Annotated in this window: 210 protein-coding genes and 13 pseudogenes (1 of these 223 cut by a window edge); 75 read left to right on the top strand and 148 right to left on the bottom strand. The window is 65.5% G+C overall.

The genetic code is table 11. The features are described from left to right. The first annotated feature begins 776 nt into the window (after positions 1-776). The gene (locus tag OG225_RS08235; protein ID WP_405181125.1) at positions 777-1,358 is read left to right on the top strand and encodes a transglycosylase SLT domain-containing protein; all 582 of its coding nucleotides are present in this window, start codon (positions 777-779) and stop codon (positions 1,356-1,358) included. Positions 1,359-1,419: 61 nt separating this feature from the next. Here OG225_RS08235 and OG225_RS08230 read toward each other — a convergent pair whose 3' ends face one another. Beyond that, entirely contained in the window at positions 1,420-1,863 is a 444-nt protein-coding gene (locus OG225_RS08230; RefSeq protein ID WP_405181124.1) for a hypothetical protein, read from the bottom strand. 171 nt (positions 1,864-2,034) lie between these two features. Here OG225_RS08230 and OG225_RS08225 point away from each other — a divergent pair, with 171 nt between their 5' ends. Together OG225_RS08225 and OG225_RS08220 are read left to right on the top strand one after the other, a co-directional pair. Further along, the gene (locus tag OG225_RS08225) at positions 2,035-2,436 is read left to right on the top strand and encodes an SDR family NAD(P)-dependent oxidoreductase (RefSeq protein ID WP_405181123.1); all 402 of its coding nucleotides are present in this window, start codon (positions 2,035-2,037) and stop codon (positions 2,434-2,436) included. 278 nt (positions 2,437-2,714) lie between these two features. Continuing rightward, positions 2,715-4,052, top strand: coding sequence for an ABC transporter substrate-binding protein (locus OG225_RS08220; RefSeq protein WP_405181122.1), 1,338 nt, complete (start codon positions 2,715-2,717; stop codon positions 4,050-4,052). 125 nt (positions 4,053-4,177) lie between these two features. Here OG225_RS08220 and OG225_RS08215 read toward each other — a convergent pair whose 3' ends face one another. Next, on the bottom strand, positions 4,178-5,038 hold the full coding sequence (locus OG225_RS08215; RefSeq protein ID WP_405181121.1) for an oxygenase MpaB family protein: 861 nt from the start codon (positions 5,036-5,038) through the stop codon (positions 4,178-4,180). A 257-nt stretch (positions 5,039-5,295) separates the two neighbouring features. Here OG225_RS08215 and OG225_RS08210 point away from each other — a divergent pair, with 257 nt between their 5' ends. Further along, on the top strand, positions 5,296-6,879 hold the full coding sequence (locus OG225_RS08210; protein WP_405183218.1) for an acyl-CoA synthetase: 1,584 nt from the start codon (positions 5,296-5,298) through the stop codon (positions 6,877-6,879). 12 nt (positions 6,880-6,891) lie between these two features. On the opposite strand, the pseudogene OG225_RS08205 reads toward OG225_RS08210, so the two are convergent. From OG225_RS08205 to OG225_RS08195, 3 genes and pseudogenes are all read right to left on the bottom strand, one after another. Then, a pseudogene (locus tag OG225_RS08205) lies at positions 6,892-8,079 on the bottom strand (amidohydrolase family protein). 172 nt (positions 8,080-8,251) lie between these two features. Next, positions 8,252-8,485, bottom strand: a complete 234-nt coding sequence (locus OG225_RS08200; protein ID WP_405181120.1) for a hypothetical protein — start codon at positions 8,483-8,485, stop codon at positions 8,252-8,254. Between the two features lie 129 nt (positions 8,486-8,614). Then, positions 8,615-9,589 (bottom strand): ATP-binding protein, encoded by a 975-nt coding sequence (locus OG225_RS08195; protein ID WP_405181119.1) that lies wholly within the window; start codon positions 9,587-9,589, stop codon positions 8,615-8,617. A gap of 129 nt (positions 9,590-9,718) precedes the next feature. On the opposite strand from OG225_RS08195, the gene OG225_RS08190 reads away from it, so the two are divergent. Then, a complete protein-coding gene (locus tag OG225_RS08190) occupies positions 9,719-10,966 on the top strand; it encodes a hypothetical protein (RefSeq protein WP_405181118.1) in 1,248 nt (415 codons plus the stop codon). A gap of 150 nt (positions 10,967-11,116) precedes the next feature. Here OG225_RS08190 and OG225_RS08185 read toward each other — a convergent pair whose 3' ends face one another. From OG225_RS08185 to OG225_RS08155, 7 genes are all read right to left on the bottom strand, one after another. After that, positions 11,117-12,250 (bottom strand): S8 family serine peptidase, encoded by a 1,134-nt coding sequence (locus tag OG225_RS08185; RefSeq protein WP_405181117.1) that lies wholly within the window; start codon positions 12,248-12,250, stop codon positions 11,117-11,119. A gap of 29 nt (positions 12,251-12,279) precedes the next feature. After that, the gene (locus OG225_RS08180) at positions 12,280-12,534 is read right to left on the bottom strand and encodes a carboxypeptidase-like regulatory domain-containing protein (RefSeq protein ID WP_405181116.1); all 255 of its coding nucleotides are present in this window, start codon (positions 12,532-12,534) and stop codon (positions 12,280-12,282) included. Continuing rightward, positions 12,531-13,463: a trypsin-like serine peptidase gene (locus OG225_RS08175; protein ID WP_405181115.1), complete on the bottom strand. Its 933-nt coding sequence runs from the start codon at positions 13,461-13,463 to the stop codon at positions 12,531-12,533. Before OG225_RS08175 ends, OG225_RS08180 begins: the two co-directional genes overlap by 4 nt. A 128-nt stretch (positions 13,464-13,591) precedes the next feature. Beyond that, positions 13,592-15,562 (bottom strand): trypsin-like serine peptidase, encoded by a 1,971-nt coding sequence (locus tag OG225_RS08170; RefSeq protein WP_405181114.1) that lies wholly within the window; start codon positions 15,560-15,562, stop codon positions 13,592-13,594. A gap of 126 nt (positions 15,563-15,688) precedes the next feature. Then, on the bottom strand, positions 15,689-18,289 hold the full coding sequence (locus tag OG225_RS08165) for a LuxR C-terminal-related transcriptional regulator (protein ID WP_405181113.1): 2,601 nt from the start codon (positions 18,287-18,289) through the stop codon (positions 15,689-15,691). A 125-nt stretch (positions 18,290-18,414) separates the two neighbouring features. Continuing rightward, the gene (locus tag OG225_RS08160) at positions 18,415-19,539 is read right to left on the bottom strand and encodes a catalase family protein (RefSeq protein ID WP_405181112.1); all 1,125 of its coding nucleotides are present in this window, start codon (positions 19,537-19,539) and stop codon (positions 18,415-18,417) included. Positions 19,540-19,556: 17 nt separating this feature from the next. After that, positions 19,557-21,461, bottom strand: a complete 1,905-nt coding sequence (locus OG225_RS08155; RefSeq protein WP_405181111.1) for a peroxidase family protein — start codon at positions 21,459-21,461, stop codon at positions 19,557-19,559. A 338-nt stretch (positions 21,462-21,799) separates the two neighbouring features. On the opposite strand from OG225_RS08155, the gene OG225_RS08150 reads away from it, so the two are divergent. Next, complete coding sequence (locus tag OG225_RS08150) at positions 21,800-22,540, top strand: hypothetical protein (RefSeq protein ID WP_405181110.1); 741 nt, start codon at positions 21,800-21,802, stop codon at positions 22,538-22,540. Between the two features lie 180 nt (positions 22,541-22,720). On the opposite strand, the gene OG225_RS08145 is transcribed toward OG225_RS08150, so the two are convergent. Beyond that, a complete protein-coding gene (locus OG225_RS08145; protein WP_405181109.1) occupies positions 22,721-23,356 on the bottom strand; it encodes a flavin reductase family protein in 636 nt (211 codons plus the stop codon). Positions 23,357-23,934: 578 nt separating this feature from the next. Beyond that, the gene (locus OG225_RS08140) at positions 23,935-24,504 is read right to left on the bottom strand and encodes a hypothetical protein (protein ID WP_405181108.1); all 570 of its coding nucleotides are present in this window, start codon (positions 24,502-24,504) and stop codon (positions 23,935-23,937) included. A 23-nt stretch (positions 24,505-24,527) separates the two neighbouring features. On the opposite strand from OG225_RS08140, the gene OG225_RS08135 reads away from it, so the two are divergent. Further along, a complete protein-coding gene (locus OG225_RS08135) occupies positions 24,528-25,133 on the top strand; it encodes a response regulator (protein WP_405181107.1) in 606 nt (201 codons plus the stop codon). Between the two features lie 17 nt (positions 25,134-25,150). Here the strand turns inward: OG225_RS08135 and OG225_RS08130 are convergent, their stop codons facing one another. After that, complete coding sequence (locus OG225_RS08130; RefSeq protein WP_405181106.1) at positions 25,151-25,864, bottom strand: hypothetical protein; 714 nt, start codon at positions 25,862-25,864, stop codon at positions 25,151-25,153. 228 nt (positions 25,865-26,092) lie between these two features. Between OG225_RS08130 and OG225_RS08125 the strand changes: the two genes are divergently transcribed. After that, complete coding sequence (locus OG225_RS08125; protein WP_405181105.1) at positions 26,093-26,776, top strand: hypothetical protein; 684 nt, start codon at positions 26,093-26,095, stop codon at positions 26,774-26,776. A 297-nt stretch (positions 26,777-27,073) separates the two neighbouring features. Here the strand turns inward: OG225_RS08125 and OG225_RS08120 are convergent, their stop codons facing one another. Both OG225_RS08120 and OG225_RS08115 read right to left on the bottom strand, forming a co-directional pair. Then, on the bottom strand, positions 27,074-27,409 hold the full coding sequence (locus OG225_RS08120; RefSeq protein ID WP_405181104.1) for a hypothetical protein: 336 nt from the start codon (positions 27,407-27,409) through the stop codon (positions 27,074-27,076). Continuing rightward, positions 27,397-27,525: a hypothetical protein gene (locus tag OG225_RS08115; protein WP_405181103.1), complete on the bottom strand. Its 129-nt coding sequence runs from the start codon at positions 27,523-27,525 to the stop codon at positions 27,397-27,399. Before OG225_RS08115 ends, OG225_RS08120 begins: the two co-directional genes overlap by 13 nt. A 608-nt stretch (positions 27,526-28,133) precedes the next feature. Here OG225_RS08115 and OG225_RS08110 point away from each other — a divergent pair. After that, positions 28,134-28,373 carry a hypothetical protein gene (locus OG225_RS08110; RefSeq protein ID WP_405181102.1) on the top strand — a complete coding sequence of 80 codons (240 nt, stop codon included), beginning with the start codon at positions 28,134-28,136 and terminating at the stop codon, positions 28,371-28,373. A gap of 136 nt (positions 28,374-28,509) precedes the next feature. Here OG225_RS08110 and OG225_RS08105 read toward each other — a convergent pair whose 3' ends face one another. Together OG225_RS08105 and OG225_RS08100 are read right to left on the bottom strand one after the other, a co-directional pair. Then, complete coding sequence (locus OG225_RS08105) at positions 28,510-28,962, bottom strand: hypothetical protein (RefSeq protein WP_405181101.1); 453 nt, start codon at positions 28,960-28,962, stop codon at positions 28,510-28,512. Between the two features lie 360 nt (positions 28,963-29,322). Further along, on the bottom strand, positions 29,323-29,892 hold the full coding sequence (locus tag OG225_RS08100) for a TetR/AcrR family transcriptional regulator (protein ID WP_405181100.1): 570 nt from the start codon (positions 29,890-29,892) through the stop codon (positions 29,323-29,325). 95 nt (positions 29,893-29,987) lie between these two features. On the opposite strand from OG225_RS08100, the gene OG225_RS08095 reads away from it, so the two are divergent. The 3 genes from OG225_RS08095 to OG225_RS08085 all read left to right on the top strand — a co-directional run bounded on the left by OG225_RS08095 (position 29,988) and on the right by OG225_RS08085 (position 31,762). Next, on the top strand, positions 29,988-30,410 hold the full coding sequence (locus OG225_RS08095) for a hypothetical protein (protein ID WP_405181099.1): 423 nt from the start codon (positions 29,988-29,990) through the stop codon (positions 30,408-30,410). 69 nt (positions 30,411-30,479) lie between these two features. After that, positions 30,480-31,025 carry a DJ-1/PfpI family protein gene (locus OG225_RS08090; RefSeq protein WP_405181098.1) on the top strand — a complete coding sequence of 182 codons (546 nt, stop codon included), beginning with the start codon at positions 30,480-30,482 and terminating at the stop codon, positions 31,023-31,025. Continuing rightward, positions 31,022-31,762, top strand: a complete 741-nt coding sequence (locus tag OG225_RS08085; protein ID WP_405181097.1) for a VOC family protein — start codon at positions 31,022-31,024, stop codon at positions 31,760-31,762. Before OG225_RS08090 ends, OG225_RS08085 begins: the two co-directional genes overlap by 4 nt. A 313-nt stretch (positions 31,763-32,075) precedes the next feature. Here OG225_RS08085 and OG225_RS08080 read toward each other — a convergent pair whose 3' ends face one another. Next, the gene (locus OG225_RS08080; protein ID WP_405181096.1) at positions 32,076-32,993 is read right to left on the bottom strand and encodes an SDR family NAD(P)-dependent oxidoreductase; all 918 of its coding nucleotides are present in this window, start codon (positions 32,991-32,993) and stop codon (positions 32,076-32,078) included. Positions 32,994-33,021: 28 nt separating this feature from the next. On the opposite strand from OG225_RS08080, the gene OG225_RS08075 reads away from it, so the two are divergent. Both OG225_RS08075 and OG225_RS08070 read left to right on the top strand, forming a co-directional pair. Beyond that, a complete protein-coding gene (locus tag OG225_RS08075) occupies positions 33,022-33,591 on the top strand; it encodes a CGNR zinc finger domain-containing protein (RefSeq protein ID WP_405183217.1) in 570 nt (189 codons plus the stop codon). A gap of 281 nt (positions 33,592-33,872) precedes the next feature. Beyond that, positions 33,873-34,127: a hypothetical protein gene (locus OG225_RS08070; RefSeq protein ID WP_405181095.1), complete on the top strand. Its 255-nt coding sequence runs from the start codon at positions 33,873-33,875 to the stop codon at positions 34,125-34,127. Positions 34,128-34,158: 31 nt separating this feature from the next. Here OG225_RS08070 and OG225_RS08065 read toward each other — a convergent pair whose 3' ends face one another. Together OG225_RS08065 and OG225_RS08060 are read right to left on the bottom strand one after the other, a co-directional pair. Continuing rightward, positions 34,159-34,488, bottom strand: a complete 330-nt coding sequence (locus OG225_RS08065; protein ID WP_405183216.1) for an SDR family oxidoreductase — start codon at positions 34,486-34,488, stop codon at positions 34,159-34,161. Between the two features lie 330 nt (positions 34,489-34,818). Beyond that, positions 34,819-35,670 carry an alpha/beta fold hydrolase gene (locus OG225_RS08060; RefSeq protein ID WP_405181094.1) on the bottom strand — a complete coding sequence of 284 codons (852 nt, stop codon included), beginning with the start codon at positions 35,668-35,670 and terminating at the stop codon, positions 34,819-34,821. A gap of 137 nt (positions 35,671-35,807) precedes the next feature. Here OG225_RS08060 and OG225_RS08055 point away from each other — a divergent pair, with 137 nt between their 5' ends. Both OG225_RS08055 and OG225_RS08050 read left to right on the top strand, forming a co-directional pair. After that, the gene (locus tag OG225_RS08055; RefSeq protein ID WP_405181093.1) at positions 35,808-36,413 is read left to right on the top strand and encodes a TetR/AcrR family transcriptional regulator; all 606 of its coding nucleotides are present in this window, start codon (positions 35,808-35,810) and stop codon (positions 36,411-36,413) included. Between the two features lie 251 nt (positions 36,414-36,664). Further along, positions 36,665-36,967 (top strand): annotated as a pseudogene (locus OG225_RS08050) (integrase core domain-containing protein); the annotation flags it as partial. A 139-nt stretch (positions 36,968-37,106) separates the two neighbouring features. Here OG225_RS08050 and OG225_RS08045 read toward each other — a convergent pair. Then, positions 37,107-37,787: a 3-oxoacid CoA-transferase subunit B gene (locus tag OG225_RS08045; protein ID WP_405181092.1), complete on the bottom strand. Its 681-nt coding sequence runs from the start codon at positions 37,785-37,787 to the stop codon at positions 37,107-37,109. Then, positions 37,784-38,497 (bottom strand): 3-oxoacid CoA-transferase subunit A, encoded by a 714-nt coding sequence (locus OG225_RS08040; RefSeq protein WP_405181091.1) that lies wholly within the window; start codon positions 38,495-38,497, stop codon positions 37,784-37,786. Before OG225_RS08040 ends, OG225_RS08045 begins: the two co-directional genes overlap by 4 nt. A 279-nt stretch (positions 38,498-38,776) precedes the next feature. On the opposite strand from OG225_RS08040, the gene OG225_RS08035 reads away from it, so the two are divergent. The 4 genes from OG225_RS08035 to OG225_RS08020 are packed head-to-tail and all read left to right on the top strand — an operon-like array spanning position 38,777 to position 41,875. Beyond that, the gene (locus OG225_RS08035) at positions 38,777-39,901 is read left to right on the top strand and encodes a 3-hydroxyacyl-CoA dehydrogenase NAD-binding domain-containing protein (protein ID WP_405181090.1); all 1,125 of its coding nucleotides are present in this window, start codon (positions 38,777-38,779) and stop codon (positions 39,899-39,901) included. A gap of 14 nt (positions 39,902-39,915) precedes the next feature. Then, positions 39,916-40,428, top strand: coding sequence for a nuclear transport factor 2 family protein (locus OG225_RS08030; RefSeq protein WP_405181089.1), 513 nt, complete (start codon positions 39,916-39,918; stop codon positions 40,426-40,428). Beyond that, the gene (locus OG225_RS08025) at positions 40,425-41,186 is read left to right on the top strand and encodes an enoyl-CoA hydratase/isomerase family protein (RefSeq protein WP_405181088.1); all 762 of its coding nucleotides are present in this window, start codon (positions 40,425-40,427) and stop codon (positions 41,184-41,186) included. The genes OG225_RS08030 and OG225_RS08025 overlap by 4 nt, the downstream gene beginning before the upstream one ends. After that, positions 41,177-41,875, top strand: coding sequence for an alpha/beta fold hydrolase (locus OG225_RS08020; RefSeq protein ID WP_405181087.1), 699 nt, complete (start codon positions 41,177-41,179; stop codon positions 41,873-41,875). Before OG225_RS08025 ends, OG225_RS08020 begins: the two co-directional genes overlap by 10 nt. A 40-nt stretch (positions 41,876-41,915) precedes the next feature. On the opposite strand, the gene OG225_RS08015 is transcribed toward OG225_RS08020, so the two are convergent. From OG225_RS08015 to OG225_RS07985, 7 genes are all read right to left on the bottom strand, one after another. After that, entirely contained in the window at positions 41,916-42,704 is a 789-nt protein-coding gene (locus tag OG225_RS08015) for an SDR family oxidoreductase (RefSeq protein WP_216907372.1), read from the bottom strand. After that, the gene (locus tag OG225_RS08010) at positions 42,701-43,606 is read right to left on the bottom strand and encodes a fumarylacetoacetate hydrolase family protein (RefSeq protein ID WP_405181086.1); all 906 of its coding nucleotides are present in this window, start codon (positions 43,604-43,606) and stop codon (positions 42,701-42,703) included. The genes OG225_RS08015 and OG225_RS08010 overlap by 4 nt, the downstream gene beginning before the upstream one ends. Before the next feature lie 79 nt (positions 43,607-43,685). Next, a complete protein-coding gene (locus OG225_RS08005; RefSeq protein ID WP_216907377.1) occupies positions 43,686-44,684 on the bottom strand; it encodes a cyclase family protein in 999 nt (332 codons plus the stop codon). Then, positions 44,684-45,814, bottom strand: a complete 1,131-nt coding sequence (locus tag OG225_RS08000) for an FAD-dependent monooxygenase (protein ID WP_405181085.1) — start codon at positions 45,812-45,814, stop codon at positions 44,684-44,686. The genes OG225_RS08005 and OG225_RS08000 overlap by 1 nt, the downstream gene beginning before the upstream one ends. A gap of 53 nt (positions 45,815-45,867) precedes the next feature. Next, positions 45,868-46,806, bottom strand: coding sequence for a VOC family protein (locus tag OG225_RS07995; protein ID WP_405181084.1), 939 nt, complete (start codon positions 46,804-46,806; stop codon positions 45,868-45,870). Then, on the bottom strand, positions 46,803-47,831 hold the full coding sequence (locus OG225_RS07990) for an amidohydrolase family protein (protein WP_405181083.1): 1,029 nt from the start codon (positions 47,829-47,831) through the stop codon (positions 46,803-46,805). Before OG225_RS07990 ends, OG225_RS07995 begins: the two co-directional genes overlap by 4 nt. Next, entirely contained in the window at positions 47,831-48,823 is a 993-nt protein-coding gene (locus OG225_RS07985) for a fumarylacetoacetate hydrolase family protein (RefSeq protein WP_405181082.1), read from the bottom strand. The genes OG225_RS07990 and OG225_RS07985 overlap by 1 nt, the downstream gene beginning before the upstream one ends. Positions 48,824-48,984: 161 nt before the next feature. On the opposite strand from OG225_RS07985, the gene OG225_RS07980 reads away from it, so the two are divergent. Beyond that, positions 48,985-49,923: a LysR family transcriptional regulator gene (locus OG225_RS07980; protein WP_405181081.1), complete on the top strand. Its 939-nt coding sequence runs from the start codon at positions 48,985-48,987 to the stop codon at positions 49,921-49,923. 2 nt (positions 49,924-49,925) lie between these two features. On the opposite strand, the gene OG225_RS07975 is transcribed toward OG225_RS07980, so the two are convergent. The 9 genes from OG225_RS07975 to pcaH form a co-directional block, all read right to left on the bottom strand. Beyond that, positions 49,926-51,914 (bottom strand): nitrate- and nitrite sensing domain-containing protein, encoded by a 1,989-nt coding sequence (locus tag OG225_RS07975; protein ID WP_405181080.1) that lies wholly within the window; start codon positions 51,912-51,914, stop codon positions 49,926-49,928. Between the two features lie 11 nt (positions 51,915-51,925). Beyond that, positions 51,926-52,921, bottom strand: coding sequence for a porin PorA family protein (locus tag OG225_RS07970; RefSeq protein ID WP_405181079.1), 996 nt, complete (start codon positions 52,919-52,921; stop codon positions 51,926-51,928). 596 nt (positions 52,922-53,517) lie between these two features. Continuing rightward, positions 53,518-53,724 (bottom strand): hypothetical protein, encoded by a 207-nt coding sequence (locus tag OG225_RS07965; RefSeq protein ID WP_405181078.1) that lies wholly within the window; start codon positions 53,722-53,724, stop codon positions 53,518-53,520. After that, the gene (locus OG225_RS07960) at positions 53,721-54,809 is read right to left on the bottom strand and encodes a Rieske 2Fe-2S domain-containing protein (protein ID WP_405181077.1); all 1,089 of its coding nucleotides are present in this window, start codon (positions 54,807-54,809) and stop codon (positions 53,721-53,723) included. Before OG225_RS07960 ends, OG225_RS07965 begins: the two co-directional genes overlap by 4 nt. A 107-nt stretch (positions 54,810-54,916) precedes the next feature. Then, entirely contained in the window at positions 54,917-55,666 is a 750-nt protein-coding gene (locus tag OG225_RS07955; RefSeq protein WP_405181076.1) for an IclR family transcriptional regulator, read from the bottom strand. 32 nt (positions 55,667-55,698) lie between these two features. Next, positions 55,699-56,892: a 4-hydroxybenzoate 3-monooxygenase gene (locus OG225_RS07950; protein WP_405181075.1), complete on the bottom strand. Its 1,194-nt coding sequence runs from the start codon at positions 56,890-56,892 to the stop codon at positions 55,699-55,701. 11 nt (positions 56,893-56,903) lie between these two features. Then, the gene (gene pcaC / locus OG225_RS07945) at positions 56,904-58,490 is read right to left on the bottom strand and encodes a 4-carboxymuconolactone decarboxylase (RefSeq protein ID WP_405181074.1); all 1,587 of its coding nucleotides are present in this window, start codon (positions 58,488-58,490) and stop codon (positions 56,904-56,906) included. Beyond that, on the bottom strand, positions 58,487-59,059 hold the full coding sequence (gene pcaG, locus OG225_RS07940) for a protocatechuate 3,4-dioxygenase subunit alpha (protein WP_405181073.1): 573 nt from the start codon (positions 59,057-59,059) through the stop codon (positions 58,487-58,489). Before pcaG ends, pcaC begins: the two co-directional genes overlap by 4 nt. Next, positions 59,052-59,831: a protocatechuate 3,4-dioxygenase subunit beta gene (gene pcaH, locus OG225_RS07935; RefSeq protein ID WP_405181072.1), complete on the bottom strand. Its 780-nt coding sequence runs from the start codon at positions 59,829-59,831 to the stop codon at positions 59,052-59,054. The genes pcaG and pcaH overlap by 8 nt, the downstream gene beginning before the upstream one ends. 77 nt (positions 59,832-59,908) lie before the next feature. On the opposite strand from pcaH, the gene OG225_RS07930 reads away from it, so the two are divergent. After that, complete coding sequence (locus OG225_RS07930; RefSeq protein ID WP_405181071.1) at positions 59,909-60,676, top strand: IclR family transcriptional regulator; 768 nt, start codon at positions 59,909-59,911, stop codon at positions 60,674-60,676. A gap of 69 nt (positions 60,677-60,745) precedes the next feature. Here OG225_RS07930 and pcaD read toward each other — a convergent pair whose 3' ends face one another. The 6 genes from pcaD to OG225_RS07900 form a co-directional block, all read right to left on the bottom strand. Beyond that, a complete protein-coding gene (gene pcaD / locus OG225_RS07925) occupies positions 60,746-61,522 on the bottom strand; it encodes a 3-oxoadipate enol-lactonase (RefSeq protein ID WP_405183215.1) in 777 nt (258 codons plus the stop codon). Further along, the gene (locus tag OG225_RS07920) at positions 61,519-61,890 is read right to left on the bottom strand and encodes a hypothetical protein (protein WP_405183533.1); all 372 of its coding nucleotides are present in this window, start codon (positions 61,888-61,890) and stop codon (positions 61,519-61,521) included. Before OG225_RS07920 ends, pcaD begins: the two co-directional genes overlap by 4 nt. Next, the gene (locus OG225_RS07915) at positions 61,854-63,065 is read right to left on the bottom strand and encodes a cytochrome P450 (RefSeq protein ID WP_405181070.1); all 1,212 of its coding nucleotides are present in this window, start codon (positions 63,063-63,065) and stop codon (positions 61,854-61,856) included. Before OG225_RS07915 ends, OG225_RS07920 begins: the two co-directional genes overlap by 37 nt. Positions 63,066-63,090: 25 nt before the next feature. Beyond that, positions 63,091-64,065 carry a PDR/VanB family oxidoreductase gene (locus OG225_RS07910; protein ID WP_405181069.1) on the bottom strand — a complete coding sequence of 325 codons (975 nt, stop codon included), beginning with the start codon at positions 64,063-64,065 and terminating at the stop codon, positions 63,091-63,093. A gap of 40 nt (positions 64,066-64,105) precedes the next feature. Next, positions 64,106-65,338 (bottom strand): FAD-dependent oxidoreductase, encoded by a 1,233-nt coding sequence (locus tag OG225_RS07905; protein ID WP_405181068.1) that lies wholly within the window; start codon positions 65,336-65,338, stop codon positions 64,106-64,108. 95 nt (positions 65,339-65,433) lie between these two features. Continuing rightward, positions 65,434-65,718, bottom strand: coding sequence for a putative quinol monooxygenase (locus tag OG225_RS07900; protein WP_405181067.1), 285 nt, complete (start codon positions 65,716-65,718; stop codon positions 65,434-65,436). 177 nt (positions 65,719-65,895) lie between these two features. On the opposite strand from OG225_RS07900, the gene OG225_RS07895 reads away from it, so the two are divergent. Next, positions 65,896-66,591, top strand: a complete 696-nt coding sequence (locus tag OG225_RS07895; RefSeq protein WP_405181066.1) for a TetR/AcrR family transcriptional regulator — start codon at positions 65,896-65,898, stop codon at positions 66,589-66,591. Between the two features lie 35 nt (positions 66,592-66,626). On the opposite strand, the gene OG225_RS07890 is transcribed toward OG225_RS07895, so the two are convergent. The 8 genes and pseudogenes from OG225_RS07890 to OG225_RS07855 all read right to left on the bottom strand — a co-directional run. Then, positions 66,627-67,808, bottom strand: coding sequence for an alpha/beta hydrolase family protein (locus tag OG225_RS07890; protein ID WP_405181065.1), 1,182 nt, complete (start codon positions 67,806-67,808; stop codon positions 66,627-66,629). Positions 67,809-67,834: 26 nt separating this feature from the next. After that, positions 67,835-68,374, bottom strand: a complete 540-nt coding sequence (locus OG225_RS07885; RefSeq protein ID WP_405181064.1) for an SDR family NAD(P)-dependent oxidoreductase — start codon at positions 68,372-68,374, stop codon at positions 67,835-67,837. A gap of 44 nt (positions 68,375-68,418) precedes the next feature. Beyond that, entirely contained in the window at positions 68,419-69,417 is a 999-nt protein-coding gene (locus OG225_RS07880; protein ID WP_405181063.1) for a cyclase family protein, read from the bottom strand. 14 nt (positions 69,418-69,431) lie between these two features. Continuing rightward, entirely contained in the window at positions 69,432-70,160 is a 729-nt protein-coding gene (locus OG225_RS07875) for an SDR family NAD(P)-dependent oxidoreductase (RefSeq protein ID WP_405181062.1), read from the bottom strand. Beyond that, positions 70,157-71,146, bottom strand: a complete 990-nt coding sequence (locus OG225_RS07870; protein ID WP_405181061.1) for a fumarylacetoacetate hydrolase family protein — start codon at positions 71,144-71,146, stop codon at positions 70,157-70,159. Before OG225_RS07870 ends, OG225_RS07875 begins: the two co-directional genes overlap by 4 nt. 30 nt (positions 71,147-71,176) lie before the next feature. After that, on the bottom strand, positions 71,177-72,115 hold the full coding sequence (locus OG225_RS07865; protein WP_405181060.1) for a VOC family protein: 939 nt from the start codon (positions 72,113-72,115) through the stop codon (positions 71,177-71,179). 22 nt (positions 72,116-72,137) lie between these two features. Next, positions 72,138-72,446 (bottom strand): FAD-dependent monooxygenase, encoded by a 309-nt coding sequence (locus tag OG225_RS07860; protein WP_405181059.1) that lies wholly within the window; start codon positions 72,444-72,446, stop codon positions 72,138-72,140. Positions 72,447-72,570: 124 nt separating this feature from the next. Beyond that, positions 72,571-73,041, bottom strand: a pseudogene (locus tag OG225_RS07855) (FAD-dependent monooxygenase); the annotation flags it as partial. Positions 73,042-73,187: 146 nt separating this feature from the next. Between OG225_RS07855 and OG225_RS07850 the strand changes: the two are divergent. Beyond that, a complete protein-coding gene (locus tag OG225_RS07850) occupies positions 73,188-74,123 on the top strand; it encodes a LysR family transcriptional regulator (protein ID WP_405181058.1) in 936 nt (311 codons plus the stop codon). Between the two features lie 107 nt (positions 74,124-74,230). Here the strand turns inward: OG225_RS07850 and OG225_RS07845 are convergent, their stop codons facing one another. After that, a complete protein-coding gene (locus OG225_RS07845) occupies positions 74,231-74,353 on the bottom strand; it encodes a LuxR C-terminal-related transcriptional regulator (RefSeq protein WP_405181057.1) in 123 nt (40 codons plus the stop codon). On the opposite strand from OG225_RS07845, the pseudogene OG225_RS07840 reads away from it, so the two are divergent. Continuing rightward, positions 74,342-74,443: pseudogene (locus tag OG225_RS07840) on the top strand (hypothetical protein); the annotation flags it as partial. The gene OG225_RS07845 and the pseudogene OG225_RS07840 overlap by 12 nt on opposite strands. A gap of 104 nt (positions 74,444-74,547) precedes the next feature. Further along, positions 74,548-74,601, top strand: a pseudogene (locus tag OG225_RS07835) (hypothetical protein); the annotation flags it as partial. A 98-nt stretch (positions 74,602-74,699) separates the two neighbouring features. On the opposite strand, the gene eno reads toward OG225_RS07835, so the two are convergent. Genes eno through OG225_RS07820 form a run of 3 tightly spaced genes read right to left on the bottom strand, consistent with a single transcriptional unit; the run spans position 74,700 to position 77,994 of the window. After that, on the bottom strand, positions 74,700-75,998 hold the full coding sequence (gene eno / locus OG225_RS07830; RefSeq protein WP_405181056.1) for a phosphopyruvate hydratase: 1,299 nt from the start codon (positions 75,996-75,998) through the stop codon (positions 74,700-74,702). After that, positions 75,995-76,984 carry a phosphotransferase family protein gene (locus OG225_RS07825; protein ID WP_405181055.1) on the bottom strand — a complete coding sequence of 330 codons (990 nt, stop codon included), beginning with the start codon at positions 76,982-76,984 and terminating at the stop codon, positions 75,995-75,997. Before OG225_RS07825 ends, eno begins: the two co-directional genes overlap by 4 nt. After that, positions 76,981-77,994 (bottom strand): C-terminal binding protein, encoded by a 1,014-nt coding sequence (locus tag OG225_RS07820; protein ID WP_405181054.1) that lies wholly within the window; start codon positions 77,992-77,994, stop codon positions 76,981-76,983. Before OG225_RS07820 ends, OG225_RS07825 begins: the two co-directional genes overlap by 4 nt. 197 nt (positions 77,995-78,191) lie before the next feature. Here OG225_RS07820 and OG225_RS07815 point away from each other — a divergent pair, with 197 nt between their 5' ends. The 6 genes from OG225_RS07815 (at position 78,192) to OG225_RS07790 (ending at position 84,458) form a co-directional block, all read left to right on the top strand. Further along, positions 78,192-79,127 carry a LysR family transcriptional regulator gene (locus OG225_RS07815; RefSeq protein ID WP_405181053.1) on the top strand — a complete coding sequence of 312 codons (936 nt, stop codon included), beginning with the start codon at positions 78,192-78,194 and terminating at the stop codon, positions 79,125-79,127. Between the two features lie 85 nt (positions 79,128-79,212). Continuing rightward, positions 79,213-80,190: a fumarylacetoacetate hydrolase family protein gene (locus OG225_RS07810; RefSeq protein ID WP_405181052.1), complete on the top strand. Its 978-nt coding sequence runs from the start codon at positions 79,213-79,215 to the stop codon at positions 80,188-80,190. Continuing rightward, on the top strand, positions 80,187-81,206 hold the full coding sequence (locus OG225_RS07805; protein ID WP_405181051.1) for an amidohydrolase family protein: 1,020 nt from the start codon (positions 80,187-80,189) through the stop codon (positions 81,204-81,206). Before OG225_RS07810 ends, OG225_RS07805 begins: the two co-directional genes overlap by 4 nt. 94 nt (positions 81,207-81,300) lie before the next feature. After that, complete coding sequence (locus OG225_RS07800; protein WP_405181050.1) at positions 81,301-82,230, top strand: flavin reductase family protein; 930 nt, start codon at positions 81,301-81,303, stop codon at positions 82,228-82,230. 125 nt (positions 82,231-82,355) lie between these two features. Then, on the top strand, positions 82,356-83,282 hold the full coding sequence (locus OG225_RS07795) for a VOC family protein (RefSeq protein WP_405181049.1): 927 nt from the start codon (positions 82,356-82,358) through the stop codon (positions 83,280-83,282). 42 nt (positions 83,283-83,324) lie between these two features. Then, a complete protein-coding gene (locus OG225_RS07790; RefSeq protein WP_405181048.1) occupies positions 83,325-84,458 on the top strand; it encodes an FAD-dependent monooxygenase in 1,134 nt (377 codons plus the stop codon). Between the two features lie 385 nt (positions 84,459-84,843). On the opposite strand, the gene OG225_RS07785 is transcribed toward OG225_RS07790, so the two are convergent. Further along, positions 84,844-85,797 (bottom strand): AraC family transcriptional regulator, encoded by a 954-nt coding sequence (locus OG225_RS07785; protein ID WP_405181047.1) that lies wholly within the window; start codon positions 85,795-85,797, stop codon positions 84,844-84,846. 141 nt (positions 85,798-85,938) lie between these two features. Between OG225_RS07785 and OG225_RS07780 the strand changes: the two genes are divergently transcribed. After that, on the top strand, positions 85,939-86,655 hold the full coding sequence (locus OG225_RS07780) for an SDR family oxidoreductase (protein ID WP_405181046.1): 717 nt from the start codon (positions 85,939-85,941) through the stop codon (positions 86,653-86,655). Positions 86,656-87,094: 439 nt separating this feature from the next. Next, positions 87,095-87,868 (top strand): PaaI family thioesterase, encoded by a 774-nt coding sequence (locus tag OG225_RS07775; protein ID WP_405181045.1) that lies wholly within the window; start codon positions 87,095-87,097, stop codon positions 87,866-87,868. 378 nt (positions 87,869-88,246) lie between these two features. Here the strand turns inward: OG225_RS07775 and OG225_RS07770 are convergent, their stop codons facing one another. Further along, a complete protein-coding gene (locus OG225_RS07770; RefSeq protein ID WP_405181044.1) occupies positions 88,247-88,744 on the bottom strand; it encodes a GNAT family N-acetyltransferase in 498 nt (165 codons plus the stop codon). A 120-nt stretch (positions 88,745-88,864) separates the two neighbouring features. On the opposite strand from OG225_RS07770, the gene OG225_RS07765 reads away from it, so the two are divergent. Further along, complete coding sequence (locus OG225_RS07765) at positions 88,865-89,176, top strand: hypothetical protein (protein ID WP_405181043.1); 312 nt, start codon at positions 88,865-88,867, stop codon at positions 89,174-89,176. A gap of 830 nt (positions 89,177-90,006) precedes the next feature. Here the strand turns inward: OG225_RS07765 and OG225_RS07760 are convergent. After that, positions 90,007-90,654, bottom strand: a complete 648-nt coding sequence (locus OG225_RS07760; RefSeq protein ID WP_405181042.1) for a TetR/AcrR family transcriptional regulator — start codon at positions 90,652-90,654, stop codon at positions 90,007-90,009. 443 nt (positions 90,655-91,097) lie between these two features. Here OG225_RS07760 and OG225_RS07755 point away from each other — a divergent pair, with 443 nt between their 5' ends. The 4 genes from OG225_RS07755 (at position 91,098) to OG225_RS07740 (ending at position 98,017) form a co-directional block, all read left to right on the top strand. Then, on the top strand, positions 91,098-93,515 hold the full coding sequence (locus tag OG225_RS07755; RefSeq protein ID WP_405181041.1) for a glycoside hydrolase family 3 N-terminal domain-containing protein: 2,418 nt from the start codon (positions 91,098-91,100) through the stop codon (positions 93,513-93,515). 74 nt (positions 93,516-93,589) lie between these two features. Next, on the top strand, positions 93,590-96,046 hold the full coding sequence (locus OG225_RS07750) for a glycoside hydrolase family 2 TIM barrel-domain containing protein (RefSeq protein ID WP_405181040.1): 2,457 nt from the start codon (positions 93,590-93,592) through the stop codon (positions 96,044-96,046). 180 nt (positions 96,047-96,226) lie between these two features. Continuing rightward, positions 96,227-97,669, top strand: a complete 1,443-nt coding sequence (locus OG225_RS07745) for an MFS transporter (protein ID WP_405181039.1) — start codon at positions 96,227-96,229, stop codon at positions 97,667-97,669. Between the two features lie 30 nt (positions 97,670-97,699). Further along, positions 97,700-98,017 (top strand): hypothetical protein, encoded by a 318-nt coding sequence (locus tag OG225_RS07740; RefSeq protein WP_405181038.1) that lies wholly within the window; start codon positions 97,700-97,702, stop codon positions 98,015-98,017. On the opposite strand, the gene OG225_RS07735 is transcribed toward OG225_RS07740, so the two are convergent. Both OG225_RS07735 and OG225_RS07730 read right to left on the bottom strand, forming a co-directional pair. Beyond that, positions 98,010-99,011: an IS3 family transposase gene (locus OG225_RS07735; RefSeq protein WP_405181037.1), complete on the bottom strand. Its 1,002-nt coding sequence runs from the start codon at positions 99,009-99,011 to the stop codon at positions 98,010-98,012. The genes OG225_RS07740 and OG225_RS07735 overlap by 8 nt on opposite strands. Beyond that, a complete protein-coding gene (locus OG225_RS07730) occupies positions 99,008-99,421 on the bottom strand; it encodes a transposase (RefSeq protein WP_405176967.1) in 414 nt (137 codons plus the stop codon). The genes OG225_RS07735 and OG225_RS07730 overlap by 4 nt, the downstream gene beginning before the upstream one ends. 504 nt (positions 99,422-99,925) lie before the next feature. Here OG225_RS07730 and istA point away from each other — a divergent pair. Further along, positions 99,926-101,206: pseudogene (gene istA / locus OG225_RS07725) on the top strand (IS21 family transposase); the annotation flags it as partial. 57 nt (positions 101,207-101,263) lie between these two features. Here istA and OG225_RS07720 read toward each other — a convergent pair. After that, entirely contained in the window at positions 101,264-103,363 is a 2,100-nt protein-coding gene (locus tag OG225_RS07720) for an ISAzo13 family transposase (RefSeq protein WP_405181036.1), read from the bottom strand. Between the two features lie 53 nt (positions 103,364-103,416). Here OG225_RS07720 and OG225_RS07715 point away from each other — a divergent pair. Next, positions 103,417-103,924, top strand: a pseudogene (locus OG225_RS07715) (transposase); the annotation flags it as partial. A gap of 147 nt (positions 103,925-104,071) precedes the next feature. Here OG225_RS07715 and OG225_RS07710 read toward each other — a convergent pair. The 12 genes from OG225_RS07710 to leuA form a co-directional block, all read right to left on the bottom strand. Then, entirely contained in the window at positions 104,072-104,398 is a 327-nt protein-coding gene (locus tag OG225_RS07710; RefSeq protein ID WP_405181035.1) for a hypothetical protein, read from the bottom strand. A 2-nt stretch (positions 104,399-104,400) separates the two neighbouring features. Next, positions 104,401-105,246: a transposase family protein gene (locus OG225_RS07705; protein WP_405181034.1), complete on the bottom strand. Its 846-nt coding sequence runs from the start codon at positions 105,244-105,246 to the stop codon at positions 104,401-104,403. Between the two features lie 841 nt (positions 105,247-106,087). Further along, positions 106,088-106,765, bottom strand: coding sequence for a transposase (locus tag OG225_RS07700; protein WP_405181033.1), 678 nt, complete (start codon positions 106,763-106,765; stop codon positions 106,088-106,090). A gap of 93 nt (positions 106,766-106,858) precedes the next feature. Further along, positions 106,859-107,698: a PAS domain-containing protein gene (locus tag OG225_RS07695; RefSeq protein ID WP_405181032.1), complete on the bottom strand. Its 840-nt coding sequence runs from the start codon at positions 107,696-107,698 to the stop codon at positions 106,859-106,861. Between the two features lie 42 nt (positions 107,699-107,740). Further along, positions 107,741-108,481 (bottom strand): SDR family NAD(P)-dependent oxidoreductase, encoded by a 741-nt coding sequence (locus tag OG225_RS07690; RefSeq protein ID WP_405181031.1) that lies wholly within the window; start codon positions 108,479-108,481, stop codon positions 107,741-107,743. Continuing rightward, positions 108,478-108,729, bottom strand: a complete 252-nt coding sequence (locus OG225_RS07685) for a phosphopantetheine-binding protein (RefSeq protein ID WP_405181030.1) — start codon at positions 108,727-108,729, stop codon at positions 108,478-108,480. Before OG225_RS07685 ends, OG225_RS07690 begins: the two co-directional genes overlap by 4 nt. Before the next feature lie 9 nt (positions 108,730-108,738). Next, on the bottom strand, positions 108,739-109,887 hold the full coding sequence (locus tag OG225_RS07680) for a cytochrome P450 (RefSeq protein WP_405181029.1): 1,149 nt from the start codon (positions 109,885-109,887) through the stop codon (positions 108,739-108,741). After that, on the bottom strand, positions 109,875-110,300 hold the full coding sequence (locus OG225_RS07675; RefSeq protein ID WP_405181028.1) for a hypothetical protein: 426 nt from the start codon (positions 110,298-110,300) through the stop codon (positions 109,875-109,877). The genes OG225_RS07680 and OG225_RS07675 overlap by 13 nt, the downstream gene beginning before the upstream one ends. A gap of 23 nt (positions 110,301-110,323) precedes the next feature. Next, on the bottom strand, positions 110,324-111,859 hold the full coding sequence (locus tag OG225_RS07670) for an AMP-binding protein (protein ID WP_405181027.1): 1,536 nt from the start codon (positions 111,857-111,859) through the stop codon (positions 110,324-110,326). A gap of 6 nt (positions 111,860-111,865) precedes the next feature. Beyond that, positions 111,866-112,258 (bottom strand): cupin domain-containing protein, encoded by a 393-nt coding sequence (locus OG225_RS07665; RefSeq protein ID WP_405181026.1) that lies wholly within the window; start codon positions 112,256-112,258, stop codon positions 111,866-111,868. 86 nt (positions 112,259-112,344) lie between these two features. Beyond that, positions 112,345-113,550, bottom strand: a complete 1,206-nt coding sequence (locus OG225_RS07660; protein ID WP_405181025.1) for an MFS transporter — start codon at positions 113,548-113,550, stop codon at positions 112,345-112,347. A 366-nt stretch (positions 113,551-113,916) separates the two neighbouring features. After that, positions 113,917-115,611, bottom strand: coding sequence for a 2-isopropylmalate synthase (gene leuA / locus OG225_RS07655; RefSeq protein ID WP_405183214.1), 1,695 nt, complete (start codon positions 115,609-115,611; stop codon positions 113,917-113,919). Between the two features lie 345 nt (positions 115,612-115,956). On the opposite strand from leuA, the gene OG225_RS07650 reads away from it, so the two are divergent. Both OG225_RS07650 and OG225_RS07645 read left to right on the top strand, forming a co-directional pair. Next, positions 115,957-116,661 carry a FadR/GntR family transcriptional regulator gene (locus OG225_RS07650; RefSeq protein WP_405181024.1) on the top strand — a complete coding sequence of 235 codons (705 nt, stop codon included), beginning with the start codon at positions 115,957-115,959 and terminating at the stop codon, positions 116,659-116,661. A gap of 486 nt (positions 116,662-117,147) precedes the next feature. After that, a pseudogene (locus OG225_RS07645) lies at positions 117,148-117,963 on the top strand (Tn3 family transposase); the annotation flags it as partial. A 208-nt stretch (positions 117,964-118,171) separates the two neighbouring features. Here OG225_RS07645 and OG225_RS07640 read toward each other — a convergent pair. Together OG225_RS07640 and OG225_RS07635 are read right to left on the bottom strand one after the other, a co-directional pair. After that, positions 118,172-118,813: a TetR family transcriptional regulator gene (locus OG225_RS07640; RefSeq protein WP_405181023.1), complete on the bottom strand. Its 642-nt coding sequence runs from the start codon at positions 118,811-118,813 to the stop codon at positions 118,172-118,174. A 93-nt stretch (positions 118,814-118,906) separates the two neighbouring features. After that, on the bottom strand, positions 118,907-119,242 hold the full coding sequence (locus OG225_RS07635) for a hypothetical protein (protein ID WP_405181022.1): 336 nt from the start codon (positions 119,240-119,242) through the stop codon (positions 118,907-118,909). 263 nt (positions 119,243-119,505) lie between these two features. On the opposite strand from OG225_RS07635, the gene OG225_RS07630 reads away from it, so the two are divergent. Together OG225_RS07630 and OG225_RS07625 are read left to right on the top strand one after the other, a co-directional pair. Continuing rightward, positions 119,506-119,928, top strand: a complete 423-nt coding sequence (locus OG225_RS07630) for a transposase (protein WP_405183213.1) — start codon at positions 119,506-119,508, stop codon at positions 119,926-119,928. A gap of 40 nt (positions 119,929-119,968) precedes the next feature. After that, complete coding sequence (locus tag OG225_RS07625) at positions 119,969-120,169, top strand: hypothetical protein (RefSeq protein ID WP_405181021.1); 201 nt, start codon at positions 119,969-119,971, stop codon at positions 120,167-120,169. A gap of 19 nt (positions 120,170-120,188) precedes the next feature. Here OG225_RS07625 and OG225_RS07620 read toward each other — a convergent pair whose 3' ends face one another. The 6 genes and pseudogenes from OG225_RS07620 to OG225_RS07595 all read right to left on the bottom strand — a co-directional run. Then, positions 120,189-120,632, bottom strand: coding sequence for a hypothetical protein (locus OG225_RS07620; protein ID WP_405181020.1), 444 nt, complete (start codon positions 120,630-120,632; stop codon positions 120,189-120,191). Between the two features lie 107 nt (positions 120,633-120,739). Further along, positions 120,740-121,636 carry a hypothetical protein gene (locus OG225_RS07615; RefSeq protein WP_405181019.1) on the bottom strand — a complete coding sequence of 299 codons (897 nt, stop codon included), beginning with the start codon at positions 121,634-121,636 and terminating at the stop codon, positions 120,740-120,742. Then, the gene (locus OG225_RS07610; protein ID WP_405181018.1) at positions 121,633-121,947 is read right to left on the bottom strand and encodes a hypothetical protein; all 315 of its coding nucleotides are present in this window, start codon (positions 121,945-121,947) and stop codon (positions 121,633-121,635) included. The genes OG225_RS07615 and OG225_RS07610 overlap by 4 nt, the downstream gene beginning before the upstream one ends. Further along, positions 121,944-122,171 (bottom strand): hypothetical protein, encoded by a 228-nt coding sequence (locus tag OG225_RS07605; protein WP_405181017.1) that lies wholly within the window; start codon positions 122,169-122,171, stop codon positions 121,944-121,946. The genes OG225_RS07610 and OG225_RS07605 overlap by 4 nt, the downstream gene beginning before the upstream one ends. A 501-nt stretch (positions 122,172-122,672) precedes the next feature. After that, positions 122,673-122,837 (bottom strand): hypothetical protein, encoded by a 165-nt coding sequence (locus OG225_RS07600; protein WP_405178874.1) that lies wholly within the window; start codon positions 122,835-122,837, stop codon positions 122,673-122,675. 22 nt (positions 122,838-122,859) lie between these two features. Further along, positions 122,860-123,978, bottom strand: a pseudogene (locus OG225_RS07595) (IS701 family transposase); the annotation flags it as partial. 678 nt (positions 123,979-124,656) lie between these two features. Here OG225_RS07595 and OG225_RS07590 point away from each other — a divergent pair. Continuing rightward, complete coding sequence (locus tag OG225_RS07590) at positions 124,657-124,995, top strand: DUF6349 family protein (RefSeq protein WP_405181016.1); 339 nt, start codon at positions 124,657-124,659, stop codon at positions 124,993-124,995. Positions 124,996-125,608: 613 nt separating this feature from the next. Here the strand turns inward: OG225_RS07590 and OG225_RS07585 are convergent. Continuing rightward, entirely contained in the window at positions 125,609-125,806 is a 198-nt protein-coding gene (locus tag OG225_RS07585) for a hypothetical protein (protein WP_405181015.1), read from the bottom strand. Between the two features lie 748 nt (positions 125,807-126,554). On the opposite strand from OG225_RS07585, the gene OG225_RS07580 reads away from it, so the two are divergent. Next, on the top strand, positions 126,555-128,597 hold the full coding sequence (locus OG225_RS07580; RefSeq protein ID WP_405181014.1) for a hypothetical protein: 2,043 nt from the start codon (positions 126,555-126,557) through the stop codon (positions 128,595-128,597). A 307-nt stretch (positions 128,598-128,904) separates the two neighbouring features. On the opposite strand, the gene OG225_RS07575 is transcribed toward OG225_RS07580, so the two are convergent. The 18 genes from OG225_RS07575 to OG225_RS07490 form a co-directional block, all read right to left on the bottom strand. Beyond that, positions 128,905-129,330 carry a hypothetical protein gene (locus tag OG225_RS07575; protein ID WP_405181013.1) on the bottom strand — a complete coding sequence of 142 codons (426 nt, stop codon included), beginning with the start codon at positions 129,328-129,330 and terminating at the stop codon, positions 128,905-128,907. Next, on the bottom strand, positions 129,330-129,626 hold the full coding sequence (locus tag OG225_RS07570; RefSeq protein WP_216917523.1) for a hypothetical protein: 297 nt from the start codon (positions 129,624-129,626) through the stop codon (positions 129,330-129,332). The genes OG225_RS07575 and OG225_RS07570 overlap by 1 nt, the downstream gene beginning before the upstream one ends. After that, a complete protein-coding gene (locus OG225_RS07565) occupies positions 129,626-130,912 on the bottom strand; it encodes a hypothetical protein (protein ID WP_405181012.1) in 1,287 nt (428 codons plus the stop codon). Before OG225_RS07565 ends, OG225_RS07570 begins: the two co-directional genes overlap by 1 nt. Before the next feature lie 69 nt (positions 130,913-130,981). Then, positions 130,982-132,028: a hypothetical protein gene (locus tag OG225_RS07560; protein ID WP_405181011.1), complete on the bottom strand. Its 1,047-nt coding sequence runs from the start codon at positions 132,026-132,028 to the stop codon at positions 130,982-130,984. Continuing rightward, a complete protein-coding gene (locus tag OG225_RS07555) occupies positions 132,025-133,104 on the bottom strand; it encodes a hypothetical protein (protein ID WP_216917520.1) in 1,080 nt (359 codons plus the stop codon). Before OG225_RS07555 ends, OG225_RS07560 begins: the two co-directional genes overlap by 4 nt. A 6-nt stretch (positions 133,105-133,110) precedes the next feature. Continuing rightward, on the bottom strand, positions 133,111-134,151 hold the full coding sequence (locus tag OG225_RS07550; RefSeq protein WP_405181010.1) for a hypothetical protein: 1,041 nt from the start codon (positions 134,149-134,151) through the stop codon (positions 133,111-133,113). A 22-nt stretch (positions 134,152-134,173) separates the two neighbouring features. Next, entirely contained in the window at positions 134,174-135,787 is a 1,614-nt protein-coding gene (locus OG225_RS07545) for a phage tail protein (protein WP_405181009.1), read from the bottom strand. Continuing rightward, entirely contained in the window at positions 135,787-136,680 is an 894-nt protein-coding gene (locus OG225_RS07540) for a phage tail protein (RefSeq protein ID WP_405181008.1), read from the bottom strand. Before OG225_RS07540 ends, OG225_RS07545 begins: the two co-directional genes overlap by 1 nt. Further along, positions 136,677-137,729, bottom strand: coding sequence for a hypothetical protein (locus OG225_RS07535; RefSeq protein WP_405181007.1), 1,053 nt, complete (start codon positions 137,727-137,729; stop codon positions 136,677-136,679). Before OG225_RS07535 ends, OG225_RS07540 begins: the two co-directional genes overlap by 4 nt. Before the next feature lie 530 nt (positions 137,730-138,259). Next, a complete protein-coding gene (locus OG225_RS07530) occupies positions 138,260-138,694 on the bottom strand; it encodes a DUF5361 domain-containing protein (protein ID WP_216917517.1) in 435 nt (144 codons plus the stop codon). Beyond that, complete coding sequence (locus OG225_RS07525) at positions 138,655-138,933, bottom strand: hypothetical protein (protein ID WP_216917516.1); 279 nt, start codon at positions 138,931-138,933, stop codon at positions 138,655-138,657. Before OG225_RS07525 ends, OG225_RS07530 begins: the two co-directional genes overlap by 40 nt. A gap of 119 nt (positions 138,934-139,052) precedes the next feature. Next, a complete protein-coding gene (locus OG225_RS07520) occupies positions 139,053-139,640 on the bottom strand; it encodes a hypothetical protein (RefSeq protein ID WP_216917515.1) in 588 nt (195 codons plus the stop codon). Positions 139,641-139,712: 72 nt separating this feature from the next. Continuing rightward, on the bottom strand, positions 139,713-140,150 hold the full coding sequence (locus OG225_RS07515) for a hypothetical protein (RefSeq protein WP_216917514.1): 438 nt from the start codon (positions 140,148-140,150) through the stop codon (positions 139,713-139,715). An 86-nt stretch (positions 140,151-140,236) separates the two neighbouring features. Then, complete coding sequence (locus OG225_RS07510) at positions 140,237-142,537, bottom strand: hypothetical protein (RefSeq protein WP_405181006.1); 2,301 nt, start codon at positions 142,535-142,537, stop codon at positions 140,237-140,239. 570 nt (positions 142,538-143,107) lie between these two features. Next, positions 143,108-143,533 carry a hypothetical protein gene (locus OG225_RS07505; protein WP_405181005.1) on the bottom strand — a complete coding sequence of 142 codons (426 nt, stop codon included), beginning with the start codon at positions 143,531-143,533 and terminating at the stop codon, positions 143,108-143,110. Between the two features lie 86 nt (positions 143,534-143,619). After that, complete coding sequence (locus OG225_RS07500; protein WP_405181004.1) at positions 143,620-144,204, bottom strand: hypothetical protein; 585 nt, start codon at positions 144,202-144,204, stop codon at positions 143,620-143,622. Between the two features lie 108 nt (positions 144,205-144,312). Continuing rightward, positions 144,313-144,867, bottom strand: coding sequence for a hypothetical protein (locus OG225_RS07495; protein WP_405181003.1), 555 nt, complete (start codon positions 144,865-144,867; stop codon positions 144,313-144,315). Between the two features lie 125 nt (positions 144,868-144,992). Continuing rightward, positions 144,993-145,166, bottom strand: a complete 174-nt coding sequence (locus OG225_RS07490) for a hypothetical protein (protein WP_216917509.1) — start codon at positions 145,164-145,166, stop codon at positions 144,993-144,995. 179 nt (positions 145,167-145,345) lie between these two features. Here OG225_RS07490 and OG225_RS07485 point away from each other — a divergent pair, with 179 nt between their 5' ends. Beyond that, positions 145,346-145,579: a hypothetical protein gene (locus OG225_RS07485; RefSeq protein WP_405181002.1), complete on the top strand. Its 234-nt coding sequence runs from the start codon at positions 145,346-145,348 to the stop codon at positions 145,577-145,579. Between the two features lie 1,153 nt (positions 145,580-146,732). On the opposite strand, the gene OG225_RS07480 is transcribed toward OG225_RS07485, so the two are convergent. From OG225_RS07480 to OG225_RS07445, 8 genes are all read right to left on the bottom strand, one after another. Next, positions 146,733-147,911 carry a hypothetical protein gene (locus tag OG225_RS07480; protein WP_405181001.1) on the bottom strand — a complete coding sequence of 393 codons (1,179 nt, stop codon included), beginning with the start codon at positions 147,909-147,911 and terminating at the stop codon, positions 146,733-146,735. A 60-nt stretch (positions 147,912-147,971) separates the two neighbouring features. Further along, positions 147,972-149,312 (bottom strand): hypothetical protein, encoded by a 1,341-nt coding sequence (locus OG225_RS07475; RefSeq protein WP_405181000.1) that lies wholly within the window; start codon positions 149,310-149,312, stop codon positions 147,972-147,974. A gap of 819 nt (positions 149,313-150,131) precedes the next feature. Beyond that, positions 150,132-150,344 carry a hypothetical protein gene (locus OG225_RS07470; RefSeq protein ID WP_405180999.1) on the bottom strand — a complete coding sequence of 71 codons (213 nt, stop codon included), beginning with the start codon at positions 150,342-150,344 and terminating at the stop codon, positions 150,132-150,134. An 810-nt stretch (positions 150,345-151,154) separates the two neighbouring features. Next, positions 151,155-151,655, bottom strand: coding sequence for a DUF6301 family protein (locus tag OG225_RS07465; RefSeq protein WP_405180998.1), 501 nt, complete (start codon positions 151,653-151,655; stop codon positions 151,155-151,157). A gap of 82 nt (positions 151,656-151,737) precedes the next feature. Further along, positions 151,738-154,896, bottom strand: a complete 3,159-nt coding sequence (locus tag OG225_RS07460) for a hypothetical protein (RefSeq protein WP_405180997.1) — start codon at positions 154,894-154,896, stop codon at positions 151,738-151,740. A 247-nt stretch (positions 154,897-155,143) separates the two neighbouring features. Beyond that, positions 155,144-156,025 carry a hypothetical protein gene (locus tag OG225_RS07455; protein WP_405180996.1) on the bottom strand — a complete coding sequence of 294 codons (882 nt, stop codon included), beginning with the start codon at positions 156,023-156,025 and terminating at the stop codon, positions 155,144-155,146. Positions 156,026-156,835: 810 nt separating this feature from the next. Next, on the bottom strand, positions 156,836-157,186 hold the full coding sequence (locus OG225_RS07450) for a hypothetical protein (RefSeq protein ID WP_216912803.1): 351 nt from the start codon (positions 157,184-157,186) through the stop codon (positions 156,836-156,838). A gap of 74 nt (positions 157,187-157,260) precedes the next feature. Further along, positions 157,261-157,596 (bottom strand): hypothetical protein, encoded by a 336-nt coding sequence (locus tag OG225_RS07445; RefSeq protein WP_405180995.1) that lies wholly within the window; start codon positions 157,594-157,596, stop codon positions 157,261-157,263. 339 nt (positions 157,597-157,935) lie between these two features. Between OG225_RS07445 and OG225_RS07440 the strand changes: the two are divergent. Continuing rightward, positions 157,936-159,267: pseudogene (locus OG225_RS07440) on the top strand (IS1380 family transposase); the annotation flags it as partial. A 260-nt stretch (positions 159,268-159,527) separates the two neighbouring features. Here the strand turns inward: OG225_RS07440 and OG225_RS07435 are convergent. The 5 genes from OG225_RS07435 to OG225_RS07415 are packed head-to-tail and all read right to left on the bottom strand — an operon-like array spanning position 159,528 to position 165,301. Continuing rightward, on the bottom strand, positions 159,528-160,913 hold the full coding sequence (locus tag OG225_RS07435; protein WP_405180994.1) for a hypothetical protein: 1,386 nt from the start codon (positions 160,911-160,913) through the stop codon (positions 159,528-159,530). After that, positions 160,897-161,346 (bottom strand): DUF2744 domain-containing protein, encoded by a 450-nt coding sequence (locus tag OG225_RS07430; RefSeq protein WP_405180993.1) that lies wholly within the window; start codon positions 161,344-161,346, stop codon positions 160,897-160,899. The genes OG225_RS07435 and OG225_RS07430 overlap by 17 nt, the downstream gene beginning before the upstream one ends. A 45-nt stretch (positions 161,347-161,391) precedes the next feature. Then, positions 161,392-163,074: a phage tail protein gene (locus OG225_RS07425; protein WP_405180992.1), complete on the bottom strand. Its 1,683-nt coding sequence runs from the start codon at positions 163,072-163,074 to the stop codon at positions 161,392-161,394. After that, positions 163,071-163,955, bottom strand: a complete 885-nt coding sequence (locus tag OG225_RS07420; RefSeq protein WP_405180991.1) for a phage tail protein — start codon at positions 163,953-163,955, stop codon at positions 163,071-163,073. The genes OG225_RS07425 and OG225_RS07420 overlap by 4 nt, the downstream gene beginning before the upstream one ends. Before the next feature lie 32 nt (positions 163,956-163,987). After that, complete coding sequence (locus OG225_RS07415; RefSeq protein WP_405180990.1) at positions 163,988-165,301, bottom strand: hypothetical protein; 1,314 nt, start codon at positions 165,299-165,301, stop codon at positions 163,988-163,990. Positions 165,302-165,564: 263 nt separating this feature from the next. Here OG225_RS07415 and OG225_RS07410 point away from each other — a divergent pair, with 263 nt between their 5' ends. Then, positions 165,565-166,122 carry a hypothetical protein gene (locus OG225_RS07410; protein WP_405180989.1) on the top strand — a complete coding sequence of 186 codons (558 nt, stop codon included), beginning with the start codon at positions 165,565-165,567 and terminating at the stop codon, positions 166,120-166,122. 6 nt (positions 166,123-166,128) lie between these two features. Here OG225_RS07410 and OG225_RS07405 read toward each other — a convergent pair whose 3' ends face one another. From OG225_RS07405 to OG225_RS07395, 3 genes are all read right to left on the bottom strand, one after another. Continuing rightward, positions 166,129-166,518, bottom strand: a complete 390-nt coding sequence (locus tag OG225_RS07405) for a hypothetical protein (RefSeq protein WP_405180988.1) — start codon at positions 166,516-166,518, stop codon at positions 166,129-166,131. Further along, positions 166,518-166,703: a hypothetical protein gene (locus OG225_RS07400; RefSeq protein ID WP_405180987.1), complete on the bottom strand. Its 186-nt coding sequence runs from the start codon at positions 166,701-166,703 to the stop codon at positions 166,518-166,520. Before OG225_RS07400 ends, OG225_RS07405 begins: the two co-directional genes overlap by 1 nt. A 373-nt stretch (positions 166,704-167,076) precedes the next feature. After that, complete coding sequence (locus OG225_RS07395; RefSeq protein ID WP_405180986.1) at positions 167,077-167,448, bottom strand: hypothetical protein; 372 nt, start codon at positions 167,446-167,448, stop codon at positions 167,077-167,079. Between the two features lie 69 nt (positions 167,449-167,517). On the opposite strand from OG225_RS07395, the gene OG225_RS07390 reads away from it, so the two are divergent. The 4 genes from OG225_RS07390 to OG225_RS07375 all read left to right on the top strand — a co-directional run bounded on the left by OG225_RS07390 (position 167,518) and on the right by OG225_RS07375 (position 170,577). Beyond that, positions 167,518-168,246: an SDR family NAD(P)-dependent oxidoreductase gene (locus OG225_RS07390; RefSeq protein ID WP_405180985.1), complete on the top strand. Its 729-nt coding sequence runs from the start codon at positions 167,518-167,520 to the stop codon at positions 168,244-168,246. 3 nt (positions 168,247-168,249) lie between these two features. After that, on the top strand, positions 168,250-168,540 hold the full coding sequence (locus OG225_RS07385) for a nuclear transport factor 2 family protein (protein WP_405180984.1): 291 nt from the start codon (positions 168,250-168,252) through the stop codon (positions 168,538-168,540). Between the two features lie 171 nt (positions 168,541-168,711). Then, positions 168,712-169,596 carry a tyrosine-type recombinase/integrase gene (locus OG225_RS07380; RefSeq protein ID WP_405180983.1) on the top strand — a complete coding sequence of 295 codons (885 nt, stop codon included), beginning with the start codon at positions 168,712-168,714 and terminating at the stop codon, positions 169,594-169,596. A 222-nt stretch (positions 169,597-169,818) separates the two neighbouring features. Further along, entirely contained in the window at positions 169,819-170,577 is a 759-nt protein-coding gene (locus OG225_RS07375; RefSeq protein ID WP_405180982.1) for a MerR family transcriptional regulator, read from the top strand. Positions 170,578-170,676: 99 nt separating this feature from the next. Here OG225_RS07375 and OG225_RS07370 read toward each other — a convergent pair. The 4 genes and pseudogenes from OG225_RS07370 to OG225_RS07355 all read right to left on the bottom strand — a co-directional run. Next, positions 170,677-171,036, bottom strand: a pseudogene (locus tag OG225_RS07370) (DUF4158 domain-containing protein); the annotation flags it as partial. Continuing rightward, positions 171,021-172,165 (bottom strand): IS3 family transposase gene (locus OG225_RS07365; protein ID WP_405180878.1). Its coding sequence is split into 2 segments (ribosomal slippage): positions 171,021-171,889 and positions 171,889-172,165, totalling 1,146 coding nucleotides; the frame shifts between segments, so codons are not numbered across the junction. The gene OG225_RS07365 and the pseudogene OG225_RS07370, both read right to left, overlap by 16 nt. 280 nt (positions 172,166-172,445) lie before the next feature. Then, a complete protein-coding gene (locus OG225_RS07360) occupies positions 172,446-173,114 on the bottom strand; it encodes a hypothetical protein (RefSeq protein WP_405180981.1) in 669 nt (222 codons plus the stop codon). Then, positions 173,111-173,674 carry a hypothetical protein gene (locus OG225_RS07355; protein ID WP_405180980.1) on the bottom strand — a complete coding sequence of 188 codons (564 nt, stop codon included), beginning with the start codon at positions 173,672-173,674 and terminating at the stop codon, positions 173,111-173,113. Before OG225_RS07355 ends, OG225_RS07360 begins: the two co-directional genes overlap by 4 nt. A gap of 527 nt (positions 173,675-174,201) precedes the next feature. Here OG225_RS07355 and OG225_RS07350 point away from each other — a divergent pair. The 4 genes from OG225_RS07350 (at position 174,202) to OG225_RS07335 (ending at position 178,946) form a co-directional block, all read left to right on the top strand. After that, complete coding sequence (locus OG225_RS07350; RefSeq protein WP_405180979.1) at positions 174,202-175,413, top strand: hypothetical protein; 1,212 nt, start codon at positions 174,202-174,204, stop codon at positions 175,411-175,413. Positions 175,414-175,696: 283 nt separating this feature from the next. Continuing rightward, positions 175,697-177,940 (top strand): hypothetical protein, encoded by a 2,244-nt coding sequence (locus OG225_RS07345; protein ID WP_405180978.1) that lies wholly within the window; start codon positions 175,697-175,699, stop codon positions 177,938-177,940. A gap of 329 nt (positions 177,941-178,269) precedes the next feature. Further along, positions 178,270-178,827, top strand: coding sequence for a DUF3558 domain-containing protein (locus OG225_RS07340; RefSeq protein WP_405180977.1), 558 nt, complete (start codon positions 178,270-178,272; stop codon positions 178,825-178,827). Continuing rightward, positions 178,824-178,946, top strand: coding sequence for a hypothetical protein (locus OG225_RS07335; RefSeq protein WP_405180976.1), 123 nt, complete (start codon positions 178,824-178,826; stop codon positions 178,944-178,946). The genes OG225_RS07340 and OG225_RS07335 overlap by 4 nt, the downstream gene beginning before the upstream one ends. 25 nt (positions 178,947-178,971) lie before the next feature. Here the strand turns inward: OG225_RS07335 and OG225_RS07330 are convergent, their stop codons facing one another. Beyond that, the gene (locus OG225_RS07330) at positions 178,972-179,310 is read right to left on the bottom strand and encodes a hypothetical protein (protein WP_109522594.1); all 339 of its coding nucleotides are present in this window, start codon (positions 179,308-179,310) and stop codon (positions 178,972-178,974) included. Continuing rightward, a complete protein-coding gene (locus OG225_RS07325; RefSeq protein WP_405180975.1) occupies positions 179,303-179,605 on the bottom strand; it encodes a hypothetical protein in 303 nt (100 codons plus the stop codon). Before OG225_RS07325 ends, OG225_RS07330 begins: the two co-directional genes overlap by 8 nt. 333 nt (positions 179,606-179,938) lie before the next feature. Here OG225_RS07325 and OG225_RS07320 point away from each other — a divergent pair, with 333 nt between their 5' ends. After that, positions 179,939-180,589 carry a hypothetical protein gene (locus tag OG225_RS07320; RefSeq protein WP_405180974.1) on the top strand — a complete coding sequence of 217 codons (651 nt, stop codon included), beginning with the start codon at positions 179,939-179,941 and terminating at the stop codon, positions 180,587-180,589. 522 nt (positions 180,590-181,111) lie between these two features. Next, the gene (locus OG225_RS07315; RefSeq protein ID WP_405180973.1) at positions 181,112-181,357 is read left to right on the top strand and encodes a hypothetical protein; all 246 of its coding nucleotides are present in this window, start codon (positions 181,112-181,114) and stop codon (positions 181,355-181,357) included. 393 nt (positions 181,358-181,750) lie between these two features. Here the strand turns inward: OG225_RS07315 and OG225_RS07310 are convergent, their stop codons facing one another. Together OG225_RS07310 and OG225_RS07305 are read right to left on the bottom strand one after the other, a co-directional pair. Beyond that, positions 181,751-182,857, bottom strand: coding sequence for a terpene synthase family protein (locus OG225_RS07310; RefSeq protein WP_405180972.1), 1,107 nt, complete (start codon positions 182,855-182,857; stop codon positions 181,751-181,753). Positions 182,858-183,155: 298 nt separating this feature from the next. Beyond that, complete coding sequence (locus OG225_RS07305; RefSeq protein WP_405183532.1) at positions 183,156-183,344, bottom strand: hypothetical protein; 189 nt, start codon at positions 183,342-183,344, stop codon at positions 183,156-183,158. Between the two features lie 159 nt (positions 183,345-183,503). On the opposite strand from OG225_RS07305, the pseudogene OG225_RS07300 reads away from it, so the two are divergent. After that, positions 183,504-184,689, top strand: a pseudogene (locus tag OG225_RS07300) (IS110 family transposase). A gap of 9 nt (positions 184,690-184,698) precedes the next feature. Here OG225_RS07300 and OG225_RS07295 read toward each other — a convergent pair. Next, a pseudogene (locus tag OG225_RS07295) lies at positions 184,699-185,862 on the bottom strand (IS256 family transposase); the annotation flags it as partial. Between the two features lie 651 nt (positions 185,863-186,513). Here OG225_RS07295 and OG225_RS07290 point away from each other — a divergent pair. Next, complete coding sequence (locus tag OG225_RS07290) at positions 186,514-186,960, top strand: transposase (RefSeq protein ID WP_405180971.1); 447 nt, start codon at positions 186,514-186,516, stop codon at positions 186,958-186,960. Positions 186,961-187,054: 94 nt separating this feature from the next. Here OG225_RS07290 and OG225_RS07285 read toward each other — a convergent pair whose 3' ends face one another. Then, positions 187,055-187,609 carry a hypothetical protein gene (locus OG225_RS07285; RefSeq protein ID WP_405180970.1) on the bottom strand — a complete coding sequence of 185 codons (555 nt, stop codon included), beginning with the start codon at positions 187,607-187,609 and terminating at the stop codon, positions 187,055-187,057. A gap of 1,120 nt (positions 187,610-188,729) precedes the next feature. Here OG225_RS07285 and OG225_RS07280 point away from each other — a divergent pair. Then, a complete protein-coding gene (locus tag OG225_RS07280; RefSeq protein ID WP_405180969.1) occupies positions 188,730-189,305 on the top strand; it encodes a DUF6907 domain-containing protein in 576 nt (191 codons plus the stop codon). Positions 189,306-189,338: 33 nt separating this feature from the next. On the opposite strand, the gene OG225_RS07275 is transcribed toward OG225_RS07280, so the two are convergent. Beyond that, positions 189,339-189,968 (bottom strand): hypothetical protein, encoded by a 630-nt coding sequence (locus tag OG225_RS07275; protein WP_405180968.1) that lies wholly within the window; start codon positions 189,966-189,968, stop codon positions 189,339-189,341. Between the two features lie 121 nt (positions 189,969-190,089). After that, positions 190,090-191,760, bottom strand: coding sequence for a DUF885 domain-containing protein (locus OG225_RS07270; RefSeq protein ID WP_405180967.1), 1,671 nt, complete (start codon positions 191,758-191,760; stop codon positions 190,090-190,092). A gap of 502 nt (positions 191,761-192,262) precedes the next feature. On the opposite strand from OG225_RS07270, the gene OG225_RS07265 reads away from it, so the two are divergent. After that, a complete protein-coding gene (locus tag OG225_RS07265) occupies positions 192,263-193,306 on the top strand; it encodes a hypothetical protein (RefSeq protein ID WP_405180966.1) in 1,044 nt (347 codons plus the stop codon). A gap of 185 nt (positions 193,307-193,491) precedes the next feature. Here the strand turns inward: OG225_RS07265 and OG225_RS07260 are convergent, their stop codons facing one another. Together OG225_RS07260 and OG225_RS07255 are read right to left on the bottom strand one after the other, a co-directional pair. Beyond that, complete coding sequence (locus tag OG225_RS07260) at positions 193,492-194,049, bottom strand: hypothetical protein (RefSeq protein ID WP_405180965.1); 558 nt, start codon at positions 194,047-194,049, stop codon at positions 193,492-193,494. A 128-nt stretch (positions 194,050-194,177) separates the two neighbouring features. Continuing rightward, positions 194,178-194,633, bottom strand: coding sequence for a hypothetical protein (locus OG225_RS07255; protein WP_405180964.1), 456 nt, complete (start codon positions 194,631-194,633; stop codon positions 194,178-194,180). A gap of 127 nt (positions 194,634-194,760) precedes the next feature. On the opposite strand from OG225_RS07255, the gene OG225_RS07250 reads away from it, so the two are divergent. The 3 genes from OG225_RS07250 to OG225_RS07240 all read left to right on the top strand — a co-directional run bounded on the left by OG225_RS07250 (position 194,761) and on the right by OG225_RS07240 (position 200,689). Continuing rightward, positions 194,761-195,477: a hypothetical protein gene (locus OG225_RS07250; protein WP_405180963.1), complete on the top strand. Its 717-nt coding sequence runs from the start codon at positions 194,761-194,763 to the stop codon at positions 195,475-195,477. Between the two features lie 90 nt (positions 195,478-195,567). Further along, on the top strand, positions 195,568-196,440 hold the full coding sequence (locus tag OG225_RS07245) for a hypothetical protein (RefSeq protein ID WP_405180962.1): 873 nt from the start codon (positions 195,568-195,570) through the stop codon (positions 196,438-196,440). A gap of 31 nt (positions 196,441-196,471) precedes the next feature. Beyond that, complete coding sequence (locus tag OG225_RS07240) at positions 196,472-200,689, top strand: caspase family protein (RefSeq protein ID WP_405180961.1); 4,218 nt, start codon at positions 196,472-196,474, stop codon at positions 200,687-200,689. A 187-nt stretch (positions 200,690-200,876) separates the two neighbouring features. Here OG225_RS07240 and OG225_RS07235 read toward each other — a convergent pair whose 3' ends face one another. From OG225_RS07235 to OG225_RS07225, 3 genes are all read right to left on the bottom strand, one after another. Continuing rightward, a complete protein-coding gene (locus OG225_RS07235) occupies positions 200,877-201,506 on the bottom strand; it encodes a hypothetical protein (protein ID WP_405180960.1) in 630 nt (209 codons plus the stop codon). 64 nt (positions 201,507-201,570) lie between these two features. Next, positions 201,571-202,599 carry a hypothetical protein gene (locus tag OG225_RS07230; RefSeq protein ID WP_405180959.1) on the bottom strand — a complete coding sequence of 343 codons (1,029 nt, stop codon included), beginning with the start codon at positions 202,597-202,599 and terminating at the stop codon, positions 201,571-201,573. Between the two features lie 153 nt (positions 202,600-202,752). Beyond that, positions 202,753-202,944 carry a hypothetical protein gene (locus tag OG225_RS07225; RefSeq protein ID WP_405180958.1) on the bottom strand — a complete coding sequence of 64 codons (192 nt, stop codon included), beginning with the start codon at positions 202,942-202,944 and terminating at the stop codon, positions 202,753-202,755. Positions 202,945-203,129: 185 nt separating this feature from the next. Between OG225_RS07225 and OG225_RS07220 the strand changes: the two genes are divergently transcribed. Continuing rightward, positions 203,130-205,865, top strand: a complete 2,736-nt coding sequence (locus tag OG225_RS07220) for an ATP-binding protein (RefSeq protein WP_405180957.1) — start codon at positions 203,130-203,132, stop codon at positions 205,863-205,865. A 111-nt stretch (positions 205,866-205,976) separates the two neighbouring features. On the opposite strand, the gene OG225_RS07215 is transcribed toward OG225_RS07220, so the two are convergent. From OG225_RS07215 to OG225_RS07205, 3 genes are all read right to left on the bottom strand, one after another. Beyond that, on the bottom strand, positions 205,977-207,125 hold the full coding sequence (locus OG225_RS07215; protein ID WP_405180956.1) for a hypothetical protein: 1,149 nt from the start codon (positions 207,123-207,125) through the stop codon (positions 205,977-205,979). A 166-nt stretch (positions 207,126-207,291) separates the two neighbouring features. Next, positions 207,292-207,570: a hypothetical protein gene (locus tag OG225_RS07210; protein WP_405180955.1), complete on the bottom strand. Its 279-nt coding sequence runs from the start codon at positions 207,568-207,570 to the stop codon at positions 207,292-207,294. 109 nt (positions 207,571-207,679) lie between these two features. Beyond that, positions 207,680-208,120: a hypothetical protein gene (locus tag OG225_RS07205; protein WP_405180954.1), complete on the bottom strand. Its 441-nt coding sequence runs from the start codon at positions 208,118-208,120 to the stop codon at positions 207,680-207,682. Between the two features lie 1,340 nt (positions 208,121-209,460). Here OG225_RS07205 and OG225_RS07200 point away from each other — a divergent pair. Genes OG225_RS07200 through OG225_RS07175 form a run of 6 tightly spaced genes read left to right on the top strand, consistent with a single transcriptional unit; the run spans position 209,461 to position 218,100 of the window. Then, entirely contained in the window at positions 209,461-211,047 is a 1,587-nt protein-coding gene (locus OG225_RS07200) for a hypothetical protein (RefSeq protein WP_405180953.1), read from the top strand. Further along, entirely contained in the window at positions 211,044-211,763 is a 720-nt protein-coding gene (locus OG225_RS07195) for a hypothetical protein (protein ID WP_405180952.1), read from the top strand. The genes OG225_RS07200 and OG225_RS07195 overlap by 4 nt, the downstream gene beginning before the upstream one ends. Further along, positions 211,760-213,388, top strand: coding sequence for a hypothetical protein (locus tag OG225_RS07190; RefSeq protein WP_405180951.1), 1,629 nt, complete (start codon positions 211,760-211,762; stop codon positions 213,386-213,388). The genes OG225_RS07195 and OG225_RS07190 overlap by 4 nt, the downstream gene beginning before the upstream one ends. Continuing rightward, on the top strand, positions 213,385-214,908 hold the full coding sequence (locus OG225_RS07185) for an RAMP superfamily CRISPR-associated protein (protein WP_405180950.1): 1,524 nt from the start codon (positions 213,385-213,387) through the stop codon (positions 214,906-214,908). The genes OG225_RS07190 and OG225_RS07185 overlap by 4 nt, the downstream gene beginning before the upstream one ends. Next, complete coding sequence (gene csx19 / locus OG225_RS07180) at positions 214,905-215,528, top strand: CRISPR-associated protein Csx19 (protein ID WP_405180949.1); 624 nt, start codon at positions 214,905-214,907, stop codon at positions 215,526-215,528. Before OG225_RS07185 ends, csx19 begins: the two co-directional genes overlap by 4 nt. Then, positions 215,518-218,100: a hypothetical protein gene (locus OG225_RS07175; protein WP_405180948.1), complete on the top strand. Its 2,583-nt coding sequence runs from the start codon at positions 215,518-215,520 to the stop codon at positions 218,098-218,100. The genes csx19 and OG225_RS07175 overlap by 11 nt, the downstream gene beginning before the upstream one ends. On the opposite strand, the gene OG225_RS07170 is transcribed toward OG225_RS07175, so the two are convergent. From OG225_RS07170 to OG225_RS07130, 9 genes are all read right to left on the bottom strand, one after another. After that, positions 218,019-218,471: a hypothetical protein gene (locus OG225_RS07170; protein ID WP_405180947.1), complete on the bottom strand. Its 453-nt coding sequence runs from the start codon at positions 218,469-218,471 to the stop codon at positions 218,019-218,021. The genes OG225_RS07175 and OG225_RS07170 overlap by 82 nt on opposite strands. 64 nt (positions 218,472-218,535) lie before the next feature. Then, a complete protein-coding gene (locus OG225_RS07165; RefSeq protein WP_405180946.1) occupies positions 218,536-219,171 on the bottom strand; it encodes a hypothetical protein in 636 nt (211 codons plus the stop codon). A 1,242-nt stretch (positions 219,172-220,413) separates the two neighbouring features. Further along, positions 220,414-220,692, bottom strand: coding sequence for a CRISPR-associated endonuclease Cas2 (gene cas2 / locus OG225_RS07160; protein WP_405180945.1), 279 nt, complete (start codon positions 220,690-220,692; stop codon positions 220,414-220,416). A 4-nt stretch (positions 220,693-220,696) separates the two neighbouring features. Further along, positions 220,697-222,538, bottom strand: coding sequence for a CRISPR-associated endonuclease Cas1 (gene cas1, locus OG225_RS07155; RefSeq protein ID WP_405180944.1), 1,842 nt, complete (start codon positions 222,536-222,538; stop codon positions 220,697-220,699). 1,349 nt (positions 222,539-223,887) lie between these two features. Further along, the gene (locus OG225_RS07150) at positions 223,888-224,055 is read right to left on the bottom strand and encodes a hypothetical protein (protein ID WP_405180943.1); all 168 of its coding nucleotides are present in this window, start codon (positions 224,053-224,055) and stop codon (positions 223,888-223,890) included. 90 nt (positions 224,056-224,145) lie between these two features. Continuing rightward, on the bottom strand, positions 224,146-225,672 hold the full coding sequence (locus tag OG225_RS07145; RefSeq protein ID WP_405180942.1) for a hypothetical protein: 1,527 nt from the start codon (positions 225,670-225,672) through the stop codon (positions 224,146-224,148). A gap of 793 nt (positions 225,673-226,465) precedes the next feature. Then, complete coding sequence (locus OG225_RS07140) at positions 226,466-226,633, bottom strand: hypothetical protein (protein ID WP_405180941.1); 168 nt, start codon at positions 226,631-226,633, stop codon at positions 226,466-226,468. A 92-nt stretch (positions 226,634-226,725) separates the two neighbouring features. Continuing rightward, a complete protein-coding gene (locus tag OG225_RS07135; RefSeq protein WP_405180940.1) occupies positions 226,726-228,849 on the bottom strand; it encodes a hypothetical protein in 2,124 nt (707 codons plus the stop codon). A gap of 62 nt (positions 228,850-228,911) precedes the next feature. Then, positions 228,912-229,889 carry a hypothetical protein gene (locus OG225_RS07130; RefSeq protein WP_405180939.1) on the bottom strand — a complete coding sequence of 326 codons (978 nt, stop codon included), beginning with the start codon at positions 229,887-229,889 and terminating at the stop codon, positions 228,912-228,914. Positions 229,890-230,134: 245 nt separating this feature from the next. Here OG225_RS07130 and OG225_RS07125 point away from each other — a divergent pair, with 245 nt between their 5' ends. Next, positions 230,135-230,686, top strand: partial view of a hypothetical protein gene (locus tag OG225_RS07125; protein WP_405180938.1) — the 5' portion only. 390 nt of this gene lie beyond the right edge of the window; only the first 552 of its 942 coding nucleotides appear in the window; the start codon lies at positions 230,135-230,137; the stop codon falls past the right edge of the window.

Below are 230,686 nucleotides of genomic sequence, written 5' to 3'. Positions count from 1 at the left end.
ATCTGCCCACAGCGTTCGACTGTTACTCGCCCGTATCCCCGGATAAGGGGGCGAACGGCCCGTCAACGGCGTGTTGCCGGTCGGCGACTCCGCCCGCGCCCCTCTCCCGGCGCGGTCGCCTTCGACCTCCCCGGATGCCCGCCCTCCGGTCGACACCGACCGCGACGGCCCGGCACGCGACGGCGACCGCCGCTCGACTCGAACCGGTATCGCGCGTTCGGCAGTCACCGGACGAATTCTCTCGACGCCCGGTTACCGGAATGCGATCCGAAGATCACGGTTCGACTTCTATTTCTGTGGTGTCGGTCACAGAAGGTTTATCGGCAAACTCCCAGCATACGCGCCGATTCATGGGACATGACCTGGGCTTTCCAAGATCGCTAATCCTTTCTGTTCATCTTTCATTCATCTCACATTAATCTATTGTGATCAAGCTGAGATCCGGTCGAGCACAACCCGAACTTCGGTTGGACCGATAAGTAAATCCACACATATTCGAAAACGACCGCACGGCAGATGCGTTTCGCACAGCGCGGTCATCGGAGAATCCGGCGGCACGAGCCGTGATCGCATTCTCCCCCGCGACGGCGGACCTCTCGGCACCGACCGGGCACCTCCCCCGCGTCGCGCGCAGGCCGCCTGCTTCACAACAAAATCCGAAAACAGCATATGCACCACCGATTCGGACGGGACATATCGACGAGTTCCGTCGCGTATCAGCACTGCCCGAACCCGGCTCGAACACCTTCGGACACGATCAAGGAACCGATTCGCACATGCCTGATTCCCGCTTTCCCGCTTTCCGTCTCCCGTCGCTGCGTAGCGGCGTCGCCGTCGCCGTGGCCGCCGCAGGCGTCATCGCCCTCGGCAGCTCCGCCGTGACCGCTCAGGCCGACGACAGCGTTGCGGCGGGTGTCACCCCGGTCGCCGCGACCCCGATCGACTTCCCGATCCCCGGCCTTCCCGAACTGCCGGGCCTGCCATCGCTCCCCGCGCTACCCGGGCTGCCGTTCCTCGCGCCGCCCGCCCCGATCTACCCGGACAACCTCGACGGCTGGATCCACCACGCGCTCGACATCATGGCCGTGCGCGGCATCCCCGGCAGCTACGACGGCATCCACCGCAACGTGATGCGCGAATCCGGCGGCAACCCCCAGGCCATCAACCTCTGGGATTCCAACGCCGCCGCGGGCATCCCGTCCAAGGGCCTGCTCCAGGTGATCGACCCGACGTTCGAGGCCTACCACGTCGAGGGCACCCCCTTCGACATCTGGGACCCGGTCGCCAACATCACCGCGGCCTGCAACTACGCCGCGCACCGCTACGGTTCGATGGACAACGTCAACGGCGCCTACTGATCCGTACCGACACACGTGCCTCCCCACCGTCAGGCGGGGAGGCACTGTCGTATCCGGGGACTCAGCCCAGGGTCGGCACGATGGTGGCGGTGATGGCGTGGATCGTCCCGTCGGGAATGACGAACGTCTCGGTGATCTCCACCGTCAGCAGCCGGACACCCCCGACGCCGGAATCGAGCAGATATCGGGTGGTGACCACATCACCGGCCTCGTCCATGGTGAGATCCCGAATCCCCTGGATCACCCGGTACTGCACGCCGTGATTGAGGTCGTTCGCGAGTTGCGGCCCGGAGTATCCGGTCTGCAAACCCGCTTCGACCCGTGTCGCGTCGGGCGCGAAGGGCACCGCGCTCGCGTCATGTGAGACGAGGGCATAGATGTAGGCCCTGGCGACGGCCGCTCGCGACGTATCCGTCGAATGCGGTGCGGCCGAGGCCATTCCGGAACCCAGAGCGGCCGCGGCGAGCACCGCGCCCGTCAGAACCGACACACGTTTCATTCCCATCCGCCGATCGTGACCCACATACCGCGGCCGCGCAACAGAATCGGCGCGCGGATTCTCCACATCGGCGAGCACCCTGCTATACGCTCGTACAGCCAGCATCGCCCGGCGCGGCCGACGAACTCGTGAGCGCGGCCGTGGCGGCGACGTGGCCGACTCGATGAGGAGCTCAGCATGGGAGAACTCGACGACCGCGTAGCGGTGATCACCGGCGGCGCGCGGGGGCAGGGTCGCGCGCACGCGATCGCCCTGGCGAACGCGGGCGCGGACATCGTCGTATGCGATATCGACGAGGAGATCGCGACCGTGCCGTATCCGCTCGGCACCGGGGACGATCTCGCCGCGACCGTCGAATCGGTCGAGAAGGCAGGCCGTCGGTGCGTCGCGATCAAGGCCGATGTTCGCAGCCGCGATCAGATGAACGCGGTCGCCGAGCGGGCGATCGACGAGTTCGGTCGCATCGACATCCTGGTCGCCAATGCCGGAATCGACAGCTCATGCCGAAGAAGGACAATCCCACGAGAGCCGACATCATGGCGATGGTGGCCTCCGGTCCGCCCAATTCCGACTGGATAGACCCCGCCGAGATCGCCGAAGTGGCATTGCTGCCGGCCTCCGAGCGTGGACGCCACTTCAACGGCGAGGCGGTGACGATCTCCTCGGGCAGGAGCGCGGGCACCACCTGAACCAACCCTTCCGAGGACCGGAGTCGGTTCGGGTAGACATCAGCGGACACTATTTTCCCCAGTGGGGGAATTTGTTCGAAAACGCTCCGATCACGGGGGCGCGGGGTGTAGCAAGTGCAGTGTGAGCAACGGGCTGCGCGGATGAATCGAAGACTTCTCGTGCTTGTGGTGTCGGCACTGTTGGTCGCAGGCTGTGGCACGACGAACACCGGACTCGCGGAAGACGATTCGCCGATATCGACACTGTCGAGCGAATTCGGTTACCTCGGCCCGGTGTGCCGGGACGGAAAACCGACGCGCGCCTCTACCCGGGGAGTCACCGCCGACACCATCCGCGTCGGCGTGTTCACCGACTTCGGATTCACCAAGAATCCCGAGTTCATCGACGCGGCAATGGCATTCGCGTCCTGGTGCAATGCCCGCGGCGGCATAGAGGGCCGCAGGATCGAGGTCGCGGTCCGCGACACCAACCTCACCGAAGTCCGACAGCGCATGCTCCAATCCTGCGACGAGGATTTCGCCATCGTCGGCGGCGGGGCCGGACTGGACGCGCTCGGGGTGCGGGAACGACTGAACTGCCTGCTTCCGAGTTTCCCCGCCCAGGTGGTCCAACCACGCAGCGTGGGAGCCGATCTGGAGTTCAGCGCCTCACCCACCGCGCTCCCGCGCCACGATATCTACACCGGCTTCCGGCACTGGCTGGTCAAGGAGGCCTATCCCGAATCGATCGGAAAGATCGGTTTCGTCACCGCCGACTCCCCGGTGTCGAAGGTGCTGGCCGACAAGGGCAGGGAGAGTTTCCAGGCGCTCGGGGCGACGATCGTCTACGACGACCCGCACCCCATCGTCGGCATGACGAATTGGATGCCGATCGCCCAGACGATCAAGGACAGGGGTGTGCGCGGCCTGGTCTTCAACGGCGAACCCAGCCAACTCGCGAAACTCGAGCAGGCGCTCACCACGCTCGGCCACCGACCCGACTGGATCGACGCGACCAACAACAACTACTCCCCCACATTTCTCAAGGACGCGGGCGCGTCCATCGGTTTCCAGAACAATGTCGCGGATCTCGGCGGTGTCGTGCCGTTCGAGAAGGCCGAGACCGTCACCGCGACCCACCAGGTCAAGGCCATTTTCGATGAGTACGCGCCCAACACCAGAATGAGTTTCCCGCAGCTGCGCGCGATCTCGGCGTGGCTGCTGTTCGCGATGTCGGCGGCCGAATGCGGTGACAACCTCACCCGCCGATGCGTGTACGACGCGGCGTCCTCGGAGACGTCATGGACGGCGGGCGGCCTCCAGGGCCGGATAGATCTGTCCAATCCCCTCGTGCCGAAGAGTTGTTTCAACGTCGAACAGGCGACGACCGAGGGGTGGCGGCCCGCCGATTTCACACCCGACACCGGCCTTTTCCGGTGCAACACACCGCTGTACAAGTTCCGGACCGACTACGGCTCACCCATGACCCTGGCCGATGTCGGCAAGACATTGAGCGATGTCGAATAGCGACGTTGGAAGTTAGCCGACATTCTTTCGGAGACCGAATTCCACCGCTGTTCACACCAAGCGATGTCGAATAGCGACGTTGGAAGTTAGCCGACATTCTTTCGGAGACCGAATTCCACCGCTGTTCACACCAGCGGTTTGCCCAGCGCCCTGCGGCGGCGCATATCGTGCAGGTAGGTCTCGAACGGATACAGCCGAACCCGCTCGGGGAGCACGCGCAGGACCACCCCGATCGCCCGCATGATCAGTTCGAAGATCCGCTGTCTGCGAGGGCCCCACGACAGGCCGAGCAGATCGCGGAACTGTTGCGGGAGAAAGCCCGTCGTGAAGAATCGGTTGACCCGCCGCAGCGCCAGACGTTCGCGGCGCGTGTACGGCGCCAGATCGACGACCTGGTCGAGCAGGTAGCTCCGCACCTCGTCGTCGACGCAGATCTCCGCCAATCGCACGTCCCAGTATTCGGCGAAGGCCGCGCGATCGGAGGGCCACATCTCCGGACGCATCTGCAACGTGGTGCCGAACCGACGGGATTCGCGATCGAGCTCGTCGGCGAAGTCGTCGTCCAGGCGTCCGCACAGGTAGGTCAGCGAATCGAGAGCGCCCCGATAGATACACGCCGCGACCCACAATTGCAGTCGCGGATCGAAGGCGTTGTATTCGACCGGACTGTCCGGCCCCGAACGCACGTGCCGGTGCGAGGTGTCGGCGGCCGCGCGGTACGCCGCGCGGTCCTCGTCGTCGCCCAGGATCGCCACGGCGAGGTAGGTCAGCGTGGTGCGCCCGCGTTTGCGGGGATGGAGGCTGTACCGACCGCTGTCGACGGTGCTTTCCACCACGCCGCGCCCGACCGGGGCCGTGCTCAACTGCATGATCACGTTCGCGCCGCCGCCGAGCAGCGCGGCGGGGCCCGCGAGATACCGCCTCCGCGGCGCGAGCGATGCGTCCGAGCCGTCCGGGGCCGGAGTGGTTCGGGTCGATCGCGTCATCGCACACTCCGACGATTGATGAGATAAATTCTCTATCATCCTTTCACCGCCGACGGCCCGAGGCAAGCACCTCCCCGCAATAAGTAAATAGCAATTCTTTCCTACGCTAAGCTCTCGGGCAGTCGGACCCCGGCGTACTCCGGGCCGCCGATCGACCACGGAGGTGTTGTGTGAAGGCGGAACTTCGGTCCCCACGAACGGCGCTGCGACCGGTCACCGACGCGGTGTCGGCGGTCGGAGTCCTGAGCAGACGCGGGATGTTCGACTGGCGTCATCCCGGCGAGATGATCAGGACGATGCGCGATTCCGCCGTCTACGGGCCTTTCGTCACGGTGCTCGCCCATTCGACGCGCCTGGATCCCGCCGCCGAGGCGATCGTGGACGAACGCGGGCCGCTCACCTTCGGCGAGCTCGACCGGCAGTCCAACGCGCTCGCCCGCGGTCTCGCCGCCACCGGGATCGGTCGGGGAACGGTGATCGCGGCGCTGTGCCGTGACCATCGGGGCATGGTGCTCACCCTGCTCGCCGCGGGCAAACTCGGCGCGCGAGTGCTGCTGATGAACACCGGATTCGCCGGACCGCAACTCGCCGCCGTCGCCGAACGCGAGAAGGTCGGCGCGATCATGCACGACAGCGAGTTCACCGCACTGCTCGGCGCGATCGGGACCGAGACACCGCGTGTACTCACCTGGGTCGACGGCGACGTCCCGGAGGGAGCGGCGGTCATCGACGCGCTGATCGCGGCGAATTCGACCGACCCGCTGCCCGCCCCGGCGCAGCCCGGCGGCCTCGTCATCCTCACCAGCGGGACCACGGGCACCCCGAAAGGGGCTCCACGGGACAAGGTTTCGCCGCTGCAATCGGCACAATTCCTCGATCGCGTGCCGCTTCCACGCGGCGGCACCCTGGTGATGGCCGCACCGATCTTCCACGGCACCGGTCTGTCGCAGCTCACCCTCGGCTGGGCGCTCGGCAACAGGATCGTGTTCGAGCAACGCGGATTCGACCCGGTCCGGACACTGGCCGATGTGGCCGAACACCGCGCGGAGACCCTCGTGGTGGTCCCGACCATGCTGCAACGGATCATCGACCTCGGACCCGAGGTACTGGCGAAATACGACACCTCGTCGCTGCGGGTGATCTTCGCCGCCGGATCATCGATCTCGCCGGACCTGAGCCGCCGCACGGCCGAGACGTTCGGCGAAGTGCTCTACAACCTCTACGCCTCGACCGAAGTGGCCGTCGCCGCCGTCGCGACGCCCGAGGATATGCGGCTGGCACCGGGAACGGTCGGCCGTCCGTCGGTCGGCTGCCGCGTCGCGATCTACGACGAACAGCGCGACAGGATCACGACACCCGGTGTCGTCGGCACGATCTTCGTCTCCAGCGGACTCAGCTTCGCCGGTTATACCGACGGCAGGCACAAGGAATCCGTCGACGGATTGCTCTCCAGCGGTGACGTCGGCCATTTCGACGCCGAGGGAAGGCTTTTCATCGACGGTCGCGACGACGACATGATCGTGTCCGGCGGCGAGAACGTGTACCCGCTCGAAGTGGAGAATCTGCTCGTCGCCCGACCCGACGTGCTCGAGGCGGCCGTCGTCGGCGTCGACGATCGCGATTTCGGGAAACGATTGCGCGCCTTCGTCGTACTCGCCGACGGCGCCGAGGGCGACCCGAGTGAGATCAGGGATCACGTCAAGGCGAACCTCGCCCGGCACAAGGTTCCCCGCGATGTGATCTTCCTCGACGAACTGCCGCGTAACGCGACCGGCAAACTGCTGCGCCGCGCTCTCCGGGACTTCGACGCCGAGGACGCGAGCGCGACGCGGCCCGAATAGGCCCGTGGCGGTTCAGGCGGCGTGGATGGGACTCCCGCTCTCGAGCGCGGCGGGATCGGGGTTGGCGATGGGCAACCCCAGGAAACGGCGCGCGTTGTCGCCCATGAAATCGTAGGTACGCCGAACGTCCATCCCCTCGGCGTATTTCCAGAACCCCTTCGGCTCGGCCAGTCCTTCCGGATGCGGGAAATCCGACCCGAACAGGACCTTGTCCCAGCCGACGGTATCGACGACGTCGGCCACGCAACCCTCCCAGAACGGGCTCACCCAGATATTGCGGCGGAACACCTCGTGGGGATGCTCCGGGAAGTTCCGCGGCATCTTCTTGTACAGATCCGCGAAATCGTGGAACAGCGGATAGATCCAACCGCTGCCGTTCTCGATGCTGGCGATCCGCAGGTTCGGGAAGCGGGTCAACGTGCCGTGGCAGATCAGGCTGGTGATCATGTCGGCGATCTCGCGATGCCCGAGCGCCATCCAGCGGAACGGGCTCTGCGCCATGAAATTCGCCGTATGCGACGGCTCCCACTTGGCGATGTAATCATCGAGCGGCGGATAGCTGGCGTGCAGCACGATCGGCAGACCGGCGGATTCGACATCACGCCAGAACGGATCGAATTCCGGCAGCGCCGGTGAACGCCACCCGTGCAACCCGTTGACCGGACCCGGCTTGATCAGGGCGGCCTTCGCGCCGCGGTCGGGGATGTAGGCCAGTTCGCGCTGGGCGGCGTCGACCTCGGACAGGTTGATGATCGGCGTCGAGAAGACCCGATCTTCGTAGTTCTAGGACCAGTGCTCGACCATCCACTGGTTCAGCGCGTGGATGATCGCCAGGGTCAACTGCGGGTCGTCGGCGGCCGAATGCTCGACCAGACTCGCCAGGGTCGGGTAGTTGAGCGCCTCGACCACCCCTTGACGATCCAGTTCGGCGACCCGGTCCGCCGGGTTCCGGGTCGAGGGCGGCGCCTCGATCGCCGGTCCCTGCATCTCCCGCAGCGTCAGCCCCTCGGTATTGAGCCCCGCGAAGAACTTCTCGTGCGCGCCCGGGGCCGCGACACGTTCGAAGGTCGGATTCGGGATGAAACCGGTGACCTTGTTGTTGATCACGATCCGGGTCTGGCGACCGATCTGCGCGAACTGCACCGCACGCGAATACTCCTCGGGCAGAAACCTCGTCAACGCCTCCGGCGTCTCGTACATGTGCTGATCAGCGTCGAAGATCGGCGCATCCCGGAAAGGTTCCTCGGCTCGACTCACGATCGCGCTCCTCGGTAGAGGGGATCGCCATGGTCGTTGCCGCTCGCGCGCGTGCGCCGACGCGGACATCCATCCGACGCCCGATCGGTGACAGTCAGGGCCGCATCGGTCGGTTCTAGTGCTTCTTCGCCTTGTTCGGCTTCTTCTTGACCTTCGGCTTGTCGTGGTCGGGCTCCCACTCGTAGCCCGCCTGGTTCTGTTCGCAGTGATAGTTCTCGACGAGGACGTCGCCGCGGTCGAGTTCGCACCAGCGTTCGGACTTGCTACAGGAAGACAGGCCGAGTGTCGCGGACAGCGCGACCCCGAGCACGATCGCGGTGGCGTGGATTCGGGTACGACGGATCGTCATCGAGGCTGCTCCTTCAGGTCTGCTGCCGAATCGGTATACACGGCGGTATCCCGGCGCATGAACAGCATTCGGGTATCGGCGCGGAATGTCCAGCGACGCCGGTCATGTTCGGCAGCACCACCGGCACGGTCAGCGCGGAGCGGCGACCTCGAGACCAGACCCGAGGTCGAGGTCCGGCCGCGGCACGAAGTCGGGGTCGACCTGGTCGATCAACTCGACACCCGCCCACGCTTCGGCGTTGCGGATATGGAACTCGACCGCGTGCCGCTGATACGCCGCCCAGTCGCGCGTGATGGCGTCGACGGCCGAGCGGATCGTCGCGAGAGCGCGGCGGTTACCTGGTTCGAGTTCGGTGACCGGACGGACCTCGCCGCGTTCGGCGGCACGCACGTGCGTCGAGCGATCCAGCCAGCACAGCAGGTTCTCACCGACGTGTTCACGAAGGAACGCCAGATCGTCCTCGTCGCAGATCTTGTTGCCGACCACCGCGATATCGATGCCGAAATCCGCGGCGTAGTCGCGATATTGGCGATAGACACCGACGCTGCGCACCGTCGGTTCGCAGACCAGCGCGGTCAGGTCGAAACGCGTGAACAGCCCGGAGGCGAACGAGTCCGCGCCCGCCGTCATGTCGACGACCACGTACTCCCCGGCTCGGTCGATCATGTGATTGAGCAGCAGTTCGGCCGCGCCGACCTTCGAGTGATAGCAGGACACACCCAGATCGTCCTCGGCGAAGGGACCGGTCACCATGAGCCTGGCTCCCCCGACCTCGCGCACGCAGGCGCGGTAGATCGGATTGTCCTCCACGACGCCGATCAACCGGGAACCCGCGCCCGCCGGGGTGGTCTTGATCATCGCCTCCGCCGAGGCGATGCGCGGATTGTCGCCCCGCAGATACTCTTTGATCAGGGGCATTTGCTCCCCCAGGGTCGGCAGTGTCAGCGACTCCTCTTCCTCGGCCCCGAGGGCCGCGGCCAAGTGCTGATTGATATCGGCGTCGATTGCCAGGACGGGCGATCCCTGCTCGACCAGATGGCGAATGAACAGCGAGGACAGCGTCGTCTTACCGCTACCCCCCTTGCCGACGAAAGCGATTTTCATCGCCGCACACTCCTCTCCGAGGTTAATAACGAAATTCATGTTCAACACGGACGGTGGTCAATCTATCGCGCATACCGCCGTCGCGACCCGAACACGGCTCGCGTGTCGAGGAATCCCTAGGGTCGACAGGTGATCTCCTTGCGAACCGCCTCGAGAGCGATGTACATCGCCGCCGCGGCGCTGCTCACACTGCTGCTCCTCATCCCGCAGGTTCGGATGTACCGGGACGATCTGCCGCGCACCGATGTGGTCGCCCAGTTGCGCTTCATCCGTGCGGAACTGGATTCCGGCTCGGCCGAGCAGATGCAGGGCATGTTCCCCGAGGGGTACGTCTTCTCCTACGTCCTCTACGGATTGACGTGGACCGATATCGCGCGCGGCGACCCGACCTATCGGGACGAGGCGCTGCGGGAAGCGCGCTGGGCGCTGCGACATGTCGACTCTCCCACCGGGCGAGCGGTTTTCGACGCGCGGCTACGCCCGGCGTACGGCGTCTTCTACGTCGGATGGTCCAGTCGGTTGCGCGGAGCCGTCGTCGAACTCGCCGGTGCGGACGCACCGGAGACCGCGCGCTTCACCGCGGACTGCGAGGCGCTCGCGGCGGCATTCGACACCGACGGGCCGTTCCTCACGGCCTATCCGGGCCAAGCCTGGCCGGTCGACAATGTCGTCGCGATGGCCGCGCTGCGGTTGCACGATCGAATCGTCGGATCACGTTTCGACGCGGTCATCGCCCGATGGCTCACCTCCGCGCGCGCCCGACTCGACCCGGCGACGGGTCTGCTGCCGCATATGGCAGCACCCACGCCGGAGGGTGCGCGCGGCTCGTCGCAGTCGATCATCCAGCGGTTCCTGCCCGAGATCGACGCGGCGTGGGCGGCACAGCAGTACAGCCTATTCCGCCGACTGTTCGTCGACACCCCACTCGGCCTGCCGGGAGTGCGGGAGTACCCGCGTGGCCGCGACGGCGCGGGCGACGTGGACTCCGGACCACTGCTCCTCGGCATCAGCGCCTCGGCCACGGTGGTCGGCATCGGCGCGGCCAGGGCGAACGGCGACCGATCCCTGTCCGGTCCACTCACCGGCCTCGGCGAAAGCCTCGGCATGCCGGTCACCCTCGGGGACTCGAAACGCTACGCGTTCGGCGTCCTGCCCATCGGCGACAGCTTCCTCGCCTGGTCCTTCGCCGCGCCGTCGGCCGACTCGACGACCACGTTCTCCACGGTGACCCCATGGTGGTGGCGACTCCCCTGGCACGCGCTCACGCTGATGGTGGTCGCGCTGCTCTGGTTCCCCGTGATCCGAGGTCTGCTCCGACGGGCGCGGGCGAAACGGCGACCGGCTACCGGGGTTTCGCCCCCTGCACCGATGCCGTAGGCCCCACCGACCAGGTTCGCGGCCGGACTGGCCACCCGAATGCGCCACGAGGTGCGTGCCTGTCCGGTGCGGTGGAATCCGTCGGCGGCGGGACCGTCATGGTGACCGATTCCGCCACCGCTGAGGGGTCGCGCCGATCGCCCCCGGGGGCTATTTCGTCGCGGCGGCGGCCACCACTCCACCGACCTCCGCACCGATATCCCGAGCGCAGGCGTCCAACGCGCCCACCGCGCTGATCCGGGGAAAGTCCAATCCGGTGTTGCGGACATTGTCGCGTTCGTCGTCGCCGTCGTTGATCGACACCGCGCCAGCCAGCAGCCAGCGGCGCACATCCGCCGCACTCGGCGGTGTCCCGGTGACCTTCAGATGCAGATCCTGGAGCAGCAGCACGACGCCCGCGACGACCGGTGTGGCCTGGCTGGTGCCGTGTTGGACGGATTCGCCGGTGTCACCGGCGATTCCCGACGACGTGGTCGGTGCGCCGGGGGCGAAGATATCGGTGGCGCACGCACCGCCGACGCTCTCGTGCAGTCGCTGCGAGAACGGCGTGATCCGGTCCGGGCCGCTTTCGGTGACCCGCGCGCCGGACTCGTAGGAGAACGGCCCGACGTCGGAGTCGTATACCGCTCCGACGCTGAGGGTCTCGCGGAAGATCGCCGGATAGCTCATTCCCTGGGCGCTGTCGTGGGCGAAGAAGTCGTTGCCCGCCGCGACGCAGCAGACCACTCCGGCCGCGGTGAGGTCCGCCATCGCGCCGCCGATGGCGTCACCGGCCAGATCGGTGTCGGTGGTCCTGTTGTCGGAGGCTCCCAACGACATGCACACCGCGGTGATGCCGAGCGCGGCCCGCTGGTCGAATACCCACCGCAGGGCGTCGAGGATGGCGGTGAACGATCCACTGCCCGCATCGTCGAGCACTTTGACCGCGACGATGCCCGCTTCGGGTGCCATACCGATGTGCAGGTCTCCCGCGCAGATGATGCCACCGACGTTGGTGCCGTGGCCTTGGCCGTCGGTGGCGTCGTCGGGGTCGCCGCCGTTGTCGGCGGTGAAATTGCGGCTCGCGCGAACCCGGCCCGCGAAATCGCGGTGGGTCGTGCGCAGTCCGGTGTCGAGCACGGCGACCGTGGTGCGCCGCCCGGCCACGCCGAAGGCGCGCCTGGCTTCGGTCGCCCGGATCAGCGCGTCGACCTGGATCAGTTCGGCATTACTCGTTTCGCGTTGCAGTGGCGCCTCGACCGGACTCACCCGTTCGTGCGCCAGCACGTCGTTGGTTCTGTTCACTGTCGTAATCCTTTGCTGAGTAGGGGATTTCATTCGACTCGCACGCGCAGGAAGCGGTCATCGACGCCGAGGACGAATTCGACGTGGCGCGGGTCGTAGCCGGGGGCGTTGACCCCGATCCGGTATCGGCCGGGCCCGACCCCGGCGAGGACGAATCCGCCGTCCTCGCCGGTCATCGCGGCCACATCCGGAACGGGCGCGGGCGCGGACTCGAGGTAGACCGACGCGAACGCGACCGGTCCGACCGGCGAGTCGACCACGCCCCGGATGAGGGCGGGAGTCATGCCCGCCAGGCGAGCAGGTTGTTGAACACCGACGTGTCGATCCGGGTTCCCGAGTTGGCGGTCGAGCCTCCGTAGGCGTGGACCGCGAACGCCATCCGCTGCCCGTCGACGAGGCGATACGCCGCGCTGCCGCTCTGGCCGCCGATCGTATCGGTTTCGTAGAAGACCTTCTGCGCGTTGACCGCCGTCACCCGGGCACCGTGGTACCACTGGGTGCCCGCGGGCTTGTCCGCCGGGTATCCGGCGATATTGGCCGTGGTGGCCAGCAGGGTCGCGTCGTTGTACCTGCCGAAACCGAGCCATCCCGTCGTATTGCCGAGGTCGGTCGGTAGCACGATGGCGCCGTAGTCGAAGTTCTGATCCCCGTTCACGGTCCAGCCGGTCACCGAGCGGAACGCGCCGCCCGAGGCGATGACCGAGCCGAACGGCTGCTGTGCGCCGTTGCGTCCCGGGATCACCTGGATCGATCGCACCCAGCCGTCACGGCCGGGGACGCCGCTGTTCTTGATGAAAACCACGTGCCCGGCGGTGCCGAGAGTGTGCGGGCCGAGGAACCAGCCGGTGCCGACCCAGCGTGAGCCGTCCGCCGCGGTGATCAGCAGCGAGGCGTGGACGCGCCACGGGTAGTCGGCGGTGGCCGTCACCTGCACGCGGTCGTCGATGCCGATGATGCTCTCCTCGACCGGCACCTCGGGCGCGCGGTAGGAGGCCCAGGCGATGTCGGATAGTCCGGAAAGCTCTGCGACATCGGCGGATTCGGCTTCGGCACGGCCGCCGGACAGGACATACCCCTCGATATCCTCGATATCGCCCGCGGCCGAGGCGATGCCGGGGCCGGTCCCGGTGCCCGGCGATTGTTCGATTGCCTCGACGAGCGGTCCGGCGCTCGAAACCGGGGTGTGCCCTTGTAATTTCACATCGTTGTTCATGAGATTTCCTGTCGTCCGACACGGAGGCGATCGGTTCGCCGTGCGCGATGGCGCTACGAGGACTCTTACGCGACCGGCCGTCCGGAACGCGGGTAAGGCACTACTCGAAATCGGCGCCGGATGTTCCTTCAGGCGGACAGTTTTCCTCCGATGACCGCTGCCACCTCCGGATGCGCGAGATATTCGTCGATATCGTGCGCGCGCTCCTCGGGGTTCTCGACGGGCAGGTCCCGGAGACCGGGTCCCCAGGTCGGGCGCAACGGGCAGCCGATGGCGACGGGATCACCTGCGTACCAGGTATTGAGCCACTCCCCCACGCGCTCGGGCCTGTTCGGGCCGCCGATGAGGAGTTTGCGATGGACCGCGTCCATGCCGAGCGGGCTGCCCGCGGTGACCAGCAGACTCACCTCCACCTCGCGCGGCAGCTGGGTGAGCAGATCCAAGGCGACCACGGTGCCGAGACTGTGGCTGACGAGGATGAGTTCGCCCCGGGTCGGCACCTCGGTGAGCACGGTGTCCAACACGCTCTTCCTGACCTGCTCGTCGTCGAGATAGGCCGCGACATCCTTGAAGAGAGCCCCGATCAGCACGGAGTCGAGGCGGCTGCGCGCGGCGATCCAGCCGAGCTGATCGCGGACCCGGCCGAGCACGACGGTGCCGAAACCTTCCTCAGCGACGGGCACGGCGGCGGTGCTCGGCATGCCCGCGCGGTGCGCCGCCTCCTCGACCAGGCTCTCGTAGAGCTCGGACCCGGTGTCGACGATCGATTCGGACGCGCTCATGCTCGCGATGAGTTGGTCACCGTAGTAGGGGAAATACACGTCGGCGGGATCGACCGGGCTCAGCTCCGCCAGTGTCAGTCCCTTGTTCAACCCGGCGGCCCAGGTGCGCCGCAGATCGGCCGGAACGCGCTTCTCCTGCCCTCGACCGTGCAGGAACATCACACTGCGCCGGCCGCCGAACGCGCTCGGCCTGCCAGGCGCACCGCGCACGGCGCTCTCGGTGATCGAAAGATGTGGCAGTGCCGTGGATTCGGGTCCGGCCGCGGCGGATTCGGACGACAGTTTCGCGGTGGGTCCGAGTTCGTCGAGCAGTTTCCGCTGCGCGGGATCGAACCGCCTGGATCCCAGGTCGCGGAGCAGCACGCTCACCCGGACGCCTTCGTTGGCGACCCAGTCGATGGTGTCGTCACCGTCGCCGGGTTGCCATTGCTTGCCATCCTTGCGCAGCAACCGACCGTTGTCGTCCTTCTTCGGAACGCCCGAGTGGTGCAGCGCGACGATCTCCCATTGATCGTTGAAAACTGGCGAGCCCGAATTTCCCGGCTCGGTGTCGGAGGTGTAATGCAGGAAATCGTCGAGTTGCAGATCGAGCCGGTTGTCTCGAATCGAGATCTCCTTGAGCCTGCCCATCGGATGACCGATGACATTCATCGCCTCGCCGATCACGATCTTGCCCGAGTCGGCGATCAACGGATTCCAGCCGAACACCGTCCCGGGGGCGTCGCCGTCCGGTCCCGAGGCGACACGTACCAGCGTGTAGTCGAGATGTTCGGAGGTGACAAAGAAATCGTCGGGTGCGAGCCGATGGCGCACCGTCGTGTTCGGCACGTTGTCGAGGCCCGCTTCGGCCGAGAATTCGACCACGACCGACTCGGCGTCCGCGGGCGTGGGCAGGACGTGGTTGTTGGTGAGCAACAGTTGCGGTGACACCATCGACCCGGTGCCCATCGGTATCTCGCGGCCTTTGTCGACCAGCGAGATCCGCGCGACGGCGGCGGCTGCGCGGCTGCCTCGGGCCAGGAAGTTGACGGCCTGGAGTTCGTTGGCGAAGCCGATCACGCGTTCCAGCGAGCGAATACTGCCGGCCGGATCCTGCCCGCCCAGTTCGATCACGGCCCGCGCGGGTACTTCACCGCTGACGAGGAGGCGATCGGCGCGGGCGATGATCTGTTCGTTGCTGTCGACGACATCGGAATCGGTCGCCCGACGTTGACGGGCCACTTCGTCGCGACGCTCGGCACTGTCGGCGAATCGTCGGGCTGCGGCGTTCACCTGGTCACACCGCGCGGTCGTCCGTATTTCGCTGTCGATTTCCATGAGGTCACCTCGCCGGAGAATTGTGGATGGTGTTCTCAGCGTGGTCGCGTTTCCTGCGCGGGTCGCGAGTAACGGACCACTCGAATTCCGTCGACCGAAGTCGCGCGTTCGCCGGCGCGAAACGGATCACCGGGTGAGGTCGCCCCAGATCAACGCGGCGAGCTGGTCGCGATCGGCGGCGTCGAGTTTGGTGCAGGCCCGGTAGATATGTCCTTCGACGGTGCGGACCGAGACGCACAGCCGCTCGGCGATCTCGCGGTTGGACAGTCCGCGCGCGATGAGGGCGGTGATCTCCCGTTCGCGGTCGGTGATCGGCAGCGGGTGGGCGGCGGCCTGGATGGCGGGTGTGGTCGCGCCGTCGCACCGGGCGGCGTGGTCGAGCGCGCGGGCGGCGGCCTGGGCGCTGAGTCGGCGCCTGCCCGCGTGGTCGTGGATCGGCACGGCCTGCGCCGCGGCGTCGGCGGCCGACAGCAGTAGTCCGATGTTCTCGAACTCGACGCTGACCGCCGCGAGCGCCTGGGTGTCGGAACGTTCGAAAGCGGCGGCGTGCCGGGCATAGATCGCCACCACCGGCCCCTGCGCGCGACCGACGAGTGCGGCCAGCCGTCGGGCCACCGTTCGGTCGCCGAATCGGGTGGCGTGGTGCAGCGCCTCGGCTTCCAACGCGTACTGCCCTGAGCTGTGGGCGATATCGGCGGCTTTGCGGGCGAGTTCGACCGCGCAGTGCTGACTTCCGGAACTCGCCGCGAGCCAGGCACGCGCGATCATGCGTTGCGGTTCGTGCAGGGCCAGCTGCGGTCCGGTGTGTTCGTCGGCCTCGGCCAGGACACGTTCGCCCTCGACGGCGTCGCCGAGGGCGGCGTAGGCGCGGACGAGAAGCAACTGCGCGGGCAGCTTCCAGGGCAGCGCGGATTCGGCGTTCAGCGCGGCGAGCGCCTGTTCGAACGAGGTGATCGCCTCGCGGAATCGGCCCCGGTAGGTGGCGACCGCACTGCACCCGATCTTGGCGATCGCCCAGCCCAGAAACTGTGCGCAGGAGGAGAATTCACTGTATTCGGCGGCCCGCTGCTCGGCGAGGTCGAGGTCGCCGACGAGGGTCAGTGCCATCACGTCGCCGTAGCGGACCATATCCCGGATCATGCCGTCGGTGGTCTTCTGCTGGGTCCGGCTCCTGGCCGCGATCGGCGCGAAATCGCCGCCGCGCCCGGCGATCGGCATCGACAGACCGAGGGCGAACGCGGCCCAGTCGATCGCCTGTTTCGGGGGACTCGGCTCGGCCAGTACACGTTCGGCGGCTTCGATCCCTGCGGTGATCTTGTTCTCGTGGACCGCGACGGCCGCGTTCGCCGCGGCGATGACCAGACGCAGCGCGGGATGCTCGACGCGATCGCCGAGCAGGGCCATGATCTCGTGGCCGCGTGCGACATCGCCCATACTCCAGAACAGCAGGCTCGCCCGGGGAATACCCCACTGGACGAGTTCCAGTTGATCGAGGCGGTCGGGGTCGAAATCGGCCAGGATGTCGTCGGCTTCCTGGGGACGGCCCTGCCAGAGCACGGCGCGGCAGAGCACTTCGGCCGCGGACAGCCCACCGCCGCGCTCGAACGCGGCCCGCGCCAGGCGTTCGCCCAGAGGCAGATTCGACAGGGCGACAGCGTCTTTGGCGGCGGTGATCAACAGGTCGTTGTCGATGGCCTGGCCGCTGTCCACGCACAATTGAGCGAGTCTGATGCGGTGCGAGGCGGTGCTCAGATCCTGGTCGCGCAGCATCTCCACGATCCGGCCGCGCCGCTTGCGGGCCGCCGCGGTGCCGATCCGGCGGCGCACCACGTCACCGAGCAGTGGATGACTGAAGCAGGCGCTGACGGAGCGGCCGTCGCTGCTGGTGCGAATCAGGCCGGAGATCTCGGCGGCATCCACCGCGTCCTCGCCGACGAGATCGGCGAGGACGTCGATGTCGAGCGGCTCGTAGAGGGCCAGCATCTTCAATGTGTCCATGACCGGTTCGCCGAACCGGGCCAGCCTGCACTCGAGCAGCGAGACCAGTCCCGAAGGCACCGCGGTCGGGCCGCGTAGTTGCCACACCCCGTCGACTTCGGTCAGGGTGCCCGCCTCGACGGCGCCCTCGACCATATTCCGCAGGAACAGGGGGTTCCCGACCGACGACTCCCACATGACGTCGGCGCTGAGCCCTTCCAGCGTGCCGTCCAGGACCGTTTCGACGAGCGCGACGCACTGCTGTTTGGTCAACGGTCGCAGTTCGACGCGTTCGAGATAGCCGTCCTTCCACAGGCAGGTGACCGCGTCGGGGACCGGTTCGCCGGTGCGGACCGTGGCCACGATGGGGGCGGCGCGGTCGACGGCGATCTGGTGCAGCAGCGTCGCGGAGAGTTTGTCGAGCAGATACGCGTCATCGACACCGATCACGGTGCGGGGTTCGGCGAGCAGGTTCTCCCTGGCCGAGCCGAGGAGCGCGATGGGATCGCGGGAGGCGGTCGGAGCGATCCACGGGGCGAATACGCCGAGCGGAATCGCCTGGGACGACTCGGTACAGGCCACCCACCGCACCGGAGCGTCCAAGGTCGAGGTCACGAGTTTGGACAGGGTGGTCTTGCCGATCCCGGCGGCGCCGACGAGTACGGCACCGCCGCCCTCGCTGTTCGTCAACGCGGTGCGAACGGCTCGGTATTCGGCGGGGCGATCAAGGAGCTGCCAGCGGTCCCCCATGAGTAGTAATTCTAGTTCCCGCGCGCCCACTCCGGGATGGGTTTTCGCAGGTAAACGCCCTACGGCGGCGTCTGCCCCAACCACCGCCGCCGGGGACGGCGTCGGGGGCAGGAGCGGCGCGGTGGTCATCGGGGAAGTCGGTCGGCGGTGGGTTCGACGCGGGGGGCGTTGTTGACGTGGTGACGGTAGTTGCTCGACGCCTCGTAGACGCGTTTCTTGAGTCGGTTGATCGATCCCAGCGGCCGGTGGGATTCCAGCCCGCGCCAGGAATTGAAGGACAGCACGTCGTCGCCGAAAGCTCGCCGCTCGGGCGTGTAGGGGTCCTGGCGGCCGAAGCGGATGGTCGCCACCGGGCGGTGCGGTGAACCGGCTTCCGGCCACGCGACGGTGGCGTCCTCGATCGGCATCGTCTCGGGATCGGTGCACAACTGCACGCGCAACTCGTATTCGGCGCTGTGCTCGGCGAAGAAGTCGACTATCATGTCCTGGTGGGCATTGATGCCCGCGTCGTGGCCGACCGGTGTGCCCGCGAGCGCGCTCACCTCCGGTGAGACCGGGGTGTAGAGGATTTTCGCGACGTGGTCGCCGTAGCGCAGGGGCGCCGAGGAGTAGAAGGTCTCGCCCAGGATGTGGGTGTTGGGTCGGATGAATACGCCCAGGTTGGGCGGGACCGGGCGTCCGATGCGTCGCAGCACGTGCGCGTCGAGCGCGGACAGGACGGTGCTGCCCGTTTGCAGGACGGCGTCGGGCAGCCGGGCCAGCACCCACGCGGTCGGCATTCCCCGGGTGAGGTAGGCGTGGGCGTCGGCGAAGAGGAATTCACGGTGGGTGACCATGATGAAGTCCTGGGTGCTCGCGCTGTCGTCGGGCAGTATGCGCGGGCCGTCCACGCCGATGACCTTGATTCCCAGCCCCCGCACGCCGCGCAGCTGATCGCTGCGGATCACACCCGAGGTACTGGACAGCCTGGCGACGACCGGATAGGTGGCGGGGGCGGCGAACAGCCCCTGGGCGAGTTCGGACGACAGGTTCGCGTGGACGGTGAGTTCGCCGCGCAGGATGCCGTGACTTTTCGCGTGCGCGTCACGCAGGCCGTGTTTGTATGTGCGGTAGGCCTTTTCGAGATTCGATCGCAGTACCGTGATGATCTTGTCGATATCGTCTTCTTCGTCGGGACGTGGGTGTTCGAGGTCGTCGCGGTAGCGCAGGTAGGCCTGCTCGGTCGTGTGCGGTGCAACGAGATCGGTCATCGTGGTCGCTTCCTTTCCTACTCCCGCCGAGAGGCGGTGCTGTGTCGCGGAGCTGTGCTGTGTCGCGAGGCTGTGCCGTGTCGGGGAGCGACGCTCCGCCACGGAGCGAACGGGTTGGCGACGCCCGCGAGAGCGGGCGCCAAGGTGGGGAAATGACGCAGCAGCACGCTGCGCATGGAGTTGTCACGGACCCAGGCCATACCGGCCTCGGTGTAAACCTCGGGACGGAAGTCGGTGGTGAAGAACCGGTCGGCCGACAGTCGGCGCGACGCCATGAGCACGAACACCCGGAACGCGGTATCGCTGAAACCGAATCCGGGCGGTTTGGGTTCGGCGTAGAGCCCGACCATGAGATCGACGTCCTCCACGTCGCGGTAGACCTGCGCGAGTTCGCGCGCCCACACCGGGTTGTCGGTCAACTTCTCGAAGGAGGCGGCCGGTGCCAGGCGCATCTGTCGGCGGAACTCGTTGTAGCGCGGCACTCCTCGTTCCCGCACGCGCAGGATGTCGACGGTCGCCAGATCCATCACCGGATGGCCGGGGCGTTCGAGTTTCTGGAGATGGATCGGATAGTTGTGCAGGGTCAGCGCGCCGGGATTGGCGCGACCGAACGAATAGAGCAGGGCGTCCATCGAGGTCTCGGCCAGGCGTTCCCGGATGTGAGCGATCCCCAGATCGGGCAGGGTGTGCTCGGCGACGACACTGTCGTCGGCGAGACTGCGGACCACGAAATCGTCGGGGATGAGCGGATGCATCCGGTACACGGCGACGAATTCCTCGGTCAGCGAATACGGAACGCCGTGGTCCTCGACAGTGGACCCGGGTATGCCGCACAGGACTTCGTTGCCGCTGATCCGCCCGAACCGGCGCGCGATCCGCTCCCCCAGCACACCGAACCAGTTGGCGCGCATGGCGGCGACGGTGGTGGGATGGGCGATGATCGCGGGCGTCCAGTCGATGGTGTGGATCTTGGCGAGCAATGCCGAATTCACCAGGCGGGCGGTGTCGTAGAGCCGGTCGTCGTCCATATCCGGGTAGCGGCGGGCGAGCCGCTCGCAGATCGCGTTGTGCTCGCGCATGAACAACGAATGCAGCAGCGCGAGACCGACCCAGGCGTTGGCCGCCGTACTGGACAGATCCATCAGGCCCTCGACATCCAGCGGCGGCAGCCCCAGCTCGTCGACCTCGAGTCGGCCCCGCTTTCCCGTCCGCAGCGCCTCGGCGAATTTCGGTGTGCTGCCGTAGATCTGGGAGGCGTCCCACCAGTGGGATTCGCGCGTCGCATAGGTCGGTGGGCCGCCCGGCTCGGGGCTGGACAGGGTGGGGGTGCGCAGGATCGTCATCGGCGGGTCCGGCCACGGATCCCGATCGGCCACCGGCACGCGCCACGGTTCGGTGTCGGTGTCCCCGTGACTGACCCAGTCGTGAACCTCGAATTGGATCCAGGCCGCCGCCAACAGATTCAAGGTCGTGGCGGGCTGGAACTGTCCACGGGTCAACAGCTCCCGACTGATCCGGCGCGGATTGGGTTCCAATATCCGGTCGGAATCCTCCGGGTAGGTGTGTTCCAGGGCGACGTTGCGCCCGAACCGGCAACCGACCGAGCCCGCGCGCGGATCGGTGAGACTGTTGTAGGTGCCGTCGATGGTTCGCGCCCGCGGGTTCGTGCTCCCGGGAGGCTCGTCCGGCGACAGCGGTCCGTCCGGATGCGGTCCGGTGTCGAAGAGATTGTCCGCGCGCAGTCGGCTGCGCAGACCGACGAGGACGGCCAAACCCGCCGGGGTCGGCAGTCGGAACCAGCCGATCCCGCGATCGATCGCCTCGGCGGCGGCGACCAGCACGCGGGCGACGGGCGACGGGCGGCGTGGTGGTGGCCGCGGGGTGGTCACGCGCGGCGGATGCGTCGATTCTGTGCTGACCATGAAGGACCTCCGGGTGGCTGGCACGGGCTCTGACGTGCCCGAAATCGAATCGGCTCCCAGTCTTCGACGTGGTGCCGTGCCCGTCACGAGTAGTCGGCTACTCCACACCCCGATCGTCGCGGCGGAGTCGTGGACTGCTCGAGGTCGACGCACTCCCCCGAGCCACCCGTCCGGTCCGAGCAGTCGAGCGGTCACGGCCGGTATCGCCGGGGTCGGACGATGGCGAGGAGTGCCGATCCGAGTAATCGGGTAGCGCGGTACGCGCGCCGAACCCGCCCGATCCGGACAACGCTGTCTTCGACGGCGCTGCGGGGGTGCAACGCGGGAAAGGTGCTCGGGTGATCAATCCGATCGACATCGAGGTCGACCTCGACGGTGACGTCGCGGCCGCGTTGACCCGACTGGAGACCACGGGTCGTCCCTCGATCGACCGCCGCGTCTGGTTCGCCGAACCTCGGCCCCACGGTGGTGCGACGTCGACTCTGCTGTCGAACGGGATCATCATCCGGTTGCGGAGCGGACCGAGCGACGACCTCACCGTCACGCTGTGCCCCTGCCTACCCGAGCAACTACTCGGCAGTTGGAGCGCGTCCTTCACCGACGTCGCGCTGCGATATCGCGTCGACGAGAACTGGAACGGCGAACGTCGTGAACTGTCGGCCTCCGTGGTCAGCGAGCGACCGGCCGGAGCGCTACACGACGCCACCGTGCTCGGCACCGACGTCACCACGGACCTCGCCCCCGCACAGCGCCGATTCCTGGTCAGTTGCACACCACCCGGCGTCGCGATCGACCGCCTCCTCGCCATGGGACCGATCGCGTCCACACAATGGAGCAACCTGCGCGTGGGGGATCTGGCGGTCGACGCCCAACGATGGCGGATCGCCGACCTCGATCTGCTCGAACTGTCGGTACGAGTCACTCCGGAACACGGTGAGTCGTACACCGCGTTGCGAGCCCGCGCGCTGGACCGGCAACGCGGGTTCGAGGACGCGGTCCGTCGCTTCGGTCTGCGCATCGCGACCGGTGCCCCCGGAACCGAGCGGGTGATCGCCGCCGCGCGATCGGTTCGCCGATGATCCCCGGCGGACGCCGAAACCTCCGACCAGGACCGTCGCGCCGCGTCCGACCGCGTCGGCGACCGAGTGCCTCGCCCGACACCCTGCTATCGAACCCCGACCAGCCTCGGCGAAGGCGTCAGGTTGAGTCTGCTGACGGCATCTCGCACGTCGGCGGGTCCGAGCGCATAGGCACCGCCGTCAATCCTCGCGATGGAAATGGCCCGGCCACCGGTCGTAGGGAATTCGGGTGATATCGAGGACTTCCCCGATCGTCGCCCATTCGTTGTGGCCGAGCCGGGACAGCGGACGCAGCCGTTCGATCGCGGGCAGACTGTTGCCACGCGTATCGGTCTCGAAAACATCCGAATCGATCGCGGCGTGCGATACCCGGCCGATGACCACGGTCGAATCACCGAGTTCGAGCGCGTGCTCGAGCCTGCATTCCAAGGCGACCGGCGACTGGGCGACACGCGGCGGCGCCACGGTCGCACTCGGCTCCGGGGTGAGCCCGACCTCGGCGAATTCCGACACCTCGGCCGGGAAGTTCGTCCCGGTGGCATTCACCCGCTCGAACATCGATTCGCTCGCCAGGCAGACCACGAACTCCCCGGTCTCCAGCACATTGCGCAACGAGTCCTTCTTACCTACCGAGGTGAACTGCACCATCGGCGGCTGCACGCACGAGACCGTGAAGAACGAATGCGGGGCCAGATTGTCGACACCCGCCGCCGAGCGGGTCGACACCCACGCGATCGGTCTGGGGACCACGACGCTGGTCAGGATCTTGTAGAAGCTGCCGTGTCCCAATTCGTCCGGATCGATATCCGTGCGCATGCAGATTCCTTTCCGGCTGCCGCCGAATACGAGCGTTCGGTCGCCAGCCCCATCTTCGCATCGGCTGCGGCAGGGCCGGTCCCCGCATGAGCGAGCGGTGTCATACGGCGTGCCGGGCCCGAAGCGCTCGATGTGGGCGCGTTCGACCGCAGTGCTGTACCTCCCCGTGCCGCCGGAGTTCGGATTGTCGACCGAAACCACGCTGTCGGGACCGCCCGCCCACCGCTCGGCCCCTCCGAGCCTACGAGCACCTCGATCGTTCGGTCGGCGTCGTGCACACGTGCGAGGTTGTTCAGCGCGGCCGCCGTCTGCACGACCAAGCGTCATGCCGTCGGCTACCGCACGGCCTCCGTCAGAGACTCCGATCGCCGATCATTTGCCAGCTCGAGCGCTTCCATTGAGCTCTCTTTCCCTATTATGGCGAAATCGACAGTCGTACAAGGCATCATATGGCGAGGCGACGACTCCTGTCGGGGGGAGGCGGCTACGTGCCGTCCGTTCGCTCAACCATCGAACCTGAACTCGGGAAGCTTCTCCGGTCGGCGTCGACGGACCGGACGCCGTGAATTCCGTTTCGGTCAAACCGAACGATTCCCGCTCCCATGCCGCCTGTCATATGCTCTCTTCAAATTCGCGCCAGCGGACTTCGCGACGCGCTGCGCCTGCTGCCCGCGTTCCGACGCAACGGCCTGCCGAGCAGTACTCGCGGTCCGACGGCCGACGTCTTGGCCGATTTCACGCAGCTGCCGCAATTGTTCTGGATCGCCCATCCGCTGCGTCACTCCTTGCATGTGACCGAACCCATTCTGCGCGTGCATGATTCCACGTGCCATGACCTCGTTCTCCCTGGCCGTCTCCCACGACTTCCGGTACAGCCCGGCGCGCACCACCACGGTCGCGGCGATACGATCGGCCAGGGATCGTCGGCTCGAACCGGCCAGCAATGCCGCATCAACCACCAGGACCGCGATCGCAACCAGCCACAACAGGAACGACAGCATGAACCGGCCTGCCAACAGCGCGATACAGGCACACGAATACACGCCGATATCGATTGTCGTGCCACCCAGCGCGCGCTTGGCGGCCTGCCAGCGGCCGAGGCCATCGCGATCTCCCTTGCGAGCTCGAACTCGCAGGTCGAGTATCACCCGCCCGACCAGGAAGGCCGCGCATGATCCGGCTACTGCTCGCCGACGATCAGGCGCTCGTGCGCGGCGCCCTCGCCGCGCTGCTGGGACTGGAATCGGATCTCGACGTCGTCGCCGAGGTCGGTCGAGGTGACGAAGTCCTCGACGCCGTCGCGCGCACCACGCCGGATGTGGTGCTGCTCGATGTGGAAATGCCCGGGCTGGACGGGATCACGGTCGCGGCGGCGTTGCACGAGCGATACCCCGATGTGCGCATTCTCATGGTCACGACCTTCGGCCGCCCGGGCTATCTCCGTCGCGCGATCGACGCTGGCGCGAGCGGATTCGTGGTCAAGGACACCCCCGCCAGGGAGCTCGCCGACGCGGTCCGCCGCGTTCACATGGGACTGCGCGTCGTCGATCCGGCACTGGCCACCGAGACGCTGACCGCGGGCACCTCTCCGCTCACCGCCCGCGAACGCGAAGTGCTCGCCGCGGCCGCCGACGGAGCCACCGCGGCCACCATCGCCAAACGCCTGCATCTGTCCGAAGGCACGGTCCGCAATCATCTGTCGTCCGTGATCGGCAAGACCGCCACCAGTACCCGCGCCGAAGCCGTGCGCGCGGCCGAACGCCTCGGCTGGCTGTGACGGTCCTCCCGCGGCGGTCAGCAACTGTAGGCGTAGCTGGTGCCCGCGGTGGTGGCGACACCGGTGCGGACATCGAGGACGACGATGGTCGCGGTCTCGTCGCGCTTCAGCTCGCAGCGGACCTGGGCCAGAGCGGTGTTCTCCCTGGGCAATTCCCCTTTGCCGTCGGCGGTTCTGGTGCCGAGCGGACGCACCGCGGTGCCGTTGACACCCGCGGCGTAGAACTCGACCCGACCACCTGGGGTGAGCCCCTTACCGCCGTCGAGGTAGATCCGGCCGCCGCCCGCGATCAGGTCGGAGCGAGTGGCGACCTTGCCCGCGGGGAGCTGGGTCGCGTCGGCGAGATGTGAAGCACCCTCGGAGTTCTGCGTGACCGCGCGGTCACGCCGCGACGGGTCGACACAGACGTGGTCGGTGGGCCGCGCCTCACGCCAGACGAAACCCGGCAGGCAGGTGTCGGGGCCGTAGGCGCCGCCGGTCGGGCTGCGGCGCGCCGACGCCTGACCGTTCTCGGCACGAGCGATGTCACGATCGCCCGGGCCGACACAGACCGTGTCGCCGTCGAACGCTTCACGCCAGACGAAATTCTGGGCACAGGTGTAGGGACCGTAGGCCAGAACGGGCGCGGCGGAAGCGAGGCCCGGCAGCACCAGGCTCGTGCCGAGCACCGCGGCGACGCCGAGCGTCACGGGCAGCGAACGTCGCGGACGGAGAGCGGAAATGGTGAACATCGTGGGTCCTTTTCGGGTGTGAGGTGCCGCCGCAGCGGCCGTGTCATCACTGTGCGGGCGAGGACCAACGACGTTCCAAGCACTCGCCGACACCGCAGGCAGACGGCGTCGCGGACGGCCCGATTCCCCGTCGACGCCGCGAGCGCCCCACACTGTCGGGCGATCCGGAGTACGTACGGCAACGAAGATCAAGGGAACCAACGGCCGCGAAACCCAGGAGGATTGCCCGTGCGTTTGTCCAGGTCACTGCTGACCAGTTCCGCCGTCACCATCGGATCGGTCTGCACCGCTTTCCTACTCGCCGCGCCGACGACGGCGGCCCCCGAACCGAGCGAATTCCGGATCATCACGGGAAAGACGACCCTGGCGGTGAATCCCGACCTCGGCCTGGACAGCATCGCCCGGTTCCGGGTCGTCGGCGACACCATCGAGATCGCGGACCGCGAGATCACCTCCGGCACGATCGACCTCACCGGCCAGGCCAAACTCACTCACGGCGACAAGACCGCCACCGTCTCCGACCTGTCGCTCGCCGTCGACACCGGCAAGGTCGAAGCGAAGATCAACGGCAAGCAGGTGGAACTCGGCTCGATCGACACCGGCATCCTGCATCTACGCAAGGACCCGGGCGAGAACGTAGTCCACCTCGTCATCGGCGCCCCCGGTGACAACATCCTCGAACTCGGCCGGACCGCCGTGAACAGTCTCAACACCCTCCTCGGCACCGACACGATCGGCGAGGGCGACGAACTCTTCACCGGCACCATCGATGTGAGCCTGCCCGCCGATCCACACCTCGCGCAGCAGTTGAACGCGGACGTCGATGCTCTCGTGGAGGCGAGCGTCGATGCCGATACCGCACTCGACACCCCGATCGACCTCGGCCTCGAACCGCAGAACTCACCCGAATAGGGATAGCGGCCGACGTCCGAGTCGATGAACCGGTGCCGTCTGACGGTGGGCCGAGCAGCCACGGCGGTGTGCCGATCGCCCGCACGGTGGTGACCGATCGCGCGAATCGTGAGGTCGCGCAGCGACGTTCCCGCCACGCCATCGCATAGTCCACAAGCACGTCGTCGGGGGCGGCGCCGAGGAAAGTGGTCTCCGATCCGGCGATAGCCTCCAGTTGACGGCGCAGGCTGCCGGTTCGGCGATGTGCCCGTGCGCATCCGGTCCCGACCCACCGAGCCGGGACCAGCCGCGGTTCCGCTACGAGATTTCGGAGATCCCGGAGCAGGTGACCTGTTGGGGCACCAATCCGGAGTTGCGGACCACGAAATCGGTCCGGATCGTACCGGCGCCGGTGGGTGGGTCGAAATGGATGGTGCTGCCGTTGCCGATCACGAAACCAACTGAGCCGCTTCCGGTTTCCGACCCCGACGCACCGGTGGTCAGGTTCGTCCAGTTGAGCGTGACTTCCGTTCCGTACCCACCCCAGATGCTGCCACCCGCATGGATCGTGAAATACGGGGTGCCCTTGTACTGCGCCCCGACCACCTGACCGGAGTAGGGAAAGTCGACGATATCGGGGCTCACACCCTGCACACGGTGACGATCCAGCTATCGCCCTCGGCAGCCGAGGCCGTGCCGGTACTCGACCATGCGACGGTCGTCAGCGCGGCGGCGGCCACAGCCAACCCGGCGGCCTCGAACCCGTTCACAGATTTCTTTTGCGACGACATATTCGGTACTCGCCTCTCATGGGATCGACGGACTCGGCGACACTACAGAGACCGACCCCGTGCCCCTATTTCGAAGGGCCGCAATTACTTCGGCATCCGGTGGTTGCCACCAGCACCGCGATATTCCGAGGGCCGGTGGAACCCGTCGGCCCGGAGATTCACAAACTGGATCTGCTGCGCCGAGTACGCCGCTTCATTACCGCTTCTCCGAGTTGCGATCTCCCACCGCCGTGCGCGTATCGAGCGACAAGGGTCCGTCGGTGAGCGGTCGTAGCATGAGTTATGGCTGTCGCGCCGGGGGTGGGTGCGGTGGTGGATTCGCTCGGTTCGATCGCCTGTCGGGCTGCTGCCGCTGCGCTTCGGAAATAGGCTCCACCATCGCATTGGTGTCGATTGCCGTAGACCAGAAGGACGCACGTGATGATCGAACGAACGCGGTGGGCGATGACAGTGGTGGAAACGGCCTCGTCACGGACCGTCGCGGGTATCACCGCATGGGCGCTCCCGCCCCTGGCGGGTGAATGGCAAACCCCTCCCGATGCTGGTCGAAAAGGGTTTGCCCCTGTCCGCGCTGACAGGATTCGAACATGCCACCACCTGACACAGGCACCGGAAAAATGCTGCGCCACAACAGAAAGAGCCATGTCGGCAGCAGCTACCTGCACAACGCCTTCGAAGACCACTTACGCCTGGCCTACAGCGAAACTCGACCACCCCGATCGCGCCGAGAATCTGGCCGCACCATGACCGACCCGCAGGAACAAGACCCGGGCGCTTCGTGGGTAGCCGCCGCGGTCGCCGACCGCGGCGAGCGGCAGCCGGTATAGCTCCATCGAACGCACACTGGAAGTCCCGGCCTGGTGACCGCGTACCCGCCGCGGGGCGGACTCGCCACGAGTCGATGATCCGATGGCCGAAGCCGGGGACGAGCAGCGCGCTGTCCCCGGCGCGGTCGAATCCGGATCAAGCGTTATCTCCCGAGTACCTGTGCTTGATCTCGAAGTGGAAGCGGTCGCTGCCGAAGGGTTCCGGCGTGACCACCGGTACAGCGGCATCACCGCGCACGATGCGCAGCTGCCGGAACTCGGAATTGGTCCGATCGAGCGCCGCTACCACGCGTTCGGTCAGCAGCTCGATGAAACCCGGGGTGGCCAGCACCTTCTCGCGCGGTTCGACCCTCAGGTCGAGGCACTGCGCGAACGCTTCGTCTGTCCGGGTCGACAGCACGAACTTGCCCGTGACCGCGGCGCTGATCTCGGGTTCCTCCAGTGCGGCGGCGATGCTCTCGGGAAAGATCTTCACCGCGTAGAAGCTGGTCGCGACATCCGATCGGCGACGAAGGACCAGGAAGGCCGCTTCCGGCGTTGTCGTCGCGATCGGCAGGCAATAGCCGTGCCGCTTCAACACCGCGGCCACGTGGTCGTCGGGGTTTCGTGTCCCATCACCCCCGCGTCCGCGGTGCCGTAGATCAAGCAGTAGCCGCCAGGTCCTCGATCGTCAAAGTCGAAGCTCCTCGGGCGCTTTGTGTCATAGCCCCACGCGCCTCGATGGCAGAGATCAGCGTGGCGTCGCCGGCTCTGTTCTCGGAACACCTGGTTGCGCTTCGACCAGGACGAGGTGGCTGCCGGGCGGGGTGGTGATGGCGGCGGTGACCGCGGCTCCGGACTCGACGACCAACGAGCCGGAGACCTCATGGCCGGAGGTGTCGGCCAGGCGGACCTACCAACTGAGGTTGCGACGGCTCGCGGTGCAGTCAGGCGAGACTGCGTCGATATATTACGAGGGCGAGTAACGTACGCGCACGAGTTCGATCGCCGCCCGTGCGGCCTGCTCGAACGGGTTTATCGAGCCCGCGGCACGGCAGGTGACGTGCACTCCTTCCAACAGGCCGATGAGCATCGCGGCCAGACTCTCCGCCGAACCGGGATCCGGGACGCCCGCGGCGATCAGCCGCTCCGCCAACGCCGTAGTCCAGGAATCGAACGCCCGAGCCGCGATCTCGCGCAACTGCTCGTCCTCCGGGGACACGGTCAGCGCCGCGACCGCGCATCCACCACCGGCGGCGGATGCCTGCACGACCGGACGCACCGTCGCCAGAAAGTTCTCCACCACCGCGACGGGACTGTCACCGGGCACCTCGGCCAGCACCGCCCGCACATCGGCGCCGTTACGCAGGGCCGCCTCGGCGACGAGCTCCTTCTTGCCACCGGGGAAATGGTGATAGATCGCCCCGCGCGCAGCACCGGCGGTGGACAGGATCTCGGTGAACGACATCCCGGCTACGCCGCGCTGTTGCAATGCCGCAACAGCGGCATCGATCATCCGTGATCGGGTATCGACGGACACGAAAACCTCCCGAAGCTTGACTAGTACGGCCATCCTACTGCACACTTCCTCTCGCTAGTACGTACGTACTAGCGAGAGACTGTAGGAGGACACCCATGCCCATCACCGTCACCGCCCCACTCGGCGTGCTCACCGAACACGGCGAACACGAAATCCTGCCCCGACTGACCGCCGCACTCGTCGAGGTCAGTGGCGCCACCGGCAACGTGGCCTTCACCTCGATCGTGGGCGGCACCGTCCACCTCCTGGATCCCGAACACGTCTACGCCGGAGGAATCAACCGACCGGTGGTGATGGTCGAGTTGAAACTGCCCAACATCGGACTGCCCGACATCGCAACCCGAGCCGCGTTCATCGCCGCCGCCACCGACATCGTCGACGTCCTCACCGTCACCGGCCACCAACGGGCCGACACCTGGGTCAACATCCTCAACGCACCCGACGGCGCATGGGGAATCGCAGGCGTCGCCTACACCGATGAAGCCCTCATCGCCGCGATCACCGCCGATACCCACTGACAGACCCGAGGTGGCCCCGACCCGAGGTCGGGGCCACCGATGCGCACCCTCGAAGCAAGGACCAGCCAGATGCCTCACTCCACAGCACGCGCGGTCGCCTTCCTCGTCGCCAACGACGGCGTCGAAGACAGAGAACTCGTCCACCCCTGGCAGGCCGTCGCGGCCGCGGGATTCCACCCGGTGCTGCTCGCCCCGACCACCGGACACGTCCATACCTACCGTCATCTCGATCGAGTCGGCCGCCACCCGGTGCATCTGACGATCGCCGACGCCCGAGCCGCCGACTACACCGCGGTCGTCCTACCCGGCGGCGTCGCCAATCCCGACATCCTGCGTCTGAATTCGAAGGCACACCGGTTCCTACGCGAAGCCGACGCGAGCGGCACACCGATCGCCGCCATCTGCCACGCCCCCTGGACACTGATCGACGCCGACCTGGTCGCAGGCCGCACACTCGCCGCCTGGCCCAGCCTCGCCACCGACCTCACCAACGCGGGCGCCACCTGGACCCCCGACCGCACCCACATCGACAAAACCCTCATCACCGCCCAAAGCGACCAGGACGTCGAAGAATTCACCACCCTCCTGCTCAACGCACTGGGCAGGCCCGCGTGACAACACACGATCTCTGCTGGATCGACCTCGGCGTCATCGACACCGACCGCGCGGCCGACTTCTACCAGCAACTACTCGGCTGGTCCATCGATGATCCCGACGACACCGGTTACCGCATCGCCTCACTCCACGACGAGCCCATCGCCGCCTTGGGGCGAGCGGAAGACGACGGCGCACCGTACTGGACCATCTACGTCACAACTCTCGACATCCATGCCATCACCCGAACCGCCCAGTCCGCGGGTGCGACGATCCTCGTCCCGCCCACCGTCGCGGGCGAGGCCGGAATCGGAGCCGTGGCCAGAAGTCCTCAGGGGATCCCGTTCTCGATGTGGCAACCTCGACAACACCGAGGCACAAGGATCGATGCCCACCTGTTCGTCGACGACACGCAGGGATCCCGGGCATTCCTGCACGCCGTACTGGATTGGCGACTGCGGACCGACGGCACCATCACCACGAACGGACAATCCATCGCCACGTGGTCCCCCGTCGCTACGCCCGTGCGCCCCTCACCATGGCTGATCCGATTCCCGGTCGCCGACCCGACGACAACCCGCGAGCATGCCGAACGACTCGGCGCCACACCCGACACCGACGTCATCGGAGCACTCACCGACCCCTGCGGCGCCCGCTTCACCCTCACCCAGCAGGCAAACACATCCTGTGCCACCTCACAGGGGGCAACACACCAGCAGACAGGGGTGCGCGGTCCTTCGAACAACCCTCGAGAATGATCACGATGCAACCATCGCTGCCATCCAAATACAGCACTGTCGGCCGCATGCGACCGTCCCCGCAGCACATCGGCACCATCGTGGGCAGTGCTTCGGACACACCTCCCGAATGGCCGACCTGTCGATCCATAGTGCGAAAACCGCTGTGCGCATTGGTATCTCGACAAGGTCTCCGGACTCGATGACCAACGAGCCGGAGACCTCATGGCCAGGGTGTCGCTCAGGCGGACCTACCGACCGATCCGTGGAAGGGCGCAGCGAGAACCGTGCCTATATCTGCGCTGATCCTGCCCGGGGGTAGCGAACTCGGGCGTCAAGCATCGACGGTGTTGGTGACCGGGGCCCATTCGTCGAGGTCGACGATGCGCGCGGCGAGCGCCGCGCGCATATTGTCGGCACCGGCGACCCCCAGGGCGAGTCGTCGGGGCGGATTGTCACTGGCCACGGCTGCACGGATACCGGCCACCACCCGATCGACGTCGGAGAACGCCGACGTCGGCAACGCCTGGATCGCCTGCTGCACAGCGCGAACCGTCTGGTCGTAGTCGACATGCGTCGTCGCGGCGGCGTCGAGGTTGCCCAGGAAGGGAGTCGCGGTAAGTCCCGGTTGAACGAGAGTCACACGGATGCCCAACGGGGCCACCTCGGCTACCAGCGCGTCCGAAAGCCCTTCGACCGCGTACTTCGTCGCCGCGAGCAGGCCCACGCCGGGATCTGCGGTCTGGCCATAGTAGGACGAGCCCTGCAGAATATGACCCGACCGCTGGCCTCGCAGAACAGGCAACGTCGCACGCAGCACGTTGAGCACACCGAAGACATTGGTGTCGAAGATCGCCCGCGCTCGAGCGTCGTCCACCTCCTCTACCGCGCCGAACAGTCCATACCCCGCATTGTTCGCCACGACGTCGATGCGGCCGAAGCGCGCGACCGTCCGCTCGACCGCGTTCAGTACCGCCGTCTCGTCGCGCACATCCGCGTCGATTGTCAGTAAACGATCGGATTCGCCCAGATCGCCGAGGGGGCTTGTGTCTCGGGCGAGCGCCACTACCACCTCACCCGCTTCGAGTGCTTGGCGCACGAGTTCGCGCCCGATTCCGGAGGAAGCTCCGGTGATGAACCATACGGGAACAGTGTTAGCTGAAATCGTCATGTTGTGAGCGTAATCAGTTAGATCACAACAAATCAAGCTGGAGTCCAGATAAAGTTGCCATCGAATCAGATATGGACTCATCGGGCTGTACCGTGTAGGAGTGAACGTGATGCATGGTTCATCGACATGGAGCCGCGACGCGACCGAACTGGTGTTGCAGTTCGTCAACACCCGCGCCGACGGCGCCGGGCGCGTCGAGACCTTCGGCACGGCCGCGGAACTCTCCGACTGGGCGATGACACACAGCCTTCTCGACAGCGGCACGGTGGTGACGGATTCCGACGCGGCGGCCGCACGCGAACTTCGTGACGCTCTGGTGACAGTTCTACTGGCCCACGCCGGCGACAATGACCTCTCCGACGCCCAGATAATCGAGGCAGAGAAACATCTGGCACACACCGGCGTCCGATACCCGCTCGCAACCGTCATCACCGCTGAATCGGCACATCTCATCGCGGGTTCCACGGGTATCCCCGGTGTCTTGGGAACCGTTCTGGCCGCGGTGACCGAGGCGGCGCACAGCGGCGAATGGGCGCGCATCAAGGCATGCTGCAACCCGCCGTGCCACTTCGGCTTCATCGATCGAACCCGTAACCGAGCCGCCCGCTATTGCAGTCCCGGATGCGGCTCACAGGTATCCATGCGCGCCCTTCGTCAACGCCGGAAACAGACCGACTGATCCGGAGTCCGCCCGATACGCCCTTCTTCAGGATGTGCCGCCGATCATAGTGATGGCAGGGTCGTCGCGGTCGCCGAAGCCGACGCGTGTTGGAACTCGAGACGTGAGAGTGACCAGCATCGGAGCAGCCACCGATCATCGCCGGGATTGGGGCCTACGCGGGCGGCACGGATACCACCGGGCTCGCCGCACACGCCGAAATGGGTTCTCGCGCACGCCCGTTGCCGGTTCTGGTGGTAGAGAGCAACACCGATCCCCTCAGCACTGTTCCGCTCGGGCGGATGGCGGTGGGGCAGTGGGTCGGCGCCAACTCCGCGACCCTCGCGATGGCGAGTCATCCTCGACCTCGCGTGCTGCGTCAGGAGGCCGATCCCGGCCGCGGATTCGAACACGGCGCCACGGTCGAGACCTACGATTTCGGTCCGGCGCAGGTGCGGATGCTTGCCCTCGATGACGGCGGTCATCTCCTGGACGGAGACAGTGATGGCGTGACCGAATACGCCGTCGACTTCGTGCTGGGTTATCGACTGAGGTAACCGCGGGTGATCGCCGACCTGTCCACACCGTTCACCCGAAGCGGGGCGTCCCCGGCCCCAGGGCGTGCGCGGGCGTTGAGGGCGGTGGTGGCCTGGTGGGTGGCGCGGCACCGTCTATCGCGAGCGTGGTGCCGGTGACGTAGGCGTTGTCCAGGATGAAGAGATAGGCTGCTGCGGCTTCCTCGGGGGTGCCGACACGCTGCGTGAGCAGTGCGGACGCGGCGTCGTGGAGGAAGGCCTCCGGGTCCGGGACACTCCTGTCCCATAGTTCGGTGCGGATCACGCCGGGCTGGATCACGTTGACGCGCACGGGGGCGAGTTCGACGGCGAGCGCCCGGCCTTCGGTATCGAGCCGGGCCAGATCACGCCACCAACGCCGGACGCGTCACCATCTTCGCCACGCCGATGACGAAATCGACATCGGGGGTGCCTGGACCGAACCCTCCCGCGCCGTGTAGGCGAACGCGCGTGCCGAGGAGATCAGCAGAGCCGGCCACGACGACCGCGACGCCGGGGATATAGGGAGTCTGCGGCGTTCCGTGCGGGTGCGTGCCGGAGACGATGTCGACGTCGACGGGGTGCAGGGCCGCAGCGCCGAGTTGGACGAGAACCTACCCGGGTGCGGGCGTTCCCGGGTGCGGGCTGTCTGCGAGGACCGGTGATCGTCCGATCTCGGCAATGACCGTGCTTCTTATTGCTTGCCGTCGTCGATGGGATCGAGTCGTGCCTGCTGGTGCTTGCTCGTTGCGGCGTGGGTTTCGGCGATGAAGGGGGCCACGATCGACAGCCATGCCGCCGTATCGGAGGCGAAAGGGACGTGACCTGTGTCCATTTCGACCCAGGTCGAATGTGGTATCGCCGTGTGAATGGCCTTACCCCACTGGACTTTGAGGCTCTTGTCGAGCATGCCCCAGGTGATCAGGGTCGGGGCGGTGATGTCGACTGCTCGCGCGCGAAGGTCCTGGCGCGAGTCGTTGAAGCTGGCCCACAGATTCGCGGCGGTGCGCGAACCTTCACGGGTCTGTGAGCGGGCGATCACGCTCTCGACGATCTGTTCGTCGTGGACGCTTCGCGGCGCCATGTAGCGGGGAACGCTGTGACGGAAGCCCATTCGCACCGCCCAAGGTCGGCCTTGCAGGCGGCAAAAGGCCTTGATGAGCGGTGTAGGAGGTACGAATCCCGAGCCCTGCGCGATAACCAGACCGGCGACGCGCTCGGGGTGGGTGAGAGCCAGACTGCAGGCGGCATAACCACCGACAGAGTTGCCGACGACCACGACGCGTTGCAGTCCGAGGGCGAGGACGAACTCCTCGAGGACTTCGCCGTAGAGCACCGCTGTTTCACGCAGAGGCGCGGGCGGTGACGGGGAAGCGCCGTGCCCCGGCCAGTCCAGGGCGATAACCCGGTTGGTCGAGGCCAGAGCGGCCGCCACGGCGTCGTAGTCGGTGCGGTCGTGCAGCGTGGCATGCAACAACACGACCGCGGGTCCGCTGCCGTCATCACTGTAGGACACCGGACCTGTGGACAGTTCGATTGCGGGCATGTCACTCCTTCATTGACCGACCGGTCGGTCACATATACGATAGGAGGTTATTCGGGTTTCTGCAAGGTCGTTGCGCGAGAGAAGATGAGGGCGTCGCTCGGCCCTCGGGCGGTCAGTCCGCATCGAAAGGAGGCATCGTGTCCGTCTCGCCAGTCGGCAACACTCGCCAGGCCGCCAAGGCGCGCACGCGAGCTTTGCTGCTCGATGCCGGATACGCGCTGGCGGAGACGACAGGTCTGGATGGTCTGAGTGTCAACGTGCTCGTCGAGGCCGCGGGAGTCTCCAAGGGGACCTTCTTCCACCACTTCGGCGACCGCGCCACCTACCTCGTCGCGCTGCACCGCAGCTTCCACGACGAGCTCTTCGACAGAGTTCAGCGCGCTGTCACTGCGAGCGCTCCCGGACGCGATCGCCTGGCCATAGTGTCGCGAACCTATCTGGACGGGTGCCTGCGCCACCGAGGTGTGCGGGCCCTCATCCTCGAGGCACGCGCCCTGCTACCGATTCAGGACGAGGTCATCCGACGCAATCAGAGCAACGTCGAGTTCCTCACCCCGGACTTCGTCGCGATGGGCTGGCCGCGCCCCCGTGCCGCGGCGCGCCTGTGGATTGCCGCGAACGCCGAGTGCGCCCTGATAGAACTCGAAGACACCCGAGCCCATCCCGAGGCAAGAGCCGCAGTTCTCGACCTCCTCGGCGGCCCCCGCGGTCACACCGACCAGCACTCGTCGGCACCGCGCTGACATCGACGAACCCTGCTGCCTCCGCCGCCGATTCGTCGACCATGTGCGTCGCACCGGCCGGCGAACGGAATCCACTAGACGCGCACGCCCCGAAGAACCGAGCACACAGGTCGGCACCTCTGGCGGAGGTGGCCGCAGCAGTCCCGACCCGGGACAGGGGGAGTTCCGGGACCTGGTGGATCGTCGACCGGACGCGGCACGGCCACCGAACGTGGCACCGGCGCACCAAGCAGGCTTCGACGGTCCGGATCGGCGTGCAATACACCTCGATCGCCTTCACCGACCGGCTGATCGAAGCCGGGATCGACGCCTCGATCGGCTCGACCGGCGACAGCTACGACAACGCCCTCGCCGAGTCGATCAACGGGCTCTACAAAACCGAACTGATCAAACCCCGAAAACCATGGCGCACAGTCGAACACGTCGAGATCGCCACCCTGGAATGGGTCGACTGGTACAACCACCGCAGACTCTACGAATACTGCGGCGACATCCCACCAGCCGAACTCGAAACCCTCTACTACGCTCAACACGGAACCACAGCCAACCGCTGAGTTCACAAATCAGAAAGTCTCCGGACTCACCGGGGGGATTCAGATAGCCGCACAACAGCACTGATGTCACCGCTCGAATACGGCCGGACTCGCACCACTGCTTCGCGGCTATGGCGGCTGATCGACGACCGCCGCGGGCTCACCGGACGCTCGCGTCCACCAGCGGTAGCCCGACGATGTCGACCAACTCATCGAAAGTCGTGCCGAACGTTTCACGAACGGCCACCTGCGGATCCTCGGTGCGCAGGTCCAGTACGAAAACCGCGAGGTCGGTGTAGACACGACTGACGCAACGCATCCCGGTCAGCGGGTAGGTGCATTCTGCGACCAATTTGGAGTTCCCGGCCCGGTCCAGCAGGTTCATCATCACAAAGGTCTGTTTGGCTCCGATGGCGAGATCCATCGCGCCACCTACCGCGGGGATATCCTCGGGTCGCCCGGTGTGCCAGTTGGCGAGATCGCCCGCCGCCGAGACCTGATAGGCGCCCAGGACGCAGACGTCCAGGTGTCCTCCGCGCATCATCGCGAACGAATCCGCGTGGTGGAAATACGATGCCCCGGACAATTCGGTCACTGGAACTTTACCGGCGTTGATGAGGTCTTGATCGATCTCGTCCGCTCGGGCCTCGGGGCCCATCCCCAGCATGCCGTTCTCGGTATGCAGCGTCACCGCGCTATCCGGTTTCAGGTGGTTGGAGACCTGGGTCGGCAGTCCGATACCAAGGTTCACGTACGCACCGTGCGGTATGTCGCGGGCAACGATCTCGGCGATCTGGATCTTGCTCAGACCACGCCGGGCTTCAGGGTCGATAGCGGTCACCGGGTTGCGCCTGTCTGTGCGGCGACGGCCGAGTTCTCGGCCTCGCGGAGAGATGCCACCCGGACCACGCGGTCGACGTAGATGGCGGGAGTCACCACGTGTTCGGGATCGAGCCCACCCGCCGCGACGATCTCGGCGACCTCCACGATCGTCGTATCGGCGGCCGCGGCCATGATCGGGCCGAAGTTGCGAGCGGTCTTGCGGTAGACGAGATTCCCCCGCTCGTCGGCGATCTGCGCCTTGATCAGTGCGTAGTCGGCGCGCAGCGGGTACTCCAGCACATAGTGCCTGCCGTCGATCTCGCGGGTTTCCTTACCCTCGGCGAGAAGCGTGCCGTAACCGGTAGGCGTGAAGAAGGCGCCGATCCCGGCGCCGGCGGCACGGATCCGTTCGGCGAGGTTGCCCTGGGGCACCAACTCGAGCTCTATTTCACCCTTGCGGTACTTGTCGTCGAAGTGCCAGGAGTCCGATTGCCGGGGAAACGAGCAGATGATCTTGCGTACCCGTCCGGCACCGATCAGTCGCGCGAGGCCCACATCCCCGCTGCCCGCGTTGTTGTTGATCACCGTGAGGTCGGTGACCCCCGAGTCGATCAGCGCTTCGACCAGCGCCAGCGGTTGCCCGGCCTCGCCGAACCCGCCGATCATCACCGTCGCTGCGTCGGGTATTCCCGCCACCGCTTCACGCGGTGATGCCACGATCTCGACCACGTCCCAGCCTCCTTGCTGCCCTCGTGCCTACGGCGTCGATCACGCACCGCTGACAGTGAGGATGCCGGAAAGAGACATCCGGCGGAAACGCTTCATTCGACTGGTAAGCCATCCGGTTCTTCGATTGCTCCATCACGTACCACATCCGCACGACCAGTCGGGGTATCGCCGGCAGCGATGGCATCGCATCGTGGATCAGCGTTTCCGTCCGAATGCCATCGGTCGGAAACTGAGTGGGACGTGACGTGCGTCATCGTCGTCGAGCAGGAGGTCTCAGTGATGCCCCAACCCGCAGCGGAAGTCGTGCCACCGCGACGAGAAGCTCTCGACGCGCTCGCGGGGCTGCTCCGTGACGCGATCCTTCTCGCGGAGCGCGGCACCGCATCCGGCGCGGACATCGACGCGGCGATGCGACTCGGGGCCGGGCACCGCCAGGGTCCGCTCGAGTTGATCGCCACGCTGGACCCCGACGAGCGACGCGAATTCGGCATCACCTGGACGCCCCCGGCTGTCGCCCCGGGACCGGTCGAGGTGGCCGCGGTCGGTGCGGACTGGACAGGCTCGATCGGGATCCTCGGCAGCGGACATATGGCCACCGGGATCGCCGAGGCCGTAACCCGCAGTGGCCGTGAGGTCATAGCGTTGACCCGTTCCCCCGAGTCGGGTGAACGTGTGCGGGATCGACTGGCGGCGAGTCTGACGCGGGCGAGCGAGCGCGGCCGTCTCGGAGAGACAGCCGCGACCGATGCGCTCGCGCGGCTGCGGACCACCGGCGACGCCGCCGACCTCTCGATCGTCGATGTCGTGGTGGAGGCCGTCGCCGAGGATCTCGACGTCAAGGCCGCGGTGCTGTCGGAGCTCGACAGGGCGATCCCCACTCACGTGCCGGTCGCGACCAACACGTCGTCGTTCGAAGTGGCCGATCTCCGGCCGTTCCTCACGGCGGAGCGACCTGTCCTCGCGTTGCATTTCTTCAACCCCGCCGCGGTGATGAAACTCGTCGAAGTCGTGGTGCCCGATGATGTCGTCGGGGCCGAGTCTCTGCGGTCCAGCGCCGGAAGTTGGGTGCGTGCTATCGGGAAAACCCCGGTGACGTGTGCCGATTCGCGCGGCTTCATCGTCAACCGGCTACTGATTCCTTTTCTCAACGATGCCGTGCGCCTTCACGAATCCGGCCGCGGCGTCGACGAGGTCGACGAGCTTCTGCGGCGAGGCGCCGAGCACCCGATGGGGCCGCTGGCGTTGATCGACCTGATCGGCATCGACGTGACCATCGCGGCACTCGAGTCGATGGCAGCGGTTGATGATGATCCTCGGTTGTCACCTGCCGAGACGTTGCGTGAGCTGGCCGGATCCGGACGCCTCGGGCGTAAGACCGGCGCCGGATTCCACACCTACCGATGAGGACCGACCACGCGATGACTACCTCTCCACCGCGCGCCGCGGCCACGACCACAGCATGGACCGCGCTGATCACCGACTACTACAACGGCTGTACCGACGGAGACGTCGACCTGATGATGCGGACCCTGCACCCCGACGTAGTGCACTGGTTCCTGACACCGAATACCGGGTCGCGAGCCGTCGTCGGGGCCGAGCATCTTGCACGCTACTGGCGCAAGGTGACGCGGATGATCGACGCACGCTGGGTGGTCGAGAGTATCTGCGCCACACCGGAACAGTCCGTGATCGAATGGACGATGTGGTGGACGCCCGACGGGGGCACCGAGCGAGTCGCCACCCGCGGCGCGGAGTGGTTCACCGGCGAGGACGGCCTCATTCGTGAGATCCGATCGTATTACCAGATGCGCCCGGCGAACACCGAACTCGACGGCTTCCCCTATGCCGAGCGCGGCTATTCCGTCGCAGGCCGCGAACACAGCGTCATCCATCCCGATGCCGACAGCCACCAAGCGGGGAGTGTCCAGTGAATGTCACCGTGGTGAGGGATGGCGCGATCGCGACGGTCTCGATCGATAGACCCGGCAAGTTGAACGCGTTGGACCACACGACACGATGGCAACTCATCGACGCGCTGAGAAACGTCGCCGCCGATACCGAGGTACGCGCCGTCGTCCTCGCGGGCACCGGTCGGGCATTCTGCGTCGGCCAAGATCTCTCCGAGACAGACGAACTGGTGCACGCCGACGAAACGGTCGCCGGCTCCTACAACCCGATCGTCCAGATCATCGCCGACATGCCCAAACCCGTGATCGCCGCGGTCAACGGCCCGGCCGTCGGCGCAGGGATGGGGCTGGCGCTGGCCTGCGATCAGCGCCTCGCCGCCGAGAGTGCCTCATTCGCGTGCGCTTTCGGCAAGGTCGGGCTTGTCCCCGATAGCGCCGTCTCGTGGTATCTCGTCCGTGAGCTTGGGTATGCCCGCGCCTTCTGGTTCGCGGCGAGCGGCCGCTCGATCGGCGCCGCGGAGGCGCACGCCCTCGGGCTGCTCAACGAGGTGGTTCCCGACGACGAACTCGCCGCTCGCGCGCACAACCTTGCCGAATTGCTGGCATCCGGTCCGGCGTATGCGCTGGCGCTGACCAAGAAGCAGTTCCGCACCGTCGGCGAGGTCTCCTTCGAGGCGGCTCTCGCGATCGAAGCGCGTCATCAGGGTGCCGCGGCCGAGCATCCCGACCACGTGGAGGGCCGGACCGCTTTCGCGGAGAAGCGTCGGCCGCGATGGTCGTGAGCGACACCGCCGGGGCTGTACTGGTTCACGGTCTGTGGCACGGCGCGTGGTGCTGGGACGCTGTCGTCGCGGCGTTGGAGTCGCGGGGGATCGACACTGTCGCAGTGGAACTCCCGATGACCGAGTTGGCCGACGACATCGCCGCGACACGGGCCGCGCTCGACCGATTCGCTCGTCCGGCGGTGCTCGTCGGACATTCCTACGGCGGAGCGGTCATCACAGAGGCCGGTGCCCATCCCCTGGTGCGAGAACTGATGTATATCGCGGCGTACCAGCTCGATTCGGGAGAATCGATCAGCCGGACACTTCCCGATCGAGGGCTTCCCGACAGCCGGATCGGGGAAGCGATGCGGCTCGACACCGAAAATGGCGAAGTGTCGCTGGACCCGGCACTCGGGCCGGGACTGCTCTACAGCGACGCACACACCGCAGTCGCCGCGCGGTCGGCCGCGAAGCTACGACCGGTCTCACGTCTGCTGTTTCGAGGTGTTCCGCACGCGATCTCCTGGCATCGGGTGCCGTCGACCTACGTCGTGTGTACCGCCGACGAGGTCGTGCATCCCGAACTCCAGCGCGCGATGGCGGGCCGGGCGACATATCGGGTGGACTGGGACGGTGGGCACAGTCCGGCGCTCACCCGACCGAACACGGTCGCGGATCTGATCGAGTCGCGAATACGCGCACTCTGACGGGGGCGCGGCTGACCTCCCGAACAGCCGCGCACCTGGATCACTGGGCTTCGACGGAGTCGACCAGTCGCCGGACCCCGGCCAGCCAGCGCTGCGGGTCGGCGGCCTTCTGCATCCAGAACTTTCCGACCTCGGCGTGCGGCAGGATCAGAAACCGCTCCTCGGCGACGCCTCGCACGACCGATTCGGCCACATCCTCCGGTGTCAGCACCTCGCCCGATGCCGCGACGACTCGTGCCGATGACCGGCCGGCGTCGAGGGGGTCGAGCAGCAGCGGCGTCGCCACTCCGAGCGGACATACCGCGCTGACTCCGATGCCCTGGCCGCCGTAGGTGACGGCAAGCCACTCGGCCAATGCCACTGCCGCGTGCTTGGTCACCGTGTACGGCGCGTCGCCCGGCGTGGTGAGCAGCCCTGCGGCCGAAGCGACATTGACCAGGTAACCGCTGCCGCGCTCCAGCATGGAGGGCACCACGGCGCGGGCCGCGTAGACGTGCGCGAGCACATTGACCGCGAAGACCCGCTGCCAGGTTTCGGTATCCACCTCCACCCCGCCACCGCAGAACCACCCGGCATTGGAGCAGAAGAGATCGATCCGCCCGTGCTGGGCCAGGGTCCGCTCGACCAGAGCGGCGACGGCGTGCTCATCGGTGACGTCGGTCTGATCGGCGGTCGCGCCGATCTCGCGCGCGACCTTCTCTGCCGCGGCACCGTCACGGTCGCTGACCACGACCGCGGCGGCCCCTTCCGCGACGAACCGCCGAGCGAGCGCGGCACCGATGCCGCTTCCCGCCCCGGTGATGACGGCGACGGCGTTCTCGATTTTCACGGGTGCACCTCTTCTGCTGGATCTGGTCGACCGCTACCCGCTTCGAGCGGGGCAGCGTGAATTCGACGGCGGCCGGGAGGAATAGCGGTCGGTGCCGGTCCGGGAGCGAGAGTATTCTCGATCATTCCGAGTTTCTCGACCTCGATGCGGACGACGTCGCCCGGTTTCAGCCAGTCCGGGGCCGACGCACCCAGAGTGCGTTTGATCTCGGCGAGGCAACCGGTGCCGCAGGTTCCGGATCCGAGCACATCACCGGGCCTGACGACTGTGCCGCGCGAGGCGAAGGCGACCAATTCGGCGAAGGACCAGGCCATATTCGCCGAATTGTCGCCACCTACGCGTACACCGTTGAGCCATACCGATGTCGTGAGGGCGAGCCGGTCTTCCTCGAATCTGTCGGCGACTTCGTCGGCCGTGACCAGCCAGGGTCCCAGGGTGATCGCGCCGTCCTTGGACTTCGACGGCCCCATGGGGAATTTGAACTCGTGCACCTGCAAGTCGCGAGCCGACCAGTCGTTCATGATCGTGTAGCCGAGGATGTGCCGCTGCGCCTGCTCGGGGGTGAGGTCGGCACCGGCGCGGCCGACGACCGCGGCGATCTCCAGCTCGTAGTCGTACTGCGTCACCGATGGCGGTATCGGAACCTCGTCGTAGGGACCGACGATCGCGGCGGGGTTGGAGAAGTAGAACAGCGGCTTCTCATACCACTCCTCCGGAACGTGCCCCGCCAGTTCCGCGAGATGCTGTTCGTAGGTGAGGAAATCACGCACACTCGGGGGATCGAGAAGCGGCGCGAAGGTGGCGTGCTCGACCGCGACCGCCTGGCCCGATCGGGCCTGACGAGCCACATCGGCGAGTGCTTCCTCTCCCCCGCGGATCACATCGAGCAAGGTGGCGCCCATATCGAGTATCCGTATGATGTCGTGGTCCAGTACACCGATGCGAGCGCCAGCTGGCGTATGTAATGTGGTCAGGCGCATATCATTTCACCGCAATCGGGTTGACCGGCGAGCCGACCGCGCCGGTGAAGGGCAACGGTTGCGCGGCGAGGAAGAATTCGTAGACACCGTCGTCCGCGCAGTCGGCCGCGAGTGTGTCGAGGTCCCACATTTCGCCGAGCAGGAGACCGATATGCGGCAAGGCGACCTGGTGCAGGGGCTGCATCGCCTCGGGCCACTCGTTGGGCCGGACCTCCACGCCCCAGGTGTCGGTGGCGACGGCGGCGATTTCGGTGCGATGCAGCCACCCCGCGGTTTCGAAGGACAGACCCGGCGCGGGGCCACCCGCGTACCTGCCCCATCCCTCACCCGCCGCGACGCCCCGGCGCGCGCGGGTGAGCTGGCCGGTACGTATCAGCACGATGTCGCCGCGCCCCACCTGCGAGCTCGTCCCCTGCCTGCGCATGGTCTCCTCGATGTCGGCGCTGGTGATGGGGCAGCCGTCGGGCAGCTCACCGTTCTCCCCCAGGGCACGACCGATATCCAGGAGCACCCCCCTGCCGAGGACAGGCGCCGACAGGCGCTCGATGCCGGTGGCGACATCGCCTTCGCTGGTGACGATTTCGCGGCCGACGCGGCCGTTCCATGCGATGCCGTGATCGAATACGTGGCCCAGTCCGTCCCACTGGGTGCTGCACTGAAGTGGCATGAACACCGCGTCGTCCGCCACGGACAGGCCGTGCGGCAATCCCATTTGCTCGGCGGTATCCATACCGGTCGACATCATGGTGTGGACGGGGTTGACCCGACGCTTCCAGCCGAACTGCGGACCGTTCTCGTCGAAGGGGAGCGAGAGGCTGAAAGTCCGGCCGTGCCGGATCAGTGACGCGGCGGTGCTGCGCTTGTTCTCATCGATGAAGTTGACGGTGCCGATCCCGTCATCGACGCCCCAGCGGTTCCAATTGCTGTACCGCTTCGCGGCACGTGCGATCGCGGCTTCGGGATCGCGGCCGTGTTCTGCGGTGATATCGAAGTCCTGCATCACGGTTCCTCGCTGGTCATGGCCGCGATGCGACCCATAAGGCCCGGTACGTCACCGTCGATGCCGTCCAACTGCCACCGCGCGATCTGCACCGAGGCGTCCACCACAGCTTCGACGCGCGGGAGGCGGCGCTCGGCGAACCGGGTGAGCAGGTCCTCGTCGACGTTGTCGACGGTGGCGAGCATTTCCACGAGGACTGCCGCATCCTCCAGGGCCATCGCGGCGCCCTGAGCCAGGGTGGGTGGACAGGTATGGACGGCGTCACCGATCAGGACAACGCGGCCGCGATGCCAGGGCGCGGCGAGCAGATGGGCTTCGGTCCAGGTGTAGTGGATGCGGGCGGGGTCGGTAACCGACGCTCGGATCTCATCCCACGGACCGTGGTAGGCGGCGATGAGTTCTCTGACCGTCTCGACGGTCTGTTGCGGTGACAACACGGTGCGGTCCTGGGCGTCCTCGGTCAGAAACGCGTAGAGCATGGATTCCGAGGTCGGCGTATAGCCTGCGGTGTAGCAGGGACCACCGTAGTAGGCCTGCGAGCCGAGAACTTCGCGCGGACGCGGCGCGAACACGCGCCAGACACCCATTCCGACGGAGCGGGTTTCCAATGGTATCTCCAGCAATCGGCGTGTCGCGGAGCGCACGCCATCGGCAGCCACAACGAGGTCGTAGCGCGCGGCGTAGCCGTCGGCGAACCGCACGTCCACCCCGGTATCGTCCTGCCGCAGGGAGTCGATGGTGGTCGATAATCGAAGTTTGGCACCGGCCCGTTGGGCGCGTGCTACGAGAATGCGAGCGAGGTCCGGCCGGTACATGCCCATGCTGGCCGGCAGATCCGGACCGCCCGAGCGATGTTCGGCGAGCTCGGCCAGCACGGTGGCTTCGGCATCCGGCGCCCGGAGCACAAGGGCGTCGCCGGCCCACCCCTCGGCCAGGCACGCGTCCAAGACACCGAGCCTATCGAGCACACGTAATGCGTTGCCTTGCAGTGTTATACCGGATCCGAGAGCCGAGATATCGGACTTGGCCTCGATCAGATCGACACTGACGCCGGTATCCGCGAGCAGCGTGGCGACCGCGGCACCCGCACTACCGGCGCCGACGACCAGGACGCGGTCGACTGAGGGCATGACATGCCTCCTGAGTTGGTATACGTATCGGGTGAGTGATTGTCGGCGGGTACTCATACAGGCGGCGCGATGAAGAGCCCTCGGTCGACGTCGTTGAAGCTCTCCTTGGCGACGAGTTCCCCGAAGGGGTTGGCGGTCCCCCACTGGTCCTGGTTCTCCAACCGCGAAACGTCGTAGAGGCTCGGGTGCCAGCTGTCCTCATCGAGCAGTTCCAGCTCGGTGGTGTACTCCACGGTGTTGCCGTGCGGGTCGATGAAATAGCTGAAGGTGTTGTCACCCGCCGCGTGCCGTCCGGGCCCCCACAGCAACCGGGTCCCCGCACGCAGCAATCGTCCTGTGCCGCGCATGTATTCGTCGAGGCCGCGCATCTCGAAGGACACGTGGTGCAAGGATACGTGCGGCCCTTTCGCGATGGCCAAGCTGTGGTGCTGGGGGTTGCACCGCATGAACTTCATCATCTCGCCGAGATGCGGGTGGGTCAGCGTGTCGGTGAGCGCGAATTCCAGGTGCTGCTCGTAGAACGTCTGCGTGCGCGACGGGTCGGGAGAGTTGAGGACGACGTGCGACAGGCGAACCGGGATCGACTCCCGCTCCTCGATCCTGCGGTGCTGACGGATCGCGACATCGGCCGAGATCTCGATGGTGCGACCGTCGATGTCGAAGAAGCGAAAACCGTAACCACCGCCGGCGGTGTGCAGGGTGTCGGGCTCGCTGATCAACTGGACATCGGCGCGACCGAGCCGCTCGGCCATCGTCTCGACGTCCTCGCGCGAGGCGACACCGTAGGAGATCAGGTCAAGCCGCTTCTCGGAGTCCTTGCGGAGCCGCACGATATATTGCTCGGGAGATCCCTCGGCGGCCAGGAACACGATCCCGTTGTCCTCGGCCACCGGGGTGAGGCCCCACAGGTTGGTATAGAACTCCCGTTGTGTGTCGAAGTCCGGTATGGCCAGGTCGACGTGACGCAGGTGGGTGATGAGCCGGTCGGTCATAGTTGCGCTTCCTGAGGGAGGGGCGAGGTGGCGATATCCAGACCGAGAAGCCGGGCCGCGTTGCCACCGCGGATCGCCTCGATCACGGCGTCATCGAACCCAGTTGCCTCGAGACGATCGACCGGATCTTCGACGCCCATGTCGAACGGGTAGTCGGACCCGAGGGTCACCTGTGTCGGCCCCATCGTCGCGACGAGGTGGCGTAACTGCTCGGGTGTATAGACCAGTGAGTCCACATAGGTTCGCCGCAGCAGTGCCGACGGCGCCTCGGTGGTCGTCCTGGCGTCGGGTCGGACCGACCACGCGTGGTCGGCCCGCACCATATAGCTGGTCAGGTAGCCGCCCCCGTGTGCGGACCACACCTTCAGACGGGGGTGGCGTTCGAGCAGTCCCGAGAAGACGATTCGCGACAGCGCGAGCGCGGTTTCGGTCGGGTTCCCGACGCTGTTGAACAGGTAGTACGCGCTGAGGCGCGCGCCGAGCGTGCAGCCCCAGGGATGAATGAGCACGGCGACATCGAGTTCCTCGGCAGCCGCCCAGAATTCGGCCAGATCGGGATGGTCCAGCTCGCGGTCCGGACCGGCCGACGTCGAGATCTGCACGCCACGCATCGCGAAATCACCGACTGCGGCGCGCAACTGTTCCACGGCCAGATCCGGGTGCTGCAACGAGACGGTGCCGATCGGCAACAAGCGAGCGGGCTCTCGCGCGCAGAAGGTGGAAACCCCAGCGTTGCCGACGGCGACGAGGCGAGTGGCCAGTTCACGGTCGGCCCATGCGTGCGGCAGCGGGACCGCGCTGACGGCCTGGATGTCCACACGAGCCGCGTCCATCGCTTCCAGACGCAGATCGAGACCGACGAGCCGGGGCCCGATGTCACCCATCTGTTCCAGGTTCACCGCCAGTGAGGCCGGTCCGAGTGTCGCTCCATCGACCTTGCGTTGTTCGAGCAGACCCGGATGGCCCTCGATGAGGCTGTCGACCGCCGGGATCGCGAGGTGTGCGTGTACATCGATGGTGACCATCAGCGCTCCTGCTCGTCGACGCAGCGGTTGCGCTGGGATCCGAGCCCACCGATGGTCGAGTCCATGACATCGCCCGCCCGGAGCAGCCTGCCGCGGGCCTTGCCGTTGCCCGCCGGACTCCCGGTCAGTACGAGATCTCCGGGCAACAGCGTGGCCACCTCGGAGCAGTGCGCGATGATCCGCGCGACGTCGAAGATCATGTCTTTGGTCGACTCGTCCTGCATGGTCTCGCCGTTCAACTTCAACACGATGCGAAGGTCGCCGGGGTCGGGTATCACCCGGCGCGGCACGAGCACCGGTCCCGTGGGCAGGAAAGTGGGGGAATTCTTCGCCGCGAGCCAGTCCGCGCCCAGAGCTGGGATGTCCTTACGGAAGATCTTCTCCCGCAACGTCAGATCGTTGACCATGGTCCACCCCGCAACGAAGTCGAGGGCTTCCTCGGGACGAATCCGCCGGGCGCGACGACCGATGACGGCGGCGAGTTCCAGCTCCCAGTCCGGTTCTGTACCGTCGGCCGGGAGCACTACCTCGTCGTACGCGCCGCAGATCGCACTCGGCAGCCCCTGGAAGACATAGGGCGGGTGCAGCAGACGCGCGTCCATCTCGGCGGCCGCGTCGGCACGGACCTGTTCGACGGTCCGACCGTCGGTACCGTCGTGGTGCGCGGCGGCGATATCGATGACGTGGGTTCGGTAGTTGGCACCGGCCTGAAAGATCTGACGTGGCTCCACCGGGCTCAGCACCTCGTGCGCGGACAACGGTTCCCACCCGTCACGCACCTGGGCGAGCCTGTCGAGTACAGCAGAGACATCATCCCAGTGATCCAGCAGCTCAGCCGTCGATGTAGGACTGCCGACCTCGGGTCTGGTGGAGAGATCGAGCACCCGGTCGCGGCGGACGAGAGCGGGAAAGACGCGCCCCGGACGATCCGACAAACGAGCCAATGCCCACTCGCCCGCGTGGTCGATCATGGTGATGCCGGTCGACTGCATATCTGACTTACTCCTATGTGAGTCGAGGTAACGCCTGCCACACGACCAGCATGTCCCCGTTCCACCGCTCGGCGGAAACGCTGTATTCGAATGTCGGGGTATCCAGCCGCGTTATGGCGGCGGTCACACACTGCCCACGGCGATTGCCTAGTATCCGGAATATGGAGTTGCCGAGCCTGGACCTGAATCTCGTGGTCGTGCTACACGCGCTCCTCGAAGAGCGGAACGTGACACGGGCAGGCCAGAGGGTGGGGCTGAGCCAGCCCGGGACCAGCGCGGCGCTCGCCCGTCTTCGGCGGCACTTCCACGACCCCCTGTTGGATCGGGTCGGCACCAGATACGAGCTCACACCGCTGGCACAGGGACTCTACGACCAGCTGGGCGAGACTCTCGACCACCTGCAGCGAGTGCTGAAGGCACAGCCCCAGTTCGACCCCGGCACCACCGGACGACGTTTCGTCGTCCGCTGCTCCGACGCGGTGCTGACCGTCTTGGCGCCGCTCATCGTGGCGGAAGTCGCGCAAGCCGCTCCCGACGTCGTCTTGGACTTCCGGACGATCGATCACACCGCAGTGACCGATCCCGTTCGGTCCCTGAGCGAGATCGACATCCTGATCGCGCCGCGCGGGCTTTTTTCGGTTCCGGAGATGTCCAGCGTGGAGTTGTACGAGGACCGGTGGCTCTGTGCCACCTGGACAGGTAACACGCAAGTGGGCGAAGCCCTCACCATCGATGAGGTACGGCGGGCGCGATGGGTCATGCCGTATCAAGAAGTCCTCATGGCCTCGCCTGCCGACGCCGCGCTCGCTGCGCTCGGCGTCGATCGGCACTGCGCGGTCCGTGTCGAGAACTTCACGATCCTCGGTCAACTCGTCGTGGGCACCAACCTCCTGGTGCTGCTGCACGAGCGTCTGGCTTCGCGCTATACCAACACCGAACTGCGACGAGTCGAGCTACCCCAAGAGCTGGCACCCGTCACCGAGGTGGCGTGGTGGCACCCGTCGCGACGTCTGGACCCGGGGCACCGCTGGTTCATCGAGCTGATCCAACGAGCGGCATCGACCGTGGCGCGCATCCCGGTCGATACCGACTCTCCGTGAGGTCAGTGCGCGCCCGGAGGGATCATCACCGATCCTTCCGGAGGAACCGCCGCTTCGGCGATCACGCCCGACGGTATCAACACGACGGCACGGATTCCGCCGTAGTCGGATTCGGTCAACCTGACCGCGACACCCTGGCGCATCGCGAGTCGGGCGACAACGAACAGACCGAGGCGAAACTCTCCGGACACAGTCGCGAGACCGAAGGCGGGAGGGCTGGCCAACAGTGCGTTGCTTTCGTCCAATTCCGACCGCGACATGCCGAGACCCTGGTCGCTTATCTCCACCGCAACGCCCTTTGCGACCACAGCCCCCGACACGACAACCGGAGAAGTCGACGGGGAGTGGCCCGTCGCGTTGTCGACCAGCTCGGCGATCAGATGGACGATGTCTGTGACAGCACCGCCGACCACCTCGACGTCCGGCATACGCTTCGCGCTCACCCTCGTGTACTCGAGTGTCTCGGCGATGGCACTTCGTACGACGTCGATCAAGGGCACCGAGTTCCGCCACTGCCGACCGGGTTGCGCACCGCCGAGGATCGTGAGATTTTCGGCGTTGCGCCGGGCACGAGTCGCCAGATGGTCCAGCTCGAAGAGCATCCCCAGCTGCACCGGGTCTTCGACCTGTCGTTCGGCCTCGTCGAGAACCTCGAGTTGCCGCCGCACGATGACCTGGCTCCGATGAGCTATGTCGAGGAACACCGCGTTGACACCGGCTCTGGTTTCCGCCTCTGCCGTCGCGGATCCGACCGCGGCGAGTTGCGCCCGGTTGAATGCCTCGGCGACCTGTCCGATCTCGTCGTCGCCGAAATCGAGCGGAACAATCGCGGTTGCCGGGTCGACCCGTTCGCCGTCTCCCAGACGGCGCACCACGTCGGGAAGTCGGATGTCCGCGAGCGCCAATGTATCTCGGCGCAGTTGTTGCAACCGTCCGATCAGCCGGTTGGACAACACCAGTGCTGCCAGGAGGGCGACGAGGGTGATGCCGAAAACGCCGCCACCGAGAAAAAGGGCCTCACGAGCGGATTTGGCACCGAGTTCGGCTGCCGTCTGTTGGATGCGTTGGTTTTGTTCTCCCCAAATGGCCATCAACTCTGACTCGACCGTCGTGGCGGCAGCCGCCCACTCGCTCGCCGTGACAGGCCGACGGACGTCTCCGGATGGGGCAGAACGACTCTCGACGGTCCGACCGTCGAGACCCGAGGTTCCTCGACCGAGGACAGCTTCCATCATGAGATCGAGCCGCCGCCACGATTCACTGCCGACCACTGCCTGCAACCGCGTTCTCTCGAACATATCGCCACGACGGATGATCTGTTGACTTTCGGTGTGATAGTAGCCGGTCACAGCCGCGTACTCCGACAGTTGCGCGGCCGTCGGAGAGTCCCCGGGGAGTAACCCGTACGACAGCACGGCCGTACCGCGGTCCACGAATTCCGCGACGCGAGACAGTGCCAGCGCTTGGGAAAGACGCAGTGCAGTCTCCGCATTGGGCGCTCGGCGGTGAGAGATCGATCCGACATCCATATAGGCGTCGATCACCCTGTTGTAGAAATTGTAGGCGTCTTCCTGAGACAACGTCCCCGCGTCCAGGCGTGCGCGAATATCGTAAATCTCTCCGAAGATGTTCCAGAACTCGGTCATCTCGGCCCCCAGGGCATCGGCATCGATATCTCGGAGAGAAGCCCCTATCGACTCCAGCATCTTTCGCAGATTGTCCACTTCCGATCGCGCGACCGTGAGACCGTAGGTGGCGGAATCGTCGCCGGCAATGCGCTGTATCGACTGCCGTCGCTCTTGTTGAAATGCCTCGATCCCCGCGGCTATCGGCGGTGTGATCTGTTTCAACTGGATCGCCCAGTCCTCGGCGTGTATCTCCCTGTCCAGGAGGTACACGGTGGCGCCGCCGCCCAGTCCGAATAGTGTGACGCACGGGATCAAAGCAATCACCACGATACGGAAACGGACCGAGAAGATAGATCGTTTCAATTATCCCATTCCTATTTACGACGTCGATTGATCACGAGTCCGCCCAGCACTAGAACAATTCCGATGAACCCGAGGACGAGCGGAGCGACAATTGTGACGAGAGTCAGCTTTCGACCAGCGGACCGAACCGTATCCACCGCGGAATTCCTGGAATCCTCGGTGATCTTCACATCGGTGACCATCATCGGCAGCAGGTCGATCGCCCGGTCACCCACCTGAGCGACCGCCGTTATGGTTTGCTGCTGCGCTCCGTCGACAGGCGAGCCGAGCTGCGTATCGACACCGAGCGTCAGTTTGCCGGACGAACGATACGTGATCGGGAGCATGTCACCGGCGGCGGGCAACGATGTCTCCAACGCATTCCGCGACTCGACCGACAGCACCGGCAGCATTAGTTCGACCACCGCTTTCGGGAGAACCGGCGGCAACGATTGCAGCAGCGCCGGGTCTGCGAGCGGCCCCTCCGTCGTCATGACGTATCGCTTGACGTCGCGACCCGATATGGTGTCCGATCCGAGATACTTCGCCGGTGTCGGCTTCTGCGTATACGCGTCCCACAGTTGCAACGAATCATCCGCCGGGGGATCGATCGGAAACGCGACGGTCAGACCTGAATGCTCCTCGACGGTCGCATCGGACGGTGCCGTTGCTCGTCCGAGGGAGTGCCGGTCGACGGCATAAACATGAGTGCCCTTCAAAGTCAAGCCGTTGAGACCCGCGATCGTGCTTTCTTCATGGTAGATCGCCGTGTCCGACGTGGTCGAAGATATATACATACGTCGCTGGACGGTGATGGGCAGGTTTTCCAGCATCGCGTGAGCGACATCTCCCGCGGCCAGCGCTTCGGAGTTCAACATCGAGGCATGGCCTTCGTAGTTCATGGTGATGTCGAGGTTGCCGGGAAGTTTATCGAAGGCAGGCAACGCTCCGAAGTAGAAGATCGCGTCGCACGCCAATAAGATGACACCGACTGTAGCCAGGACAGCGGCAGATTTACGGATTTTCATTTCCAACCTTTAACTTGAGATTCCCCCTCTTGTTGCAGGCCGCAACAGTAATCAGAACAATGCCGAATAGTCAATACCATCCGTTTGATTTGTCACGAAAGTACAGCGACATGCACAGAACAAACTCCACACGAAGGCCCCGAAGCGCAGCAGCGACAGAACATTTATGAATGAGCCACCGATTCGGGAATCCGACCAGGTTTCATCGCGGCATCACAATTCCACGGCGTTCATATCGAGGTAAAGAAAATGCCGACACCGAAAATATGGACCGGCCGCACCATACGCCGATACGGACCGAGCGATTCAGCCGAGGAAGAAGGACTCTCGTCAGCGATACGGGCGACAGGAAACCCACAACTCGGGGTGAGCGATCATCGAAGGTCTTCGGTGTCAGCGAGAAGAGGCAGAGAGGTCCGGCTGCCAACGATCGACTTCACAGGCAGTCACCGAGAGTCATAGCGACCCCGAAGACACTGGAGCACGTTCCATGACAATCACTTTCGATTCCCCGAACGCCCGCCTACCCAGTTGCGACTCCTTCCCCGTAGCGCATTAGAACCGTAGTGTTCACTACGTTCATAATGTGTCTCAACTCACTCGATGTCAATACTCACGCGGTGGTCCGGATCAGCACAGGCGTCGTCGAGGGGCAGGTCGGCGAGCTGGTGCCCGACCGGGTGGGCGAGCAGCCACTGCCACATCCGGCCCGGGTCGTCGGCGAAATGATCCGCACCGCAATGGCAGACACCGTGAAGTCGATCGGTGCCCGGATACCACTCGACGCGGTATCGAGTGCTCATGCCGTCACTTCGGAACTGTCTGGCGAGGCGAGTCGGGCCATCAGCCCCCGAGCCGCGAGTGCGCCGGTGTCGATGTTGATCGACAACTCCTGATAGGTGCCGCCGACACGCTCCTCTTCGGCGATGACTTCTTCGACCAGGGCCAACGCGACGACATCCTGCATCACGACGGTGTGGTTGCTCTTGTGGAGATACTCGGTGACACCCTGGTCGTCGAGAGCGAAATCGCGTGCGACCATCCAGAAGTCGTGTACCGAGTGCTCCGTTTCCGGGGTCAGCGCGTACACGATCTCGGTGTGGAACGCACCGCCGTCTCGATCGGCGTCGCGTCCGGGTTCGTAGTCGTGCGGGGGGTAGTGTCCCTGCGGCGCGATGCGGCTGTGGAGCCGGTAGAGGCATGGTGGTTGGAACTCGATGTCCTGCCATCGTGTGATGCGACCGGTGATCCCCGTGGAATTCGCGTAGAACGGAGGGCATTCGGCGTCGTCCATGTGTCGGCTCACCCGGACCACGCCCGCGCCCTGGTCGACTTCGGTGGTGATCGGGGTTTCGGCCACTTCGGGTGTGCCGATGTAGCCGCCGTGCAGGTACGTTTCGTGGGACAGGTCCATGAGATTGTCCATCAACAGCGCGTGTCGGCCCTGGATCGTCTCCAGCCCACGGATGGTCGTCCAGCCTCGGTCGACCAGCCACGGTGCGCGTGGAATGGCGGCGGGATCGGCCTTGTCGCGATCACCGATCCATACCCATACGAACGAGTCCTGCTCCATCACCGGATACGCGGTGACGCGAGCGGTACGCGGAACGCGGGTCTGAGCCGGAACAGCCACGCAGGCTCCGCCGCGGTCGTAGGTGAATCCGTGGTAGCCACAGACGACTCGGTCACCATCGACCAGTCGGGACTTCGACAGCGGGTACCTGCGGTGGACGCACCGGTCCGACAGCACGACCACCTGCCCGTCCTCGGCACGGAAGAACACCAGTGGCTCGTTGCATATGGTCCGGGCGAACAGTTCGTGGCCGATCTCCTCGCCGTAGGCGGCGACGTACCACTGGTTGCGGACGAAAGCGGTGGAAGGGCTCATTGTCGATCTCCTCGGGTTCCCCGACGACGCGCATGCCGGGTGGGCTGTGTCACACAGCCTGTGGGCAGGATCGACGCGAACCAAGGTGTACTTCCGTTCGATGGAAGTCAGCGTCCGCCCAGACCACGGGTGATGCCGTTCGCCGCGGTCCGCACCGCCGGTGCCCACAGCGCACGACGCGTGTCACCGGCGGGCACGACAACCGACAACGCGGCGACGACATCACCGCCGGAACCGAAGATCGGCGCGGCGACGGAGTATCCGTCCAGGGTGATCTGGCCGTCGCTCACCGCCACACCGGTCCGCCGTACCTCGGCGATCGCGTAACGCAGCCGTTCGGGCGTGGCTATCGTTTTGGGAGTGAACGCCACCATCGGTCGAGCGGTGATCTTTTCCACCAGGTCACTCGGGGAATGAGCGAGGATCGCCAGACCGACGCCGGTCGTCTGCATAGGCCAGCGCGCACCGACCCGGGTATGCACGACAACGGCCCCGCGCCCGGCCCGCAGCTCGACGTACACCACATCGGTACCATCGCGGACAGCGAGTTGCACATTCTGATGGGTGACCTCGTAGAGGTCTTCGATGAAGGGAAGCGCCACATCCCGCAGCAGGCGGCTGCGCGGACAGTACGAGGCTATTTCGATCATGCGCAGCCCGATCTGATATCCGCCCCCGCCGGGCACTCTGTCCAGAGCGCCCCAGGCAACCAGATCGACGACATAGCGGTACAAAGTGGTCTGCGGCAATCCGGTACGCACCATCAGATCGGACAGCTTCAGCACCATATGACTGCTGTCGAATGCCTCGAGCACCACCAGTGCCCGCATCAGTACCGAAGATTCGGCAGTCATCATCGACTCCATCACGGGCGGTGGGTGAATGGCGCTCAGGTCGACGGCCAGCCCGTATATGCCTCGGCAAGATAGCGTGACCCCGCCTCGGACGAGATCACCGAGTGCAGCTCTCCCAGTTGTCGTCGGGCGTCGAAGTCGCTGCTGTCGGGGTGTCGGTGCAGCATGGTGGTCATCCAGTAGGAGAAGTGCTGGGCTTTCCAGACGCGTTCGAGGGCGCGTGTTGTGTAGTCGTCGAGGACGCTCGAATCGTTGTTCCGTATCGCGCGTTCGAGTACCTCGGCCAGGACCCGCGCGTCGGCCAGTGCCAGGTTGAGACCCTTCGCGCCTGTGGGCGGCACGGTGTGCGCGGCGTCTCCGGCCAGCACCATGGTGCCGCAACGCATCGGTTCCTGGACGAAGCTGCGGAACGGTAGAACCGTCTTCTCGATGATCGGCCCTTGCTTCAGGACGAATCCGTCTTCTCCCGCTACTCTGGCCTGCAACTCCGACCAGATGCGGTCGTCGGACCAGTCATCGACGTCTTCTTGTGCCGCACATTGGAAATACATGCGCTGCACCGATTCGGTGCGTTGACTGATCAGGGCGAAACCGCGATCGGAGTGCGCGTAGACGAGTTCGTTTGCGCTCGGGGGGGCTTGGGCCAGGATGCCGAACCACGCGAAGGGGTATTCCCGGAAGTACTGGTGGCGGTGTGCGGGTGGGACCTGGTTGCGGCTGAGTCCGCGCGAGCCGTCGGCGCCGACCAGATAGTCGCACCGCAGTTCGTAGGCGATGTCGTCGGCGTCGGTGAAGCGCACGCGCGGCCGGGCATCGTCGATGCCGAGAATTTCCGTGTGGCGAACTCCGAATCGTATGTCACCACCATCGCGTGCTCGGGCGTCGGCCAGGTCGGTGAAGACTTCGGTCTGGGGGTACAGCCAAGTCGACGCGCCGATCAATTCCTGGAAGTCGATGCGGTGATCGATACCGGAGAAGCGCAACGAGATGCCGGTGTGTTCGTGCCCCTCGCGCAGCACTCGGTCCGAGACACCGGAGTCGACCAGCAGGCGGACGCTGTCGCGTTCGAGAATCCCCGCGCGCTGAGTGGTCTCGATCTGCTGTCGACTGCGCGTATCGATCGCGACCGACTCGACTCCGGCCGACGCCAGCAGATGCGAGAGCATCAGTCCGGCGGGGCCCGCGCCGACGATACCGATCCTCGTCCTGATGGGGATGCGTCCGGCCATGGTTTCTTCCTTCATGTTGTCGAATCGGTCGGTTCGGCGAGCACCTGTGCGGCGAGGGCGAATCCGTGGTTGGCGACGGGAACGCCGAGGTAGATCGCGCTCTGCAGGATGACCTCGGCGATCTCCTCGGCGCTCATCCCGTTGCGGCGCGCGGCTCGCACATGCATTTCGAACTCGCTCCAGTGACCGTTGGCGAGCAGAGCGGTCAGGGTGATCGCGCTGCGGGTGCGGCGATCCAGACCGGGGCGCGCCCAGATCTCGCCCCACGCGTAACGGGTGATCAGGGATTGAAAGTCTTGGGTGAACGGGCTTTTCGCGGCTTCGGCGCGGTCGACGTGGGCGTCACCGAGTACCTGGCGGCGGATACTCATTCCGGTGTCGTAGGGGTCGGTCACTAGGTGCTCCTTGTCGGCTGCCGCGGCGAAGCGGTCGAGGACGCGATCGACGAATACGTGCGCGGAGCCGATGTAGGTGGCGGGGTCGCCGCCGCCCGGTCCGCGTTCGGCCAGCAGGTCATCGGCGTTCTCGGCGACGTGGCGGGCGATGGTATCGGTGTCGACCTCGAGTCCGGTGACGAGCTCGACTGCCTGTGAGGCGGCGGTCACGGTCAACTCCAGCAGATCGCGCAGCGCGCTCCATTCCGAATGCCATGCTCCGTCGGGTCTTTCGTCCACCGCCTCGGCGGCGGCCAGATGCAGTTGGGCGCCGAGTTGCGGCGCCCGCAACGCCGCACTACGCACCAGCACGGCAAGGATCGGGTTCTGTTTGTGTGGCATCGTCGACGAACCGCCTCGACCCGCCACCCGCGCTTCGTGCAACTCCCCCACCTCGGGGCGTGAGAGCAACAGAAGATCGGCGGCGAGGACCCCCAGCGCGTCACACGTGGTGACACACGCGTGCCCGATGCCGGTGATCGGCGTCCGGGTCGTGTGCCACGGGACCCCCCGATCGGCCAATCCCAGGACGCGCGCGAATGCCGCGGCCGCGGCCAGCGGCTGTTCGGTCAGTTCTCCGACCAGGGCGAGGGTTCCCGCCGCACCGCCGCACTGGGCAGGGAGTCGATCGCGACTTCTCTCCACCAACTCGAGGGCATCGAGTACCGCCGAAAGCCACTGCGCCGCTTTCAAACCGACGGTGATCGGGACGGCGTAGCGTCCCAGTGTCCGGCCCGGCATCACTGTGTTGCGGTGCAGACAGGCCAGTCCTGCCAGCGCGCGCGCCGTCGCGTGCAGGTCCCCGTACACTTGGTTCAGCGCGTCTCGCGCGATCAGGACCAGTGCTGTGTCCAGCACATCCTGACTGGTCAGACCTCGATGCACCAGCGCGGCCGCGCCGGTGTCCTCGATGGCCGACCGCAGTCCGGTCACGAGTGCCACCACGGGGTTTCCCGCCGCCTCGGAATCCACGATCAAGGACCCGAGATCGACACACCACCCTTCGGCCGCCGAGCCGACAGCGTCGGCCTGCACCGATGTCGCCACGCCGACCTCGACCAAGGCGTACAGCCAGGCCGTCTCCACCCTCAGCATCGCGCCCAGCAAGGCCTGATCGTCGGCGATACCCACGGCCCGGTGACTTCCGGGTGCGAGCAGGTTCATGTCGTCGCTCCGGGTTCGGGAAAGTGTAAGAAGACACTTTCCCGCTCGCCCTGTAGATGGATGTCGAAACGCAAGGCGTTCTCACCGGTTCGCTCGGCGACCAGTCGTTTTCGCTCGTCGGGCACCAGTCGTGCCAGCAGCGGGTCGGACGCGAGGACCGCTTCATGGTCCGGCAGATACGCGCGGGTGAACAGTCGGTCCAGCAGTCCGCGCGCGAAGATCACGATCGAGAAGAACGGCGCTTTCCGCGCCTCGGTCAGGCCGGGAAGCACGGTCGTGAACGAGTACTCCCCGGCCGCGTTCACCGCGGCGCGGCCCCAACCGGTGAAGGCGAGACCATCGCGTCGCAATGACCCGTCCACGAGCGGAATCCGTCCATCCCGCCCTGCCTGTCGGATTTCGATCAGCGCATCGGGCACCGGCTGCCCGTTTCCGTCGAACACGGTGCCGTACAACCGGATCGCGTCGGGATGAGCGGGCGGCACGAGTTCGTTGTCACGGTCGAACGGCAGCGCGTATCCATAGAACGGTCCGATAGTCTGGCCCGGTGTCGGCGAGAGCTCAGCCATGGTGCTCCACCCTCTCCACCGGAGTGTTCCGACTGCCGGTCAGTACGATGTCCCAGCGGTAGCCCAGCAGCCATTCGTGCTCGGAGATCTCGTGGTCGTAGGTGGCGACCAGACGTGCGCGCGCCGCGGGATCGGCGATGGATTGATAGATCGGATCCAATGCGAAGAGTGGGTCCTGGGGAAAGTACATCTGCGTGATCAGCCGCTGGGTGAATTCGGTACCGAACAGCGAGAAATGGATATGCGCTGGTCGCCATGCGTTGCGGTGATTGCGCCACGGGTAGGGCCCCGGCTTGATCGTGACGAACGAATAGCGCCCTTCCGCATCGGTCAGGCACCGTCCGACACCGGTGAAACTCGGATCGATCGGAGCCGGGTGCTGATCACGTTTGTGGATATAGCGACCCGCCGCGTTCGCCTGCCAGATCTCCACCAACTGGTGACGCACCGGACGCCCGTCTCCATCGAGAACCCGGCCCTCGACACGGATGCGCTCGCCTATCGGATCACCCCCGTTCTGGATCGTCAGATCAGCCTCGAGCGGGTCGACATCGCTGTGTCCGAACACCGGCGCGACAAGTTCGGCCCCTTCCGGATCCACAGGCCGCAAGCCACCGGTCGGATGCCGCGACAGCGAACTGCGATACGCCGGAAAATCCAACAGCGGTCGACCACGATCACGGTCGATCGACGAGTGGGCGCGGGCGATCTCCGCGGTGATCTCCGCCTGAGAAGACAACGGGGCGGTGGGTACGGCCGGTGGGGCACTCATGCGCGTGACGCTAGGGTGTCGATACCGCTGAGGTCTATGCTGAACTTCCACTCAGTGAGAAAACGGCGAGGAGTGCTGTGGCCGGTGGCACTGCGCGACAAGGGGAGAGCGTGATCTCCCGCGTGCTGGCTGTGCTGGGCGCCTTCGATGAGCAGCATCGGGCCCTCACCCTCACCGAACTCGCCGAGCGGGCCGATCTACCGCTCTCCACCGCCTACCGCCAGGTCAACGAATTGGTCGACGGCGGCGCGCTGACGCGATCCTCGGGTGGCACATACGCGATCGGGCGCATGATCTGGGACCTCGGTCTTCTGGCGCCGGTCCAGACAGGACTGCGCCAGGTGGCCTCACCGTTCCTGCACGATCTGTACGGGGCCACCCTGGCGACGGTCCATCTAGCAGTGCGCGAAGGCCAAGAGGTGCTGTACCTCGACCGGCTCTCCGGCCACACATCGGTGCCGGTGGTGAGCAAAGTCGGCAGTCGCCTCCCCCTGCACGCTACCGGGGTCGGCAAAGTCCTGCTGGCGCATTCTGCGCCGGAAGTGCGGACTTCTGTCCTGTCCTCGCTCACCCGCATAACCCCGTACACGATCACCCAACCCAGGCAGCTCTCCGACCAGTTGGCCCGTATACGGCGTGACGGATACGCGACGACCGTCGAGGAAATGACCCTGGGCGCCTGCTCGGTCGCGGTCCCCATCCGACAGGGCGCACCCGATGGCGAGGTCGTCGCCGCGCTCGGAATCGTCGTACCCGACCTCAAACGCGACCGCCCCCGGTTGTCCACCGCCCTCATGGTTGCCGCCCAAGGCATTTCGCGGTCGTTGCGGGTGCGGGACCTGTGAACTCCGTCGTGCCCGGCAGGGCGTCGGAGGCAAAGGACGAGTTCGGCGGACCACTTGCCCGGTCGACTGTCAGCGGTTCGCCGCGAGGTGCCCCAGAATCAAGTCGTTCACCGCCTGCGGCGATTCCGCATTGCTCAAATGCGCGCCAGGAGAAACGCTTTCGATACGTGATGACGGAATCGCAGCCGCGATCGAATGAGCGTGCTCGGATGGCGTGGCCGGATCCTGCTCACCGGCGATGACGAGGGTCGCCGCAGTGATCGAGGACAGGCTGCCCGCTATATCCATTGTTTCGATCGCCTGACAGCACGACGCGTACCCCTCCGGAGGCGTCGCTGCGACCATGGCTTCGTAAAATGGGACGCGGTCGGGATTCGCTACCCGCCACTGTGGCGTGAACCAGCGTTCCACCACCGCTCGCGCAACGGCGCCTGTGCCTTCGACTCGTACCCTCCGCGCCCGCTCCGACCAACCGCTGGCCGGACCGAGGTCGGCCGAGGTGCAGCACAGTGTCAGCGTCCGAAGTCGGTGCCGCGCGTTCTCGCCGAGCCACATGCCGACCATCCCGCCGAGCGACAGACCGACGAAGTGCGCTCGCTGAATTCCGAGCCGATCCAACAGCGCCAGAGCATCTTCACCGAGTTCAGCCAGCATGTACGGACCTCGAGGTACCGGGGATCGACCGTGGCCACGGTGGTCGTAACGCACGACCCGATACCCGGCAGCGACCAGATCGGCGACCTGCGGCTCCCACATGCGCACGTCGCTACCCAACGAACCACTCAAGACCACGGGTTCCCCGTCATCCGGACCGTCCACAACACAGTTCACCGCGATACCGCTCATCGAATCGTTCCTCGCGTTCGCCGTTCTTCCTGTCCGACGAACAATCGTTCGCACGGCAGACGCGGGAGCAATAGGCAGTTCTCGACGGTATCTTCGATTAATTCGATTGTGTACCAATGCTTTTGACGCCAATCGCGAATCAGGTTGTACACCGCCTCTGCGGCGGCCGCGTAGTCGAAGACAACGTCGGCCAGCCAGATCCGCAGGTGCACATCACCTGCGGTGGGGAGCCGATCAACGGTCACAGTGCGGTACATCGAACCATCCTTTCCGATCGGGGCCGGTCGCGACGCAACCGCGAAGGCGACAGCCACCACAGTCGGCCATCGAATCAGCGCGGCCTGATCTCGACGGGAATCGATTCCCACGAGCGAAGGGTGTTGTTGAGGCGCCTCTTCGCGGTGCCCGCGAGCTCGATCGACTCCACGCGAGCCGCCAGTGCCCTCAGCAATGCTTCGGACTCGAGGCGTGCGACGTGTTGGCCGACGCATTGGTGGATACCCATTCCATAGCCGACATGTCCGGAAGGATTCCTGGCCAGATCGAAATCATCCGGATTCTCCCAGCGGCGTGGATCCCGGTTCGCGGCGCCGAGGAACATAAGGATCTTTCGACCCTGCGGAATCGTCGCCCCTCCGACCCGCATATCGCGGGTGGCGGTGCGGAAGAACGTCTGAACCGGCGACTCCCATCGGACTGCCTCGTCGAACGCCGTGCGAGCCAGCGTCTCCGGGGCCGCCCGCAGCCGAGCCCATTGCTCCGGGTACCGAGCGAGTCCGTGGAGAAGCGCGGCAAGACCATTGACAGTGGTGTCGACTCCGGCGGACAGAAGCGAACGAACAACGAGCGGAGCCTGTTCGTAGGTGATATCACCACGGTCGGCGGCAGCCCATATCTGCGCGCCGAAGCCATCGTCGGAGAGCATATTCCTGGCACATTGCGCGTCGACCCAGCCCGCTATCTCGGCGATGCGGGGAGCGCCCTTCTCCACAAGGGAGTTCGCCGGGCCGAATGTGTTGAACAGGTGGTCACCGTAGGGCAACAGCTTGTCCCGTCCTTCGTCCGGAATCCCTACCGCGTCCGGGAATACGCGCAAGGGAAACGCCTCGGCGAGCTCGGTGACGGCGTCGAACTCTGTTCCAGCCTCGAGAACGCTGTCGACGAGGTCCTCGGCGTCGGCCAGCCATGAGACCAGAAGTCTCGAGAGCGCACGAGGTCCGAGGATCTTACTGAGCACCGCGCGGGGGGCGTCGTGATGGGGCGGGTCGGTCTCTAGCAGTAAACTCGGTGGTCGCCAAGGTTTTTCGTAGAGGTAGTTGGTCAATCCCACACCCGCTGCGGATTGGAATCCTTGCCAGTCGGTCAGTGCCGCGTGCACCTGTTCGTACCTGCCCATGGCGAAGACGTCGTAACGGTCGAGGTATACCACGGGCCCGACGTCGCGCAGCTCCGATTGGAACGGCAGCGGGTTATCGAGGATATCCGGACCGAACGGGTCGGCGTTGCTGACGGGTACATCGGTGCTGGAGACGAATGTCGTCATCGTATTGCCTTCGCGGGGGGTCATATCAGAGATCGAGTACGAGTGTGTCCGAGCACGACCGGGACACGCAGATGAACATGCAGTCACCGGCCGAGCGCTCGTCGTCGTCGAGGAGGGAGTCGCGATGGTCCGGGGTACCGGCCAATACTGTCGTCTCGCAGGTGCCGCAGGTGCCCTCACGGCACGAGGACAGCACGTTCACACCCGCACGTTGTACGGCATCGAGAACACTCACCTCCGGATCGACCCTCACCCTCAATCCGCTCCGGGCGAGCTCGACTTCGAAAGCCTCGTCGCGCACCGGCGCGGCGCGCTCCTCGGGCACGAAGCGTTCCGTGCGAAGTTTTCCGACAGGCCATTGCGCACAACGTGATTCGACGGCAGCCAGCAGCGAGCCCGGACCGCACGCATAGACCCTCGCGGCGGTGGTCGCCGCCGCGTCGAGCCACGTCGGCAGATCCAGGAGACCACATTCGTCCATCGGTGCGACGACCACCCGGTCGCCGTACGGGGCGAGCTCATCGAGGAACGCCATCGAACCACGAGTGCGGCCGCCGTAGAGGAGCTGCCACTCGATACCCATCGATTCGGCCTGGGCGAGCATCGGGATCATCGGGGTGATCCCGATGCCTCCAGCGATGAACAGATACTTCGACGCGGGCACCAGAGCGAAGTTGTTTCGCGGGCCACCCACTCCCACCACATCACCGACCGTCAGCGTGTCGTGCACGAAGGCCGAACCACCTCGCCCTGAAGGCTCACGAAGCACGCCGACCCGGTAGCTGTACGGATCCCAACGATCCCCGCACAGCGAATACTGCCGCGTGATGCCTGTCGTCAACATCAGATCGATGTGCGCGCCCGGCGACCAATCGGGAAGCCGACGACCGTCCGGATGGCGCAGCGTCAACGCGACGACACCGTCGGAGACGAACTCCTTGGCCGTGATCCGCAGCGTGGACTCGGCAGTCACTCGCACCGCAGGTGCTTGATCTGACATCTGAAGCTCCTTGATCTGGTCGTCGCAACGGAACGTGCCGTCAGCCGACGACCGAGCGGAAGTCGAGTTCGGTTCGATCGATGATCTCGATCTGCTTGAGGATCTCCACGGGGCTGGACTCGCCGACTACCTTCTGCAGGAATGGCGTTCGGTCCAGGATCAGATCCCGCACCGGCCGCAGCGGACGCGGTGCGTGATGGAACATCTGGCCGAGGGTGTAGGCCTGTTGCACCTGACGCGCGGTGTGGGGTTTGCGAGGAGTCTCGAACGCATCCAGCGCCTGGCGAACAGCCCGGTAGTCCGAGAGATCGACCCCGGCGAGGCGGCGGCCGAGGAAATAGCCGTCCTCGGTGGCCATGCCGGCTCCGTAGGCCGCGTACGGAGAAGTCGGATGCGCCGCGTCTCCGACCAGGGTGGCGCGCCCCTTGGACCATTGTGCGAGCGGTTTACGATCTCGAATGACCCAACGCTGCACATCGGAGGGTTTGGTCGCCGCGATCAACTGCGGAAGCGGGAAGGCGAATTCGGAACCCAATGTCGTCGCCCTGGTGTGCAAATCCCCGACGAACTCCTCTTTGCCGTCGTGCGCCTCGAGCACCCACCACTGATAGCCGTTTCGACCCTTGTTCCGGATCGCTGTCCACGATCCCTGTACCGCACGGCTGTGCGAGACGATGCAGAGACCGGGCTGAGCGTCGATGTCATCAGCGAAGGTGAAGCCGCCGAAGACGTGCAGATTGTGTTCACGTTTGGGCGACTCACCCCACAACGTGCGACGCACGAGCGAATCGATGCCGTCCGCGCCGATCACCACATCGGCTTCCTCCACGGAGCCGTCTGCCAAATGCAAGCGGACACCCGCCTCGTCCTGCTCGAGGCTCGCCACCCCTCGATCGACCTGAAGCACCCCGGGCGGTAGCGCCGCGAGGAGCCGTTCGTACAACTCGGGCCGGAGGAGTCCGATGAAGCCACCGCCGTATTCGCGGATGACGTCCTCCGACAGATCGATCTTCACCCGGCGCCGTCCGACGGCGTTGCGGAACTCGGAATAGCACGGCGCGCCGAGGTCATCGATATCGACGCCGAGCAGCCCGAGTGCCTTGATGGGCGGCGGCCACAGGTTGAGAATATTGCCCGCGGCGCGTGCCCGTTTGTAGCGCTCGAGCAGGACGACATCGTGACCGGCCTGATGCACGGAGAGGGCAGTGGCCATGCCCGCCGGGCCCGCACCGACTACTGCGACCCGGCCCCGCGTCGCGCCAGATTTGCTCATGGGAAACCAAGACTTTCGTGGAGAGTGGATTGGACGGTATCCGTGGGCGACCGGCCGGACGCCCACGGATCAGTGGAATCGGCCGGGCGCGACATTCAAGACACTTCATGCACTGTCAGCACCGGTTCGTCCGCGACGAGATCCGGTGCGACAGCAAGGAACTGCCGAGTGTGCTCATGTGCCATGTGGGCGTCGAGCGCACTGCGGTCGCGCCATATCTCGACGCTGACGATCGTGCGGTCGTCGTTCAGGTCCGCGTAGAAGCCATACGATTCGCAACCGTCGTCACCGAGGGATGCGGCGGCGACAGCCTTGGCGGCGACGACGAGCTGGTCGCGCCGCCCCGGCGCGGCTTGCGCACGACCGATCACGATGAGCATGCGAGTCCTCCTAGGATGCGGACCCTTCGGTCCTGGTGGGCGAGGTGCGCCACAGCCGGCCACGAAGAAAGCTAGAATCGTAGTTATCACTACGGTTTATCGATCATGTGCTTCACGTCACGATTTGTCAAGACCCTCCTGACGAGATGAGCGGACCGAAGAAGGAAGAATGTTGTCGTGACGACATCTCCCTCAGACGCGGTCTCGCCCGATAGCGATCTGGCCATCCGATTGCCCAAACAACAGAGGAGCCGAGAGTCGTGGGCGCGAATCCTGGACGCGGGGGTCGCCGTCATAGAAGAAGGCGGCTATGACGCGTTCACGATCGCGGCCGTATGCGAGCGTGCCGACGTTGCCCCCCGCGCCATCTACGAGCGGGTCAACACCAAGGAAGGGTTGTTCCTCGCGGTCTACGAACACGGCCTGAGCGGCCTCCTCCGCAGCCAGGACACTCTGTTGAGCGTCGAACGCTGGCAGGAATGCGACACCGAGCAACTGATCCACGGGACTGTCGCCGCGATTGCACAGATGTTCACATCCCACGCCGCGTTCCTGCGCTCGGTGATTCTCATAGGAGGCGTGCACCCCGAGATCTATCGACGCGGCAGTATCAATACCCGAGCGTTGGGAGAGGCCGTCACCGCGGTGCTGATCCAAGCACGCGACGACATCGCGCACCCCGATCCGGAGGCGGCGATACGGATGTCGTTCGACATGATCTTCTCGTCTCTGGTGATGCGTACAACCTATGGCCGGGCCTTCCTCGGCCCACCCATAGATGACGACACCTACGTCCGACGACTGTCGCAGATGATCAGGAGTTACCTCCTGTATCCGGTCGACGGACCCGCCCGGTCCCGAGCGCGACGGTAGCGCCCCCGTGCCCGCGGTGACCGGCCCGAATCCGGTCAGCGCGCGAGGACAGCGCGCGGCGAGCAGACGGGAAGTTCGGCGAAGGTGTCGCTGATCCAATCTGCGATGAAGGTACTGACCACGGGCAGATTGTCGAGACCGATGTGTTCGGCGCCGCCCTCGCGGGCGGTGAAGACCCGCAGTCGGCGTTTCGGGCTGGCGATGGCCTGTTCGTAGGAGCGACGGGCATATTCCAGCGGAATCTGACGGTCGTTCTCCCCGTGTGCGATGAGAAATGGGACGGTGATCTGCTCGACGATTCCGTCGAGGGTGACACCGTCGGCATGCGCGAGGAAGGTGTCGAGATCCGTTTCTCCCCACACCCACATGACGTGGTTCCAGTAGTGCGGCACCGGGCGTTCGCCCTCGCGCTCGACGCGGCGGCGCTGCACCTTGCCCCAGTCGTGGTTGGCGCCCCACGCCACGCACAACGCGAGCCGTTTCTCGAAGGCCGCCGCGCGTGGCACGTAGTAGCCGCCCAGCGACCAGCCGACCAAGCCGAGACGATCGACGGCGATGCCCGCGACTGTCTCGAGGTGGTCCACGCAGGCCGCCGCCCATTCCTCGGTGTCGATCTGCGCGGTCAACCCCTGCAGCCGCAGAGCCTCCCCGCTGCCCGGGCAGTCGACCATCAAGGTGGCGATGCCGCGGTGGGCCAGCTTCTTCGCGAACCCGGACAGGTACATGTGTTCCTTGGTGCTGTCCAGCCCGTTCCACATGATCATGCACGGCACCGGTCCGTCGATGTCGGGACGGGTGAAGTAGGCGGGCAGGGTGGTATCGCGGAACGGGATCGCGACTCTGCTGGTCTGCGGATCGACGAGATCGAAGCAGCGCTGCACCAGATCGAGCACGCGACGATAGATCGCGTTGCGGTCCGGGGTGTGGGGGCTCTGCATCCGCTCGGCGTGGATGAGATAGTTCGCGGCGCGGGCGTAGGCGTGGCCGGCGGAGTCGGTGTGTCCGGCGTCGCGGTCGGTGTCGGCGGCGATGACGAGGGCGTCGACGACGGCGGTCCACGAGGCCAGGAATTCGTCGGTGCCCGCGTCCTCGCCACGGTTCGCGGCCTCGCGGATCGGTCGGCAGGCCCGATCCACCTCATCGATGTAGCCGCCACTGTTCAGTGCCGCGACGACACTGAGGTTCCAGACGTAGTTACCGGGGAAATATTCGAACACGGAAATCGTCCTTTATTCGTCGTGATTCAACAGGAGGGGAGAACGGCCGACCAGCCACCGTCGACCACCAGATTCGCGCCGGTGATGTAGCCGGCTTCGTCGGATGCGAGGAAGACCGCGCAGTTGACGACATCGGCGGGAATACCCAAGCGCCCCAGCGGAATCGCCGAGGCGATCTCGCGCATCGGATGATCGGCGGCAAGGAGCGTGGCCTCCGATTGCGACGTGCGGATCATGCCGGGGCTGATGCAGTTCGCACGAATGTATCGCCAATCCCCGGGGGTGATATCGGGGATCGGCGCGAACGTGGCAAGCCCCGCGTTGGCGTACAGGACATCGATGCGTCCGTGCGCGGCACCGATGCCGTCGATCCATTCGCGCACCGCCGCATCATCGGTGAGGTCGAGCGGGCGGGAGCTGCGCATCGTCGCGCCCGTCGCCGCGACCAGGTCCACAGTGGCCGCGGCCGCCTCGGCGTCGAGATCGCAGCCGTGTACGAGCGCGCCTTCGGTGGCGAAGCGCAGTGCCGCTTCCCTCCCCTGGCCGCTTCCGGTGCCGGTGATCACCGCGACCTTCCCGGCAAGGCGGCCTGCGCTCCGCGATGCCGGGCTCACTTGACCGCGATCGGGTTGACCGGCGCGCCGACCGCCCCGGTGACAGGCAGAGGCGCGGCGGTAAGGAAGAACTCGTAGACGCCGTCGACGGCACAGTGCTCGGCCAGCGCGTCCAGATCCCACATTTCTCCGACGAACAGGCCCATGTTGGGTATCACCACCTGATGCAGTGGCTGGAAGGCGTTGTCGAATTCGTTGGGGCGTACCTCGAAACCCCACGTATCGGTGGCGATGGCGGCGATCTCGCTGCGGTGCAGCCAATCCGCGGTGGTGAACGACAAACCGGGCGCGGGGCCGCCCGCGTAGTCGTTCCATCCTTCGCGTCGGGTGCGCGCGAGTTGTCCGGTGCGCACGCAGACGATGTCGCCGCGCCCGACGGTGGCGGTCGCGCCTTGCGCCCGAATCGTTTCCTCGAGATGGTCGGCGGTGATGGCGAACCCGTCCGGCAATTCCGCGTCCACGCCGATAGCGCGTCCGACATCGAGTAGGACCCCGCGGCCGACGATCCGATCGGCGACGGTTTCGATGCCGGTCACCGCGTCACCGGCCGAAGTCACCACTTCCCCGGCGCGGCGACCGTTCCAGGCGCGGCCGTGGTCGAAGATATGGCCCAGCCCGTCCCACTGGGTGGAGCACTGTAGCGGCATGGCGACCACATCGTCCGCTCCACCGATACCGTGCGGGAAACCCTGGATGCCGGCCTCGGCATCGGTGCCGGTGTCCAGCATCGTGTGGACAGGATTGGTGCGCCGACGCCAGCCCTTCTGCGGGCCGTCCATGTCGAAGCGCTGCGACAGGCTGAAACTGCGACCCTGTCGGATCAGCGCGCCGGCGCGGACCCGCGCGGCGTCGTCGAGAAAGTTCAGCGTGCCGTACACATCGTCGTCGCCCCAACGTCCCCAGTTCGAGCAGCGACGAGCCGCCTCGGCGATCGCCCCCTCCGGATCGGCGCGGTCCAATTCATCTGTTGCCCTGAGCTTTTCGGTGTCGGCCATATCGGTCCTCGGTTTCATGTCGGGGTGGGCGCTGTCCGCAGCGCATCGGAGATCGATTTGACACCGCCGTGGGAGGTCGCCCCGCCGTCCACGGTGAGTTCGCTGCCGGTGATGTAGCCGGAATCAGCGCCGAGCAGGAACCGCACGGTCGCCGCGACCTCTTCGGCGGCACCGGCACGGCCGAGCGCGGTCTCGCCGATCGATGCCGATCGGAACGCGGCGGGAGCTCCCGCGGTCATCGGGGTGTCGATGAAGCCGGGGTGCACGATGTTCACTCGAATTCCCTGTTCTCCCAGCGCCAATGCCGCGGTGTGGGTGAGTCCCCGCACCGCCCACTTGCTGGCGGTGTAGGCCACCGGGTAGTGGCCGGTGAGCGCGGCGATCGAACCGATGTTCACGATCGAGGAGCCCGGCCGCATCCGTGGGGCGAGGGCCTGGATGGCGAGTAGGGGTGCGAGCACGTTCACCGCGTAGGTGTCGGTCATATCCGCGACCGTCACCTCGGGCAGCCGCGCGCGTCGGGTCACACCCGCGCAGTTGACCAGGCCGTGTACTGGACTCGGTAGGGACGCGGCCAATCGCTTCCAATTCTCGCCTTCGGTGACATCGAAGGTCTGCACGCCGGGTCCGGCGGCGTGATCGAGCGCGACGACGTGGTAGTCGGCGGTGAGTCGCGCCACGATCGCGGCGCCGATTCCACCCGCCGCGCCGGTCACAACAACTGTCGGAGGTAGGCCGGTCATCGAGTCGCCGCAGTCTCGGCACGGTGCCGGGCGCGATCCCGACGCCGAGCACCGGGCAGGGCCAATGCCTGCGGCGCGGGTGCGCCCACCGTGTTGGTGAGGGTGCCGATACCGTCGACGGTCAGGCTCACCGTGTCACCCGCACGTAGCGGCGGCGGATCCAGGCGGCCTCGACGACCCCAGAGTTCGGCCAGGCAACCACCGTTGCCCACAGTGCCTGATCCGAGCACATCGCCCGGCGCGATCACGGTGTCGCGGGAGGCGTAGGCCAGTATCGCCGGGAAGGTCCACCCCATGTTGGAGAGCACGTCGCGGCCCACCTCGACACCGTTGACATGTGCGGTGCACAGCAGTGGCAGGAACCCGTCGGAATCCAGTCGCGGCGCCAACTCGTCGGCGGTCACCAGCACCGGGCCCAGCGTGTTGGCGAAGTCCTTGCCCTTGGCCGGGCCCAGGCCCACCTGCATCTCGACGCGTTGCAGGTCGCGAGCCGACCAATCGTTGAGAATCGTGTACCCGAACAGGTGTTCGGCGGCCTGCTCGACGCTCAGGTCACGACCGGCCGCTCCCACCACCGCCGCGACCTCGAGTTCGAAATCCAGTTCCCGACATCCTTGCGGTGCCGACACCACCGCGCCCGGCCCGTTCACGGCGTAAGGGTTGGTGAAGTAGAAATGCGGTGCGACGTACCAGGATTCGGGAACGCCACCGCGATCCTGCACGGCCGCGCGTACGCCCTCGACGTGTTCTTCGAAGGTGACGAAGTCCCGGATCGTCGGCGGACGAAGCGGAGCCTCGAAAACGACCCGATCGGTCGGTAGCGGTGATGCATCGGCAAGGACACGGTGTCCGGCTTCGAGCGCCGCCTCGAGCCCGCTGCGGACCAGATCCAGCACCGTTGTGCCGTCCGGGAACAGGTGTACACGGTCATCGGCGACGACGGCGGCACGGGCCGATCCACCGAAACGGATGGTGGCGAATCGCATTGCGAGCCTTTCTGATAGGACGGTCGGAACTCACACCGGCGGTGCGACGAACAGTCCCTTGTCGGGATCGTTGAACGACTTCGCCGCGACGAATTCGTCCATCGCGTTGGCGGTGCCCCATTGGTCGGCGACCTCCGGTCGGGTGAAGTCGTAGATGTGCGGATGCCAGCTGTCCTCGTCGACCACTTCGAGTGCGGTGGTGTATTCCATCGTGTTGCCGTTGGGGTCGAGGAAGTAGGAGAAGGTGTTGTCGCCCGCCTTGTGCCTGCCGGGACCCCAGATCTTCTCCACCCCGGTCCGCAACATCCGGCCTGTACCGCGCATGTATTCATCGATGCCGCGCAGTTCGAAGGAGGCGTGGTGCAGTGCGGGATGCGGGCCTCGCGCGACGGCCATGGAGTGGTGCCAGTCGTTGGTGCGCAGGAACCACATCATGTTCCCCATGCGGGGATGCATCAGGATGTCGGAGGTCCGGAAGCCGAAATACTTCTCGTAGAAGGCGACGGTGGACTCCGGATCGGCAGAGTTGACGACCACGTGGGACAGCTTCACCGGAATCGACTCGCCTTCTTCGATCTTTCGGTGCGAGCGCGCCTCGACCTCGGTGGAGATCTCGATCGTGCGGCCATCGTTGTCGAAGAATCGGAAGCCATACCCGCCACCCGGCGTGTGCAGCCGGTCGGGCTCACCGATCAACCGTGCTCCCCCGCGCCCGAGCTTCTCGGCGAGGGCGTCGACCGCGGCGGGATCAGCGGCGCCGAACGCGACCAGATCCAGGCGCTTGTCGCTACTGCGGCGGATGCGGACGACGTACTGCTCCGGCGAACCCTCGGCCGCCAGGTACGTGACGTCGCCGTCGGTCGCGGCGACCGACAGGCCCCACCGGTGGGTGTAGAAGTCGAGCTGTTTGTCGAAGTCGGGCACCGCCAGCGCGACGTGCCGAAGGTGGGTCAGGGCATATCCGGTCATGGGAACTCCACTGCTGGAAGGGTCAGGTCGGGTTGGTGACGAGGGCGGCGATGCGGCCCATCAAACCTGGGACGTCGGCGTCGGGATCGTGGTCGAGCATCCAGCGCCCCAGTTGCACCGACGCCTCCACGACGGCCTTCGCGCGTGGGAGCCTGCGTTCGGTGAACCGCTGCCACAACTGTTCATCGACCGGTTCGGTGGTGAGCAGTTCGCTGAGCACCGCGGCGTCCTCCAGCGCTTGGGCCCCGCCCTGGGCGAGGGTGGGCGGGCACACGTGCGCCGCGTCGCCGATCAGCACGACGCGGCCCCGGTTCCACGGCCCGTCGATCACGTGCTGTTCGAACCAGGTGTAATTGATCGCGTCGGGGTCGGTCAGCCGCGACCGGCCGCGGTTCGCTGTCGAAGCCGAGTGCCCGGCGCGTGGCCGACCGGAGGCCATCGGCGCCGATCACCACGTCGTAGCGCGTTCGAGAACCGTCACCGAAAGTGACTTCGACCTCGTCGGTGCCGTCGCCCAGACTGTCGACCTGTGTCCCGAAGCGAAGATTCGCACCCGCGGTCTCCGCCGCGTCGTGCAGTATGGCCGTGAGTACCGGGCGTTGCATGCCCACCGCGGCGGGCAGATCGGGGCCGCCGGTGCGGTTGTCGGGTATTTCCGCGAGAAGTGTCCCGGCCTCGTCGGTGGCGCGAATGCCGATGGTGTCGAAACCCCAGCTGCGCGCGGCCGCTCGTTCCCAGACTCCGAGGTCACGAAGTACACGAAGAGCGTTGCCTTGCAATGTGATACCGGAACCGACCGTGTGACCACGGCCGTTGGTCTCGACGAGATCCACCCGCACGCCCGCACGAGCCAGGAAGATCGCGGCAGCCGAACCGGCGAGACCGCCACCGATGACAAGGACGGACCGAACAGAGAGAGGGTGCATCGAATCACTTCCCTGAGCAAGCCCGCGGCGCGGGCGACTGGTGACCTACTCCACTCTGGGACCTGCGCCACTATCAGGGAAGTCGAATTCGGGTATGCCGGGTATAAGCTCCATTTATGGCTCAAGGTTCGAGTGACGGTGCCGAGGTGAGGCGTGGACCGTCCGACCGCGCGCTGGCAAACCTCGATCTGAACCTCTTGGTCACGCTGGACGCGGTGGTCCACCATCAGAGCGTCACCCGCGCGGCCGAACACCTCGGGGTCACACAGCCCGCGGTCTCGGCGGCCCTCGCCAGGCTACGACGACACTTCGACGACGAGATACTGCATCGTGTCGGCAACCGGTATCAACTCACCCCGTTCGGTGTCGACCTTCGCCAACGCGCCAGGATCGCGTTGACCGGTGTCGAAAGAGTCTTCGCGGCCCGGGGCACCTTCGAAGCTACCGACACCGCCCGCGAGTACTCGATCGTCACCAGCGACTACACCACCGCACTGCTGGGACGACCACTCACCGAACTGCTCGGCATTCGGGCCCCGCACGCCCGGTTGCGCTGGCTACCGTCGATTCCCGACCTGGTCGCGCGCGCCGAGCACACGCTCACCGCCCACGATGTGCTGCTCGTCCCCCACGGATTCGTCACCGATCTGCCGAACGAGACGATCTTCCACGACGACTGGGTCGTGGTCACCGATCGCGAACACGCCCCGCACGAACTCACCATCGACGACCTTCGTGACCGGCCGTGGGTCCTGGTCTACCACAGCCAAACCGCGTCGACACCGGCCGCGCGGCGACTGCGAATGCTCGGCATCGAACCGCACGGGCAAGTGATCACCGAAAGCTTCCTGACCGTTCCCAGCCTCGTGACAGGCAGTAGCCGGATAGCACTCATCCCCCGGCGCATGCTCGACATCCCGGGCATGCACGAGGGACTCCACGCCTACCCCTGCCCCGTCGATCTCGGACAACTGACCCAGGCGATGTGGTGGCATCCACTGTTCACCGACGAGCCCGAGCACCGTTTCCTGCGCACATTGATCCGGCACGTCGCACGACAGCTACCCGCGCCCCACGGGTAGCGTCCGGCACCGACCGCCGCTCAGCAACCCGGTCGGTCCCGATGTCACCCACAGGTCGAGGCGCTCGGTGGGCACGCCGTCGCGTGATCATCCACGTCAGCCGAACGTCACAGATGCCGCGGTGGAAAACCCGATGTCAACGGCACCCTCGCTTCGAGCAGCCATGCGGCGGCCTCGGCTCGGGAGCCCACCCCGAGCTTGCGGAAGATATTCGAGATGTGGAATTTCACCGTGTTCTCACTGACAACAAGGCGTGGACCTCCCGCGCCTTCGACATCCAGACCAAAGACCTCGGCGACAATTCCCAACCGACACAACAGTTCTACGGAATCCACGCCGCCAACGCCGGACGCGTCACCATCTTCGCCGGCGGCGTACCCTCACCCGCGACGGAGTCGTCGTCGGCGGCCTCGGCGTCAGCGGCGGCTCCGGTGAGCAGGACCAGACCGTGGCCGAAGCGGGACTCGCAGCACTCTAGGCGCAGACGATCGGGCCATCGCCGTTCCGAAATATGTCGCACTCACCGTCCGGCGAACAGCCGCACCATGGTCGGCACGGGGTCGGCCGAGCCAGGCTCTACCCGATACCGCTGAAAGCCAAAGCTGCCGCGCCGAGGTACTCGGCCCCGGCGCCCAGCTCGGCCTCGATCCGCAGTATCCGGTTCCACTTGGCCGTGCGTTCGGAGCGGGTCGTCGAGCCGACCTTGATCTGCCCGGTGCGCCAACCGATGGCCAGGTCGGCCAGCCAGCTGTCCTCGCTCTCCCCGGACCGAGCCGACAGCACGGTGGCATAGCCGGCGGCGTGTGCCTGACGAACGACGCCACGGGCGTCATCGAGGGTGCCGGTCTGGTTCGGCTTGACCAGAACCGCGTTGGCGACGCCTTCGGTGATGCCGCGGCGCAGGCGTCGCTGGTCGGTGACGAACAGATCGTCACCGAGAAGTTGCCTGCCGGAGAGATGCTCGGTCGCGTGGCGCCATCCGTCCCAGTCATCCTCGGCGAGTGCGTCTTCCACAGAGACGATCGGATAGTGCGCACACCAGCCTACGAGTTCCGCGACCAGTTCGACCGAGTCCAGTTCGCGCTGCTCGGCGGCCAGTCGGTAGCGGCCGTCGGACTGGTGGAACTGTGTCGCTGCGACGTCGATGGCGATTCCGATATCGTCGCCCGGGCGCAGTCCAGCACGGACGATGCCCTCGATCAGCACATCCAATGCCGCACGGTTGCTCGGCAGCCGAGGACCGAGCCCGCCCTCGTCCGCGACCAGGGCCACGTTGTGCCCGCGATCGGCGAGAACATCGGCGGTCCCCGCCCGCACGCGCGCAGACCACTCCACGGCCTCGGCAAACGATGTCGCGCCCAGCGGGACGGCGAGAAAGTCCTGCACGTCGATCGAGCGTCCGGCATGGGCGCCACCGGAGATGACATTGATCATCGGCAACGGTAGCAGGGGCGCGGCGCCCGGCTCTGCTACCGCTCGATACAGCGGAAGCCTCCTGGCGTCCGCGGCGGCCAGCGCATTCGCCACCGAAACAGCGAGAACAGCGTTCGCGCCCAGCCTTCCGAGGTCCACCGAACCGTCGGCGGCGCGCAGAGCGGCGTCGACGGCTGGTTGGTCGACGGCGTCGAGCCCACGAACGGCATCGCCGATCTCGCCCATCACGTTCGCGACCGCACCGCGAACACCGTTGCCGCCGTACCGCACTCCCCCATCACGGAGTTCGCGTGCTTCGTGGCGCCCCGTCGAAGCGCCCGAGGGCACCGTCGCCTCCCCCTTTGCGCCTCCCGACAGCCGCACCTCGCACCCCACCGTGGGCTTTCCTCGCGAATCCAATGCCTCCCAGGCGAAGAGGCCGGTGATGGTGGTATCGGTCATGAAGAGAGCTCCCAGATATCGGTGACGGTTACGGGTGGATTCATCAGGAGGCGGCGCGCCCATGTCCTGGCACGGTCGCGGGCGGCGTCGTCGAGGTAGTCCACAGGACTCTTGCCATCGACCCTTGCCAGCAGCAGGCAGCCGGTTTGACGGATGAGCTGTTCCGGATCGAGGTCGATCGCGGCATCGTGTGTTCGAGTGAGCGCATCCAGAAAAACTCGAGCCGCGGCCGCGTATCCCGGTGCCACCACGGGGCGATGCAGAGTCTTGAGCAGCAGGTGCCCGAGAATCCAGGCCGGGTCGAAGGTCGGATCTCCGAGATGGGCGACTTCCCAGTCGATGACCCACAGGTCAGCCCCGTCCGGGTCTACCAGCACGTTCTTGGGGGTGTAGTCCCCGTGCACAAGACATACCGCCGCCTGATCCATCGCCGAGACGGTCCGGTCGATCGGGACCGCGAGATCGGGATGGCGATCGCGAACAGCACGGTGAAACGGGTCGAGGCGCAGTTGCACGAACGCGGTGCGATCGGCGAAATCGGCGGCGACGACGGCGTTCCCGGCCGTCTCCCGCTGCCAGATCCCCAGAGCGCGACCCAGTTGCTCGGCGATGTGCTGGTGTACGACACCATCGAGCAGCATTTCTTTCCACATGCGCCAGCGGTGCGGGGCCCGCTCGATCACCAGGTACCCGTCGTCGAGATCGAGAACCCGTGGCACCCGATCCGCGATCACACTCCCGGCGACTCGCAATGCCCGGCCTTCGGTATCGAGCCGGGCCGGATCGGCGAGCCAGGTTTGCTCGACCCGCAGTCGGTCGAGAGCGCGTTTGACCACGAAATCGCACCGTTGCCCCCGCACTGCGACGACATCGTTGGAGACGCCCCCGGTCAGTGGACTGATGTCGATTTCGTCATCGGCGTCGATCAGTCCGCGTTCGAGCAGATGGACTGTCAGCGCCCGGCTGTCGGTGGCAGCCGCGGTCACGACCGCGGCTCCAGGTCCGCGCGCAGCGCAGAGCTGGACAGAACATCGGGATTCACGACATCCCCCGGCAGGCGTCCGCGCAGCACATCGGCGACATTGGTGGCGGCGCGACGAGCCAGTTCAGCAAGCGAGCCGTCCGAGGAGAACGCGATGTGCGGGGTCAGCACGACATCGTCGCGCGTACGCAACGGGTGGTGGGGCGGAAGTGGTTCCGGGTCGGTGACATCCAATCCCGCTCCGGCGATCTCTCCGGCAACCAGTGCGTCGACCAGAGCGCCGGTATCGACCAGCGGTCCCCGCGCGGTGTTGAGCAGTACCGCGGTGGACTTCATCGCGCTCAGCTCGGGAGCGCCGATGAGATGGTGCGTGTCGGCGGTGAGGGGAACGTGCAGCGAGACGATGTCGGCCACAGCGAGCAATTCGGCGAGCGACCCGGCCACACGCACACCGACGGGCACGGCGCCGGATCGGGACAGGGCCACAACATCCATCCCGAGCGCTCGAGCTCGCGGTACCAGGGCCCGCCCAATCACGCCGAGGCCGACCAGGCCGAATACCTTGCCGCGCAATCGCATCGGTGTGCCGACCGATTTGCCGTCCCAGTCTCCCGCGGCGAGTTGCCGTGTCAGTGGAACCAGCTTGCGCGCCAGAGCGAGAACCTGTAACAGCGTGTGGTCGGCGACTTCCTCCGCGCAGTAGTCCGGCACGTTGCTGACCAGAATGCCGAGCCGGGTCGCGTGCGCGACGTCGATGTTGTCCACGCCTACGCCGTAGCGTGCCACGGTGCGACAGCGCGGTGCCGCGTCGAGTACTTCGGCGGGCACCTTCGCGAAGCAAGTGAGGATGGCGTCGACGTCCTCGGCGAGCCGAACGAGCTCATCGGTATCGCCGCGCTCGGCGACGATCACGTCCGCGTCGACACCGGAGAGCACATCGGTTTCGATCGCGAGATCCGGCCAGGTGTAGTCGGTGACCAGTACTCGGGCGCGTTGCCCCGGAGCAGACCCCATAGCGACCTCCTTGTCATCTCGCGTTCCGATGCTAGGGAGACCCCGATCACCGCGGAAATACACAGCGCGGTTGCCAGGCATAAATGCAGCGCATACCCGCTCTCGGCACGGCGGTAAGCCTCCGACTGTCGGGTACTGTGACGGCTCACACAGATGCGTGACGGCGACACAGCCGTCGGAGTGGTTGGTGGTGACTGATGAAGCTCGGACAAGTCGACCTGAATCTTCTCGTTGTTCTCGACGCGCTGCTGCGCGAGCAGAATGTCACCCGTGCCGCCGAACGGCTACACATGACCCAGCCCGCCACCAGCACCGCTTTGTCACGGCTACGCAAGGTTCTCGGCGACCCGCTGCTGATCAAGCAGGGCAGACACATGCGGCTGACGCCCCGCGCGGAGTCGCTGATCGAACCGGTGCGCGATGTCCTCGCCACCATCGAGCAGACGATCGTGCGTCCGACAGAATTCGACCCGGCATCTAACCGTCGCGTGTTCACTCTGTGCGCGAGCGACTACATCGGCGTCGTACTGATCCGGCCGCTACTGGGCAGGATCGCGAGCCTGGCGCCCGACATCAGATTGAATTTGACGTCGATACACGAGAGATACCTCAACGCCCTGCGCCGCGACGAAGTGGACCTCGCGATCCTGCCCGATCGGTTGACCGGGATAGATCGCCTCATCGAATGTTCCAGTACCCCGGTGCTGTCGGACAGATTCGTCGGAGCCGTGTGGGCCGAGCATCCACGCGCCGGTGAGCGACTGACGGCAGAGCTGCTGTCGGAATATCCGTATCTGGCCTATGAACCACCCGCCGGGTACAGCGTCATCGAGGAGGATCTCGAGCAGGCAGGCATCCCACGACGGGTCGAGGCCACCGTCACCAACTTCACACTCCTCCCATTCATGCTCGCCCGAACCCAACTGGTCACCGTCGTGCCCGAACGGCTCGGCCGTCGCGTCGCGGCCGCCGCCGAAATCACGCTGCTGGAACCGGACATCGAATTCCGGCCGCTGCGCCAATCCGCCTACTGGCACTCACGTCACGACGCCGATCCCGGACATCGCTGGCTGCGCGAACAACTCCTCTCCACCGCCCACAGCGAAGCCCTCGATCCCGCATCGACCAACTGACTCGTATACCTCGTATTCAGAGAGACTATTTCCGGGCCTGTGCCTCAGGTCACTAGCGTCGATCTCAGAGCGAGAGGAGCGCCCAGTGACGCGTTGGGTAGAGGGTTACGCCCTCGGCACGTTCACCGACGGGATCGACCAGTTCGCTGGGCTGATCACCGGAGACCGAGTGCTGCGTTTCGAGCCCGACCGGTTGGTCAAGGGCCCCGTAACGGTGCGAAGCCTATTGGAGAACTGGGAATTCGTCCGGTCACGATTGCCCGACCTGGTCGAATCCGCTCTCGGCGCCGACGGAATTCCTCTGTCGGAGCTCCGCGTACAGGCTCCTCTCGAGCCGCGTCAGATCTTTCAGGCAGGCGCGAACTACCGCACCCATGTCGCCGAGATCATGATTTCGGGACGCGCGGCCGACGACGAGCGCTCACCGGACGAGCTGCGCCGCGCCGCCGAGGAAATGATGGACGAGCGAGCGCGCATCGGCAGCCCGTTCTTTTTCGCCGGCCTGCCCGCGGCCATCTGCGGCCCCGACGACGATGTACTCCTGCCGCCCGAATCCGCTCAGGTCGACTGGGAAGTGGAGCTGACGATCGTCGTCGGCGCGACCGCGCGCCGAGTGACACGCGAGCGGGCACTGGACTACGTCGCGGGCTACACGGTGTGCAACGACATCAGCGCGCGCGACCTCCAATTTCCGATCGAACACCAACCGCTCGGCGGGGACTGGATGCGAGCCAAGAACCGTCCGACCTTCCTTCCCACCGGACCTTTCGTCGTACCCGCCGAACTCGTCGGCGACTATCGCGATCTGGAATTGACTCTGGATCTCAACGGCGAACGCAAACAACAGGATACGGCCGATCACCTGCTTTTCGACGTCCCCACTCTGGTCGCTGCCGCGTCGGCGGCGACCACCTTGTATCCCGGCGATCTGATACTTACCGGTAGCCCGGCAGGAAACGGGGGACGGTGGCAGCGCTGGTTACGCCCGGGGGACCTCATCGAGGCCTCCATCACCGGGCTGGGCAGCCAACACAACACCTGTGTCACGGAGATCATCCGATGAACCCGACCCTGGACGTCCACGCTCATGTCGTAATTTCCGCCGCGGACGCCGTACTGGCCGACGAGCCCGGGTTCATCCGGCAACGCGCCGAGGATGCTCGCGGAGCGGGGGTCACCTCCGCCGCGGTCAACCGCGAACAGATCGTGGCGCTCACGCCCGCACTCACCGATCCCTTCGCCCGACTGTCGAGAATGGATGCTTCCGGCATCGACATCCAACTCGTCAGCCCGATGCCCATGCACCATTACTGGGCGGACCGAGCCGTCGCGGACCGTTTCGGTCAACTCACCAACGAGGGCGTACTCGCCCATTGCGCCGCCGCCCCGGATCGACTGATCGGACTGGGCACCGTACCGCTACAGCACCCCGACCTCGCGGTGGCTTTACTCACCCGAGCCATGGCCAACGGGCTGCGCGGCGTCGAGGTATCGACCGATGTGGCGGGACGGGGATTGGCGGATCCGCTGTTGGAACCGTTCTGGAGCAGGGCTGAGCAACTCGGCGCCGTCGTCTTCATCCACCCCTGGGGGTGCACCCTGGGTGAACGCCTCGCCACCGCTTACCTTTCCAACATCATCGGACAGCCGATGGAAACCACCATCGCACTCTCGCATCTGATCTTCTCCGGCCTGCTCGACCGCCATCCGGGACTGCGGATCCTCGCCGCCCACGGCGGCGGCTATCTGCCGTACTATCTCGGACGCGGTGACCATGCCTGGCAGGCACGCCCCGACTCGCATACCTGCTGCGATGAACCAAGCTCCTACCTACCCCGACTGTGGTTCGATTCGCTGGTCTACACACCGGACGGGCTGCGCGCCCTGGTATCGGCGGTCGGCGCCGAACGTGTCCTGATCGGCACCGACTATCCCTTCGATATGGGCGTCGAAGACCCACTCGAACGTCTCGCCGCGGCCGCGTTGGATGCCACGTCCGAGGCAGCGATCCGCAGCGGAAACGGAACCGCGCTACTCGGGCCACTCCCCGCTCCCGCACATCTCGAGGTCACCGCGTGACATCCGCCCCGGCCGATGCGACGACAGCTGTGAACCCGGTTCCCGCAGCCGGAACCGGCGTGGCCATCCGCGGTCACTACCCCGCTGACCCGTGATGCTCGACCTGGTAGTGCTGGCCAAGCGCAAAGTCGCCGATCGAATGGTCGAACTCGTCCTCTGCTCGCCAGACGGCACCGACCTACCCGCGTGGCCACTGGGTGCACATATCGACCTCGTGTTACCGCAGAGCCGGATCCGTCCCTATTCGCTGTGCGGTGACCCCGCCGATCGAACTCGGTGGCGCGTACTGGTGCGACATGAGCACTTCCGTCAGAACAGCACCGAAGCCAGCGCCTCGCGATACATTCACGACCATCTCGCCCCCGGCGATCGGATCGGTTGCCGAGGACCTCACGACCGGTTCCGGCTCGTCGGCGCGAGCAGTTTCGCCTTCCTCGCCAGCGGCGCCGGGATCGCCCCGCTACTACCCATGGCACGAGCGATCGCCGCTGCGCGCATCTACCCGTGGTCACTCGTGTACATGTCGCGTGATGACGAAGAAGGCCCGTTGCGCCGGGAAGTGTCATCTCTCGGCCCGCGTGCGACAGTCGTGTCGGAGTACGACCTCGATCGCACCTTCGCCGCAGCCGCCCCGAGCGCGGCCGTATACGTCTGTGGCGGGAGCAATCTGGTCGACCGAGCCGAAGTCGCCGCAGCACAGCATCCGAGGGTGAGTCTGCACCGACAACGGTTCGACGCACCATCGCGTACCGGCGGCGCGTCATGCGACGTCCTGCTCGCTCGGCGCGGCGAGCGAATTCACGTACCCGCTGAAACCTCGCTGCTCACCGCCCTTCGCGCCAACGGAATCGATGTGCCATTCTCCTGCGGCGCCGGCATCTGTGGCGCCTGCGTCGTAGCGGTGCTCAGCGGCCGAGTCGAGCACCGCGACTCCATCCTGACGCGCGCAGAACGCGACGCCGGCTCACAGGTCGTCACCTGTGTATCCAGGGCCGCCGACCATCACCTGACCTTGGACCTTTGACGAACCATCTCGAATCTCGAATGCGAGCAATCGAAAACAACTATTTCCGCGACCACCTCCACGAGCCATACGGTCGTTGTTAGGACTTGCGTCACATTGTGGCGAAACACCATAGGAGATACGGCATGAGCGAAATCGCGAAGCTCGGCTATGTGGGAATCGAATCCCCGACCTACGACAAATGGCGCACCTGGGCCCCCGAGGTACTCGGCTGCATGCTCGGCCCCGATGGAGACGACGGGGCGGTCCGGGTCAAGATCGATGAGGCCGACTATCGACTCTCCCTTCATCCCGGCGAACAACACAAACTTGCCTACGTAGGGTGGGAGGTCCTCTCACACCGCGATCTCGATGCTGCCATGGCTCGCCTGGAGAAGGCCGGCGCCAAGCCCGAATTCGCGGACATCGAGGTCGCCGCATCCCGCGGAGTCGACAAGTTGGTGCGATTCGAGGACCCCTTCGGACAACCGTACGAACTTTTCTGCTACCAGGAATCCGGGTATCGGGACTGGAACCCACCGCGTCCGCACGCCGGATTCGTCACTGGCGACCAAGGGTTGGGGCATGTGGTCTTCGCGGTACCCGACGTACGCAAGGCCGTCGACTTCCACCTCGACGCGATGGGCTTTCAGACCAGTGACATCATCACCCTCAACCCGCCCATGGGGGAAATGTGGTTCCTGCGAGCTAATCCCCGCCACCACAGCGTCGCCTTCGTGGAAGTACCGAATTCACTCGGATTGCACCATGTGTACCTCGAGTCGAAAAGTTTCGACGACGTCGGATACTCCTATTTCGATGTACTCGGTGGCGACGAGTGCCCCGACCTGCTGATGAATCTGGGGCGCCATATCGGCGACCAAGTCATCTCCTACTACCTCCATTCCCCGGCCGGCTTCTTCATCGAATACGGATGGGGCGGTTTGGAAATCGATGATCTGGAACGCAGGTCACCACTGTTCATCAACTTGCGCAAAGGCAAGCGACCGGAGATGTGGGGCCACAAATTCCGATTCCAGCCGAACGAAGCCGTTCACCCCTACGAGTCGTGACCCGGTTCCACCAGAACCACCCTGCCTGAAGGAAGGGCAACGATGCCTGCACTCAACAACGTCCTGGTCGTCGGCGGTGGCACTGCCGGCGCCGCCGGTGCGATCCTGCTCGCCGAAGCGGGCGTCACGGTCGATCTGATCGAGATCAACCCCGACATCACGGCCTTGGGATCAGGAATAACTCTGCAAGGCAACGCCTTGCGAGTCCTGAACCAACTCGGAATCTGGGAACGAATCAGCCGAGCCGGATACGTCCAGGAAGATTGGCTCGGCCTGCGAGCTCCCGACGCCGAGGGCACGCTGCTGGCCCGGGTTCCCTCCACACGCACCGGTGGACCGGATCTGCCCGCCACCCTCGGCATCGATCGACCGACCCTCGCGCGTATTCTCATCGACCGCGTCGCGGAACTGCCGATCCGGGTACGTACCGGACTCACCTTCACCGACCTGGTGCAGCAGCCGGACTCGGTCACAGCACATTTCTCGGACGGCTCGGTGGGCACCTACGACCTGGTGATCGGCGCCGACGGCGTCCGCTCCCACACGAGGCGATATCTCGGAATCGACGCCGAGATTCGAAGTACCGGCCTAGGCGCGTGGCGAGCGATCGTCCCGCGACCGGAATCGATCACGCACACCGAGGTCTGCTACGGCGGCCCCTCCTACATCGCAGGCTACGGCCCTATCAACGAGCACGAAATGTATGCGTTCTTCACCGAGGACGCCCAAGACCGCACGGCCCTCACCGCCGACGAACGCCTCGCTGTCATGCGTCGATTCGCAGAGGAGTACCACGGCCCCTGGGATGTGATAAGCCCGACCCTGACCGAGACCTCGCGTGTCCACTACACATGGTTCGAGTCCTATCTCGCCGAAGGCCCCTGGCACCGTGGCCGGGTCGTACTCATCGGTGACGCCGTGCACACCTGCCCGCCAACCGTCGCTCAAGGGGCTGCCATGGCGCTCGAGGACGCCCAGGTCTTGGCAGAACTCCTGCTCGGCAACGACGTGCTCGATGACGCGTTGCTGAACGGATTCGCGGTCCGTCGCCTCGCACGCGTCCGCCCGGTCATCGAAGCGACACTGCAGATCGTGGAATGGGTGCTCGCCCACGAGCACGGCGATATCCCGAGGCTGATGGCCGAAGTCGCGACGATCGTCACCGAGCCCGCATGACCGAGCCAGGAATCCGGTTCGTGTGCCGATGGCTCGGCGCACGATTGCACTTCCTCATCCCCCTGATCCATTCGGCTCCCGGAAGCTTCGGTCCGACGTCATGTGATGTCAGACCGGTGAATTCGATGCGGAGAGTAAGAATCGCCCAGGGTGTCGAGGTGAATCTCGACGGTGTGTGGCTGACTTGTGGTGACGGGTAGAACTGGTCGTGGACGCTCTCCTCGCGAGCACTGTTCACCACACCGATTCGATCCCGACGCTTCGAGGACGTGGTCGAAGGCATCGAATCTCTTCCCCAGCAATATCTCTCATCCAAGCATGGCGGGCGCGCGTGCTTCGTCGCTTCGGTTTCGGTCTGTTGTCGAAGTCGTCGGTCGGCGCTGTCTCACCGTCCGTTGTCTCCGCGTGGTTCGCCGTCTGCCGTCTCGACCTGCTTGCGGTAGGCCCCCGGCGCCGATCCGAAGTGTCGTTTGAATGCTTTGGCGAAGGCGAATTCCGACGTGTACCCCGTGTGCTGCGCGATCGCGCTCAGCGGGGTCTGTGATCGGCGCAGTAACCGCGCCGCGGTGGCCATCCGCCAGTTGGTCAGGTAGGCCAACGGCGGCTCGCCGACCACCGAGGCGAAACGGCGAGCGAACGCCGCGCGAGACAGCCCGGCCCGGGCGCCCAGCGATTCCACGGTCCAGGGATGGCCGGGATCGTCGTGGATCGCCTTCAGGGCCGGGGCGACTACCGGGTCGGTCAGCGCGGCCACCCACCCCCGGGCCGGCTCCTTCGGTAGTTCGGAATACCACGACCGCAGGATGTACATCAGGAGGAGATCGACCAGCGCAGTGACGACCGCGTCCGAACCCGGTTGCGGCGCATGGAACTCGGCGCACAGTTGATCGACCGCCGAGCGCAGCACCGGGTGACGGCCGGGAACCGCGGGCAGGTGGATGAGCTCCGGTAGATCGCTGAACAGCGGATGCGGGCGATCGACGTCGATCGCGTACGCACCGCACACCAGTACCGTGCGCGGGCCCGGGCCGTCCACGGTGACCTGGCCGACCGGAGAGGAACGGTCCACACGCTCGGGCACGAAGTCCACCGGATCGCGGCCCGGCGCGTCGCACAATGTGTGCCCGCTGCCACGCCGCAGGAACACGATGTCGCCGGGCCCGAGCGCGAGCGGTCGGCCGTGCGGTGCCAGCACATGGCAGCGCCCTTCCACCACCACGTGGAATCCGGCTCCCGAGACGGGTTGGAACTTCAGCGCCCACGGGGCGTGCGCGGCGGTGCGTGTCACCATCGAGCGTCCGGTACGCAGGACTTCGAGGGTGTCGCTGAGAATGTCCACAGCACCACTCTAGTAGCGATGAGGCGAGACGATATGACATGAATCAGAGACTTCAAGGCATTCACCGTCTCGATGCACAGGCGTAGGTTCAAGCCTTGCCGGTTGCCGGATCGGCACTGCATCGACGAAGGAATGGATCCCATGTCTCTGGCTGGTAAGAAGATCGTGATCATCGGCGGAACCTCCGGCATCGGCTTCGCGGTAGCCCAACAGGCCGCCACGGTCGGCGCGGAGGTCGTGATCGCCTCCAGTAATCAGGACCGCGTGGACGCCGCGACGAAGCAACTCGGCGCGCCGGCCGAAGGCCGACGCCTGGACGTCGCCGACGGCAACGCCATCGCCGAGTTCTTCGAGCAGATCGGGGAGTTCGACCACCTCGTCTACACCGCGGGTGAATCACTGCTGATCAAGCCCTTGATCGACACCAGCCCGCAGGAGGCCAGGGCCGTCTTCGAACGCCGTTTCTGGGGCGCGTTGCTCTCCGCCAAGTACGCCGCACCACGACTGCGCGACGGCGGCTCGATCACATTCAGCTCCGGCGTCCTCGCGAAACGCCCCCTGGCCGGAACCGCGCTCGCGGCAGGTATCACCGGCGGAATCGAGGCCCTGACCCGGGCACTCGCCGTCGAACTCGCCCCCGTGCGCGTCAACGTGATCCAGCCCGGCGTGATCCGCACCGAACTATGGGACAGGAGTGTCCCGGACCCGGAGGCCTTCCTCCACGACGCCGCGTCCGCACTGCTCACGCAGCGTGTCGGCACCCCCGAGGAAGCCGCAGCAGCCTATCTCTTCATCCTGGACAACGCCTACGTCACCGGCACCACGCTCGCGATAGACGGCGGCGCGGCACTGGCCTGACACAACCGGGCCGGTCGGGTCAGCCACACACCGACCACCAGAACGACCAGACATCCGGTGATGATCAGCGGATTGAGGCCTGAGCGCATCGGTAATCGTGGGTTGTCACGAGATGGTCGGGATATGGCGTAGCCCCGCGCCGGCCGCGCCGTGCGTCAGATTGTCGAGGCCGAATGCGGTGATCCGCTCGCATCGACATCGGAGAGCGCCAGCTCGGCGCCTCGCGCGGCCAAGCCCAAGGCCAGTGCTCGCCCCGTTCCCGATCCAGACCGACGCCTCGGTTCGACCTCGACGAGAGGCCTATCGCTGCCACGGCCCGCCGAACTCCGAATGTTCACAAAATTGACTAATGATTCAATTCGTTCTAGTTTAATTCATCGAACTCTGGGACCAGTTTGCGCGCCGCGATGCCGGCGGTCGGCGTATTCGAGGAGAAATCGTGACGAGTGTGACCGGCAGCCTGGACGGGCACGGACAGATCATTCGCGAACTGGCATTCGTGACCCGGCGCGCGGGCGAGGAACTCCACGGCACCGCGGAGATCACCCCCGAGATGCACGTGCCCGGCACCGACATCCTCCGCACCTCGGTACTGGCGACCTGGGCCGATATCGTCGCGGGTCTGCTGGCCTCGCTGGTGATGGGCCCGCGCGTCCCGGTGACGCTCGAACTCGACGTCAACCTGTACCGCCCCGCGCCCAGCGCGGGCACGGTGCACGCCGTCGGCAAGGTCGTCAAGGTCGGCCGCTCGGTCTTCGTCGCCGAATTCGAATTCAGCATCGACGCCGCGCCGATCGCCGTCGGGGCGGCCTCCTTCATGGTCGCCCCGAACCCGGACGTCCAACTGCCGCCGACACTGACCATCGAACTCCCGCCCACCCCGGACCGGCTCCCCGTGCCGCTGGCCGAGCGGGCCCGCTGCGAACGCCTCAGCCCCGGAAAGGTTGTGCTGCCGCATTCGATCGAGGCATTGAACGCCTCCGACACGATCAACGGCGGACTCATCGCCCTGGCCGCCGAGGAAGCCGTGCTCTCCCTCGCCCCCGGCGACACCCTCAGCTTCCTGGGCCTGCGCTACCTCCTCGGCGCCAGGGTCGGCCCGATCATCGCCTCGGCCCACCTACACGAGGGCCTCGGCCGGGTGGAACTGCGCGACACCGGCAACGACAACCGCCTCACCACCCTGGCCACCGCCCGCACCTTCGGCCGCTGACCACCACGGCCCATCGAGGGATTCACACCCCCGGCATCCCTGTACGAGGAGCTCGTCCCCGTTCCTCGGATTCGACAAACTACGCCGGAACGTCCGAACGATGGTTCCGCTCAGCTGCCGGCCGGGCGCCGCGGTCGACAGGCGGCGTTCGACACCCATTCATCGAAGACGTCACCACAGCACGAAAACGGCAGCCTGAGGTGACCTCAATCGCGGCATGAAAGGACAGTGCAATGTAGCGCCCAGCCGCCCATGCGCACGTCACGACAGGTCGACCGCACTGCTCCCTCCTGTCCACCGGACCCGGTTCGGCCCGATCCGAGGATCTCGGTTGAGCAGTGTCGTGCGGGCCGCAACGAGATTGTCGCTGTTGGTTGACTACTCGGCCGTGCCTGGTGACCGTGCGATCGTCAGCTCGTACACGGCCCGTGCCTTTCCCGGGCCCTTGAAATCGGTGATGACCGACACTCCGTCAACGATCCGGTCGCCGGAAACGTTGCCGAACCCCAGCGCCGACCATGCCCGGTGAGCGGCCTTGTTGTGCGGCTCGGAGGTCAAATAGATCCGACAACAGCCCATCGCCCGCGCCCGTTCCTGCACGCGGGCGATCAACTGGCGGGTGATGCCGCGCCTGCGATGATCGGGATGAGTCATCACATCCTGGACGTACACCTCGCTCGGATCGTCTTGGCTGCGAAACGCGATCACCGTGCCGACCACCTCGCCATCGACGAGCGCCACTGGGCAGGTCGAGGAGAACAGAGTCGCGTAGAGCCAGTAGTCGGAATACGTTCGCGCCGTGATGAAAGGCTCGCCCAGCTCCATCAAGGCGATCACGTCGGGGATCATCTGCTGGCGCAGCGGCTCGATCGTCACCCGGCCAGTCTCCAGGTGCCAATGCCGCAGTGTCGCAGCGAGCCCACGGCACCCGTCACGATCTTCGCCGTGGTGCCCCGACCGACCGGTCGCGTCGTGCCCTGGCGTCATACTGGCGTCATGGGGTATGAAGCGGTGCGGGCGCATTCGCGCAGGGGAAAGATCGGCGGGAGTAACGTGCGCGGCCATAGCCGCGTCACCGACCGACGCCCGCCGTCGCGGGGTCACCGCTCCCCGTACGTCCACGGCTACCGCAGCGCATCACCCATGGTGATCCTCTGGTCACTCGGCGGCCTCGCCGGTGGTGTTGTCCTGTTGCTGGTCGTGCTGACACTGACCCATATGGGATCCTACGAGCCGACCGAGACCACCGCGGTGCCCTCCACCGCCGCGCCCGCGCAGCCGCAATCGTGTTACCCATTCGCCTGCTGACTCGCTGTCTTCTCCTCGACGGTCCAGCCGTGTCCGACACGCCCCGCCCTGTGCACACCGGCCGGGCAGACTTGACCCTCCCCAAACCAACACCAAGAATTCGGAGCGACTGCGCGGGATCCCCAGCGAACCAGCGTGCAACACGACCTAGCGCTACCGCAGGTAGGGCGCGCGTAAGGGACTACGCGTGATCGACCGTGAATGCAGGAAAACCCCGAACCACTAACAGCGGGTTTGAAGTCGGCCCCGCGCACGCGGGGATGGTCCATGCCGTCCGTGCGAGAGTTCCAGCGCCCCGACAGCCACCGTCGAAGATCAACTGCTCGACAGGCAATCTGGCGGCTATTCCTACGAACGACATATCTAGCCGTTCATCGTTGCTATCTCGCGTAGGGCCGAGGCGTGGCTGTGCAGCACGTCGGAAAGATACGTGAGACCGATTGTTTCCACCATGCCTGAGGTTCGGTACGCCATCGCAACTCCACCGTGTAGTGCAGTTCCGGACCAGCGCCCCTACTCGCCAATGTGTCCATCGCTGTCTATTCTTGCCGTCACCGAGGCGCGATCACATCCGGCCGGATGGTGTGATTGACCACAGTCGCCAGTGAAAGCAGCTCTGCCAGCACCCAATTCGTCCGCATTTCGCTGGCGAGGCCCGGTCCGCGCATCCCTTGTTGCCGGAAGACATTCAGCCGTACGACAACTTCGGCGCCACCCCATCCCTGCGCCAAACCCCGTGCGCAGCCGGTCCTGCACGAGCTCGACAGTTCACGGACGGCGCTCGAGTCGAGTAGTTGTTGCGCGCACAGCGTGTCGTATACGCGCAGACGTCAGGGACTCCGCTCGCCGGGGCCGGGGGCGAGATGGCGACGCCACACATCGACGAGTAGGTCGATCGACGACTGCATCAGGTCGGGGTTGTCGGCGTGCGTGGCGACTTCGAATCGTTGAACCAGGCCGATGATTGAATTCCCGATAACGAAGACGTTCGTCGAGGGATCGAGATCCGTGCGGATTGATCCATCAGCCTGACCGGTCAGGAACGCTTGTGTGACGTTCTCGGAGTCGGCCGCTATGTATGTCTCCTGCTCATGTTGATTGTGTTGTTGCTCCTTGCCGCGAAACGTGTGATCGAAGTAGTTGATGAAGCGAATCAGGTCCGGACTTCGATTTGCCACGCTGACGAGATCGGCTAGCAGCCCGAGAAACCGCTCGCGTCCGTTCGGTGCATCGGCCACGGCGGCTTCGGCGTGTTCGGTGAGTCCGCGCCGCACCTGACTCCGGGTATAGACGAGCGCGGGAGGAAGGCTGTCGAAATACTTGTAGAACGTCTTTCTGCTGATTCCCGCGAGGTCGACGACTTCGGTAACGTTCAGCGGCTCCTCTCGCGAGTTGGACACGGCCGCTATTACCGCATTGGCAATATCCTCACGTTGTCGGTCGCGAAATCGGGTCCATCGTTCACTACGGTCGGTCATCGCGAGCCGAGCCCAACGCCCGGGCCGAGTGCGTACCGGCGGTCACCTCCGGTACGCACTCTCCTGGTCGTCATCAGCCCGTCACTCGGAGGCTTCGTCGCTCGCCCGGGGGCCGGCGCCGTCTTCGGGGCGAGTTCGGCAATGACGCCGACTGCGTTGTCCCCAACTGATTTCATTCCATCTCCTCCTGGCCGAGGCCGCGGCCCTGGTCGTGCGGCCGACCGGTGTACACGATCTCAGTGTCGTCAGCGGGCGGTTGGCACGCGGCATTCATTGACGTCGGGCAGCAGTTGTCCTACAGTCAAACATGGGTTACACCGTGTTACCGATACTGGCTTCGGTTACGCCCTGTGCAGCCTCAAAATGGTTCTCGCGGCTGGATCGCTGGAGCTGGCGGCGCATCTCGACAACCCTCGACCGTCTGTGTGGAATTGGAGTGAACAATGGTGACAGGGATCAAGGACCACCACGACACATCGCTGGGAGCGGACGAACGGGCCCGCTTGCTCCTGGAGCAGATGACAGTCGCGGAAAAGGCTCGGCAGCTGACTTGCCTGATGTCGATGCTGGTGCTCGGCGAAGGGCGCTTGATCGAAGATAACGCGACCATGATGCTGGCCACAGGTATCGGTGGATTGGTGTGTCCGCAGACCGAGGATCCGTCCCGCATCGCCAGCGGAGTCAATGACATTCAGCGATTCCTGACCGAGCGGACTCGGCTGGGCATTCCGGCGCTGTTCCAGGTCGAGGCGCTCAATGGGGTGGTCGCGCCCAGGCATCCGGTTTTTCCGACACCGATCGCGCTGGCGTCGACATGGAGCCCGGACCTTGTCGAGCGGATGGCCGAGGTCATCCGCAAGCAGATGGTCCGACTGGGCCTGCGGCACGCGCTTTCCCCTGTGCTCGACATCGCCTTCGATCCGCGTTGGGGCCGCATACATGAGACCTACGGTGAAGACCCACAGTTGGCCGCTGCGTTCGGCGTCGCGTTCGTGCGTGGGTTGCAGGGTACGGATCTGACGCAGGGAGTGCTGGCCACGGCCAAACACTTCCTCGGGTTCGGCTTGGGTCAGGGTGGACTCAACGCGTCGTCGTTCGAAGCTGGTAGTCGATTCACCCGCGAAGTGATGGCATTGCCCGTGGAAGCGGCGATCAATGTCGCCGGGCTGCGGTCGGTGATGACCTCCTACGGCGATGTGGACGGCATCCCCGCCGGGGTGTCCCGCGAGCTGCTTCATGACCTACTTCGCGAGGAGATGGGCTTCAACGGCTTCGTCATCGCGGACTATATGGCCATGCAGCACGCGCTCGACCGGCAACGCGTAGCAACCACCAAGGCCGAAGTCGCGCGCATGGCGCTGCATGCGGGCCTGGATTTGGAGGCACCGTTTATTTTCGCGTACGGCGAGACTCTGGCGGCCGAGGTGGAGGCCGGGCGAGTGCCGATGGCGGAGTTGGACACCTCGGTGCTGCGCTTGCTGACCGCCAAATTCGAGCTCGGCCTCTTCGAGTCTCCCTACGTGCCGGAGGGGCCGGTCCACGTCACCGCCACGACAGCCGAGGGTACCGAAGTCGCTGACGAGCTGGCCGAGCAAAGTATCGTCCTGCTCGAGAATGACGGTGTTCTGCCGTTGAAGTCCGGAGCGAAAGTGGCGGTCATCGGGCCGCTCGGACATGAGGCGCACCAACAGTTCGCTACCTACACCTACCCCGTGGGCAGGGAGATGTATCGCTTCATGGCTTCGGGGGGCCTGGGAAATCTGGTAGGCACCGATTCGTTCAGAGCGGAAGCCGAAGGCCCGGAGACAGCCGATCTGGGCTGTGAGGATTACGTCCGATTGCGGTACGGGGTTCGGTCGTTGGCCGAGGAAATCGCTGAGCGCGCCGACGTGGTCGTCGAGGCCGGAAGCGGGCTGACGGAGCGTCTCGACGACGCTGCGATCGACCGGGCGGTAGCGGCCGCCCGCGACGCCGATATCGTCGTTCTCGCTCTCGGCGGGCACAGCGCCGCGATCGGCGGCGGAACGGAGGGTGAGGGCACCGACACCGCCGACATCGCGCTGCCCGCCGTGCAACAGGAGTTGGCCGACGCCGTCGCCGCTACAGGAACACCCCTGGTCGTTGTCCTCGTACAAGGCCGCCCCTACCCGCTGCCCCCTTCCGTACTGCAGGCACGCGCTTTGGTGGTGTCGTCCTTCGCGGGCCAGTCCGGCACGAGTGCGTTGGCGCGGGCACTGTTCGGAGAGATCAATCCCGGCGGGAAGTTGCCCTACACGATCCCGCGCCACGGCGGGCAGGTCCCCATCTACCACTACCAGCGCGCGGACAGTGGGTATCGCCGCGAGGCGGTCATCCGGGGAATGCATTATCGCGACATGTCCGCGACACCGCTGTACTCCTTCGGTTCCGGGCGCAGCTACACCCGCTTCGACCTGACCGATCTCGAGGTGACTCCTCGGATCAGCACCGACGGAGTGGCTGAAGTGGCCCTGACGGTGACCAACGTCGGCGATCGCGCCGGAGCCGAGGTAGTTCAGCTCTATATCAGGGTCAATGCCGCGGTGGTGACCAGGCCCGCGCAACAACTCGCGGGCTTCGCCCGGGTGCAACTGGACCCGGGCCGATCCGCGCGCGTGACCTTGCGTGTGTCTGCTGACCAGTTCGCGTTCAGTGGACTCGACCACCGCATCGCGGTGGAACCGGCGACTGTCGACCTGTTCGTCGGCTCTTCGTCGGACGACCATCGCATGGATGCCTCGATCGAAGTTACCGGGGATCGACGCATCCTGCGCCCCGCGGACCGTACCTTCCTGCCAACGGTGAACGTCGAGGCCGTCGCCGGCAGCGCGCCGTCGAGGTGATCGACGTGTCCATCGTCGCCAGCCAGCAACTGATGACGCACTTCGGGCTTCATTGATTGGTTAGGAGAAAACTCGTGATCCGCGAATCTTTCGATCAGCACTGGTATGTCCGAAAGGACGACGGGTCCTCGGGCGACAATTCCGTCGGCCCGGTGACTCTGCCGTATGACGCCATGCTGTTCGAGAAGCGTGACCCCGACAGCAAGAACGGGGGGAACACCGGCTTCTATCCGGGTGGTGTGTACCGCTACTCGAAGTCGTTCACCGCTCCCGAGGACTGGCGTGATCGAACTGTGGTCGTGGAGTTCGAAGGTGTCTACCACCGTTCACAGGTGTTGGTGAACGGCCGACTCGCCGGTGGACGCCCTTCGGGGTACGCGCTGTTTCATGTGGTACTGGATGATTTCCTCGAATTCGGGGCCGAGAACACAATCGAAGTGGTGGCGGATAATTCGGATGAGCCGAATAGCCGTTGGTACACCGGAAGTGGCATCTACCGCCCCGTCCATCTGATGGTCGGCGAACGCGTCTTCATCACCCCGACAGGCGTGCGCGTCACTTCTCGGTCGCATTCGGACTCGACGGCGATCGTCAGTGTCGAGACCTCTATCGTCAATGGCTTGGCGAGTGAACGAACCGTTACGGTTGCCGTTGAGGTCACGGATCCGAACGGGGTCGCCCTCGAACCGGTGACCGGTGAATTGTCTGTTCCGGCTCGCGGTACGGCGGTGCTCCGCCAAGAGGTCTCGATTGTCGACGCGGCGTTGTGGTCACCGGAGACGCCGCGCATGCACGAGGTCCAGGTCAGCGTTATAGACGGAGCGCAGACCATAGATCTCGCTCGCGAAGAGTTCGGGATTCGGACGGTAACCGCCGACGCCCGGAACGGACTGCGGATCAACGGAAAATCGGTGAAGCTGCGGGGAACCGCAATCCACCACGACCACGGCGTGATCGGCGCCCACACACTTTATGCGGCAGAGGATCGACGGGTCCGCATCCTGAAAGAGGCCGGATTCAACGCGATACGAAGTGCGCACAACCCCGCCTCGCGAGCACTGCTGCGCGCCTGCGACCGGCACGGAATCCTCGTCATGGACGAACTGACCGACGCATGGTTGTTGCCGAAGGTGAAATACGACTACAGCCAGCAGTTCGAACAGTGGTGGGAGCGCGACCTCGAAGCCATGATCGCCAACGACTTCAATCACCCGTCGGTGATCATGTACTCGATCGGAAACGAGATCTCGGAGACAGTGACACCGCGCGGCGTCGCGATCAACCGTCTGATTGCGAAAAAGACGCGCGAACTCGACCCTACGCGACTGACCACGAACAGCGTCAACGGCTTTCTCAACCTCATCGCCTCGCGTGACGACGCGAAGATCGCGAAGAAGGCCGAAGCCGCCCAGACCGGCGAGGAGAACCCGAATAAGAACCTCATCCGCGTCCTGAACCTTCTCATCGGCGTGCTCGACAGGATGCTCGAGCACATCGTCCGGCTTCCGGCGGTCGACAGGCGCACCCGCGAAATCTACGCGGAAGTCGACGTCGCGGGCTACAACTACATGGTTGGACGGTACGAACTCGACGCGAGGCTGCACCCGCAGCGGGTGATCGTCGGCAGTGAGACTCGAGCAGCGCACACAGCGGTCATCTGGAGGAAGATCGCGTCGCTTCCGCACGTGATCGGCGATTTTGCCTGGACGGGCTGGGACTACATCGGCGAAGCCGGCATCGCGGTAAAACAGTACGGCACGACGAAGCGAGCGATCTACCATCCCTATCCTGCTCTGCTCGCCGGGGAGCCGGTCATCGATATCACGGGGTTTCGGCAGACCCAGTCCTACCTCGACGAGATCGGCTGGCATCTCAGCAGAGGTCCCCACATAGCTGTCGAGCCGGTGAACCACTCCGGCGAGAAGGTGATGTCCACCGGCTGGCGGGCGACCAACTCCATCGCAAGCTGGAGCTGGGAGGGATGCGAGGGACGTCCCGCGACCGTGGAGGTCTATGCGGACGCTGTGCGCGTCGAATTGCAACTCAACGGTCACACCGTGGGAAGCGCTCTCTCAGGGCCGGACAAGGGATATCTCTCGAGGTTCACCCTTCCCTACCAGCGGGGGCAACTGACCGCGATCGCATACGCCGAAGACGGCAGTGAAGTCGGCCGTCGCACCCTCCACAGCGCAGGTACCGGAATCCGTCTGACCGTTCAACCCGAAAGCACCAGCCTCCGTGCCGACGGCGCCGACCTCGCCTACATACCGGTCTCGATCACCGACGACGCCGGTACCCTACGGCCGCTGGCGGACCGCAGCGTCACGGTAGTGGTCGAAGGTGCTGCCACGTTGCTGGGGCTCGGAAGCGCAGAGCCCATCACTACCGAAGGCTTTGCCGGCAATACACACCGAACGTTCAACGGACGGGCCCTCGCGGTGATCCGCGCCGACCATCAGCCGGGACTGGTCGACATCACCGTGACCGCGGACGGGTGCGAACCCGTGAAGCGGCAATTGAGCGTGGTCTAGGCGCATGTCCTGCCGGGACAGAAAGCATCCCCGAACTCGCCTCATCCGCCTTCAGGGCACATTCGCGCACCCACAGGCCGTCACGGATCCATCTCCCACGCCATTCCCGGGCAGGAGTACTTCCGTGCGGAACGACTCCTCCGCGGGTGGTCTGAAATCCTCCTGAAGAAGGACCGCACCATGAGCGATCCGCTCACCACGCCGGAACCGGCCTCTCTGAAGAGCATCGGCGCCCCCCCGGAAGCCGGTACCTCGACCAAGCTGACGGGTGGGAAGCCGTTCAAGCGCTACCTGCTCTTCTATGCCCTCGGGCTGATGGGCTTCTTTATCACGTGGGGTGCCGTGAGCGGCATCCTTTTACCGAACCATGTGCAGGGCATCGAATTCGACAGGTTCTTCACCGGCGCCGACGCGGGCGTCGATCTTCAGCAGCTCAGCGATCTGAAGGTGCAGGTGGATGCAGGCGCCATCAACCCCACGGGGGAGCAACAGCGGTTGCTCGGCGTCCTGGACAAGTTCGAGGGCGCGCGCGCCCAGAGCCTGTCCGTCATCACCGCTATCGGTCTGTTCATCAGTATGTTCATTCAGCCGATTACAGGGGTCCTGTCGGACAGGATGCGGTCCCCTTGGGGGCGCCGGGCCCCATGGATCGTGGGCGGAGCCGTTCTCGGGAGCATGCTGCTGGTGGGGTTGAGGCATTCCTCGACGATCCTCGTCATCGCGGTCTGCTGGGCTTTGGGCCAGCTCGTCATCACTGTTGGCCAGGGGCCGCTGCTGACGACCGTTGCCGACAGGGTCGACGAGACGAGGATCGGCACAGCCTCCGCGATCTCTGGGCTGGGCGCGATGTTCGGGGGCGTCGCCGGCGCGCTTGCCGGTGGTGTCCTCTTCTCCCGGTTCGGTCTGGACGCGTACTACCCGTTCGCTGTGATGCTCGTTGTCTGTGCGCTGGCGTTCGCGTACTTCGCACGTGACCGGTCCTCGATGTCGCTCGAGGTCCAGCCCATGGACTGGAGAAAGTTCTTCCAGGCATTCGTGATTCCGTTGCGGGACAGCGACTTCCGCTGGGTATGGATCGCCAAGATCGTGATGATGTTCGGCTACGCTGTTTCCCACGCGTTCTCGATCTACATGCTGCAGAGCTACGTGCAACCCTCGCTCAGCGTGACCGAGGCGACGAAGACAGCCCCGTTGCTCCAGCTCGCGGGCCTGCCCTGCATGCTCGTCACGATGACCTTGGTAGGCCGGTGGTCGGACAAGATTGGCCGACGCAAGCCCTTCGTCTTCTGGGCATCGATACTCATGGCTGCCTCGATGCTGGTCCCATTGGCGTGGGCCACAGTGCCGGGTCTGTACGTCCAGGCTGTGATCGGTGGCATTGCGCTCGGTGCGTTCATCGTGGTCGACCAGGCCCTGTTCATCGATGTCATTCCCGACAAGAAGACCGCGGGCCGTGACCTCGGCATGGCCAACCTGGCCGGCAACTTCGGTCAGGCGATCGGCCCCGTAGTCGCCGGACTGGTGGTGTCGCTCACCGGTGGTTACAGCATGGTGTGGGTCGTCTCGCTGGTGGTGGTCCTGTTCGCGGCTTTTGCCATACTCCCGGTCAAACGGGCCAACTGAAACGACAATTGATCACGAAGGGTTTAATCTGTGACCTCCACCGAGTCCCGGTTTCCGTATCAGGACGCCACCCTCACCGTCGACCAGCGGATCGAGGACCTGCTCTCCCGGATGACTCTGCAGGACAAGGCCGGACTGATGTTTCATGAGATGGCCTTCGTGTCGGACCTGGACGAGCCGGGCATGTTCGGCAAACCATCACTCCGGTCGTCCCTCGACAAGCGGATGAACCACTTCAGCACCCTGTTCGTACCCACGGCCCGCGAACTCTCCTCTTGGCACAACCCGCGTGCAGGAGGCAGCATTTCGGAATTTGTCAAGTCAAATGAGACAGTGCTGATCAGTTGATTTGGGGTTCGGGTGCGGGTTCGTTGATGTAGAAGATGGCTGGCATTTTCGGTGGGGTGGGTCGGTGACCGAACCGGGCCGGGTTGGCGTGGTAGGCGGCGGTAAGGGTGATCTGACGGGCGTCGTCGATGGTGTCGGCGGTGCCGAAGTGGACTGATGCGGGGGTGTGCCAGCCGATGCCGGAGTGGCGGTGGATGTGGTTGTATTCGTTGAAGAATCCTTCCAGGAACAGGCGCGCGTCTTTCAGTGAGGCAAAGGATTTCGGGAAATCATGAAGGTATTTGAGGGTCTTGAATTGCGCCTCGCTGAAAGGGTTGTCGTTCGATGTCCGTGGCCGGGAATGAGATCGGGTGACACCGAGATCGGTGAGCAGTTCCGACACCAGCCCCGAGGTCATCGACGGGCCGCGGTCGGCGTGGACGGTGTGCGGGACATCACCGTTGCGGGCGATGGCCTCGTCGATGAATTCCTGTGCCAGTTCAGCGCTTTCGTGACGAGACACAATCCAGGACGGGGTGTAGCGGGAGTAGATGTCGATGAGTACATACAGGTGGAACCAGACACCCTTGGCAGGGCCGCGTAGCTTGGTGATATCCCAGGTCCACACCTGCGACGGGCCGTCGGCGAGGAGTTCGGGTTTCACCCTCGCCGCATGGGTGGCCTGTCGTCGCCGTTCCCGGTTCTGACCCGCGGCGGCGGCGATGCGATACATGCTCGACATCGAGCACCAATAGTTGCCTTCATCGAGTTCACGAGCCCAGATCTGGCATATCGCCAGGTCCGCGTAGGGCGGTGAGTTGATCACCGTGAGCACATGGGCGCGTTCGGCGGCGGTGAGTGCCTGACCGTTGTCTGGCACCGCCCGAGCGGGTTCGGGTCCTTGGATCGGTGGCCGCTGATGCCGGTAATGGGTGGCTCGTGACCGCCCGATCAGCGTGCAGGCCCGGCGGATGGGCACCTCGACGGCCCGCAGGTCGTCGTAGGCGTCGGTCATGGCTTGGTCGGTCGCGGCGGTGTGCCCGTGCTCTCGGAGATGGATTCCAAAAGCACGTGAAGTTTTCCCATGATCTCGAGCGCGGCCTCCGTCTGCTTCAACTGCTTTGCCAGGCGGTCATTCTCACGCGTCAAACGTTCGTTCTCCCGGCGCGCGGCCGCATCGCCCGAGGGTCGAACGGCACGCTTGGTGGCACCGCCGGATTGCCTCGTGTCGCGGGCCTGGGTCCACTCGGCGATCTGGGATTGGTAGAGACCCTCGCGGCGCAAAACCGCGGACTTCTCCCCGTGTGGGGCGTCGCGGTACTCGTCGATGATCTTGTCGCGGAACTCCGCGGTGAAGGTCCGCCGCGTCGGCTTCGGCGCCGGATCGACTGGCCTACCAGCGGGTGCGGGCTTCGGGCTACTCACGGGATTGCTGCTCCAGTCATGCCCTCAAACAGTGAACTCGGGGACATCCGAGTGTCTCACCACAGCCTGACAGAGAGGGTTTGCCCACCCCCTCGGTATTCCGGTCACTATCTCAAGCGACCCGCGTAACTCCTTCACCAACAACCCGTTCACCGCGCTGATGGCAGGACCGTTCTCGCGGTGGCCCGAACCGCTGGGATTTGCGGCGATCGGTTCGCCGGAGCTGGTTGCGCGTTTCGCGGACACGACACGACACGACACGCAGGGAATACATCGCGGTCGGCATCCGGACTGTCAGCGGTCAAGTAATTCCCCCAGGTGAGGGGTAGTTCCGTCACGGAATTCCCCCACTTCCCCGTCACGGTATTCCTCCACCCGGCCGTCACGTAATTCCTCCACCCGGCGGTGTGTCGCCGGTCGGCGTGTCTCGCACACATGTTCGCTCGTTCTCGACAGTCCACGGCTGGTGAGGAGGAACGACACAGATGGCGAGGAGAAGTTTCATGGCTCGGCCACAAGGTCACCGTCGCCACGATCGCGCAGCGCCTGCGTGACGACCACGGCCTGGACGTGTCGGAATCCTCTGTCCGCCGGTGGATCACGGCCAACCTCGCCGACGAGGCGGCGCGCGCGAGGGTGACCGTGCCCCGCCCGCCGGTCGCGCCGGGCAGCGAAGCCCAGATCGACTACGGCAAACTCGGCACCTGGTTCGATCCCGTCGCGGGCCGGCGGGTCACGGTCCAAGGGTTCGTGATGGTGCTGTCGTGCTCGCGCATGTTGTTCGTGCAACCGGTGACCTCGATGGACCAATCATCGTGGTGTGCTTCCCATGTCGCGGCGTTCGAGTTCTTCGGCGGGGTTCCCGCCCGCCTGGTGATCGACAACCTCCGCACCGGTGTCGACAAGCCCGACCTCTACGACCCGCGTCTGAACCGCTCCTACGCCGAACTCGCCCACCACTACGGGACGCTGGTCGACCCGGCACGAGTCCGCAAACCGAAGGACAAGCCACGCGTCGAACGGATCATCCAATACGTTCGCGACTCCTTCTGGCAGGGGCGAGAATTCACCGGTCTCGCCCAGATGCAGGACGACGCCGCCGGCTGGAGCACCGACGTCGCCGGGCTGCGGCACTCCCGGGCCCTCGACGGCGCCCAGCCGCTGCGGGTATTCGAAGCGATCGAACGCGACGCCCTGCTGCCGCTACCGGCCACGCCGTTCGTGTCGACCCGCTGGTCGACCGGGAAGGTCGGTCTCGACACCCACGTCGAGGTCGGCAAAGCCCTGTATTCGGTGCCGTGGCGGTTGATCGGGCAGACCCTGCACGCCCGCGTCTGCGGGGATGTCGTGCAGATCTTCCGGGACCAGCACGTCGTGGCCACTCATGTCCTGCGGCTGTCGGGTCGGGCGACCAACCCCGACCATTATCCGCCGGAGAAGATCGCGTTCCATCTGCAAGGCCCGACCTGGTGCCGCAAGATCGCCGTCGAGGTCGGCCCGGCCTGCGAGTTGTCGATCGACGACCTGTTGTCTCCCAACGCGATCTACCACCTGCGCGCCGCTCAGGGAGTGCTCGGATCGCGCCGCGAACACGGCGTCGACCGGCTCGAAGCCGCATGCGCTCGCGCGATCGAGGTCGCTGACCCCACCTACCGAACCGTCAAGGGCATCCTCGCCGTCGGCGCCGAAACCGACGACGCCCCGGCGGCCGGCGATGCCTGCGCGGTCCCGGCGTTCCTTCGCGGCCCCGGCCAGTTCGACGCCGACTGGACCCCACACGCCTGATCCATCCAGTTCTCCACTTCAGCAAGGAAATACAACTTTCATAGGGACCGTAAGAAATCAACGTGGCGAGTCGGTGGCGATGGTCTCCGAGGGTGGTATGGCGGCGAGAAGGTCTGTCACGCTGCGGTATCGGGTGGCAGCGGGGGTGATGGTGATCCCGTCGTGTTCCAGGAGGGGCCGGACTTGAAGCAGCGCGGTGCCGATGGTGCGTGGGCTGACGCCGAACAGTTCGGCCAGTACCTCGCGGTTGCATAGCCGGCGTTTATGCAGCACGGTCGCGAGAACCCGGTCGGCGTCGGTGATCTTCTGTAGGAACACCCCGCCGCGGGCGGCGGGCATGCGCTCGCCGCCACGTCGGGTGTGGCGATGCCGTTCGACCAGTGCGGCCTGTCTCGGCGCGAGTCGCTCGACGAGGTCATGGAGTTGTCGTCGGCTGAGCCCGGTCAACGTCGGTGAGGACAACCTCTCGGGCAGTTGCGCGTGTGGTTGCGCCCGTGGAACAGGGGTGTGGTGGAGAAAGTCTCGGAAAGCCGTTGACGTTGTGAAGCGCAGCTGGGTCGAGGTCGCGACGCGGTATCGGTGTTCGTCGAGCAGGGTTCGGGTTTCGGCGATCACCTCGCCGATGGTGTTGGCGTTGACCTCCAACAGTTCCGACAGGACCCGTTGTGAGCAGACCTGCCGCAGGTAGACGATCGTGATCAGGACGCATGTGGCGTCGGTGAGCAGGCGTTTGCCGCCCGCTCCGGGGGCTCGGCGGCGTCGGCCGCCGCGTTGTTCCCAGCAGCGTTGCGCCGCGCGAGCGGCTTGAGCCGGAGCCAAACCTGCGGCGAGATCCGCCAGTTCGTCGCGGGTCATTCCGGTCAACCGCGGGTCGGTGAGCAGTTCCAGGAACTCGGCCCGATGGTGGGCACGGCGTTCGGCGGTGACCGGGATCTCGGCCAATGCCGGGTGGACGGTGTAGTTCCAGGCGCCGTGCCAGTCGTGTGGGAGCACGGGCAACGCCTGGAACCGCTCTGTGTTGATCGCGATCCCGAGTGGGTAGTCGCGGGTGTCGAGTTCGGCGTGGACACGCAACCCGGTGCGGGTGCGTGTCGAGGCGATGGTGTTGACGACCACCTCGTGACTGGTCAGCGGGCGTCCGCGCCAGTTCATGGTGATCTGGGAGAACAGGCGGTGCTCGATCTTGTTCCATTTGCTGGTGCCGGGCGGGAAGTGGCAGACCGTGATCGCCAGACCGGTTTCGGCGGCCAACGCCGCCAGTTCGGCCTTCCACAGCCGGTAGCGGTGACTGTTGGATCCGCCGGCGTCCGCGGTGATCAACAGCTTGCTCGCCCGCGGGTAGTCGAGGCATCCTCGCCCCTGCCACCAGCGGCGGATCGAGGCCACGGCGAACGCGGAGGTGTCGTGGTCCACGCCGACGTTGACCCATCCGGCGTCGGTGACCAGATCATAGATGCCGTAGGGGATCGCCTGCTCGACATTCGGGCCGGTGAAGAAGCTGTGGTCTTCCACCTCGACTGGTTCTCCCCGTGGTCGCCACTCCCGCCCGGCGTTGGGCAGTCGGCCGAGTTGTTCCTTCTTCTTCGAATCGACGCTGATGACCGGCTCACCGGCAGCCTGATGCGTCTTGACCTGCTCGTTGATATAGCGGAACTGGCCGTCTCGATCAGGGTGCTGCTTTCCCTCCAGCGTCTTGGCGTTGGCTTGAAGACTGAACCCATTGTCCCGCAACAGTTTCCTCACTGTCGGCGCGGACACCGGATGCCCCTGGCGGGTCAACTCCTCGGCCAGGTGCCGCAACGACTTCGTCGTCCACCGCAACGGCGACTCCGGATCACCACGCTCATCGGGCTCGACCAGCCTCAACAACGCCACCACGAGTTGCGGATCGACCTGCCCAGCAGGCTTGCGGCCCCCGCCCGGACGTCGCACCCGCCACCGCGGCAGCGGCGGATCGCCGGACTCCAACTCGAAAACACCCTTGCGGACCGTGGTTTCGCTGACACCGGCGACGCGGGCCACCGTTCGTACTCCACCGTGGCCGAGCAACCGCGCCTCCGTCGCCAACGCCAGACGCCGTTGGCGTTCGTTCAAATGCGGCAACAACACCTCGAACCGCCACCCAAGCCGTTCCTCGGTCCCCGTCAACACCGCCATAACACATCGAAACACCATGCAGCACAGAACAACACGTTATTACCTTACGGTCCCACAAGAGTGCGAATGTCCTTGCCGCAATACCGAAATCGGCGCATCCCGCTGCGATCTCGGCGATGAAAGAAATATACAACGCCGAGGATATCGACAAAGCGCAAATCGCGGTGAAAGCCTTCGAAATCGACTACGGCGCAAAATACCCGAAAGCCGTCAAGAAGATCACCGACGATCTCGACGTGCTGCTCGAGTTCTTCAAATATCCGGTCGAGCAGTGGATCCACCTGCGGACCACGAACCCGATCGAATCCACCTTCGCCACCGTGCGGTTACGCACGAAGGTCACCAAGGGGGCCAGGCTCTCGTGCAGCCGGAATCGCCATGGCCTACAAGCTGATCGAGGCCGCCCAAGGCCGCTGGCGCAAGGTCAACGCACCCGAACTGGTCGCACTCGTCCGCAACGGTGCCCTGTTCCACAAAGGCAAACTCCTCGAACGCCCCCGCAACATCACCCCGACATCACCAGCCGACCCGGCCGACACCACCCGAACGGAGATCGCCTGAAACTTGCCAATCCACAGGATTTGACAATATCTCACATCCAAGCTCCCGGGATGTCTGACACGCACGGATCCGCACCAGCAACACATCCAGCTCGGCCACCACCCGCCACGTCAACCAGCACCAACCTGACCCAGCGGCCTCGTAGCATTAAATACCCGTCCGCCCCCGCTCTGTCTTGTACTGCGGGTATAGCTCGGACAACGCGGTATCAAAGGCCAACGTTCTCTCCAGCGAATCCAGGAAATTGAGCTTGTTCCGTCGGATATACCATTCTACAAGCGACGCTGCATCCGCGAAATCTTTGTTGACGATACACAGCGCCACGACAGCACGAAGGCGACGGGCAGAAATATTTTCGGGCGCCTGCGGACTTGGTGCACGCGCAAGTGTGGTGAGCTTATTTTGAGAATCGCGTTCCGATAGCCACAGTAATGCATGGTCATCAATGAGCCTTTCCGAGTAGCGGCGTGTCACGGTCAGACGCTGCGGCCGTGTTGAAGATGCAGCAACACCAGCGCGGCTGCGGCGATGGCACCGATCCGGCACGGGCACAAGCTGACTCGACGCAATGCCTTGAACCATTTGAGCAGTGCGTTACCGCGCTCACCGACCGCGCGAACCTGGTTGTGGGCCTTGTTCGCCGTTTTCTGTTCGTCGGTCAGCTGCCCGCCCTTGGGCTTCTTGACCGCGACCGTGATCGTTGTGGCCTCGCCCAAGTATCCGAGATCGCCCAGCACGGGCAGGTTTTCACCGGTCCAGTCCGTGAGCGCGGGCAGCATCTCGGGGTGGGCGCGCAGCGCGGTGACATCGTGCTCACGTCCCGGACGAACCTCGGAGGTCCACATCGGCCACCCGTCCGGGGCGGTAACGACCTGGATGTTCCCGCCGTGGCGGCCGTGTTTTCCCGACCACCAGAGGTCGACTTTGACCCGGCGTGGCACCGAGGTGGCTTTGGCGGTGGCGGGGCCGGCTTGGCCGACCCGGTCGGTGTGGATGAGCGTACCGTCCACGCTGATGTGCTGGTGCCCAGCGACTTTCGCGGCCAGCAGCACGTTGTGCAAGGCCGGGGCCCGGGCGGCGAGAGTATCGATCACCTCGTGGAGGCTGTCGTAGGCGGTGGTGCGGCCGATCGCGTTGTCCAGGGCGAGCTGCTCGACACGGGTGCCGTCGGTGAACCACCGCAACCCCAGCACTGCCTGTTCGAGGCAGGTCAACGCCCTCCAGCGGGTCCCCAAGGCCTGGCGGCGCGCGGCCAGCAAGCCCGCGACGTGGGCGACGGTGGACTCGGGCAACGGCAGGATGGCGATGTATGCGACACTCATGACGCGCGGAACCTCTGTGAAGTTGATCTTTAGTCGGACCTCCTTCATACGCCAGAGGTTCCGCGTTTCGCGTTCCACCCCAACATCTTTCAGCACCGCCGCAGCAACCGATCCGTCAGACCACTACTCGGAAACGTTCAATGAACCACCGGACTGCGGACTCGACGTGATCGACTTCGGTTATAACGTGAGTCAATCCTGTATATGGCGGAACTTGGAAGTCACCGAAACCACAGATATCGATAAAACTACGCCGGAGCGAGTCGGCGCTTTCGTATTTGAGCCGTGACTCCTCTGGCAATTCACTGAGTATCTCGTTCACTGCTTTGCATTGAATCGCTACATGCCCAGCGATCGCGATACCCCCATATCGGTCTTGACTGAATCCAGCCGCAACCCCCGACATCACGCTGGGCGCGGTGTTTGATGCGTTGATCAACCAGTACCCCCAGGTAGGGTCCAACGGCTCCGCGACGACAAACTCACAGGTCTTGATCATTTCTCGCCCACCCCCGTGCACGGGCTCTATGTCCGGAGGCCTTGCTTCACGTATCGGCCCCACGGCCGAATCCTCCGCTCCGCTCCCCAACTTCGTCGTGTGGACCAGGTTCCACGGCAGTCGTCAGCCCGTGCCTGGTGCCAGACTGCACGGGTGGACAACACAACAGCGGACTGGCAATGCGCCGGGTGCGGCCAACGCACTCGTGTGTACGGCACCGTGACCGATAGACCCTGTACCTGGTGCGAGGCGTACGCGGTCCTTGCCGCCCTACCGAAAGCAACGCACGCCCAGGTGGAGCGACTGGTGAACGAGGGCAAGAACATATTGGCGCTCAAAACGTTACGGGATTCGATCGAGCCGCAGCCATCGCTGCATGTGGCCCTCGACGTGGTACAGATCCTTAGCGGCGACCAGATTGGCGATCACGGTCCGCAACTGCTCAGCGGTGACCGTGACCGCGTCATCGCCCGGCGCCAGTCGCGCCGCGTCCAATGGCGCGGTCCAGGAACTGTGGCCGGTCTCGAGCGCGCAAACTACCGAGTACGGCCACCCCGCCACCAACAGATGCGAATTACGGGCACGGCCATAGGTGTGACACCACATCCGCTGCGGACACGTGTGCGCTTCCGGGCGCAACCAACTGGTGATGTCGACTGCCAGCACCAACCTGCCACCGGCTGCGCGCGGCAACGGCACCACAGCCAACGCCCGACGCAAGCGGTCGACCTCGACCCGGCCCCGATCCAGCGCCGCATACACACTGCCGTGTCCGCGGCGATGCTCGCCGACCAGCGACAACTCCGGCAACGACCGCACCGGCCCATCGGCACACAACACCGCATCAGCCAGCTCGAACAACGCATCCGATCGCGAAGTCAGGCACCGATAGAACTCCTCCCGGAATCCCGACAGGTCCCCGAGCACACCGGACGCACCAGTGTCGTGCACAATATTCAAAGAAGCCCTTGGGTCGAAGTTCGTTCTGTCGCAAGAGGAATCATCACCCAAGGGCTTCATCCAAGATCAACCTGGGTCCAACAGTCCGACCCCTGAAGGTTGAAACTCAAGCTAGGTGAACAGGCGCGTCCACGTGTCTGGATCGGATCCGGGTCAGAACTCGAGATCGAGGGCTGTCACTCGGTCGCGGCGGCGGGTGGGTTGGGAATCGGAGAAGACGAAGCATCGGGTGTTCTGGAGTGTGTCGTTCTCCACGTGCGCGGTGGAGAAGATCACGACCGGGACGCGGGCGTTGTCGCGGCTGCGATCGAGGAAGTCCGCGCGGAAGTCGATGATCGGCGCGTCCTCGCCCCACCGGCCCAGGAAGTCCTCCACCACCGGTTGGTCCGCATAGATCCGGCGGATGTGATGGCCGATGTAGGAGGTGGGATCGGCGCTCGCGCCAACGAGGGCTATGTCCTTCCAGTTGGCGTGGACGACGGTGCCGTCCACGGCGATGAGGTGGATGGCGACAGGGCAGGTGTCGTAGTAGCCCTGGATCAACGGCACCGCGTCTGCGTCGACCGGGATGTAGGTGTGGGCGTCGCGGTCGACCCGGTTGATCCACGCCTGGGCGGTGTCAGCGCCATCGTTGGGCCGCGGGGCGGGAGTGGGATGGGAGGTTACTGGCCGCAACGCCCAGAACGCATATTCGGTGTCGGCTACCCGGCCGAAACCGATATTGGCGTAGCCGGTGGGGAAATTCGGGTCGTCGAAGGCAACGGCGATGTTCTCGACCGGCTGCGCGGCCTGTCGGTAAACGTCGTAGTCGGTGATACCCAACGCTGCGGGCAGGTGGGCGCCTGCGGCGGCCCCCGTGCCGAGCAGTTCGGTGGCGGCCTTGTTCGCCAGGACGACCGCACCGTCCGAGGTGGTGACGAGCATCCCGGGCGAAGCCCTGTTGAACAGATCGATCAATTGTGAGGCAGAGGGATTGGCGAGTGTCGCGGTCATGAGTTTTCCTATCCGAGGTGGGTGGAGATCCGGGAAGTATGGTCAGAGTGTTTTGCGGCTGTAGTTGAAGATCTGGCCGGTCGGTCCGTTGGAGGGGAATTCGGCGATGGTCACGATCCATTCCGCGACGGTGCGGGAACTCTTGAGCCAATCGGTGCCGAATCCCTGGTTGATCACCTGTAGGACGTCGTCGGTGATTCCGTCGTCCAATCCGGCCATGGTCATGGGTGTGGCGACCGGACCGGGTCGGACTTCGTTGCTGACGACGCCGTCCTCGGCGAATTCCACCGAGCACGCCCGCATCAACGTGGTCATGGCGGCTTTGCTAGCGGCATAGGCGAAGCGCTCGGGCTTGTAGCCGTTGGCCAGGCTGGCGCCCACGAATACCAGGGAGCCGCCCCGCGACCGTTTGAGCCATTGCCCTGTGCCTTGCACAACGCTCAATGCGGTCGCCACGTTGGCTGTGAAAGCGTGTACAGCGGTGTCCCAGGGAAGCGCGGTCAACTCCGCGGGATCGGGTGAGTGGCCTGCGTTCAGTATCACCGCTCGCAGGGATCGGGTGGTCAGCTCCGGCACCGCTTCCACGGCCCGGTGCACGCTGTCGGGGTCACGCAGATCGGCAATGGAATCGACGTAGCCGGATCGATCGCTCAGGGCGGGATTTCCTCGCCTGGACAATCCGAGGACGGAGTAGCCGCGTTCGAGCAGTATCTCCGCGACGGCTGCACCGATACCCGAGGATGTTCCGGATACGACCGCGACCGGGGCCGAGTCCTCGGTCATAGGGTCAGTTCGGTGCGGGACCGGAAGACGGCGGCGTCGATCGCCCGCAGCGTGCGCATCTTCTCGATGGTGATCACGCCTGGTTCCAGCCGGGAGCCGTGGAGTCGTTCGATCTCCATCACCATGCTCACGAATTGCAGGCTGGTCACCAACCCGGATTCGATCAGATCGATATCGTCGTCGATGATGACCGGTACCTCGTGCAGTCCGGCGAGCCAGGAACGCAGTCGCTCGATTTCGGTGGTCATGTCGATTCCTTACTTGACGCGGAAATGGACGGTGAAATCCACTGGATGGGAGAAGGATTGGGATTCGATGCGCCGTTCGTCGCCGACGACCGCGATCTCGCGAAATCGTTCGGCCAGCCGGGCGGTGAGCAGACCGAATTCCGTCTTGGCCAGTACCGCGCCGGGGCAGGCGTGGGCGCCCACCGCGAAAGGTGCCGATCGTTTCGTGTCGCGGCCAATCACGAGCCGATCCGGGTAGGCGAAGACGCGGGGATCGCGATTGGCGGCGGCGATCGAGGCGAGTATCGCGGAGTGCCGGGGCACGGTGACGCCGTCGAGGGTGATGTCCTCGGCGGCGAACCTGACCACGGTCTGCACCGGCGGGTACAACCGCAGTACTTCTTCGAGGAAATGGGCTCGGACTTCGCTGTCGAGCAATTCCTCGAGGCCGAATACTGTTCGGCCGATGCAGTACACCAGCGACGTGATGTAGGCGCTCGAGGTTTCGGTGCCCGCGATGAAGAACAGGACCGCAGTCGAGCGAACCTCGCTGTCGCTCAGTGTGATCGCCTTGCGGTCGCGGGTTCGTTCGATCGTCTCCAGCAGCGAGGTCCCTGAGCCATCGCGGGCGATTCGCTGCTCTTCGATCAGGTCGAGCAATTCCGCCGCGCACCGATGGGTCTGCGGCGTTTCCACGGTCGGGTAGTCCAGCAGTTGGGCTAGGGGTCTGGTGAGGGTGTGGAAGCGCTCCTCCAGCGCCGTGTCGATGCCGAGGACCGCGCACACCAGTCCGTAGGGAATCCTGTGGGCGTAGCGGGCGTCGAACTCGTTGGTGCGCACGCCCGCCAATTCCTCTGTCAGGTCGTCGATCAGGCGCGGCATGAGTGTGCGCGCGTAGTCATCGATGCGCCCCGCCGAGAGCACCGGCGCCAGTAGAGCTCGAAATGCTCTGTGCTGGGGGCCGTCCGCGTCCAGAACGTTGGGTCCGAGAGCCCGCGATGAAGCTTTCAGCGGGTGCTCGGCGACGACTGCGGGGTGCGCGAGGATCTGGTGGACCGCGTCGTTGCCGGTCACGGCCACCACGCCCTCGTGGAGTAGGTGCACGTCGCGGCCGGCGGGCAGATGCCGGTACCAGTTCGGTTCCGTGAGCGGCGCGGTGCGGGTGGTCACCGCGGGCATCCGGCGCTCCCACCGAGACCGAGACCGAGGATGCCCGCCAGCACGCCCATCGCGGCATGCCATTCCTCTGCGGTGAGACCGAGGGGGGACGGTGTGGTGTAGCGGGCCGTCATCGTGCCGACGGCGCCAGCGGCTCCGGTCAGTTCTGAGCGGAAGAGGGGCGTGTCCTCACTGGTTCCGGCGATGCCGATCTCGCCGAGAGTGGTCGCTTCGTAAACGATTTCGATATCGGGGGTGATATTTCGGCGGATCAGCTCGAAGCAGCTCGTCAGGCGGTCGTGGTGGTCGGTGTCAGTGTGGTATCGGGCCAGCAGCGCGTTGGCCGCCTCCAGCACTCGTTCGATTCTGCGTTTGCTCTGGATGGCGTCCAGCACCATCGTGATCTGTGTTTCGGCGCGAGTCGGCTCAGCCACAGCGGTATTCCTTCCGGGAGAGATCATGCCGGGAAGCCGTATTGCTCGGTCAAACGCTTCTTGTCGATCTTGGTGTTGTCCAGCAGTGGCATATCGGTCAAGATGTGCACGCGGGCGGGAATCATGTAGGCGGGCAGATGTTCCCGGAGCCGAGCGTGCAATCCGGCTTCGGTCAGCTCTGCGGTGTGGACCTCGGCGAACAGGATCAGCTGCGGGTTTCCGGATTTGTCGTGTCGGGGCAGTACTACCGCGCGGCGCGCACCGACCGCGCGCGCGGCGGCTTCGATCTCGGCGGGTTCGATGCGGTGACCGGATACCTTGATCTGGCTGTCGCCGCGTCCGGAGAAGTGCAGCAGGCCCGCCGCGTCGATGCGGCCGCGGTCACCGGTCAGATAGACCCTGACAGGCCTGCCGTCGATGTCGAGGGTGCGAAACGCGGCTTTGGTCGACGCCGGATCCCCGAGATATCCGAGTGCGATACCCGTTCCGCTCAACGCCACTTCGCCGGTCTCCCCTGCGGGCAGGGGTCCGTCGTCGGCGACGATGTGCACGCCGGTGCCGGGAACCGGGGATCCAGCGGGAATCGGCTGTGCGCGGGCGATGTCGGCGGTGGTAATGGGGTGAGTGGTGGCGAACACGCACGATTCGACCGGTCCGTAGCCATTGATCAGCTTGAGGTTCGGGTAGGTGCTGAGCAGGCGTTCGCAGGTATGGGGATCGGGTTTGTCGCCGCCGAGCATCAGACAACGCAGTCCGGCCAGGCAGTCCACATCACCGCCCACGACCACCTCGGCCAGGGCCGGGGTGAGGAACAGGTGGGTGGCGGCGCCGTCACGTATATGGGCGCGGATATCGTTGGGTAGCAGGAGATCTCGCGCGTGGACGAGCAGCGTACCGCCGCGTAGTAGTGCGCCCCATAATTCCAGACTGAAGGCGTCCCAGGCAACGGCCGCAGCGTGGATCACCACGGGCTCCGGTCCGTATTCCAGGAAGGGTGGAGTCGCGAACAATCGGGTGGTGGCCTGGTGCGGTGACAGAACTCCCTTGGGCGCGCCGGTGCTGCCAGAGGTCCAGAACACTGCGGCACCCTGTTGGGGATGCACCACGATCCTCGGCTGCGGCTGGTCCGGACTCCGCAGCAGTTCGTCGGTTGTCACCAGCGGTACGCCCCTGGTGTCGAGTTCGGCTGCCGCGGTGGTCTCGGCAACGACGACCGCCGGGGCGACACTGTCCAGGAGGTGGGCGTGGCGGAGTGCGGGCCACCGGGGATCGAGCATGCCGTAGGCGGCGCCGGTCGACAGAATCCCCAGCAGGACCGCGGGGAGGTCGATGTCGCGGTTGGATATCACGGGCACGAGATCGCCGCTGCCTACACCGGCCCGTCGCAGCCAGGTGGCCACGCGCCGGGCGTCTGCGGCGATACGACCGTAGGTCAGCGACCGGTCACCGTCGCGCGCCGCCACGCGGTGCGGGTTGGCCTCGGCCACGCGAGCGAACGCGTCGTGTATATTGCTGGGCCGGACAGATGGTCCGTACACACTGCTGCTGCGCATGGTCATCCGTTCTCACTCGTCCCCACCGAACGGGCTCGGGTTGTAACGCATGGACGAGGGGATCACCGAACCCGGTGCGAGGTCGAGGCGAGGCGGTGCCGAGAACTCCAGCAGCACAGCACCTTCCGGGCCGACATAGGTCGCGGTGTGCTTGCGGCCGGAGGGAATGTATGCAACGTCACCTGCTTCCAGCTCGTATTCGACACCCTCGCAGGCGAATCGGACGGCACCCTCGGTGACGACGATCCACTGCTCGTTGTTGTGCCAGTGCGGCGGCAGATTCAGCTCACCGGATTGGTCGGCCTCCACCCGCAGACACGACATCTCTTGTCCGAAGGCGAATTTGCGGGCTAGAGCGATACCTTGACCGGGTAGGTCCTCATGGTTGTTCCAGTCGATCTTCACAGTCTTCTCCTTCGGTGTGTTCACCGTTGTCGGGCGCGTGAGACGAAACGGACGGCGCTACCGTCCGAGATACGGGAGAGGTGTACTCAGCGAGTCGGTGCGTCGCTGGTCGCGGGAGTCGCCTGGGCAGGCTCGGCGTGCCGCGGATTCCGCAGATTCAGCGCCAGCGCGGTCGGCACGACGAAAATGAACACCAGCACGAGCAGGGTGAGTGGCAGGCCGTGGACATCGGCCAACCACCCCAGGGCGGGCATGAACAATCCGCCGGCGGCGATCGCTACGCCCAGAGCCAATCCGCTCGCGGTGCCGGGGCGGTTGGGCAGATAGTCCTGCGCGAGGGTGACCTGGGCGGCGAACGGCAGGAACATCGCCGCGCCGAAGCACGCCGCGCACACGAACAGCACAGCGAGCGAGGGTGCCAGCGCGACCCCTGCCAGGGCGGGCAGGGCCAGGAGATATCCCCAACGGATAGCGGTCATGCGTCCGTAGCGGTCACCGATCCAGCCGCCGGCCAGCATTCCGATCACCTGGGCGGCGACGTAGACGGTGAGCACCGCCGCGCCCACGGCCTTGGACTCGTGCAGGTCGCGTTCGGCGTGCAGCGCCACCATGGAGTTGATCGCGATGAACGGGATGGACCAGCCGACGATGACCGCAGCCAGTCGGGCGAATCCGAGCCAATCGTCCACCGTGACACTGTCGCCGCGCGCCCGCACCGCCGTGAGCGGCGGCACGATCTCGTGGCCACGCCATCGCATCCACGGGTCCTTCAGCGCCCATAGCAGCGCGAAGATCACGGCGGGGATCGCGAGCAGCCAACTGGCCGATACACCGATGCCACCGATCACGACCGCCACGACCGGTGCCGCCAAGGCACTGCCGAAGGTGCCACCTACGGCGAAGACACTCATCGCCGTCTGGGACGAGCCGCCTGCCGCCCGCGCGTAACTGGTGGCCGAGGGGTGATACGCGGCCAGGCCGATACCGGAGAGCGCGAACAGTGACCAGGTGATCCAGTAGCTGTCGACCAGACCCGCCGCCGAAACTCCGAGCGCCGCGACGCAGAATCCGACCGGCACCATCCAGGTGCGCATGCTGCGGTCGGCTATGAAACCGAACAACGGCTGGAACAGGCTGGAGATACCGCTTGCCGCGAATGCCAGCCCCGACACCGCCGCGTACGAATAACCGCGCTCTGTCATCAGGAAGGGCAGCAGGGCGGGAATCGCCCCCTGGTAGAGATCATCGACCAGATGTGTGCTCGTAAGAAAACCGAGTTGCCCACGCTTCATGGACCTATCCCCCCGCACATGCTCGCACGTAGATAATCACTTGTCAGTTTCTCAGGTCATCTGAGGACTATCCTAACGAGATCATTCTGGAACGGCAATACCTTTGTCTGGCAACAGATTTCAACCACGCGGTTATGTGCTATTTGTCCGATAACACCTTTCCGACCTATTCGTCGGCATCTTCCTCTGTTTCCTTCGGCAAACCGCGACGAAGAGCCGGTCGGCTCCGCGGGGACGGAACCGACCGGCTCAGGGCACTCATGGAATTCGGAAGGCGGCTATCCGCGCAGGCAGGAGACGAACCAGAGCACGCCGACGCCATGAGATCTGTTCACGGTCGCCACTGCGGACCGCAGCGGGTACGACTCAGTCGTCGGCTCGGTTGACCGCCGCCATGACCGCATGCACCGAAGCGGTGAGGATGGAGGTGTCCCAGCCCGCGCCCCAGATCTCGCGCTCACCGATCCGGCACAGCGCGTACGCGGCGGCAGGGGCATCTGGCCCGGTCGCGATCGCGTGCTCGCTGTAAGTGAGAATATCGATGGCGATACCGGCGCGGCTCAGCGCGTCGGTGAGCGCGGCCAGCGGCCCGTTACCGGCGCCGCGAATCGGCGTCCGCGAGGCGGCGGTCACCAACTCGGCGGTGAATTCGTGCGCCGAGCCCTGGCGTCGGGTTTCCCAGCCTTCGAGCAGGTACGCACCGTCATGGGCGGGGGCGAGGTAGGTGGCGTGGAACAACTTCCACAGGTCCTCCCCCGAGAGTTCCCGTCCGGTCTCGTCGGCGACCAGCTGTACGGTGGTGTAGAAATCCGGGCGCATACGCGCTGGCAGATCCAACCCGTGGCCGGTCTGCAACAGATGCGCGATACCTCCCTTGCCGGACTGCGAATTGACCCGGATCACCTCTTCGTAGGTGCGGCCGATATCCGCCGGGTCGATCGGCAGATACGGTACCTCCCAAGGAATCTCGGAATCCGAGCGGCCCGAAGACTCGGTCTGCTGCGCACGCCGAGCGAAGCCCTTGGAGATCGCGTCCTGATGCGTGCCGGAGAACGCCGTGTGCACCAGATCCCCGACGTAGGGATGACGGATGTGCACCGGAATCCGGTTGCATTCCTCGACGACAGCGCGAACGGCGTCGATGTCGGACAGGTCGATCATCGGGTTCACGCCCTGCGTGTAGAGATTGAGCACCAGCGTGACCAGGTCCACGTTCCCGGTGCGTTCACCGTTGCCGAACAGGCAACCCTCGACGCGTTGCGCTCCGGCCAACAGCGCGAGTTCGGCGCAGGCCACACCGGTCCCCCGGTCGTTGTGCGGATGGACCGAGAGCACCACCGCGTCGCGGCGCGCCAGATGTTTGTGCATGTACTCGATCTGGTCGGCGTAGACATTCGGAGTGGCGATCTCGACGGTCGCAGGCAGGTTGAGCACCACCGGCCGGTCCACGCTCGCATCCCACAGCGCGGTGACGCCGTCGCAGATCTCGAGGACGAAGTCGGGTTCGGTGAGGTTGAAGACTTCCGGGGAAAACTGGAATCGGACCTCGGCCCCGGACAGTCGGTCGTCGGCGCGGCGACGCAGATGCTCGGACGCGTCGAAGATCATGCCGCGCAGCGCGTCACGGTCACGTCCCAGAACGACATCACGCCAGGTGGGCGCGCACGCGGTGTACATATGGATCAGTACGCGCGGCAGCCCCGCCACCGATTCGATGGTGCGGTCGATGAGTTCGGTTCGGGCCGGGGTGAACACGCTGATGGTGACGTCGTCGGGCACGGCCCCGCTCTCGGCGAGGTGACGGACGAAATCGAAATCGGTGCGGCTCGCCGAGGGATAAGCGACCTCGATCTCCTTGAAGCCTATGGCACACATCAGGTCGAACATGCGCCGTTTGCGTTCGGTGTCCATCGGTTCGGGCAGGGCCTGATTGCCATCGCGCAGGTCGACGGGCACCCACAACGGCGGAGCGGTGATCAGGCGCGTCGGCCATTCCCGCTCGGAGTCGCCGAGGGCGATACGGACCCGATCGTGGGCGGGACTGTACCGATGGTGCGGCATGCCGCTGGGACGCTGCGGATTCCACGCGGGCGCGTCGACCGGGATCGCACCAGAGGGGGTTCGAAGGCCGGGGAAGGTGGAATGTCGGGCGATGCTCACAGAATTCCTTTGTCTCGTTCGAGATCGACCGGCATGCCGGAACCCCGTTACAGGGTGCCGGTCGATCTCAAACCCCGTAACGGCAACCGAGAAGAAGGGGGAATCGGAGAACGTGGGACATCACGTGCGGTACCCTATCAGGGTGTCCGCTCATCAGACAACCTGGTCAGTGTCGGCACCTGGTAGATATCAAATCTGGTAGATATCGGACAAACAACGCCAAAGTCGAAGAGGCAACGCAGCCACATGTCGCTGAACACACTGCGGCCGAGCCCGCTGGTCGATCAAGCCACCGAGCGGCTCCGCGAGGAGATCACCACCGGCCGCTGGCCCGTCGGCACCAAACTCCCCCCCGAAAACGTACTGGCACAGACACTCGGCGTCGGACGGTCCACCGTCCGCGAGGCGATACGCGCGCTCGCGGGCGCAGGCCTCGTACGGGCCCGCCAAGGCGCCGGAGTCTTCGTCATCGCCGACACGACCGTAGAGACCTGGCCGGAACGCCTACGTCGATCCGCCATCACCGACGTCTACGAAGTACGCAACGTGCTCGAGGTCGCAGCCGCCGACCTTGCCGCGCACCGCCGCACACCGGAGGACCTCACCGCGCTACACGCAGCCCTCGAACACCGCCGCCAGGCCTCGACCGGCAGCAACGCCGAATTCATCGACGCCGACATCGCACTGCACTGCACGGTCGTCGCGGCCGCGCACAACCCCGCCTTGGCAACCCTGTTCACCGAATTCGTCCCCCTGCTGCGATCCAGCCTCATCGATCTGCTCGAACTCGCCGAACTGCGCACACACGAACCCAACCACGGCGACGATTCCCACACCGCCCTGGTCGACGCGATCGAACGCGAGGACGGCGAGTCCGCCAAATCCATTCTGCGCGGCGAACTCGAAGCGACACTCGCGCGACTGGAAGAAGTACGCGCGCAACCCTCCTGATTTAGCCCTTGACGTTCACCTCTCGTGAAAGCCGAGGCATCGTGTCGGCACGCGGCACGATGCCTCGGCGGAATCGGGGTTCCTGACCTGCGCGGAAAACAACGGATATGGCGTATTGCCTGCTTTGACAAACCGGCCTGCCTGCGGCAGGCGCGGTGCAGGGAACGGTCCGAACTTCTGAGCTATTGCGGTGGTCGGCTATCGGAGGCGGACATCCGCGCTGGCGAGGCCGAAAATCTTGCGACCGGCCGACTTCGCGACAATGACGACGACAGCTGTGCGGGTTTCGAGATCGACCGACTTGATACGCCCGGTGAACTCCACGGTTCCGGCGGAGGTGCCCTCGATGACCGTGCTTTCCACAGCCGTACCCCGTACCTGACCATCGCGCCCGGGTCACCGGGCCATTCGGGTGACGAATCCATCCCATTGGTGCCTTCCTGCGTCGAACACCGCGACCACCGTGCATCCGGTCAATGCCCCGCATTCGATTTGGCGCGGGCGATGGAGCACGATTCCCCGGCGTGGTATTCCGGTTGGGTGTGAGTATCTGGTGTCGGCGCGGGTGGTTCGGCCGGTGATGGTGATGGAGCGGGTCGCCCACGCTCGCGCCCAGGCCCAGACCGAGACCTACGATCGACTCGCGGACGCGTTCTCCGCCGAGCGGCGCGCGCAGCTCGACACGATGCTGGTCAATGACGCCTCGGTCGGGACGTCGCGGTTGCGGTGGCTGTCGACCGGGCCGGTCGAGGCGTCGGCGACGGCGGAGCGCACCGAGGTCGACAAACTCGTATTCCGACGCGATTTCGGCGCCGATGAGCTGGATATGTCGGTGAGCCCGCGGAGCGACGCCGTTTCCCTGCCACGATGGGCCGTCGGCTGACCGGCCAAGCCCTGGAACGCCGTGACCCGCAACGTCGGTATCCGATCCTCTTGACGGCCGGCTCAGTCGGCCACCGATGTGCTGGACCAGGTGATGGGATTATTCGATCGGGCGATCTCGGCGAAATTCGGTGCCGCTGAACGCCGTATGTAGCAGCAGCTGGCCGAGCGCGGCAAGACCGGCGAGGACCGCCACGCCCTGCTCGATGATCCCCTGGCCATCATCACCGACTCGGGATCGGCGACAAGGAGATCGGCGGCCTGATCCGTGGCGAGCGGGTCGGGTAGGAACGGCTGCGCGCGGCGAGCGCGCAGGCCAAACCCCGACTGACCCGCGACCACGGACATCTGGCCGCACTCGCCGCCTCGTATTCGTATCTGCGGCAGTTCACCCCGGCGGTGCTGTCGACGGTGCGCTTCATATCAACCCGACACACAGTGAGAACATCAAATTTTTCGGCGCGATCGAGATCGACATCGACGCCGAACTCGCCGCGCTGGGCGCGACCGGGTACCGGCCGCTACGGGTGCGTGACACCTTGTTCTGATCGACGTGCCGCACAGGGCGATGAACGACATGGCATGGTGGTCACGCCAGCCGTCGCTGGACGTAGGTCAGTGCCGGAAATCAGTCGTGACCGGACGGACGTATCGCGAGCGGAAGGTTCAGCGAGCTGGGCACTGCGGCTGCAACGGTACGGAACTGGGCTTCGAGGTCTGTCTTGTCGGGCTCGCCGGTGTGAGCGATCCATCGATCGAAGGCACAGCGCACTACCGAGACCAGGATGTCCAGCGCGAATATCGGGTATGGCTCGTTGAGGTTTCCGAGTTCGAAACGACTACGAAGGTGAACCAGTACCTCGCGGGGGATCTGGTCGCACAGCAGTAGAGCGTTCGCTCTGACGGCGGGCGTGGCATCAGCCACCCGCCAGCACTTGCCCATACGTTTTTCCCAGTCACCGGCTGGCATCTGTTCGATCGCGTGCAGCAGGTCTTCCTGCAAAATCTGGAGCAAAGCACCAGGTGCAGGTCTGCGTCGGGTCAGGTTGTCCAGGAAGGCGAACCACATGTCTCGCAGCGGGGCGATCGCGACCTCTTCCTTGCCGGAAAAGTAGCGGGAGAACGTACGAGTGGAAATGTCTACCTCGTCGCAGATCTCGTCGAGCGTCACCTCTTCGAATCCTCGTTCGGTGAAGAGGTCGAGCGCACTACCGATCAGCTTCTGCCTGGTGCGCAGTCGCTTGCGATCGCGCAGCGATTCGCGATTCATGTCGCCCCCACGCATTGTCCTGCCCCATGTTTGCGGTCGTGTTGATGGCGGCGGGGCGCCTGTTCCATCATTGGTTCGCCGGTGTGGAGAAGGTCAGTCGGTGAATGCGGCGCGGTGGTCGCGGACCCAGGATGCGAAGGTGTTGTCCGGTCTGGCGAGCACACGGTCGAGGTCATGGGTCAGCGTGGCGTTGCCTCCCGCGGCGATGAGGCGGGCACCGTTCACAGCGCTCTCGACGAACGCGGGGTCGATTCCGTGGGTCTCGAGGTGGTCGCGGTAGACATCGAGGGGGATGTCGAGGGTCTCGATCACGCGGTCGAGGACTCGACCCAGTTGTTTCGCCATGGCGGGCACGTTCAGCAGTTGCGGCCCTGTCAAGGTGTAGACGTGTCCGTCGTGCCCGGGTGAGGTCAACACCCGAACAGCCACCGCGGCTACATCTCTGGGATCGATAACGCCTTGAGCACCGGTTCCCGTCGGATTGGGAATCGGCTGTCCGGCTCGTATCGCATCGGCCCAGCGCAGAGGGAGCTGTCATGACAACCGTGTAAGTCGGGGCGATCCATGATCGTATTGCCCTGGATGGGCGGTTGAAGGAGTGATTTGTGAGCAAGGACATATCGTCGGTGGGGTCGGATCGGGTTGCTGTGCAGAAGCTTTCGGAGGTCTTCACAGCGGCGCAGCTGGACTCGATGGTGGCCGAGGCGATGGCGTCGGATGCCGGCCCGCAGGCCGGCATCGAGGGTCTGTTGAACGAGTTGACGAAGAAGGTGCTCGAGCGGGCCTTGGACGCGGAAATGACCGCGCATCTGGGTTACGAGGCCGGTGAACCGGCGGGACGGGGTTCCGGGAATTCCCGGAACGGGAAGAACTCGAAGACGGTACAAACCCAGTCGGGGCCGGTGACGATTTCGGTTCCGCTTCACCGCGCTCGAACAGGCACTGGAGTTCCTCGAGGCGGTCCGCGCGCTGCCCGCCGCACCGCCCATATCCGGTCGACTGCCCGCAGACCCGCTCGCCGCGTTCGCGGCGCTGGGTCACCACATCGACGAAATCGTCGCCGCGATCCCCCGATTCAACGCCCGCGAAGTGATCCGATCACCCTCACACGGTAGGCCCATTCCCCGCGAGAACGCGACGTCGATCCCTCCGACCGTGATCGCCGACGGCGCCAACCCACGATTTCAGCAGGCCAACGAGCGCATCATCGAATTCGACCATCCGCTCGGCACTGGACTGATCGGCCTGCGGCCCACCCGCCACGCAGAGTTGGTCATCGAGGTGTACGCGACCACCGGCGCGGTCTGTGTCCGACACGACCCGCCCCGGCGACGCACTCGCCCCGCCCGACCATGACCCATAGTGCCGCTGGCGTTCAGTTGGCCAGTTGCGTGGTCAGTTCGGTGAGGAATCGGACAGAGGTGCGCTTGTCACCTTCGGTGAGGTGCAGTGGGCCGTCTGCGGTATGGACGTCGGTTTCCCGGACCTCGAGAATGGCGTTCCATTCGTTGATACGTGTAGCGAACCGGACTGTGCCCCAAGGGTTTTTTTCGTCGGTTCGCCGGTCGAAGACCCACACGGCGTCGCCGAGCTCGGACGCCTTCTGATACCCGACGCGTCCCTGGGTCGGGTCCGGGTCGTTGGGCTCGCGCCGCGCCTGGTAGTGACCGGCCGCGTTCTGTCCTTGGGCGACTTCGCATATGCCGCCCCCGGAGAGTCGGGCGTCGGCGGAGACTGTCGGGATGGTTCGTATGTCGGTGAGGTGCAGTTCGGTGGTGAAGAAGTTCTTCAGCGCCTCGCACAGTTGTTCCTGTGTCATCGTCGGTCGCGCCGGTGCCGTCGTTGACGCTGGAGGAGGAGACGACGGAGTGCATCCGGTCGCCACGATCAGTGTGGCGAGGGTGGCCATGAGTGCCGGCCCGATCCTCATTGTTTCACCGTCCAATCCGACGCGTCACCATCTTGCGTCGACCCGTCGCCGATAGCCTCCCGGATTCCTTCGGCTCCCTCCCCGTAGGCTTTCTTGGCACCGGTGGGCCATTTGTTGTCGGGCAATCCCTTTGTCGTATCCACGATTTGGGCGATCTTGTTCCCCTCGATCATATTGTTCTTCGCGGCGTCGGCCATGCTCCTCACGAGACCGAGGATGAAACTGTTCAACGCTTCCGTGACTGTTGTCAGCGCCTTGAGGTTGGCAACAATGCCCGCGAATGAACTGAAATCGATTAGCGACTTGATATAGTCGACGGTTGTTTCTTCGACCTTCGTTATGAGCTCTTGCGCTTTCGTGGCGAGATCGCCGTACAGTGTCAGCTCGGAGGATGCGATCATTTCCAGACTGCTGGCGATCTTGTCGAAATCGAGCGGCAAGCTATCCAACGGGACTTGTTGCCTCGTTCGCATTTCCGCGTACGTTCCCGCCGCGGCGCCTTCCCATTCGCCGGCCAGGGCGGTTTCGTTGAAATCGGCGCCTGCCGCTATCACGTATCCTCGCATTGTGCGCCACTCGTTGGCGACTTCGATGAACTTGAGGGGCACCTCGAGATCCGGGTCGAGTTCGTCGAGTTTGTCCCAGGTTTCGCCTATCGCATTTTTGATCTTGTCACGTTCGCTCCAGATCTGATCCACGGTGTCTTCGGCAGTGAACGGCCCGAGGGGGTTCACTAGTACGTTGGTGTACGAGTTGGATCTGACGTGCATGACGAGGTATCCAGCATAGGTGTCGACCTTCTCTGGAAGGTCGCCGATTCTGTCCTTCTTCTCCCGTATGAAGGCTATCTTTTCCCGGAAACCTCTTTGGGCATCACTGTCGGGCTGTGTCATATCTCTTCCTCGAGCTTGCCCAGTTTCCCTTTGGAGTTCAGGTCTTCATATTCATACGCGTCACACGCGTACTTGAGCGCTGCGGCGATATCCTCGAACACTGCGGCGCCTTCGTTCAACCTGTCACGGAAATAGCCCGGGGCGGGCTGGTACTTCTTCACCGCATCGGCGAATGTTCCGGACTGGGACGCGGTGATCTCGAGTTTCGCTGTCGTATCCGCTGCTGCTTTGAGATGTTTTGCGCCTTCGCCCCATTCGGTAACAGCCGATCGCATCACTTGCAAACCGATTGTCAGTTTGTCGGCCATCATCGCCTCATTTCGTCGAGGAGTCGCAGTCGGTGGCGATCCAACTGCTCTTCGAGGTCAGCATCGGTATGACGTGAATAGTCCCCGCGCGGGACGAATCTCGGGCGCATCGAGCGGATCTGGTCAGCGCACCACAGGATCTCGTCGCCGATGGCGTCCAGGTGGGCCGTCGCGGCCCAATCGCTGCGTACCTCGATCGAACGTACATAGGTGCGATCAGCGGTCACTGTGACCGGATGTCCTCCGTCGACCGCGATCCGTCCGGATGCTCGGTATCGGCCGCTGTCGACCACGCCGCTGGACACACTCGCGTACTGCTCCCAGGTCCGAGTTTCCAGCAGGACCATCATGCTCGTTCGGAGATCCGGAGTCGCCGACTCCGAGATTTCTTGCGGAGTCGGCCAACGCCCCGACGAACTCAGCCTCTCGATGCGTTGTGACACAGCAGCTCGATAGGCGGCCATGAGTTCCTCACCGGCCTCCTGCGCAGTGACATGACCGGTCCACCGCGCACTCATCGCCACACGGACCGGAAGACAACCGCGGTCGAGCTCCATCGAAACGAACGACGAACCGACACGGGGCACGACGACCGACTCGACAGTGCTCACGGCGCTGTCATCCACCGGTGGTGGAACCGATTGCTGCCGTACCGGTGAGGGTTTCGGCACGGGCGCGGGGGCGGAGGCGGAGGCGGGCGGCGCTAGTACTGCAACGGCACTCGGCGCTCAGGTAAGTGGATGTCCGCGTCGCCGGTAGTGGCTGAGGCGGGCTTGGTGCTGGCGTCGTCGTCGCCAGGTCGACCATGACCAGATGTGATCGGCGGCATGGCGTGGGGTGAGGACGAACGCGATGAGCAGGCGGCGGATCTCCGGTAGCGTGAGAGCGATCATGCCCTCGTCGAGGTCACTGGTTCCCCTTTGCAGCAAGGGTTTTCGACGCGGCGAGCCATGCCAGGGCGAGCATCGACAGGGTGATGTGGGCGTGCCAGGCCCGCCAGCTGCGGACTTGGTAGTGATCGAGTCCGGCTTCCCCTTTGGCCTGCTGGAACGCCTCTTCCACATGCCAGCGTGACCCGGCCGTCCAGGCCAGATCGACCAGCCGGGCGGTGGCGGGGCCGTAACAGATGTAGTAGGCGATCTCGAGTTCGCCTCTGCTGTTGGGTGTGAGCGAACGTCGCGCCAGCAGCCAGTGTCCTCGCCCGGCGGCCCAGGTGCCCTCGATTTGGCGGCGCGCCCAGTCGTATTCGCGCGGTCCGTGCGCGCCGGCGCCGACCGAGAGCCGCTGCCAGGTGCGGCCGCCGAACTCGGCGACCAGATCATCGGCGCGCGCGACACGGTCGGCGCGGGTGGCCATCTGGTGGTCGCAGCGGGTGGCCATCACGTAGAACACGTCGTGGTCTTCGCACCAGTCCCGTAGGTAACCGGCCTGCCCGTAGGCCTCATCGGCGGTGAACCACCCGAACGGCACCTTCGCGGCCAACGCGCGTTCGAGCATGGCGATCATCAGCCGGGGTTTGGTGGCGAACTCGACCTCGTCGGGAATCCCAGCGTCGCGGCAACGCTCGCGATCGCTGGTCCACGACTCGGGAACATAAAGTTCCCGATCGATCAGCGCGTGCCCCTGCTTCGACGCGTACGCCAGGAACACCCCGATCTGACAGTTCTCCGTACGCCCGGCTGTGCCCGAGTATTGGCGTTGCACCCCAGCAGATTTGGTGCCCTTCTTCAAGAACCCGGTCTCGTCACCGGCCAGCACAGCGTCAGGGTCGCCGAGGTGTTCGACCACGTAGTCCCGCACATCGTCACGCACCCCCTCGACATCCCAATCGGCTTTGCGCAGCAGCCGCTGCATCCCGTCCGGGCACCCCTCACCAGCGCGTTCGGCCAGAGTCCACCCGTTCTTGCGTTCCAAACCGGCCAGCAGGCCCGACACGTACTCCCGCGCCCGCTGCCGCGGCTCGGACCGCGCGAACCGGGAACCTATCCGAGACATCAACGAATCCAACTCGGCCACAACACGATCCAACACCACATGCCAGATCTACCAGCACACACTCAACCGAGTGCCGTTGCAGTACTAGCACAGATCGAGGGGCGGCAGGCCTCTGCGGAACGAGAGGCTCCTCGTCCCAGAACTCGTCCGGGTCATCGAGGTGGTTGTAGAACCCGCCCGCCATCACTGCACCTCACAATGGAATCCGACAGCCCACGCGAGCACAACGCCGTTCTGGTGAGCTGGCATCCGAGACCCCCATCCATCCGACGGGCCCCCGAGGCCGTCGCCGCGACCACCCTCGCGGCCCGACGGAAATTTGTCAATTCGACATCGGCTCCACACCAGGCACTTCGGCGGCCGTCCAACGACGGCTTGGACCCGACACCTGCCCCTCCTCGGCCACCGGTACCCACATCACAGCCGCCTCGTCGCCCAACTCAGCCTCCGAAGGAGGTCTCTGTGACTCGCACTCTTCAACGAACTCGACCCCGTCCACGACGACCTTGACCTCGCCACCAAAAGTGTGCCGTGCCTGTACGCCAGCGGCGCGCGGGGGCTGGCGGCCCGGGCGAGCGAGTTCCAGGAATGGACCGACCGCCAAGGACGATTCGGGTGCATCACGCGATCGCACGCGTGGCTGCCCTACGGCACCGACCCCAGCGACACCACCGAGGGATGCCGAGCGACCGTCCTGGTGGCTGATCTGCGCTGCCTGTGTCCCTACCTGTCAGTGCGTGGGCCGACAAAATATGCCGCGGTGCCTGCTGCGGCTGCGAATGGGAAGGCCCGATCCGCACTCGACGCGAACACGCGGTTCTGGACGCCCTCGACCACACCTGCCCCGGCTGGCGCGCCGACCCCGCGGTCCCCGCTGCGCCTTCCGACGACAAGCGCCCAGCCCGAGCACGGTGGGTCGCCAAAGCCACAGCATGTATCGGCGATCGTCCGGACGGATGGCCGGTCCGAACCCTTCGCACCGGCAACGGATATGCCGCAGTCGCCCGCCGATCCCCCTGGGGCGACTTCGACGTAGACGACCGCACACTGCGCTGATTCCCTCTCGCCCAGCCTTCGCTGGTCAGGCCCTGCCCGTCTCGGCACGGTCTCGCCGCCAGCTGGTCGGCCGGTCCCGCCCGGCATCGCCACGGCCGCAGAACCCGGCTCGAACACCGAGCAGCCCTCGACCAAGACCGTGCCAGGTCAGACACCTCATCGGAGATCCCCGCCGGTCCTCGTCGAATCCACCGCGACAGTGACCTATTCGAGTCGCCCTTCGGGGTGGTCACTCTCGGGCGGTCGACCGATCCATCCAACAGCCACCGCCGCCGACTCGTGCCCGAGGTACGGGTACGCACGCGGGGCGAACCTTCTTACGGAGAGATCCATACTTTCGTTCTTCTTCCGCGACACCACATACCCGACGATTCGGCCCGCCGCGTACTCGGCTCATCCGCGCGGGCGCCGGTGATGGCCGCGGTGACGTATTCGGTGTCCGCGCGCGGTATGTCCGGTCATCCGGCCGAGGTCACCGCCGAGATCGTGCGAGGCCTGCCCTCGGGGAACCTGTCCGGCATCGGATATCGCGCACCCCGATCGGCTCGCCGTCGGCGGGGAAACACGAGTTCGGGGTGTCCTGTCCGCGATGAGCTACTTCAGCGTCAGCACGTCAATCCCAGCGTTGGACAAGGGTTCCGGCGGCGACGATAGAACGGAGATCGGCACCCAACATGATCGTCGTCTTGCCGGGCCGACTGTGCAGTTCAACGGATTCGACAGTGGTGACCGTCTCCTGGTCACTGTCGCGGATAGATACCTCGTCCCCAACGCTGATCGGCTCGCCGGACAGCGCACCAGTGACGAACATCCAATCCGCGGCTCGGGACAACATCGACCCGCGACCACCAACCACGAAACCTCGCCGTTCATCGCATTCCTCCGCTCCAGGTAACGCCGAGCGCGTTCCCTACCCCGCATGCCGCTTGCGCGAGGCGCTACGACCTGTGCCAGAACTCGACGATCTCACAGGCACATTCACGATTCGGCCATCGAGATCGGTAGGTCGCCGACAATCCTCCATATGGAACCGAATCCAACCGTGCGGCCTCTATGACTCGTCGGGAGGCAGACGCGCACGCTCGGTGCCATCCATCCAGTGTCAGGGTAACGTGGCCGCGGCGCGGGCGGGGGGTGCGTTGAGATGACGGTGTGCTGTCGGCGGATATCGATATCCTGACCAAGACTGTTCAATCGCTGCGCAGTGCCGAGCAGATACTCGACAGCGAGATGGCGGCCAGGCGGAGGGCGAACCGCGGCAACATCGGAACCGCCGAATTGAACAGCGCCGCAGACAGTTTCCATCGCCGCGGGAGTTCGGAATCGAACGTATCGGAGGGGCCACCACGGTCGCAGTGGACTGTGTCTCCACCTGCCCGGACGCGCACAAGCAGGTCGATGATGCCTTCGCCAAGGCCGTCGGGCAAGCCACGACGGCCGTCGAGCCCGGAACAGGCGGGTTCGTGGCAGATCCTATTGCGCCTGTTCGAAAGGCGGAGAAGTGCACATCAGTGACGCGACTTGTCGGATTGCCGGACGAGCGCGACGATGTACCACCGATGCGCACCTACTTCGAGCCCGACGATATCGAGACCTACGAAGCGGCCAAGGATCTGCTGATTCGGCGATGCGAAGCCTGGGCCGCCGAACGGCGGACCTCCGTCGATCCTTTCGCGCTGGCCGCAGCGTTGGATTTCCGACACCAGAGTATCGACGGACGGCTCAGCTACTGGACCGCGGCCTTGGCCGAGGAATTCCTGCTGTCCTACGCGCCGAGGACGCTGTCGACCGACGTGCGCGACGCAGCCGGACTACCGGACTCCCTTCGCCTTCTCATCGAGTACCTACACGCAACCGGGTTGACCGATCCGACCGGCGATCCACGGGTCGACCTCGACGCGGCCATCACGCGGTCCGTCCCGGAATTCGCCGCCGCGATGACCGAGCAGAGCAACTTCGGTATGGCCAAGTTCTGGGTGATGACCGCGATGGGACACGGTATCGATCCCACCGACAGCTCCGCCATGAGCGGATTCTTCGACGACGTCGAGGCGGGCCGCATCGACCACGACGACGAGGTGCTCGCGCATATCATCAGCAGGCATGACCGCCAGGGTGACGGCAGGTTCGAACGCGCCGTCGCCCAATTACCGGTTTCGCTTCCGGCGCAGTCCGAACTCGACGCGGCCGCGGAACAGACCCTGATCGTCACCCGATTGCGGGCACTGATCAACTGGGTCGGCGACGGTCGGGTGTTGACAACGACCGGCAACCTGAGACTCGCTGACGCCCGCGAACTGGTAACGCTGCTCGATACCGGAGACACGTTCGGCCCGAAGATCGGTGATCGGGTGTTTCGCACCAAGAGCAGCGCCGAACTGCCCGGCCTCGCTCGCCTGATCGAACTGGCCAAGAAGATCCGGCTGGTACGGGTGGTGAAGAACAGGTTGGTGCGCGTAGCGAAAACCGCGCCACTGCTGCGCGACGGCCTGGCCTTGTGGACCGCGGCGTTCGACGCGCAACCCGAACTCGGCCTCCTCACACGTTCGACCCCGTGGGCGGCCGAACACACCCGGATGCTCGACAGCATCCTCGACGACGTGCTGCCCGACGTACTCAACACCGTCTACGGCCTGCCCGAGCCGATACCGGTCATCCGCCTGACCGAAAGTGTGTGGTCGGCCTGCGCCGCGACGTACTACCTCGACGATCTCGACCCCGCGACCGCGACACGATGGCGTGAAGGCGTCAGCTCGAATACACGGCGACTGTTCGACGAGCTGGCCGAACTCGGCGCTGTCGAGCTGACGGTCGGCCACCCTGATCCGATGTATCGATCCGACCTCGATCTCGACGACCCGATGTCGTTGCCACTGGAGGCCCGGGAACGATTGCGTGCCGCGCTCGGCCCCGTCGCGGACGAGGTCGAGTTGATCGCGCTGACACCCTTGGCAACCCAGGCGGTACGTGCCAGGCTGCTCCGCGAAGGCCGATCCGCGCCGCTGGTCGGTGAACTGTCCGACACCGAACCCGCCCAACTGCTCGGCATGGTCGCCGAGCACTACAGCGAGGAGACCGCCCACGCGGAAATCACCGGCTGGCTGGCCGCCCACGGCGGCCCCGAGCACGGACTGCCACTGTTGCTCGACGGCATACGCGCCTGTCCGTTCCGCACCCGAGCGGCCGCGATGCTCGACGTGCTCGCCCAAACCATGCCCGACCGATCGGCGTTCCTGCACGGGTTACGCGCGGACCGCCACCTCGGCCCTACCGTCGTGCAATTGCTGATCGCCGATGACGAGATCACCCCCGACGAACTCGACGCCGAGGAAGGACTGCGCGCGATGGCCGAACAGTTCATCCACCTCATGGAAGCCGCCGGCCCCGAAGCCATCGCCGACATACTCGCCGACCTGCCAACCGCGCAGGCCCGCGACATCGTGGCCGCGCTACGGGAATGCGGACACCCCGACGACACCGGCCTCGAGGAACTACTCGCCGTGACCGAAGCCCCTATCACCGAGCGCAACCCCGATCGCGCCAGCCCGACCGCCCTGAAACGAAAATCCAGCTCACGCGCCAAACGCAGAAAACACCGCTGACCCGCTCCTGGCAGGCACCGCCCGCCTACAGGGCGTATGCGGCTTGGATCGCTGACCAGCGCGACGATGGTCTTCGCGCCGTAGGTGGCACCGGTGGCCAGATGTCCGGCCATGGGACCGCGTGGTGATCGGCTGACAGGGTGATAGGTGCTCTAATTACAGCGCACGCGGACATCGAACACGTCGTGCCGCCTTCGGGATCGTCGAGGAATTGGCGCCGCCTGGCGCAGCGCGTCGGCCAGCCAGAGCGGATCGCCGGTTCACGACTTGGGCTTCTGCTTTTCTTCGTCAGCTTCGGACCCGCCGCTCAGGCGAGGTCGTAATAGACGTAGGTGTTGACGTTACCGACAATCGTGGCGGAATAGGTGGCGGGCTGAGTCATGCGCAGCCACAGCCGATCTCCGAACGCGAGGGTGATCGGCGTGTCGGACAGCGCCACCGTCGCCTGGTCGGAGTCCACGGTCTTGACCGCGGTGTCGTTGTGCATGAGCTGGAATCGCCGGGAGGTCACGAACAACGTGCCGGTGATGCTCACCCCGCAGCGCACGACCACCGCCCCGTCGCCGTTGGCGATCAGTTCGTTGTTCGTGATGACGGTGTTCGAGTATCCGCTGCGCGCGGTCCAGTTGATCACTTTGAGGTCGGTCGAACTCGCGGGAACGGCCTGGTCACCGCTCTTGTTCATGCCCATCGGATCGAGGCCGACGATGCCGGTGGCGACGATCAACGGCATCAGGCTTCCCCCTCCGCCTCGGGTTCGGCGACCCGCACGGTCAGCACCTCGCCCGCGTTGATCACGACGTCGGACGACACGGTCAAGGTGGTGACCTCGCCTTCGGCCTGCGATCCGACGGCGACCACGGTCCCCCCGACGAGCAGTTCGACCTGCGGGACGACCGGCGGCTGGTAGGTGCCGGGGTAGCCGGAGTCGATGGTGGCCCATTCCGGGATGCCGCCCGATTCGACGGATGTGGATTCGAGCACCGGGTCCAGGACGAGCGCCGGTCCGCCGACATGCATCCCGGCCATCAGAGGGTGGCCCCCTTCAGGCTCGCCTGGAGGCCGCGGCCGACCGGGCTGTCGACACTGGTGACATACACGGTGAGCCGATCGCCCGCCGAGAAGTTCCAGTCACCGGTGACGGTCGTGTCGGCGGTGTGGTTGGCGGCCGCGATAGTCGCCGAGGTGCCGGTCACGGTGGTGCCGTTGCGACGCAGTTCGACCACCAGGTTGCCGGTGCCTGCCGTCTCGCCGCGGTAGGTCACCGAGGTGAACTTGACCGCGCGTTCGAGGCGAAGACCTTCCGGGATGGTGTTGCCCACGCCAGCGGCGCGATTGCCACTGTGCGATTTGAAGGCCACGTCATATGCCTGGCCCGCGGCGGTCGGCGTGCGGGCGTCGGTGAGCCGCGTGTCGGTGTTGGCGACGACCGCCAAAGTCGTCCGCACGGCGGCGGCGTCGGCGGCGGTGAGCAGCGAACGACCGATGGTGGTGGAGTCGGAGATCTGGCCCGCCGGGTGGGTGTGCGCGACCGGGGTTCGCGCGTTCGTGAGGCGCGAGTCGTCGCCGGCGACCGCGGTGGTCGAGGTGGACCCGATGGTCGGCGCAAAAGTGGTCGGCTTGCCGGTGATTCCAGCCCAGGTGGTGGTGCCCGCCGGGCCGCGGATCGCGATGCCTTGGCCGTTGGGGGTCCAACCGCCCGTAGCGGCGTGGTAGACGTAGAGCAGGCCGTCTGCCTGGACCACGTACTGCTTGCCCTCGGCGGGGGCCGCGGGCAAGGCCGAATAGGTGGTGACCTGGCCGTCGATCGTGATTCCGGTACCGGCGGGCCCCCGGACCACCGCGCTGCCGGCGGAAGCGGGCACCGGGGAGACCAGGGTCAGATCCACCAGTCCGGTCGAAGCGATGTCGGGATTCTCCGCGTCGGGCCCCGAAACGTATTCGGGGACGGCGAAGCTGAAGGGGTCCAGCGCGACGCGCTCACCGTCGTAGGACAGGTCGAACGAGACCCGCCACGTCCATTCCGACGGGTTGGTGGCCGCGCCGGGTGCGACGAGGCTCACGCCGCGCTTGCCGCGCCAGGTCAGGTAGCCGAATTCGTCGAGCGAGCATTCGTAGTGGCGCGGCAACTGGACGTAGGTCGCCGGACTCGGTTCGGCGGCGGCGACCAGGACTTTCGGCGCGTCCGCGAGGAAGGTGACAATACCGGTGAGCGGCGGGAATTCGGGATGGTCGCCGATATCGGGTCCGTCGATGACGTTGGCGAGAAATCGCCCGACGACTTTGCCATATTTCAGCGGGGGCAGATCGGCCATGGATCGATGCCTTTCGGACAGCGGGCAGCCGGGAACGGCGTGCCGGGAAGGAGGGAATCGTCAGCCAGGTCACATCGGCTGGGCGCGCACCGTCAACTGCGAGTAATTGGTGTAGATGTTGTAGCTGCCCGCGCCCGCGACCCGTTTGACCACGACGTAGAGGGTGATCGTCTGGTTCGCGGGAACCACGCCGATGGTCGAACCCGGCTGCATCGGGTACTGATGGCTGCCGGAGATCAGCACGTGGCCGAAACGGGAGACCAGATGGCCCCAGCCGTAGCCGACCAGGTCGCCGTCGGGGCCGCCGATGCGGACTTCGATATCGCATCGAGTGGGCTGTTCGGATTGCAGGCCGAGCGCGCCTTCGACGAGCGGACGCCACGAATTCGGCTGCGCCGGAATCGTTACCGTGGCGACGACTTTGGAGGCGTCCAGCAGGTTCTTGCCGCCGGTGAACTGATTCTCGCCGAGCACCCAGGGGCCGCGTGGGCGCGGGTTGGGAACCGGGCGGAACTTCGCCGTCGCGGCGTCCCAGGCCAGTACGAAATTCTGGCCGAGCGGATAGGTCGCGTCGATCTGCACGTCGGCGGCGTCCTGGATACGGCCCGCCGCACCGGGATCACCCACGTCTCCGGTCACTCCGCGGGGGATCGTGACCTCGACGACCTGCCCCGGCGCGGTACCGGTGACGGACGCGGCGGCCGAGGAGCCCGCCGCACCGGCCTGGACCTTTCCCGACAGCGGATTCGGCGCGCCGCGACGACCGGGCGTGCCGAAGGCGTCCTCGAAGCCGATGAATTCCAATCCCGTCCAGAAGTACACCACGTCGCTCGCGACCAGTCGCCACGCCTTCCGGGCGTCGGCGGTGGTCAGCGGTAGCGCGAACAGCGCTGCCTCGTCGGCGATGTCGCCCTGCCACGACCACGGCCAAGCGGGCGCGCCCTCGGCCCCGGTCGGACCGGCAGGCCCTTCACGGAGTTCGGCCAGGGCCTCCTGGTCGATCAGCTCGAACGGATTGATCGTGTAGGGCAGCCCCACCGAATCGGCGACGCCGCGCATGGTGATCATGACGTCGTCGTCGTAGACGACGGTCTGCTCCGGATTGTCGGTGCTCACACTGCCCCCACGGGTCGGGCCGTGCACATGATCTGCGAACCGGCCATGGTGTAGTCGTAGTTGGCGCTGCCACCGGAATTGCGTTGCAGCACCACGAACAAGGTCGCGGGCTGACCCGCGCCGATCACTCCGGTGGTGCTGTCGGGGGTGAGTCCGCGCACACCGTAGTAGGGCTGGAAGCGAGCGCGCGTGGTCGCGCCGGTGACCGCACCCGCACCGAGCGCGACCAGTTGGCCGGTGGCCGAACCGATGCGGACCTCGGCGTCGATCCGGGTCGTGAACTGGTCGGAGTTCTCCACCGACCGCACCACCACACCACCCGAGATCATCGGTCGCCAGGCGGTGTCCTGCGCCGGGATATTCAATTGGGCGACGGTTTTCGTCGCGGTGGTGATTCCGGACTGCGATGCGACGAATCCGGCCCCGCCGTCCCAAGCCTGGTTCTCCACGATGCTCCACGGCCCGCGCAGTCCGGGATACGCACGCGGGACCCATTTCTGGGTGCCGGAATTCCATACCGGCACGGCGCGGTCGAGGTGCGTTCCGTCGGTGTAGTCGGGCGCTTGCCGGATCGCACCCGGTCCCCCGGCTTCGCCCTTGCGCCCCTTGATGCCGCGCGGCACCGTCAGATTCAACGTCAGATTCGGGGCGGCGCCGACCAGCGTGGCCTGGAACGTCGACCCGACCGCGCCGGTGTCGACGGTGCCCAGGGTCACGGTGCACACCTGTCCGTCGGGTCCGGCCGCGCCGAACGCGTCGGTGAACGAGTCGAAGCCCGTTCCGTTCCAGTACACCAGCGCCCTCGTGGTGAGTACACGCCAGGCTTTGCCCGCGTGCGCCGAGGTCAGTTTTGCCGACAGCGCGGTCAATGCCGCTTGGTCAGCGATATCGCCCTCCCACCGGAACGGCGCGGCGGAATCGCCTGCCGGGCCGACCGGGCCCTGGGTGCCCGTCATCAGTTCCAGCGAGCCATCACGGGGAGTTCCGTGCATGGCCTGCACGATCGCGGGATCATCGACACCCTCGTCGATTCCACGGATCAGTGTCGATGCGAAGTATTCGCCTATGGTTGACATTTCACCTCATTCGATAGGTTCGGCGAAGACGACCAGCGACGCTCGCGAGGGGCTGAATCCGATGTTGCCTGTCCCGGTGCCGACCCGTTCGCTGGCGACGACGAGAGTCGCCGGTTGTCCGGCGGGCACCGTGGCGAAGGTCGAACTCGGCGAAAGCACCTGGGTCGTCGTGCCGTCCCGGTAGGTCGGGAAGACCGGGCCGTAGATCCACCCGCCCGCGGACGCGACGCCCGCCGCGACCAGCGCACCCTGCGAATGACCCAATCGCACGGTCGGTTCCACGCTCTGCGCGCCGTTGTTCACCGAATACGCGTACAAATGGCCGTGCACGACCGGTCGCCACACGAAGGGTTGCGCCGGAATGGTGAACACCCCGCCTTCGATCCGGCTGACGGCCGTGACCGTCTCGGCAATGAAGTCCTCCTGGTACCAGGACCAGGGCCCAGCACCGAGCGGTGCGGGCGAGAACCGGAACTTGCGCATGGCGGCGTCCCAAGCGAACACGCCGCCCGCGCCCGGAGTCGTCGCGGTGTCGAAATCCGGTGACGTTGTGATCTGTCCGGACGCGCCCGCAGGCCCCTTCGGGCCGCGCAGACCGGCCGGAACGGTCACCTTGACCTGCTGGTTTCCGTCCGTCCCGGTGAATTCTATGGCCGGTTCGGTGCGGTTCTCGTTGTGCTCGGTGCCGATGACCTCGAGCGTGTTCGCGAACGCCGCGGGCCCTTGTGGTCCAACCGCGCCGGGTGAGTGCGACCAGGCGCTGCCGGTCCACAGGTCCATGCCGTCGGTGTCGAGCCGGTGCCACCACTTGCCGCGGTCCTCGGCGCCGAGTCCGGTGGGGCGGGCCGCGGCGTTCGCGATGGCACCCATCTTGTGGAAGGTGGTGCGGGGGCGGCCGCGGCGACCGCGCGGACCGGCGGGTCCGGCGGGCAGCGGCAGTGCGGCGACCTCGGGCGAGACCGCCGCTTCGGCGGTCAGGATCGGCAGGCCGTCCACGTCGGCCTGCCGGACCACGGTGATGTGGGCGGGGAATGAGATGTCCGCCATGGGTTCCTCCTCGTGGGGGAAGTCAGAAGATGAGCAGGTCCAGGTCCGCGCCCACGTCGGTGGCCAGATCCTTGATGGCGGCGGCGACGCGACCGAGGCGCTGCCATGCCTTGACGGTGGAGTCCTCTTCGTCGGCGCCGTCGCCGACGACGATCTGCCAGGTCGCGGCGGTCTCGCGGCTGTCGACGAAGGTCAGTTCGGTGACGAAGTCGGTGAAGACCTGGTCGCCGATGGCGAAACCGATCTGGTCGCCGAGTTCGAAATCCTTGCCGAGGATGTAGGGCGCGTTGTCCTCCACGGTGACCCGCTTGCTGGTGTAGCCGCGGGTCAGGTGCAGGCCCTGCAAGCCCGCGACCAGGCCGTCGAGCGTGAACGCCTTGTCGCTGCCGGTGATGTAGAGCTCACGGAACGCGTACGGTCCCGCGCGGTGCACCCGGCCGGTGTCGCGATAGACCATCCACGCCAGGAAGACGTCGTTGAGCTGCCCGCGATACAGCCAGTCCAGCCCGATCAGCGACAACAGACCCTTGATGGCCAGTTCGATGCCCGCGTTGACCCAGCCGGGTGAGCGTCCACCGATGATGACGTCGGTGGCGGTCGGCTTGTGCAGCGCGACCTCCGACGGCCCGATCCCGGAGTACTCGCCCTCGAAATACCAGACCCACGGGAAGTTCCGGAACGTGCCGAGCCTGCCGTACTGGCCGTAGACGGCTTCGTATTCGGTGGTCGACTCGAAGTTCGGGTAGCGGACCGGCGTGGTGCCGTCCTCGGTGAATTCCTCGATCCACGAGGTGATTCCGTCGAGCAGCGTGCCGGTGGGACCGGTGACGCCGGACTTGTCCACTGTCTCCAGGACCACCGTGGGTCGGTCCAGATAGAAGTATTCCGGCGCGGGCTGCTCGTCCTCGCCGGGCAGGAAGAACCGCGCGGTCAGATTGACCCCGGAATCCTCCAGCATCGGCCCGAACAGCTTGTCCGCCATGTCGAATCGCGCCGAGGCGGCGTTCCACCGGCTGGTGTCGGTCATCGGGTCCACCGGAACCACGGCGATCGGAAACAGCGAATTGCCGATCCCGCCCCATTCCGGCGACCCCGCGTCCTGGCTCGGCACCCAGCCGGGTGCCTGCAACCGCATCAGGTTCGTCGTCAGATACGTGGTGATGATGCTGCGTGCGGGGCCGAAAAGGATGTGATGGCGTGGGAACTGCGCGAGGATCGGGGCGAACGGATTCGCCCAGCAGCAGATCGTCGCGATGTGGTTCCAGCAGTGGATAGCCTCGATGTCGACCGTCTCCAAGCCCTGCTCGTCCCGCACTATCGACGCTTTGGTGACGTACCCGTCCCAGCGGAAACCCTTGGTGTCCACGGTGATCGGGATGGTGGCGTCCTCGCCGAACTCGTTGTTGAACAGGTGGTCGAAATGCACCATGTCGCGCGGGCAGATCATCTTCAGACCGCCCGCCGCGTTGCGCGGATAGGTGAACTCCAGCGACAGGTAACTGTGCTCCTCGCCGACCTCGCGCATGAACTTGTCCCAATACCGCACCAGCACGGGCGGATCGCGGAACTGCTCCTGCTCCTCGATGCGGACCTCGTCCATCCGCCGCGACTCGGCGTGCGGATCCCAGGCGCTCATCAGAACGGCCTCGAGGACCGGGGCGTCACCGCGACGATCAGACTCGACGCAGTGTTACCGCCCTCGACCTGCACCAGGAGGTCGGTGGAACTCCACGCGGGCAGCGCGGCCAGCCAGCGGCGACCCGCCAACTGCGCCCACACGTTCACCCCCGCCGTATTGCCGTCGGTGTGCAGACGCGCGGTGCGATGCCGAGGATGGGTGTCGATGCGCAACGTCTGATTCGCCAGCAGCGTCGGCGTCTGCACCAGGCGCGGCGTATCTCCGCCGACCGGGTCCAGAATCGACCAGCGCCCCGGACCGTTCATCGTGTAGCGCGGCCACGCGGGCTGATCGGCGGCATTGCGGGCCCGCACCGTCCCCTCGTTGAGGCCGAGTGTGTTCGTCCACACCGCGGTCTCCTCGAAATGGCGTTCCAGCGGGTCCATCGCGGTGGCCGACATTCGATAGAGGGCCAGCGCGTCATGCGCCGGATCGGTGTCGCCGACAATCTCCGGCGCGGCGTCGAGCTGCACTTGTTGGAAGCGCCAACCCTGATGCCGGGTGAAATACCCGACTGTGACGGGCTTGTCCGTGGACCAGCCGCGGAACCACGCATCGTGCACAGCGTGGAAATCTCGGACCCGGTGTTCCGAACCTATCTTCCCGACGGGCGAAATCACCACCAGGAAGTCCAATTCCTTCTTCGAGCGGACCGACCGCAAGAAGGTCGCGCCATCCTGTCTGGCCCCCTCGGAGACCAGCAATTGTGTCGGGGCGAACATGAACCCGGACTGCTGCGACAGCCGGACTCCTTCGCGTCCGCTGTTGGGTCCGGCCACATGCCAGACCCGTCCGTTGATGTCCCACACGACCACCTTCGTGCTGTGGGAATTCAAGAGTTGGTGGGTCATCGCCCGAAACCTCCTCCGCGTTGTTGGGCCAGCGTGCGACGCCTGCGGACCCGCTCGACCGCGATAGAAGCGCTCTTGGGGTCCATGCCGTTGAAGTTGTAGATGTCCTGGCGCACGGTTCGTCCGCCCTGTCCTTTGGCCAGGTCGACCAGACCGAAACCGCTTCCGATGACCTCCTTGGCGGTGTCGGCGGCGTATTGCCCGACGACTTCGACCGGCTTGAAGACCGTATCGGCCGCGAGCTGACCCACGGTCGAGCCGATTACGCCACCCACGGCAGTCGCGATGGGGGCCGCAGGTCCCAGTCCGGCACCCAACGCGGTGCCGATCGCCGCTCCGACCTGACTGCCCGCCGACGCCGCGGCACCGGTGACCCCGCCCTTGATCGCGCCGAACAGACCGTCCTGGAGTCCGCCGGCGATGGCGGAGGACAGCCCGCCCTCGACCACCCCGGCCATGTCGAGGCTCTCCCAGGACGACGCCTCGGCGTAGTCGTCGAGGACCGGCCCCGGCAGTTCGAGGGTTTTGAGATTAGGGGAAGGTGTGGTCCGCGCCGTGCCGCTCGGCCCCCACGTGCTGCCGGACAGGAACGCGGGCGACTGGCCGCCGCCCGCCGCCCCCGGGTCCCAGCCGCTGTTCATCGCGACCAACATCGGCAGCAGTCGTGCTGTCGTCGCGGCGTTGACGACAAACTCGCCGTCGGAGAGCCAGGTCAGGATGTCATCACTGGTCGATGTCCCAGGCCCGCTCACCAGGCCGCCCGCCGCTCGGCGTGGGATGCTGGGACCGGCCAGCTGCGCCAGCAGAGCGGTCGGCTGTACGTGGCCCGCGAAATCAGCTGGGGCGAAAGCTTTTCCGATGGCGCCGTGAGCTCCCTCGGCCGACGGCATGAGAGAGTGCTGGGCTGCGGCGAGCGGTGAGTCGAGAAGGCCCGGCATCGCGGCCGCCGCATGCGGAACATCGGACAGTCGCGACGATCCCGAGGTGAACACGTTCGGGTGGTGACCGCCGGCGACAGCGCCCGCGAGGCCGATCGGATCGCCGGTCATCCCAGAGGCCGGCGGTACTGGCGTCGATACCTGCGGTGTGAACACATCCGGCGGTTCTGCCGCAGCCTCCCCGGAGACGACCGGGTGAGGGAAGCCGGGAAGCATCGACCTCGGTCGATCGAAACCTGCCTGCGGAATCGGGGACGCCCCCGCCGTGGGACGGAGAGCTTCCTTCCCTCCGGGCGCGGACGCGCCGAGCGAGCCGAACGCGACGCTCGATCGAGCGGTTTCGCCTGCCCGCGGAAAGCCGCGGCGAGAGAGGAATCCGGGCGGGTCGCGGTGCGCGTCGTTGCTGTCACCGCCCGCTCGGATCATCGGATCATTGCCCGCGGGAGCGACTCGGCGAGGCAGGTCGCCGTTTCCGTCGACCTGTGCGCCGACGGGCGTCACGATCGCGGCCGTGCTGTTCCGGTCACCGTAGCGCGGATGTGTGATCGGTCCACTGGACCGACTTTCGCTGTTCTCGGATTCCGTGTGTCCAGATGCCATTGTCTTCCAAACGTTCGAAGGGCCGGTGACGGGCACCGTCCTCAATTCAGCGCAGCGCCCTGGTGTCCCCAGGAGAGGAAGGCATCCATCACCTCGATGCCCGCGGCGGTTCCGATTCGCTCGACGGCGGGCTTCAACCCCGGGCGCGGAATCGGTTCGGGCCGATCACGACCGTCCTGAGCGGCGGCGGTCTTCGACCACACCAGCCAGCGCAGGGAGTCGGCCATATCGGCGAGTAGGTACTGGGTGAGTTGCCACTGGTGTTCTTCGCTGTAGAGCGAGCGCGCCAAGGCGGAGTCCGCGGGTGCGTGACGGATCAGTACCTTGAGGTCACGCCACGTCAAGGCGTCCGTACCCAGGGTCCGCAATCGGACGCCGACGGTGATCAGATGGTATTCGACAGCCTCGGCATGCTCTTCGAGCAGAGCATCGAGGCTCAGAATTCCCCCAGGCTCACCCCGGAATGGACACGCCATTCGTCGAGGAGCGCCTGGAAGGTTCGCTGGTCGAGGTCGTCCAGAATCGCCAGCGCCTCGGCGGACACGGTCATCTCGATCAGCGTGTAGAGCGCGTCGATGTCGTGCATCCGGCGGATTCGTCGGACCAGACCGGGCTTGAGATAGCTCAATGACGGAAGCCGGACCTCGATGCCGGCGATGATGCGAACGAAGTCGTTCTCGACCTGTGCGTGGGTCGAATCGGGTGCTTTCTCCATGGTGCACCGCCCCTTTCGATAGATGTGACTGTGTCCGCGTATCGCGGCGATCCGAGGGCCCAGCGGCAGCGGGGCGGGCCTGCGCATGATGATTGGTACCCCGCTGCCACTGGGGGCTCTCAGGAGGTGAAGACGCCGTCGTCCAGGTAGCGGTACGCCTTCACGCCCGAGTCGTCCTTGAACGCCTCGACGGTGATGGTGAAACCGGCCAATTCCTTGGACACGAACTTCTTCTCGGTGACCTGCGCGATCCTCGCGTTGGGGAGGACGATCCGCAGTTTTTTGGTGTCGTTCTTCATGTCGAAGACCCAGGCACGCGACGGCAGCACCGAACCGGTCTCCTCGACCTTGACGAGGGTGCCGGTGGTGCTGGTCGAGGCGGTGACGGTGAGGTTGTCCGGTCCGAACACCTCACTGAGCACATCCCGGTCCCACACCGCGTAGAGGGTCAGGCCGAAACGGACCGAGTGCTCGGTCTGCAACTGCGCGATGATGTCGGCGTTCCAGTCCTTGACCGTCTCGAGCTTGCGCTCACCCTTCGACTCGATACCGTCCTCGGAGACGTAACCGAGCGGCTTGAGCGCGACGTTGATGGCATCCGACGCCGAGGTCGGCAGCGGCGAACCGAGCGGGCCGACGAGAACGCCGCCGGTGACGGCGATGTTCGGGGTGCCCGCACCGATGAACTTGCTGGAAGGCAGAGCCATTGTGTTATCTCCCTTGGGATTTGCGCAGGCCCTCGGGATGAGTATTCAGTTGTACCCCGGAACACCGGAGTGTCAGGCGAGGACGGATCCCCGCACGTAGAAGTCGGCGACAATCGTGTGCCGAGGGGAGGAATCCTCCGGTTCGGTGCTGTTCTCGATACCGACGTCATCGATGCAATCGCACCAGACGCCGCCGACATAGCCCGGAGAGGCAGCGGCCAGAATGGCTCGCACCGTGGCCGCCAACTGCGCCGACGCACCACCGGTGTCGTAGCAGTCGAGCACCATGCGTGGACGGTCCAGGATCAGATTCGGACCGCGAATACCTTCGCGGTCCTCCCTGTCGACGCGCTTCTTGCGATCGTTGCGCTGGACACGGACCACCCGCGCTGGAATCGGATCAGGGATGTCGACGACGACTTCCGCGGTATCGGACAGCGCGCCGAGTTCGGTCGTGAGGAAATCGGCGAGCGCGTTCTCCATATCCGGGAACACGATACGTTCACCCATCGAGTGACCGCCTTTCTTCGAGGTAGGAACGAGTTTTTCGATCCGGTGCGGGCGAAGGCCGCCCCCTGCATCGGTCGTGCCGAGATCTACACCAGCGTCGAAGGATCGGGACGCGGTCGAGTCGGCGGCGGCTGCTGCGGAGTCGGCGCGGGCGCTGGTTCCGGCACCGCGGGCGCCTGCGGGACGGCAGGCGCGGGTGTCACCCGAGGAGACGGCGCCGGATCCCAACGTGGCACCTGAGAAGGCGCGGGCGCGGGTGCGGTCTCCGGCTCGGCCTCGACTTCCGGCACTTCGTTCGTCGGCCCCTCGTACGACGCCATCGGCATCCGCATCGGGAAACGTAAGGGCGCTCGGAAACCGAACGGCACCCGCATCCTGGACCATCCCGGGAAGAGGACGATGTCCCGCCAGTCGAGTTTGGGGCTCCCGTTCCCGCCGCCCGGGTCCGGAGTCGGCTTCTCCTTCTCATCCGGAATCCGGAGATACCACCCACCCTTGCCGTTGCTGTGCCATTTCCACCCACCGGGCGGTTCTGTATAGCGCGGATACCACTGACGTTCACCGTGCAATGGATGGACACCGATATTCGGGACAACATGCCATTCCGGCACGACGTCCTTGCCCTCTTCGTTCAATCCGAAACGGTGCTCCCAGTGTGTGTCCAGAGGCAGCGGCGGCAACAGATTGAGTTTGTAGCGAGGGTCGTACCACTGGTCCGGCGGCAGAGGAACCAGGTTCATGTACCTACCATCGAAGATCCATCCCTGACCCAGTGGCGGATCGGGCAGATCCTGCGGATTCGGATAGGAGGGATTTCCTTCATTGAGCGGCTTCAACTGGTATCCATCGCTGTACGGGTAAAAGCGGTAACCCTCAGGTGCTCCATGAGGTTGAGGGCGCGGTGGCTCCGCCGGCGCGGGGTTCTCCTGAGGTCGCGAAGGTTCGGGCTCTTGTTCCGAGGGAAGTCCGGGCTGTTGCGGGGGTTGCCAGCCCGGCTGTTCCGGCTGTCCGGTTCCGGTACCCGGAAGTTCTGCCGGCGGCGAAGTGGGTCGGATATCGGGCTCAGGCACAGGCGGTGCCTCCGACGGCACATCAGGCCGTTGCAGAATCGGTGGTGGCGTTCGAGCGCCGCGACCTCCACGCGGTACCACGACCTGCGGATGCACAGCGTTCGGGCGCGGCGCGATCTCGCGAAACTCCTTTTCCCATAGGTCATCTTCATCATCCCAGCGATCTGGAGAACCGCCGTTTCGCTTTCTCCTGGGCGCATAGCGCGGCATCGTCGGCCGCACTGAAGGCGTGAACTTACGGAATGGATTGACTTTCCCATCCCATCGCTGAAGAAGGCGCTGGAGTATGCGCTGCACCGCCTCGTAGTCCTTATTCTTGAGTAGCTCCTCCAGTAAAGCTATTTCTTCCGGCGTGAGACCCAATTCCAACAAATACTTGAAGAAGTCCGGGTCTTCCACCAACGACGCTTTGGGGTAGAATTTCAAACCGAAAAGCAGGTCGACCACCATGGCCCAGAAGATCAACGCCTCACGTAACCGTTGACGCTCCTCGCGCGACAGCGACATAGGGCGCCCCGCCCGATTCAAAGGCGGCATCAGGCCCAGTTCCCGCAACCGGGAGTAGATCATATTCCAAACTACCCGAAGGTTACTCTGATGAAGCACTGCCGCGTCGCTTCCCCAAATCCCCCGCAAATTCCAAGCCATATGTTTTTCGCTAGAGTGGAAGACACCCTCGAGGATCTTCCACATATCCTGCTCTACGGCATGATGAATTTCCTTACCCCAAGGAGGAATTCCTGTATCTATCCAATAATTCTGCCGATGTTCATCCTGCCCGTCGAAATGCTCCCAGAGATCCTCCCCCTCTTCGGGGAGCGGAAATTTGTCCACAGGTAGGCGCATTTTCGGGTTCCAAGGATGCGCCGCTGGCAGCTTCTTTTCCTTACCCGGAGGAGACTCATTCTCATCAGATGTCTCCGGAATATCGGTGCCACTGGGCGTCGAATCTTCGTGAGCCCCATCGGACGAAGCTTCAGCTTCCGATTCTCCGTCTTCGCTTAAACCACCGGGATCAGCGATCGATGTCGGTCCCTGATGCAACCCAAGGAACGAGAAGATGCCGGTCCGGTCCCATACCGTCTCGCCAGGATTGGATACGCGGTCAGTCTGCCCGACCATAGAACGGCGGGTCTGAATTCTGTCCAGTAACCGCGCAGCGGTATGAGGGGTCAACCCATGGAAGTTCTTGACTTCGGATGTTGGCGCACTTTCACCGACCCCTGAGCTATCGCGCCGATCCGCGATCAGATCAACCCTCTGACCAATGAAATCGCCCACGATATTTCGCGACATATTGATCGGAGTGATCGTCACGTCATCCCGTCGGATTCCCGACAGCGTCGGTAAGATCTCCGCAGCAAGACTCTCGGATAATACCGACTCGAACCGGGATCGCAGAAAGCGTCTCATCGCCCGAAGAGGACGATCACCATCGTCGGTATATGCGTTATTCATTTGTGCCTCGGCTCGAACAATCGAAATTATTAAATATGCACGCTAACGCCTCGTGCATTAATGATTCGGACACCCTAATGGGATGAACGGGTTCATTCCAATCGACTGCGCATCTTTCGCCAGGAGTACGACGAAATCGCTCTGGAGTAGGCGGGCGACCGCCGTAGTCGAGCCGGGAAATGACAGATTGGCGCGCGAACCACATGCGCGTTGAAAACGCTAATTCAGAGTTTGGCCTAATTTAGTCAAATGGCAACGTCACTCGGAATTGGTAACACAATACGAACTACGCCGACGGTAGGCTGAGCGCAACATGGTGATGACGTGGCGCCAGAGCTAAGCCCGATCCAGCCAACCGCATAATTATGAGCTTCACGCTCGAGGCAGTACCCGAGGACGGTTCAAGTGCTCGCTACCCTGCCCAGCGGGCTAGCTCAGCTCATAGACATACTTCCCGAACGATTCGTTGCGCATTGTGAGGAAGTCGACCGCACGCTCAGAAAGGATCAATAGACCCAACATCTTCACACCGAAGTCATCGGCGAGCGCTCGACCGGTGATGACCAGGCCGCGCAACGCCGGGATCTCGAACGGAGGTGTATCTTTCGATAAATCAGGGCTGATTTCTCCAGACAGCGGGCCGAACTGAAATCCAGTCAGGCCCGATTTCGCGAGGGCCTCGGCCAGCGGTTCAGTCACCGCGAATGCTCCACCATAGGAAGTGATCAGCTCAGCGAACACCGGAGCGGCGAAGATCAGATGTGCCGAAATCTGGCGCGGCGGGTCGAAGCTCTCATCCCACTCGACTCCCTCGAAACCAGCAGGGCACTCCGGGTAGATCTTGTAGAACTTCATCCCGGGCACTCCAAGCCTGTGAGGGGTCCGATCCGATCGGAACGAGACTATACGTGAACATGCCAAAGCAGCCGGAATAGGCACAGTCAGCCCACCTCCTCGATGCGGCGCAGGAGTTGGGTCACCAGACCCGCATGGGCTTCCGACTTGGTCGGTGCTTCATGGACAAGTCCGCGCGGGTGGACAGCGCACCACAGACCGTTCTCGGCCTGGTTGACGACGATGTCGTCGACGTCGTAGAAGCTTTCCGGGTCGGGCACGGGCCATTGGCCGTGCTCGTCCTTGGTGATGTGCACGCCGGTGTCGAACGCGCCGGGATGGCCGCCGGGTGTGGGCGACCAGCGGATCTCCTCCAACTCGGGATGCAGGCGCACTCCGCGTTTGACGAGGTATTCGGCGACGCGGTTGGCCTGACGGATCCTGGTGACGGTGGGCTCGACGGTGGCGCCCGCCCCACGCCGCCATTCAGGCAGGTGGATCACCGACAACTCGTCGGCCAGCGCTTTCACCTCGGGGTCGATGTCATCGAGATCAGCTGGGCGCTCGATTTTCCCGGTCAGCACACTCTGCATGAGAGCCAGGAACTCGGGTGTGACCAGCTGGCCGGATTCCGTGCGCGTGTAGGCCGTGCCACCGAACTCCACAGTTTCGACAACGTCACCATTGGTCATGAGTACTGACTCCTTCGTGCGCTCGGAGCGCGACAACTTGCTGGATGTATCGGTTGCGGCGGTAGCGCTCGCGGATCGCGCGAGATCGGCACCCCACGTGGGCTGCGCTCAGGGGGCGACGATCTGCTGGTTGTAGCGGGCATATTTGGGCAGGCCGTCGATGTAGAGGACGCCCAAGTCGACGTCGCCGCTGTACATTTCGCGATGTGGGCCGTTCACGATCACCGTCAGCTTGCTGACCTCCGGAAGGGAGGGGTTGCAGCGGACGACGATGTCGTAATGGTCGAATTCGCCGATCGGTTCGACGCGATCGATGGCAAGGAAGCCGTTGACGAAGAATTCCGTCTGGTAGCCGCGGGTGTGGAAAGTGAGGGTGCGCTGGATGTTCAGCGTGCTGACCGTGGTCGCCGTGTAAGACAGGTAGAACCACGAATCGCCGAACCGGCGCGCTAGGCCGAGTGAGATGGCCGGTGCGGACACAGGTTCCAGCGAGGCTGTGACCACGACCTGGGATACGGTGTCCACCGCCTGGTCGTCGTAGACGACGTAGAACTCGGCGCGGCCGATGTCGTCCACGACTCGGACTTCGTCGATCCGCACGAAGCCGGGGATGTAGAAGTCCTGGCCCATCAGGTAGCCGATGAGGACGGTGGTCTTCTCCATGGAAATCTCCAAATCATCAGATGCGCACTAGTTGTCCGCCACGGCTCACGGCTCGCGAGACGGTGGCGACGGTGCGCGGTGGAATCAGGGTCGGGTCGTGGATAGATTCGGACCGATCCGGTGGCCTACGGGAGATCGGTCAGTGGGTCGTGGCCGAGGAAGTAGGGCGCGGCGATGAGGTCGCAGAGGGTGGGGCGGTCTCGGTGTAGACGGAAGGCGACGGCCGGGCCCAGGTGTTCACGGATGTCGGCGAGGTACTCGGCCTCGAAAGGGGCGCGCGGGGTGGGGTCGAGAGGCATGGCCGGCCACCTCTTGGTCGAGTGGTCGAGGTGGCACCCCGCCCCCGGGTAGATGGGACCTGGAGGTGGGGCGGTGCGCCCTGATGCTTACCTCGGCTGCGGCCGCGGCGGTCGGGCGCGTGGGAGCGGTCGGGGCGGGTCGGGGTCCGGGCTGGTCAGCGGGTTCGAGCGGAGGTGGGGTGAGGCGGCCTGCGGCGACCAAGAGATGGAAGGCGGCGGCCTCGTCGGGGCGGGTGTCGACGGTGCAGGCGCGGCGGACTCGCATCGTGGTGTGCGCGTGGTCGACCGTACGAGGTGTCGTCGGGGTGGTGTGGGCGGCCATGACGAGCAGGTCGCTCAGCGGTCGGGCATGGGGCCTCCAGTTCGAGAGCCCGGTTCCCGGCGAGGGGCGGGCAGGGAGCTGGGTCGCCTGAGGATTCGCGTCGTCAGGGTGCGCCTGCTGCGGGGGCGTGCCGCGCACGCACGCCGGGCGGTTCGGGGAAGCACCGGCGTGGAAACGACCGTGGCTCCGGGACCACTCGGGTCACGGAGCCACACATCGGGATCGGGGGCTCGAAGAGCCGAAAGCCAAATCCGCTTTACCGAAGTTCTTTTGGGAGTTTCGGGCGCAGATCAGGCGCTGCACCAAGCTTCACGTAAGAAAGATCAGAAGTCAACCCTCGAACGAAAGATTTCCCAGTCATGCTGGTAGAGAACATTTGCGAGGGGCGCCGCGCGATCGAGCAAGCCTAGACCATGAACGCCGCCGAGGTCATCACGACGTTCGAACAGTGGGTCCAGACAGTCGCAGGCCGCAGCCCGCTGGCGTCAGCGTTGTCCACGAGATCATCTCCGACACCCCCTACCCTGCCGTCGGTGACCTATGTCGATGGCAACTCCGCGATGCAGCAACAGGCGCCGCTACGGCGCCATGGACGAAGAAGTTCGTCAACAGCTCGACCTACGTCATCCTCGGCGTGAGTGCACAAACCGAAGGAACCTCGGTCACCTGCCGCATCGCTGTGAACGGAAGACCGTCGATGAGAAGACCGCCACCGGCGAGTACGCGCCATCGTCGAATTCGAACGCTCCCTCATCCTGGAGCGCCAACGCGAAGGCATCGTTGCGGCCAGGACCCGCGGCGCCTACACCGGACGCAAACCAGCCCTCACCCACCGAACAAGCCTATCGCCTGTCCAGGGAAAGAGACCACAAGTTCGCAGCTGTCTGCAGCATGCAGACACCGAGCTGACGAGGTGCGTCTCGGCTCGTATCTCCCCTCCGCTCACTGCTTCGGACCGATGTTGACGACGACGCTTCGGACCGATGTTGACGAGGGTCCGACCTCAATGTGCTTCGCCGCACCAGCCTCGGAATCATCGTCGGGATGCTGATCGGGATCCCATCCTGATACGGGGCATCCTCGCCGGATCCACCATCGGAGGTCTCGTCGGTATTGCCATCACCTGATTGTCCCCATCCCGGGCGCACGTGCCTCGGATGGACGTGATGACGAAATTCATTCGCTGCCAACAGGGTACGAGCCCTACGGCGGATAGTCCCCAACAGCGGCCGCGTCTTTGTGGGTCAGGCCGAGAACGCGACCGGGGCCCAGGATCTGCCCGCGTCGCGAGTCATCAGCAGTCGGTGTTCGGCACGCGCCGGTGTGACTCGGTCGCTGGGGAACGACCTGGTCTCCAGCACGAACCCTTGGAGCGGCGTGGTCATCGCGGTGTCGTCGTAGGTCACAGTGGACTCGCCGACGCAGGCGGGAGTATAGGTGGTTCGCCAGGTCAGGCCGTCATCGTCGGAGACGAGGATGGCGTTGGCCGCGTCGGTGGGGCACTCGTGGGAGAGGCCGGTCGCCATCGTCGGCCCCTTCGGGGCGACGCCGAGCAACGCTACGCGCCTGCCGGGAATCGGACCGTGGTCGGTGAAGGTCAGGCCCGCGTCCTCGGATCGGTAGAGGCGGCTCTCACCCGCAGGGTCGTCGATATTCGTACGGCATACCGCCACCAGGGTTCGATCCGACAGCGCCGTCAGATCGGTGAGCTGGTTGTCCTCTGCCAGGCACGGCGGAGACCAGTTCGACCAGGCACCGTCGAGCAGTCGGGCACCACCGGCCACGAACGGGATGGTCGGGCTACTCGGTTGGCGAAGGTACCGGTCGCGGTAGTAGGCCAGCCAGGCGGCAGAACCGTGACCGGTCATCGTGACGTACGGCGACCGTCCTCCCGTGCCCGCACCGAGCGGATAGGTGGCTTCCGAGACATCGGAGTCGACCTCGGCCGTGACCAGCGTGAGTCTGTTACTCGCGGCGGCCGCCAACATCACCCTCGAACCGTCCGAAACCATTGCCGCCGGTTGCACTCCGGTGCCCGACAGCGGGAGTTGCGCTTGCCAACTCGTTCCACCGTCGTGTGACCGCCACACCCGGTCGGTGGCGAACAGCCACCCGTTGCGACTGTCGGTGAAATAGATTCGTGGCCACCAGCTTCCGGATACTTCCGGCAATCCGGATACCGAGACGGACTGCCAGCTGCGGCCTCCGTCGGCGGTATGCCGGATCGCCGGACACGAAGCCGTGAAACACGGTTCGACCTGCCCGAGAACCCAACCTTCCTCGGCCGAAGCGAATGTCGCCGAGCGCGGTTCGAAACCTTGCGGCCCATCCATCGAAGGCGCGCAACCTGCGGTGAACGACACCAGCGCGGACGCGCAACCCACGATCATTCCGGTCCGCAACCAGCGCAGCATCTTCCCCACCCATCGCTATGTCAGGCGACCAGTGTAGATCGCGCCGACCGCGATGCGGGACTCCGGTGGTCATGTGATGTGGGCGCCGAAGGACAGGACGGCGGCCGTCTCCGCGCGAACCCGATCGGCTGAGTCGTCGACGGCTCGGAAGATATTGACGGTGAGCTTCTGATCGCGGGCGCGCAGAGCGGAGTTCGCTGTCGATCCGGGCCCGACCACCGTTGGAGGACGGGTCCACGCGGGAAGGGATATCGGCCCGAGCAGGTGCGCGAGCACGGAAAGACCTGAGCCGAGGGGCGCGGAGACGTCGATGGAGGGGTTGCGTGGCGGCTTCGGCGCGGGTGCGGGCGGCGGCATCTCGGACGGCGGTGGCGGTGTCGTCGCGGGTGGCGGCTTGGGCGGCGTGGTTTCTACCCGCGGGGGTGTCGGTTTAGGTGGTAGCGGTCGACTTGGTGCACCACTGCCAGGTGCGGGTGGGCCGTCGATTGCATCACGCCACGGAATAGGAGACTCTGGGTCATAGCGCGGCGCTTTGCCATCCGCGTTCGTCCGCCCATCCTGGTACAGCAGACCTGTCGATCCCGCGACCTGGAAATTATTCGCGAAACCGTCCTGGTTCGCTTGGCGCATCTGGTTGTTCATTCTCGCACCCAGATCGTGCACGTCGAACCCGCCGCCATCGGGAACGTCCTTGAAGCTGTAGTACTTCCACGCCTGAGTTTGATACCACACACGATACCGCTGGGTGCCGTCCGGGCCCGGCGGTTCGACCACGATCACACCGGTGGATCCGAGATAGTAGTGACCGAACGCGTTGTGCACGTCTCCTTTCCAACTACCCTCCGGTTCACCGTTGTTGATGTCGCTGGGTGTCACCAGCCAGGGAGCTTGGAATCCCAGCGCCGCTCCGTACTGCTGATGCTCGTTCGCGTAGGCGACTGCCAGGTCGATCTCATCCTGAATGCCGTTGACGTGCGGATGCGCCGCGTCCGATGGGCCCTCCCACTGGTCGCCGCCCATACTTCCGACGTAGGTCTGCCCGTTGAAGATCGCCTTGTTCGCCCATGGTGTGCTGATCGTCTCGCGCATCTCATCATCGGATAATCGGATCGGAGTGCCGCCGCGGCGCGGATCCGTGGAGGCACTGGAATGGTTCTCCCAGAACTCGTCGAGCAGTCTCCCCGCCAGCTCCCAGTTCTGAGACGCCCAGAGCTGCCTCACCGCGATGTAGGCGGCATACTCCCGGGGGTAGGCGGCAATACGTTCCAGGACGGATAATTTACTGCTGCCGTGCTCCTGTTCCTGCATATCGATATTCTTCTCGCCCTGCAGGGCGAGCTCGGGAATGGCGGACAGCGGTATGGGCGTGCCCGCGGGGTTCAGAGTGGGGTCGACAGGTTCCGGTGCCATCGTAATTTCCTAACGTTTCGGTGCCTGACCGGCAGCCGATCTCGGAACGACAGTGCGCGGTCGGCGCGAGGCATGTCGGCGACCTGCTCGTCGTGCCTGTCGGCATCGGAAAGGTTTGTGGCAGAGTGTGGAATCGGTTACGAAAACCGCTCACCTTCCTCGACGGATTCGTGCCGCAAACGATGATGCCGAGGAAGAATCCCTATTCGGCGCTGACGGCGCAGGTACGGCGCTGACGATATTGTCACTTACAGATCAGTTCATAATGAGTCGGTGTGCCGATAGGGCTTGGGCACAATGACATCCTAATCACCTCACGGCAAGCCAGATCGCTGTCACCTATTCATGCAGCAGCCCCACCGGCTGGCCACCACCAAGGTGTTTGCCGGATGGCTCACTCCCGAAACTGGTTAGGACCCACACCCGACAGTCAGGTCTCGAAATGAATGAATGGGATCAATCCGACTTCGAATATCCGAATCCTGCTTCAATTGTCAGCATCCCCCAGCCGAGGTTCGTGTGGTCGGATGACCGGAAGGAACCACCACCTGTGTGTTTCGGGAATGCCGTTCGGCAAGGGCGGTTGCGGAGGAATCAGCAGCGGTGCGAACCTGCGGAGATTTTCGTCGGCTTCCTCCAAGATTTCTCGCTCGTGGGGGTCGACAAGGTCTTTGCAGTCGAGCTCATTCATTATGAACTGCACCGACGACCGGTACTCACAGGCGATGGTCCAGCTGTCCCATTCTTGCACAGTTGCATGGAGGGCTTTGTCCAGAGTCGTGTCGATGTAGTTCTCCAAGGCCCATCGACTGTTGTCGATCAAACGAAACGCCCGATCATGAAAAGTTTTCCATGCCGCAGTTGAGATACTCGTTCGGTCGACGCATATCTGAAATAGTCCGGACATGGCTTTTCGAACAGCACATCGCGGTGTACGAACCAGTACTCCCCCTTCGATTCGTTCACTTCGGAAGACTTCTCGAAGTCGCCGAGCGCTTGGGCGATCCGCCGCTCTTGGAGGTTGTGATCCATTCCTACCTCATATCCTTCAATATTCCCGTACGCGTTCCCGTACACGACGATGTCACCGTATGTGAGCAATGTGAGCAGAGTATGTCAGGACGTGACCTTCATCGGCGTGCGTGCTCATCTCGCGCATCGCATCGTGCATCGTGATATTGAATGCCAGTGATTCGTCTCGCCTCATATCGGCCCACGTCACCGGACGCACCGGATCGATGAGGTGCTCCGTGCCTCACGGAGATCGAGGTTCTTCGTATGCGACTCGTCGGCGCCACATATATGGTCCGTACAGTCTTTGGTGGCCCACGGTGGCACGGATTCTGGCCGGACGTCACCGCCCGGCGCTGGCCCGTGAATCCGAGACCGGAGAAATACGTGCCGTATTCATCGTTGAGATTCTCGCCGAACGTCACCGCCCGGCGCTGGTCCAGGTCGAGGCATCCGATGCCCTGCCCGAGAACGTTGAGATTCTCGCCGACCGTGGCGGTCCGGCGCTGGGGGTGTCTTGGCCGAGGCCCACCGAAAACGCGCACGACCACGTTGTCCCACCAGTTGAGATTCTCGCCGACCACGGCGGTTCGGCGATGGCGGCACCGTGGCCCTTCTCTCCGACAGACATTGCGGACCAAGGGGCAGGTCAGGCCCCCTTCGCGACAGGCTCCGAGCCACGCAGACCGTCCGATTGGAATGCGTGCTCGAAGTCGGCCAGCGTAGATGGTGGACCGGTTGGAACTGGACCATGAGATCGGTTCCGAGCAGGCGAACGCGAATGCCGGACGGGCCGTGACCTACTCCGGCCGTGAAGATAAACGATGCTGCTCAGATGTCCTCGATCAAGCCGAGTCTTTCCCGCTCGGCGTATTCGTCGAGGTCGGCTTGATATTCGGGGCGAACGAGGCTGAGGGTGACCGCCACGAAGCTCGCGTCGAGTAGCACGATTATCCCTGGGTAATCCCATCTGATCATCGCCTCGATACCTGGTTCGTAGCGTGCGGGCGGGCCGAGAGTATTGACGAAAGCCTCCGCCAGGTCCTCGAAACCTCGCAGGATGGGAGGCATTCGTTCTTCGCTGGGTGCCCGGAAGTCGGCGACATCGGTGACCGGCGCCGCAAAGTGGACGATGTGCTTGTTCTCCAGATACACATAGCATTCCGGTCTGTTCACCGCGAGGTCGGTGCGTAACCACATGACGCCGTTCTCTCGGACGGGTTCCCATCCTGCGGCGTCGCAGAGCGGGGTGGGGTCGTCGAGGGGCCACTTCCAGTCGAATTCGGCTGCGATCCGGGCGATGCGGGTCGCGCCTTCGATGTCGGTGTGCATGGGTGCAGGCTACTTCCTGTCCGATCGGATGAATGGTGGCGGTGCACCGAATTCTCGCCGGTTCACCGCGTCGGGAGTCGTGTCACCGAATGTAGGCGCCGTGGGTGAGGACGGCCGCGGACTCATGATCGAGTACACGCCGCTGATCTATAGCGGGCATGCTGATGTTCACCACGAGGGACTGATCAGCCTGTCGCGGCACGAGCGGCGCGATCACCGGCAGCGCGGGCGCCAGCCAGGCTGCGAGATTGCGTAGATCCGGTAGGGCGAGACCGTCTAGCCAGTTCGGCGGGGAGCCGTCGATACCTCCGGTGGTTGCCGTGATCGGTGTCGCGCTCGGGGGCGGTGGGCCGTCGGGTTGGCCGAGGGTGAAGTTCTTCGCCGTTTGCGGATCCACGTTGTAGGCGGTGATGGTTCCCGTATTCGGCTCGGTATGTACGAGCACATAATCGAAGTCCTGTCGTCCCGACAGCAACTGCTTGGCCAGATCGGTGCCGTTCTTCTCGTCGTAGGCGCGCAACGCCGCGAGCGCCTCCGAGTCCGGCCGCAGGAACTCGTCCTGCGCGTAGGGCAGGGTGCCCTGTTCGAACGACACAGGTTTGTCCAGGCCCACATCGATCTGGCGGGAGCCGAACTGTGTCGCCGACTCGCCGCCCTTGTATTCCAGCAACACGACCCGACGAGTGCCGTCCGGGAGTGTCACCACACCGAGCCGGTCAGCCGTGTAGTTTCCCGAACCCTCGTGGATGATATCGATATTCGCTTGTCTGGCGTAGTAGTCGCCGCCGATCTCACCACGGACCTCGGGCAGACGACTGACCGCCAGCCGCTGCTCGCGCAAGCTCTTGGCCAACTCCGCGAGCCGTATGGATTCGGGATCAGTGAGTTTGAGTTGTTGGGTTTCATCGAGCGAGACAAGTGTTTTTCTGATTCTCTCGCCGGAGAAGTCCTTGACCGTCGCCTCCCGGGAACCGCCCTTTCCGTCGGGCACCATTAGCTTGGTCTGCCTGCTGTCGAGCATTGCCTCGATCTCGGCCAAGTCTTGGTCGCGGGCCGTCTTGCTCGCGTTCTGCGCGGCGTCCACTTCGCCGAGCATCCATTGCTCCCGTGCAGGCAACGAGTCGATCGGAATCCGCGCGATGGGGTCGTCGAGCAATTTTCCCGGTAGTGCCGCATCAGACTGTGACGCGTCCCAGGGTTCCTTCTTCGTATACTTTCCCTGTTGATTTTTCCACGACGTCGGTCCTCCCGGTTTTCCTTCACGGGTGATTCCCGGCGGCAACCCCCTGCCCTTCGGCAGTCCCACCCCCGTGCCCGCGCCGGGATTCGGACCGGAACCGCCGTGCTCACCGGGGAATCGGCGCGGGATGTCACTGCCCGGGCGCGGGCGGGATCCGAAAGGATCGGCACGAGGGTCGCTGATGTTGGGGCCGTCGATGCCCGCCGGGTCGGTTCTGCTCCACGGGGGCCGTGTGCCGTAACCGCCTCCTGGTCGATCCGGAAGCACCGCCCTCGGCGGGAGAGTGGCCTCACGCGGGACGGGGACCTCGCGGGCATTCCACGGCAGTTCCCCACGGGGGTAGTCGAGGATGGCAGGTACGGCCTCATCACCTGCACGCGCACCTGCACCCGCACCGAGATGTGTGCCCGCATTGTAGGGATTGGCAGGCTCGGGGATGAACGGCGAGGTTTCTGGATTCAGCTTCCAGGGCGCATTGAATGCAGGAGAACCCTCGGCCCCCGCCGCGCCGGCCCGACCACCGGTTGCACCCGATTTGCCGAGCGTGCCGAGTTCAGCCGCGAGTACCTGCTCGGTTTCACCGAAGAGTTTCCCGCCGAGGTAACTGAGTCCCTTTCCCAGAGGCTTGAAGACAACTCCTGGGGTGAAGGTGAGGATCGTCATGCCCGCACCGAAGGCGGCTTGCCCGTAGTTGCCGTCCAAAAGTCCCTCTTGGAGGTCATTGAGGCCGGTGAAGTCGCCGAGTAGTTCGCGGAAGTCGCCTTCGTTGAATTTGTGGTTGGGGCTCACGGGTACGAAGGGGCGGCGTGGGTCTGTGGGATAGGACCGGTCGGTGGCTTCCAACGCTCTTGCCTGTTCGACGGTCAGCAGTGAGATGCCAGCGCTCGCCAGACGACTGCGGGCATCGACTGCTTTTTGCCACAGTACGTTTTGCACTTGGGAGGCAGGGATACCGGCGGCGAGAAGCCGGTCGACTTCCTTCTGGCGGAGCTCGTCATCGATCGGTAGGTATTGCAGGTTGGCATAGACCTGGTCATAGTCCTGGTCCTGCGAGCCGTAAATGGAGCGGCCCAGCAGTGGCCCTGCAGCTTCACGCGAACGCTCGCCCGAAGGAGTTGTTGTTCTTGACCATTGAGGGCCCTCGTCGACCTGAACAACCGTCAGCGTATAGTCGTGCGGGTTGTAGGTTGACTTCGTCTGCTTCGAATAGTCGAAATGGGTGTACACGCCGTCGATGTCGAGATACCCGACGGAGAGCACTTCGTTGGAACACAGGCCGCGGACTTCACGTTTCTCTACGCCACGGCTGTCGACATAGATCGAGAGAGTGTTGCTGTCTTTGGTAGTTTCGGTACGCCAGTGCAGTAGCGCACCGGGATCACCACTCGGGTCGGGCGCGATATTCCAGCGGGTTCCCTCGGGATCGGTCGACCAGCCGTAGCCCTCCTGGTTGACCTGACCAACCAACGCACCCTGGACGAAGCCGCCCTTGCCGTCGGGAATATCCCCGAAAAGAGTTCTGTTGCCCTCGGAGTCGAACCCCACGCTGTCCCAGTTGCCACGCGAATTGCGACTGCTGTTCAGGCGGTCGACCGGATTTCCGTTCTCGTCGTACCGCACGGCCTCGACCTGACTGAGATTCGGGTTGCCGCCGAATCCCACATCGGCCGCTCCGGATGTCGAGTTTCCGGGATCGTAGACTTGGCCGTAGACTCCGTCGGTCGTACCGCCCTGCCCCTTGTTCATGTAGGTGGCGGGCCCGTTGGTACTGTCGGTCCACGATTGGAATCCACCGGCGCCGTCGTCGACCATGCGGTTGGTGCTGGTGCCGCCTGCGCTGTTCGTCCAGGTTCGGTCGACCGATTGGTTACCGTTGCCAGCCGGGATGGTGTAGGTGACCTCGACGCCGTTCTCCGTCACCTTCCAGGTATCACCTTCCTTCTTGCCCGTGGTGTCGGGCATCTGCAGGTCTGCGGGCTTGTTCGGTTCGTTGGGAGCCATGTCCCATCACCTCGATATCGGAGTTTGGTGAGCTGCGGTGGGTGAGAACCACTGCGGGCTGGCATTTCCGCGACCGGGCACCGACATGTGGCGGTTCGGGGGCGGAAACAGAAATGCTGTGCTCGACCCTGGGGTCGAGCACAGCATTTCGGGGGGCGGTCCGGCGGACTCCGCCGCGGTCCTTCTCATTCAGATGCTTCTGCCATCGGTGCCCGTGTCGACGAGCCGTTCGCAACGGTGTGTCGCCTCAGGTGATGCGCACGTAGGTTCCGGTGACGTTGATGGTCGCTGGTGCGAGGCTGGCCAGGCTGTAACCGTCACTGACCTCGAGGGTGATCTGGTCGTTCTCTGCGACAGTGACGGTGGCGCTAGCCACAGCAGGGTTGGCGGTGCTACCGGTGGCGATGACGGTGCCGTTCTTCTTCAGACGCGCCGCGATCGTGTTCGGGAAGGTACTCGCCGTCCAGGAGACATTGGCGGTGACGGTCGCCGATGTCTTGTTTCCCTGGCTCACCAAGGCATTGGTGTTCACGGTCGAGCCGGGATAGTTGGTGGTGTCTGCGGTCCATCCGGTCACCTGTATCCAGGCATTCTGGGCGTTGGGACCGGTCTGGGTTCCGCTCTTGTTCATTCCCGACGGCCGAAACCCGGGAACTGAGGCAGCCGTCAGATTTCCGGTGCCGGTCAGTGCGGCGGTTACTGGTGCGGGTGGGGTGTTGGTTACCCCGATAGCGGTCGCCTTCGCGTAGAACACCGGTGCCGCCGAGGCTTTGGGCACGACCGCAGCCGAGAGTTCGCCGGCACTGCTCGACAGCGCGTTCGCCGTCGTGGCGCAGCCAGCCCCGTTGAAGAGAGCCGAAACCAGCACTGAACCCGTGCTACCGACGGCTACCGCGGCTGTGGCGGTTCCGGTGCTGGCGAGCACAGCAGCAACTGTTGGTCGCGCAACGACCGCGGCGGTGAGTTGCCCGGAAGCGCCCGCTGTCACCGCCAGAACTGTAGAGGCTTTCGCTGTTGTGAGTAGCGCCCCGGTACCGTTGAGTGCTGCGGTGATGAACGGCGGGATGATCGGAATGTCGCGGCCCGCGATAACCGAGGTCGGCGCCGAGGGCAAAGCGACTGTGTTCACGGGTGGGCCGGGGCTGGTCGGAGTAGCCGACGGCGACGCTGGCAGTCCTGCCGTCCTCCATGCGGTATCTGCCACTGCGGTTTCCTCCAAAAGTATTGTTGTATATAAGCTTTCGATGCGACGTGATCACCGGAGATGTCAGCGACAGAGCAGGCCGGTGCCGCGCTCGACCATCGGCCGAGCGCGGCACCGAGCGGTTTCGACACGCACAGAAGCAGAACCGGCGACTCGCTGGACGAGTACGCGGTCGCCTTCTAGCGGTGTCGTCCTTCCTATGCCGTGGCGGTGCCTCGGGCATAGAACGCCGGCCGCGCACCGGCATACACGGCCGTTGCCGTCGCCAATACGCCGAGACCGGTCAAGCCTGCGCTGGCACTCGAGGCATTGGTATCCGCCCCGAATGACGCGTTCACCACGATTCGACTGCCGACTCCGCCCGCCACACGCGCCGTCGCGGACCCCGTGCCGCCGAAATTCGGAACACAGGACTGCGAGTACCTTGCTGTCGCGGTCAGCGAGCCCACGCCGCTACCTGCAGTGATCGTGGGCGAGGACGGCTTGAACAGCACTGTCGGCACGCCTGTGCCTGCGAAGAACGCTGTCACGAATGCCGGGACAACCGGTACTCGCGTCCCGTCGATGTGGGCGACCGGCGACGATGGTAGCGCTGTCCCGCCGGTCGACGGCGCTGGAATGACGGGAGCCACGGTCGGTGGTGCGGGGAGCGTTGCCACGATCAGCCGTTGTGAGGCTGTCATTTCGCCTTCCTATTCAATTGTGGCCCAACCATTTCAGGCGGGGTCGGTGCACTCAGCTCATGGCGAAGGTGGGCGTGACGAGCAGAGTGCCCTGGGCTCCGAGGGTGGTGGAGGCGATGGCGACCTTGTCGATGAAGGTGCCGCCGGTGGCGGCGCTCCACAGTCCGGCGTGGGTGTAGGTGCCCGCGGGCAGGTTGATGGTGACCTGGCTGCCAGTGATCTGTCCGCTGGCCGGGGCGGACCAGGTGGTGGCGATACGCGCGTAGGCGGGCGAACCGCCGGATGCCTCGTTGGTGCCGGTGGTGCCGGGGTCCGCGGTGTGGACCGAGACGTAGACGGTGGTGGCGATGTTGGCGTAAGCGGTGCACAGGGCGTTCTTGGTGGCGGTGACGGCGATGGCCATGGTGGCTCCTCGAGAGATGTTGTGCGGAGGGTTGTTTCGTTGGTCCTCGCATACGCGAGGGACATGGTGGTGGGCTAGGTTCTGACGACGATGCCCGCGAACCAGGCGTAGGTGGTCACCGGCGCGGTCGGGTAGGTCACGAGCATCGTGTAGCGCGAATTGGCGGGGATGTCGTTGCAGGTCGCTGCTGCCACGTTCCAGGTCGCCGCTGTCGAGGTGACGGTGGCCGACCAGGTGCCCAGTGAACTACCGCCGGGTGCGGTCAGGACGATGGATACCGTTGTGCCTGACGGGAATACGGCTCCGTCGGAGGGTTGGATCGTTTGTACGAAGCCGGCGCCCGTGGTCAGCTTCAACGGTTCGAGTGTGGGCTGATAGCCCAGATAGCCGGGATCGTTCGATATGGTCATAGGGTTCCTTTCATGGTTGCGCCCCGTCCATCGGTTTCGTAGACGATTCGGTTCGACGATTCGGCCGAGACCTACCTCGTCACGCCGAATGTTCGGGCCGATTGCGAGGTGCGACATCCAACGAATGTGCGCCGACTGCCGTCACGGCAGCGGGGCCGGTTGGGTTGGCGTGATGTGCGCATGCTCGGAGCCCAAGCACGAATTCGATAGGGCGCCTTAGCCTCGATCCACCGATGAAATCGGCGATAAGGGCGTGTTGAAATAAAGAAAGTGCCTTCTGACCTGGGAGGATTGGAGTTCTCACACAACAATCAAGACCAGATCCGAAAGACACTTTCAGTGCGATTGTTCCACACGTTCGCCGCGGACTCGGCGCGGTTCGATGATGACAACCTCGTGTCGGTGGCCGGTTTGGTGCCGGTGATGATGTTGGCCGAGCAAACCGGCCTGACCAGGCTGTTGACGGAGAAGGTCGTCATCGACGCGTCGCGGATCAAGTCGGGATCGGCGAACCCGGCGCCCAAGCTTGCCACCCTGATCGCGGGAATGTGCGCGGGCGCGGACAGTATCGACGATATCGACCTGCTGCGCAGCGGCGGCATGAAAAAACTGTTCGAGAACGTGTATGCGCCCTCGACAGTCGGAACTCTTTTGCGGGAGTTCACTTTCGGCCACGCCAAGCAGTTGGAATCGGTGATGCGGAAACATCTGATCGCCTTGGCTGCTCGCGTCGATCTGCTGCCCGGAATCGAGACCCGTGCGTTCGTCGACATCGACTCGCTGCTGCGCCCGGTCTACGGGCGCCAGAAACAGGGCGCCTCCTACGGGCACACCAAGATCGCGGGCAAACAGATTCTGCGCAAAGGACTTTCGCCGTTGGTGTCCACGATCAGCACCGACCTCGCCGCCCCGGCGATCGCCGGAATGCGGTTACGTGCCGGTAAGACCGGCTCCGGCAAAGGAGCCGCGTCGATGGTCACCGCCGCGATCGGCACCGCCCGCTCGGCCGGAGCGACCGGCACGATCGTGGTGCGCGGGGACTCCGCGTTCGGCAACCGTAAGGTCGCGCGCGCCGCATTGCGCGCCGATGCGCAGTTCTCTGTGGTGTTGACCAAGAACACGTCGGTCAACACCGCGATCGCAGCGATCGCGGAGGACGCATGGACCCCCGTTCGTTATCCCGGCGCGGTCCGTGATCCCGACACCGGGGAATGGATCTCCGACGCCGAAGTTGCCGAAATCTCCTACACCGCTTTCGCTTCCACCAAGGACCGGGTCACCGCCCGGCTGATCGTGCGTCGTGTCAAAGACGCCCGCTACCCCGACACGCTATTCCCGATCTGGAGATATCACCCGTTCTTCACCAACTCCAAGGAGTCGGTCGCCGATGTCGATATCACCCACCGCCGGCACGCCGTCATCGAAACCGTGTTCGCCGACCTGATCGACGGCCCGCTGGCGCATATTCCGTCCGGGCGCTTCGGCGCCAACTCCGCCTGGGTCCTGTGCGCGGCGATCGCCCACAACCTGCTGCGTGCCACCGGCACGCTGGCCGGCGGCCGCCTCGGCCGGGCGCGAGGATCAACCCTGCGCCGCAAAATCGTCAACATCCCCGCCCGCCTGGCCCGGCCGCAACGGCGCCCGATCCTGCACCTACCCCGCCACTGGCCCTAGGTGGATAGATGGCTCACCTTGTGGCACAACACAATCGGCTACAGCCCGCCGATCTCACCCGCCATCTGACCACCCGCCGCACACGGCCCCGAACGATACAAAGTGGAAATGCTGGGCAGACCAGCGGCTACCCCACGCCCGAAACCCGCTGGTCCGCGCGCCTCCGGCGCACAGACCAACCCGAAACCCGCGTCGGTGGATCGAGGCTTAGGTCGACGCGGATGCTGATGACATTGCTGCGCTGAGCTTTTTGGGTCTCAGGAGAAGGAGCAGAGCGTGCCGTCGAAATAGGTTCGGGTGCCGGAGGTGTCGCCGTACATTCCGTTCGAGCCGGCGATGTAATAGCCCGGCGCCCAAACGGTCCCCTCGCCGGCGAAGACGACGAAGGTGCCCGCTGAGCGGTAGACCACGGAGCCTTCGGTTTCACCACCGCCGCGGACGAGTTTCCACAGTCCGCCGGGATTGGGTGCGCTCCACAGGGATACGTTGTAGAGGTAGCCGGTTCCACACGGCTGGTTCCATTGAGCGCTGACGTTCATGATGTACCAGCCGGGTTTGGTGATCTGGATCTGACCGGAACCGAGGTCGAGAACGTTGATCTTGTTCGCTTGGCGGACGGTGTCGAAGATCGTGCCGTACCGGTTGCTTCCCGCGCTCTGGGTGACGGCGGTGATGCTCTGTCGATACAGCGACCAGCCGGTTCCGACCACCGGTGGTGAGGTGGTGTCGGCCGCGGCGAAGGATTCGGCATCGAATCCGTAGTACATGGTCGTGCCACCCCAGCCTGTCTCGGCGTAGAACGCGCTGTAGAAACCGACATAGCGGTTGTTCGCGCCGACCGGTGACGTGACCGCGGTATCGGTGTAGCCGAGTCGGCTGACGCCGTTGACCAAGACCTCATAAGCCGAGCCCGTCGCAGCGACCGTGACGGTATCGCCCGTGCTGAGTGTCAGCCCCGTCTTCTCGACCCAGTTGGTGATGGTCATGGTCCCACCCACCAGCGTGCCGCGCTGCAACATCACTTTCGTCGTCCCGATCTGAACGATGACGAACGTGGACAGGTCAGCGGCCGCGCGGATGAGCAGGCCACTGCCGGTGTAGTTACCGGCTTGGTTGGCACGGCCCAGCACCAGCGACACCGACTGGGCATCGGTCATCAACGGCGTCTTGTACAGCGCGAAGTCACCACCGGTACCGGTGTTGCCACCCTTGGCGATACCCGCCTGGTTTCCGACGATGACCATGTCGGGAACCGCAGTCGCGCTGTTGTTCCACTTGAAGACATCCCACTTGGTGGTGTCCCAGATTTCGAAGACGTCGGTGACCGCCGCGCCCCCGACCTCGTTCTGGGTTTGACCGGTTTGCAGGTTGGCGATCGCTGAGGCGTTGGACGCGGAGGTGTTCTGCGCGGCGTTCGCTGTCGACTGCGCGTCCGAGGCGCCGACCTGTGCCGAGTTCGCGGCGCTCAGGGCACGGTTGGTCACCGAGTTCAGGTTCGAGCCGACCGCGTCCACGCCGGCGAATGACCCCATGACACTGGACAGGATGGATTGCTGTGCCGCGGCCCAGGTGACCGACTGCAGACTGCGGATCGAGCCGCCGGTGTACGCACCGGAGGGGACCTTCTTATCGGGGCTCGTCATCGGTCACCTCCTGCAGTGACGCTCGAGCAGTGCCGACCTGCGCGTGGTTGGTGTCGAGATCGCGAGGATCGACCAGGTGTTTGAGCTCACCGGATTCGCGCAACTGCTGCACCAGATATGCCCGCTCGTCCGGGGTCAGATGAGAGACATCGGGGGCTGAGGCCTCGGCCGGCTGTACCGCGCCCTTCTCGGCCCATTGTCCCGCGCCGTTGAGCCAGTGTGTGACCCCCCGTGCGGGCGGGTGGAATTGTTTGGTCTGTTCGTCCGGGTAGTGGCGAAATCCGAGGTCCCACAAGTGTTTCGACCACTGCCGAAGCACATCGGGATGCACCAGAAGCGGTGAGTTCCGTGGCCCCGGCAAACCGACCAGCGCCCAGACGAACGCTTCGTACGGGTCGTCAGGATCGCAGTCCTCATGCAAAGGAATGGGCATAGTTCTCTCCGACAAATAGAAGAATGGATGACCGGCCTGGACGGATCACATCTGGACGGCCAGAGAATGGATGTCGTCGACGATGTCGGAGACAACCCGCATCGACTTGGCGAACGGCATGTCGTGATCGCGGTCCGAACCGATGGTGATCTGCCAGGCGGGACTAGCCGTGCGCGACCAGGCGAGTTCGAGTTCGGTCACCTGGTCGACGTAGACCGAGCCCTCCGGCATGCCTTTGACGGTGGAACCGACCCGATCACCGAGAAAGAAGTGCCCTTGGCCCTGGTCGCCGATCAGATACGGTTCGCCGTTGGCGACGGTGAACTTGTGGGTGAAGTGCCGCCGTGTCTTCCACAAACCCTCACCGAGAGTGAGCAGCGAGCCGAGGGTGTACGCGCGGTCGGCGCTGTTCTCGAAATGCTCGTAGTAGTGCGACCAGCCCGAATTCGCTTCGCGCTGGGGCGAACTGAACTGCATCCAGGCCAGCAAAGTATCCGAGAGCAACGCGGTGGCGATGGTGTTCACCACCGCGGTCGTGCCGTTGGCGATGCCGGCCATGATGGGACCGACATAGGCCACTGAGCCGAGTGCGCCCGCGGTGACCATGCCGATGAACTGGATCGCCGAGGAGATCGCTTCGTTCACACCCGGCATCGAATGACCACCGGTAAGAATCTGTGTGGCCGAGGACGGGTTGATCACGAACTGGGAGGTCTGGATACCGGTGTGGTCGTTCTGCCGGTACACCACCCACGGATTCGAGGGCAACGTGCCCATCCATCCCGGGTTCTTGTACAGCGCCGGGGCGTTCTGATCCGGGAGGACATCCGGGCTGTAGTCGAGCAGGGTGTTGTCGAGGACCTGTATGGTGTGCGCCAGCCCGTCCCAAACGTCGCCGCCGGTGCTGGTGCCGGTCCAGAATCCGGATTTGTCGACGATATCGATGACCAGACAGCCGTGGCGCAGGTTCGCACCCGGCCACGGCGGCGGATCACCGCGCAACCAGCGCCGCGTGACCACGGCCAGTTGCGCGGATTCCAGTGCGCCGGAGGCAGCTTCGTGGAAGTTCCGGAATCGGGAACCGAAGATCGTCCACATCGAGGTGTCGGAGTCGAACTCACCGGGTTTGACCACCACGGCCCAGTTCGACTGATCGAGCCCGCCCCATTGGCTGGAGTCGATCGGATCCTCGGGTATCGGTGCCGACAGCGAGGATTCCAGTCGCAGCAGATTCAGGTGCAGCGCGGTCTTGAGCACCCAGACGCTGGGGCCGGCGAGCATGAACTCGCGGGGGATCTGCACCGCTGCGGGCAGGAACGGGTTCGACCAGCAGTAGATGTGTTTGAGTTCCTGATAGGAGTGCATGAACAGCAACTCCACGGTGGTGACACCGTGCTCGTCGGTCTTGATGACCGCCTTCTCCAGCCTGCCGTCCCAGCGCGCACCGTCTTTGTCGACGGTGATGTGCACATTCTGCGTCGCGCGTCCGTTGATGTCGACAGCCCACTCGGCCAGGTAATAGTCGTAGGGCAGCACGAGCATCCCGGTGCCGGACTGGTTGAGCACCCAGCGGAAGTCCGCGTTGATCTCTGCGCCGCAGATGCCGCGCAGATTCCAGTCGCCGTCCCACAGCCGCACCAGCGGGCGTCCGTATCGCTGCTGTTTACGAGTCGCCCTGGCCTTGTGAGCATCCGCATAGATCGCGGGCAGATCGGTCACGGTCGTCACTGCAGCCCCCACGGACGTGACCAGTTGCGTGGCTGCACCACCAGTACCGACGCGCCGACCGGCGCCCCGGTCACCGTCACTGTGACATTGGTGGCCGCGGTATAGGGAGGCACCGGGTACAGGAAGCTGACACCGTTCATCAACGCCCAGATCTGCGACCGATCCGCCGCGACGATCATCTCCTCCATAGGATCGGTGTCGATGGTCAGGTCTTGGCCGGTCGCGGTGACCGGGAGGGTGATCGTGCGCGCCGCGTCAGCGGCGTTGGCACCCCAGGAGAAGTCCGGCAGGGTCCACTTGCTCGGCGCCGAACACACCCATTTCAGCCACATCGGCTGATCGGTCGGATTGGCGATACTCAAGGTGCCGCTCTGGCTGGTACTCGGGGCGGTCGTGGAGATGGTCGCGGCCCACGCGCTGGTGACATTCGATTCCACCCACCACGGATTGCCCGCGGTGCAGGTCATGACGACCTTGCCCCACCGCTTCAGATGCGGGTCTTTGTCCGGTTTGAAGTCCGGCTGCTCCGACATGCGCAGTTTCAACGATCTCGTGCCGAAGTCGGTGGTGATCGTCAACGTCGAATCCCGGTCGTAGGCCCACGCTTTGCGCCAGGCCGAATCCACCGCCTCCCACGACCGTCCCGCCGCTTCGGAGATGTTGAGCGCGAACACGACATCGCGTTTGTTGGTCCGGTATCCACCGAACGACGAGCCGACCTGAAAGGCCGACTGATTCCAGATCGTCGTCACCGGAGCGTCGTACAAACCGCTCGGTGACGTCGCCAATTCCACACCCTCACGACCACGACCCTGACCAGCGATCGTCCATATCGAACCATCCACCCCGGTCACCGTGATCATCGCAGCATTCGGTGCCACAGATTCACCTCAATCCATTCATCGAGCCACCATCACGAACGGGACAATTCCCATTGGATGGCAAGCACTTTCAATCTGCTGATGATGTCTTCGTTGCTCGACATCGAAATATTCACCGTCGCCGGCTGTCCCGGCGCCGTGGGCGGTGCATACGCGTTTCCGGAACTACGCCGGCCCTGGTCTGACTGCGAGGCCAGCATCTTCTGCAAGAACTGCGGATCAGCGTTGAGCGCCTGCAGAAATGGGCGGTTCACCGATGTGGTACGCGCGTTCATCACGAACTCGCCGTCCGACAACCAGGCCGGGATCTTGTCGCCGATGGACGACCCCGGACCGGATATCTCGCCGCCCGAGGCGCGGTGCGCCGGTTTAGTTCCGTGTTCAACATTGACCGACGTGGATCCCGATTGATCGAAATTCTGAGCGTAACCTCGATTGTGAAGTTGCTCCATATCGTTGTTAACCGCTGCAGGAACCGCGTCCCCGAGGCCGTTGCCGAAGTCAACTCGCTTTTCATCGAAATTGTATCTGTCGTAGTAGTTGTGCTGATAAATGATGTCGTAGTCGATCCCACTACCATCCGCCGACGGGCCGGTAACAACGACCACACCCGTGGTATTGGTCGAGAAATTTCCGAGCGAGAATTGAACATCGTCGGCGAAACCATTGCTCTGGACGATGTACCAAGGCTGGATCGGTACATCCTTGTCGACATTATCAAGACTTCGCATGTTTTCGGTCTCACCCACATTGATAGCCTGCGGTTTTCCGTACAACGACGGATCCTGCCTCGCCTTCTCGACCGCTGCATCGATCGCCGCTAGGCGCTGCACTTCGTTTGCGTCCGAAACACGCTTTGTACCCGATATCTTCGCGATCTCCTCTGGAGTGAGATAATATGGATCGCCGCTGGCTCCTGTGAAATGATCCAGCCTGTTGTAGGACATTTCGTAGCCCTTCGACAGGAAATACAGATATGCCGCTTGCGCCTCAGATGTCGCGACTTCGCCGACGATGGGCGTATCCATACGCCATCTCTGGGAAGCGTACGGATCCTCGCCCGCGGTACTGTTCGGAGATTCCGGGGCCGCCAACGCCCGCAGCAGAAATACGAGATCGGCCGACGACCCCTCCTCCGGCGGTCGACGCGAGGTCAGCGAGTCGAGGTATTGCTCGACGAGGTTCGGACCAGGATCGGGCGACGTGTATCCGGTCGGCGCACGCGAACCGTCGGGGCCTACCATCATCTCCTCGAACGTCCGCGGCACGTTCTGCGATGGTTGCGTGGTCGTCAGGGAGTCGATGTAGTCGTCCAGTCCGCTCGACTGACCTCCTCGGCCTCCCATCGCCAGATCCTCGAACGACGAGGGTCTGCTCGGTACGGATTGACTTGGGGCCGTTAATGATTGCGTGTACTCGTCCAAGAACGAAGGGCTCTGGGCAGGCCCCTTCGGTACGGGTGGGTTCGGTTGTGGTGCCATTACTGCTCCAATTGGTGGCCCATCGGGACCACCGGTGACGGATTCGGACGCGAACTACTGTGGCGGCCTGCCGCATGCGGATCGGGCCAGCTATTGCTAACCCTCGCCACGCGTGGTACTTGGAGAGCGTGAAGTTGACATGGCGGCGGGCCATCGCGGCGGTAGGCCTGATATCGGCGACCATCATCGCCCTCACACTGGTCGTACCGAATCGGCAAGCCATCGGCGATTGGCTCGATCTCGGCACCACCCCATGGGGATCAGCACACCAGGAGACCCTGCGCGCATTCCCCGATCTACTGCCGAGACGGCAATCCGGCGAAGCATGGCAACCCGGCTACTACTGCGCCGGTGTCGACTATCCTTCTGCCCCCGAAATCAGATGCAGTAAGGAAAATCATCCCGATCCCTACCTCGTGATCGTCGACCTCGGCAGTCACGACGCGGTGCTGCACAGCGTCGAAATCGCCCCGGGAACGCGGCCGGACCGGCCCGTGCACCATCCGAGCTTCCCCGAGGCGCTGATCGGTACACCACAAATGCGGGTGAGCGATACCGCCCGAGTATTCGTATGGTTTCCGCCGGAGTCCCCGAAATCCCGCTTCCTACTGGAGATCTCCTGGAAGCATCACACCGAGGACGATGTCTTCGACCGATGGCTACCTACCCTGCCGATTCGCCCCTGACCACGTTCAGCTGACGTAGACGCACACCCACAACCCGGCACCGATCGCTTGTCCGGTGCCGTTCTGATGCATACGTACGTCGATGACATCGCCGGGCAAGAACACCGGTTGCGCGGTGATCGGCACCGAGATCGGTATCTCCGCGGCGAGATTCACACCGGTTGCCGTCGTCACCGATCCGAAGGTTTGGATCACGGTTCCGGCGCGCACCTGTCGTGTGGTGATGGTGACGTTGTTCGTGGCCGCTCCGGTAACGGTGGAATATGCGGGTGGCGCGACGATTTCGATATCGGTGATGGTGTCGCCACTGTAGAAGACCGGCGAGTAGACACCGGCTAATGTTGTGACGTCGGCGCCGGCGGCGGCCTGTGCGGGCAGTACGGCGGTGTAGATCATCAGCCCTCCCAGGCGGGTGTGGTGAACTGGTTGATGAGGTTTTGCAGGGATTCGTCGCGACGCTGGTCTCGCGCCAGGTCGACGGCGCTGACCGGGCGGGGCATCGGTGTGATCGTCGGCGGGTCTCCGCCGGCGGCGGCGATGACGGCGACCTGTACTCCTTGCAGGGCGTCGATGATCGACAAACCCCGTACTGCCCCTCCGCAGGCGCGGCGTCGCTGGGCTCACGGCCTGTAACCCACGCCCTCACAGCGTTGGGACCGAGGAGGGTCTATCTCCCCGGTCCCAACATTTCAGTGTCCGCCTCGAACCGCCACGACGTGGGGTTCCCGTAGAACTCGCCGAATGTGTTGGCAGGCGAACCTCAGAGTTCGCCCTGGCGCGTCGATCACTCCCAGGGCCGCGACGCCGCGATGCTCGCCCCGACCCGCGCCCTGGTCGCCGAACTCAACGCCCTGGCCCGCGCCGAACGCCTACACCAGGCCGAACGGCGCTTCGAATACCTCGGCGCCGAAACCCCGCTCGCGGATGGGCACTCGGCCTCGGCCGGGGACATCATCACCACCCGCCGCAACCATCGCCGCCTGCGGATCTCCGATACCGACTACGTCCGCAACCCTGGTCCAGGCGCTGCTGTTCGTGCCGGTCGGCGGCCGCGTACTGCCGGGGGCCGGTGGGGCGGCGGTCGAGATCGGGGATCGCGTGCGCGGCACGCCATATCGCGAGTTCGGCGGTCAGCGCCGGGTCTGCTTCGCGGAGGCGTCGCGCCCACAACGGGACCGCGTCACCGGTGGTGGTCCGTGCCTGGGTGGCGATCTGTTCGGCCATGGTGGTGATCTGTTTCGCGCGTACCGCGAGGTGGTGGTGGTCCTGCTCACCGGGGTTCAGCGCGGCCGGGATCTCGGGCAGCCAGCGCAGCGGCCCTGGCATCGTCAGGCGCAAGGGTGAGCGGATAAGTTCAGAGTGTCCTTCGAAAATCCCTCCACATGGGAGCCATAAGTGCGAATCTCAGGATCCACCGCCCTGGTCACCGGCGCGAACCGCGGCCTCGGCGCCCGACTGGTCACCGAATTGCTCGGTCGTGACGCCGCCACCGTCTACGTCGCGGCCCGCGACCCCGAAAACGTCGCCGCCGATATCCGCCGCGACCCACGGGTGCGGGTACTGGCGCTCGATGTCACCGAGCCCGACAGTGTCGCCGCCGCCGCGGCGGCGGCCACCGATGTCGACCTGCTGATCAACAACGCCGGTGTGCTGGGATTCGGTGATGTGCTCACCGGTGACCTCGCGTTGTTCGAACGCGATCTGGCCACCAACTACCTCGGCGCGTTGCGCGTGACCCGAGCGTGGTTGCCGTCACTGCGCGCGGGCGGCGTACGCGGTGCGGCGGCGGTGGTCAATGTGCTCACCCTGATCGCGTTGGCGCCCGTGGCGCCGATGGCCGGCTACTGCGCGTCCAAGGCCGCCGCGCATTCGATGACCCAAGCGTTGCGGGCCGCGGTGCGCGAGCAGGGTATCGAGGTGATCGGCGCCTACCCGGGCGGCATCGACACCGACATGCTTGCGGGCGTCGAGGCCGACAAGGCCGACCCGGGCGAGGTCGCCGCACGCATCCTCACCGGGATCGAAGCCGGACAGCAGGTCATCTGGCCCGACGACGCCTCCGCCGGCGCGGGCAAGCTCTACCTGGGCGACCCGGTCGGGCTCGAAACCATGCTCGCGGCCTGAACCATGCCCGCTCGACACAGCGACGGCCCGCGACCCGACGCCCTGGTGCGACGGTTGCTGGCCGTCGCCGGTCAGGGCGACCGGCCCGCCCTGACCGAGATCCTGCACCCACGATTCACCATCACCGAACCTGCATGTCTGCCCTGGGGCGGCACCCACACCGGCATCGACACCTACATCACCCTGATGACCCGCATCGGCGAATCCTTCGACATCGCCTTCACCCGCGAACGGATCATCACCGACGGCCCCACCGCGGTACTGGGGGTAGGGGAGCATCCGGCAGAAAAGTAGCGCTAAGGATTTACGGCAGATAGTGGCTCACTATCTGCCGTAGACTGCGAGTCGTCCTGGCGCGACGGCACGTTCGGGACGGGGCGACTCGGGAAACTATCTGCCGTAGTGCGCGAGGCGGTCGATGTGGGGACGTTGAGCACACTGCCGACGACGGCGGCCGGGGTCCGGTTGGCGGACGCGGCGAAGATGTTTCTGGACACGATCACCGTCGCCAATACCCGACGCGGTTACGCGGCCGCGGTGGATCGGCTCGTGCGCGACTTCGGCGCGGACACCGATGTGGCGCTGTTGGACCCGGAGCGCGTGTCGGGCTGGTTCGTGTTCGTATGGGGCGCCAAGTCGCCGAAGACGTTCAACCTCCGGTTGACCGCGCTGGCGTCGGCGTGCGCCTGGTGGCGCAAACAGAAGTGGCTCGTCGGTGATCCGCTGGTGCGCCTGGAGGCGCGACCTGCCCCGCCGGACAATAGCAAGGCGATGACCCACGACGAGGTTGACCAGCTGCTCGACTCGGATGCGCCGCTGCGGGAGCGCACCTTGTGGACGATGCTGTACGAGTCTGCGGCCCGTGCCGAGGAGATCCTGACGCTCGACGTCTCCGATCTCGACACCGTGAACCGCTGCGCGACCGTGGTCCGCAAGGGCGGCGCCCGCGACGTGATCTATTGGCAGACCGGCACCGCCCGGCTACTGCCCCGCTTGATCGGCGGACGCAAGCGCGGCCCGTTGTTTCTCACCGACCGCAGGGCGAAACCGTCTGTGGCGCTGGCCGATATCGACCCGAGCACGCAGCGCGCCCGGTTGTCGTACCGGCGGGCGGCGACGTTGTTCGAGGAGCACACCACAGGGATGAAGCGCGGCCCGTTCACGCTGCACCAGCTGCGACACAGCAAGCTCACCCACGCGGCCGAGACCGGCGCGTCGACACCGATGTTGATGGCGCTGTCCGGGCACGCTTCCGTGCGGAGCCTCGCGAAGTACACGAAGGTGTCGGCCGAGGCGCTGGGGCGTTGGCAGGCCGCTACCGACCCGGCCTCGCGTCGGCGCGGCCGGTGACATCGGGAACTCGACGGCGGCCGCGATGGCGTCGACGGCCGGGGCCGGGTCGTCGGTGCCGGCGGGGATGATGACGAGTTTGTCGTCGTCATCATCGATGCGGTGGATGAATCGAATTCTCAGCTGCTTCGGCGCATTCCCGCTTGACCTTCACGTAACGGCAACTTTTAGGGTCGAAGACGAGGCCGGACGGACCGACCTCACGGACCGATGGGAAGCGTCATGAGCTGGTCGATCGCGGATGTGGCAAGAATGTCGGGCGTCACCGCCCGCACCTTGCGGCATTACGACGACATCGGACTGCTCGAGCCCGCCTGCGTGGGCACCAACGGCTACCGCTACTACGAGCAGGAGCAACTGCTGCGCTTGCAGCAGATCCTCGTCCTGCGCGAACTCGGCCTGAGCCTTGCCGAGATCGCGCAGGCGGTCGACTCCGAGCCGGACACACTCACCGCCCTCAAACGGCAACACATCCGCCTACTCGGAGAGCGCAACCGCCTGGCGCGGATGGCCGACACCGTGGCGCGCACCATCGCCGAACTCGAAGGGAAGACGGAAATGACAGTCAAGATCAACCGCCCGGAAAATCTGTTCGAGGGCTTCGACCACACGCAGTACGACAACGAGGCCCGCGAGCGCTGGCCGGAGGAGTTCGAGCAGTCTCGGCGCAACACCGCAACGATGACTGCCGAGGACGTCGAGCGCATGCAGCGTGAGTTGACCGCGGCGATGATCCGTATGGCCGAGTTCATGGCCGCCGACACCCCGGTCTGCGACGTGGCGGTCCAGGCGGAGATCCACACGCAATACCAGGACATATGCCGCTTCTGGACCCCGAGCAGGGACGCATACAGATGCATGGGGCAGATGTATGTGGACGACGAGCGGTTCAAGGCAAACTACGAGAAGATCGCCGAGGGCCTGGCCGAATATCAGCGGGACGCGATGGTCGTCTATGCGGACGACCGGCTCGGCGAGTAGTCCTCGGCCTGGAAGCCCAGAGTATCCCGGATAACGCAGCGTCCCCTCCGCGGCCAGTGCGGAGGGGACGCTCCCATTATCTCGGCAATCGGGCCGCGTCATCTTGCGGTCGGTATACCGCTTCACGCAGGACGGATCTTCCACCCCGAGTTGCTCAGCGAGGTACTCGACCAGCTCACCGGGCACATCCAGCGGGTCGGGCAGGAACATCCCCAAGTTCCGCACTGTGATCGCTTGGACCGCGAAGCCCAGCCGGTTGTAGTCGCGGCGGCGGGCAGCGATCAACCCACGGTCTTTGTCATCCAGGTAGCAGTGCCGCTCCATGTCCTGCCTGGACAAAGCCCCGAACCGGCCGTAGCCGCCGCCCTCATCACTCACCGCGCTGAGCAGTCCCCGATAACGCGACCACCCGGGAATAGAGTCAGGTGATATTGGTGCGGTGTTCAGTTGGTTCCGCATCCCACCGGGTGGTGGGTGTGGGTGCAGGCCGCAGCGTACTCGGCCGGTGTCCGGTAGCCCAGCGCCGAATGCCGGTGCCGCCGGTTGTGGTCGGTCTTGAAATCTCCGATCACCACCCGGGCCTCGAGCAGGCTGGTCCAGTGGTTGCGGTTGAGGCACTCGGTCCGCAGCCGCCGGTTGAACGATTCGACGAACCCGTTGTTCCAGGGCGTGCCCGGTGGAATGTAGGAGATCCCGACCCTGTCAGCGCAAAACTGTTGCAGGGCATGAGAAATCATCTCCGGACCGTTGTCCATCCGTAATACCCTCGGCGGGCCGCCGGCCGCGGCGAATACTTTGTCCAACTCGGCGACGAGCCGGTCGGCGGTGATCGACCGTTCCACCAGGTGCAGCAGGCATTCGCGGGTGTGTTCATCGATCATCGACGCGATCTTCACCGCCCGACCGTCGGTGGTGGAGTCGAACTGGAAGTCCAACGCCCACACCACCTTCGGTGCATCGGCCTCGACCGGTGGGACCGAGGAGACCCCCGCTCGTTTGCGGGGATGATGTTGCCGGACCTGAAGGCCTTCCTCGCGCCAGAGCCGGTGGACCTTCTTGATATTGACCCACGCGCCCTCGTCGAACCGCAGAGCCGCCCAGGCGCGACGGAACCCGTGCCCCTGATTCTTGACCGCATACGAGCGCAGCCAGGCCCGCAAACCGGCGTCCGGATCGGTCGGGGTGTCCTTGATCGGCAGCCGCCGATAGGTCGACCGACTCAGCCCAACAACCTTGCACGCGAACCGTTCCGACACATTCAGTACCTCTTTGAGCATGTCCACGGCACGGCGTTTGGTCGCTGGGCTCAGAATTTTCCCCGTCCGATCTCCCGCAACGCGTCCTTCTCCAGCTCCGCATCCGCCAGCAACCGCTTCAACCGGGCGTTCTGCTCCCGCAACTCCTTGAGCTCCTTGGCCGCCTCGGTATCCACCCCGCCGTACTGGCGGCGCCAGTTATACAACGTCGCAGCCGAGATACCCAGATCGGCGGCGATCTCCTCGCCGGTCTTCCCTGCCGCGGTCAAATCGTCGGCACGGCGCAGCTTCCTCACGATGTCTTCCGCGGAATGCCGCTTGCGTCCTGCCATGTCCTCAGTGTCCCTTCTCGGCCCTCACCAGGCCAAACAAGGACTCTAATACCGGGCGGTCCCATCTACGGGGTACGGCCCAGCGCCATGAAATCACCTACAGCCCAACACCGCTGGGCGAGCGAGTGCTTAGCGCTACTTTTCTGCCGGATGCTCCCCTACCCCCGGGTAGCGATCACAGCTGGCTGATGGCAAGCACACCCCGCAGAGAGGGAAGTGCCGTCCCAGCCGCGGCGCCGCCTCTGTACGAGAGGCGACGCGACCGGGATTGTTCCGAGGTCTATCGCGGCACTATCTCATCGAGATTGTCCGCCAACGCATGGGCGATTTCGCGGGCGTGGAAACTGTCTGCCGTCACGTCCAGGTGCGTTGTGGTGTCCAGTGGAACCGAAGTCGACAGGCGTACGAGCACATCGAGATTTCTCGACCGGAAATGTAGTGCGGTGGAGACTGTTCCGGGTGTGGTGTCGGTGACGATGTAGCAGTCCTCGCCGATGCTGTCGCAGCGTGTGTATTTGTCGGGTCTGGTCCTGGTGAATGATTCTTCGGACAGGCGCAGTCGATACCCGGGTTCGAGGCCGAGGTCGCTGGTCGTGACCGTGAAGCCCAGATAGACCGTCCGCAACGTGACCTGCGTCGAACCTGATCCAGCCGCATCGCCACCGGTCCGGGGGTAGGCGCCGCTACAGGTCAGTGTTTCGGTTCTGGGTGGGTCGTCGACTCCGCCGGGCTGGTATTGCAGGTCGGTGCGGTACAGGTCACCGGTGAATCGCGCGATCTGAGTCTCGATTTCGGCGATGAGAGAGCCGCAGTCGCTGGGGGCTGCGGCGAACATCACCGATGTGTTCGGGGTCGATCCACCGCCGTTGTTGTCTGTGCCGCAGGCGGGAACTCCGGTGAAGATGATCGCGAGCAGTGCGGTGGCGGCGCGGCGTGTGACGGCTGTCATGACGGCACTCCCCAGGGCGGGCCGGTCGGGTTACGAGGCTGCCAGGAGCCGGGATCGCCTGCCGACGGTGCGATATTTCCCGGGATTTCGACGCCGGCGATCAGACTGACGATGGTATCGACCGAGCCGCCGATGTCGGTCATGTACTCGGTGAGATCTTTGAAGACGGCAGCTGTTTCTGTGGTGAAGTCCGCCAGAATGCTCCTCTTTTCGGCGAAAATTGAAGTACCACTACCTCCTCCCGGGAAGAAGCCTCCGGCACGGATGTCGTACTCTTTTGCCTCGTTCTCACGTAGGCGGGCCGCATAGTTGTGGATGTGCGCGATGTTCGCGGAATAGGATTTCGACACGAAGGCGCCGATGTCGTTGATCTTGTCGTACATCGCCTGTAGTTGGGTCTTTTCGTCACGGGATGCGGTGACCAAGCGGCCGACGTAGCTGGTCGCAGATTCGCTCGCAGTACCGGTCCAGCGTGCCTTGAGGTTTTCGTTCGCGGTCTCGAGTCCGACGCCGTTGCCGCTTCCGTCAACTGCCTTTGTCAGCGATGTGATCGCGCCCAACCACCCTGTCAGGACCTCTGAAACCCAGGACTGCCGACCGGCCATTTGTGCACGTCACGCACATTCCGCCGGTTGGCAGTATCCGCGTGCGGCAGAAGGATGTTCAGCACTGTGCGTGACGTGTGGTCCCCATGTGGTCCCCGTAGCCAGGCCCGCAAAACACGATCCACCGCGTCGGTGTCATGGCGCTACGCGCGCCGCAGACCTCATCCTCGCTCAGTTCCGGACTGCGGCAGACCTCGATACCAACACGGTCGGGGCCACGCCGTCGTGAGTGCCCGAGCATCCAGCCTCCAGCACCGAACCACAAAGTCCACCTGCGGTATACGAACCGACCCGCGTCCACACCAATCCGGGCAACAGAGAGAACGCACCATGGAATCCGCCACCATATCGCCCCCGACCAGTCCCTTCGCCGCCAACGCTCGACGAAATTCTCAAGGCTTGTCCAACTCGAATCGCAGCCACGGTGCGGCCGGATCCGGCGCCGACCTCAATGACCTTCCCTCCGGCCCGAGGCAGGATCCATGACACCGAAGTCGCTATCACCCAGCCACCAACTCGCTGATCCCGCGGCGCTCGGACGATCGGTCGAGGTCGCCCGCGATTGCGTTCCCCTACAGGAGGTCTCGGAACTCTACGAGGCGATGACAGTCGCCGAGATCGAAGCCGAGCAAGGATTGGCCCGCTGGGAGCGTGCCCAGCGGCGTCGGCAGCGCAAGCGTTCGGTGCGTGGCGAGTTGGCCGAGCAGGCGCGAGTGCAGCGGATTGCGCGACGGCTACGACAGCAGGACACCCGCCAACTGCGTTGGTTGGCCAATGCCCGGGCAGAGCGTGCGCGAGCGACGAACCCAGACGCGTTGGTCGGGGCGTTACACCACCGCGCGAAGCGCTCGTCGTTGCTGTTGCGGAGTGTGATGGGAGTCGGGTTGCTGTGGTCAGCGGTCAACGTCGGCCGCAACCTCACACCCGCCGATATCACGCCGGGACCGACCTGGTGGCTGTTGTGGGCGTTGTCGTTCGGGATCGAGGCCATGATCTCGGTACCGATCCTCGAGATCATGGCCCAGGCCGCCACCGCAGCCCGACTCGGCCACCGCGTCGACCGCGCCAGGATCGTGTTCTTCGAAGCCGCGCTGCTCACCGGCACCGTCGGATTGAACTGCGGCCCACACCTCGTTCGAGGCGATTTCGGCAGGGCAGCGGAGTACGCGGTCGCGCCGGTCATGGTCGTGGTGTTGATGTGGCTGCACGCATGGCTGACCACTCGTTACGCCGAACTCATCGAGCAGGTCAGCACCACAGACAGAACCACGCAGAATGTCGCGACGATCGATCTCGAGCCTGCACACACCCAGCATCGGAGTACCGGTCGCCTCCCGCAGCACCTCGAGGACGAGGCCGAGGCGATGTTCACGCATCTGCCCTCCGATCGTGCCGAGACCGACGATTCGGGTGGCAACAACGTTGCGGCGGTACTCGGTCAGGACCTGGCGCGGATCGCCGAAAAGTTGGTCGCGACCGGGCGTAGTGAGAAGACGGTCGACGAGATCATCGACATTCTGGAACTCGCTGCGACGGGGATGAACGCGAACGCCGTCGCTACCGCGATGTCGACCCGTACGGGAGCGACGTGGCGGCGATCCACCGTCGATCGGATCATCGCCCGCGCGGTGCAGTTCGGATTCCCTGTCGTGGGGCCGCGATTGGAGGTGGTTGCCGACCAGAAGCCTGCCTGATCAGTTCCGGTCGACCGGCGACGGTTGGTGTGGGTGCGATCCGCCTGCGAGGGATCGCACCCGCCTCGGAAACCGAGATGGCCCAACAGAACCAATAAATCGAAACCCCAGTTGGCGCTGGGGACTTCACACCAAAACAACGCGAAGGCTGTCCATGACTGGCACCTCCGAGGCTAGCCCATGCCCAAACCACGATTCAACCCACACGACCACGCCCTCCGCATACTCGTACGAGCCGCCCACCGAGGTCGTCGACGCTAACCGATCCAGTCGTACCGGAGTAGTGGGCGACGAGCAGATGGAGACCGCGCGGCACGTGTTCGCGGAGCTGGCGCCGTTGATCGCTGCCCGACGTTCCATGCGGTTGTGGAACCCCACCGCAGTGCCGTCGCGGTTCGCTGACCGCGCGCAAACCTTGACCCACAAGCTGCCCGATAAGCCTGCGGCAGTACCGATCTACCTCCACGGACGCACCCGACTGCTGGTCCTGGACTTCGATGCCAAACACGGCCACAGCCCCGCCACCGTCGACCACCATGTCGAGCACTGCCTGACCCTGCTACACGCCTGCGGCGCCCTTACCGTCTCCGATCGCTCCACCAGCGGCGGCCGCCACATCCTGGTCCCCCTCGCCGAAGGCACCACACTCCCCCGCACCGAGATCGAACCCGTCCTACGCGCCTTGGCCGACCGGCTACCCAGCCTCGACATCACCCCGATGCTCAACGACCGCACCGGCAGCATCACCCCACCCGGATCCCGCTGCCGCGATTACGGATTCCGCACACTCGACGGCACACTCGACCACGCCGCCCACGCACTCACCGTCCGCTCCCCCGTGACGTTCTGGCCATCCTTCGCCCGACTCCTCAGTACCAACACCGGCAGCGGTCCCTCGGCCGCGCGTGACGACGATCGAGTGCGCGCGGGGTCGCGCACATCGCGCGCGGGTTCGCGCGCAACCGCGCCCACCAGCAACGGCACCCCGCCGGATGACCCCAGCCGGGCATGGGAGGGAGCAGGTGATCATGCGCGGCTGCGCGCACGCTATCGACGACACACACCGATACCCGCAGTGGTGCTCGCTTTCGCGCGCGAGGGCCACGCACCGCAGCAGCGATGGCGCGCACCCAACGGGCGCGTCGATCGCTCGGCCGCGCGCCAATCCGTGCTCACCGCCGCCGCCCTGCGCGGCTACAGCTTCACCGACCTGCTCGCCGAACTTCCCTCCCAGGGCGGCACCTGGACCGGCCTGGCCGATGCCTACCACCGCTACGGAGCCCAATCTCATCGAGCGCTACGCCGGGACTGGAACAGCGCCTGCCACTGGACATCACGACACGCCCCCGAATTCCTGTCCCACGCGCACAAGAACATAAAGCACACAGGGGGGCCGACTCGAGCGACGAAACACACCGGACCGCAACGACGCTGGCTCGCCTCCGCCATCGCCTGGACCGACGCACAATGGCCCAACTCCCCGAAACGCTGGACCGCACACGCTGCCCTACAGGCCCTCGCTCACGCCAGCACTCTCAACGGCGCCGTGCACCGCGGCACACCCACCGTCGAGTTCGGCGGCCGGTCCCTGTCCCTGATGGCGGGCGGGATGCCCGAAACCACCCTCTGGCAGATCCTGCGCGAAATCCGCGACCTGCCCGGCGCACCGATACTGCGGATACGCGCCGCCACCGGCCACCTAGCCGACCGATACGCCCTCATCACCGCCAACCTCGCCGGTGCGCCCATCCCGACCAGCCGCGCGCGGATCGCACGCACCCCTATCCAACCCGTCCACCCCGCTTGGCGCGTCATCGGCCTGCGATGCCGACGCCTCTACGAGACCATCCTCGACGGAACTACCAACCCCGCCGACGCGTTCGCCGCCGCCGCACTCGGCCGCACCGCCGGATACACCGCCCTGGCCACACTCACCACCACCGGACTCATCCACCACACCCACAAGACCGTGCGTGCGGGATCCACGACACTGGACCACATCGCGCGCGCCCACGGGCTACCAGCACGTCGTCAAAACACCATCGCGCGCCATCGACGCGAACGAGCGGATTGGGCCGCCTGGCTTAGCGCACGCACCTCTCGTCCACCGCGCGCACCGCGAACGACCAGCCAAGCAATCCCAGTCCGCACGCAATCGAAGAGAACATGCACCGGCACCGACCGCCACGGCCTCCGGACAACCGCCCGGAGCGCGCGCACTACACCGAGCGAGATCCCACACGCCAAGCAGACCATCGCGCGCAGACCGTCCACCACATCACGCCCCCATCAGCCCACACCGGACACTTTCGCAGCCCCACCAATTGCCATTCGCGGTCTACCGCTCACTGACGCCGAGATCTACATCGAGGCGACACCCCGCCTGGGCGGACACTGGCTCGTCCTACCCGACGCAACCACGCTGTACCAGCGTTCTACCGGCACCTTGACCGCCTCGACAGTCCCCGCGGCCCTCCTGCGGGCCTCCTCGACCTGGACACAACTACACCCGCTGAGCTCGGATTAGAGGCCGCTCACAGGTCCGCGGTGTAGTCCCCCTCAGCGCGCGCACTGATCAACCCATCGCACACGCGGCGATCGCCCACAGCCGGATTCGCGCAACCGGATGCCCGCCACCTCCCGAATCACGAACAAGACACGCTGCTGCTCCAGCAGCCCGCGACGCTAAGCTTTGGCGGTCACTTCGCCGACCGCCAGTTCGGCACCGTCGCCGACCAGGACGGCATCGCTCGATGGATTCCGGTCACGCACTGACCTCACCGCTGAGCATGCTTGCGGTAGTCTTCGGGCTCGACACGGCGGGGTGGCCGCCTCGATCGGGGGATTGTGATTCGAATGCGTTGGGGTAGAGGCAGTTTGATTGTCTGCGTTGCTGTGTCCTTCCTGCTGCCCGGCTGCACGACCACCGTGGCCGGGAAAGCGGTAGTGGCCGTCCGGGACACCGACCAGATCGTCGTGTTCAACCCGTGCCGGGGAGAAGACTTCGACGAGGCCCTGCGATCAGCCGGTCTGGACCCGGCGACCAGACATGTCGTCACCGACGCACCGGAAGGTCCCGCATCGTGGCGGGTCTGCAACTGGCGACCTCTCGATGTTCGCCAGCACGGATCCGCCAAGCTGGTCGTGACCCTGTTCTCCACCAGCCACACCCTCTACGAACTACGCAAGAAGGAGAACGCGGTCATCGTCGGCCACACCCGAGTCAACAAGCGCCAAGGCCTGGTGTCCAACGAACGATTCGACCCAGGGACCTGCTACGTGTCCTTCGACGCCCAACAAGGCATGTTCGAAGTCAACGCCGGATGGCTCAGCGACGAAGGCACACGAATCGGCGAGCCATGCCAGATCGCACAACACTTCGCGCAGGCACTCGAACCACACTTACCGAAATGACCTATCCGAAGAAAGGATCCACATCGGCGGCAACAACCATCGAGATCCACGCTGTGATCTTGCCGATCCTGTTCCGAAACGGCATCCACGCCAGCGCCCAGCAGCTCGAGCCTCGTTAACCTGCTGCCACCGCAGACCGCTGCCTCAGGATGCTTGGCGGTGTTCGTCCTCGTGCTCGCGGCGAGCGATCACCCCGAGCAGGTCACGCACCCACGCCGGTCGTTGCTCACCCGCTTTGCCTTCGGCGACATCGCGTTCGATCAGCGAGCGTATGTACGCCGACTGCGACAAGCCCAACTCAGCGGCGCGACGCTTGCACGCTTTGTCGAGGTCATAGGTCATTTTCACCGAACGCGGGATCAGGACAGGGTCGGTGTCCGGGCCGGTCCGAATCGGTGGGTCGACGGGTTCATCGGTAAACTCGAGTCGCTTGGCCATCGCCGCGACCTCGGCGGGGCTCATGTTCTCGAACGGATCAGTCATTGCGGGTCGCCTCCCACTTCTCGAAGTCTTCGACCTGATCGGCGGTCAGGTACTCGGCGTTGTACACCTCGATGTCGCGACCGAGACGCCGTGCGTAGACCACCAAAGGGGTCCCATCGTCGGCACGGCCCCAGACCACCAGCGAACTCAGTCCCGTGACCGGGTCACCGGCAGTCCGCAACCACACCCGCTGCCGACCAGCTAGCCACGCATTCACCAGGTCGAATACGTCGTCCGGATCAACGCCTGATCGGGCCAACAACTGCGCGAGTGCCCAGTACCATTCGATCGCCACACCCGTCAGACTACCCACAGACTACCCGATCTGTCCCGGGCTGACCAGGAACCGCACGGATGTTCCAGCTCACCTACAGAAGCTCTTGGTCGACCAAGACCACGTGCCTCGGGTTCGACACTCGCCGACAGCACCCACCAACCCAAACCGTGGGTTGTACCGGCGGATCAACGAATGAGCAGCCCACGGCGACCAGACAGCGGCCTATCTCGCTGACGGATTCGTTGTCCGGCAACAGCGCACCTGGACACATCGGTCCTGAACTGTCGGTACCAATCTCGATTGTTCAAATCCCGCCCGGCCGGAGGGTCTGCGCTCGCAGAACGACTTTCGATGACAGGAGTGCCCGAGATGGGTGAATCGGTGCCGACCGAACATCAACCACAACCGACGATTCCGGAGCATCGGACGCAACTTCGACCAACCAACGAGATCCCTACCGCGGTTGCCGTGCAGGCGATCCTGTTGCGAACCGACGACATCGCGGTCGCGATAGCAGGGGCCCGCGCCTACCGGCACGGCGTGGAACTACACTTCCAGCTCCACGTCCGTCCCGGCGCTCGTTGCACCGCCCTCGGTGCCTTCGCGGGCTACCCCGGCGGAACCAAGGACCAATTCCTCATCGGTCTCGAATTCGCCGACGGCCGCACCGTCACCAACTGGCCAGGCGACCCCACCGACCCTGACACTCCGACACTGATGGCCTCCGCCAGCGGCGGGAGCACACTGCTCGCCACAGCCAACTACTACCTCACCCCGCTTCCTCCCCCGGGACGGCTGTCGGTCATCGGTGCCTGGCCCGCCCGACAGATAGCCGAACACCGGATTGAGCTCGACACCGACGCGATCCGCCAGGGCGCCGCAACGTCGACGGTGCTGTGGCCGCAGCAACCGGACACACCATCAACTCCCCTACCGACGATCCCGCCCGCTATCGAACCCGACGGATGGTTCGCCAGAACCCGCCCCTCCCTCATCGCCTGACAATCCCCAGGTCGTGCGCGGAACGAACGCGTCCAGCGCAGCCCCGCTCAGCTGTACCCCGGTCGCCGGGCTGGACAGGTACTTCCCTGTTCCATCCCCGACCACCGCGGCCGCCAGAGCGCACGGCGCAAAACGACCCGCGTGTGTGGACGCCATCAGCCACGCCGAGGAGGAATCGGTCTACCGCCGCCGCATGATCGAAATCGGAAGCCGAAGGCCACAAAGTACCGGTCCGCGGGTGACGTGCCCAGCCGGCATTCTGCGGGTCTGATCGGCGATGAGATCTATCGACGATGACCGGTGAGGTCTGCGGTAATGTCCGCGGCCCAACCTTGCCCGCGTCGCGCGCGGTGCCACTGCTCGATCACGCGCCATTCCCAGATCGGTTTGTCGGCGGTGATCGGCGCCGGTTCGGGCATCAATTCGCGGTTGAGGTAGGTGCGGATGGCCGCAGGGTTCGTGCCAATGCGTTCGGCGACCGCAGTGACGTCGAGGTAGAGCGGGGGTGTGCACCGCGTCGGGATGATCGACCTTCCGATGGACGCGGGCCATCCCGTCGTCGAGACCGGACTCGGCCACGACGAGCGAGCGCGGGACACCCCACCACAACGCGACACGCTCGGCTGTGGAGAGCGGGCTGTTGTAAGAGCCACCGGCCGTCAGGCGTGCGAGGGCCTGACCACGTTCGTCGAGTTCGGTGTAGGCGGCGCGCGCGGTCCGCAGCATCGTCGTGGCACGTTCGCAGCGCTCGGTGACCAGACGGGGTAGACCTTTTCGGCGCGGGCCGCGGCACTCGCCGCACGCCGCACCACCCAGGGCCGCTGACCATCGCATCCCACCCGAAAGTGCTGACAGAGCCACAAGCCGAGCGACGGACGGGACCGCGGCAAGCACACAGCACCGCATATATTGTGCGACGGGTCCAGATTTGGTCCATGCCGTCCCGCCTCGCCTGATTCCGGTCTACGACCGTCTCGGACAGTAGCCGTGCAAGGCCGTGCGCCCGGCGCCCGCCACCGCCAGCGCCCGCACCACGTGGCTCCCGGCACTGTTCCGGACTCCGCCAGTGTGGAACCGCCCGAATCTGATGTCGGCGCCAGCCGCTGCCAACGGTCGTGCCGAGCGCTTCCGGCAGGGGTCCGCGATCCCCTACCCACAGGCTCAGTGCTCGTGGTTTTCGGTGAAGATGGAGTTGCGCTTATAGCGGGCGGTGCGCACCTGCCACTCCCAGGTAGCTTGCACCGCGCCGGTGAGGTCGTCGATGTGCTCGCCGATGCTGGTTCCCAGCGCGGTGTCGGCGAGTGCGGCGCAGCGCGCGGTGAGTCCAGTACGCAGGACGTGGAATTCGGTCAGTTGCTCACGCACGAGTGCGGCGGCGTGCTCGATCGCGTCGGCCAGATTCGCGTCTGTGGAGTTGAGCAGGATGATCGGGACCAGGTTGGAGTCGGCGCCGCCGGTGATGCATTCCTTCTCAAAAGAGAAAAGGTCGTTCATCAAGCCCCCGATCCGCACGGTCAGGTCCCGTAGTCGCCTCAGGTCGGTGTCGAGCCCGGCAGCGGCGATCGGCCCCCACTGCAAGTAGGTGTCACGCCCGTATTCGCAGAACGCGAGCACCGGATACATGCCCGACATGTCGGCGCGCAGCGCGATGTAGTCCCCCACGTCGAGGAGTTGCCCGCAGGCGCGGGCGTTCTGATCACGGTTCGCCGGGCGCAGATGCGCGACGGTCGAAGCGAGGGTGGTCCCCAGCCAGCGCGGGTCGGCGTCGCGGCTGAGTCGTTGCAGGAATTCGTGGGTGGCGGCCTCGACGGGTACAGGTTCCGGTGGCAGATCACCGGTTTCGAGCATGTCGCACAGGCGGTCGATGGTGGCTCGGGCCTGCTGTTGCTGCGCGCGGGACAAATGCGCGTGCTTGTCCCGTCCTACGGTGTCGTTGAGCCAGTACAGGATGGCGTTGAACAGGCCGATCACCGTCATCCGCTCGAGGGTGATCGTGTTCGGATGCAGGTAGGGGGTCATGCTGTTGTAATGCGTCGCGCCAGGTTCGAGCCAGATCTCGTGCTCGCGGCACCACCGTTCCACCTCCCGGCAGGCCGACTCGCCGAATCGATTCGGTGTCAGATCGCGACAGTATTCGACGATGTCCAGTTCCGGTGTGCTGAACAGCTCCCGCAACGACCACCGGCGCGGCGATCGCAGTATCCGTTGGTACTCCTCGCGCATCGAAATCAGCTTCGTCTCGACCGGTTCGGTGTAATCGACCGACATCACTATCCCTTCGCGAACGGACTCGCCGTACCCTCCAGCAGAAGACCGGCGCGACGAGGTGTGTGAGCGGCGGCGATGCGTGTGCACTCGTCACCGCGGGGGGGTTCCTGGCTGCCGCGCGACTGCTGCACTGCTCGTCAACCCGGACGCCAGCCGAGTCGGTCGCCGGTCTTGGACCCCCTAACCCACTTTCCCATAATACTTTTGGGCGAGCCGATGCTGGGCGAACCACCACACTGCGGTCGGTCAAGTCCAAATGCATGGTGTAGCAGGATGGTCGCCGCGTGATCCTGTTTGATCAGGCAGTCAGCGCTTCGGGGGTTTGCTCCTGTTCGGTGGCGGGGTCGGTGAGGCCGCGGGAGCGGGCCAGGACGTCGAGGCCGAGGTAGCGGCGGCCTTCGATCCATTCGTCCCTACCTTTTATTGCGGGTAGCTCGGGCCAGTCGTAGGGTTTTGGCTCCCACCGGGTGTCGGGTATGGCTTCCATTCGTCTGCAGAAGTTGTGGCTCAACACGATTGGCCGCCCGGCGCCCATCGACGATCCCGGCCGCTGATTGAGAATTGCGAATCATCGCTGCGTAGGGACCTGACGGCGAGGTCGTCTGAGTGGCAAGAACGAAACTGCATCGGATGAGGGAGAAAAGCATTGGGTCGTGCCTGGATCGGTGTAGATATCGGCAAGCAACACCATCACGCCGTGGTCATCGACGAGGACAACAATCAGCTGTTGTCGCGTCGGGTGGCCAACGACGAAACCGCGCTGACGCAGCTCATCGATGAAACGGTCGGGTTGGCAGAGCGGCTCGATTGGGCCGTCGACATCGTCGGCGGCGAATCGGCGCTGCTGCTGAGGTTGCTGCATCTGCGCGAGCAGTCGGTGTCCTATATCACCGGCAGGCAAGTCAATCGGGCATCTGACGGCTACCGCGGATCGGGCAAGACCGACGCGAAGGACGCTGCGGTTATCGCCGATCAGGTCCGTATGCGTCGGGATCTGACACCGGTGCGCGTCGATGACGAGCTGATCGTGGAACTGAGGATGCTGGTGGCGCGCCGACGAGACCTGGCCGGGGATCGTGTGCGGCTGATCAGCCGATTACATCAGCAGTTGCTGGCGGTCAGTCCTGCGTTGGAACGCGCCTTGGACCTGACCAATCGTGGCCCTTTGGTCCTGCTCACCCGATACCAGAGTCCGCAGGCCATCCGCCGCGCCGGAGTCGATGAAGTGCAGCGGTGGCTGCGCTCGCAGAAAGTGCGCAGCGCAGCGGCCCTGACCGAGACCGTCGTGACAGCGGCCGCCACGCAGCACACCATGCTGCCGGGACAGTATTTGGCTGCTGAGCTGATAGCGGAAATGGCCGCAGAGGTGATTCGCCTGGATGAACAGATCAAACACATCGACAAGCTCATCGAGCACCGATTTCGGCGCCACCGATGCGCCGAGCATGCCGGGCATCGCGACACTGCTGGGCGCGGAGTTCCTCGTGGCCACCAGTGGAGACATGTCCGTGTTCGCCTCGCCCGACAAGCTCGCTGCCATGGCCGGGTTGGCGCCGGCACCGCGGGACTCGGGAAGAATATCGGGTAACCTGTTTCGACCTCGTCGCTATCACCGTGGACTGCAACGAGTCTTCTACCAATCGGCGTTGGTCAGCATCCGAACAACCCCCGAATCCCGAATGTTCTATGACCGCAAGAGAACCGAAGACAAACGTCACACCCAAGCCGTGCTCGCCCTGGCCCGCAGACGCGTCAATGTCTTGTGGGCACTGCTGCGCGACGAGCGCCCGTACTCGCCCACTCCCGGTCTCTCGGTAGGCACAGCGGCCTGACAGGACATCTCCCACAAAAGCCTCGGCGGGTTGCCATCTCCATTGAGAATCGTGTTGTTCGGCCAGGACCGCGCCGACGAGACGGATCATCGAGTTGCGGTCGGGAAAGATACCGACGACGTCGGTGCGTCGCCGGATTTCCTTGTTCAACCGTTCCTGAGGGTTGTTGGACCAGATCTGACGCCAGATCTGTTTCGGGAAAGCGGTGAACGCGAGCAGATCAGCGCGGGCGCCGTCGAGGTGGGCGGCGACCTTCGGCAGTTTCTCGGTCAGTGCGTCGAGCATCCGATCATATTGGGCAGCAACCGATTGCGGGTCGGCTTGGTCGAACACCGAGTGCAGCAGGGTGCGAACCCAGGGCCACGACGTTTTCGGGCAGATGCTCATCACGTTCACGGTGTAGTGGGTTCTGCAGCGCTGCCAGGACGCGCCGGGCAGTGTCGCGCCGATCGCCGCGACCAACCCGGCATGGGCGTCGCTGGTGACCAGGGCGACCCCGGAAAGGCCGCGGGCGACCAGGTCGCGGAAGAACGCCAACCATCCGGCCCCGTCCTCACCGCTGGTGACCTGGATGCCGAGGATTTCGCGGTAGCCGTCTGCGTTGACGCCGGTGGCGACCAGAGCGTGCACGTTGACCACGCGGCCGTCCTCTCGGACTTTCAACACCAGTGCGTCCGCGGCGACGAACGTGTAGGGGCCTTGGTCGAGGGGGCGGGTGCGGAACGCCTCGACCTGGGTGTCGAGCTCGGCGGCCATGATCGAGACCTGGGACTTGGAAAGCTTTGTCACACCGAGTGATTCGACCAGCTTCTCCATGCGGCGGGTCGAGACTCCGAGCAGGTAGCAGGTCGCCACCACCGAGGTCAGGGCCCGTTCGGCGCGTTTGCGGCGCTCGAGCAGCCAGTCGGGGAAATAGCTACCGGATCGCAGCTTGGGAACCGCGACGTCGATGGTGCCGAGGCGGGTGTCGAAGTCTCGGTGGCGGTAGCCGTTGCGGTGGTTGACACGTTCGTCGGATCGCTCGCCGTAACCGGCGCCGCAGACCGCGTCGGCTTCGGCGCTCATCAGGGCTTGGATGAAGGTGGACATCATGTTGCGCAGCAGATCAGGGCTGGCGACGGCGAGTTGATCGGACAGCATCTTGGAGGGGTCGATAGGCTGGACAGAGGTCATCGCGTGGTTCTCCTTCGAGTGACTTTGGTCGGTCTCTTGAAGGATCACGCGGTGACCGTCCTCTTTCCGGCTACGACACGCTCAGACTTTGCTGGCGTCTGGTCGTACACCACTCTGATGGACTCAACCCTGCGGTCGCGGTGGCCGTGACCCGCAGGAGACGGTGCGGCGTCGCTTGACTATGCGATCGCGCTCCGTCGCGGCAACTCGACAGCGACTCTCGTCCGGGGTGGGAGCGGTTGCGGAGTGCTGGGCGGTGTTCACCGTGCCCCACACCACTGCGGCGAGCTGGCACGCTCGATTCCGGGCTTCGTCGACCGTGCCGCACTGCCTTGGTTGCGCGGTCCGCGTGCCTGTGGGCGGGTGCTGGGTCATCGTGGGCGTTCGTCGTCTCGGCACCCTCACCTTTCGGGTGGATGTGCTGTTCGAGGCGACGCGGGCACCGGCGCGGTTCCCCCACGTTCGTGGGTTCCGTGTCGTGCCTGGGCCGGATCGGAATGTGGTCAGGGGATTTCGCGGTACCGGGGCGCCTAGTCCGCGATGGACGGTCCTATTCGGGCGGGAACTCGACGGCGCACACCGAGCACGATGTTTCACGAATCATGGCCTGCACCAAGGTAAGTGCTGCCGGTCTGGTCTTGATCGAGGACTTTGGCCTCGGCCTGCGATCAGGGCACCCGGGTGCTTGCGATGCTGATCACCGCCGGTCAGGCTGGTGACAGCCCGCCCTTCGTGGCGGTGCTGGACGGGATCGAGGTCGCAAGAACGCTCGGCCGGTCTCGAAGTCGCCCGGATCGGGTGCTGGCCGACAAGGCGTATTCCAGTCGAGCCAACCGGGACTGGTTGCGGCGGCGAGGGATAAAGGCCACGATCCCGGTCCCCGCCGACCAAGCCCGCCATCGCCGACATCGCGGCAGCGCGGGCCGACGGCCACCGGCGTTCGACCCGCAGCGTTACCGTGACCGCAACACCGTCGAGCGCGGCATCAACCAACTCAAACAGCATCGAGCGGTCGCCACCCGATTCGACAAACTCGCCGTCCGCTACCTGGCCACGATCCACGTCGCCACCATCAACCAATGGCTACGACACGGATGAGACCCGACCCCAACCACCTCACTCGACTTCGGCACAGAACCTAGCGGCGTCCCGCCGGAGGCCGAAGCCGAAGGCTCGGAATCGAGCCGCCGAGTCAGTCGACGGCCCAGCTCGGACTCGTATCCGTGACACCGTCGTCGAGCATGAAGACGATCCTGGTCAAGTGCTCCCCGGCCGGGACGACGAAGGCCATCGTGGCGCTGCGACTGTCGCCGGGATCCAGCAGCTCGCCCGTCGACGCTGCGCCGCCCACCCATGCCTGCGGACTCAGCACCGTCGACCGGTCGGTGACCGCGCGCAGGTGAGCCAGCTCGACGGGGGGATGGCCCGCGAACTGCCGGACCGCGACATCGAAGGCCCGCACCGCAGACAGATCGATGGGCGCCGCGAAATCCTGCCGGGTCACCGGCGAGTTCGTCCGCGCCACCGTGATCCCGAGAACGCCGGGACCAGGCGGGTTCGCGCCGAGCCCATCGGTGACCTTGACGAAGAATTCCGTACCGAGCGACTGCACCGGCACTTTCGGTGGCCAGGTGGCAGCGGCAGCGGAAGTGCTCAGCACGCCGGGAGTCTCAAGGCCGCCGGTCGAATTCGCGCATCCACATGCGCCGAGGATGACGACGGCCACCAGCGTGGCGAGGGCCTTCACCTGCCGAAGCCTACTCCGGTCGACTGTCGGCACCGCGAACCCGATCGGCGCCCTGCCCTCGGCACCTGCGAAGCAGACGCAGTACTGCGATATATCAGCTGTAGGGCTGCCAGATGGTGTTGTCGTTGGCGCGGAGGGTGCGTAGACGTCGGGTGCGCTCGGCGGCGACGGCGGGTCGGCTGGTGAGGTCGGGGATGACGCTGGGGACGAGGATGAGTTCTCCGGAGGCAGCGTAGGACCGGCCATGCAGGGCTGGCGGTGATCATCTGGCCGAGCCGCTGCGCGCGCTGCAACCCAACGACTGGCCGACGCCGACCCGGCGCTCCCGGCCGAGGACCTCGACTGGCTCCGCGAACAATGGGCCGTCGTCGAAGACCGCTACCACCGACTCCCGCCCCTACCCCACGGCATCATCCACGGCGACGCGCACAATGGGGACATCGGACCGGATCGCCGAGCCGCGCGTACTCCGGTGTGGTCACGTCCTTCGGATGTCGACACCATCCGGGCGGCCGCCTCGGGCACCGATCTGGACGTGAGCCCGCAGCATCGAACGATAGCGCTTGCCGGGGCGCGCGTTCGGAGCCGCCGACCGTAACGATGCCCGTCGACTAGCTGGTCAGCGCCGTGCGGATCCAGACGGCGCGTTCGGATTCCGTTACCGAATCCGGCAATCGGAGAGGGATCGGCCACGCATCGGGTGGTAGGAACAGCGGAATTCGAGCCATTCGATGGTTCCTTCATCGCCCGATGACGGGGTCGGCCGCGAAGTGCTGTCGGACCGGCAGGTCAGCCGACCGAGCCCGGATAGGGCTTGTCGGCGAGGAAAGAGTCCACGCACGTGAGGATCCCAGCGATGCGGTCGTCGTCGCGTTCCATGGCAACAGAATTCCCGGTCCGCCGCTGAGGAAAGTTCAGGGTGCGGACACGCCTGTGCCGACCACAGCAATCTCGCAACCTGCCAGCCTGCCCGCACACGCGTTCGGTTGTATCCTGGTCGGTTGGCCTGGCGGCCCGGCGCGACAGGCTCCGTGTACGGCTCTGGTAGGGAGGCGAGATGGTCGGTGCGACAACGGCTGAGTCGAGACCGTGCCCGTGGTGGTGCATCGAGCATTGGGGCGTGGATCCGGGGGAACCGGTGGACGTGATCTGTCATTTCGGGGAGCAATCGGAGTACGCGGTCGATGGGGACCCGGCGTCGTTGTTCGTCAGGCTGGCTGCCTACGAGGACTATCGGGTGGCGGATGAGAGTTACCTCGGCCCCCGCATGACTGTCGTCGAACTGTGCGACGCCCCGAAAGCAATACCGGTGCAGATGAGTGCCGTCGACACCCGAGCGGTCGCCGATGCGGTCGAGCGGGTCGCCGCCGCGCACGCCGCGACTCCCGAGCAGGGCAGTGCGTGCCCACCGTGGTGCATCACCGATCACGACCCGGAATCCGACCACGACCCCGATCCAGACCAGTGGCGACACCACGAAGGCGAACCGACAACGGTGACGGTTCGACAGGAGTGGACCACCGACACGATCGTCGTGCGGCCGAACGCCAGTGATCTCCAGGACCGACGAGAAAGACGGATCGAAATGTCGATGCAAGGCAGACACATCGACAACTGGGTCGGGTGGCTGACCCTGTCGGAGGCTCACCTGTTCACCGCCGGTCTTCGGGGTGCCCTCGAGCAGTTCCCGAACTGACGCGCTGCTCACCGGACGCCGAGACCACCGCGCTCACGGCAAGACTGGTTCCCTTATCGCCGTGAGGAATTCGTTGATCGCCCGCCGGATCGCTGGCACCGAGGGACGCGGTTCGTCGCAATACCATGTGACCTCGATGCTCGGGCGGACATCGACCTTCGGCAAACGGTGACCGTTCAGCCAGTTCCGCAGTCCGAGCAGTTCCTCGGCGTCGACAAACCCTTCGTCGACGAGCCAATGCTCGAACGCCGGGTCTGCGACCGCTTCCCGCGGTTTGCTGCCCGCTGGACTCAGATCGCGGGTCCAGCGATGGACGTAATCCTCGGCGCTCGGCAGCATTTTCGGGTACCACCGTCGACCCGGCGGGCAACGGAAGTAGGCGAGATGCAGGTTGGCTCGCACCTTCCAACCATGGTCGGCCAAGCCGAGCAGTCCCTGGACCGCCGCCGTGTTCGAATAGAAAGCGCTGTACTGCTCTTTGAGTTCACCGACCCAGGAGCCCAGGATCACGGTGTCACCCTCGACCCACATGCTCATTCGTTGCGCGGAGACGACGCCATGGGCGAAGTAGACCGGCGCACGGCGGTCGTGCTCCTTGCCGTCGACACCGGTGGCTCGCGCGAGGATCGATCGCAACTCGCTTCTGTCAGCGACAACACGCATCCGAACAGCCTAATCCCTTGTCACACAAACGGGTTATGGTCAACGCGCAATTCGATTGGTCTTCGGTCAGCCTCAGGTGTCACTGCGTCAGCGCCGGTTCCCGGCCGGTCACTGCTCCTGATCACGTCGCGAGTTGGGCGCACAGGGTGTCCAAGCCCATGCCACCCATCCGCAGCGCTCGGGTGTGGAATTCGCGCAGGTCGAAACTCGCGCCGTCTCGTGTGCGTGCTTGCTCACGCGCGGTGAGCCAGTAGCGTTCGCCGATCTTGTAGGCGGGGGCTTGTCCGGGCCATCCGAGGTATCGGTCGATCTCGTCGCGGGCCCAGGCAGAGTCGGCGACGGTGCGGGTCAGCAGGAATTCGAGTCCGAGATCCGGTGTCCACTTCTCGTGTTCGTGGAAACCGGTGCCGGAAGGGATGCGGTACTCGAGGTGCATCCCGATGTCGATGATCACGCGTGCGGCCCGGAACAGCGCGTCGGCCAGCATGCCGTAGAGAGCACCCTCTTCGAGGTAGCCGAGTTCGCGCATCAGCCGCTCGGCGTAGAGCGCCCACCCTTTTCCGTGTCCGGAGGTGAACGACATGGTGCGCTGCCACCTGTTGAGTGTGCTGCTCGCGTGGACCGCCGTGGCGATCTGGAGGTGATGGCCCGGCACTCCTTCGTGATAGACGGTGCTGACCTCACGCCAGGTGCTGAACTCGTCCTGGTCGGCGGGCACAGACCACCACATCCGTCCCGGACGGGCGAAGTCCTCGCTGGGACCGTAGTAGTAGGCGCCGAGCCCGCCACCCGGTGGAGCCAACCGGCACTCCAGATCCATCAACGCATCCGGAATCTCGAAGTGGGTGCCGCGCAACATGTTCAATGCCTGATCGGACAGCTGCTGCATCCACTCCTGGAACCCGGCCCGGCCCCGCACCAGATATCGAGGATCGGCGTCGAGCACGGCCGCGGTCTGCGCGGGCGTGGCGCCGGGGCACAGTCGATGCGCCAGGGCCGCCATCTGCGCCTCGATCCCGGCGAATTCCTCCCACCCCCACGCATAGGCTTCGGCCAGGTCGATCTCGGCACCCAAGTGGTAGCGCGACCGCAAGCGGTAGATGTCTTCGCCGACCGCGTCGGTGACCGGGGCGCGTGGTGCCAGGTCGGTGCGCAGGAATGCGGCGAAGTCACCGTAGGCGCGGTCCGCGGCGCCCGCCACACGCGACAGATCCGCGCGCAACGCCGCACCCACATCGGCTCCGGAAACGAACGCGGTGAAGAACCCCTCGCCACCGTCGAAACCGGCCCAACTCCGAGCCTGACGTGCCGTCGCCAGTACCTGCCGCCGTGCCGAAACCTGCCCCCGTGCGGCAGATTCGAGCAGCGAGGCCCGGACACCAGCGAGCGCGTCGGGCACCCTCGCCAGTCGGTGGGCGATCACCGCCCAGTCCTCGACGCTCCTGGTTGCCATGAGATCGAACACCATCCGGATGTCCTGCACCGGACTCGCGATCACGTTCACATCACCGCCCGCCAAACCCGCCTCGAACGTCTCCACCTCGAGACCGAGACGATCGGTGAACGCCGCCCGCGCGACCCGCTCCCCGTCACCGTCGGGCGCCGCGTTCGACGCCGCCAGCAACGCGCGTTTCCCGATCCGCGCACGCTCCTGGTATCCGGCCGGTGAATAATCGGTCAGCCGATGCTCACACCCGGCAATACCGAACAAGCTCGCCGCGACCGGATCAACGGCCGCGAACTCCTCGACGTAACGATCACAGATCTCGTGCACACCCGAAGCCGACCCCACCACCCCACGCTACCGCCCGCCCCGACACGAAATCGGAAAACGATCTCCTAACCGCGCACAGACTCGTCGCACGGGTCGATCCCAGTCCGGTCCGCTCCAGCACGGCCTGCGGGCCAGAAGATTTCGGCCTTGGCCACGCGCGCCGTCACGTGGCGCCCGGGAGAATGGGCGCGGGGCGGTCGGCCTACGCTCTCGGCCGCCGTCGAGACTCCGCGTTGTCGTCGGCCTCGCCTCGGCGCACCCGTCACTGCGCTTCCGGGGAGCCTCCATCCCATCACAGGACGCGATCCCGCTCGGCAGGCTGATCGTGCCTCTACGTCGAAGGGGTCCGAAATCGGCAACCTCGCGGGTACCCGAGGACAGGACCCCTTGGCTGCGTTGCCCAGGCAGCGGATCACCGCGACGGCCTCATAGACGGATAGCGTCGTGGCCGACCAGGTGGGCTTTGGTGGGTGGCAGTAAACCGATAGCGACGCCACCGACGGCTTGCGACAATGAGACGGTGACAGACCCTGTACCGCATGTCGTTCCGGAGAACCCACTGTATCGGGCCATGATCGCGGGCGGGGTCGACTATCGCCCCTGGGAGGGCCAAGGGCTCGATGACGATCAATGCTTCGTCTGCGGACTGCTACTGACTCCCGACACGAAAACGAGGGAGGACGTTTTTCCGAGGTGGCTCCAGCGCGATCTGACGACTCGTAAACGACATCCGAAAATTGTATTGCCTAACGCCACTACTATCGGTCTCGGAAAGATCCTGATCCCGGCATGTTCGGACTGCAACGGCTCCCATCTGAGCAAAATAGAAAGTGAAGTCTTCGCAGCCTTCAAATTGGGGCCGACGTACGTAGACGCGTTACCTGAGCGAACAGTGCGAACGTGGCTGGCGAAAATCGCGTACGGTCTCCGGCGAAACGATCTGCGTCTCAAGCAAGACCAGCGCGACCCGAATTCAGCCACGATCGCGGTCAAGCGAGATGTCGAGCAATTGAAGCGCCTCCATTTACTGCTCCAAGAAGTTCGTGACGTGGTCTATGTCCCTGACGGCCATTCGACCTTCTTCGTATTCGAGTCGCAAGAGGTGAACTGCGGCATCTGCGATTTCGATACAGCCTTCCCGATAGGTTGGCCACATCCGGCGATGCTCCGACTCGGCACGACAACGATACTGGGCGCAATCGATGATCAGGGCACACTAGAGGTGCTTCGTTCTCATCCTGCGTTTGTGGCCGCCCAAAGCTTGAGGTTACATCCGATGCAGGTCAGGGCTTTGTTGGCGATACTGATTCATACCGCCTATACGCTCCGACCGGATGTCCGCGGGTTACGGTTCGGCGTCTCGGAGGGAAGACTGTGGGTCCATCGCCAGACACCGCCCGCAGATCTATTCGACACTGCACGAGTCAAAGCATCGGCAGACGCTATTCTTCGGAACCTGATCGATATGCCGGAGGACGAATTGTCGGAGTTCGGCGGTGCTGTCGGCATGCTGGTAGGGCGTGATGGGAAACCCCGGGAGATGCTGGCAACACACAACGTTTGATATACGGCTGTCTGCCGAGTCACAGACAGCGAGGGCGGGCTCGTGCGGTTGGGATGACCTGGCCCCGGGCCAGCATACCGTCGGAGAGAAGTAGCCGCCCGCACGGAACCTCTCGTCCCCGCTGAGTTTTCGGTTCTGCCGCACCCTATCTCAGCGGAACGGCGCGGCAGCCTTTCGAGGTGCGCTCATCGCCTGACAGGTGGAATGAGCCGGTCCGGCTTGGCCCAGCGCTCATGTGCGGACTGGCGACTCATGCCCGCGGCTGTGCCGATCGCCTCCCACGACGCGCCGGCTGCCCGGGCTTCGCGTACGGCATCGGTGAGCCGGATCTGCGCATCGGCGACCTCGCGTGCGGCCAGCTCGATCTCGTAGGTGCCGCGCGTCGGCGCGATGTGGTTGAGCCAGTCGACCATGATCTGGTCCTCGGCGGCCTCGTCGAGACCGTAAGGGTCGGGCGCGTACACGCGACGGCGTGCAGGATCGGCCTCCTCCGCAGTCGCGACTCTGGTCCAGGTCGGCCCGCTCCAGCACCGCTTGCTGTGGTGGCTCAGGTCGGAGCAGATTGCTCTGAAGGCGACCACCTCATCCCAGGACCGGGTCTGCCAGTCGTCGATATGCAGTTGACTGTCGTCGGCACGTTCGGTGACCTTCGGTCCACCTCCCCAGCCGCTGCCGTACCAACCATCGGCGAAGACATGAACCACCACGCCCTCGTGGCGCCCGTCGTCGGTCTCTCGCCCCATGATCGTCCCCATTCGATAGATGTCAGGTTTTCCTGACACCCTACCTGTCTGTCAGGAAATCCTGACATGGGAGCATCGGCGGAATTTCGGGCGGATATGGCGGATATTGGGGTCGAAATTCCGTCCTGTCAGGCCAGCACGGTGGCGGCGCGGATCCACGCGGCTCGTTCGGATTCCATCATTTCCTGCGCCGCGTCGGGGGTCGTCGAGTCGGCGGTGCCGCTGATGACGACCAGGCCCGCGCCGATGTGGTGCAACCCCGCGACCCGCTCCCGCCACGCCGTGTCGGCTTCCAGTTCGCCGGAGTAGATCTCGCCGAGTCCGGCCGGACCGGTGATGCGCACCGTGGTCACGCCCGGACCGATAGCGGCCGTCCAGCCCGGCGTCGGGTCGCCGAGGAAGTCGGTGTCGAGCATCGACTGCGCACCGTGCTCGAGCAGAGCGGTGGTCCAAGCGTCCACGGTGACCAGAGCGCCGGATTCGGCGATGTGCACGCTGCGGAATCGGGGTAGCACGATCACGACCGGTGTCGAGCCGATGATGGCGGTGAAGGTGATGGCCTGCTCGATGTCGGGCGTGCGCACCCTGCCAGATTACCGACCGCCGAAAAGACCGTCCCGCAGTCGGTGCCACACGGCCGCGACAGCAGCGAGTTCGGTATCGAGCCGCGGCAGATCCCGATTCTGGTGCGTTCGACGCGGACCGATGTGCGTGGCGCACGGTAACGCTGTCGCGGTGGCCGACGACGGGTTGGGTGTGACCGCCACCGACCTGCACAGCCTCGCGGTACCCGAACAATTGCGCATCGACGTCTCCGGAGTCGTGCCCGACAGCTACATCCACGGCCACACCATCGAGGTGGTGGCCGATTGGTGGCGTGCGGAGTTGGCCGTGCACGGCTTGGACGCCGACGGTGTGCTCGGGCCGAGGATTTCCCGCGGTGAGTTGTTCGAGCTCGCGACCGATATCGACGGCCGTGACGAGGTGTTGCGGCTGTTGTGGAACGTCCTGGCGTGGGGTACCGGCAGCCGTGCCCGTCACGGACGCAACCGGATCCGGGCCGTCGCCGCCGATCCGGACCGCGCCGCCGACCTGCTACACGCCGCCGCGCGACTGTCCCGCACCGATCCCGCAGGGGCGTACGCGGTGTTGCGGCCGGGTGATCGGGCCAACGCGATCGGCTTCCTCGGTCCGTCGTTCTTCACCAAGTTCCTCTATTTCGCCGGTGGCGGCGACCCGGACCATCCCTGCCACATCCTCGATGAACGCGTCGCACGGGCCCTGCGTGATCTGGGTTGGGTGTCGTTGCCGCCGCGTGGTTGGTCCGCGTCGGCCTACCAGCGCTACAACGATCTCCTACGGTCCTGGACCGGATCCGCGGGGCCGGCGCGCAGTGACATGGTCGAGCGGTGGCTGTTCGGGCGCTGAATCGTTGGTTGGTCACATCGAATGGTGGTGGCCGCGATAGGTTGTCGAGGGGTTCGACCGTTTCTTCGAGATGCCGAGCAGGGGTGTGTGGTGGCGCGTGTGGTGGTGGTGCACGGTATCGGTGCGCAGGTCTCCGGTGAGCCGAAGATGCTCTCAGAGTGGCTACCCGCGCTCAACAGCGGCTTGACACGCTGCGGCACAACAACTCTGGACTCCTCGGAGGTGGCGGCCGGGTTCTACGGCGATCTGTTCCGACGCGACGGTGCGTTCTTGTCGCCGGGGGAGCCGTATTACGGGCCCGCCGATGTGGAGACCGGATTCGAGCAGGAGTTGTTGGGGGCGTGGTGGGAAGCCGCCGCCGCGGTCGATCCGGCGGTGCGTCTGCCCGGCGATGACAGTTTGTTGCCGACCCCGGTGCCGGTGCAGGCGATCCTGCATCAGTTGTCGCGGTCACGGTTCTTCGCCGGGATCGCGGTCCGGTCGATGATCGGCAACCTCAAACAGGTCCGCCGCTACCTGTACGAACCCGACCTGCGCGAACAGATCCAGGACCGCATCCGGTCGGTGATCACCGCGGATACGCAGGTGGTGGTGGCACATTCGCTGGGTTCGATCGTCGCCTACGAAACCTTGTGTTCGATGCCGGGACATCCGGTGCGGGCGTTGGTGACGTTGGGGTCGCCGTTGGGGATCCCGAACCTGATCTTCGACCGCCTGCACCCGGCACCGGCCGACGGGGTCGGGGTGTGGCCGGGCTCGGCGGGCATGATGTGGACGAATATCGCCGATGAGGGTGATGTGGTGGCGTTGGTGAAGAAGTTGGATCCGTTGTTCGGTACCGATTTCACCCATCGGGTGTGGGATTCGGTGGTCCACAACGGCGCCAAAGCCCACGACGCGTCCCCGTATCTGACCGACCGGCTGACCGGGCAAGCGATCACCGACGGCCTGCATGCCCACTGACCACACCCCCGAGAAAGGGCCGCGGAGATACTTGCTCGCGACCGCGGTCGCGGCCCACACCGACGCCCCCGGCTGGGACACACCGGGTTTGGGGGAGGCGCGGGCACAGATGATCGCGCTGTTCACCGAACGGTTCGGCTACACCCTGGTCGATACCCTCGGGATGAACCCGACCTCGACCCAGCTGTTGCGGGAGTTGCGGGCGTTCTGCAAGTCCCCGGAGCGACGCGCCGACGACCTGATCGTGCTGTATTACACCGGCCACGGTGAACGGTTGGACGCCACCGGCGAGCATGTGCTGATCACCGCCGACACCGACCCGACCGATATCGAAGGCGCGATCGCCACTGCGTACCTGGCACGACAAATGCTGCTGGGCACCGAAGTGCGGCGGTTGCTGGTCCTGCTCGACACCTGCTACTCCGGCCAAGGCGGCGCCGATTTCGCGGGGGCGGCGTTGACCTCCTGCACGCGACATTGGGGGGAGGAGCCCGGTAACGGGGTGGTGGTGGTCAGTTCCACCCAGCCGATGCAGTGGGCGCGAGCGGGGATGTTCCCGCGATTGTTCACCGACGCTGTCGATTCGCTCGCCGTCGCGGGCTACAGCCCTCCGACCTTGCCGTTGGACACGGTGATCACCACGATCAGCATCACCGATGATCGGGCCGAGGGGCAGACGATCGAGGCGACCCTGGCGAGGGTCAACGGCGCGATCCCGCCGTTTCTGCCCAACCCGCGCCACGACCCGAAACTCAACCAGGTCGATCTGGCGGTGCAGTTGGACGCGCAACGCGCAGAACATGAGCGGCGGCGTGAGGTCGAGTTCCGTGACCGACTGCTGCTGCGGGCGATGGGCAGCACCGACGGGCGCAGTTGGTGGTTCTCCGGCCGCCACACCGCCCTGACCGAGATCACCGCCTGGCTGCGTGATCCGGACCGGGACCGGCCGCTGCTGGCCGTCACCGCTGGCCCCGGCTCCGGCAAAACTGCCGTCCTCGGCATCATCGCGACCCTGGCCCACCCCGAATACCGTCGCGCCGTCCCCACCGAAACCCTCGCCCTGCCCACCGAAGCCATCCCCGCGGTCGGCGTGCTCGACGCGGTGATCTACGCCCAGAACCTCACCCTCGACCAGGTCCGCGACGGGATCGCCGCCGCCGCGCACCTGTCCGCGGCCACCGTCGGAGAACTCCTCGACCGACTCACCGGACGAGCGAGGGTGTTCACGGTGCTCATCGACGGTCTCGACGAAGCCACCGACCCCGAACAACTCATCAGCTCACTGCTGCGCCCGCTACTCGAGCACGCGAACGGGCGGATACGACTGCTGGTGGGGACACGCCCCTACCTGCTCGACCGCCTCGGCACCGACCGCGACCACGAAATCGATTTGGACGCACTGAAATACGCTGACCGCGACGCGTTGGCCACCTACGCCGCGCGGGCACTACTCGGCACCGACCCCAACGGTATCTACCGCAAACGGAGTTCGGGAGTGTTGCGTGCGGTCGCGCTCGCGGTCGCCGAGCAAGCCCATCCCTCGTTCTTGGTCGCCCGCATCGTCGCCGCGACTCTGGCCGCTGATGCCACCGTCCCCGACCCCACCGACCCCCAATGGCGTGCCGGGCTGCCACGGCTGCCCGGTGAGGCGATGCGCCACGACCTGGACTCCCGCCTGGGCGAGGACGCGCAGCGAGCGCGGGATCTGCTGCGGCCCCTGGCATTCGCCCAAGGCCAAGGCCTGCCATGGGAAGACCTGTGGGCGGCGATCGCCTCGGCGCTGTCTGGGGTCGACTACACCGATCACGACCTGATGTGGCTACGCCGCACCGCTGGCTCATACGTCGTCGAGGCTGTGGAGAACGACCGCTCTGCCTACCGGCTCTACCACCAAGCCCTCGCCGAACACCTCACCGAAGACCTCGACCCACACCACGTCCACACCATCTTCACTCAGACCTTGTGGCGACACGCTCTGACCACCGGCGACCCGGACACCGATTGGTCACGCGCGCACCCCTACACTCTGACCCACCTCGCCACCCACGCCACCCACGCCGGGCTCGTCGACGACCTCGTCACCGACATCGACTACCTCGTCCACGCCCAACCCGCACCCCTGCTCGACGCCCTGCACACCGTCACCACCACTACCGGGCTGCTCACGCGTTCGATCTACCGCTGCTCGGCCGACCACCACCGCTACCTGCGCCCGATACGCCGTCGCCAACTCCTGGCCATCGACGCCGCACGCTTCGACGCCACCGACCAACAACACCAACTCAACCGCGGCCTGAACTGGCACGTCCTCTGGGCCACCGGAAACCAAACCCACCACGCTCACCTCACTACCCTCACCGGACACACCAGCCAGGTGTCGGCGGTGGCATGCACCGAGATCGACGGCCGACCCGTCGCCGTCACCGCCAGCGACGACAATTCCGTGCGGGTTTGGGATTTGAGCACCGGACAGCAACGCGCCCACCTCACCGGACACACCAGCCAGGTGTCGGCGGTGGCATGCACCGAGATCGACGGCCGACCCGTCGCCGTCACCGCCAGCGACGACAATTCCGTGCGGGTTTGGGATTTGAGCACCGGACAGCAACGCGCCCACCTCACCGGACACACCAGCCTGGTGTCGGCGGTGGCATGCACCGAGATCGACGGCCGACCCGTCGCCGTCACCGGCAGCAACGACAAATCGGTGCGGGTTTGGGATTTGAGCACCGGACAGCAACGCGCCCACCTCACCGGACACACCGGCACGGTGTACGCGGTGGCGTGCACCGAGATCGACGGCCGACCCGTCGCCGTCACCGGCAGCAACGACAAATCGGTGCGGGTTTGGGATTTGAGCACCGGACAGCAACGCGCCCACCTCACCGGACACACCGAATGGGTGTTGGCGGTGGCGTGCACCGAGATCGACGGCCGCCCCGTCGCCGTCACCGCCAGCATCGATAGTCCGGTGCGGGTATGGGATTTGAGCACCGGCCAGCAGATCGCCCACCTCACCGGACACACCAGCCTGGTGTTGGCGGTGGCGTGCACCGAGATCGACGGCCGCCCCGTCGCCGTCACCGGCAGCGGCGACCAGTCGGTGCGGATATGGGAGATCGACCCCGCTGGCCTCGGTACTCTGCTCAATCACCTCCGCCGTCGGCAAGCCGGATCAACCTCGCCGATACGTACACCGGATCAGACAATCGCCACACGTGAGGACGGCGGCAAGAAGCGTTCGACCGCGACCCCGAGGCACGTACAGACCCACCTCACCGGACACATCGGCGCGGTGTTCACGCTGGCGTGCACCGAGATCGACGGCCGACCCGTCGCCGTCACCGGCAGCGGCGACCAGTCGGTGCGGGTATGGGATTTGTGGACCGGACAGCAACTTACTCACCTCACCGGGCACACCGGCTGGGTAGACGCGGTGGCATGCACCGAGATCGACGGCCGCCCCGTCGCCGTCACCGGCAGCAACGACCACACTGTGCGGGTTTGGGATTTGAGCACCGGACAGCAACTTACTCACCTCACCGGACACACCGACACGGTGTACGCGGTGGCATGCACCGAGATCGACGGCCGCCCCGTCGCCGTCACCGGCAGCTACGACGACTCGGTGCGGGTATGGGATTTGAGCACCGGACAGCAACGCGCCCACCTCACCGGACACACCGACACGGTGTACGCGGTGGCGTGCACCGAGATCGACGGCCGACCCGTCGCCGTCACCGCCAGCGACGACAATTCCGTGCGGGTTTGGGATTTGAGCACCGGACAGCAACGAGCTCACCTCACCGGACACACCGACACGGTGTACGCGGTGGCATGCACCGAGATCGACGGCCGCCCCGTCGCCGTCACCGCCAGCTACGACCAATCGGTGCGGGTATGGGATCTCAGTGCCGCCACCGAACGGGCCAGGTCCTCCAGATTCCGGTGGTTCCGTCGAGCTCGAGTCTTCGGAGCTTCTACAGTGCTCGCCGGACACACCGGCCGGGTGTCGGCGGTGGCGTCTCTGACCGTGGACGGTCGATCTGCGGTGGCCACCGTCAGCGAGGATCGGACGGTGCGGGTGTGGGATCCGGGAAGTCAGACCGTGTTGGCGGTGATCGACTGCCCGTCACCACCGCGCGCTGTGGGGTGTTGGGATGGGGGCATCGTTGTCGGGTTCGGCAGCGACGTGGCGGTCCTCGCCCGGCCCCGACCAGAATCCGATACCCGTGCAGTGCGGCGGTAGCCACCCGCGGTCCCGGCGATGTCTACGACGAGCGACGTGGGGTGGCCGCACCGGTACATTCGCTCGCGGCCATTCTCCTTCGACCAGTGGTTGGTGCCAGGTGGGGATCGTGGTGGGGTTCGAGCGGACTCATGGCACGTGGACTGGTTCGGTCGCTCGGGTAGTCGTGATCGCCTGTGAGGGGTCGCTATCGTGGGTGCGAGAGGAGTTGCCAGCGTTGGGTCATGCCGATCTCGGGGGCGATTTCGCCGTCGCGGCGCAGACTGCCGCTATTCGCCGCGCGCACGATCCCGGTGCGGGCGACGACGGGACACGTCACGCTCGATAGTTTCGCGCACGCCGGGTGCAGCGCGGCGGAGGTCAGACACCAGCCGTCGGTGTCGACGACGAGCATCGCCTCGTCGTCGGTGACCGACAGGCCACAGACCTGGCAGAGCCCGTGGCGCTGGGCCTGGCCCAGGCGGCCGCGGTGGATCAACCGCCAGTGCGGACCGGCGGCGGTGACCGGTGTCAGCCACGGAATCGGTCGACCGTTACGCGTAGGCCGCTCGGCCCCGGAGGGGTTGAGATCGAACCCGGCGCGGTCGAGCAACTGCCACAACGGCATCACCGACTCCCACCGCGGGCAGTCGTATGCGTCCGGGGCGTGCTCGGCCCACCCGGTCCCGAGATCGAGGACATGCGGTCGAGCACACGCACCGCACCGCAGATCGGTCAACGCGAACGGCCCGGAGCTGTCAACCATCCCCGGGGCGTTCCCGCCGGCGGCATCGCTCGGCGCGCCGACCTCGGGGATGCCGGTGCGGTGGCCGTTCATGGGAATCTTTCGCATCGATGGCGCGGCCGTAAGGCTGCGCCGATGGCCGGAGGTGCGTTGGTGGTCACGGGTGGGATTCCGTGGTGGGGGCCGATGGTTCGGGATGCGGACTGAGCAGGTCGGCGCTGCGTTGTAGTGCGGCGTCGATCTTTTCGTCCAGGCGTGCCAGCAGGTCTTCGATGTCGGCGGTGGCTTCACGGTCACGGGCGCGGGCGGCCAGGCCGCGCTCGAGGTAGGAATCATCGAGGTCGACCGCAGTACGCACCCTGGCGGCGATCTTCGCGTTCTCGAGCCGCGCGGCAGCCAGCGCGTCGAGGGTGGCGCCGGTGAGGCGATCGAGGGTATCGGGGACATCGTTCGGGTTCCCGTACGCGTCGAATCCGGTGATGTAGGGCAGCCGGTCATAGTGCGCGGGGCGTAGCGGGCTCGTCCCGGGTTGTTCGGTGAGGATGCGTTCGAGGTGATAGGGGCCGGTGGCCTGTGCTGCGACGGCGACGAGTTCGCTCCAGTGACGCAGGATCGCGACAGGGCAGGTCGCCGGGTCACCGGTGGCGTGCAGTTCGACCAGTGGCTGTGGGCCGACGACCGCGCGGTCGTCGTGGATGCGGATGTCGTGTTGGTCGAGGGCGGCGATCTGGTCGAATCCGAGTCCGGCGGCGGCCAGGACGAGGATCGCGGCGTCACGGCGGCCGAACAAACCTGCGGTCCACCCGGTTCGGGGGATCTCGGGCAGCAGTTCGTCGACGCGGACACGGGCAGCCGCGAGGCGTTGCGCGCGGCCGGGGTTGATGGCCTGGCGTACGGATTCGGCGTGGCCGGGGATCGGTTTCCCGGACAGGTGGTGCGCGGCGTTGAGCGCGGTGAGCCGCGCGCGGCGGGTGGTCGCGGTGTTGGGGAACGCGGCGAGGTAGGCGAGCACCGTGCTGGTGTCGGTGGGCAGGACCGCCCGGTCGCCCATGCTGGCCCATCGGGCGAAATGTCGCCATTCCCGGGCGTGCTCGGTGCTCAGACCGGTCACGCGGGGCAGCAGCGTGATCACCGGTCCGTGTTCGCGAAGCGCGGTGCCCGGGGGATCGCCATCGTTGTCGGTCATCGTGTTCCAGTCTGGCAGGGATCGGGGATTCTTCGATCCGGTCGGGCACGGGTTCCCTCGGCGTGGCGGTGGACCGGTCGGGCTGGTGCGGAAATGATTGTGCCGCGCTCCCTGAAGAGGGGAGCGCGGCACGTTCCCTGTGAGGTGGGCTGGCTACAGGGTCTTGTAGGCGATGATGGTGGCGATGGCGAGGGTGACGGTGGCGCCGAAGCCGATCACGCCAGCGCGGATGGCGGCGGCCAGAGTGGCACCGTCGACCTCGGCGAGGATTCCGGCGCCGAGTCCGACGATGACCGCGAGCAGGGCGATCCCGGTGAACAGCAGGGCTTTGACGGTGGTGGTCATCAGGTGCTTCCTCATTCGGTTGGTGGTGGGGTCCGATGAGGTCCATTGCAGCGGATGTGGAGCCCCGCAACCGTTCTGCTGTCCGGCTACAGTGCCTGTATGCAGGCACAACAGGTTTGCGACTCGCAGCGACTCGCTACGAGTCGCCCGATTTCAGCACCGACGGCGAACGGAGCACGTCGACGGTGAGCGGCGGTGAAGGCAGGGCCTACGACGACTACGTCGAGAACCTTTGTGCGCTGCACGCGGCCGCGGGAGGCCTGCGGGCCAAGGCGATCTCCGCCGAGATCAAGAAGAACTACGGCGTGGTCGTGCCGCCGCTGACGATCAAGGGCTGGCTCAAGGAGGACAGGGAGGCCCGCCGAATTCCCCGCGAAGGCGACAAGTTCAAACTTATGCTCGGGGTCCTGTATGCGCGGACTCCCATGAAGTTCGATGGCCGAGTGCCGCAGCAGTGGGAGGAACGGCGACGTAAGGCGTCTCAGGTTGTCCACGCCGATCGTCGTGCCGACCGCGCAAACGTCAGTCCCGTTCTGGATACGGTCGTCCATTCCGAGCCAGTCCATGATGTCGGCGATGGCATCGGCGATCTGTTGACCACAGACCTGGATCCGATCGAATTGGGTGTGCACAAGGCGATCACCACCAGCGATCGACACGAAAATGCCGAATTACTCACCCGCTACGTGCCTCGGCGTCACGATCAGGACATCGCCGATGTCGTCGGGCAGGCCGTGGCCGGGCATAGCCGTTTCGTCGTTCTGCACGGTGGCTCCTCCACCGGCAAAACCCGCACCTTGTGGGAAGCCCTCGCGCCGCTGCGTGAGCAGGGTGGCTGGCGGTTGTGGCATCCGACCAGTCCTACCCGGCGTGCCGCGCTTGCCGATGATATCGGGCGGGTGCGGCGACGAACAGTGTTGTGGCTCAACGAATCCCAGGAGTTCCTCGGCGGTGATGGACGGCCGGGCGATGAGATTGCCGCGGTCGCGTTGCGTGATCTGCTCGCCGATACTTCCCAGGCCCCCGTGCTGGTGGTCGGCACGCTGTGGCGCGCCTACTACACCGAACTGTGCCGCCCGCACGCCTCCCAGGTCCGCGCACTGCTCGAGAACAACGCCCACACAACGGTGCTCGAGGTTCCGGACTCCTTCGCCGATGCCGACCCGACCGAGTTGGCGGCGGCCGCGGAAGTCGACCCGCGGATGCGGTTCGCGGCCGACCATGCCGAGGACGACCGCGTCACCCAGTACCTGGCGGGCGGCCCGGAACTGGTACGCCGCTATAGCCGTGAACTCACCATCGCAGCGAAAGCGATCGTGCGCATCGCAATGGACGCCCGCCGCATGGGCCACCGCAACGAAATCCCCCACGGCCTCCTCGCCGACGCCACCCACGCCTACCTGACTCGAAGCGAATGGAACACCGTCGCCGCCGCACCTGACTGGCTCGAGCAGGCTCTCAAGGAAACGACCCGGTCCTGCAACGGTGCCAGCGGACCGCTGACACCGATTGCCGCCATGCCGCTGTCCTCCCGCCCCCTTACCACCTTGCCTACCGACGTGAGAACAACGAGCAAGACGACATATCTACTGGCCGACTACCTCGACCAACACGGACGCACCGAACGGGCCGAGACCCCGGCGCCCACCGCGTTCTGGCAAGCTCTCACCGTCTATACCCACCCTGGCGACCGCGCCGATATCGGTTATAGCGCGGCAAGTCGCGGCCTCTACCGCAACGCCGCACAACTGTGGGTAGAGGCCACTCGTGCCGGAGAAACCAACGCCGCTGTCAGGTTGCTCTACATGCTCCGAGCCGCACATCCAGACAACGATCAGTTGGCGGACTGGCTCATAAGCCAACCTATTTGGGGAACGCCCGGACCTGTCGCGTCGCTGCTGCGGATCTTGCGCGAAGGCGGATGGACCGACCAAACGCAACGCTTGATCGAACGCGCCCTGCCCGAGATCACCGTCGATGACCCGCAGGGTCTCGGGGAGTTGCTGTGGGAGTTGCGCGAAGGCGGATGGACCGAGCAAGCACAACGCTTGATCGAACGCGCCCTGCCCGAGATCACCGTCTATGACCCATTCGCTCTCGGGATGTTGCTGTGGGAGTTGCGCAAGGGCGGATGGACCGAACACGCACGACACCTGATCGAGCACGTCGGATCCAAGGTCACCGTTGGGCCGGGCAGTGTCACGTGGCTGATGGAGACTTTGAGCGCGGTGGGATGGACCGAACACACGCAATTCCTGATCGAGCGCGCTATGCCGGAGATAATCCTAAATGAATCGGAAATTCTCAGTTGGCTGCTGCGGGAGTTGCGCGAGGGCGGATGGACCGAACACGCACAACGCCTGATCGAACGCGTCGTTTCCGAGGTCGACCTCGATAGCCCGGGGGATCTCGGGTGGCTGATGGAGGCGTTGCGCAAGGGCGGGTTCCCTGAGCACGCGCAGAATCTGATCGAACGCGCCCTGCCCGAGATCACCCTCGGTCAACCGGACGGAATCGCATCCCTGCTTCGAGAGTTGCGTAAAAGCGAATGGGATGAGCACGCGCAGAATCTGATCGAACGCGCCCTGCCCGAGATCACCCTCGGTCAACCGTACGGAATCGCATCCCTGCTTCAAGAGTTGCGCGAGGGCGGGTTCCCCGAGCACGCGCAGAATCTGATCGAACGCGCCCTGCCCGAGATCACCCTCGATGGCGAAACCTCAATCAGGCCTCTACTGGACGAGTTGGCTATAGGCGGGTGGACCGAGCAGACCCAGCGTCTGGTCGAGCGGCTTCCTGCGGTCGCAGACTTCGACCTGTTCCTTAAGTACGTGCGAAGCCCGGAACGCTACATACGGTACGGACGAGATCCCGAGACCGGGGCAGCCGCTTCCTCATGGAGCTGGGAGGATCTCATCTGACGGTCGGATGCGGGAATCGCTACAGCCCGGTGGGCGCATCAGCGCTGCGCTGCGCGCGGCGGCGATCGTAGGCCAGCGCGGTCTCCATCCGTTTGTGCCCGGTCAGAGCCATCACCAGTTCGACGGGGGCGCCTTGGTCGAACATGTGAGTGGCAACGCCGGCGCGGGGACTGTGCCGCTCAGCAATCCGACTCCGGCGGCGGCGCCGCGGGCGGTCAGGATCCGGCGTAGGGACCGCACCGTCAGATTGTCCGGGCGTGGGTGTCCGCCCTGGTACAGCGGACGGAACAGCGGTGCTCGGAGGTGGCGCGTCGGCCATGCGTCGATATCGTCGCAGCGGTGTTCGTGCGGGTCGGTGTGGTCGGTCATCACGAATTTCCCGACAGCGACGACCGCGGTGTCCTCGACAGCTTTCTCGTCGTCGATTCCTTTGTGCCGCAGATACTTTCTGGCTTCGCGGGTGGCGTCGTCGTGGACGATGAGGACGTCGAGCCACCGCAGCAGCGCACACCACGGGCACCACAGTGCATCGGTGGTGCCGCGTCTGAGGAATTTCTCGGTGATCTCGCCGCGGCTGGTTTTGCTGCCTCGCAAACGGATGCGCAGTTGTTCGTCGTCGTCGCCGTCGGGGCCCTCGACGATTCTCAGGTCACCGATCGTGAAATCGACGGCCTCGTCGCCGCGCAGTGCGGCGGCGTAGAGCAGCACGATCAGGGCGATGTCGCGTCGGGCGGCGACGCGTTCGCACCAGGTGCTGTCGTGCCGTGCGCCGTCTGCGTGGATGGCGGTGACCACGGTCTGGATGATGGGCAATGTCGCGGGCGGGGCCTGACGAAGGGTGCGTCCGGCCTCGGCGCGGTCGATGCCGATGCCTTTCACGACGCGAGTCACGATCGGGTCGGTCGTGGGGTCGGGCAGCCCGGCTGTTCTGTGGGCCTTGCTGATCGCGGCCCGCCACACTCGAATCGTGTTGGCGGACAAGTTCCGTTCGGTGTCGTCGGCGGCCTGGGACAGATACCGCGCGACCGTGCGGGGCGTTGCGGGCAAGGCCGCCAGTCCGGCCTGTTCGCACCAGGCGATGTAGTCGCGGCAGACCGAGTCGTAGGTGCGCACGGTGTTGTCGGCGTCGGCGGCCGCGAAGTACCGCTCGAGCGCGGCGTCGGCGGCGGCGATCGCCGGATCGGCGGCGTCTGATTCGGCCACCAGACGCAATGTCGGCGCGTAATCGGCGGGACCTTGACCCTGCCCGATTTTCGTCACTGTGACGATCGTTTCGGTGGGTTCGGCCGGTGATTGGCCGGTCATCGGAGTTCGATGCCGGGGGGAGTCGCGCGGCGATCGCGAGCCGTGATCGATCTGCGGTCCGGGGTGGGTGCGCCGCCGTCGGGCGGCTGGTGGTCGGTGGCGCGGATTGCGGTGTGGCGGTTCATCGGGTGGCGTCCACGGGTTCGGCGTCGATGTCGGGTTGGTAGTGGTCCAGGGCCCGGTCCAGTGCGTCCTTGGCTCGGTCGAGCGCGTTCTTGGCCGCGGCGATCTCGTCGCGGGCGGTCACGCATGCGTCGCCGACCCCGGTGGGCAGCACGGTGCCGACCGGGGTCCAGTCCGAGCGCAGCCAGGCGGCGCCGTCGGACAGTGCGTTGCGGGCGTGGTCGAGTTCGGCCGAGGCGCGGCGAAGCATTTCCGGTTGGGTCGGCAACGCGGCCATCACGGTTCCCTTCGATGAATTCGTCTGTGCTGTCGGCGTATTCGTCACCATCGTCGAACGACCTCGCATTCCGATCGGCACGAGCATCCGGACGGTCGTGGGTGCGGTGCTAGTCGGTGGTGACGGGGTGCAGGGTGTTCAGTGGTCGTGCCGCCTGGGTGGCGAGGCGGTGCAGGCGCTCGGTCGCGCTCGCCAGTTCCCGCAGGACTTCCGCGGCGAGAGCGGCTTGGACCTCGGGTGGATGTTCGGCGGTGCTGTCGGCGCTCAGCCCCGGAGTAGCGGCGAAGCGCTCCGCGCGGACGGCGAGTTGTTCGCACAGTTGCGGCAACCCGGCGAGTGCCTCGCCGAAGCCGCGCACGGCGATCGCCTCGTCCTCGGGGTTCGGCAACACCTGGGCCGCGGCGTCGAGGGTCGCGTGATTGGCGTAGCGGATCAGGTGCTGGAGCGCGCGGATGGCCTGGAAGAAGCCCTCTCGGGTGTGCGGGCCGTCGACGAGCCAGAGGTCGTCGGTGACGACGGTCTCGCCGTCGATATCGTTGCGGGTCACCACGGATGGTCGCCTCGAAGGTGCGGTCGGTGGGATCAGGTGGTGAGGGCGGCGGCGGTCCTTACGAAGGTTGCCATCCGGATTGCCGGGTCGATAGGGCCGCCCGTGCCAGGGGCTACGATATGCCGATGCACGCCTCATCCCGCACCATCGTCGGAGATCGCGTCCCGGAAGAACGCCGCGCCTCTACGTGATCTGACCGATGCCGACACTGTGCATCACACCTTCGACCCCGAAATCCACCCCGACCACGCCGCCAACCGCTGACCTGCACAAACAAGCAGAGGTGCGTGCAGGCGTTTCCGCAGGTCAGAGCCATGCGGCTACATGTGGGTCACGCAGAACCGTCCCAAACCGGGGGGTGCGCGAAAACCGACTGGAAACATGCAGGTCAGAGGGGGTAAAATCCGAGAGCTGTTGCAGAACAGCGCTTCCCCCCGGGGAACAGAAACCACGCGGCGGCTGCCAGTGTCGCAATGAATTTGTTGCAGAACAGCGCTTCCCCCCGGGGAACAGAAACCCGATTCGATCTTGCGTACTCCCACTGGATTTTTGTTGCAGAACAGCGCTTCCCCCCAGGGAACAGAAACGCCACTTGCGCGGCCATACTGCCTCCTGTGTTGGGTTGCAGAACAGCGCTTCCCCCCGGGGAACAGAAACGGTTTGCGTCATCTTGACTCGACATTTGCGTCCTTCCGTTGCAGAACAGCGCTTCCCCCCGGGGAACAGAAACGCTTATCCGTAACTCGCTCCAGTTTGTCTCGGGAGTTGCAGTACAGCGCCGCCGGAGGAGAGAAAAACATCGTGCCCTTGACTCACGTACGGGCCCGTTTCATGCAAGAACTTCCTCGCAGGTGATAGAGCACGCCTTTTTGGGTTTATGGGCGTTCGGATCGATGGAGCATTGCCGAATGGCGCTACTCCAGACGGGGATTGAAAACGCAAGGTGAAGATGCTGTTCGATCGAGTTTCGGGAAGTCTTGATCTGATTCTGGAATCGCATGATCGAGCGTTTCTTGCTGCACGGCAGCGTTGTTGCAGGGCGGGCATTGCGTTTACTTTCAGATATTCGAGCTATTGTCCTATTTCGAGTGTTCGGTTGAGGGCCTCGCTGATTGGACCCCGCTCGACAGAGGACGGTTGATGGGTTTGCGTTCATCCGGTCGGCCTTCGCGGGAACCGGTGTCCTGACGTCGATGTTCGGTCTGCGCGGCGATCGGGGCGGCCCGGGCTGCGTGGCCTGTTGGCCGGTGTCGGTTGAACAGTCGACTTCGGTTGTGAGGGCGTCTTTTTCCGTTGTCGGCGGCTACAGTCGGTTCGGGTTTTCCGGAAAGGGGTTGCGGGTGGTCGCGGTGGTGCATATCGAGCTGGTGGGTATCCAGCGGTTCGTTTTCGGGTCGCGCACGTTGAAGGACACGATCGGCCGGTCGAGCATGATCAACGAGTTCACCACCGCAGGCGTCGCGGGGGTGGCGGCGCGGTGGCCGCAGGGTCGAGTGGAGACGGTTTACGCGGCGGCGGGACGGCTTTCGGTGGTCGTGCGGGAGGGGCGGGCCGCGGATTTCGTCGGCTGGTTCACCCGCGAGGTGGCCGATACCTGTGACGGGTTACGGGCGGTGGTCGTGGTGGATTCATGTGCCGATGAGGCCGCGGTGGTCGAGTCGGTGCGTGGAGCCGGGCATGCGGTGCGGGCAGCGCGGCACCGGCAGTTGCCGTCGTTGGCGGGGGCGGCGCCGTGGGGGGCGTTGATGTGCGCGGTGACGGGCCGCGCCGCCGAAGGCGTCGACCAGAACGATGTGCCGTGGGCGGGGGATGTGCCACGCGCGGAGAAGTGGGGGGCGGTCTGGCATGGCCGTCAGCAGGCGGAGTTGCTGACGGGGTCGGATTCGGTGTTCGCCGGTGATCTGGAACTTCCGGTTCGCACGGATCAGTTGGGGCGCAGTGTCGGTGAGACGAGTCGGGTGGCGGTGTTGGTGGCCGACCTCAACGGTGTCGGGGCGCGTCTGCGGGTGTTGGCCGGACACGATCCCGACGGGTCACGGGTGGCGGCCGCGAGTGCGGCGTTGACCGAACTCGGGGCGGCGCTGGGACAGCATCTGGTGGCGACGGTGGTCGGGGCGTTGGTCGCCGACTCTTCCGGTTCGCCTGTGGTGTCGGGTTTTCCGGCTTCGTTGAGTTTTCCGCTGCATCGCGAGTCCGCGGACGGGCCGTGGCTGTTGCCGTTGCGGCCGTGGGTGCTGGCGGGCGATGATCTGGTGTTGGTGTGTGAGTCGCGGATCGTGTGGTCGTTGGCGTGCGCGATCACCGACTGGCTCGACGCCCCGGAGGTGGCCGCCGATGATCCGCGGGCGGTGTTGGCCGGTTTGTTCGGCGCGCGTCTGACAGTCGGGATCGGTATCGCTGTTGTCGCGGTGGGGTATCCGCTGATCCGCGCGCACGAGTCGGCGGCGGTGTTGTGCGAGAACGCGAAAGCCGCGGCACGGCGGGTGAGTGAGGACGAGGGTGTGGCTCACCACGGCGTGGACTGGTATCGGGGCGGGGTGGACGCGCAGACCGTGGTGGCGCGACGCGACCACAGCACCACCGCACGGCCCTACCTGTTCACCAGTCAGAGAACGTCGGGGAGTTTCGCCGAGTTCACGCGCTCGTGGCTGGGCACCGGCGAGACCAGCCTGCGTGGGCCGGTCTTCGACGACCATCATGGTTGGTGCCGTGAGCGGTTGGGTGATGCCGCGGTCGATCCCCGCCCCGGCGCGGTCGATCGGGCGCTGCGTAGCCTGAATCGGGCGCGTGCGGTGGCCGGATCGTCGGCGGCGGATCTTGTCTCGCGGGATTCGGGTGTGATCCTGGATGCGGTCGACCTTCTCGATGATCATCTGATGTTGATCCAGGCCGGGGTGCGCGTCCGGGACGAGGCTGTGACCCCATGACAACGGTGGCAGAGGCGACGGAGGCGACGGAGGCGGAGGCGATGGTGAAGTCGTGGCTCACCCGGCCACCGGTGCTGTTGGAGGTCACGGTGCACACGGTGTGTGTGGTGGGGATCGAACCGGTCGACGCGCGGGCGGTCGATGTGGACACGGTGCGCGACGGTGATGGTGTGCCGTATGTGCCGAAGAATCGGATGTCGGCGCGGCTGCGTGATGCCGCGCTGCTGGTGACGGAAGGGCCGGGCTCCGTCGATGCCGCGCTCGAGGTGTTCGGTGGAGCGTTTTCCGCGGGCACCGAGCGTCGCCTTCTGGAGGTGGGGGCCGCGACCTGGCCGCGGCAGGCCCGCGCCGGGGTCGCGTCGGCTCTGGCCGAGCGTGAGCGGCGGTATCGGGCGCGTGGGCGTGCGTTGTTGGCGACCAGGATCGGGGACGCTTTGACTGTGCGGGTCGGGCAGACCGCGATCGGGGCCGACGGTGCGCCGGTGGACGGTTCGCTGCGGCACTTGCGCGGTATCCGGCCCGGGGTGGTGTTGCAGGCCGAGTTGCGGTGGCGCGGTGACCCGCAGCCCCGGCATCTGCGGGTGTTGGCGCGTGCTGTGCTGGCGTTGACCCAGATCGGGGACGGGGAGTCCGACAATTACGGTCGGGTGAGTTGCCGGATCGACGGTGACGAGGCCGCGACGGTGGCGTGCGCGTTCGAGGAGATCGACCGGTGAACGAATTCGGTTTCCTGCCGCTGCGTTTCGTGCTCGGTGAACGTCTGTTGGTGCCGACCGACGGGCCGGTGTTGGCGCCGACGACGGCCACGGTGATCAACCCCAGCGTGATACGGGGTGTGCTGGCCCAGGCCTGCGGTAGCGACCGCGACGCGTTGGCGCAGTTGATCGTGTCGGGCGATGTCGCGGCCGCGCCCGCGTTCCCGGTACTGACCGACCCCACGGCCGGGCAGTGGTTCTGCGCGTTCCCCGCACCGGTGGTGATGCTGCGCAGCGACGACACCGACGAGGTCCTCGACGCCCGCACGGTGTCACCGAGTGACCCGGACAGTGACGCTGTGCGGGGACTGGTCGGGCACCGGGCGGGCGCGTGGTGGGTCGCGGCCGTGGCCACCGCCACCGATGTGCGTCTGGCGCGCCCCCGCGAGGGCGGTACGCGGGAGGGTATGGGACCGATCGCCTTCACCACCCTGGACCCCCAGCAGGTGTTCGAGGCCAGGCTGCGGTTGCGCGGCACCCCGGTCCAGCGTGACGCGTTACGTGAACGCATCCGCGACCTCCTCGACACCGAGAACACCGGTGTTGCTGTGTCTTTCGGTTCGGGCGCGCAGGGCTCCTACGGCGGTGACGCGCGCGTGTCGGTCGGTGCGCTGACCGAGCTGGCCGATCCGTGGCCGGTCACCGATAGCCCGTCGGGGGCGCGGGTCACCCTCGTGCTGCGGTCACCGGCGCTGGTCACCGCACCCGATACCGGCGAGATAGATCCGGGCGCGGTGACCGGTCGTGTCGATGTGCTGCTCACTCGTCTCGGGTTGCCCGCCACCGCGGTGTCGGCGTCGCTGGACACGGTGCGCGTGGGTGGCGCGCATCGCGGGTACGGGCGGATGCGTCCGGCCGAATGGGCGGCGGGCGCGGGCAGTGTGATCACGCTACGCACCACCGGTGAGGTGTCGGCGTCGAGTTGGCGTCGGCTGTTGGCCCATCGGGTGGGTGCGCGCACCGTCGAGGGGTTGGGCATCCTCGCGATGGTGCCGCCTATGACCGGCACCGACATCGGTGGCCCGTTGACGTGTCTGGACCAGCCCACGCCACCGGTATTGCGGTTGCCGTTCGGTGCCGCGGTGACCCCGCGACCACCGACCGGGGTCGCGGCCACCCAGCTGGCCTTGTTGCAGGGGCAGCTGTCGGGCGAGGTCGCCGCCCGGTGGGCACGCGAGAGCGCGCTCACACTGGTCACCGCCATGCCCGCGGCCGCCGAGATCGGGGTGTCGGCGCTGAGGCGGCTCCGTTCGGGAGTGCGTGACCGCACCGCCCTGCTCACCGACCTCACCACGGCCCCCGGCGAGACGGACCCGCCGCCCTGGGTGGAGTCGCTGTCACGGTGCCGGATCGGGGACCTCGATCTGCGTGCCTGGCTCATCGCCGCCGCGAGTTCCCCGACCGTCGCGTGGGCGGCGCTGCCACCGGAGATCGGTGAATCCTGGGACCTCGAGCACGAATTCGCGCGGATCATGATCGGGCCGGGTGAGGAAGCCGACGCGCTCGCCCGCGACGCGGCGGTGTGGGAGCTGGCACGCGCGCTGATCGTGACCCTGCGCAGCGCGACCCGGGAGGAACAGCGGTGACCGAGGACTCTGACAACAGGGCCGTGCAGCGTCTGGCCGGGGCGGGCGGACGACCACCGGCCTGTGATCTGCTGGTGATCACCGCGACCCTGTCACTGTCCTCGGCGACCGCGACCGCCGCGACGGCCGCCGATGATCTGCTCGTCGACACCCTGGTACGGCGTGATCCCGGCACCGGTGCGCCGATGATCGCCGCACCCACGTTGGCCGGGGTCCTGCGCCACCGGGTCACCGAACTCGCCGGTGAGGGCGCCGCCGAAACCCTGTTCGGGACCACGACCCGACAGGCCGCGCTGCGCCCGCACGACGCGCTGGCCGCCGTCGCGACGGCTACCGAGATCCGTACCGGCAACACCGTCGACCCGGCCCGACGCACGGTGCACCCCGGTGCGGTGTTCACCGACGAAGCACTGCCGGCGGGCACCGAACTGTCGCTGCTGTGGGAATTGTGGCTGCCCGGCGACGATCCCGAGCGGGCCCGCCACCTCCAGGAATTGACACTGCTGGCCGGTACCGTCCTGGAACAGGGCCTGGTCCGGGTCGGTCGGCGCACGAACGCCGGATGGGGTGGAATACGGGCCGGCGGGTGGGCTGCCCGATGGTTCGCGCTCACCGCACGGGAACAGGATCGGTTCGCCTGGTACCGGATTCCCTACCCCCGCAAAGCCGAACTCACCTCTGGGCCGGTCCACGACAGCCTGCTCGCCGCGCTGCACCCCCGAGCCGCCGGCGCCCCGAACGCGGCGCTGCGGGCCCCGTTGACCGCGCCGTCGGTGGACCTGCCCGACCACCTCACCCTCACCGCGACGATCCACATCGACGAAACCCTCGACGACCACATACTCGCGGCCACCACCGCGCTGGCCGACACCTCGTCGACGGCACTGTGGGATTCGGGCCCCGCGCTCAAGGCGAGCTTGCGCGCGGCGGCCTACCGCGCGGTGGAATACATCGCCACCGGCGCCGGTAGCGGGCCCGCGGTCTGGGATGTGCGGGCCGCGCGCGAACGGGCCCGCGCCCTGGTGCTCGATCTGTTCGGACCCCACCCCGCCGACCCTCCCCCCACGACCGACACCGATACCGGCACAGCCCGCCCGCGTCGCGCTCCCGCCGCGGCGCGGATCGCGGTGGACGAGGCCGTGTTCGAGGGCGCGACGCCGGTGAGCCTGCCACGGACCGCGATCAATCCGCTGCTCCGCGCCCCGATCTCCGGGCGCCTGGGTAGTGTGTCGATGGCGTGTGGCGGGCAACGGCGGGTCCGGATCACCGTGCGTGCGCTCACCGCGGTCGACCGCGGCCTGATGGTGTTGATCACCAAGGATTTCCGTGACGGCCTGCTACCGATGACCGGACCGCACCGGCGCCGCGTCGACGCGGCCACCCTGCACTGGATCCACACCCCCGCCGACGGCGACACAGCACCGCGGGAACATCACGGGTGGGCGGCCCTGGCCGGCGACGAGGGCCTACGAAACGATGTCGCGGCGCTGGTGAACAGAATTCGGGAGGTTTCGCCATGAGCGAGGAACACGGTCACCCCAACGGACTGGCCATCCGCGCGGCCGACCCCGGCGAAGTGAGCGCGGTACTGGCCGCGGTCACCGGCACCGACCCCGTCGTCCCGGTGACGGGGACCGGTGCACGGTATCTGTTCGCCGCCTACCAGCACGGCTACGACATCGCCTACCTCGACGGCGCACGCTGGCAGTGGGGATCCCATGCCTATCACGGTGCAGGGCGTCCGGCGTCGGGGCCCGAACACGGCCTGGAACAGGTCCGGATCTACGGTCGCGACACCGAGCTATTGATCACCCGGCTCGGGCAGGACTGGCACGGCAGCTGGCGCACCCCCACACCACAACCCACCGAGCACGCCTGGCTGCGCAGCAGGCAACGCTCCTACCTGGTCAGCACCGGAAAAGCCGTCACCCACGAGCGGGGATTCACTCGCGTCGAGCACGGTTCCGGTCAGTTCGCGGTGCTGCCGTACCGATTCGCACCGGGCCGTCACGGCTACGCCCAGACCCGCGAGTACTTCGCCGCCGACCCCGAGACCGGTGCGGTGCGGGTCGCGGCGGTGACGTGGACCGGATACAGCTCGAAAGCCCCACGCCCGGTGGACAACGCCGATGCCCGCTGACTCCGACGCCGCCTCGACCGCACCGAAACCCGGTGCGCACCTGCCTCGTCGCGGAACACCACCCACCCCCGCCCCGGCCGCCGAGAGTGCCTCGACTCCGAAGCCGAACCCGGGGAACATGCGGCGCACCCGCCCGACACCGGCCTCGATACCCGGCCCGGCCCGGCCCACCGCCGCCGCGCAGCAGGGCGAGCGGGCGCGGCCTGCGCAAGCCCGGCAAGGCCCTGCCGCCACTACCGCGCCGTACACGTTCATTCCCTTCGCCGACCCCGTCACCGCCACCACGATGTGGTCGGACCTGGACACCGACATCGATGCCGACCCGACGGCCTCGTTCGACCGGGTACTGCCCGCAACCCGCAGCGGCTACCTCGATCTGCGGATCACCGCCCTCTCACCCATCCACCTCGGCCCGACCAGCGACGAACGACCCTGGAGTTGGCCCGGACCCGACGGACCCCGCTTCGGAATCCCGAGCTATTCGCTGCGCGGCATGCTCCGCGCGCGGCTGGGCGAACTCCTCGGCGGCGGCCTCGGACTGCCCGCCGAGGACCCCCTTCCGGTTCTCGAACGCGACCCCGTCACTTCCCCTCAGGACCCGCCGGTCAAACAGGTACGCGCCCATACCTACCAAAACCGTCGCAGCAACGCGAAACCGGGAGAGCAACGCGTCGGATTGCTGTGCCGTGACGCCGTCACCGGTGCCGCCACCGTCACCGAAAGCCCCCAGTTCCTCTTTCCCGTCCCGACACCCGACGGTGGCACGCGCCGATTGCGCAAGGTGCCCGGCGTCCGCTGGGACATGGTGCGCCACGACCTGATCGAGCCCGCACGCGCCCGACACACCCCGACCGGCAACGAAGCCTTCGACGCCCGCACCGTCCTGCGGGCTCTGTATGGCACGACGGTGTGGGTGGTGTGGGTGTACGCGACCGTGGGAGGTGTGCCGCGCGCACTGGCCGCGGCGATCGGCGCCACCGAAACCGCAGCCCGCGACAACGCCCGCCGACGGTGCGAGAGCAGCGATCCCACCGCACCCGACCGATTCCCTCTCGCCGCCCCCCGTGCCGCCGACGGCGCACCCGCACAGTTCCTGCACTATCTCGACAACGACTGGCAGCAGACGCCGCAACCGCACGCGCGGCCGATGATGTTGTTTCCGACCAACCTCGCCAACCTCGACGCCGACGGACGCAGCCGCGGCGAAGGCCGCCACGACAGCACAGGCACCCTGCACGACAACGCCGGAAACTGTTACCTGCTCGCACCTACGGGTGCGATGCTGTCGATCGACCCCACCGGAACACACGTGGGCGAGCAGACCCCGATACCGGTGACGCGAGAAGCGCTCGACACCCTCGAGCGAATACTGCGCGGCCACTATTGGGAACAGACACCCGGCCCCGCCGACCGCCCGCAGGGTTGGCCGGTGTTCTTCGACGTCAGCTCCGGTCGGGTAGTGGGCCTGGGTGGCAGCGGTGGCTTCGCGGTGCGTGCCAGACATACCGTCGCCGACACCGTCGCCCGCGCACACGGTCGCACACCACCGGCCCAGGGTGTCGACCGATCCTGGACCACCACGCTCACCGACGACGTCGGGGACAACGACGCGGTGGTGGCGTTGCTGGGCGCGGTCGCGGGCAGCAGGCAGATCGCCGCCCGCCTGAGCATCGGCCACGCCACCGCCCTGGGCACGGTCACACCCCTGCCCAGTCGCCGGATCGCGCTGCTTGCCCCCAACCCGCAAGCCGCCCACACCCGGCTACGCCCGCACGGCGGCGACACACGAAAACGCGGCGGCGCCAGTGCCGAACCGGCGATCACCTACAGCAACCGCGCACCGCGATACCGCGGCCGCGAAGTGTACTGGCATCGCGGCCACTGGTCCGGCGACGGCGCCCAGGGATGGGAAGCGGCCGACCGAGCCCAACGCGCGATGCTGGCCGAATTCCTCGGCGAGGGCGGTGACGTCGAGGCCACCCTCGCCGCGGTGGGCAGCGACATCGCACCCCTGCCCATCGGCACCACATTCCTGGCCCGGATCGGATTCACCAACCTCACCGACGCCGAACTCGGCGCCGTGCTGTTCGCGCTGCAATTCCCCACCGAGACAGACAGTTACGACCAGCCCGCGTTCGCGATGAAACTCGGCGGCGGTCAACCCCTCGGACTCGGGTCGGCGCGGATCACCGTCCGCGCCCATGCGCTGTGCGCCGACCGCTACACCGACCTCACCACCGACGGGCTCTCCGAGATCGACACCAGCGCGGCCATAGAATCCCTCTACACCGCGCTCGGTTGGAGGGCCGCCGACGAACCCGACACCGACACTGACCCGCGCGCCGCCCCTTCCGATGCCGGCGCGTGGGTCCTCGTCGAGGAGACCGGCCGCGCCTGGCCTGCGCACGTCGCGGCGAGCCTGACCGCGGCTCGGTGGCGTAACCGGCCCGCCCCCGAGCACACCGCCCCCATGTCGGTGGCCCAGCATCGTTACAAACGCCCGATGCTCGAAGTGTTCGACCTCGCGCACCCCGACGACGAATCCCCCTCCCGGTCGGCGCCGGGAAAGTAGTCGGCCCACAGTGAATCCGCCTGTGCCCGTAACCGGGCGGCACGATCGGCACCGACCTGCGCGCGGGTCCCGGTCCGGCTGAGCCGTTCGGCGGCCGCGTCGATCAGCGCGCGGTCGACGCGGCGCTGATCGTCGGCGGCCGCCTCGGACGCGACCACGGCTTCAGCGTGCCAACGATGATAGAACTCGTCGAGCACGTACCCGCAGAATTCGTCGCTCGCCCCCGCCTCGGTCAGCGCCGACGCACGCGCCAGCGCGTCGGCCTCGAGTTCTGCGTAACCGGGTACCGGCGTACACGGCAGCGCCGGACTGCTCGCGGCGTCGAACCGCACTGCCCGGCTGTGGCGTGCGCGCCTCGGAATCCATCTCATCGTCGAACCTCCCGCAACTGGTGTGGGCGAAGATGCCCACACCCTCTCGGTCAGGGACAAACACCTAGCGGGGCATCGGATGCGGCGCCACCACCACCGGGGGCACCCCGTATCCGGCGCGTAGCTGCGGCAATTCGGGGTGGGCGCGTTGCAACGCCCGCCAGTAGTACGCGACGAGCTGTTCGATGTTCTCGACACAGCACCGGATCCGTAACTCACCCACCACGACCCGGTCCGCGCGGCGTTCGTCGAGCACCGCGATCTGCTCGGTCGCCGAGTCGACGCTGTGTTGCCACCGTGCACCAAGCGCGGCGCGGGCGCGGGCGGCACGCACCTCGGCAACCCGATCCACGGGTGAGCGACGGGCACTGTCAGGGTCCTCGTCGGTCAGCGCGCACAACGCACGCTCACGTATCTGCACCAACCGGGCACGTTCGGCGTCCAACGGCGCACAGGCCGCAGCGGTGCGTAACCGCTCGGACTCCACCATCGTCGCGCACGCAGCCCACAGCATGTGCAGATACGGCGTGACACCGGTATCGGGATCCGGATCGACCCCGCGCCGCCCGTCACGACGACCCGCCCACCCCGCCGAACAACGCCGCCACCAGCGCGGATGACTACCGATCATCGGCCGAATCACATCGTAGGGCTCGGCCACGGCCGACGGACTGACACCGATGGAACGAAATACGGGCATGAGCGGAACCTTTCGAGGGAAGCGACACCTCGAACATCAGGGACGAACCGCGTACGCCGGTCGCACCTCATACCGCCTATTCCAACATATGTGTTTCTGTTCCCCGCGAGGAAAATGGTTCGCCGACAACACTACCCGCTGCGACGGGTCAGCGCGGCACCGCTTCGCCGAAGAAATGACCGCAGCAACTGCCGGGTCCCCGAAACTCGCCCCCGCCGAACCTCACCGATGAACCCGACCCGGGCACAGCCCCGACCGGCACAAAATTCTGCGGTATACCAACTCGAACCCTCCCCCGAAGGTCCGACGGCGACCCGACTGAATGACCGCGAATCCGCAAATTTCCGCTGCAACCCCCCAAGACGTCGAGACGGCCACCCCCTGAAATCTCTGTGGCGCATCGCACCGGCCAGCCGTGCGGCCATCAGATATCGGCACACTCCGCACTCAACCTATCGAGACTACGAATTCACCCGCCGGAAACGCTGCGATGCAACAAGCCGCAGGTGACACGGTCATGTACGCCAACGTTCTGTTTCCTGGCGAGAAGCCCTACGGTGCAACGAAGACTTTGTACCTGCTGATTCTGTTCGCACTGGTTTCTGTTCCCTGCCGGGAAGCCCTGCGGTGCAACCATACGAAAGGCAAAGCAATGACTTCTCGCGAATACGGTTTCTGTTCCCTGCCGGGAAGCCCTGCGGTGCAACCCAGATGATTTCACGACGTATTTGTGGTGCATTCGGTTTCTGTTCCCTGCCGGGAAGCCCTGCGGTGCAACCTTACCAAAGGACAGACATTATGTCGAAAGACGTTTCTGTTCCCTGCCGGGAAGCCCTGCGGTGCAACCCTACCCCGAATTCATGCCTCCTGACCTGCGGTGACACAGCTCGTTTGCACGCACCCCCACGCTTCTGGTGCCCCACGCGATCGAACTATCGACTCCAGCTTCCTGACCTGCAAAGATGCTTGCACGCACCTCTCGAAATGGCGTGACCCTCGGGTGTGTCGCGAACATCGAGAGTTCCGGTGGCCGGCCTGTAGGTAACGCGTACATGCGATTGAACTGCTGTCGCTGGGATATAGACCCAGCGGGCGGGGTCGATGGGCCGCACGTGGCGCAGCGACCTCCGAATGTGCAGGTCGGAATCTCCACCGCTCGAAGGAACGCAATCGAGGTACTGGCGATCGCGATCGACCCACCGCGTCCCGGTCTGCGGTCATCGCCCGCGCGAACCGTAGGGTTTAGATGACGTAGAAGGCGCGCCGCTCTTCGAGTACCCGATTTCCGATGACGGTTCGCGAGGTGGCGAGCAGCGGGAGTTCGTAGATTCGGACTTGATCGGTGTCGGTATCGATGATGCCGCGGATGGCGTCGATGAGAGTTCGGCGCTGGGTGGCGGTGGTGAACTCGACCTCGAAAACGCTCAGTTGCACTCGGGGCCCGAATTCGGTGAGCAGTGCCGACAGCGCGGTGCGGCGGTTGTTGTCGCTGATGTCGTAGCAGACCAGTGCGCGCGCCATTGGTTCACCGCCAGGGCATCGGGTTGTAGTCCAGACCCGGAGTCACCAAGGCCCGGGCGAGCAGTTGGGCTTGTTCCTCAAGGCATTGCCGATAGTGCATGGGCTGTTTGCGAACGGGGTGAACGACGCGGGTGAGCATGCGACGTTCGAGTTCTTCGATAAGCGCTCGTTTGGTGGGTTGATCCATTCGGCAGCCAGCTCCGGTGAGGGTGAATCCTGTGGGAGTGACAGCGCCGAGCGCGATCAGGCGCAGCACCGCGGTATCGACGAGCAGTGCCCGGAACTCTTCCATCAGGTCCAGAGCGAGGCTGGGGCGGCGACGGTGAGCGGTGTGTAGGAATCCGCGGGTCGGGTCGAGCCCAGCCAGTTCCACCGCGCGGCGGGCTTCCGCGGCCAGGACGGTGTAACCGTAGGAAAGCATGGCGTTGACGGGGTCTCGCGGCGGGCGACGTCTGCGGCCGGTGAACTTCCATTCCGGGCCGAGTAGTTGCCCCAAGGCGTGGAAGTAGACACGTGAGGCGGCGCCCTCGATGCCGAGCAGTCCGGCGATGGTGGTCGCGGCGGCGCTGTGTGCGCGCAGCCGATGCAAGCGGGCGGCCGCGTCGGGGTCGATCCGCTCACGCCGTGCCTTGGTGCGTGTGAGCAGAACACGGGAGTTCGCGATTTTGCCCCGCACGATCGCCGCTGCCAGCTCGTGTCGGCGGGCCGGGTCGGTTTCGGCGGCGTACTGCGCACGCTGTACATCGTGGCGGCCGGTATCGGTGGACAGGAATATCGAATGTTCGTGGTACGGGTCGACAATTACGACGCCGACACCCGAACGTGCGGCCAATCCCAGCGCTGCGGAGGTGAGCAGTACACGATCACCGCAGACGATCATCCTGGTCCGCGCTGCCGGATGCTTGAAGTTGACCCCGCCGCCGGTGATCACGAATTTGTTGCCCGACGCCCGCAAAGCGGCGCCGCGTCGGGTCACATGCAACGTCGCTCGTCCCGGATCAGCCAACGGGGCCACAGTGCGAGCGCTCGCGCGCACTACACGCCCCAAATATTCGACACCTTCCCGAGCATCGACGATGTGGGTCTTGTCCGCGGACAACTTCAGCCCGAAACGCTGTGCCGCGCTGCGCAGAACACTCAACTGACGTCGCGCCTCGGTGCGCGAACCCGTAGCTACGGCGAGATCATCGACGTAGCGGATGATGCTGATACCCGCGTCCCAGCCAGCGCGGTCGAACTGGTCGAGATACAGGTTCACCAGCAACGGCGACAGCGGCGAACCCTGAGCCACGCCCCTCCCCGGTACCGGCCCGACCCGACGTCGCGCAGCGCGGCACACCAACTCCAATACGTCGTCCTCGCCGACGACGCGAGCCAACTCGGCCAGACATTCCGCCACCGGAATCGTGGAGAAGCAGTCGGCGAAGTCCGTGCGGATCACCCACCGGTCACCGTCGGCGACCCGATCCCGAAGCGCTCCCACCGCATCATCCACACCGAGACCCGGACGAAATCCGTAACTGTCCGGCTGTAGATACGGATCGATCCGATGAGTCAGAACCGCAGAAATCGCACGCTCAGCGACCCGATCGACCAACGGCGGGATATGCAGCACCCGTTCACTGCCATCACTTTTCGGAATGGTCGCCACACGCAACGGCCCAGGAACCCACGAGCGGTCACGCAGCACAGTCGAGATACCACGCAGATTCTCCAGCAGATTCGCGGTGAACGCCGCCACCTCCTCCCGCGGAACCGGTTCGTCAGGAAGCCGATTCCGCGACACCTCCCACGCAGCGAGCACATTCGCATCAGCAGTGACGGCAGCCAACAGCGCGTTACCCATTTCACCCACCTCGAAGTTCGATTACCTGTCACCTCCAACAATCAGGGACAGGGGCCCGAACCAAACTCCGAGGTGCACATCATCGGCATCCGCGTCAAACAAACGAGTAACTCGCGTAACAACCGTCGTTTCCGTTCCCTTTCAGGAGGCGACGAGCGTCAACGAAGGAGCATACCTTGCACGGCTACAGCGTTTCTGTTCCCTTTCGGGAGGCGACGCGCGTCAACAAGGAGAACCACTGATGGCAAGCACCGTCTAGTTTCTGTTCCCTTTCGGGAGGCGACGCGCGTCAACGGAGGTGATTATATGACGACCACACTCTCGACTATTGTTTCTGTTCCCTTTCGGGAGGCGACGCGCGTCAACCCTACCCCGAATTTGCCCCTGTTGACCTGCGATGATGTGGGTGGTTTACACGCACCTCGCGCGTTTTGAGTGGTACGCGCACGAGCTCTCGATCGCAGCGCTGTGACCTGCAGAAACGAGTGCACGCACCTCGGAAGGCTGGTATCTCGGGCGTGTCGCGCGCTGGGGCTGCCGGTAGCGAGGACCTCGGCTGGGGATCGCGGCGAGGGGTTCGGTGAGCGGGCTTGTACACGTGTGATCGGCCCGTTGGCTGTGTCCACGCGAATGATTGTCGTCGCGTTCCGCATCAGAAGACCCGCAACAGGGAGGTGACGACATCGAAAACAGTCCAGTTGGGGGGCCGATTCGCTATCTGTCTGTGCTCCCGGGCCTGCTGACAGGCCTCGGTGCGGAGTTGTCGAGATCGGCGACCACGAAAACCACACTCCAGCAGGCGGTGTCAGGTTTCGCGACCGGACCGGACCCAGGTTTGCGATCGGAGCAAGGTGGGGGCTGGGCTGCGGAGATCACTGCTGGCTCGGCGATGTCGTGGTGGGTGAGGATTATCCGTGCGTGGTGTTGGCTGGATTGTTCGGTGCCTGCCCGGGGTCGGTGGCGGTCTCCGGTCGGCTACTCGCTGGTCGGTGCGGGGTCCGGCATCTGGCGCTGACTCGTTGGCGGTAGGTTTTCGCCTGTAATGGCGCGGATTCGGCGCTGCGGTCACCGAGCGCTGACTCGGGTCCGACTACCTCGATCGACTTCAGTTGCGGGGGTCCATCGGGGGGCGGGCACCTGGGTAGGTGCTGCGGGAGGCGGGCGCCCGCGGGCCAGATCTGGTATCCGCCGCGACTCGACCTGCCGCCCGACGCCATCGGTCTGGTCGATGGGTACTCGTTTCGCGGCTCGGGCGAGGGTGTTGCGGTCGTGCGCGGACCCTTGCTTCCCGAATGGTGTCTGATGTGGCCCGGTGCGCATGAGCGCAACGGGCCACATCACGGTGAGACTTATTTCTGTTGTTTGGTTTCCGAGGTTCGACGTCGTGACTCGGCGTCGAGAGATTTGCGACGTTGCTCCTCTCGGCGGCGGCGGATCTTCTCCTGTTCCTCGACGTACTTGTCCGCGTGCCGGATTTCGCTGGTCTGCGGCGTGGACGGTGGCTGGTCGATCGGCATGACCGGTTCCTTCCAGAGTGGGTGTTCCTACACCGCTTCTCTCAGGGACAGCCGAACCTGCCGAACCGTGCGACCACCCTCGCGGTTCGGCTATATCGGTTCGGTGGTTGCTATGGATACGCCGAGATGTTCACCGACGGCGGTGCTGTCGAACAGGAGTCGGTCGTGCTCGGCCGACCAGAGTCCTGGTGGTAGCCATCTTTCGGTGTGCTGCCAGCGCTCCCACACCGGATCGGGTTGCGTTTCGGTGTGCTGCGGCAGGGTGGTGGCTTGGACCGCGTGGTGATGGGAGGTGTCGCCGCGCACGTTGTGCAGGAGCAGCAGGGGCCGGTGCAGGTCCCCGACCAGCGCTGTCACGTCCGCGGAGCGGGAGAGCACGTCGAAGCGGAAGTCCCGCACGGTTCGTTTGCGATTGCTTGCCGATTTCGCGTCCCCCGCGCAGGTCAACGCGACCGCGCGACGCAGGTCCAGGATGTGTATCGAGCAGCATCCGCGGTCGCCGGTGACGATCAACTCGGCGGTGACCGTCGACAGCTGGGGTGAGCTCGGGCGCCACAGTCGAGCATCGGGCAGCAGCCTCGCGAGCGTCGCGGCGAACCGCACGGATCCGAGGTCGTGCACGGGCTCGTATCTCGGGGCGAGTACGGCGTCCCAGTCCGGCGTGTGCGCGGCCGTGTGCGCGCCGTCGAGATCGTGGCGGCGCCCGTCCAATCCGATGTGCAGGATCGGGATGCCGCGCTCGTACGCCAGTCGTGTCAGCGCGGCGGCGACGCCCTTGGGCCCCGGGGTGATGACCACCGCGTCGGCGTTGGCGCCCTGGATCCGTTCGTAGACCTCGGCCTCACCGAATCCGCCGATCTCGACGAACCGTCCCGACGTGGGCTGCCAGCGCCGGAATCTCGCCTTGGCTCCCTCGCGCTGTCTGTCATCGGCGGCGACGATCCCGGTGACCGCGCCGGCGTGCCGGTCCGTGATGGCCCCACCTTCGGTGATCCGCGCGGTTCGCCCGACGCGGATCGCGGCGTGCACGGCCAGGGGTGTGCCGAGGGCGGGAATCACCACTCCGAGGTCGCGTCCGGTGCAATCGCCCTCAATGGTTGTTCCCGAACCTGCTGGTGGGAACAGCCAGTGGCGTAGCCCGTCAGGGAGTTCGCCGGGCCCGTCGGAGTTCAGCTGCCATGTCGGGATCTTGCCGATCCAGGCGGTGTGGGTCTCGAGGTGGCGGGCCGTCGCGGCGACCTCTTCCCATTCCACCACCGTCGTGTTCTGCGATCCGATCCGCCCGCGCGGGGCGGCGACGGCCGCGGTCGTGGCCGAACCGAACACCATGCGGGCAAAGGCGACCCGTTGTCCCACTACGGCGCGGGCCGCGAACGCACTGCTCTTGACCTCGATCTCGAGGATGCGATGCCCGTGTCGCACCACCACATCGAAGTCGGCGGCCGTGGTCGAACCCGACACCGTCGGACTCACCGCCAACGCCACCTCGATATCGGCGTCACCGCACAATTGTGGCAGGGCGCGTGAACAACTGGCCCATACCGCGATCTCTCGCGGTCGGCCCTCGCCTTTGAGTTTGGACGGGAGTTGTAGTTCGCTCGGAAGCGTTCGTACCATCGCCTCGAGCTCGGGTTTCGGTAGGGACGCTTTCTTGCTGTTCGCGTCTGCCCACCGCCACCACTCTTCGGCCCGGACCGTGGTCGGCGCGAAACCGGTGTAGTCGGAACTGATCTCAACCGGAGGGGCAACCCGTTAGCCTGTCGCCTCCAACAATCAGGGACAGGGGCCCGAACCAAACTACGAGGTACACATCATCGGCATCCTCGTCAAACAGATGACATGAGTAACTCGCGTAAACCCGTCGTTTCTACCCACTTTCAGGAGCCAATGGCCGCCAACCACAAAGAAAAAGGCAGGCCCATGTGGCGCCTCCCGTTTCTCTTTCGGGAGGCAACGCGCGTCAACCCTACCCCGAATTTGCCCCTGTTGACCTGCGATGATGTGGGCGGTTCACACGCACCTCGCCCATTTTGAGTGGTACGCGTGCGAACTCTCGACCGTAGCGCTGTGACCTGTGGAAACGAGTGCACGCACCCCAGGAGGCTGGTATCTCGGGCGTGTCGCGGGTGGGGGGCTGCCGGTAGCGAGGACCGCGGAGGCTCGCGGCGAGGTGTTCGGTGAGGGGGTTTGTACATGTGCGATCGGTCCGTTGGCTGTGTCCACGCGAATGATTGTCGTCGCGTTCCGCAATAGATCCGCTTCGATCGTGTTTCGCCTTCCAGGGGTGTTTCAAGGGTTTCGGGCACTCCGGTGTCCCGGCGGGTATCGCGGTCGTGCGCGAGCCATACTTCCGAATGGTGCGTTATGTGGCCCGGAGCGCATGAGCGCGTCGGGCCACACCACGGTGAGATCACTTCTGCTGTTTGGTTTCCGAGGTTCGGCGCCGTGACTCTGCGTCGAGTGATTTGCGGCGTCGCTCCTCTCGGCGGCGGCGGATCTTCTCCTGTTCCTTGACGTACTTGTCCGCGTGCCGGATCTCGCTGGTCTGCGGCGTGGACGGTGGCTGGTCGATCGGCATGACCGGTTCCTTCCCGAGTGAGTGGTTCCTACACCACTTCTCTCAGGGACAGCCGAAGCCTGACCTGTCGCGCGAGCATCGCGCGGGGCCGGTTATTTCGGTTCGGTGGTCGGTGTGGACACGCCGAGATGTTCACCGATAGCGGCGCTGTCGAACAGCAACCGATCGTGTTCGACCGACCAGAGTCCGGGTGGCAGCCATCGTTCGGTGCGTTGCCAGCGCTCCCACACCGGATCGGGTTGGCCTGCGGTTTGGTGAGCCAGGGCGGTGGCCTGGACCGCAGTGTGATGGGAGTCGTCGCCACTCACGTTGTACAGGAACAGCAGCGGCCGGTGCAGATCCCCGACCAACGCTGCTACGTCCGCAGAGCGTGAGAGCACATCGAGGCGGAAGTTCCGCACGGCTGTCTTGCGTTGGCCGCTTGCCATTTTCGTGCCTCCCGCGAGCGATGTTGCCACCGCGTGGCGCAGGTCCAGGGCGTGTATCGAGCAGCATCCGCGGTCGCCGGTGATGATCAGTTCGGCGGTGACCGTCGAGGACTGTGATGAGGCAGGTTGCCACATTCGAGTACCGGGAAGCAGGGTCGAGAGCATCCGGGCGAACCGCGGGGATGCGAGGTCGTGCACGGGTTCGTATCGGGGGGCGAGTACGGCGTCCCAGTCGGGGGTGTGCGCGGGAGTGCGCGCGCCGTCCAGGTCGTGGCGGCGCCCGTCCAATCCGATGTGCAGGATCGGGATGTCGTGCTCGTAGGACAGTCGTGTGAGCGCGGCCGCGATCCCTTTGGGGCCGGGAGTGATGACCACCGCGTCGGCGTTGCCGCCCTTGATCCGTTCGTAGACCTGGGCCTCACCGAATCCGCTGATCTCGACGAACCGGGCGGGGGCGGGCTGCCATCGCCGGAATCTCGCTCTGGCTCCGTCGCGATCTCTGTCGTCGGCGGCGACGAGCCCGGTGACCGGGCCGGTCTGGTGGCCTGTGGTCGCCGCGCTTTCGGCGACAGGCGTTGCTTGTCCGGCGCGGATCGCGGCGTGCACGGCCAGTGGTGTGCCGAGGGCTGGTATCACCACTCCGAGTTGACGTCCGGTGCAATCGTCCGCACGGTTTGTTGTCGCGGCGGCGGGTGGGAACAGCCAGTGGCGCAGCCCGTCGTGTAGTTCGCCGGGGCCGTCGGAGTTCAGCTGCCATGCCGGGACCTTGCCTATCCAGGCGGTGTGCGTCTCGAGGTGGCGGGCGGTCGCTGATACCTCGTCCCATTCCACGACTGTCGTGTTCTCGGAATCGATGTGGCCTCGCGGAGCGGCGACGGCCGCGGTCGTGGCCGAGCCGAAGACCATGCGGGCGTAGGCGACCCGCTGTCCCAGCACGGTGCGGGCCGCGAAGGCACTGCTCTTGACTTCGATCTCGAGGACGCGGTGCCCGTGTCGCACCACCACATCGAAGTCGGCGGCCGTGGCCGAACCCGATATTCTCGGGTTCACCGCGAACGCCACCTCGATATCGGCGTCACCGCACAACTCCTGCAGAATGCGTGAACAGCTGACCCACACCGCGATCTCTCGCGGCTTGCCATCCCCTTGGCGTGTGGCCGGGGGATGTAGTTCCTCGGGCAGTGCCCGCACCATCGCCTCGCGCTGGGCGGCCTCCGGGAGGCCGGATTTGCGGCTGATCGCGTCGGCCCACCGCCACCAGTCCTCGGCTCGGACCGTTGCCGGCGCGAAACCGGCGTAGCCGGGGGTGATCTCGTATCCGTGGAGGCGGGCGATGCGCGCGAGGGTCAACCCGGTGGAGCGGACGTCGAGGGTGCCCGCGCCGATCTCGGTCGATCCGGTGACGAGTGTGCCGGTCGTGTCGTCGACCACCGAACGCCATCGCTGTCCACCCCCGTCGTGGCGCTCGAGGTGGGTTCGCACGGCCGAGACCGCCATGATCTTGTTGCCGCCGCTGTAGTCGAGCAGATACGGCCCCGGTGTCCGATCCGCGATCGCCCGCAACGCTTGCAGGGTGGGTGGGAATTCGTCGGCGGCCCCGCAACACTGGACCCGGATGTCGAGTTCGGGTCGTAGCTCGGTGAGCAGGTCACGAATACGTTCGGCCTCGCCCTGCGTGGTGGTGCTGGGCACGAGTGTCACCTGGGTGGGTTCGCGGGTGAGCACGGCCAGCACCACCGGTACCGGGTTCAAACCCACCGTGGCGATCATGGCGGTCGGCGTCGGCACGCATTTCCCCTCTCCGCAGCGAGCTCGCAGGATATCCGACGCCGGATCCGCTTCCTGACTGTTCAGGCGACCAGGTCGATCAACGCGTCGATACGGAAGTCGATCGCGCGACGGCCCGCGGTGTCGATCACCCGGCCGCCGGGCAGTCGATATCCGTCGTCGCGGATCTCGAGCAGCAGTGTCAGTTCGTCGGTCCCGCTGCCGAACACGGCACTGTGCACGGCCCCGGCCGCCGTGGCCTCGTGGCCGGTGCTCTCACGCATCCGTTCCACACTGTCGGCCATGATCCCTGCCGCGTCACCGATCAGCGCGTCGAACAGTTCCAGTGCCGCGGCCCCTCCCCGCCGCCACAGCCCGCGGCGTCGCATCCGTGCCACCTCCCGCGACAGCGCCGGCGTGTCGATGCCGAGCAGGACCGGGGCGTCGTTGCCGGAGATCGCGCTGCGATAGGCGGCGGCGGTGGTGTCGCGCAGGTAGGACACCGCGACGGCGTCCTCGGCGATCCCGAGCACGATCGTCGCGGCGCAGCGGTCCCCGAAAGCGACGACACCCCGCACGAGCAAGGTCATCGCCGCCACCTGCACCGGGCTGAGCAACGCGACGCCCTCACCGTCGGTCAAAGCAGCGAATTTACGTTCCGGGCGGGAGGTGTATCCGGTACCGGCCAGTGCGTAGCGGCCGTAATCGCGGGTGGCCCAGTGCACAACGGTCACGACCTCGGTGCGCAAGGTGCCGCGGTGGGATTGCGGGCCCGTCAGGTACTCGCCTACCGCCCGGCGTACCCGTTTGGGGACGGTGCGGGCCGGTTCGGGATGCGCGCGGCAGCTCGCCGCCCGCACCAGCAACGCCAGGCAGCGCTCGAACTGCGTCTCCGTGGCCGGGTCGTCGCGATCGACACGGCGGAGTTTGCGGGCCACCAGCATCGCGATGTCGGCGAAGTCCGCGCGTACCGCGTCGCAGGCGCAGAAAGGTATCGCCTCGGTACGCGAGCACGGCAGATCGAAGGAGAAGTCGGAGTGGTCGGACACCGAACGAGACATGGCATCTCATTTCGTTGTTCGGCACTGCTGGTCAGCGCCGATGGCGCCACCTGTCCGACTTCTATGCAGTTGTGCGAGCCGCCACCTGCGACTCGCACACCATCATGAGCAACCCCGCCCGATCCGTCAAGCACCCCTCACGTGGACGACACCGCGAATCCGGCTGCGCGCCCCCGCAACCCGGCGTCATCGACCGCTGTCCCTGATGAACACGGCAAGCATCCACCCCCGGGCAGGAGAAGGTCATGAACCCCAGCAAACCCGCGCTCGCGCGACCGAGCGAACTGCCACCGGACCACGGCGAACACACCGCCAACGCGGTACTCACCGGCACCGAGCACCGCGGTTTACGGCGGCTGCTCGCATTACCGCTGGCGGGGGTGTGCGCCCTGGAAGCCGCCTGGATGACCGTGTGTCTGATCGCGGCGTTTCTCGAGGTGCCGTTGATCGAATCGGCGATCGCGGTGATCATGCCGAATGCCGGAGACCTCCAGATCCGGATCGGGTCCATCGCCTACCTGCTCGTCTACACGGTGCTGTGGCACGTCGTCGGCACCCGCCTGGCACACGCTCGCACCTACCGCCACACCATCAGCAGCGTCGGTCGCGGCACCCGACTCAACCCCGCCTTCGGCGTCCTGGGTGTCGTGCTCGTGGTGATGCTGCTGGGCACCCTGGTCGCCGTGGCGTGGCGGCGAGCCACCGCCCTGGCCGACACCGCCGCCCGCGCCGCGCTCAACCGGGCCACCGCCGAGACCCTGACCGCGCTCACCGGTGAACAAGCCCGCGAAATAGGC

This window comes from Nocardia sp. NBC_01377 (genome assembly GCF_045040005.1).
GTDB lineage: Bacteria > Actinomycetota > Actinomycetes > Mycobacteriales > Mycobacteriaceae > Nocardia > Nocardia noduli.
The sequence above is the reverse complement of the archived record's forward strand: the minus strand, read 5'-3'. Positions and strand labels throughout refer to the sequence as shown.

Coding starts and splice junctions, on each gene's coding strand:
- OG225_RS07870 (WP_405181061.1), bottom strand. CDS start 71,146: ATGCGATTCGCCACCATCCGTTTCGGTGGATCGGCCCGTGCCGCCGTC.
- OG225_RS07335 (WP_405180976.1), top strand. CDS start 178,824: ATGACCTATCCGAAGAAAGGATCCACATCGGCGGCAACAACCATCGAG.
- OG225_RS07145 (WP_405180942.1), bottom strand. CDS start 225,672: ATGGTACGAACGCTTCCGAGCGAACTACAACTCCCGTCCAAACTCAAA.
- OG225_RS07620 (WP_405181020.1), bottom strand. CDS start 120,632: ATGACACAGGAACAACTGTGCGAGGCGCTGAAGAACTTCTTCACCACC.
- OG225_RS08020 (WP_405181087.1), top strand. CDS start 41,177: ATGGTCGTGAGCGACACCGCCGGGGCTGTACTGGTTCACGGTCTGTGG.
- OG225_RS07640 (WP_405181023.1), bottom strand. CDS start 118,813: ATGAATCGCGAATCGCTGCGCGATCGCAAGCGACTGCGCACCAGGCAG.
- OG225_RS07805 (WP_405181051.1), top strand. CDS start 80,187: ATGAACCCGACCCTGGACGTCCACGCTCATGTCGTAATTTCCGCCGCG.
- OG225_RS07305 (WP_405183532.1), bottom strand. CDS start 183,344: ATGGAAGCCATACCCGACACCCGGTGGGAGCCAAAACCCTACGACTGG.
- OG225_RS07210 (WP_405180955.1), bottom strand. CDS start 207,570: ATGGCCGCGTTGCCGACCCAACCGGAAATGCTTCGCCGCGCCTCGGCC.
- cas2 (WP_405180945.1), bottom strand. CDS start 220,692: ATGGCGCGCGCACTGGTCTGCTACGACATCAGCGACAACAACCGCCGC.
- OG225_RS07350 (WP_405180979.1), top strand. CDS start 174,202: ATGACACCGAAGTCGCTATCACCCAGCCACCAACTCGCTGATCCCGCG.
- OG225_RS07415 (WP_405180990.1), bottom strand. CDS start 165,301: ATGGGAGGCCGAGGAGGTCAGTCGAGCGGACTGGACGACTACATCGAC.
- OG225_RS07980 (WP_405181081.1), top strand. CDS start 48,985: ATGGAGTTGCCGAGCCTGGACCTGAATCTCGTGGTCGTGCTACACGCG.
- OG225_RS07315 (WP_405180973.1), top strand. CDS start 181,112: ATGATCGACCTTCCGATGGACGCGGGCCATCCCGTCGTCGAGACCGGA.
- OG225_RS07745 (WP_405181039.1), top strand. CDS start 96,227: ATGAGCGATCCGCTCACCACGCCGGAACCGGCCTCTCTGAAGAGCATC.
- OG225_RS07660 (WP_405181025.1), bottom strand. CDS start 113,550: ATGAAGCGTGGGCAACTCGGTTTTCTTACGAGCACACATCTGGTCGAT.
- OG225_RS07530 (WP_216917517.1), bottom strand. CDS start 138,694: ATGGCGTGTCCATTCCGGGGTGAGCCTGGGGGAATTCTGAGCCTCGAT.
- OG225_RS07995 (WP_405181084.1), bottom strand. CDS start 46,806: ATGACCGACCGGCTCATCACCCACCTGCGTCACGTCGACCTGGCCATA.
- OG225_RS07900 (WP_405181067.1), bottom strand. CDS start 65,718: ATGCTCATCGTGATCGGTCGTGCGCAAGCCGCGCCGGGGCGGCGCGAC.
- OG225_RS07875 (WP_405181062.1), bottom strand. CDS start 70,160: ATGACCGGCCTACCTCCGACAGTTGTTGTGACCGGCGCGGCGGGTGGA.
- OG225_RS08165 (WP_405181113.1), bottom strand. CDS start 18,289: ATGGGGGACCGCTGGCAGCTCCTTGATCGCCCCGCCGAATACCGAGCC.
- OG225_RS08000 (WP_405181085.1), bottom strand. CDS start 45,814: ATGCCCTCAGTCGACCGCGTCCTGGTCGTCGGCGCCGGTAGTGCGGGT.
- cas1 (WP_405180944.1), bottom strand. CDS start 222,538: ATGGGTAACGCGCTGTTGGCTGCCGTCACTGCTGATGCGAATGTGCTC.
- OG225_RS08160 (WP_405181112.1), bottom strand. CDS start 19,539: ATGACCGATCTCGTTGCACCGCACACGACCGAGCAGGCCTACCTGCGC.
- OG225_RS07705 (WP_405181034.1), bottom strand. CDS start 105,246: ATGAGTGTCGCATACATCGCCATCCTGCCGTTGCCCGAGTCCACCGTC.
- OG225_RS07505 (WP_405181005.1), bottom strand. CDS start 143,533: ATGAAGTTCTACAAGATCTACCCGGAGTGCCCTGCTGGTTTCGAGGGA.
- OG225_RS07175 (WP_405180948.1), top strand. CDS start 215,518: ATGCCCGCTGACTCCGACGCCGCCTCGACCGCACCGAAACCCGGTGCG.
- OG225_RS07955 (WP_405181076.1), bottom strand. CDS start 55,666: ATGATGACTGCCGAATCTTCGGTACTGATGCGGGCACTGGTGGTGCTC.
- csx19 (WP_405180949.1), top strand. CDS start 214,905: ATGAGCGAGGAACACGGTCACCCCAACGGACTGGCCATCCGCGCGGCC.
- OG225_RS08135 (WP_405181107.1), top strand. CDS start 24,528: ATGATCCGGCTACTGCTCGCCGACGATCAGGCGCTCGTGCGCGGCGCC.
- OG225_RS07515 (WP_216917514.1), bottom strand. CDS start 140,150: ATGGGTGAACGTATCGTGTTCCCGGATATGGAGAACGCGCTCGCCGAT.
- OG225_RS07550 (WP_405181010.1), bottom strand. CDS start 134,151: ATGGCGGACATCTCATTCCCCGCCCACATCACCGTGGTCCGGCAGGCC.
- OG225_RS07230 (WP_405180959.1), bottom strand. CDS start 202,599: ATGACCGACAACGATGGCGATCCCCCGGGCACCGCGCTTCGCGAACAC.
- OG225_RS07800 (WP_405181050.1), top strand. CDS start 81,301: ATGCTCGACCTGGTAGTGCTGGCCAAGCGCAAAGTCGCCGATCGAATG.
- OG225_RS07375 (WP_405180982.1), top strand. CDS start 169,819: ATGAGCTGGTCGATCGCGGATGTGGCAAGAATGTCGGGCGTCACCGCC.
- OG225_RS08200 (WP_405181120.1), bottom strand. CDS start 8,485: ATGACGATCCGTCGTACCCGAATCCACGCCACCGCGATCGTGCTCGGG.
- OG225_RS07465 (WP_405180998.1), bottom strand. CDS start 151,655: ATGCACACCGACATCGAAGGCGCGACCCGCATCGCCCGGATCGCAGCC.
- OG225_RS07970 (WP_405181079.1), bottom strand. CDS start 52,921: ATGAAAATCCGTAAATCTGCCGCTGTCCTGGCTACAGTCGGTGTCATC.
- OG225_RS07395 (WP_405180986.1), bottom strand. CDS start 167,448: ATGCCAGGGCCGCTGCGCTGGCTGCCCGAGATCCCGGCCGCGCTGAAC.
- OG225_RS08175 (WP_405181115.1), bottom strand. CDS start 13,463: ATGAACAACGATGTGAAATTACAAGGGCACACCCCGGTTTCGAGCGCC.
- OG225_RS08215 (WP_405181121.1), bottom strand. CDS start 5,038: ATGACGCGATCGACCCGAACCACTCCGGCCCCGGACGGCTCGGACGCA.
- OG225_RS07865 (WP_405181060.1), bottom strand. CDS start 72,115: ATGACCGGATATGCCCTGACCCACCTTCGGCACGTCGCGCTGGCGGTG.
- OG225_RS07575 (WP_405181013.1), bottom strand. CDS start 129,330: ATGCCGTTGATCGTCGCCACCGGCATCGTCGGCCTCGATCCGATGGGC.
- OG225_RS07340 (WP_405180977.1), top strand. CDS start 178,270: ATGCGTTGGGGTAGAGGCAGTTTGATTGTCTGCGTTGCTGTGTCCTTC.
- OG225_RS07610 (WP_405181018.1), bottom strand. CDS start 121,947: ATGATGGCCGACAAACTGACAATCGGTTTGCAAGTGATGCGATCGGCT.
- OG225_RS07150 (WP_405180943.1), bottom strand. CDS start 224,055: ATGCCGATCGACCAGCCACCGTCCACGCCGCAGACCAGCGAAATCCGG.
- OG225_RS07990 (WP_405181083.1), bottom strand. CDS start 47,831: ATGGTCACCATCGATGTACACGCACACCTCGCGATCCCGGCGGTCGAC.
- pcaC (WP_405181074.1), bottom strand. CDS start 58,490: ATGAACCTGCTCGCACCCGGAAGTCACCGGGCCGTGGGTATCGCCGAC.
- OG225_RS07535 (WP_405181007.1), bottom strand. CDS start 137,729: ATGACCGGCGATCCGATCGGCCTCGCGGGCGCTGTCGCCGGCGGTCAC.
- pcaH (WP_405181072.1), bottom strand. CDS start 59,831: ATGAGTGCCCCACCGGCCGTACCCACCGCCCCGTTGTCTTCTCAGGCG.
- OG225_RS07460 (WP_405180997.1), bottom strand. CDS start 154,896: ATGGCTCCCAACGAACCGAACAAGCCCGCAGACCTGCAGATGCCCGAC.
- OG225_RS07570 (WP_216917523.1), bottom strand. CDS start 129,626: ATGGCCGGGATGCATGTCGGCGGACCGGCGCTCGTCCTGGACCCGGTG.
- OG225_RS07475 (WP_405181000.1), bottom strand. CDS start 149,312: ATGGCACCGGAACCTGTCGACCCCACTCTGAACCCCGCGGGCACGCCC.
- OG225_RS07500 (WP_405181004.1), bottom strand. CDS start 144,204: ATGACCAATGGTGACGTTGTCGAAACTGTGGAGTTCGGTGGCACGGCC.
- OG225_RS08210 (WP_405183218.1), top strand. CDS start 5,296: ATGTTCGACTGGCGTCATCCCGGCGAGATGATCAGGACGATGCGCGAT.
- OG225_RS07700 (WP_405181033.1), bottom strand. CDS start 106,765: ATGAAGCCCTTGGGTGATGATTCCTCTTGCGACAGAACGAACTTCGAC.
- OG225_RS08180 (WP_405181116.1), bottom strand. CDS start 12,534: ATGACTCCCGCCCTCATCCGGGGCGTGGTCGACTCGCCGGTCGGACCG.
- OG225_RS07680 (WP_405181029.1), bottom strand. CDS start 109,887: ATGCCCGCGGTGACCACCCGCACCGCGCCGCTCACGGAACCGAACTGG.
- OG225_RS08075 (WP_405183217.1), top strand. CDS start 33,022: ATGCATGGTTCATCGACATGGAGCCGCGACGCGACCGAACTGGTGTTG.
- OG225_RS07490 (WP_216917509.1), bottom strand. CDS start 145,166: ATGCCTCTCGACCCCACCCCGCGCGCCCCTTTCGAGGCCGAGTACCTC.
- OG225_RS08110 (WP_405181102.1), top strand. CDS start 28,134: ATGCCACCACCTGACACAGGCACCGGAAAAATGCTGCGCCACAACAGA.
- OG225_RS07985 (WP_405181082.1), bottom strand. CDS start 48,823: ATGCAGTCGACCGGCATCACCATGATCGACCACGCGGGCGAGTGGGCA.
- OG225_RS08195 (WP_405181119.1), bottom strand. CDS start 9,589: ATGAAAATCGCTTTCGTCGGCAAGGGGGGTAGCGGTAAGACGACGCTG.
- OG225_RS08030 (WP_405181089.1), top strand. CDS start 39,916: ATGACTACCTCTCCACCGCGCGCCGCGGCCACGACCACAGCATGGACC.
- OG225_RS07170 (WP_405180947.1), bottom strand. CDS start 218,471: ATGAGATGGATTCCGAGGCGCGCACGCCACAGCCGGGCAGTGCGGTTC.
- OG225_RS07960 (WP_405181077.1), bottom strand. CDS start 54,809: ATGAGCCCTTCCACCGCTTTCGTCCGCAACCAGTGGTACGTCGCCGCC.
- OG225_RS07780 (WP_405181046.1), top strand. CDS start 85,939: ATGTCTCTGGCTGGTAAGAAGATCGTGATCATCGGCGGAACCTCCGGC.
- OG225_RS07670 (WP_405181027.1), bottom strand. CDS start 111,859: ATGACCATGCGCAGCAGCAGTGTGTACGGACCATCTGTCCGGCCCAGC.
- OG225_RS07545 (WP_405181009.1), bottom strand. CDS start 135,787: ATGAGCGCCTGGGATCCGCACGCCGAGTCGCGGCGGATGGACGAGGTC.
- OG225_RS07385 (WP_405180984.1), top strand. CDS start 168,250: ATGCCCGCTCGACACAGCGACGGCCCGCGACCCGACGCCCTGGTGCGA.
- OG225_RS08080 (WP_405181096.1), bottom strand. CDS start 32,993: ATGAGTCCATATCTGATTCGATGGCAACTTTATCTGGACTCCAGCTTG.
- OG225_RS08035 (WP_405181090.1), top strand. CDS start 38,777: ATGCCCCAACCCGCAGCGGAAGTCGTGCCACCGCGACGAGAAGCTCTC.
- OG225_RS07525 (WP_216917516.1), bottom strand. CDS start 138,933: ATGGAGAAAGCACCCGATTCGACCCACGCACAGGTCGAGAACGACTTC.
- OG225_RS07435 (WP_405180994.1), bottom strand. CDS start 160,913: ATGACGAGCCCCGATAAGAAGGTCCCCTCCGGTGCGTACACCGGCGGC.
- OG225_RS07880 (WP_405181063.1), bottom strand. CDS start 69,417: ATGGCCGACACCGAAAAGCTCAGGGCAACAGATGAATTGGACCGCGCC.
- OG225_RS08130 (WP_405181106.1), bottom strand. CDS start 25,864: ATGTTCACCATTTCCGCTCTCCGTCCGCGACGTTCGCTGCCCGTGACG.
- pcaD (WP_405183215.1), bottom strand. CDS start 61,522: ATGAGCGGTATCGCGGTGAACTGTGTTGTGGACGGTCCGGATGACGGG.
- OG225_RS07815 (WP_405181053.1), top strand. CDS start 78,192: ATGAAGCTCGGACAAGTCGACCTGAATCTTCTCGTTGTTCTCGACGCG.
- OG225_RS07765 (WP_405181043.1), top strand. CDS start 88,865: ATGGGGTATGAAGCGGTGCGGGCGCATTCGCGCAGGGGAAAGATCGGC.
- eno (WP_405181056.1), bottom strand. CDS start 75,998: ATGACCGATACCACCATCACCGGCCTCTTCGCCTGGGAGGCATTGGAT.
- OG225_RS08235 (WP_405181125.1), top strand. CDS start 777: ATGCCTGATTCCCGCTTTCCCGCTTTCCGTCTCCCGTCGCTGCGTAGC.
- OG225_RS07615 (WP_405181019.1), bottom strand. CDS start 121,636: ATGACACAGCCCGACAGTGATGCCCAAAGAGGTTTCCGGGAAAAGATA.
- OG225_RS07540 (WP_405181008.1), bottom strand. CDS start 136,680: ATGACCCACCAACTCTTGAATTCCCACAGCACGAAGGTGGTCGTGTGG.
- OG225_RS07165 (WP_405180946.1), bottom strand. CDS start 219,171: ATGCCCGTATTTCGTTCCATCGGTGTCAGTCCGTCGGCCGTGGCCGAG.
- OG225_RS07555 (WP_216917520.1), bottom strand. CDS start 133,104: ATGTCAACCATAGGCGAATACTTCGCATCGACACTGATCCGTGGAATC.
- OG225_RS07430 (WP_405180993.1), bottom strand. CDS start 161,346: ATGCCCATTCCTTTGCATGAGGACTGCGATCCTGACGACCCGTACGAA.
- OG225_RS07140 (WP_405180941.1), bottom strand. CDS start 226,633: ATGCCGATCGACCAGCCACCGTCCACGCCGCAGACCAGCGAGATCCGG.
- leuA (WP_405183214.1), bottom strand. CDS start 115,611: ATGCCGCACCATCGGTACAGTCCCGCCCACGATCGGGTCCGTATCGCC.
- OG225_RS08005 (WP_216907377.1), bottom strand. CDS start 44,684: ATGCAGGACTTCGATATCACCGCAGAACACGGCCGCGATCCCGAAGCC.
- OG225_RS07820 (WP_405181054.1), bottom strand. CDS start 77,994: ATGGGGTCTGCTCCGGGGCAACGCGCCCGAGTACTGGTCACCGACTAC.
- OG225_RS07580 (WP_405181014.1), top strand. CDS start 126,555: ATGCGCACCTACTTCGAGCCCGACGATATCGAGACCTACGAAGCGGCC.
- OG225_RS08090 (WP_405181098.1), top strand. CDS start 30,480: ATGCCTCACTCCACAGCACGCGCGGTCGCCTTCCTCGTCGCCAACGAC.
- OG225_RS07310 (WP_405180972.1), bottom strand. CDS start 182,857: ATGTCGGTCGATTACACCGAACCGGTCGAGACGAAGCTGATTTCGATG.
- OG225_RS08095 (WP_405181099.1), top strand. CDS start 29,988: ATGCCCATCACCGTCACCGCCCCACTCGGCGTGCTCACCGAACACGGC.
- OG225_RS07225 (WP_405180958.1), bottom strand. CDS start 202,944: ATGACCACCACCGTCAAAGCCCTGCTGTTCACCGGGATCGCCCTGCTC.
- OG225_RS07330 (WP_109522594.1), bottom strand. CDS start 179,310: ATGACTGATCCGTTCGAGAACATGAGCCCCGCCGAGGTCGCGGCGATG.
- OG225_RS07790 (WP_405181048.1), top strand. CDS start 83,325: ATGCCTGCACTCAACAACGTCCTGGTCGTCGGCGGTGGCACTGCCGGC.
- OG225_RS07755 (WP_405181041.1), top strand. CDS start 91,098: ATGGTGACAGGGATCAAGGACCACCACGACACATCGCTGGGAGCGGAC.
- OG225_RS08070 (WP_405181095.1), top strand. CDS start 33,873: ATGGCGGTGGGGCAGTGGGTCGGCGCCAACTCCGCGACCCTCGCGATG.
- OG225_RS07950 (WP_405181075.1), bottom strand. CDS start 56,892: ATGGCCGGACGCATCCCCATCAGGACGAGGATCGGTATCGTCGGCGCG.
- OG225_RS07760 (WP_405181042.1), bottom strand. CDS start 90,654: ATGACCGACCGTAGTGAACGATGGACCCGATTTCGCGACCGACAACGT.
- OG225_RS07600 (WP_405178874.1), bottom strand. CDS start 122,837: ATGATCGCTCTCACGCTACCGGAGATCCGCCGCCTGCTCATCGCGTTC.
- OG225_RS08010 (WP_405181086.1), bottom strand. CDS start 43,606: ATGGGCGCCACCTTGCTCGATGTGATCCGCGGGGGAGAGGAAGCACTC.
- OG225_RS07585 (WP_405181015.1), bottom strand. CDS start 125,806: ATGTTCGTCACTGGTGCGCTGTCCGGCGAGCCGATCAGCGTTGGGGAC.
- OG225_RS07690 (WP_405181031.1), bottom strand. CDS start 108,481: ATGACCGAGGACTCGGCCCCGGTCGCGGTCGTATCCGGAACATCCTCG.
- OG225_RS07235 (WP_405180960.1), bottom strand. CDS start 201,506: ATGAACGGCCACCGCACCGGCATCCCCGAGGTCGGCGCGCCGAGCGAT.
- OG225_RS08145 (WP_405181109.1), bottom strand. CDS start 23,356: ATGCGCACGGATATCGATCCGGACGAATTGGGACACGGCAGCTTCTAC.
- OG225_RS07720 (WP_405181036.1), bottom strand. CDS start 103,363: ATGGCGGTGTTGACGGGGACCGAGGAACGGCTTGGGTGGCGGTTCGAG.
- OG225_RS07360 (WP_405180981.1), bottom strand. CDS start 173,114: ATGACAGCCGTCACACGCCGCGCCGCCACCGCACTGCTCGCGATCATC.
- OG225_RS07735 (WP_405181037.1), bottom strand. CDS start 99,011: ATGACCGACGCCTACGACGACCTGCGGGCCGTCGAGGTGCCCATCCGC.
- OG225_RS07910 (WP_405181069.1), bottom strand. CDS start 64,065: ATGTCAGATCAAGCACCTGCGGTGCGAGTGACTGCCGAGTCCACGCTG.
- OG225_RS07130 (WP_405180939.1), bottom strand. CDS start 229,889: ATGTCTCGTTCGGTGTCCGACCACTCCGACTTCTCCTTCGATCTGCCG.
- OG225_RS07685 (WP_405181030.1), bottom strand. CDS start 108,729: ATGACCACCGAAATCGAGCGACTGCGTTCCTGGCTCGCCGGACTGCAC.
- OG225_RS07495 (WP_405181003.1), bottom strand. CDS start 144,867: ATGGAGAAGACCACCGTCCTCATCGGCTACCTGATGGGCCAGGACTTC.
- OG225_RS07905 (WP_405181068.1), bottom strand. CDS start 65,338: ATGAGCAAATCTGGCGCGACGCGGGGCCGGGTCGCAGTAGTCGGTGCG.
- OG225_RS07965 (WP_405181078.1), bottom strand. CDS start 53,724: ATGAGCACTCGATACCGCGTCGAGTGGTATCCGGGCACCGATCGACTT.
- OG225_RS07320 (WP_405180974.1), top strand. CDS start 179,939: ATGACAGGAGTGCCCGAGATGGGTGAATCGGTGCCGACCGAACATCAA.
- OG225_RS07445 (WP_405180995.1), bottom strand. CDS start 157,596: ATGACCATATCGAACGATCCCGGCTATCTGGGCTATCAGCCCACACTC.
- OG225_RS07405 (WP_405180988.1), bottom strand. CDS start 166,518: ATGATCTACACCGCCGTACTGCCCGCACAGGCCGCCGCCGGCGCCGAC.
- OG225_RS07450 (WP_216912803.1), bottom strand. CDS start 157,186: ATGGCCATCGCCGTCACCGCCACCAAGAACGCCCTGTGCACCGCTTAC.
- OG225_RS07520 (WP_216917515.1), bottom strand. CDS start 139,640: ATGGCTCTGCCTTCCAGCAAGTTCATCGGTGCGGGCACCCCGAACATC.
- pcaG (WP_405181073.1), bottom strand. CDS start 59,059: ATGGCTGAGCTCTCGCCGACACCGGGCCAGACTATCGGACCGTTCTAT.
- OG225_RS07470 (WP_405180999.1), bottom strand. CDS start 150,344: ATGGATCACAACCTCCAAGAGCGGCGGATCGCCCAAGCGCTCGGCGAC.
- OG225_RS07650 (WP_405181024.1), top strand. CDS start 115,957: ATGTCGCTGAACACACTGCGGCCGAGCCCGCTGGTCGATCAAGCCACC.
- OG225_RS07630 (WP_405183213.1), top strand. CDS start 119,506: ATGGTGGCCGAGGCGATGGCGTCGGATGCCGGCCCGCAGGCCGGCATC.
- OG225_RS08230 (WP_405181124.1), bottom strand. CDS start 1,863: ATGGGAATGAAACGTGTGTCGGTTCTGACGGGCGCGGTGCTCGCCGCG.
- OG225_RS08060 (WP_405181094.1), bottom strand. CDS start 35,670: ATGCCCGCAATCGAACTGTCCACAGGTCCGGTGTCCTACAGTGATGAC.
- OG225_RS07565 (WP_405181012.1), bottom strand. CDS start 130,912: ATGGCCGATCTGCCCCCGCTGAAATATGGCAAAGTCGTCGGGCGATTT.
- OG225_RS08225 (WP_405181123.1), top strand. CDS start 2,035: ATGGGAGAACTCGACGACCGCGTAGCGGTGATCACCGGCGGCGCGCGG.
- OG225_RS07695 (WP_405181032.1), bottom strand. CDS start 107,698: ATGACCGCGACACTCGCCAATCCCTCTGCCTCACAATTGATCGATCTG.
- OG225_RS08155 (WP_405181111.1), bottom strand. CDS start 21,461: ATGGTCAGCACAGAATCGACGCATCCGCCGCGCGTGACCACCCCGCGG.
- OG225_RS07915 (WP_405181070.1), bottom strand. CDS start 63,065: ATGACGACATTCGTCTCCAGCACCGATGTACCCGTCAGCAACGCCGAC.
- OG225_RS07260 (WP_405180965.1), bottom strand. CDS start 194,049: ATGGGGCGAGAGACCGACGACGGGCGCCACGAGGGCGTGGTGGTTCAT.
- OG225_RS07795 (WP_405181049.1), top strand. CDS start 82,356: ATGAGCGAAATCGCGAAGCTCGGCTATGTGGGAATCGAATCCCCGACC.
- OG225_RS08170 (WP_405181114.1), bottom strand. CDS start 15,562: ATGGAAATCGACAGCGAAATACGGACGACCGCGCGGTGTGACCAGGTG.
- OG225_RS07275 (WP_405180968.1), bottom strand. CDS start 189,968: ATGCGTGTTGTCGCTGACAGAAGCGAGTTGCGATCGATCCTCGCGCGA.
- OG225_RS07195 (WP_405180952.1), top strand. CDS start 211,044: ATGACAACGGTGGCAGAGGCGACGGAGGCGACGGAGGCGGAGGCGATG.